This is a genomic window from Pseudomonadales bacterium (assembly GCA_024234435.1).
Taxonomy (GTDB): domain Bacteria; phylum Pseudomonadota; class Gammaproteobacteria; order Pseudomonadales; family Porticoccaceae; genus JACKOF01.
The window spans coordinates 115,344-306,707 of the sequence record JACKOF010000003.1 but is presented as its reverse complement, the minus strand read 5'-3'; the positions used below and the strand labels follow the sequence as shown (position 1 = coordinate 306,707).

174 protein-coding genes, 2 tRNA genes and 5 pseudogenes are annotated in these 191,364 nt (G+C 51.5%); 117 read left to right on the top strand and 64 right to left on the bottom strand.

The window, feature by feature from the left end:
• The 14 genes from H7A02_13965 to H7A02_13900 form a co-directional block, all read left to right on the top strand.
• Positions 1-331: copper-binding protein (locus H7A02_13965; protein ID MCP5173362.1), on the top strand; the 331-nt coding region annotated here is incomplete at its 5' end.
• Positions 328-3,468 carry an efflux RND transporter permease subunit gene (locus H7A02_13960; GenBank protein MCP5173361.1) on the top strand — a complete coding sequence of 1,047 codons (3,141 nt, stop codon included), beginning with the start codon at positions 328-330 and terminating at the stop codon, positions 3,466-3,468. The genes H7A02_13965 and H7A02_13960, both read left to right, overlap by 4 nt.
• Positions 3,469-3,896: 428 nt before the next feature.
• The gene (locus tag H7A02_13955; protein MCP5173360.1) at positions 3,897-4,313 is read left to right on the top strand and encodes a MerR family DNA-binding protein; all 417 of its coding nucleotides are present in this window, start codon (positions 3,897-3,899) and stop codon (positions 4,311-4,313) included.
• Entirely contained in the window at positions 4,310-4,630 is a 321-nt protein-coding gene (locus H7A02_13950) for a cation transporter (protein MCP5173359.1), read from the top strand. The genes H7A02_13955 and H7A02_13950 overlap by 4 nt, the downstream gene beginning before the upstream one ends.
• Positions 4,631-4,770: 140 nt before the next feature.
• Complete coding sequence (locus tag H7A02_13945) at positions 4,771-6,984, top strand: copper-translocating P-type ATPase (GenBank protein ID MCP5173358.1); 2,214 nt, start codon at positions 4,771-4,773, stop codon at positions 6,982-6,984.
• A 27-nt stretch (positions 6,985-7,011) separates the two neighbouring features.
• Positions 7,012-7,365, top strand: a complete 354-nt coding sequence (locus tag H7A02_13940) for a cupredoxin domain-containing protein (protein ID MCP5173357.1) — start codon at positions 7,012-7,014, stop codon at positions 7,363-7,365.
• A gap of 11 nt (positions 7,366-7,376) precedes the next feature.
• Positions 7,377-7,547, top strand: a complete 171-nt coding sequence (locus tag H7A02_13935; protein ID MCP5173356.1) for a hypothetical protein — start codon at positions 7,377-7,379, stop codon at positions 7,545-7,547.
• Between the two features lie 8 nt (positions 7,548-7,555).
• Complete coding sequence (locus H7A02_13930) at positions 7,556-7,840, top strand: DUF2933 domain-containing protein (protein MCP5173355.1); 285 nt, start codon at positions 7,556-7,558, stop codon at positions 7,838-7,840.
• 25 nt (positions 7,841-7,865) lie between these two features.
• Complete coding sequence (locus H7A02_13925) at positions 7,866-8,516, top strand: isoprenylcysteine carboxylmethyltransferase family protein (protein MCP5173354.1); 651 nt, start codon at positions 7,866-7,868, stop codon at positions 8,514-8,516.
• A gap of 13 nt (positions 8,517-8,529) precedes the next feature.
• Positions 8,530-8,973 (top strand): hypothetical protein, encoded by a 444-nt coding sequence (locus tag H7A02_13920; GenBank protein MCP5173353.1) that lies wholly within the window; start codon positions 8,530-8,532, stop codon positions 8,971-8,973.
• A 41-nt stretch (positions 8,974-9,014) separates the two neighbouring features.
• Positions 9,015-9,362, top strand: a complete 348-nt coding sequence (locus H7A02_13915; protein ID MCP5173352.1) for a hypothetical protein — start codon at positions 9,015-9,017, stop codon at positions 9,360-9,362.
• A 189-nt stretch (positions 9,363-9,551) separates the two neighbouring features.
• Positions 9,552-10,904, top strand: a complete 1,353-nt coding sequence (locus H7A02_13910; protein MCP5173351.1) for an APC family permease — start codon at positions 9,552-9,554, stop codon at positions 10,902-10,904.
• Between the two features lie 208 nt (positions 10,905-11,112).
• Positions 11,113-11,571 (top strand): ATPase, encoded by a 459-nt coding sequence (locus H7A02_13905; GenBank protein MCP5173350.1) that lies wholly within the window; start codon positions 11,113-11,115, stop codon positions 11,569-11,571.
• 47 nt (positions 11,572-11,618) lie between these two features.
• The gene (locus tag H7A02_13900; protein MCP5173349.1) at positions 11,619-11,873 is read left to right on the top strand and encodes a hypothetical protein; all 255 of its coding nucleotides are present in this window, start codon (positions 11,619-11,621) and stop codon (positions 11,871-11,873) included.
• 24 nt (positions 11,874-11,897) lie between these two features.
• Here H7A02_13900 and H7A02_13895 read toward each other — a convergent pair whose 3' ends face one another.
• The 5 genes from H7A02_13895 to H7A02_13875 are packed head-to-tail and all read right to left on the bottom strand — an operon-like array spanning position 11,898 to position 15,967.
• On the bottom strand, positions 11,898-12,479 hold the full coding sequence (locus tag H7A02_13895; GenBank protein ID MCP5173348.1) for a cytochrome c: 582 nt from the start codon (positions 12,477-12,479) through the stop codon (positions 11,898-11,900).
• 18 nt (positions 12,480-12,497) lie between these two features.
• The gene (locus H7A02_13890) at positions 12,498-12,791 is read right to left on the bottom strand and encodes a hypothetical protein (GenBank protein MCP5173347.1); all 294 of its coding nucleotides are present in this window, start codon (positions 12,789-12,791) and stop codon (positions 12,498-12,500) included.
• Positions 12,792-12,843: 52 nt separating this feature from the next.
• A complete protein-coding gene (locus H7A02_13885) occupies positions 12,844-13,704 on the bottom strand; it encodes a copper resistance protein B (GenBank protein ID MCP5173346.1) in 861 nt (286 codons plus the stop codon).
• Positions 13,701-15,542, bottom strand: a complete 1,842-nt coding sequence (locus H7A02_13880) for a copper resistance system multicopper oxidase (protein MCP5173345.1) — start codon at positions 15,540-15,542, stop codon at positions 13,701-13,703. The genes H7A02_13885 and H7A02_13880 overlap by 4 nt, the downstream gene beginning before the upstream one ends.
• On the bottom strand, positions 15,539-15,967 hold the full coding sequence (locus H7A02_13875; protein ID MCP5173344.1) for a hypothetical protein: 429 nt from the start codon (positions 15,965-15,967) through the stop codon (positions 15,539-15,541). The genes H7A02_13880 and H7A02_13875 overlap by 4 nt, the downstream gene beginning before the upstream one ends.
• 177 nt (positions 15,968-16,144) lie before the next feature.
• Between H7A02_13875 and H7A02_13870 the strand changes: the two genes are divergently transcribed.
• From H7A02_13870 to H7A02_13795, 16 genes and pseudogenes are all read left to right on the top strand, one after another.
• Positions 16,145-16,837 carry a heavy metal response regulator transcription factor gene (locus tag H7A02_13870; GenBank protein ID MCP5173343.1) on the top strand — a complete coding sequence of 231 codons (693 nt, stop codon included), beginning with the start codon at positions 16,145-16,147 and terminating at the stop codon, positions 16,835-16,837.
• Positions 16,824-18,257, top strand: coding sequence for a Cu(+)/Ag(+) sensor histidine kinase (locus tag H7A02_13865; protein ID MCP5173342.1), 1,434 nt, complete (start codon positions 16,824-16,826; stop codon positions 18,255-18,257). Before H7A02_13870 ends, H7A02_13865 begins: the two co-directional genes overlap by 14 nt.
• Positions 18,258-18,641: 384 nt before the next feature.
• The gene (locus H7A02_13860; protein ID MCP5173341.1) at positions 18,642-20,135 is read left to right on the top strand and encodes an IS91-like element ISVsa3 family transposase; all 1,494 of its coding nucleotides are present in this window, start codon (positions 18,642-18,644) and stop codon (positions 20,133-20,135) included.
• A 30-nt stretch (positions 20,136-20,165) separates the two neighbouring features.
• Positions 20,166-20,369 (top strand): annotated as a pseudogene (locus tag H7A02_13855) (hypothetical protein).
• A gap of 412 nt (positions 20,370-20,781) precedes the next feature.
• Entirely contained in the window at positions 20,782-20,988 is a 207-nt protein-coding gene (locus tag H7A02_13850; protein ID MCP5173340.1) for a hypothetical protein, read from the top strand.
• Between the two features lie 448 nt (positions 20,989-21,436).
• A complete protein-coding gene (locus H7A02_13845; protein ID MCP5173339.1) occupies positions 21,437-22,165 on the top strand; it encodes a cytochrome b/b6 domain-containing protein in 729 nt (242 codons plus the stop codon).
• Positions 22,166-22,351: 186 nt separating this feature from the next.
• Positions 22,352-23,125, top strand: a complete 774-nt coding sequence (locus H7A02_13840) for a helix-turn-helix transcriptional regulator (protein MCP5173338.1) — start codon at positions 22,352-22,354, stop codon at positions 23,123-23,125.
• 242 nt (positions 23,126-23,367) lie between these two features.
• On the top strand, positions 23,368-24,606 hold the full coding sequence (locus H7A02_13835) for a phosphotransferase family protein (GenBank protein MCP5173337.1): 1,239 nt from the start codon (positions 23,368-23,370) through the stop codon (positions 24,604-24,606).
• Positions 24,603-25,127: a hypothetical protein gene (locus H7A02_13830; GenBank protein MCP5173336.1), complete on the top strand. Its 525-nt coding sequence runs from the start codon at positions 24,603-24,605 to the stop codon at positions 25,125-25,127. The genes H7A02_13835 and H7A02_13830 overlap by 4 nt, the downstream gene beginning before the upstream one ends.
• A gap of 5 nt (positions 25,128-25,132) precedes the next feature.
• Complete coding sequence (locus tag H7A02_13825; protein ID MCP5173335.1) at positions 25,133-26,326, top strand: phosphotransferase family protein; 1,194 nt, start codon at positions 25,133-25,135, stop codon at positions 26,324-26,326.
• Between the two features lies 1 nt (position 26,327).
• On the top strand, positions 26,328-26,870 hold the full coding sequence (locus H7A02_13820) for a hypothetical protein (GenBank protein MCP5173334.1): 543 nt from the start codon (positions 26,328-26,330) through the stop codon (positions 26,868-26,870).
• Between the two features lie 14 nt (positions 26,871-26,884).
• Positions 26,885-27,808 (top strand): hypothetical protein, encoded by a 924-nt coding sequence (locus H7A02_13815; GenBank protein ID MCP5173333.1) that lies wholly within the window; start codon positions 26,885-26,887, stop codon positions 27,806-27,808.
• A 209-nt stretch (positions 27,809-28,017) separates the two neighbouring features.
• Positions 28,018-28,959 (top strand): hypothetical protein, encoded by a 942-nt coding sequence (locus tag H7A02_13810; protein MCP5173332.1) that lies wholly within the window; start codon positions 28,018-28,020, stop codon positions 28,957-28,959.
• Between the two features lie 212 nt (positions 28,960-29,171).
• Positions 29,172-30,179, top strand: a complete 1,008-nt coding sequence (locus H7A02_13805) for a hypothetical protein (GenBank protein MCP5173331.1) — start codon at positions 29,172-29,174, stop codon at positions 30,177-30,179.
• A gap of 357 nt (positions 30,180-30,536) precedes the next feature.
• Positions 30,537-31,118, top strand: a complete 582-nt coding sequence (locus H7A02_13800) for a macro domain-containing protein (protein ID MCP5173330.1) — start codon at positions 30,537-30,539, stop codon at positions 31,116-31,118.
• Positions 31,093-31,560 (top strand): NADAR family protein, encoded by a 468-nt coding sequence (locus H7A02_13795; GenBank protein MCP5173329.1) that lies wholly within the window; start codon positions 31,093-31,095, stop codon positions 31,558-31,560. Before H7A02_13800 ends, H7A02_13795 begins: the two co-directional genes overlap by 26 nt.
• Before the next feature lie 34 nt (positions 31,561-31,594).
• On the opposite strand, the gene alr is transcribed toward H7A02_13795, so the two are convergent.
• Together alr and xseA are read right to left on the bottom strand one after the other, a co-directional pair.
• On the bottom strand, positions 31,595-32,677 hold the full coding sequence (alr, locus tag H7A02_13790) for an alanine racemase (protein ID MCP5173328.1): 1,083 nt from the start codon (positions 32,675-32,677) through the stop codon (positions 31,595-31,597).
• Between the two features lie 5 nt (positions 32,678-32,682).
• On the bottom strand, positions 32,683-34,071 hold the full coding sequence (gene xseA, locus H7A02_13785) for an exodeoxyribonuclease VII large subunit (protein MCP5173327.1): 1,389 nt from the start codon (positions 34,069-34,071) through the stop codon (positions 32,683-32,685).
• A 133-nt stretch (positions 34,072-34,204) separates the two neighbouring features.
• Between xseA and guaB the strand changes: the two genes are divergently transcribed.
• The 4 genes and pseudogenes from guaB (at position 34,205) to H7A02_13765 (ending at position 39,264) form a co-directional block, all read left to right on the top strand.
• Positions 34,205-35,677 (top strand): IMP dehydrogenase, encoded by a 1,473-nt coding sequence (gene guaB / locus H7A02_13780; protein ID MCP5173326.1) that lies wholly within the window; start codon positions 34,205-34,207, stop codon positions 35,675-35,677.
• 174 nt (positions 35,678-35,851) lie between these two features.
• Positions 35,852-37,435, top strand: coding sequence for a glutamine-hydrolyzing GMP synthase (guaA, locus tag H7A02_13775; GenBank protein MCP5173325.1), 1,584 nt, complete (start codon positions 35,852-35,854; stop codon positions 37,433-37,435).
• Positions 37,436-37,546: 111 nt separating this feature from the next.
• Positions 37,547-39,027, top strand: a pseudogene (locus H7A02_13770) (IS91 family transposase).
• A gap of 30 nt (positions 39,028-39,057) precedes the next feature.
• Positions 39,058-39,264 carry a hypothetical protein gene (locus tag H7A02_13765; GenBank protein MCP5173324.1) on the top strand — a complete coding sequence of 69 codons (207 nt, stop codon included), beginning with the start codon at positions 39,058-39,060 and terminating at the stop codon, positions 39,262-39,264.
• A 54-nt stretch (positions 39,265-39,318) separates the two neighbouring features.
• Here H7A02_13765 and H7A02_13760 read toward each other — a convergent pair whose 3' ends face one another.
• Complete coding sequence (locus tag H7A02_13760; GenBank protein ID MCP5173323.1) at positions 39,319-42,363, bottom strand: efflux RND transporter permease subunit; 3,045 nt, start codon at positions 42,361-42,363, stop codon at positions 39,319-39,321.
• Positions 42,360-43,409 (bottom strand): efflux RND transporter periplasmic adaptor subunit, encoded by a 1,050-nt coding sequence (locus H7A02_13755; protein ID MCP5173322.1) that lies wholly within the window; start codon positions 43,407-43,409, stop codon positions 42,360-42,362. Before H7A02_13755 ends, H7A02_13760 begins: the two co-directional genes overlap by 4 nt.
• 63 nt (positions 43,410-43,472) lie before the next feature.
• Between H7A02_13755 and H7A02_13750 the strand changes: the two genes are divergently transcribed.
• The 8 genes and pseudogenes from H7A02_13750 to H7A02_13715 all read left to right on the top strand — a co-directional run bounded on the left by H7A02_13750 (position 43,473) and on the right by H7A02_13715 (position 51,961).
• A complete protein-coding gene (locus H7A02_13750; protein ID MCP5173321.1) occupies positions 43,473-44,132 on the top strand; it encodes a TetR/AcrR family transcriptional regulator in 660 nt (219 codons plus the stop codon).
• Positions 44,132-45,457 (top strand): annotated as a pseudogene (locus H7A02_13745) (phosphoenolpyruvate synthase). Before H7A02_13750 ends, H7A02_13745 begins: the two are co-directional and overlap by 1 nt.
• The gene (locus H7A02_13740) at positions 45,378-46,148 is read left to right on the top strand and encodes a DUF305 domain-containing protein (GenBank protein MCP5173320.1); all 771 of its coding nucleotides are present in this window, start codon (positions 45,378-45,380) and stop codon (positions 46,146-46,148) included. The pseudogene H7A02_13745 and the gene H7A02_13740 overlap by 80 nt, the downstream one beginning before the upstream one ends.
• Before the next feature lie 94 nt (positions 46,149-46,242).
• On the top strand, positions 46,243-46,965 hold the full coding sequence (locus H7A02_13735) for a glutaredoxin (protein ID MCP5173319.1): 723 nt from the start codon (positions 46,243-46,245) through the stop codon (positions 46,963-46,965).
• 322 nt (positions 46,966-47,287) lie between these two features.
• On the top strand, positions 47,288-47,980 hold the full coding sequence (locus H7A02_13730; protein MCP5173318.1) for a heavy metal response regulator transcription factor: 693 nt from the start codon (positions 47,288-47,290) through the stop codon (positions 47,978-47,980).
• Entirely contained in the window at positions 47,967-49,424 is a 1,458-nt protein-coding gene (locus tag H7A02_13725; protein MCP5173317.1) for a Cu(+)/Ag(+) sensor histidine kinase, read from the top strand. The genes H7A02_13730 and H7A02_13725 overlap by 14 nt, the downstream gene beginning before the upstream one ends.
• Positions 49,402-49,566 (top strand): annotated as a pseudogene (locus tag H7A02_13720) (MerR family DNA-binding transcriptional regulator). Before H7A02_13725 ends, H7A02_13720 begins: the two are co-directional and overlap by 23 nt.
• Positions 49,567-50,062: 496 nt before the next feature.
• Positions 50,063-51,961, top strand: a complete 1,899-nt coding sequence (locus tag H7A02_13715) for an FTR1 family protein (protein MCP5173316.1) — start codon at positions 50,063-50,065, stop codon at positions 51,959-51,961.
• On the opposite strand, the gene cadR is transcribed toward H7A02_13715, so the two are convergent.
• Positions 51,939-52,346, bottom strand: a complete 408-nt coding sequence (gene cadR, locus H7A02_13710) for a Cd(II)/Pb(II)-responsive transcriptional regulator (protein ID MCP5173315.1) — start codon at positions 52,344-52,346, stop codon at positions 51,939-51,941. The genes H7A02_13715 and cadR overlap by 23 nt on opposite strands.
• Before the next feature lie 80 nt (positions 52,347-52,426).
• Between cadR and H7A02_13705 the strand changes: the two genes are divergently transcribed.
• Together H7A02_13705 and H7A02_13700 are read left to right on the top strand one after the other, a co-directional pair.
• Positions 52,427-53,332 carry a cation transporter gene (locus tag H7A02_13705; GenBank protein ID MCP5173314.1) on the top strand — a complete coding sequence of 302 codons (906 nt, stop codon included), beginning with the start codon at positions 52,427-52,429 and terminating at the stop codon, positions 53,330-53,332.
• Positions 53,333-53,447: 115 nt separating this feature from the next.
• Positions 53,448-53,975, top strand: a complete 528-nt coding sequence (locus H7A02_13700; protein ID MCP5173313.1) for a hypothetical protein — start codon at positions 53,448-53,450, stop codon at positions 53,973-53,975.
• Positions 53,976-54,059: 84 nt separating this feature from the next.
• Here H7A02_13700 and H7A02_13695 read toward each other — a convergent pair whose 3' ends face one another.
• From H7A02_13695 to H7A02_13660, 8 genes are all read right to left on the bottom strand, one after another.
• Positions 54,060-54,968: a cation transporter gene (locus tag H7A02_13695; protein MCP5173312.1), complete on the bottom strand. Its 909-nt coding sequence runs from the start codon at positions 54,966-54,968 to the stop codon at positions 54,060-54,062.
• A 109-nt stretch (positions 54,969-55,077) separates the two neighbouring features.
• On the bottom strand, positions 55,078-55,272 hold the full coding sequence (locus tag H7A02_13690) for a hypothetical protein (GenBank protein ID MCP5173311.1): 195 nt from the start codon (positions 55,270-55,272) through the stop codon (positions 55,078-55,080).
• A gap of 79 nt (positions 55,273-55,351) precedes the next feature.
• Positions 55,352-58,498: a CusA/CzcA family heavy metal efflux RND transporter gene (locus H7A02_13685; protein MCP5173310.1), complete on the bottom strand. Its 3,147-nt coding sequence runs from the start codon at positions 58,496-58,498 to the stop codon at positions 55,352-55,354.
• Between the two features lie 13 nt (positions 58,499-58,511).
• Positions 58,512-59,726 carry an efflux RND transporter periplasmic adaptor subunit gene (locus tag H7A02_13680; protein MCP5173309.1) on the bottom strand — a complete coding sequence of 405 codons (1,215 nt, stop codon included), beginning with the start codon at positions 59,724-59,726 and terminating at the stop codon, positions 58,512-58,514.
• Between the two features lie 23 nt (positions 59,727-59,749).
• The gene (locus H7A02_13675; protein ID MCP5173308.1) at positions 59,750-61,060 is read right to left on the bottom strand and encodes a TolC family protein; all 1,311 of its coding nucleotides are present in this window, start codon (positions 61,058-61,060) and stop codon (positions 59,750-59,752) included.
• A gap of 63 nt (positions 61,061-61,123) precedes the next feature.
• Entirely contained in the window at positions 61,124-61,471 is a 348-nt protein-coding gene (locus H7A02_13670; protein MCP5173307.1) for a hypothetical protein, read from the bottom strand.
• A gap of 138 nt (positions 61,472-61,609) precedes the next feature.
• Positions 61,610-61,933: a DUF1232 domain-containing protein gene (locus H7A02_13665; GenBank protein ID MCP5173306.1), complete on the bottom strand. Its 324-nt coding sequence runs from the start codon at positions 61,931-61,933 to the stop codon at positions 61,610-61,612.
• Between the two features lie 83 nt (positions 61,934-62,016).
• Positions 62,017-62,292, bottom strand: coding sequence for a metal/formaldehyde-sensitive transcriptional repressor (locus tag H7A02_13660; protein ID MCP5173305.1), 276 nt, complete (start codon positions 62,290-62,292; stop codon positions 62,017-62,019).
• A 73-nt stretch (positions 62,293-62,365) separates the two neighbouring features.
• Here H7A02_13660 and dmeF point away from each other — a divergent pair, with 73 nt between their 5' ends.
• On the top strand, positions 62,366-63,298 hold the full coding sequence (gene dmeF / locus H7A02_13655) for a CDF family Co(II)/Ni(II) efflux transporter DmeF (GenBank protein ID MCP5173304.1): 933 nt from the start codon (positions 62,366-62,368) through the stop codon (positions 63,296-63,298).
• A 108-nt stretch (positions 63,299-63,406) separates the two neighbouring features.
• Here the strand turns inward: dmeF and merR are convergent, their stop codons facing one another.
• The gene (merR, locus tag H7A02_13650; protein MCP5173303.1) at positions 63,407-63,811 is read right to left on the bottom strand and encodes an Hg(II)-responsive transcriptional regulator; all 405 of its coding nucleotides are present in this window, start codon (positions 63,809-63,811) and stop codon (positions 63,407-63,409) included.
• A gap of 97 nt (positions 63,812-63,908) precedes the next feature.
• On the opposite strand from merR, the gene merT reads away from it, so the two are divergent.
• Together merT and merA are read left to right on the top strand one after the other, a co-directional pair.
• Positions 63,909-64,259 (top strand): mercuric ion transporter MerT, encoded by a 351-nt coding sequence (gene merT / locus H7A02_13645; GenBank protein MCP5173302.1) that lies wholly within the window; start codon positions 63,909-63,911, stop codon positions 64,257-64,259.
• Positions 64,260-64,271: 12 nt separating this feature from the next.
• Positions 64,272-66,011 (top strand): annotated as a pseudogene (gene merA / locus H7A02_13640) (mercury(II) reductase).
• Positions 66,012-66,026: 15 nt separating this feature from the next.
• Here the strand turns inward: merA and H7A02_13635 are convergent.
• A complete protein-coding gene (locus H7A02_13635) occupies positions 66,027-66,983 on the bottom strand; it encodes an arsenic resistance protein (protein MCP5173301.1) in 957 nt (318 codons plus the stop codon).
• Between the two features lie 502 nt (positions 66,984-67,485).
• Positions 67,486-67,572: transfer RNA gene (locus H7A02_13630), tRNA-Leu, on the bottom strand.
• Positions 67,573-67,785: 213 nt separating this feature from the next.
• On the opposite strand from H7A02_13630, the gene queA reads away from it, so the two are divergent.
• Together queA and tgt are read left to right on the top strand one after the other, a co-directional pair.
• Entirely contained in the window at positions 67,786-68,838 is a 1,053-nt protein-coding gene (gene queA, locus H7A02_13625) for a tRNA preQ1(34) S-adenosylmethionine ribosyltransferase-isomerase QueA (GenBank protein ID MCP5173300.1), read from the top strand.
• Entirely contained in the window at positions 68,835-69,989 is a 1,155-nt protein-coding gene (tgt, locus tag H7A02_13620) for a tRNA guanosine(34) transglycosylase Tgt (protein MCP5173299.1), read from the top strand. Before queA ends, tgt begins: the two co-directional genes overlap by 4 nt.
• A gap of 74 nt (positions 69,990-70,063) precedes the next feature.
• On the opposite strand, the gene H7A02_13615 is transcribed toward tgt, so the two are convergent.
• From H7A02_13615 to H7A02_13600, 4 genes are all read right to left on the bottom strand, one after another.
• Positions 70,064-71,221: a sulfotransferase gene (locus H7A02_13615; protein MCP5173298.1), complete on the bottom strand. Its 1,158-nt coding sequence runs from the start codon at positions 71,219-71,221 to the stop codon at positions 70,064-70,066.
• 49 nt (positions 71,222-71,270) lie between these two features.
• Complete coding sequence (locus H7A02_13610) at positions 71,271-72,449, bottom strand: sulfotransferase (protein ID MCP5173297.1); 1,179 nt, start codon at positions 72,447-72,449, stop codon at positions 71,271-71,273.
• Between the two features lie 18 nt (positions 72,450-72,467).
• Positions 72,468-73,508 carry a hypothetical protein gene (locus H7A02_13605; GenBank protein ID MCP5173296.1) on the bottom strand — a complete coding sequence of 347 codons (1,041 nt, stop codon included), beginning with the start codon at positions 73,506-73,508 and terminating at the stop codon, positions 72,468-72,470.
• A 402-nt stretch (positions 73,509-73,910) separates the two neighbouring features.
• Entirely contained in the window at positions 73,911-74,333 is a 423-nt protein-coding gene (locus H7A02_13600) for an MAPEG family protein (protein ID MCP5173295.1), read from the bottom strand.
• Between the two features lie 116 nt (positions 74,334-74,449).
• Here H7A02_13600 and H7A02_13595 point away from each other — a divergent pair, with 116 nt between their 5' ends.
• The 5 genes from H7A02_13595 to H7A02_13575 all read left to right on the top strand — a co-directional run bounded on the left by H7A02_13595 (position 74,450) and on the right by H7A02_13575 (position 79,546).
• On the top strand, positions 74,450-74,902 hold the full coding sequence (locus H7A02_13595) for a MarR family transcriptional regulator (protein MCP5173294.1): 453 nt from the start codon (positions 74,450-74,452) through the stop codon (positions 74,900-74,902).
• Between the two features lie 178 nt (positions 74,903-75,080).
• Entirely contained in the window at positions 75,081-76,937 is a 1,857-nt protein-coding gene (gene secD / locus H7A02_13590) for a protein translocase subunit SecD (GenBank protein MCP5173293.1), read from the top strand.
• A gap of 2 nt (positions 76,938-76,939) precedes the next feature.
• On the top strand, positions 76,940-77,875 hold the full coding sequence (gene secF, locus H7A02_13585) for a protein translocase subunit SecF (GenBank protein ID MCP5173292.1): 936 nt from the start codon (positions 76,940-76,942) through the stop codon (positions 77,873-77,875).
• A gap of 573 nt (positions 77,876-78,448) precedes the next feature.
• A complete protein-coding gene (locus H7A02_13580; protein MCP5173291.1) occupies positions 78,449-79,099 on the top strand; it encodes a hypothetical protein in 651 nt (216 codons plus the stop codon).
• Positions 79,100-79,102: 3 nt separating this feature from the next.
• Positions 79,103-79,546 (top strand): YtoQ family protein, encoded by a 444-nt coding sequence (locus H7A02_13575; GenBank protein ID MCP5173290.1) that lies wholly within the window; start codon positions 79,103-79,105, stop codon positions 79,544-79,546.
• Positions 79,547-79,653: 107 nt separating this feature from the next.
• Here H7A02_13575 and H7A02_13570 read toward each other — a convergent pair whose 3' ends face one another.
• A complete protein-coding gene (locus H7A02_13570) occupies positions 79,654-80,835 on the bottom strand; it encodes a thiolase family protein (protein MCP5173289.1) in 1,182 nt (393 codons plus the stop codon).
• Between the two features lie 404 nt (positions 80,836-81,239).
• On the opposite strand from H7A02_13570, the gene H7A02_13565 reads away from it, so the two are divergent.
• Positions 81,240-82,436 carry an outer membrane protein transport protein gene (locus H7A02_13565; protein ID MCP5173288.1) on the top strand — a complete coding sequence of 399 codons (1,197 nt, stop codon included), beginning with the start codon at positions 81,240-81,242 and terminating at the stop codon, positions 82,434-82,436.
• 4 nt (positions 82,437-82,440) lie between these two features.
• Here the strand turns inward: H7A02_13565 and H7A02_13560 are convergent, their stop codons facing one another.
• Both H7A02_13560 and H7A02_13555 read right to left on the bottom strand, forming a co-directional pair.
• Complete coding sequence (locus tag H7A02_13560; protein MCP5173287.1) at positions 82,441-82,986, bottom strand: transglycosylase SLT domain-containing protein; 546 nt, start codon at positions 82,984-82,986, stop codon at positions 82,441-82,443.
• Between the two features lie 70 nt (positions 82,987-83,056).
• Positions 83,057-84,778, bottom strand: coding sequence for a proline--tRNA ligase (locus H7A02_13555; protein ID MCP5173286.1), 1,722 nt, complete (start codon positions 84,776-84,778; stop codon positions 83,057-83,059).
• A 188-nt stretch (positions 84,779-84,966) separates the two neighbouring features.
• On the opposite strand from H7A02_13555, the gene H7A02_13550 reads away from it, so the two are divergent.
• From H7A02_13550 to H7A02_13520, 7 genes are all read left to right on the top strand, one after another.
• Positions 84,967-85,389, top strand: a complete 423-nt coding sequence (locus H7A02_13550; GenBank protein ID MCP5173285.1) for an HIT domain-containing protein — start codon at positions 84,967-84,969, stop codon at positions 85,387-85,389.
• A 120-nt stretch (positions 85,390-85,509) separates the two neighbouring features.
• Positions 85,510-85,836 (top strand): zinc ribbon domain-containing protein, encoded by a 327-nt coding sequence (locus H7A02_13545; GenBank protein ID MCP5173284.1) that lies wholly within the window; start codon positions 85,510-85,512, stop codon positions 85,834-85,836.
• 1 nt (position 85,837) lies between these two features.
• The gene (gene aspS, locus H7A02_13540) at positions 85,838-87,613 is read left to right on the top strand and encodes an aspartate--tRNA ligase (protein ID MCP5173283.1); all 1,776 of its coding nucleotides are present in this window, start codon (positions 85,838-85,840) and stop codon (positions 87,611-87,613) included.
• 116 nt (positions 87,614-87,729) lie between these two features.
• Positions 87,730-88,479 carry a YebC/PmpR family DNA-binding transcriptional regulator gene (locus H7A02_13535; GenBank protein ID MCP5173282.1) on the top strand — a complete coding sequence of 250 codons (750 nt, stop codon included), beginning with the start codon at positions 87,730-87,732 and terminating at the stop codon, positions 88,477-88,479.
• A 52-nt stretch (positions 88,480-88,531) separates the two neighbouring features.
• A complete protein-coding gene (locus H7A02_13530) occupies positions 88,532-88,795 on the top strand; it encodes a hypothetical protein (protein MCP5173281.1) in 264 nt (87 codons plus the stop codon).
• A gap of 251 nt (positions 88,796-89,046) precedes the next feature.
• The gene (locus tag H7A02_13525) at positions 89,047-91,248 is read left to right on the top strand and encodes a DUF3857 domain-containing protein (GenBank protein MCP5173280.1); all 2,202 of its coding nucleotides are present in this window, start codon (positions 89,047-89,049) and stop codon (positions 91,246-91,248) included.
• Positions 91,249-91,257: 9 nt separating this feature from the next.
• Positions 91,258-92,595 carry a hypothetical protein gene (locus tag H7A02_13520; protein MCP5173279.1) on the top strand — a complete coding sequence of 446 codons (1,338 nt, stop codon included), beginning with the start codon at positions 91,258-91,260 and terminating at the stop codon, positions 92,593-92,595.
• Positions 92,596-92,608: 13 nt separating this feature from the next.
• Here the strand turns inward: H7A02_13520 and ntrC are convergent, their stop codons facing one another.
• From ntrC to glnA, 4 genes are all read right to left on the bottom strand, one after another.
• Positions 92,609-94,030 (bottom strand): nitrogen regulation protein NR(I), encoded by a 1,422-nt coding sequence (ntrC, locus tag H7A02_13515; protein MCP5173278.1) that lies wholly within the window; start codon positions 94,028-94,030, stop codon positions 92,609-92,611.
• On the bottom strand, positions 94,027-95,106 hold the full coding sequence (locus H7A02_13510) for a PAS domain-containing protein (protein MCP5173277.1): 1,080 nt from the start codon (positions 95,104-95,106) through the stop codon (positions 94,027-94,029). The genes ntrC and H7A02_13510 overlap by 4 nt, the downstream gene beginning before the upstream one ends.
• A gap of 207 nt (positions 95,107-95,313) precedes the next feature.
• Positions 95,314-95,871 (bottom strand): DUF4124 domain-containing protein, encoded by a 558-nt coding sequence (locus H7A02_13505; GenBank protein MCP5173276.1) that lies wholly within the window; start codon positions 95,869-95,871, stop codon positions 95,314-95,316.
• Between the two features lie 155 nt (positions 95,872-96,026).
• Positions 96,027-97,433: a glutamate--ammonia ligase gene (gene glnA / locus H7A02_13500; GenBank protein ID MCP5173275.1), complete on the bottom strand. Its 1,407-nt coding sequence runs from the start codon at positions 97,431-97,433 to the stop codon at positions 96,027-96,029.
• Between the two features lie 367 nt (positions 97,434-97,800).
• Between glnA and thiI the strand changes: the two genes are divergently transcribed.
• Positions 97,801-99,255, top strand: a complete 1,455-nt coding sequence (thiI, locus tag H7A02_13495; GenBank protein ID MCP5173274.1) for a tRNA 4-thiouridine(8) synthase ThiI — start codon at positions 97,801-97,803, stop codon at positions 99,253-99,255.
• A 24-nt stretch (positions 99,256-99,279) separates the two neighbouring features.
• Here the strand turns inward: thiI and H7A02_13490 are convergent, their stop codons facing one another.
• The 5 genes from H7A02_13490 to H7A02_13470 form a co-directional block, all read right to left on the bottom strand.
• The gene (locus tag H7A02_13490) at positions 99,280-100,698 is read right to left on the bottom strand and encodes a DUF3179 domain-containing protein (GenBank protein ID MCP5173273.1); all 1,419 of its coding nucleotides are present in this window, start codon (positions 100,696-100,698) and stop codon (positions 99,280-99,282) included.
• 60 nt (positions 100,699-100,758) lie between these two features.
• Positions 100,759-101,112, bottom strand: coding sequence for a VOC family protein (locus H7A02_13485; GenBank protein ID MCP5173272.1), 354 nt, complete (start codon positions 101,110-101,112; stop codon positions 100,759-100,761).
• Positions 101,113-101,137: 25 nt separating this feature from the next.
• Entirely contained in the window at positions 101,138-101,359 is a 222-nt protein-coding gene (locus H7A02_13480; protein ID MCP5173271.1) for a DUF3565 domain-containing protein, read from the bottom strand.
• A 22-nt stretch (positions 101,360-101,381) separates the two neighbouring features.
• Positions 101,382-102,770 (bottom strand): ATP-dependent RNA helicase DbpA, encoded by a 1,389-nt coding sequence (gene dbpA / locus H7A02_13475; protein MCP5173270.1) that lies wholly within the window; start codon positions 102,768-102,770, stop codon positions 101,382-101,384.
• Between the two features lie 239 nt (positions 102,771-103,009).
• Positions 103,010-103,684: a DsbA family protein gene (locus tag H7A02_13470; protein MCP5173269.1), complete on the bottom strand. Its 675-nt coding sequence runs from the start codon at positions 103,682-103,684 to the stop codon at positions 103,010-103,012.
• Positions 103,685-103,962: 278 nt separating this feature from the next.
• On the opposite strand from H7A02_13470, the gene typA reads away from it, so the two are divergent.
• On the top strand, positions 103,963-105,768 hold the full coding sequence (typA, locus tag H7A02_13465) for a translational GTPase TypA (GenBank protein ID MCP5173268.1): 1,806 nt from the start codon (positions 103,963-103,965) through the stop codon (positions 105,766-105,768).
• Positions 105,769-105,895: 127 nt separating this feature from the next.
• Here the strand turns inward: typA and leuA are convergent, their stop codons facing one another.
• Positions 105,896-107,602, bottom strand: a complete 1,707-nt coding sequence (gene leuA, locus H7A02_13460) for a 2-isopropylmalate synthase (GenBank protein MCP5173267.1) — start codon at positions 107,600-107,602, stop codon at positions 105,896-105,898.
• 168 nt (positions 107,603-107,770) lie between these two features.
• Between leuA and H7A02_13455 the strand changes: the two genes are divergently transcribed.
• Complete coding sequence (locus H7A02_13455) at positions 107,771-108,232, top strand: Lrp/AsnC family transcriptional regulator (protein MCP5173266.1); 462 nt, start codon at positions 107,771-107,773, stop codon at positions 108,230-108,232.
• Positions 108,233-108,248: 16 nt separating this feature from the next.
• Here H7A02_13455 and H7A02_13450 read toward each other — a convergent pair whose 3' ends face one another.
• Positions 108,249-108,857: a DNA-3-methyladenine glycosylase I gene (locus H7A02_13450; GenBank protein MCP5173265.1), complete on the bottom strand. Its 609-nt coding sequence runs from the start codon at positions 108,855-108,857 to the stop codon at positions 108,249-108,251.
• 26 nt (positions 108,858-108,883) lie between these two features.
• Here H7A02_13450 and pip point away from each other — a divergent pair, with 26 nt between their 5' ends.
• Complete coding sequence (gene pip, locus H7A02_13445; protein ID MCP5173264.1) at positions 108,884-109,837, top strand: prolyl aminopeptidase; 954 nt, start codon at positions 108,884-108,886, stop codon at positions 109,835-109,837.
• Between the two features lie 93 nt (positions 109,838-109,930).
• Here the strand turns inward: pip and H7A02_13440 are convergent, their stop codons facing one another.
• The 10 genes from H7A02_13440 to sfsA all read right to left on the bottom strand — a co-directional run bounded on the left by H7A02_13440 (position 109,931) and on the right by sfsA (position 121,022).
• A complete protein-coding gene (locus tag H7A02_13440; protein ID MCP5173263.1) occupies positions 109,931-110,659 on the bottom strand; it encodes an aminopeptidase in 729 nt (242 codons plus the stop codon).
• Between the two features lie 451 nt (positions 110,660-111,110).
• Entirely contained in the window at positions 111,111-111,533 is a 423-nt protein-coding gene (locus tag H7A02_13435; protein MCP5173262.1) for a hypothetical protein, read from the bottom strand.
• A 352-nt stretch (positions 111,534-111,885) separates the two neighbouring features.
• Entirely contained in the window at positions 111,886-112,701 is an 816-nt protein-coding gene (locus H7A02_13430; GenBank protein MCP5173261.1) for an alpha/beta fold hydrolase, read from the bottom strand.
• A 5-nt stretch (positions 112,702-112,706) separates the two neighbouring features.
• Positions 112,707-113,498: a 3-methyl-2-oxobutanoate hydroxymethyltransferase gene (panB, locus tag H7A02_13425; GenBank protein ID MCP5173260.1), complete on the bottom strand. Its 792-nt coding sequence runs from the start codon at positions 113,496-113,498 to the stop codon at positions 112,707-112,709.
• 12 nt (positions 113,499-113,510) lie between these two features.
• Positions 113,511-114,230 carry a deoxynucleoside kinase gene (locus tag H7A02_13420; GenBank protein MCP5173259.1) on the bottom strand — a complete coding sequence of 240 codons (720 nt, stop codon included), beginning with the start codon at positions 114,228-114,230 and terminating at the stop codon, positions 113,511-113,513.
• A complete protein-coding gene (gene folK / locus H7A02_13415) occupies positions 114,227-114,739 on the bottom strand; it encodes a 2-amino-4-hydroxy-6-hydroxymethyldihydropteridine diphosphokinase (GenBank protein ID MCP5173258.1) in 513 nt (170 codons plus the stop codon). The genes H7A02_13420 and folK overlap by 4 nt, the downstream gene beginning before the upstream one ends.
• A 3-nt stretch (positions 114,740-114,742) precedes the next feature.
• A complete protein-coding gene (gene pcnB, locus H7A02_13410) occupies positions 114,743-116,137 on the bottom strand; it encodes a polynucleotide adenylyltransferase PcnB (GenBank protein ID MCP5173257.1) in 1,395 nt (464 codons plus the stop codon).
• A gap of 402 nt (positions 116,138-116,539) precedes the next feature.
• Positions 116,540-117,094 carry a response regulator gene (locus tag H7A02_13405; protein ID MCP5173256.1) on the bottom strand — a complete coding sequence of 185 codons (555 nt, stop codon included), beginning with the start codon at positions 117,092-117,094 and terminating at the stop codon, positions 116,540-116,542.
• Between the two features lie 23 nt (positions 117,095-117,117).
• Positions 117,118-120,051, bottom strand: coding sequence for a GHKL domain-containing protein (locus H7A02_13400; GenBank protein ID MCP5173255.1), 2,934 nt, complete (start codon positions 120,049-120,051; stop codon positions 117,118-117,120).
• A 233-nt stretch (positions 120,052-120,284) separates the two neighbouring features.
• Positions 120,285-121,022, bottom strand: coding sequence for a DNA/RNA nuclease SfsA (gene sfsA / locus H7A02_13395; protein MCP5173254.1), 738 nt, complete (start codon positions 121,020-121,022; stop codon positions 120,285-120,287).
• A gap of 180 nt (positions 121,023-121,202) precedes the next feature.
• Here sfsA and dksA point away from each other — a divergent pair, with 180 nt between their 5' ends.
• Both dksA and gluQRS read left to right on the top strand, forming a co-directional pair.
• Complete coding sequence (dksA, locus tag H7A02_13390) at positions 121,203-121,655, top strand: RNA polymerase-binding protein DksA (GenBank protein MCP5173253.1); 453 nt, start codon at positions 121,203-121,205, stop codon at positions 121,653-121,655.
• 61 nt (positions 121,656-121,716) lie between these two features.
• Positions 121,717-122,595 (top strand): tRNA glutamyl-Q(34) synthetase GluQRS, encoded by an 879-nt coding sequence (gene gluQRS / locus H7A02_13385; GenBank protein ID MCP5173252.1) that lies wholly within the window; start codon positions 121,717-121,719, stop codon positions 122,593-122,595.
• Here the strand turns inward: gluQRS and H7A02_13380 are convergent.
• Both H7A02_13380 and htpX read right to left on the bottom strand, forming a co-directional pair.
• Complete coding sequence (locus H7A02_13380; protein MCP5173251.1) at positions 122,588-122,905, bottom strand: Rieske (2Fe-2S) protein; 318 nt, start codon at positions 122,903-122,905, stop codon at positions 122,588-122,590. The two genes, gluQRS and H7A02_13380, sit on opposite strands and share 8 nt — an antisense overlap.
• Before the next feature lie 6 nt (positions 122,906-122,911).
• Positions 122,912-123,808 (bottom strand): protease HtpX, encoded by an 897-nt coding sequence (htpX, locus tag H7A02_13375; protein MCP5173250.1) that lies wholly within the window; start codon positions 123,806-123,808, stop codon positions 122,912-122,914.
• 58 nt (positions 123,809-123,866) lie between these two features.
• On the opposite strand from htpX, the gene H7A02_13370 reads away from it, so the two are divergent.
• On the top strand, positions 123,867-124,391 hold the full coding sequence (locus H7A02_13370; protein ID MCP5173249.1) for an LEA type 2 family protein: 525 nt from the start codon (positions 123,867-123,869) through the stop codon (positions 124,389-124,391).
• 13 nt (positions 124,392-124,404) lie between these two features.
• On the top strand, positions 124,405-124,557 hold the full coding sequence (locus tag H7A02_13365; protein MCP5173248.1) for a hypothetical protein: 153 nt from the start codon (positions 124,405-124,407) through the stop codon (positions 124,555-124,557).
• A gap of 22 nt (positions 124,558-124,579) precedes the next feature.
• On the opposite strand, the gene H7A02_13360 is transcribed toward H7A02_13365, so the two are convergent.
• Positions 124,580-125,437: a mechanosensitive ion channel family protein gene (locus H7A02_13360; protein MCP5173247.1), complete on the bottom strand. Its 858-nt coding sequence runs from the start codon at positions 125,435-125,437 to the stop codon at positions 124,580-124,582.
• A gap of 114 nt (positions 125,438-125,551) precedes the next feature.
• On the opposite strand from H7A02_13360, the gene H7A02_13355 reads away from it, so the two are divergent.
• From H7A02_13355 to H7A02_13325, 7 genes are all read left to right on the top strand, one after another.
• Positions 125,552-126,226 carry a M15 family metallopeptidase gene (locus tag H7A02_13355; GenBank protein MCP5173246.1) on the top strand — a complete coding sequence of 225 codons (675 nt, stop codon included), beginning with the start codon at positions 125,552-125,554 and terminating at the stop codon, positions 126,224-126,226.
• A gap of 52 nt (positions 126,227-126,278) precedes the next feature.
• Positions 126,279-127,103, top strand: coding sequence for a serine O-acetyltransferase (cysE, locus tag H7A02_13350; protein ID MCP5173245.1), 825 nt, complete (start codon positions 126,279-126,281; stop codon positions 127,101-127,103).
• A 35-nt stretch (positions 127,104-127,138) separates the two neighbouring features.
• Complete coding sequence (locus H7A02_13345; protein MCP5173244.1) at positions 127,139-127,489, top strand: diacylglycerol kinase; 351 nt, start codon at positions 127,139-127,141, stop codon at positions 127,487-127,489.
• 114 nt (positions 127,490-127,603) lie between these two features.
• Complete coding sequence (locus H7A02_13340) at positions 127,604-128,092, top strand: hypothetical protein (GenBank protein MCP5173243.1); 489 nt, start codon at positions 127,604-127,606, stop codon at positions 128,090-128,092.
• Positions 128,093-128,310: 218 nt separating this feature from the next.
• Positions 128,311-128,874 carry a DNA endonuclease SmrA gene (gene smrA / locus H7A02_13335; GenBank protein ID MCP5173242.1) on the top strand — a complete coding sequence of 188 codons (564 nt, stop codon included), beginning with the start codon at positions 128,311-128,313 and terminating at the stop codon, positions 128,872-128,874.
• Positions 128,875-128,886: 12 nt separating this feature from the next.
• Positions 128,887-129,483 carry a molybdenum cofactor guanylyltransferase gene (locus tag H7A02_13330; protein MCP5173241.1) on the top strand — a complete coding sequence of 199 codons (597 nt, stop codon included), beginning with the start codon at positions 128,887-128,889 and terminating at the stop codon, positions 129,481-129,483.
• A 33-nt stretch (positions 129,484-129,516) separates the two neighbouring features.
• Positions 129,517-130,278, top strand: a complete 762-nt coding sequence (locus tag H7A02_13325; protein MCP5173240.1) for a HesA/MoeB/ThiF family protein — start codon at positions 129,517-129,519, stop codon at positions 130,276-130,278.
• Here the strand turns inward: H7A02_13325 and moaA are convergent.
• On the bottom strand, positions 130,275-131,285 hold the full coding sequence (moaA, locus tag H7A02_13320; protein ID MCP5173239.1) for a GTP 3',8-cyclase MoaA: 1,011 nt from the start codon (positions 131,283-131,285) through the stop codon (positions 130,275-130,277). The genes H7A02_13325 and moaA overlap by 4 nt on opposite strands.
• A gap of 233 nt (positions 131,286-131,518) precedes the next feature.
• Between moaA and H7A02_13315 the strand changes: the two genes are divergently transcribed.
• On the top strand, positions 131,519-132,775 hold the full coding sequence (locus H7A02_13315; protein ID MCP5173238.1) for an alginate export family protein: 1,257 nt from the start codon (positions 131,519-131,521) through the stop codon (positions 132,773-132,775).
• A 116-nt stretch (positions 132,776-132,891) separates the two neighbouring features.
• Here the strand turns inward: H7A02_13315 and fnr are convergent, their stop codons facing one another.
• The 8 genes from fnr to H7A02_13275 form a co-directional block, all read right to left on the bottom strand.
• Entirely contained in the window at positions 132,892-133,650 is a 759-nt protein-coding gene (fnr, locus tag H7A02_13310; GenBank protein ID MCP5173237.1) for a fumarate/nitrate reduction transcriptional regulator Fnr, read from the bottom strand.
• A gap of 152 nt (positions 133,651-133,802) precedes the next feature.
• Positions 133,803-134,630 carry a peptidylprolyl isomerase gene (locus H7A02_13305; protein ID MCP5173236.1) on the bottom strand — a complete coding sequence of 276 codons (828 nt, stop codon included), beginning with the start codon at positions 134,628-134,630 and terminating at the stop codon, positions 133,803-133,805.
• A gap of 62 nt (positions 134,631-134,692) precedes the next feature.
• Entirely contained in the window at positions 134,693-135,379 is a 687-nt protein-coding gene (gene narI / locus H7A02_13300; protein ID MCP5173235.1) for a respiratory nitrate reductase subunit gamma, read from the bottom strand.
• 10 nt (positions 135,380-135,389) lie between these two features.
• Positions 135,390-136,106 (bottom strand): nitrate reductase molybdenum cofactor assembly chaperone, encoded by a 717-nt coding sequence (gene narJ / locus H7A02_13295; protein ID MCP5173234.1) that lies wholly within the window; start codon positions 136,104-136,106, stop codon positions 135,390-135,392.
• 3 nt (positions 136,107-136,109) lie between these two features.
• Positions 136,110-137,666 carry a nitrate reductase subunit beta gene (narH, locus tag H7A02_13290; GenBank protein MCP5173233.1) on the bottom strand — a complete coding sequence of 519 codons (1,557 nt, stop codon included), beginning with the start codon at positions 137,664-137,666 and terminating at the stop codon, positions 136,110-136,112.
• 12 nt (positions 137,667-137,678) lie between these two features.
• Positions 137,679-141,467 carry a nitrate reductase subunit alpha gene (locus H7A02_13285; protein MCP5173232.1) on the bottom strand — a complete coding sequence of 1,263 codons (3,789 nt, stop codon included), beginning with the start codon at positions 141,465-141,467 and terminating at the stop codon, positions 137,679-137,681.
• 98 nt (positions 141,468-141,565) lie between these two features.
• Positions 141,566-143,239, bottom strand: coding sequence for an antiporter (locus tag H7A02_13280; GenBank protein MCP5173231.1), 1,674 nt, complete (start codon positions 143,237-143,239; stop codon positions 141,566-141,568).
• 40 nt (positions 143,240-143,279) lie between these two features.
• Positions 143,280-144,566 (bottom strand): NarK/NasA family nitrate transporter, encoded by a 1,287-nt coding sequence (locus H7A02_13275; protein ID MCP5173230.1) that lies wholly within the window; start codon positions 144,564-144,566, stop codon positions 143,280-143,282.
• A 241-nt stretch (positions 144,567-144,807) separates the two neighbouring features.
• Here H7A02_13275 and H7A02_13270 point away from each other — a divergent pair, with 241 nt between their 5' ends.
• The 35 genes from H7A02_13270 to H7A02_13100 all read left to right on the top strand — a co-directional run bounded on the left by H7A02_13270 (position 144,808) and on the right by H7A02_13100 (position 182,883).
• Entirely contained in the window at positions 144,808-146,700 is a 1,893-nt protein-coding gene (locus tag H7A02_13270; GenBank protein MCP5173229.1) for a type IV pili methyl-accepting chemotaxis transducer N-terminal domain-containing protein, read from the top strand.
• A gap of 49 nt (positions 146,701-146,749) precedes the next feature.
• Positions 146,750-147,400 carry a two-component system response regulator NarL gene (gene narL / locus H7A02_13265; GenBank protein MCP5173228.1) on the top strand — a complete coding sequence of 217 codons (651 nt, stop codon included), beginning with the start codon at positions 146,750-146,752 and terminating at the stop codon, positions 147,398-147,400.
• 313 nt (positions 147,401-147,713) lie between these two features.
• Positions 147,714-149,186 (top strand): NarK family nitrate/nitrite MFS transporter, encoded by a 1,473-nt coding sequence (locus H7A02_13260; GenBank protein MCP5173227.1) that lies wholly within the window; start codon positions 147,714-147,716, stop codon positions 149,184-149,186.
• An 82-nt stretch (positions 149,187-149,268) separates the two neighbouring features.
• Complete coding sequence (locus tag H7A02_13255) at positions 149,269-151,005, top strand: bifunctional protein-serine/threonine kinase/phosphatase (GenBank protein ID MCP5173226.1); 1,737 nt, start codon at positions 149,269-149,271, stop codon at positions 151,003-151,005.
• Positions 151,006-151,051: 46 nt separating this feature from the next.
• Positions 151,052-151,588, top strand: a complete 537-nt coding sequence (gene moaB / locus H7A02_13250) for a molybdenum cofactor biosynthesis protein B (protein MCP5173225.1) — start codon at positions 151,052-151,054, stop codon at positions 151,586-151,588.
• Entirely contained in the window at positions 151,585-152,817 is a 1,233-nt protein-coding gene (locus H7A02_13245; GenBank protein MCP5173224.1) for a molybdopterin molybdotransferase MoeA, read from the top strand. The genes moaB and H7A02_13245 overlap by 4 nt, the downstream gene beginning before the upstream one ends.
• Positions 152,818-152,931: 114 nt before the next feature.
• Positions 152,932-153,471 (top strand): crossover junction endodeoxyribonuclease RuvC, encoded by a 540-nt coding sequence (gene ruvC, locus H7A02_13240; protein ID MCP5173223.1) that lies wholly within the window; start codon positions 152,932-152,934, stop codon positions 153,469-153,471.
• Between the two features lie 46 nt (positions 153,472-153,517).
• Positions 153,518-154,120 carry a Holliday junction branch migration protein RuvA gene (ruvA, locus tag H7A02_13235; protein ID MCP5173222.1) on the top strand — a complete coding sequence of 201 codons (603 nt, stop codon included), beginning with the start codon at positions 153,518-153,520 and terminating at the stop codon, positions 154,118-154,120.
• A 59-nt stretch (positions 154,121-154,179) separates the two neighbouring features.
• Complete coding sequence (gene ruvB, locus H7A02_13230) at positions 154,180-155,223, top strand: Holliday junction branch migration DNA helicase RuvB (GenBank protein MCP5173221.1); 1,044 nt, start codon at positions 154,180-154,182, stop codon at positions 155,221-155,223.
• Positions 155,224-155,265: 42 nt separating this feature from the next.
• A complete protein-coding gene (gene ybgC, locus H7A02_13225; GenBank protein ID MCP5173220.1) occupies positions 155,266-155,667 on the top strand; it encodes a tol-pal system-associated acyl-CoA thioesterase in 402 nt (133 codons plus the stop codon).
• Between the two features lie 45 nt (positions 155,668-155,712).
• Entirely contained in the window at positions 155,713-156,390 is a 678-nt protein-coding gene (gene tolQ, locus H7A02_13220; protein MCP5173219.1) for a protein TolQ, read from the top strand.
• A gap of 13 nt (positions 156,391-156,403) precedes the next feature.
• On the top strand, positions 156,404-156,832 hold the full coding sequence (tolR, locus tag H7A02_13215; GenBank protein MCP5173218.1) for a protein TolR: 429 nt from the start codon (positions 156,404-156,406) through the stop codon (positions 156,830-156,832).
• Between the two features lie 9 nt (positions 156,833-156,841).
• Positions 156,842-157,582, top strand: coding sequence for a TonB C-terminal domain-containing protein (locus H7A02_13210; protein ID MCP5173217.1), 741 nt, complete (start codon positions 156,842-156,844; stop codon positions 157,580-157,582).
• Positions 157,583-157,634: 52 nt separating this feature from the next.
• Entirely contained in the window at positions 157,635-158,921 is a 1,287-nt protein-coding gene (gene tolB / locus H7A02_13205) for a Tol-Pal system protein TolB (GenBank protein MCP5173216.1), read from the top strand.
• 50 nt (positions 158,922-158,971) lie between these two features.
• A complete protein-coding gene (gene pal, locus H7A02_13200; protein MCP5173215.1) occupies positions 158,972-159,478 on the top strand; it encodes a peptidoglycan-associated lipoprotein Pal in 507 nt (168 codons plus the stop codon).
• Positions 159,479-159,582: 104 nt separating this feature from the next.
• On the top strand, positions 159,583-160,362 hold the full coding sequence (gene ybgF, locus H7A02_13195) for a tol-pal system protein YbgF (protein MCP5173214.1): 780 nt from the start codon (positions 159,583-159,585) through the stop codon (positions 160,360-160,362).
• A 19-nt stretch (positions 160,363-160,381) separates the two neighbouring features.
• Positions 160,382-161,032, top strand: coding sequence for a 7-carboxy-7-deazaguanine synthase QueE (gene queE, locus H7A02_13190; GenBank protein MCP5173213.1), 651 nt, complete (start codon positions 160,382-160,384; stop codon positions 161,030-161,032).
• A gap of 39 nt (positions 161,033-161,071) precedes the next feature.
• Positions 161,072-161,746 carry a 7-cyano-7-deazaguanine synthase QueC gene (queC, locus tag H7A02_13185; GenBank protein ID MCP5173212.1) on the top strand — a complete coding sequence of 225 codons (675 nt, stop codon included), beginning with the start codon at positions 161,072-161,074 and terminating at the stop codon, positions 161,744-161,746.
• 50 nt (positions 161,747-161,796) lie between these two features.
• Positions 161,797-161,872, top strand: a tRNA-Lys gene (locus H7A02_13180).
• A 452-nt stretch (positions 161,873-162,324) separates the two neighbouring features.
• A complete protein-coding gene (locus H7A02_13175) occupies positions 162,325-162,975 on the top strand; it encodes a TetR/AcrR family transcriptional regulator (protein MCP5173211.1) in 651 nt (216 codons plus the stop codon).
• A gap of 542 nt (positions 162,976-163,517) precedes the next feature.
• Positions 163,518-164,723 (top strand): TonB-dependent receptor plug domain-containing protein, encoded by a 1,206-nt coding sequence (locus H7A02_13170; protein MCP5173210.1) that lies wholly within the window; start codon positions 163,518-163,520, stop codon positions 164,721-164,723.
• A 51-nt stretch (positions 164,724-164,774) separates the two neighbouring features.
• Positions 164,775-165,887, top strand: coding sequence for a TonB-dependent receptor (locus tag H7A02_13165; protein ID MCP5173209.1), 1,113 nt, complete (start codon positions 164,775-164,777; stop codon positions 165,885-165,887).
• A 67-nt stretch (positions 165,888-165,954) separates the two neighbouring features.
• Entirely contained in the window at positions 165,955-168,546 is a 2,592-nt protein-coding gene (locus tag H7A02_13160; protein ID MCP5173208.1) for a molybdopterin-dependent oxidoreductase, read from the top strand.
• Positions 168,547-168,629: 83 nt separating this feature from the next.
• Positions 168,630-169,229, top strand: coding sequence for a 4Fe-4S dicluster domain-containing protein (locus tag H7A02_13155; protein MCP5173207.1), 600 nt, complete (start codon positions 168,630-168,632; stop codon positions 169,227-169,229).
• Between the two features lie 73 nt (positions 169,230-169,302).
• Positions 169,303-170,265 (top strand): dimethyl sulfoxide reductase anchor subunit, encoded by a 963-nt coding sequence (locus tag H7A02_13150; GenBank protein ID MCP5173206.1) that lies wholly within the window; start codon positions 169,303-169,305, stop codon positions 170,263-170,265.
• A 64-nt stretch (positions 170,266-170,329) separates the two neighbouring features.
• Entirely contained in the window at positions 170,330-171,874 is a 1,545-nt protein-coding gene (locus tag H7A02_13145; protein ID MCP5173205.1) for an FAD-dependent oxidoreductase, read from the top strand.
• 80 nt (positions 171,875-171,954) lie between these two features.
• Entirely contained in the window at positions 171,955-172,761 is an 807-nt protein-coding gene (fdhD, locus tag H7A02_13140) for a formate dehydrogenase accessory sulfurtransferase FdhD (GenBank protein ID MCP5173204.1), read from the top strand.
• 53 nt (positions 172,762-172,814) lie between these two features.
• Positions 172,815-173,615 (top strand): glucose 1-dehydrogenase, encoded by an 801-nt coding sequence (locus H7A02_13135; protein ID MCP5173203.1) that lies wholly within the window; start codon positions 172,815-172,817, stop codon positions 173,613-173,615.
• A 231-nt stretch (positions 173,616-173,846) separates the two neighbouring features.
• Complete coding sequence (locus H7A02_13130) at positions 173,847-174,632, top strand: SDR family oxidoreductase (protein ID MCP5173202.1); 786 nt, start codon at positions 173,847-173,849, stop codon at positions 174,630-174,632.
• A 37-nt stretch (positions 174,633-174,669) separates the two neighbouring features.
• On the top strand, positions 174,670-175,911 hold the full coding sequence (locus H7A02_13125) for an acyl-CoA dehydrogenase family protein (GenBank protein MCP5173201.1): 1,242 nt from the start codon (positions 174,670-174,672) through the stop codon (positions 175,909-175,911).
• 138 nt (positions 175,912-176,049) lie between these two features.
• A complete protein-coding gene (locus H7A02_13120; protein MCP5173200.1) occupies positions 176,050-176,919 on the top strand; it encodes an SDR family oxidoreductase in 870 nt (289 codons plus the stop codon).
• 77 nt (positions 176,920-176,996) lie between these two features.
• Positions 176,997-178,658 carry an ATP-dependent acyl-CoA ligase gene (locus H7A02_13115; protein MCP5173199.1) on the top strand — a complete coding sequence of 554 codons (1,662 nt, stop codon included), beginning with the start codon at positions 176,997-176,999 and terminating at the stop codon, positions 178,656-178,658.
• On the top strand, positions 178,655-179,950 hold the full coding sequence (locus H7A02_13110; GenBank protein ID MCP5173198.1) for an MFS transporter: 1,296 nt from the start codon (positions 178,655-178,657) through the stop codon (positions 179,948-179,950). Before H7A02_13115 ends, H7A02_13110 begins: the two co-directional genes overlap by 4 nt.
• A 94-nt stretch (positions 179,951-180,044) precedes the next feature.
• Complete coding sequence (locus H7A02_13105; GenBank protein MCP5173197.1) at positions 180,045-181,562, top strand: aldehyde dehydrogenase; 1,518 nt, start codon at positions 180,045-180,047, stop codon at positions 181,560-181,562.
• A gap of 37 nt (positions 181,563-181,599) precedes the next feature.
• A complete protein-coding gene (locus tag H7A02_13100) occupies positions 181,600-182,883 on the top strand; it encodes a cytochrome P450 (GenBank protein ID MCP5173196.1) in 1,284 nt (427 codons plus the stop codon).
• 105 nt (positions 182,884-182,988) lie between these two features.
• Here H7A02_13100 and H7A02_13095 read toward each other — a convergent pair whose 3' ends face one another.
• The 3 genes from H7A02_13095 to H7A02_13085 are packed head-to-tail and all read right to left on the bottom strand — an operon-like array spanning position 182,989 to position 185,635.
• Positions 182,989-183,477: a nuclear transport factor 2 family protein gene (locus H7A02_13095; GenBank protein MCP5173195.1), complete on the bottom strand. Its 489-nt coding sequence runs from the start codon at positions 183,475-183,477 to the stop codon at positions 182,989-182,991.
• A gap of 27 nt (positions 183,478-183,504) precedes the next feature.
• On the bottom strand, positions 183,505-184,479 hold the full coding sequence (locus H7A02_13090; protein MCP5173194.1) for a nitronate monooxygenase: 975 nt from the start codon (positions 184,477-184,479) through the stop codon (positions 183,505-183,507).
• A gap of 19 nt (positions 184,480-184,498) precedes the next feature.
• Positions 184,499-185,635, bottom strand: coding sequence for an acyl-CoA dehydrogenase family protein (locus H7A02_13085; GenBank protein ID MCP5173193.1), 1,137 nt, complete (start codon positions 185,633-185,635; stop codon positions 184,499-184,501).
• Positions 185,636-185,972: 337 nt separating this feature from the next.
• Between H7A02_13085 and H7A02_13080 the strand changes: the two genes are divergently transcribed.
• From H7A02_13080 to H7A02_13065, 4 genes are all read left to right on the top strand, one after another.
• Entirely contained in the window at positions 185,973-186,695 is a 723-nt protein-coding gene (locus tag H7A02_13080; protein ID MCP5173192.1) for a TetR/AcrR family transcriptional regulator, read from the top strand.
• An 84-nt stretch (positions 186,696-186,779) separates the two neighbouring features.
• Positions 186,780-188,414: an AMP-binding protein gene (locus H7A02_13075; protein MCP5173191.1), complete on the top strand. Its 1,635-nt coding sequence runs from the start codon at positions 186,780-186,782 to the stop codon at positions 188,412-188,414.
• 504 nt (positions 188,415-188,918) lie between these two features.
• Positions 188,919-189,935 carry a 2-hydroxyglutaryl-CoA dehydratase gene (locus H7A02_13070; protein ID MCP5173190.1) on the top strand — a complete coding sequence of 339 codons (1,017 nt, stop codon included), beginning with the start codon at positions 188,919-188,921 and terminating at the stop codon, positions 189,933-189,935.
• A 93-nt stretch (positions 189,936-190,028) separates the two neighbouring features.
• A complete protein-coding gene (locus tag H7A02_13065) occupies positions 190,029-191,363 on the top strand; it encodes a 2-hydroxyacyl-CoA dehydratase (protein MCP5173189.1) in 1,335 nt (444 codons plus the stop codon).
• Position 191,364: the final 1 nt, after the last annotated feature.

Here is a 191,364-nt window from a genome sequence, read left to right as displayed (position 1 = left end):
TATTGAAGGCATCATGGTCGAACACCGGATGCTCACGCTGGCACACGACCCCATTGATGCCTGGCAATGGCCTGCCATGACGATGGATTTTACCGCAGACCCTGCGGTGGATCTGGATGGGCTGAAACCCGGCATGAAGCTGCACGTGGAAATTAAGCGGGACGGGGGCAGTAATTACGTTGTCAGCCAGATCCATGGTTTGGAACCGATATCCGAAGACTCACACGAGGATGGAGACGACCAATCCATGGGCAACAGCCCGCATCAGGGTATGAGCCATGATGCGATGGATATGGATCAAGGCCAGCGCAACGGGGAGGACAAGCCATGATCGAAGCCATTATCCGCTGGTCTGTCCAAAACCGCTTTTTTGTGCTGCTGGCCACTCTGATTCTGGTGGGGGTCGGCGGTTGGTCCCTGAAAAACACGCCGGTAGATGCCATTCCCGATTTGTCGGACGTGCAGGTGATTATCAAAACCAATTATCCGGGTCAGGCACCCCAGGTGGTGGAAGATCAGGTCACCTATCCGCTGACTACCGCCATGTTGTCGGTACCGGGTGCGGTTACCGTACGCGGCTATTCCTTTTTCGGCGACTCCTATGTCTACGTGATTTTTAATGAGAATACTGATGCTTATTGGGCGCGATCGCGGGTGCTGGAATACCTGTCGCAGGTGGCGCCCACTTTGCCGCCCAATGCCCGGCCGCAATTGGGGCCGGATGCCACCGGTGTGGGTTGGGTCTACCTCTACGCGCTAGTGGACCGCACCGGTCAGCACGATCTCAGCCAGCTGCGCAGCCTGCAGGACTGGTTCTTGAAATACGAGCTGCAAACGGTTCCCGGCGTGTCGGAAGTTTCCGCCTTGGGTGGCATGGTGAAGCAATATCAGGTCAGGGTTCACCCGGATAAGTTACGGGCCTTCAACATCCCGCTGTCCCATATCCAAATGGCGATCCAGCGGGGTAACCAGGAGGTCGGGGCGTCGGTGGTGGAAATGGCCGAGGCGGAATATATGGTGCGCGCATCGGGCTACATCCAGGGGCGTGATGATCTGGCCAATATCCCTTTGGGCCTGAACGTCAACGGCACCCCCATACTGTTAAAAGATGTGGCGGACATCGACGTCGGGCCGCAGATGCGCCGGGGCATTGCCGAACTCAATGGCGAAGGTGAAACGGTCGGCGGCATCGTGGTCATGCGTTTTGGCGAGAATGCGCAAAAAACCATTGCTGGCGTCAAAGCCAAGCTGGAAACGCTTAAAGCCGGGTTGCCAGAGGGTGTGGAAGTCGTGACGGTCTATGATCGTTCCGGCCTGATTGAGCGTGCGGTGGAAAACCTGTGGCACAAGTTGCTGGAAGAGTTCATCGTCGTGGCCCTGGTATGCATGGCGTTTTTGTTCCATGTGCGCTCCAGCCTAGTGGCCATTGTCAGTCTGCCAGTGGGTATTCTGGTCGCCTTTATTGTCATGCATGCGCAAGGACTCAACGCCAATATCATGTCGTTAGGTGGTATTGCCATTGCCATCGGCGCCATGATCGACGGCGCCATTGTCATGATCGAAAACATGCACAAGCATATGGAACGCACGCCACTGACCAACGAAAACCGCTGGCAGGTGGTGGCGGAATCCGCTGCCGAAGTCGGTCCTGCGCTATTTTTCAGTCTGCTGATTATCACCGTGAGTTTTGTACCGGTGTTTACCCTGGAAGCGCAGGAAGGGCGAATGTTTTCTCCTCTGGCGTTTACCAAAACCTATGCCATGGCCGCAAGCGCTGCATTAGCGGTAACGCTGGTGCCCGTGCTGATGGGCTATTTTATTCGCGGAAAAGTATTGCCCGAGCACAAAAATCCACTCAATCGCGCGTTGATTGGCGTGTATATGCCTGCACTTAAAACCGTGCTCAATTACCCTAAATCCACGCTCGTGTTAGCCCTGGTGATTACGGTTATCGGGTTTTGGCCAGTCAGCCAGATAGGTAGCGAATTTATCCCCCCCCTGGATGAGGGCGATTTGATGTATATGCCCACCACCTATCCGGGGCTGTCCATAGGTAAAGCACGGGAGATCCTGCAACAAACTGACAAGTTGATTGCCACGGTACCCGAAGTGAAAAGCGTATTCGGCAAAATCGGTCGGGCAGAAACAGCCACTGACCCGGCGCCCCTGACCATGATTGAAACCTTTGTCCAGTTGAAACCGAGAGAGGAGTGGCGCGATGGCATGACCACGGAATCGTTAAAAAAGGAACTGGATGCCTTGGTGAAGTTTCCTGGACTGACCAATGCCTGGGTGATGCCCATCAAAACCCGTATCGACATGCTGGCCACGGGTATTAAAACCCCGGTGGGTATTAAGGTGGCTGGCCCCGACCTCAAGGAGATCGAAAAAATCGGCAAGCGTTTGGAGCAGGTGCTCAAAGATGTACCTGGCACAGCCTCAGTATATTCCGAGCGAGTAGCGGGTGGCCGTTATATCAAGGTGGATATTCAGCGGGAAAAGGCAGCGCGTTATGGTCTCAATATCGCTGACGTGCAGCAGGTGGTGGCCACTGCTATCGGCGGCATGAACGTCGCGCAGACAATCGAAGGGTTGGAGCGTTATCCCGTCAATCTGCGTTATCCGCAGGACTATCGTAACTCGCCGGAACAACTGGCCTTGCTGCCTATTGTAACAACCAGTGGCCAGCGCATTGCACTGGGGGATGTCGCTCGGGTCTATGTGGAGGACGGCCCGCCTGCCATCAAGAGCGAGAATGCCCGCCTCAACGGCTGGACCTTTGTCGATATCGACGGCGTGGATATTGGCAGTTACGTAAAAAATGCCATGGCCGTGGTGGCCGATCAGGTTGAGCTACCCGCAGGCTACTCCCTGAACTGGTCCGGGCAGTACGAATACATGCTAAGGGCTAAAGAAAAACTCACCTATGTGGTGCCGCTGACGCTGGCCATAATCATCGTGCTGCTCTATGTCAATTTTCGCAACTTTGCCGAGGTCGCGATCATCATGGGAACTCTGCCGTTAGCCATGGTGGGCTCAATCTGGTTGATGTACCTGCTCGGCTACAACTTCTCCGTCGCGGTCGGCGTAGGGTTTATCGCGCTGGCAGGTGTGGCAGTAGAAATCGGGGTCATCATGCTGGTGTACCTCAATCAGGCTTATCGCCAGTTGCTGGAAGAGTGTGAGCAGAAAGGCCTTGAACCGCGAAAGGAGACATTGCGCCACGCGGTGTTGCACGGTGCTGGCCTGCGAGTACGTCCGGTAATAATGACGGCTGCGGCTATTATCGTGGGGCTGTTACCCATTATGTACGGCACGGGTACCGGCTCGGAAGTCATGAGTCGGATTGCGGCTCCTATGGTTGGGGGAATGTTGAGCGCAGTCGTTTTGACCTTGCTGGTACTTCCTGCCATTTACCTGTTGTGGAGGCAAGGAACTTTGAGGGTTGAAAATGAAGCGACGGAATGAAGCCGCTGCCGGACTTCCTTCGACGCGGTTTTCATTCTATCCGGGAAGATTACATAAGCATTACCTAAATGTAATTCTAACGTCATCCGGGCGTCAGGATCACGGCCTTAGCATGGTCAACGGGGCAGTTTCGATCGAAATTGTCAATATCGGGGAAATATCGGGGTGAAGGGAATTGCCAGTGGAAATGCCTGGCCGGACTAAGTGCTGTACTACTTGATCCTTGTAGGCATAAGCCGGTATGCCCGAGACAAAATGGCTTGACCTGTGTCATGGACGCAGGTGTATAACCTCCACCAACGCTCGGTGAAAAAGCTGGGTGTATCACCAAGGTTTAAGACTGGTGATTGACTCAGATCAAGATCCAAAACCCGAGTGGTGTTTAGGATGGTGCCTAACTACCTAGACCTGATCGAGAGGAGGGCGGTATGAAGGTAATTGAGGTTGCCAGGCTATTGGGGGTTACAGCAGACACGGTGCGGTTTTATACCCGGATCAAGATTTTGAATCCCACAAAAAGCAAGGCCAATGGTTACCGGGAATACAGTGATAAAGATGTTAATCGCTTACGGTTCGTGCTGAGTGCCCGACAGTTGGGATTTTCGGTAGAGGATATTCAGGAGATTCTCGCCCATGCGGACAAGAAAAAGTCTCCTTGCCCAACGGTGCGCCGCTTGATTGATCAGCGCCTGCATGAAACCGAGCGACAGCTTAGGGAAACGTTGAAATTGCGGGATCGCATGCAACAGGCTGTGTTGGAGTGGAGTCAAAAGCCGGATAAGGCGCCAACGGGCCATATGCTTTGTCATCTGATCGAAGAATTCACTGCGGAGGATAGGTTATGAATACACACAAAACGCCAAGTGCGGGTCAACACCGAGGTGGTTGTTGCTGCGCCGGCAAATCATCCGTTTCTGCTGAAGCCCGAGATATCCGCAGCGTTAGCGATACGTCTCTTCCTCTTCATCGTTTACAGGTTCAGGGTGCCACCTGCGGTGGTTGCGTGAAAAGTATCGAGCAGACGTTGAAATCCGTTGCAGGGGTTAGCGAAGTGTCGATGGACCTGGCAACGGGCGTCGCTTCAGTCATTGGTGTGGTTGAACCAAAAAACCTTACCGATGCGTTGGATCGTGTGGGTTTTCCCGCAACGCTCATTCGCTAGTTGCTGTCAAGTAAACCAGGAGTATGGATATGAGTTCAACAAACACGGAATCTGGCAATCCATCCTGTCATGAAGGTACGGAAACTGGCCAGCATCACCACCATCATGTTCATGGCGGCAGCGCAGTAAGCCAGGAATTGATGATCGAAGGCGCTGGTTGTGCCAGCTGTGTGGGAAAAATCGAATCCGCCCTAAAAGCGATACCGGGTGTGGAAAACGCGGAAATGAATTTCGCTCAGCGAACCGTTAGCGTGTTCGGTTCGGCGCCTGCCGAGCAATTGATAAAAGCCGTTGAGGGCGCCGGTTATAACGCCAAAATCAGCCTTGCTGACAATGAAGACGATGCATTGGAGGAAAAAGAAAAAGCTGATTGGGCTTACTACAAACGACTGATGCGGGAAATGACCATCGCCCTCAGTCTGGGCGTGCCGCTGATGATTTACAGCATCGTAGTCGGCGAAATGACGGTAACAAGCACTGGTGGGCGCATTGCCTGGTTGGCTGTTGGATTACTGACACTTGCGGTGATGGTGTTCTCTGGCAAACACTTTTATGTCGGTGCCTGGCAATCCTTTAAAAATCACTCGGCCAATATGGATACCTTGATTGCTTTAGGCACAGGTACGGCGTGGGTGTATTCGATGGTGGTGGTGTTTGTTCCTCACTTGGTGCCGGAAATGGCGCGCCATGTTTATTTCGAGGCGACCGCGATGATTATTGGTTTAATCGATCTCGGTCTTGCCCTGGAATTGAAAGCCCGCGGTCGTACCTCTGAGGCTATTAAGCGCCTGATTGGATTGCAGGCGAAAACGGCGCGGGTTATTCGCGATGACAAAGAACTGGATATCGCTATCGAACAGGTTCTACTGAACGATGTGGTCCGCGTGCGCCCAGGTGAAAAAATTCCCGTCGATGGTGAAGTGGTTGAAGGGCATACGGCGATTGACGAATCCATGCTCACCGGCGAGCCGATGCCGGTTGAAAAAGCCACTGGGAATACCGTAGCGGCGGGCACCATCAATAAATCCGGCTCAATTCTGTTTAAAGCTACCCGCGTTGGTAAAGACACGGCGCTGGCGCAAATCATCAATATGGTCAAGCGCGCACAAAACTCCAAGCCGCCGATTGGTCGTTTGGCTGATGTCATCTCGGCATATTTTGTACCGGTGGTGATGATTATTGCTGTGGTGAGTGCCTTGACCTGGCTTAATTTTGGACCGGAACCGGCGGTGGCATTTGCCATAGTATCGGCCACGACTGTATTGATTATCGCCTGTCCCTGTGCGCTGGGGCTGGCCACGCCGATGTCGGTGATGGTGGGTGTGGGTAAGGCCGCAGAGGCGGGCGTGCTGATTCGCAACGGAGAAGCCCTGCAAACCGCGTCGAAGATAACGGCGATGATTCTGGATAAAACCGGCACCATTACCCTGGGTGCACCGAAGGTCACCGATGTACTGGTGGCGGGTGAGTATGATGAGCAGGCGGTGTTGCGATTGGCAGCAACGCTTGAATCCGGCTCTGAGCATCCGTTGGCCATGGCTATTGTTGAAAGTGCTCAGGAAAGAGGGATCGAAATGGGCAAGGTGTCCAATTTTAACGCCATTGCCGGCCACGGTGTGCAGGCGGAGGTGGACGGAAAAACACTGTTATTCGGCAATGAAAAGCTCATGCGCGAGCGCACCATTGAGCTCGGTGATTTTGTCGAAAAGGCCCAGGCGTTGGCCGCCGAGGCTAAAACACCGATGTATTTCGCTATTGATAATCAACTTGCAGCGATTATCGCTGTGGCCGATCCGATTAAGGAAGACTCCATAGCGGCCATCAAGCGTTTGCAACATAACGGTATTCGGGTGGTGATGCTCACCGGCGACAACCGCGCCACAGCCAAAGCGGTAGCGGAAAAAGCCGGTATCAAGGAATTCTTTGCTGAAGTACTGCCGGAAGAAAAATCCAAAAAAGTGCAGAAGCTGCAAATGGAAGGCGAAGTGGTGGGCATGACGGGTGACGGTATTAACGATGCGCCGGCCCTGGCTATCGCCAATGTCGGTTTTGCTATCGGCACCGGTACGGATGTGGCCATTGAGAGTGCCGACATAACACTGATGCGGGGTTCGTTACATGGCCTGGCGGATGCCATTGCCGTCAGCAAGGCTACGTTGCGAAATATCAAACAAAATCTATTTGGCGCCTTTATTTACAATGTCGCCGGCGTGCCTTTTGCAGCCGGGGTGTTGTATCCATTTTTCGGTTTGCTGTTAAGTCCGGTGATTGCCGGTGCGGCGATGGCGTTTTCATCGCTGACAGTTGTAACCAATGCTAATAGGCTGCGCTTCTTTAAAGCGCAGGAGCACTAATGAGAATGACGGGAAGAGGGCGTTGCGATGATGATTATTAATATTGCGGGTTTAGCGCTAATTGCACTGATTGTGTGGTGGTTCTGGCTCTACAAGCCGAAAGAAGCCGAGCTGGGTGAAAACGATCTGGTGATTACTGTGGAAAACGGTACCTATTCGCCTTCGCGCATTAAAGTGCCGTCTGGAGAACCGGTAGAAATCAAATTTATGCGCAGAGATCAATCGCCCTGTTCTGAAACTTTATTGATCCCCGAACTGCAAATCAGCGACACCTTACCGTTGAATAAACTGAAGACCATTCAGCTGCCAGCAATGTCATCCGGCGAGTATGCGTTTCATTGTCAGATGCAGATGTACCGTGGACAAATCACGGTGCAATAAGCAGGCGGCCAATGAACATCAACAAAGTCACGGCCATTTTTGACGAGTTTCGCCTGAAAAACGTGGAAGAAACTTTGATTCGACATGGGGTGAAGGATTTTACCTTGCATCTAGTTCGTGGGCGTCTGTGGATACACGATAAACGCGGCGCAACAGACAACGATTTTCAATTACACAGGTGAGGTGTGACATGGCGACTCAAAAAACATCATTCTGGTTAACACCCAAAGGACTGGCGGCACTGGGACTCATTGGCGCGGTCACCTATTTTCTGCTCGTCGAGCACCGGCAACACGTCTGGCAATTTCTGCCGTTCCTGATTTTCCTTGCCTGCCCCTTTATGCATCTGTTTATGCACGGCGGACACGGTGGTCATGGTAGCCATGATCAGCATGAAGGCGAGTCCGAGCAGGATGCCTATCAGCGGGGGCTGGAGGAAGGCCGTCGGGAAAACGAAAACCGTCATCACCATTAACCCAATAGATTACAGGAGAAGAAGCATGCACGGTGAATCTGCTTACGGCCTCTGGACGCTGGTGATACTTAATTCGGCGATATTTATTTTCTTTGCCTTCAGCTTTACCAAGCCGCAAACCAAAACTGACTGGCGAAGCTTTGGCGCTTTCTCGGCGTTTATTATTGCCCTATTTACCGAGATGTATGGCTTTCCATTAACCATTTATTTTCTCTCCGGCTGGTTGGCGGAAAAATATCCTGGTATCGATTTTCTGTCCCACGAAAACGGCCATCTTCTGCATACCCTTTTCGGTTTTGAAGGCAACCCTCATTTTGATCCGCTGCATATCGCCAGTAATGTCCTGATCATTTTGGGTTTCTTTTTACTGGCCTCGGCGTGGAGTGTTCTGCACAAGGCGCAGCAGACCCGTTCGCTAGCGACTACCGGCTGGTATGCCCGTTGCCGCCACCCGCAGTACATCGCATTTATCCTGATCATGTTTGGATTTCTGTTGCAGTGGCCGACGATCCTTACCGTGATTATGTTTCCGGTTCTGGTAGTGGTTTACGTGCGACTCGCTAAGCGTGAGGAGCGCATGGCATTGAAGGAATTCGGTGATGACTATCGCCGCTATATGGAAGTCACGCCGGCATGGATTCCGAAATTTAACGTCGATAAAACTGTTTCCAACTGATGAGGGTACTCCGATGAAAAAACTAATCTCCACTTTGGTAATAGCCGCCGCGATTTCTTCGCCCGTCTTTGCGGAAAAAGGGCACGAACATGGCGACAGTAAAGATCAGCCGATGGGCGGAATGATGATGGGCCATGAGCAAATGATGGCTATGCATGAGCACATGCAAAAGATGCACGACATGATGGGAAAAATCAAAGCCGAAACCGATCCGGAAAAACGCCAGCAACTGATGCAGGAACATATGCGAGTCATGCAGAAGGGTATGCGATTAATGGGTGATGGCATGGGAATGGAAATGACAGTAGGTGAGTCATCAAAAATGGACGACATGGATATGATAAAGCGCATGGACATGATGGAAGAACGAATGGGCATGATGCAGATGATGATGGGGCAAATGATGGATCATGAGTCTGAATCCCAAAAAACACCTGTCCACAAACACAAAAAATAGATGGGTTGCTTACTCAACCTGTCGATTGGAGGAAAAACACTATGAGTGAGCATCGATCGGGTATCAATCCAGGTTTTTTAACCAAGCATACCTTGAGCGTGTGCGGGATCAATGAAAACAATACCAAAGCGATTGTTGAGGAAATTGATGAACTTCCCTGTGTTGACAGCGTTCAGTTCGATGCACGTAGAAAAACCTTAAAAATCGCCTACGACGCTTCTCATCACAATATCGATGAAATGATCGCCATTGTCGAAAAGCATGGTGCGGCAATAAAAGACAGCTGGTGGCCCCGAACCAGGCTGAGTTGGCAACGGCAGACCGATGAGAATATCGGGGATAACGCTAAACATGAGGCGCACTGCTGCAACAAGATGCCGCCTCATTAGATGAAAGAGAAAATGAGCAACAAAGAACATCGATTAGGTGTCTCGGAAATTAATCTGGTGAGGGGCCAATTGACGTTGGAACCTGTCGATATGACTAGCAGTCTGTTGAGAAATGCAGTTTTAAGCATCCTGTATACCTTGCAACGAATGCCCAGGAAGAGGGCTGACCATTATATTAAGGGGTCATGAATGGAGGAAAAAGACGATCGTTCGACACATTACAACGAAGGTAGCCTCACTCTGTCAGGTACGGTGATGCTCGGGACTGGGGTGATGATCGGCGCAGGAATATTTGCGCTAACCGGGCAAATGGCAGAGATGACTGGTGCATTATTCCCATTGGCATTCCTCGCGGCCGCGATCATCGTTGGTTTCAGTGCTTACTCATACATCAAAATATCCAATGCCTACCCATCAGCAGGGGGGATCGGCATGTATCTGCATAAGGCCTATGGCGACCGGTTGCCCACTGCGTTTAATGCACTACTTATGTATTTTTCGATGGTCATCGCGCAGAGTTTTCTAGCGCGTACGTTCGGTTCTTACACCATGCAATTATTTGGCGGTGACCCTTCAGGACAAATGACTCCTATACTCGGCGTCTCCCTAATTCTGGCGGCGTTCATTGTGAACCTGTTGGGTAATCGGTTGATTCAAGGGGTTGCAGGGTTTATCGGCCTACTGAAAATTGGTGGAATTCTAATCTTTGGTCTCGTCGGCATCTGGTTAGCTGATAGCCTGGCAGTGGACTTTGACCATGTAAGCGAGACCGGTTCAGCCAGTAATTTCCTCGGCGCCACAGCGCTGGGGATTCTGGCATTCAAAGGCTTTACCACCATTACCAATAGTGGTTCCGAGGTGATCGATCCACACCGCAATGTTGGTCGCGCCATTGTTATTTCGATTGCTGCCTGTGTCGTTATCTATACATTGGTTGGTTTTGCGGTGGCCAGCAATCTCTCGCTTAGTGAGATTATTCAAACTCGAGATTATTCCCTGGCTGCGGCCGCTCGACCTGCACTCGGTGAGTACGGCGTGTGGTTCACCGTTGCGATTGCCATGCTGGCGACGGCGGGAGGGATTCTTGCCAGTATTTTTGCGGTCTCCAGAATGCTGGCGATGCTAACGGAAATGAAGTTGGTGCCCCATAGCCATTTCGGTATGCCGGGCAGCATTCAGAAGCATACATTGGTGTACACCGTGGTTCTTGGACTTGTGCTCACCGCGTTCTTTGATCTTTCCCGTATAGCAGCACTTGGCATCATATTCTATCTGGTGATGGATATCGCCATTCACTGGGGTGTTCTGCGCTACTTGTTGGACGATGTTAAAGCCAAAAGCTGGGTCCCCGTTACCGCGATTATATTAGATTTTCTTGCACTAAGCGGGTTCGTTTGGGTGAAGTTGAATTCAGATCCATTTGTGTTGGGTGTGGCCGTTGTCACAATGATGCTAATCGCTATCGGAGAGCAACTATTCCTTGGATCTGAAAAACGAAAGCAAGCTGTGTCCCAAAGTCAGGCTCATGAACGTCACCATTAAAAATTAGGGTGGAGAGAGCCTGCTAGACACTGAAAGAAAGACAATGGCTAAATTTTTTTGTTCGGGAAATGGTAATGGATCAAATTAACACACTTAAGGCGATCGATATGGGCATCGACACCCACCAGGAGCCGGTGGTGTATATGCGTAGCTATCGCGATATTTTGCGCCTGTAATCGAAGTGCCAATCCACAACGGAGAAATAGTCATGCAAATTGAAACCTTAAAAGATGTACTGCACTGGACCCGGGAATTTCACCAACATCTTAGTCAGTGCTTATCCCATTGCGCAGACAAAAATACGGATGAACGAGCCCGAATGATTCTTGCTTACCTGTCCAATCACGAAAAGGCACTGACCCGGGTGGTCAGCGGTTTTGAAACGTCTGGCGACGAGCATGCGCTGAACACCTGGTGTATGGAATATGTCAACAAGCATCCGATCGTCCGACATGCACACTGTGACGCGCCCTTTGCCGATCTGGATGCCATACAAATCATGGAGGCGATTATGGATCAGCACCAGCAGGTGATTGAGCTGTATCGTTATCTCGCCTCAAGGGCGGATATCCCCTCTGCCAAGGAGTTGATGGGATCACTCCGGTCGCTGGAGGAGCACGAAATGATGCGTATGGCGCAGTCTGCCAACCGGTTCGGGGATATGTAGAGACACTAATTTATTACAGATACACCACCATAAACGGAGGAATAGTCATGACACTTAATGCGTTAAAATTCGGGATGGCCAGCGCGATTACAGCGGCGATACTGTGGCTGGCTTGCAGCCTGTTGGTGATGTTAATACCCGCCATGATGTTATCCATGTCTGGGGAAATGGTGCATATGCAACTGAATGAGATGGGTTGGCATTTGACATTCACTGGCGTTGTTGTGGGACTGGTGGCTTGGTCAGTGTCAGCGGGTATCGCCGGGTGGTTGCTGGCGGCTATTTACAACCGCTTGCAGTAAGCCGATGGATTATGAGGTGCCATATCAGTGACCATGCCCTTCCGAGTCTTGCCCACGTGCGGTGAGTATCTGGTATTGGTCGGGAGACAGTTCCGGCAACCGCTTCAGGAACGCCACCATGTTCCAGATACGTTCATCGTCATGCCCCGGTCCCCAGGCGGGCATGCCCGAGGCCTTGATGCCGTGTTTAATAATCCAGAATTGTCGCTTAATGGCTTCGTCGTCATTATCGGTGTTACCCGCATGGTCGTGTCCATGTTCATCACCCGTTAGGGTTAAATTGGGTGGTGCGGGGTACAGCCCCAGGGTGAAATCACTTTCGGTCCTGCCCGGCTTCAGATGGCACCCTGCACACATATCATCGTAGTCGGCACCACCCGCCAGTAACCGCTCCGGTGCGTTTAGGTCGCCAGGAACCTTAATGTCACTGGCAGCACGTGCAACTGAACTTTCACGCAAGGTTTCCAGCAGCCAGTAGGTCAGCCGATTGTGTGGTACATCGGCTCCCATGGGGTAGAGACCTGAATAGAGAAACAGCCCACCACCCACCAGCGCGATGACAGCGGTAATGACCAGACTCTTGATAAAGGTGGTGAGCGCCGACATGAAAACTCCTTGGGTTGATCAGTGTTGGTGTTCTGAATGTTGCTCGCCTGAGCTTTTTTCGTTGTCCTGATGATCAGCCTGCGCTTGATCCTTTTCAGAGTCGTTATTATGCGTGTCATTCATGCATTGTTTCATCATGGCTTGCATCACAGGATCATTCATATCCATCTTGCTGTGATCCATATTTTTCATGGCTGCACAATCCGGCTTTTCAGCGTCTTTCATATGCTCTTTAGGATCATGGGCCTGTGCAGATAAAGCGATGCCCAGTGTGGAGAGCACGATGACAGTGGCTAGTGTTTTCATATTCATAAAGGTGTTCCTCATAGGTGTTTGAAAAGTTTCCGTATCAACTTGGTTATTGTTAAAACCAGAATCGCAGTCCCGCGACGAATTGGGTGCCTGACGTATCTTCGCCTGCCGCACGGCGGTAATCAGCTGTGTCGCCATAGGTGTCTGTCCATTCCACACCGATGTAGGGAGAAAATTGACGGCTGAATTCGTAACGCAGGCGCAAGCCCAAGGCGAGATCCGAGAGGCCCGACCCCAATCTATTATCAAGATCATCCTTGCCATACAGATTCAGTTCCGCGCGGGGCTGTAAAATGAGCCGCTGTGTCAGCAGCAACTCGTACTCGGCCTCGGCAGAGAGTGCGGTCCGACCGTCGTCGCCAACATAGGCAGTCACATCCAGCTCAAACCAGTAGGGCGCCAGGCCTTGCATACCAATTGCCAGCCACTGGCGATCCTTACCTTCGTCATATTGGTCAAGTCGAACGCCGAATTGGGTGTCGAAATAGGCGTTGAGCGCATGGCCCCACAACAGCTCGGTAGAACTTTCTTCCAGCGTGCCGTCTGCGATATCACCCTCCGCTTTGATGACAAAGCGGTTGTAGGTGGTGCCATACCAGGCCTGTATATCGTAAACCGTGCTATCGCTGTCTTCCTGATACTCCAGGCGATCGCCCAGAACGGACCAGAAGGCGTGCTCGTCCGCCAGTTTCAGTTGCCGTGGCCCCGGCTGTGCATAGGGGCCTTCGGTCAAGGTGTAACCGTCGGAATAAGCGTGGGGATCGCGGGCATCGGCCGGAGCGCTGCCGCCCTGCATTTGTCCCATGTCTTGATGTTCAGGGCCGTGATCCATTTGCGCCAGGGCCGTATTTACTTGAAGGGCACCGACAATAACAACCAGTGTTGTGAGATATTTCACCGTATTAAGTCTCATGACACCACCACCTCGCGGAACATGCCTGCGTCCATATGGAATAGAAGATGGCAATGCCAGGCCCAGCGGCCCAAGTCATGCGGGGTCGTCAGGTAGCTGATGCGCTGTGCCGGTTGTACCGGTATGGTATGACGGCGCACTCGCAATTCGCCCTGGTCAGTTTCCAGTTCGCTCCACATACCGTGTAAGTGCATGGGGTGGGTCATCATGGTGTCGTTTTGTAGAATGATTCTAACGCGCTCATTGTGGCGCAGGGAGACCGGTGTGCTTTTGCCGAACTCCAGTCCGTCAAAGGACCAGCTATAGCGTTCCATATTGCCGGTGAGGTGTAGTTCCAGCTCCCTCGCTGGCGGGCGGCGGTCATCCAGTACACCATCGATAGATTTCAGGTCGGCCAGCGTCAGCACGCGGTGTCCCTGTGGGCGCAGTCCACGCTGGCTTAAGTTACGCAGGCCAATACCGGGGTCGTCGAGATTGGTGCGCGGCGTATCCACCCGTTGGTCAACCGAAGCCCCGTATTCGGTTCGGGCGTGGTGTATGGTAGATGAAGGTTTGGCAAGCGGGTTGTCAGAACCCTGCTGCATGCCGTGCATACTGTGGTCCATGGCCATACCGCCGGACATTTGGGAATGATCCATCTTGGTTTGGCCCATGGAGTCCATTTTCATCATGTCGTGGCCCATGGCGCCACCACCCATTGCTCCCATCATATCCTTCATGGTTAACCACTCGGGGGGATCGGGCTCTGGCACCGGTGCGATCAAGCCCTGTTGCACGGCCAGAGTGCCGCGGGCATAGCCGCTGCGTTCCATGCTCTGGGCGAAGATCGTATAAGCGTCGTCCTGGGGCTCGACCATGACATCGTAGGTTTCGCCGGGGCCAAAGCGGAATTCATCCACAGTGACCGGCTCGACATCCTGGCCATCGGCCTGGATCACCGTTAACTTCAAACCGGGAATGCGAACATCATAAAAGCTGTTGCTGGCGGCATTGATAAACCGCAGCCGTACGCGATCACCGCGCTGGAACAAGCCGCTCCAATTGCCCGCCGGGGTGGTGCCATTCATCAGGAAGGTGAGGGTGGCCGCCGACAGGTCCGCCAGATCGGTCGGGTTCATCCGCATCTGGTTCCACATCTGGCGTTTTTCCAGTGCCGCCTGCAAGCCCAGCTTGGAGACATCGGCTGTGAAATCGAAAAAGGTGGGCTGATTGAAGTTATAGACATCGCTTTGCACTTTCAGCTTGCTGAAGGCGCGCATCGGGTCTTCGTCGGTCCAGTCGGAAAGCTGTACCACGTAATCCTGATCGGCGCGGTGTCTTTCGCCTGCCCGTGGTTCAATGATCAGGGCGCCGTACATGCCCGTGATTTCTTGAAAGCCGGAGTGGCTGTGGTACCAGTAGGTGCCGCTCTGCCGTAGCGTAAAGCGGTAAACAAAGGTTTCCCCCGGTGAAATACCTGGGTAGCTGATTCCCGGTACACCATCCATTTGATAGGGCAGCAGTATGCCGTGCCAGTGAATGGAGGTGGCGACCGGCAAGCGGTTAGTGACGCGGATGGTGACGTCATCGCCTTCACGCAACCGTAGCGTCGGTGCCGGGATGGAGCCGTTGATAGTGGTCGCCATGCGAGTGACGCCAGTGAAGTTGACGGGTGTTTCGGCAATCACCAAATCGATTTCACGGCCGCTGAGCACTGGCGCTGAGTCCAGCGCGGTCGCGCCTTTTACGGCCGCCTGCAACCAGGACGGTGTGGCGGCCAGCACGCCACCGGCTGCCAGGCCTTGGACAAATCGACGCCGATTTATATCGGGTCGCGTCAATACTGGTATCTTACTCATCGGGCAATATTTCCTGAATGGGTTGGATTGGTTTTGACAATTGGCTCTTCACGGTGAAATGCTACCTTGACGATTGAATCGGGCGGCAACGCTTTATCGAGGGTTGCTGAGAATCGAACACCACCTTTCTTCTTCATGGTGTGGGTTAGAACAGCCGGTACATAATCAGTCGTGGTTTCAGTGATCAATTCACCTGAGGGCGAATAAGCGGCAATGTCTACATGACCTCTCGGGAGCCAAGTCGGTAGGCTGGCGGTTAAACGACCCGATATTCTGACAGAGCCATCAACTTTGAAAGTTGTGAGGTGTTGGAATCGCCATTTCTGGTTCGGCTGCTTGGATACCTCGATCTGATACCTATCGTTTGCCCAGCTTGATGTGGCGAATAGGGTGAATATCATCAGAACAATTAGATTCTTTTTCATGAGAACTCCTCTTATACATACTGTTCCATCGTTCTATGTCGTTCAAGATAGTGCCTGTGACCTGTCACGGGCATGACTTCAAAATGACAAAGTTGTAATCTGGCCGTCATCTTGTTGTGGGTTAGCCAGGTTTAGGCTGTTTCTAAACCCATTCTGAACATACGGAGCAAGGCAACGATGCGGCTATTGGTGGTCGAAGACGAAATCAAGACCGGCGATTATTTACAGCAGGGGCTGACCGAGGCAGGCTTTATGGTCACGCTCGCGCGCAATGGCCTCGACGGCCATCATTTGGCGATGACCGAAACTTTTGATTTACTGGTGCTGGACGTCATGCTGCCGGACGTCGACGGCTGGCGGATCGTGCAGTCGTTGCGCGAGGCTGGCCGTCAGACGCCAGTGCTGTTCCTAACCGCCCGCGACAGTGTGGATGACCGCGTAAAGGGTCTGGAGTTGGGTGCTGACGATTACCTGGTCAAGCCCTTCGCCTTTGCCGAGCTGCTGGCCCGGGTGCGCACTCTGTTGCGTCGTAGTACTGTGCCGGTGATGACCGACCAGATCAAAGTTGCTGACCTCACGCTGGATTTACCGCGTCACCGGGCCACGCGCGCCGGCCGCAAGATCAATCTCAGCCACAAGGAGTTTTGTTTGCTGGAGCTGTTGGTCCGGCGACAGGGCGAAGTACTGCCGCGCTCCTTGATCGCCTCCCAGGTGTGGGACATGAACTTCGATTCCGACACCAATGTCATTGACGTGGCCATACGGCGCCTAAGGGCAAAAATCGATGACGATTATGAACCCAAGCTGATTCACACTGTGCGCGGCTTGGGTTACAAGCTGGAGGTCGAGGACGACCATGACGAAAGTTAGTCTCGCCCGGAGACGACCACTGTCACTCAACAGCCGGGTGATGCTGTTTGTCGCGATGGCTATCGGTTTCAGTTTACTGATGATCGGTTATCTCGTGCTGAATGAAGTAGAGCGCCATTTTGCTGAACAGGATGCCGACGAGTTGGTGGTGATTACTCGTGCTGTTGAAGACGCTCTACAATCGGCGAAAGATCAGGACTCGGCACCGGAGGGCGCCCTTGCGCGAGCTGTTTCTGGTCACCATGGTGTCTACTTTCAAGTGTGGGATGATGCGGGACGTTTGGTCTATGGTCCTGAGGAGGGTGGACCTTCGCCACAAGAAAACACCTATTCTCCTGTGAGCCGTATTCAGGTAGACAATCTTTATACCTGGCAAACTGATGGCAAAACCTACCGTGGCACTATCACGCATACCCGCATTGAAGACCAGAATTATCGCATCGTTGCTGCTATCGATATGGATTTCCATATCCACTTTCTGGAAAATTTTCGGCGCAGTTTGTGGATGATTATGGTGCTGGCAGGCGCGGTGACTCTCTTGGCGGCCTGGTATGGCGTGCACCAGGGGCACGCGCCCTTGCGCGAGCTGAGTGCGACAATGAGTGATATTCAGGCGGATCGCCTTCATGTGCGTCTAGACCCTAACACCGTTCCCCGGGAACTGCAAAACCTTGTCTGTTCCTTTAATCATATGATTGGCCGCTTGGAAGACAGCTTCGTTCGACTATCCTATTTCTCCGCCGATATTGCCCATGAATTGCGCACGCCTTTGACCAACCTGATCACCCAGACCCAGGTGGGTTTGGGTAAGTCCAGAAGCCTGGAAGAATATCGCGAACTGCTCTACTCGAATCTTGAAGAACAGGAGCGCCTGACCAAAATGGTCAACGACATGCTCTGGCTGGCCCAGAGCGAACACGGCCTGCTCAAGCCTGTCTGGGAACCGCTGGATCTGGCTCGGGAAGTGCGCGAGCTGTTCGATTTTTTCGAGGCCCTGGCGGAGGAAAAGCACATCCAATTGGTGTTGGAAGGAAAGGCACCGATTATACAAGGTGACCGCGCTATGCTGCGTCGCGCATTGTCCAATCTGCTGTCCAATGCAATACGCCACACACCAGTGGGAAGAAGTGTGCTGATCCGTCTGGATTCATCGGGCGAGGGTAGGGCGTTACTCAGCGTACAGAATCCGGGGCCAGAAATTCCAGCCGAGCATTTGCTCAGGATTTTCGACCGGTTTTACCGGGTCGATCCTTCCCGGCAACGCCAAAGCGAAGGTGCTGGCTTGGGGCTGGCTATCGTCAAGTCCATAGTCGAGGCCCATGAAGGAAACATCGCGGTGATCTCCGAACGCGGCGTCACGCGCTTTACGATCAGATTTCCCAGAACAGGTGATGCAGGGAATATTGCGATGCGTGGTTAGCATCGAAGGCTCGTGTCGAGAGAACTGTAAAATTGTGAACGTCAGTATTAGGCTGTTGATATTCAATAGGGATGGAGCATTTCTATAGTGCTGGTAGGATTTTGGTCAAGGCTGGTTGGCTCGCGGCCTTTGAATTGACCCGTTTTCAAAAAAAGGATTTATTTTTAAGAAATTTCTGAGCATGGTATTTTTCATGGTATTACCGATTAGCGGGAAAATAAGTCGTTGAATACAAAAGATAAAAATGGCTTATTGATAATCGAGTGGGAGTGACGGGCACTGGCTGGCAATGTCTAGCAACGGCAGGCATTTCGGCTGAGGGTAAAAGAACTTTCCGCTAAGCGATAGACTGTATGTAAACACAGTATTGCAAGGACGCGGAACATGCCTCATGTGGCGGCCAGGACGGCCAGCCGGGATCGGGATACTGGTCGTTACCAGAGCCACCGACCCGAGCAAACCCTTCTCTATCAGATCGTTGACGAGTATTACCCGGCATTCGCTGCGCTTATGGCAGAGCAGGGAAAGGAATTGCCGGGCTATGTGCAACGGGAATTTGAAGAATTTCTCCAATGCGGGCGGCTGGAGCATGGCTTTCTACGGGTTCGCTGCGAGTCTTGCCACGCCGAGCACCTGGTCGCTTTCAGCTGTAAGCGTCGCGGTTTCTGCCCGAGCTGTGGGGCGCGGCGGATGGCCGAAAGTGCCGCCTTGCTGGTTGATGAAGTACTGCCTGAACAACCCATGCGTCAGTGGGTGTTGAGTTTCCCGTTTCAGCTGCGTTTCCTGTTTGCCAGCCGGCCCGAGATCATGGGGCGGGTGCTGGGCATCGTTTACCGCGTCATTGCCACGCACCTGGTCAAGAAAGCGGGCCATACCCACCAAGTGGCCAAGACGGGCGCGGTCACCCTGATCCAGCGTTTTGGATCGGCGCTCAATCTGAATGTTCACTTCCACATGCTGTTTCTCGACGGTGTGTATGTCGAGCAATCCCACGGCTCAGCGCGTTTCCGCTGGGTCAAGGCGCCGACCAGCCCAGAGCTCACCCAGCTGACGCACACCATCGCCCACCGGGTGGGTCGCTATCTGGAACGGCAAGGCCTGCTGGAACGGGATGTCGAAAACAGCTATCTGGCCTCGGATGCGGTGGATGACGACCCGATGACACCCCTGCTGGGGCACTCGATCACTTACCGTATCGCTGTCGGTTCACAGGCGGGGCGAAAGGTGTTCACTTTGCAAACTCTGCCGACCAGTGGTGATCCGTTCGGTGACGGGATTGGCAAGGTAGCCGGGTTCAGCCTGCACGCCGGCGTGGCGGCCAGGGCCGATGAACGCAAGAAGCTCGAACGGCTGTGCCGGTACATCAGCCGCCCGGCGGTATCCGAGAAGCGGCTGTCGTTAACACGAGGCGGCAACGTGCGCTACCAGCTCAAGACGCCGTACCGGGACGGCACCACGCACGTCATTTTCGAACCATTGGATTTCATTGCAAGGCTGGCCGCCCTGGTACCGAAGCCCAGAGTCAACCTAACCCGCTTCCACGGGGTGTTCGCACCCAACAGTCGGCACCGGGCGTTGGTCACGCCGGCAAAACGGGGCAGGGGCAACAAGGTCAGGGTGGCTGATGAACCGGCAACACCAGCACAACGGCGAGCGTCGATGACATGGGCGCAACGGCTCAAGCGTGTTTTCAATATCGACATCGAGACCTGCAGCGGCTGCGGCGGCGCCATGAAAGTCATCGCCTGCATTGAAGACCCTATAGTGATCAAGCAGATCCTTGATCACCTGAAGCACAAAGCCGAAACCAGCGGGACCAGGGCGTTACCCGAAAGCCGGGCGCCACCGGCTGAGCTGCTCCTGGGTCTGTTTGACTGACGAGCCTGAAGGCCAACGATACCAATCAAAATGCTGCGTTCACAGCGCCGCGGCAGGGATCCGCCGTGCTGGTTGTCGGAAAAGGAGCCGCTAGTGGGAAAGAGGAGGGTAAATTTTCAGCGTTGCTGGCTCCCCGTCAGCCGGATTGGGTTGCATCGCAGGGGTGTCGAAAGAGTCAACTGCGGTCCAAAGCTGTTGGACTTGGGTGAAAAGGGCGTTTATTCTTCCTATACGTTGACCAGTACCCATCACCGCTTCAACTTCCTGTTCTCGCCACAGCAGTCCAGAGAGAGATATCAGCAGTGCGCAGGGAATCGCCCAGGCGAGCAGCTCAAAACTGCTGAGATCTGGCAGCAATGTCAGTGTCATAACCAAAGAGATCGACAAGGGAGAAAAGATAGGCGCAGCGCCAAAACCACGGAGCACCGCGCGGGTGGCATTGCGGGTTGCCGGTGAATCGCCAGTGCGGCGAATCCGTTCCGCCACCAGGCTGCCAATAACGCCCACAGAACCCACATTGATGGGAATGGCCAGCAGAGTTGTGCCAAACGCCAAACTCAGATAGCGGCGCGAGGGTTTGCCATTAAAAAGGCTAACGGAGATTCGCTGCAAATCCCTTGTGCGCCCCAACACCGAAGACAACAAAGTGACCGACAAAATAAGGGAGGTCAGCGCCAGCATATTCGCGACGGCAGGTTTGAGCATCGCCGCATGGTTAACCCAGGCATATAGGGCAGCCAACCCCGCCATGGCAAATACCACCCTGGGCACCCTGCGCAAATGGCGCCATTCCAGGGCAATAACCAGGATCACCGCGATTGAACCAATCAGTTTTGCGCCAGGGAAAAAGTGAAAAATACCTGCCAGCAGTGCCAGATACGCGATGGCGGAACGAGGTGTTATCACAATGATGGTGCCCAACGGGAGAAGTGAAGACTTATTGTAATAAAGCTGTGGCAATGTCGCTAATAACAACTTCGTAGGGGGCAACTGCAGAAAGTGGCTCCAAGCTCAATCAGCAAAGATGAACGACTATTTCCTTGCGGAGACCAGCCTTCACTCACTAAAATGAAATCAGCATCTGTTCGAGCAAAGAAACTTTGGCCAAGGAGCTTCTGCTGATTGACATCGCGTCCGTTTCGCGACAGAACCTCAGCCTCGACTCCGGTCTATAATCATGGATACAGCGAATTCAACAGATTATAGGTTCTCGCCCACATGGCAATGGCGTAAATCTGAGCTTGCCTGGATTGGCTCTCACTTGCATAAAAACCCACCAAATGACAACGGAGCACAGCACCATGACTGAGATTAAAGCCTACAAGGTTTGGGATGCGGGCACCCGCTGGTTTCACTGGATTAACCTGATCTGCATCCTCGGCCTGACGGCTGTAGGCCTGGTGATACTCAACGCGGGCAGCCTTGAAATAGCCAATACCGGCAAGCTTCAGCTGAAAACCGTCCATGTATGGATCGGCTATATCTTCGCCACCAACCTGCTGTGGCGCTTTGTGTGGGCGTTTTTTGGCAACACCCATGCCAGATGGCCTGCCCTGCTTCCCGGAGGCAAAGGCTACGGCGCCAGACTGCGCAGCTATATAGGCGCGTTTTTTTCAGACAAGCCCCAAGTTTATCTCGGCCACAACCCCGCCGGGCGCATTGCAGTTACTCTATTGTTAATCCTGCTCAGCATTCAGGCCGTTACCGGGCTGGTACTGGCAGGAACCGACCTCTTCATGCCACCATTCGGCCATTGGATTGCCCAATGGGTTGCAGCCCCGGGCATTGCCCCCGACACCCTGGTGGGCTATGCGCCGGAAATGTACGACCAAACCGCCTATGAAGCCATGCGCGCTTTTCGCAAACCCTTTATCACCACCCACCTTTACAGTTTTTATGCCCTAATGATTACGATTGTTGTCCATATCGCTGCGGTGGTTATCACCGATATTCGCGAAGGCGGCAATATCATTTCCGCCATGTTTACCGGTAAAAAGACGCTGAAGGGCAAGCCGGAGGATGGCCAATAAAGCGCACCTTATTTCACATCAAAAAATACAACCGCGCTCTACCCTTAACTCAATATAAAAAGAAAGTGACGAAAAATTTTTGTGCTGTATGTTGAGGTAGATGACAGGATGGGGCGCATTCTTCAAAAGTGCTACACTTCCTTATCAGTGACAACCAATAACTGTAGAAAACAGCGGAAATCCGCCATGATCGACCCCAGTAGCCTGTCAAACGGTTCCACCATACACCGGCAAAACGCGAGTTTTGCCCGCGAGGTTATTGCCAAGTCAAAGGCCAGTGCTGCCGCCATTTTTCTCTACGATAAAAGCCAGGCCAGCCCGGTTAACTTCCTCTACGAAACCGGCATCCCTGCCAGCATTACCGCGCTCTACACCAACGGCGTTTACCGTGACGACCCCATGCTGCAGTATTCAACGTCGCCAGAACGGGACTGCCATCGCTTTACCGGCACCAATTATTGCCAGCGCCTGGAACCCAATCTCGAACCCTATCAGGAACACAACGACCGCTACTGGCATGCCCTGGGTCGCGCCGGTTTCAGGGAAACCGCCACCAGCCTCAAGGCCGTATCCAGGGATATTTATCTGGTGGTGGGTTTATTGCTGGCGGAATCCCGAAGCAGAAAAGGCGCCCACCTCTGTGTGGAAAATGCCATGACCGCCGTGGACAACTGGCTGGAGGCGTGCCATCACGCCATTGTCGATGCTGCCGTGAGGCAGTGTTTTTTCCCACCGCGACAACCACAGTTAAAAACAGATCTGCCAGCTGAGGCAAACCGAGTCACCAATAGAGAATGGCAGGTGATTGCCGAATTAATGGCCGGCTGCAGCAATAAGCAGATCAGCGCCAAACTGGGCGTTGCCGAGCACACCGTTGAAAACCACCTGAAAAATATTTACAAAAAATTTGCTGTCCGCAGCCGCACCGCATTGATTGCCAAAATAACCAGCACTCCGTAGCGTTTCCTGCCAAAAACTGAACAATAAGCCACAAGTTGGGATTCCATCCCAAGCCAACCGTAGCGGATTTCCGCCATAGACACCCCCCTATTGGCACCTATAGACTCCAGTCCTGTGTAATCAAAACTCAGTCACGGCTTCCGTTGCTTTTGCTCCCATCAGCACAATTGCAAAACCTTAAACTGCTGAAGGTGAGCACAAGCCAACATTCGCGCCGGGAACATAATTCTAAAGGACGCACTATGATGGCAAGCCAACAACCCAGTGGCGCCCCTGTGGATATTCGCCAAGCGCCAACGGCGGAGTTTATCGCTGAACTTCGCCGCCGCTATCCCACCGAGGCGGAAATTGACCGCGTCCTGACGCGGAAAATGGCCCAGCGCGGCAAAGGTGTATTTGTACCTGTCACTTTTGAACAGATCAGCCAATGCCTGGAGGCCATGCTCCACAAAAAACTCAACCACGGCTTTCGCATTGTCAACGCCCGCTGGATGACAGGGGGCTCGTCAAAGCTGCAAATCAGTTTTGAGCTGGAATGGCAGGGGCTGGACGGTTCGCAACCCCGCCACATCACCCCCATGGTGCTGCGCATGAGCCCATCGGAATCCATTGTTGAAACCTCCCGCCGCCGGGAGTTTCAGGTGATAAAAGCTTTGGCGGCGCAAATTCCCGTACCCGATTGCTATTGGGAAGACGAGGACATGGAATTCTTTCCCTACCCGGCAATGGTGTTCGGTTTTGTTGAGGGTGTCGCCAAGCCCGCTTCCGATACCTCCCAGCAGGTTACGGGGCTAGGCATTAATTACGGCGCCAGGCTGCGCACCAGGGTCACCGATGAGTTTATGGGCGGCGTCGCCGCCTTTCACAATGCCGATATTTCCACCATGGATCTGAACGCCTTTGAAATCCCCAAGGTGGGCACCAACGAAGGTGTTCGCAAACAGGTCAATATGTGGCGGCGAATCTGGGAGGAGGATCGCGGCGAAGACGAACCCCTGGTGCAATTGGCGGGCAACTGGCTGGAAGACAACGCCCCGGTTCTGGACCATGTCTCCATCGTTCACGGCGACTGCCGCAGCGGCAATTATTTGATCTCCGAAGACGACGGCCATATCACCGCCTGGCTCGACTGGGAGCTGGCAGTGCTGGGCGACCGCCATCAGGATCTCACCTGGGCGACATCACTGGCCTACAGCCATATCGCAGAAGACGGCAAAACCCTGTTGGTCAACGGCATGCTGCCCCTCGATGAATTCTACGCCGCCTACGAAAAAGCCACGGGGCTGAATGTAGACCCCCAGCGCATCAACTATTTTCGCGTCTATAACGCCTGGGTGTCTTACATTGTTTGTGTAGCCACGGGCTACCGGGTGGCGAAGGGCGGCAAATCCCACCAGGATATTGTTCTCACCTGGCTCAACGGCATCGGCGGCCTGCTGATGGAACAGTTGCGCCACAACCTGATGGAGGCCACGCGATGATTCCCGAAATTGATACCCAGCTCGCCGCCGTTATCAAATCCCTGAGCGACAATGTGCTGCCCGCAGTGGATAGCAGCAATCCTCTCGCTGGCGAGCAGATTCGCCTCTGCCTCGCCACCCTGGGAATGATCAAAAAACGCCTACCTGATTTGCACCGCTATCAGCGCCATGAGCTGGAGTTAAATCTCGACCTGCTGACCTCGCTCGCTGAGGTTGCCACGAACGCAGGCCTTGCCATTCCAGATTTGACAACAGCTCTAAACAGTAGCCGCGAAACCCTGAACGACGCCACAATGGGGGCGACAGAGATCGAGCAACAGGTTCGAGCTGTCAAGGACAAGGCCGTCTCTGTTGTCAACGCCGCCAGGGGAACCGCAGCGGAAACCGAGGTGATGGCGTCGGTGCTCAACACCCAGGAAGCCATGGATCTGTGCCGCCGCGCCTGGACGCTGGAGATGGGTTTTGAGCCTGACCCGAGCCAAATCCCTGCTCTTAATCAATTACTGTGTCGCCAGGATTAATTGCCATGATAGATAAAGACCATCCCAGCGAAACCTGGATTGCCGACCTTCGCACACGCTTTCCCTGCGAAGCGGAAGTCGACTGGGTGCTGACCCGCAAGCTGCGCAACCGTGCAGGTGCTGCCTATACGCCGGTAAAGCTCGACCAGCTTTGCGCTGCCGTCACCGATCTGCTCAATGCCGAATTGCACGATGCCTTTGAGGTGAAAAACCCCCGCTGGCTGTCCGGCGGCGCCTCCAAGTTGCAAATGGCTTTTGAGCTCGACTGGCATCAACCCGGCGTCGGCAGAACCACCACGCCACTGGTGTTGCGCATGGAACCTGCAGCGTCCATTGTTGAAACCAGCAGGCTGCGGGAATTTGAACTGATCAAGGCGTTTGAAGGCATTGTGCCGGTGCCACCGGTTTTCTGGGTGGATCGGGAAGGCAAATATCTGCCCTACCCCGCGCTGATTTACGGTTTTGCCAAGGGTGTCACCAAGCCCTCCACCGCCGCCAGCGGTGTTTCCGGCACCGGCATTAATTTTGGCGTTGAATTGCGCAAAACCCTCAGTAAACAATTTGTCGAACAACTCGCCGCCATTCACACTTTTGATTGGAGCAAGGCACAACTGAGCAGCTTCAGTGTGCCCGCTAAAAATTCCACCGAAGGTGTGGAGTGGCAGATCAACTGGTGGGAGCGGGTGTGGACGGAAGACGCCAACGAAGAAGTGCCACTGATGCGTTTTGCCGCCAAATGGATGCGCGCCAATATGCCAATCATCGACCATGTCTCCCTGCTCCACGGCGATTACCGCAGCGGCAATTTCCTCTTCACGGAAGAGAACTCACAAATCAGCGCCTGGCTAGACTGGGAAACCGGCCACCTCGGCGACCGCCACGAAGACATTGCCTACAGCATCTGCAAACCCTGGGGGCATATGGCGGAAGACGGCAAAACCTTTCTGGTGTGCGGCATGATGTCGGAGCCGGAATTCTACGAGGCCTACGAAAAAGCCTCCGGCTTGAGTGTCGATAAAAAGCGCCTCAATTTCTACCGTATTCTCAACGCCTACAAACTCAACAGCATTGCCCTGGCCACGGCCTACAGAGCTGTAGCTGGCGGCAAAACCCATCAGGACATCGTGCTCGGCTGTGTGATGGGCGCCAGTTACCTGTTTATGGACGATCTTCGTCAAACCCTGGAAGAGGTGGCCTAAGATGGAAATTCGCGCTGATTTTCAGCTAAAAAGTGTTATCAAAGCACTTAAAGACAATGTCATTCCCGCCGTTGACCCCAATCACAAAATGGCGGTGGAGCAGGCACACCTCGCCGTGCATGTGCTACAGGTGTTGGCCGACAAGCTGCCCATGCAATACCGCTACGACCGCCACGAACTCAACCAGTATGTGAACCTTGCCGAGAAGCTGGGAACACAAATTTCCGGCGGCGCCAAAACCACGGACGCCCTCGCCCAATTGGAGGCGTTGGTGGAACCCGGAAAGAATACCCTCGAGCGCGCCCGCGCCGAACCCATCGAACTGGAACAAGCGCTGTTGCACCTTCGCGCCAAGGTCGGGGATCTGGTGGAAGCCGCTCTTGAAGACGGCGATGAAACCAGCCAAAAACACCTCGAAAAGGAAATTATGGCGTCTGCCCGGGAGCAATTGACCCGAGAAAGATCCTGGCTGATTCCCATGGGCTTTGAACCAGACCCTGCCGCACTTACCCCTGTCAAGCAATTGCTCGACCCCGTTAAATAATTAAAGGCTTCAATATGACTGTAGACATCGACCCCGAAGGCTATGTACCCGCCACCGACCACCCCAAGTGGAACCAGAGCCTGGTGTGCCACTGCTACGATCCGGATACCAAAGTGGGTTGTTTTATTCGCGTCGGCATTCAGGAAAATCTCAAGGAATCCAACACCTGGTTTATTTTTTTCAAAGACGGCAAACCCCTGTTTACCCGCGCCAATATGAACCTGCCCTACACCGAAGAGCGCATGAATCCCGGCATGAAAATCGCCGGTATGGAAATTACCGTACTGGAGCCTTTAAACAAGGTGCGCGTGCGTTTTGATGAAGCGGATTTTGCCTGTGACCTGGTGTGGACGGGCATTTACAACCCGGCCATGAAAGACTGCGTGGCCATGAGCCAGGATCAGGACGGCTCCTTTGCCCGCGAGCTGATGAATGTTCACCTCGAAGGCCCCTACCGCATCACCGGCACCGTTACCATTCGCGGCAAGGAAACCCTCAACATTAACGGCACCGGCTACCGCGATGTTTCCTACGGCCCCCGCAACTGGGACGCCATGCAGCACTACCGCCTCGCCTGGCCGTATTTTCCGGAAAAAAACATCACCTTCGCCACGGTGCACGGCGTCTCCACCGAAGGCCACAGCGCCTACCTGAAAATGATGCACGATGGAGAAGACTGGATCGGCATCAAAAGCGTCGATGCCAAAAATACCTACGGCGAAGACGATATGACCATCAAAACCATGGACTGGACCATCGTCGACGACAAAGACCGCACCTGGCAATTTAGCGCCAAGTATATTTTCAACTGGATTTTTCCCCTCGACACCTTTGTGCTCACCGAACAGTTTATGGAATACCGCCTCAGCGACGGCACTGTCGGCTATGGCCTGGCGGAAAGCGGCTACAGGCTGCCCTGGGAGGGTAATGGCGGCTAATGATTTATTTGGGGAAGCCCTGATTAGGGAAGCCCTGATTAATGTCATTCCCGCGCAGGCGGGAATCTATAATCCCTTGATTTTTCTGGACTCCCGCCTACGCGGGAGTGACGAAAAAAGAGTTAATCAGTCAAGGAGGTAGCGTTCTTCCTACACAGAAATGCCAGCAGCAGAACCGTTTAAATTTTGAACCAACAATGAGGTCAACAATGAATACCAAGACAGTATGGGATCCCGAAGGCTATGTTCCGGCCACCGACAATGAAAAATGGAACCAAAGCTATTTCTACGGCTGTTACGATCCGGAAACCCGCATCGGCTGCATGATTCGCGTCGGCATTCTCGAAAACCAGAAAGAAACCAACGGTTTTGTGATTTTTTTCCGCGACGGCCAGCCCCTGTTTACCCGCATCAATATGAACCTGCCCTACTTCAAGGAAAGGCTCGCCGACGGCTTTGAAATTGCCGGTGTTCATTTCAGTGCCCCTGAGCCGCTGCAAAGTTCGCGCATTCAGTTTTCCAGCAAGGATTTTTCCTTTGATCTCACCTGGGAAGGGATTTACAACCCGCCCATGATCGACTGCGTGGAAATGAGCAAAGATCAGGATGGCACCTTCGCCAAGGAAATGATGAACGTCCACCTCGAAGGCCCCTACCGCATCACCGGTTCGGTAACCATTCGCGAAGAAGGTGACGTCAACATCAACGGCACCGGCTACCGCGATCTCAGTTACGGCCCGCGCAACTGGGACATCATGCACACCTACCGTCTCGCCTGGCCGTATTTTCCCGCTAAAAATATCACCTTTGCCACCGTCCACGGCCAGTCTGTGCACGGCCAGTCCGCCTATTTGAAAATGATGCACGACGGCAATGAATGGCTGGGCGTGAAATCCATGACGCCGAAAAATGACTACTACGAAGACAACATGGGCATCAAGGCCATGCACTGGAAAGTGGTGGACGAAAAAGACCGGGAGTGGCAATTTACCGCGAAAAATATTTTTCGCTGGTTTATTCCCCTCGACACATTCTGCATGACCGAACAGATTATGGAATACCAGCTCCTCGGTGAAAACGGCGAAACCACTGTGGGTTACGGCCTCGGCGAATGCGGCTACCGCTTTCCGTTTAAAGGCAACGGCAGTTGAGCGGCGCGCTGCCGAGAAATTCCGCCATCTCTTTCAAACATTAAGGAAATTCTGATTAATTCCGCTTTCGTCACTCCCGCGCAGGCGGGAGTCCAGAAAAACCAAGGAATCATAAATTCCCGCCTGCGCGGGAATGACATTAATCAGAGTTTCACCATAGACATCAAAACAAACACTGAAAAAGTCATTTAAATTTCACAGGTACAGTTGCCATGATTACAGATCAAGACACCGAATATCACATTCCCCCGGACATCAACTACAAATTCGCGGAAACCAATTATTTTATCGCCGTGATTCCCGAGGAGCGCATTCTCGCCACCTTTTACACAGTGACCCGCAAAAGTGTTGGCGTCTGCCTTGTCGACGTTGCCATTTACGGCTGCCTCAGCGACAACCGCGCCGAAATGCTCTATCTGGATTCACAGCAGCAATTACCCGCACCGGAAAAACTGTCCCGTTTCGAAACCCCCAACGGCATGAAAGTAATTGCCAAAAACGCTCGGGAGTATGAGCTGGATTATGTGGGTTTTGACGATACCGAAGCCCACCTCTCCTTTGTCGGCCTTCACGAACCTTTCGATATTCACGACCCCAGGCTCAGCCCCAAAGCGACCCCCGATGACGACAAAGCGCGGGAGGAAGGTTCCGGCCTCGGCAAAGCCTACGGCAACCATTTCGACCTCACCTGCAGAGCCCAGGGCACCCTGAAAATTCGCGGCAAAACCTACAAGGTCGACTGCATCACCACTATGGATCACAGCTGGGGCGAACGCTGTGAAGCGGGTCTGCGCGCCATGACCTGGATGAACGCCAACTTCAGCGAAAACTACGGCTTGCACTGGATCACGTCGCTGGATTTCACCAAGCCCGCCGATCAGCAACACAAGCTTGCCCACGGCTATGTTTTTGAGAACGGCGAACTTTACGGCCTCACCGACCTCGAACTCAAATCCAACCGCCTCGGCACCATCAGTGTCGCCCTCGACCTGGAAGCCACCGACGTGCGCGGCAAAAAACACATCATGTACGGCACGCCATTGGTGGGCGCGCCCTGGTCCTGTTACACCCAGATTATGCTCTACGTGGCCATGACCCGCTGGATCACCGACAAAGGCGAAATCGGCTATGGCCTCAATATGGAAAACTACCCCTTCGACATGATGGCGCGCCTGCGGGGCAGACGCTGGACAGAATTGCCGGGGAATTTGAATACCTGAGGTGTGGCTTATTGCGTCTCGTTTCCAGGCTTCGGCGTGGCAATGTTCACCCGCACATTCTGTGGCCATGCAGGAGCGCGGGCACCGGGAAGCTAGGGAAATTCTGATTAATGTCATTCCCCCCTGCGCGCACTACTGTCCGGAATAAATAGAGGCTGCTTTCCTTAAGCCTGAAAAAGTAAGGAGGTTGAATGATTCTGAGCACATCGAGACTTAAACGAAAGCCTTCAAGACCGGGTTTGAAGTGCTGATGACCCCCTTTACCTACAAGGCGGTGAGCTTTCTTAAGTCCAGGGAAGGGGTTGATGTCTACGACAGAGACACAAATTTTACGCCCTTCACCCTGAAAGACTGAGTATGTTCGAACAGATATTAACGCATTTGCAGGTCATCGAAGGGGACATCACGCAGCTCAGTGTGGATGCTGTGGTCAATGCCGCCAACGAGGGGCTGGCCGGCGGCGGTGGTGTGGATGGCGCCATTCATCGCGCTGCGGGCCATGAGCAGCTGCAAGCGGCCTGTCGGGTCATAGGCAGCTGCCCCACAGGGCAGGTAAAGGTAACGCCGGGGTTTAATCTGCCCGCCAGGTATATATTTCATGCGGTGGGGCCGGTATGGCGGGGTGGTGGTTACAATGAGGAGGCGCTGCTGGCTGATTGCTATAAAAATGCCCTTCGCCTGGCGAAGGAGTATGATGTCTCCTCTATTGGGTTTCCGGCCATTAGCTGCGGTGTTTATGGATATCCTGTTACCCCGGCCGTAAACTGCGCCGTATCAACTGTGGTTCAGTATTTGCAGCGCTCTTTTCTGCAACAGGGAGAGGAAGCCTGTAGCGAGCCCTTTATACCGGACGTTGTTTTTTGTTGCTTTTCCAATGAGATAGCAAAAGCTTATATTGAGACGATAAAAAGATATGGCACTTTTCCCCAAGATTCCTGAGGATGCAATTTTTTTGAGCCGGGACGAAGTAACCAATCCCCTGGCAACCTACTCCAAACACAGCTTTGAGCTGGAAGGACGTCAATGGCCTTCAGTGGAGCACTATTTTCAGGGGATGAAGTTCTCTGATGCGGCTCTGCAACAGAAAATTATTGAAGCGCCCCATCCCAGAGACGCAGTGAAGATTGCCAAACGTAACTTCCTTAGAAAGCGCAAGGACTGGAAGAAAATTCAGCGGGTGGTGATGACAAGGGGTACCTACATCAAATGCCGAACCCATCCCGAGGTGACGGAAGCACTATTGGAGACAGGGAATGTTCCGATCATTGAGGCGAGCCTCTACGATCACTACTGGGGTTGCGGCCGGGATCAGCGTGGTGAAAATCACTACGGCAAGATACTGATGGAGATTCGCGCCAGATTGCGGGAAGAGGCGTCTTAGGGCTCAGTTCTGGGTACGCCCCTCGCTTTGATACTTAGCCCTGATAGCCTCGTCGCAAGCGACCGGGCATTCGAGTAAGCAGCTCGTAACCGATGGTATTGGCGCAGGCTGCCACTTCAGATACTTTCAGCTTTTTCCCCCACAATTCAACCGGGCTGCCAGTATGCACATTGTGCAGGCCCGTAACGTCCACAGTAATCAAATCCATTGACACCCTGCCAGCAAGAGCAGCTCGCTGGCCTTCTATCAGGACGGGTGTGCCCGAGGGTGCATTGCGGGGATAGCCGTCGCCATAGCCGACCGGAATCGTGGCTATTGTGGCGGAGCCCTCTGCCTTCCAGGTGGCGCCATAGCCCACGGTTTCTCCCTTGCCAATGTGGCGCAGGGAAATCACTCGGGATTGAAACGACATCACCGGTTGCAGGTTGTCTGCTTCCGGGTGGGCACAGGTAAACGGTGAATCCCCATAGAGCATATATCCCGGCCGGTTCCACTCCCTGCGGGCCTGGGGCCAGCCCAGCAGGCCGGGGGAGTTGGCAATGCTTAAGGGGGCGTTAAGAGGCATAGCCAATGCGTCGAGGTATCGTATCTGATCAAGAGTCATGTCCTTGTCCAGTTCGTCGGCGCAGGCGAGGTGCGTGGCGAGAATGACCGGTTTGGCGATATTGGGGGAGTCGAGCAGACGCTGGTAGAACGAGGATACATCCTTCATCGGTGCTCCCAGGCGATGCATACCTGTATCCACCTTCAGCCACACAGTGACCGGGCGGGGTAATTTGGCGGCGATCAGGGCGTCTACCTGCTCTCGATTTTCGATCATCAGCCAAAAGTTATGTTGTTCCGCTAGTTTCAGTTCCTCTACCTGAAAAAAACCTTCCAGTAACAGCAAAGGCTGGCTGATGCCGCCCGCTCTCAACTCCAGTGCCTCTTCGGTGCAGGCGATGGCAAACGCCGGAGCCTTCTGAGCCAGTGCTTTGGCAGCTGGCAACATGCCGTGACCATAGGCATTGGCCTTGATTACGGCGATATTTTGCGAGTGGGGCGCCAGGGCCTGGCTCAGTTCATAGTTGTGGCGCAGGGCATTGAGGTCAACCAGTGCTTGGGAAGGGCGGGTCATGGGGGCTATTTTTGGGATCCGTTATCGTTGGCTATTATAGCCCCAGCTACTATAGATTTAGCCACAGCGTCCACGGAGCCATCCTTGAGTAACAGCCGCAACTCATCGCCGGATTTGACGTCGGCGACAGAGCTGATGACATGTTCGTCCCTGCCTCTAACCACGGCGTATCCCCGTTCCAGTGTGCTGAGTGGACTGACCGCATTCAGCGTGCCTGCCAACGCGCGGAGCCGTTGCCGATGCTGGTTTAGCCTACTGTCGAAGGCCCTTTTCAAGCGCTGCTCCAGCAAGCTGTTTTGTTGCTTGTAAAGCTTGAGCCGGGTTTGGGGGTGTACCTGAGCAAGGCGATTTTGCAGGTATTGCAGCTGTGTGCGTCGGTCATTGTTTTGGCGTTGCCAAATTTGGGTCAGCCTGATTTGCAGATGATCCAGGTGCTGTGCCCGTTGTTCCAGCAGGGCTTTGGGTGTTCGAAGACGTTTTTTGCAGTGTTCCAGCGCCTGCTGTTTGTGACGAAGAGCAAGCCCGGTGCGCAGTGCCAGTTGCTGCCTTAGTCTGGCGAGACGATCTTGCAGCTCCGCTTTATTCGGTCCTGCCAGTTCAGCGGCCGCTGAGGGAGTAGGTGCTCTCAAATCGGCGACAAAATCCGTAATAGTGAAGTCGGTTTCATGGCCGACACCGCTGATAATCGGAATCAGGCTATCGAAAACTGCCCTTGCAACGGCTTCTTCATTAAACGCCCAAAGATCCTCAATAGAACCGCCCCCTCGAGCCACGATAAGGGTGTCCGCCTCATTGTGTTCGTTGGCCAAACGAAGGGCGTCAATCAATCCGGTGATGGCTTCCTTGCCCTGTACAGGGGTCGTGTAGACATTGATTTTGACCCAGGGATAGCGGCGGTGGCACACATGGAGAATATCTCTAAGGGCGGCGCCTGTGGCGGAGGTAATGACACCTATGCACTGGGGGTAGGGTGCGACGGGCTTTTTATAGGCTGTATCAAAAAGCCCTTCCTGTTCGAGCCGGGCTTTTAATGCTTCATAGCGTTGTTGCAGGAGTCCGGCCCCATCGGCTTCCATATGTTCGATAATAAACTGGTAGTCGCCCCGGGGCTCATAAAGGCTTACTCGACCTCGCACCAGCACCTGATCGCCGTTTTGTGGCTGAATTTTCACCAGGCCGTTGCGCCCTCTGAACATGGCGCAGCGAATCTGGGCGTTGTCATCTTTCAGTGTCAGATACCAGTGGCCGGAGCCGGGCCGGGAAAAATTAGAAATCTCGCCGCGCACCCATAACAGGGGCATATGGATTTCGAGCAATTGCCGGGCGCGACGGTTTAACTGGCTGATGCTGAGGACCTGGCGGTCGGACGACTGGGCTGGGATGTGATCTGTCATGGGGCGATTGTAGAGCGGTGGCACGTTCAAGTATAGAAATCCGGCCAAACCCGTTATTTTTCTCTGGTTTACCCGGCCGGGCGCGGGCTTTATAATCGCCGGTTCTCTAACTCCTGCCAGGATGGGTGCATTTATGACACGTATTGCCTACGAAGCGCTGACATTTGACGATGTTTTGCTGGTCCCTGGCTACTCTGAGGTGGTGGCCAAGGATGTGAGTCTTAAAACGCGTCTCACTCGGGATATTGAAATGAATATTCCGCTGTTGTCTGCCGCCATGGATACGGTCACTGAGTCCCGCCTCGCCATTGCACTGGCTCAGGAAGGCGGTGTAGGTATCGTCCACAAGAGTATGACCCTTGAAGCTCAGGCGCTGGAAGTGAGGGCCGTCAAAAAATATGAAAGCGGTGTGGTCAAGGATCCTATCTGTATCGACAACTCGGCCACTGTGGGCGAACTGTTGTCACTGACCAAGAACAACAATATTTCCGGTGTTCCTGTGCTTAATAATGGCGAACTCGTGGGCATAGTAACCCGCCGCGACGTGCGTTTTATTTCTGACCTCAATATTCCCGTCGCTCAGGTGATGACGCCAAAAGATCGTCTGGTCACCGTTCAGGAGGGGGCCGAATCTGAAGAGGTTAAAGCCCTGTTACATAAATACCGTATTGAAAAGATATTGGTGGTTAACGACAAATTCGATCTGCGAGGCCTGATTACCGTCAAGGATATCGACCTGGCAGAGCAGTTCCCCAGCGCCTGTAAGGACGATCAGGGCCGTTTGCGGGTTGGTGCTTCTGTTGGTACCAGTGCCGATACCGATGCTCGGGTTGACGCCCTGGTTCATGCCGGCGTCGATGTGCTAGTGGTAGACACCGCCCACGGCCACTCCCGCAACGTGCTGGAGCGGGTTAAACGTATCAAGGAAGCCTATCCGGATATTCAGGTGATTGGCGGCAATATCGCCAGTGGCGATGCGGCTAAAGCCTTGGTGGCTGCAGGTGCCGACGGGGTTAAAGTAGGTATTGGCCCCGGCTCAATCTGCACCACCCGCATTGTTACCGGTGTCGGCGTGCCGCAAATTTCAGCGATTTCAGAGACAGTGGCCGCCCTCAAGGGCACCAATGTGCCGGTTATTGCCGACGGTGGCATTCGCTATTCCGGCGATATTGCCAAAGCCATTGCGGCAGGTGCCCACGCGGTGATGATGGGCTCGATGTTTGCGGGTACCGAAGAGGCCCCCGGTGAAATAGAACTTTATCAGGGTCGAACGTACAAGGCTTATCGTGGTATGGGTTCCCTTGGGGCCATGTCCCGCACCCAGGGCTCCAGTGATCGCTACTTTCAGGAAGCCAGCGCCGTTGAGAAGCTGGTGCCCGAAGGCATTGAAGGCAGGGTGCCCTACAAAGGCCCGATCTCTGCCATTATTCATCAGATGATGGGCGGCTTGCGTTCATCCATGGGCTATACCGGTAGTCTGACCATCGATGAAATGCGCACTAATCCCAAGTTTGTTCGAGTGACATCTGCGGGTATGGGTGAAAGCCATGTTCACGATGTGTCGATTACCAAGGAAGCGCCTAATTATCCCGTAGGTGGTCGCTAAACAGGTTTGCCTTGCCAGTCCTTTGAGACTAAAAGGCCCCTGCTTTTGGTAAAGAGAGCTACAACTGCTTGTTTATTCTTGGGTAAATTCCTTGTTTGCAGCTCTTGCCACCTCTTCCTGTCATCTTCGGTGACGGTTTAACTAACAGTCTGTTGATTTATCAAAGGTTAAAAAATGAGCCAAAACATTCACGCCCAAAAGATACTTATTCTCGATTTTGGCTCTCAGTACACTCAACTTATCGCCCGCCGTATTCGTGAAGTTGGTGTCTACTGTGAAATCTATGCCTGGGACATCACTGATGAGGATATTCGCGCCTTTGATCCCAACGGCATTATTCTTTCCGGTGGCCCGGAGTCGGTAACTGGCGGTGAAGGTTCCCCCCGAGCCCCGGGACTGGTCTTTGAGCTAAATGTGCCTGTGCTCGGCATCTGCTACGGCATGCAGACCATGGCCGAGCAGTTCGGCGGTAGAGTGCAGGGCTCCAACGTACAGGAATTTGGCTACGCTCAGGTCAGGCTTCACGGGCAAAATGATTTTTTCCGTGATATTCGCGATCATGTGGATCACGGAGACGGCGCTTCATTACTGGACGTGTGGATGAGCCACGGTGACAAAGTCGTCGAGTTGCCGCCGGGCTTTGAATGTATCGCCTCAACGCCATCCTGCCCTATCGCCGGAATGCGCAGCCTCGACAAACCGTTCTACGGCATTCAGTTTCACCCGGAGGTGACCCACACCCTTCAGGGCACACGTATGTTTGAGCATTTCGCCAATGACATCTGTGGCTGTGAGTCCCTGTGGACACCCGCCAATATCATCGACGACGCGATCAACCGGGTTCGCCAACAGGTGGGCTCTGATAAGGTCTTGCTGGGGCTATCCGGCGGCGTCGATTCCTCCGTGGTCGCAGCCCTGTTGCATAAGGCCATCGGCGATCAGTTAACCTGCGTTTTTGTCGATAACGGTCTGCTTCGTAAACACGAAGGGGATCAGGTGATGGATATGTTCGCCCGCAATATGGGGGTGAAAGTCATTCGTGCAGATGCTGAAGAGCGTTTTCTCGACAAACTCAAAGGCGTGTCAGACCCCGAGGCCAAGCGCAAAGTCATCGGCAATATGTTTATCGAGGTTTTTGACGAGGAGGCCACCAAGCTTAAAGACGTTAACTGGCTTGCCCAGGGCACGATTTATCCGGATGTGATCGAATCCGCAGCCTCAAAAACCGGCAAGGCCCACGTCATCAAATCCCACCACAATGTGGGCGGTTTGCCGGACGATATGAAAATGTCCCTTGTCGAGCCCTTGCGGGAACTGTTCAAAGACGAAGTGCGCAAGATCGGTGTGGAACTGGGATTACCCTACGATATGGTCTACCGCCACCCGTTTCCCGGTCCCGGCCTTGGTGTGCGAATTCTCGGTGAAGTGAAAAAAGAATACGCCGACATTCTTCGCGAAGCTGACGCCATCTTTATCGAAGAATTGCACAACGCCGACTGGTACCATAAAACCAGCCAGGCCTTCGCCGTCTTTCTCCCGGTAAAATCTGTAGGTGTGGTAGGGGATGCCCGCCGTTACGAATGGGTCATTGCCCTGCGCGCCGTGGAAACCATCGACTTTATGACTGCCCGCTGGGCGCACCTGCCTTATGAGCTGTTGGAGACGGTATCGAACCGTATTATCAACGAAATCAGCGGTGTCTCAAGGGTAACCTATGATGTGTCGAGCAAGCCGCCAGCGACCATTGAGTGGGAGTGACGGGCACTGGCTGGCAATGTCTAGCAACGGCAGGCATTTCGGCTGAGGGTAAAAGAACTTTCCGCTAAGCGATAGACTGTATGTAAACACAGTATTGCAAGGACGCGGAACATGCCTCATGTGGCGGCCAGGACGGCCAGCCGGGATCGGGATACTGGTCGTTACCAGAGCCACCGACCCGAGCAAACCCTTCTCTATCAGATCGTTGACGAGTATTACCCGGCATTCGCTGCGCTTATGGCAGAGCAGGGAAAGGAATTGCCGGGCTATGTGCAACGGGAATTTGAAGAATTTCTCCAATGCGGGCGGCTGGAGCATGGCTTTCTACGGGTTCGCTGCGAGTCTTGCCACGCCGAGCACCTGGTCGCTTTCAGCTGTAAGCGTCGCGGTTTCTGCCCGAGCTGTGGGGCGCGGCGGATGGCCGAAAGTGCCGCCTTGCTGGTTGATGAAGTACTGCCTGAACAACCCATGCGTCAGTGGGTGTTGAGTTTCCCGTTTCAGCTGCGTTTCCTGTTTGCCAGCCGGCCCGAGATCATGGGGCGGGTGCTGGGCATCGTTTACCGCGTCATTGCCACGCACCTGGTCAAGAAAGCGGGCCATACCCACCAAGTGGCCAAGACGGGCGCGGTCACCCTGATCCAGCGTTTTGGATCGGCGCTCAATCTGAATGTTCACTTCCACATGCTGTTTCTCGACGGTGTGTATGTCGAGCAATCCCACGGCTCAGCGCGTTTCCGCTGGGTCAAGGCGCCGACCAGCCCAGAGCTCACCCAGCTGACGCACACCATCGCCCACCGGGTGGGTCGCTATCTGGAACGGCAAGGCCTGCTGGAACGGGATGTCGAAAACAGCTATCTGGCCTCGGATGCGGTGGATGACGACCCGATGACACCCCTGCTGGGGCACTCGATCACTTACCGTATCGCTGTCGGTTCACAGGCGGGGCGAAAGGTGTTCACTTTGCAAACTCTGCCGACCAGTGGTGATCCGTTCGGTGACGGGATTGGCAAGGTAGCCGGGTTCAGCCTGCACGCCGGCGTGGCGGCCAGGGCCGATGAACGCAAGAAGCTCGAACGGCTGTGCCGGTACATCAGCCGCCCGGCGGTATCCGAGAAGCGGCTGTCGTTAACACGAGGCGGCAACGTGCGCTACCAGCTCAAGACGCCGTACCGGGACGGCACCACGCACGTCATTTTCGAACCATTGGATTTCATTGCAAGGCTGGCCGCCCTGGTACCGAAGCCCAGAGTCAACCTAACCCGCTTCCACGGGGTGTTCGCACCCAACAGTCGGCACCGGGCGTTGGTCACGCCGGCAAAACGGGGCAGGGGCAACAAGGTCAGGGTGGCTGATGAGCACAACGGCGAGCGTCGATGACATGGGCGCAACGGCTCAAGCGTGTTTTCAATATCGACATCGAGACCTGCAGCGGCTGCGGCGGCGCCATGAAAGTCATCGCCTGCATTGAAGACCCTATAGTGATCAAGCAGATCCTTGATCACCTGAAGCACAAAGCCGAAACCAGCGGGACCAGGGCGTTACCCGAAAGCCGGGCGCCACCGGCTGAGCTGCTCCTGGGTCTGTTTGACTGACGAGCCTGAAGGCCAACGATACCAATCAAAATGCTGCGTTCACAGCGCCGCGGCAGGGATCCGCCGTGCTGGTTGTCGGAAAAGGAGCCGCTAGTGGGAAAGAGGAGGGTAAATTTTCAGCGTTGCTGGCTCCCCGTCAGCCGGATTGGGTTGCATCGCAGGGGTGTCGAAAGAGTCAACTGCGGTCCAAAGCTGTTGGACTTGGGTGAAAAGGGCGTTTATTCTTCCTATACGTAGCGATAAGCACAAGGGCCAGCCTATACCGCCACTGAGGACGCGGCCATCCCCGCATCAGCGCTCGGGCACCTGAAGGCGGAACCACAGGGCGTACAGAGCCGGCACAAACAACAGGGTAATCGCCGTGCCCACGGCGATGCCGCCGATCAGCACGTAGGCCAACGGCCCCCAGAAGCTGTCCAGGGTCAGGGGCACAAAGGCGAATACCGCGGCCAGCGCGGTCAACACTACCGGCCTGGCGCGCTGCACCGCCGCCTCGATCACCGCGGTGGCCGCCTCCAGCCCTGCCTCCAGATTGTCCTGCACCTGCTGGGTGAGGATCATCGTGTTGCGCATGAGAATGCCGGACAGGCCGATCAGCCCGAGCAGGGCATTGATCCCGAAGGGCTGGTCGAACAGCACCATGGCGGCTACCGCTCCCACGAGCCCCAGGGGCGCCGTGGCCACCACGATAAACAGCCCCGAAAAAGAGCGCATCTGCAGCATGATGAGAATCAGCGTCAGGATCACCATCACCGGCTGCATTGCCTGGATCGAGCCTTCCCCCTTGGCCGAGCTCTCGATACTTCCCCCCAGTTCCATGTGGTAGTCGAGGGGCAGCTGGCTGCGGAAACTCTCCAGCTGCTGCCAGATGGCCATCTGCACCGCCGGCGCCTGGGCGCCGCGCACATCCGCCTGCACCGCCAGCACCCGCTGCCGGTTGTGGCGTTTGATCACCGGGTCCTCAAACTCCACGCTCAGCTCACCCAGCTGAATCAACGGCAGCTTGTCGCCGGACTGGTTGCGTATTTCCAGGTGCTCCAGGTCGGGCAGAGTATCGCGCCGTGCCCGTGCTCGCAGCTCTACTGTGCGGACATCCCGGCGCAGTTCATCGATCGGCAGGCCGTCCAGCTGGAACTGCACCTGCCTGGCGACCTCGCTGGGTGTCAGGCCCATCAGGCGCAGTCGCTCGCTGTCCATTTTGAGCCGCACCACCGGCACCCTCTCGTCCCAGTCCAGGTGGGTGCCCGTGGTGTTCGGATGCGCGTCGACCCGTGCACTGACCTCCCGCGCCAGCTCCCTCAGGACCAGGGGGTCGGGACCAAGTATGCGGAAGGTAACTGGCCAGACCACGGGTGGGCCGTAGAACAGACGAGTCAGTCGAATACGGGCCTCGGGAAATTCGCCGGCATCCACGTGGGTCCGCAGGGTCTTCAGGATATGATCACGCCCATCGGCATCCTCGCCAATGGCGATAATCTTGGCAAATGCGGGGTTCGGCTGCTCCGGGTTGGCCGAGAGGAAAAAGCGGGGAGCCCCGGCGCCCACATAGGAGGACAGGCTGCGCACCTCGGGCATGTCCTCGAGGACAGCCTCCAGGCGCTGCACCACGCGGTCGGTCACACCGATCGCACTGCCCTGGGGCAGGTAGATTTCCACCAGGGCCTCGGGCCTGTCCGAGGCGGGAAAGAACTGCTTCTGTACCACGGTATTCATGCCCACCACACCCAGCGCCAGCAGAGCGACGGTCACCGCCACCACGCTCTTGCGGTGGCGAACGCAGGCTAGGATCAGCCCGCGCAGGCAACGGTAGAGTGGCGTCTGGTAGGCGTCCTCACCGTGCCCCTGACTGTGCAGGTCCGGCAACAGCTTCACGCCGAGCCAGGGGGTGAAGGTCACCGCCACCAGCCAGGACACCAGCAGGGAGAAGGCCATGACCCAGAAGATATTTCCCGCGTACTCACCGACGCCGGAGCGGGCAAAACCGATCGGCACGAAGCCCACCACCGTGACCAGGGTACCGAAGAGCATCGGCGCCGCGGTAACGTTCCAGGCATGGGTGGCCGCCTGGACCCGGTCCCAGCCGGCCTCCATCTTCACAATCATCATTTCGATGGCAATGATGGCGTCGTCCACCAGCAGGCCAAGGGCGATAATCAAGGCCCCCAGGGTGATTCGGTCGAGGTTGATCCCGGCCAGTTTCATCAACAGGAAGGCCAGCCCCAGGGTCACCGGTATGGCGATCCCCACGATCAGGCCAGCTCGCAGGCCGATGGAAAGAATGCTCACCGCCATCACTACGGCCACCGCGACCAGGAACTTCACCTGGAACAGGTCCACCGCCGCCCGGATCATGTCGGTCTGGTTGGTCAGGGTATGCAGGGTCATGCCCAGGGGCAGACGGCCGCGCTCGCGCTCCAGGAAGGCGGATAACTCCGCCCCAAAATCCAGCCCGTTCTCACCCTCGCGCATGACCACACCCAGCAGAATGGCATCCTCCCCGTGTGCCCTGACCAGGTAACTTGGCGGGTCCTCGTAACCGGAGTGGACGGTCGCGAGGTTCCCCAGGCGCAGCAGTCGATCACCAATGGCGACGGGGACCGCCTCCAGCGCACCGCGGGCGGAGAGGTCCGAGTCGATACGCAGGTAGGTTCGCGGCCCCTCGCGGTCGATGAAACCGGCGGGGGCCAGCTGGTTGTGCGCCGCGATGGCATCAAAAATCACTTCGGGGCGAACCCCAAGGTTGGCCAGACGCGCCGGATCGAACTCCACGAAAACCCGCTCGCTGCGCTCACCTAGGAGCAGCACCTTGCGCGTGCCGTCCAGGCGCTGCAAGCGGTCACGGATAGCCTCCGCCTCGCGGGTCAGGTCGGCCATCGGCAGGCCCGGTGCAGTCAGCGCCAGTAGCGAGAAGTAGACGTCGGAGAAATCATCGTTGACGATCGGGCCAATCACCCCCTCAGGCAGGTTCGGCGCCTCGTCCCACATCCGCTTGCGCACTTCATAGAAGAGGTCGGGCACCGCTTCACTGGGCGTATAGTCCTCGAACTCCACCTGCAGATCGACACGCCCCGGACGAATCACTGTTTCGATGCGATAGAGGTCCTCGACCTCCTGGATGCGCTGCTCCAGACGGTCGGCCACCTGCTCCTCAATCTCTTCCGGGGTCGCCCCCGGCCACAGGGCGGAGACCACCATGATGCGCACGGTAAAACTCGGGTCCTCGGCGCGCCCCAGCGTCGTGAAGGCATAGACCCCGGCCACTACTGACAGCAGCAAAAAGAACAGCGTGAGGGCACGCTCGCGCACCGCCAGGGCAGAGAGATTGGGGAAACTCATTGCCTGCGCTCCCGCACCGCCTGGCCGGGTTCCAGCAGATGGGTGCCGAGCCGGATCACCGGCGTGCCGGCGGGCAGATCCACCGCCACCAGCACACGATCGTCGCGCAAACCGGCGATCGATACCGACACCGGGTGCGCCTCACCGTCGCGCAAGGTCCAGATGCGGGGACCCTCCCCACGTTCATCCAGCGCGGAGAACGGCAGGGCAAAGCGCTGCGAACTGCCGGTTTCGTGGAGATCAACCTGAACCACAACCCCAAGCGGCAAACTCTCGTCGCTGTCATCCAGCTGGTAGCGCGCGCGCCAGGTACGACTCGCCGGGTCCGCAGAGCCCGCCACTTCACGCAGGTGTATCGCGCGGGGCGGCTGGTCGCGCCAGCGAACCGTGCCCTGAACCGGAGCCGGCCCCACGTCGGGGAGGAACACCTCAATCTCGCGCTCGCCCCGTTGGGCCAGCAGAGCGACCGGCTCGCCCGCCGCCACAACCTGACCGGGCTCGCCACTGACCTCGATCAGCACCCCGCCCTGCGCCAGTCGCAAATCGGCATATTCGCGCTGATGGCGGGCACTGGCGAGACTGGCGGCAGCCGCGTCCACCCGGCTGCGGGCATCCTGCTCCGCCAGGCGAAAGCGCGCCAGGCTCTGGGCACTGACAAAATTCTGCGCCACCAGTTGTTCCTGACGCGAGAGTTCACTGACGGCCGTCTCCCGTGCCGCCCTGGCTGCAGCCAGTTCCGCCTCGGCAATGCGCAGCGCCTGGTCGAAATCCCGCGGGTCGAGGCGAAACAAAACCTGGCCAGGCGTCACCTTCTCCCCCGCATTGGCCCGGCGCTGCAGGATGCGCCCGCCAACCTGGAAGGCGAGTGGCGTTTCAAACCGCGCCCGCACGGTGCCGGAAAGCTGCAGGCGCTGATCCGAGGTCGCCCTCAGGGGCACCGTCAAAACCCAGTGGGCCGCGGGCGCCTGGGCCTGATTACCGGTATCCTCGCCACAGGCAGCCAGGGTAAACGCCGCCAGAATGGCGACCAGCCTTGCTCGCAACATGAAAGGTGATCCATCCGCCAATTTAGTGTACGGTATCGTACAGTAATTAAGAGGTACGCACCAGTGTCAAGCAAGCAGGCCAAAGCCGCACCGTCCTCTACCGCGAGCAACGCCCGGCCCGGGCGACCGCCCGACCCGGCCAAGCAACGCGCCATTCTCGACGCCGCGCGGTCACTGCTGTTCCAGGGGGGCCCGGGTGAGCTCTCCATGGAGGCCGTAGCGCGCCGGGCGGGTGTCTCGAAGGTGACGATCTACGCCCGCTATGCCAATCGCGAAGCCCTGCTCGACGCCGTAATTGGCGACCAGGCCAACAGCCTGATGGACAGCCTCAATCTGCAACCGGAAGACGCCTCCAGTGCCCGCAAGGCGCTGTGCAGCTTCGGCCAACAGCTGCTGAGCTTCGTCCTCGGTGAGGAGCACCAGGGCTTCCTGCGCCTGGTACTGGCCAGCCCCGCTTCTTCCCAGGCGATCCTGGCGCGTATCTACCGCTCGGGACCGGAAGCCACTCACGCGCAGCTGGAACACTGGATGACCCGGGCCGATGCCGCCGGCCTGCTGCGCATACCGGACCCGCCACAAAGCACGGAGCTGTTGATTGGCATGCTGCTGGGACTGGAGTTGATCCGGCTACTCTACGGCCAGCCGGCAAAATTCACGGGCGAGTCCCTGGAAACGCATGTCGAGCAGGTGGTGGACCGCTTCCTCAGCCTGCACGGGACCTGATGGCTCCGGCGCCATGCCTGCGCGCCACAACGCCTGCCCTGGTCTATCCTGTAGCGGCAAGCCCACAAGCAGGAGATGATGCGGTGAACCAACCAGAAACCGTCCTGTGGTTCGACACCCTTGACCTCTCGTGCCTGCCGCAAGTCGGTGGCAAGAACGCCAGCCTGGGGGAAATGTACCAGCGCCTGAGCGAGGAAGGGATCCGGGTCCCCTTCGGTTTTGCCACCACGGCGCAGGCCTTCCGCGACTACCTGGCGGACAACCGGCTGGAGGCCCCCATCCGCGAGGCTGTGGCTGCCATGCGTCGAGGCAGCCAATCGCTCGAAGCCACCGGCGGAGCCATCCGCGAGCTGATCCGCAGGGGGAATTTTTCCAACCGCCAGCGCACCCTGATCACGGGCGCCTACCGCGAACTCTGTGAGCGCCTGCAGACCCCCTCCCTGGCTGTCGCCGTGCGCAGCTCCGCCACCGCGGAAGACCTGCCCGAGGCTTCCTTTGCCGGACAACAGGAGAGCTTCCTCAATGTCCGCGGCGAGGAGGCCCTTCTGCAGGCCTGCCGCGAATGCTACGCCTCCCTCTACACCGATCGCGCCATTGCCTACCGGGAAGAGCGAGGCTTCGAACACGAACAGGTCGCCCTGTCCGTCGGTGTCCAGCAGATGGTGGAATCCGCCGCGGCGGGCGTGATGTTCACCCTGGATACCGAGAGCGGCTTTCCCGACGTGGTGCTCATCAGTGCTGCCTGGGGCTTGGGGGAAACCGTCGTGAAGGGTTCGGTCAATCCCGACCGCTACATGGCCTACAAGCCCTTCCTCGAGGAGCGCGCACTGAGCCCCGTGATTGAAGCGAGCGTGGGCAGCAAGCTGGTGAAAATGCGCTATGCGCTACCGGAGGATAGCCAGCCCTCGGATGCCGACGATGATCAGGGGCCCACTGTCACCGTCCCTACCAGCACGGCAGAACAACGCAGCCGGGTGCTGGATGACGTAGCGGTCCTGCACCTGGCCCGCTGGGGAGCCAGAATCGAGGCGCACTACGGGCGGCCCATGGATATCGAGTGGGCCCGGGACAGCGACGGGCAGCTGTTCATTGTTCAGGCCCGGCCGGAAACCATAGAATCGCAGAAGGACCGCAGCGTCCTGGTGAGCTATCACCTGAAGGAAAAAGGTCGGGTGCTGCTTGAGGGGGCAGCCGTGGGCAGTGCCATCGCCGGCGGGCCGGTCTGCGTGGTGGACCGGCCGGGCGATGTCGATGCCTTTCCCGAGGGTGCCATCCTGGTCACCGAGCGCACCGACCCGGACTGGGTACCCATCATGCGCTATGCTTGGTATGTATTCAAACAAAAGAATCAACCTCGCAATCTTCGCATGTTCTGTCGTGGTATTCGTGCTCTCGTTTTGGCTGGTGCGCAGCCAGGTCACTGTGTCAGGATCTAGCTACATGCGAGCAATGATTCCGCACCACTCCATCGCAGTTATGACTTCGGAGCGTGCGCAGATTCGCGACCCCCGCGTGCGTAAGCTTGCCGACGAAATTATTGGAGCCCAGCGGCGCGAGATCGCCGAAATGCGCTACCTGATCGCTGATGTCTCGGCCGGTAATGTTGTTGAAAGGATATACGAAGATCCTCCTGCTAAAGTGGGAACGGTGGGCGATGCATTAAGCAACACGTTGATCTCCACGCTCGACCCGTCTCCCATGCTCCGGTCCGAAGCCAATCAAATTCTTGAGACAGGACCACGCTGCACTTTTAATCGCAGTCCGGAAACTGATCCGATCCTGTGGGCGGCACAGGGAGGCAACGCCGGTGCCATGAAACTGAACGGTGTGCTCTTGTCGCTGGAAGCGAGTGGTGAAACCGATTCAGGCGGATTTGCATTTAAGGCACGCGGAACCAGCATTACAGTTAATCCGCTGAATGATGAGGCGGACTGGCGGTCCGATGCGGAGTTAGTTTTTTCTCTCGATAAAGGGTTGAAGGTTGGTTACCGCGGGTTCTGGTCTTGCGAGACATGACAAGCGCTCAAGGCTGTCAGAAAACGTGAATTTGAGAAAATAGGAGAAAACCATGGCAAATGATGCGAACGCCAGAAAGGCCGAAATTTACCGAATGGTGATGCCGGATCATCTCTGTCCTTATGGGCTCAAGTCTGTCGATCTGCTGAAGCACGAAGGGTTTGATGTCGAGGATCATCACCTTGAGACGCAGGACCAGACCGAGGCTTTTAAGCAGAAGCATGGTGTCGACACGACGCCCCAAACCTGGATTGACGGAAAGCGGATTGGAGGCTACGACGAACTGCGCGAGTACTTCGGCCAAGAGGTGCCGGACGAAGATGAGACCAGCTACAAGCCGGTAATCGCAATTTTCGCTGTTGGTTTCCTAATGGCGCTGGCTTTCAGTTGGGTAGCCTTTGGTACCTTCATGATAGTGAGAACACTCGAATGGTTCATTGCCATCTCAATGACGCTTTTGGCAGTACAGAAGTTGCAGGATGTGGAAAGCTTCTCAACAATGTTTTTGAATTACGACCTGCTGGCCCGTCGTTGGGTACGTTACGGTTATATCTATCCTTTCGGCGAAGCTCTAGCTGGTATTCTGATGATCGCCGGAGCTCTCATGTGGATTGCGGTGCCGGTGGCGTTGTTTATCGGGACTGTCGGTGCGGTGTCGGTATTCAAGGCAGTGTATATCGATAAGCGCGAACTAAAGTGCGCCTGTGTCGGCGGCAACTCGAATGTTCCCCTGGGCTTCGTGTCGCTGACTGAAAATTTGATGATGATGGTGATGGCGATCTGGATGCCGGTCCGAATGTGGGTGCTAGGCTGGTAGTGTTCATGAGAGATAACAACGCGGCTTATTTTTAGCTTTCCTATTCGGGAAGGACAGCTGGGTTGTAAATGGGTTCAGTTAAGCAAAGTGTATGAATATTCTCAATACTCCAGTGTTGGGAAACCATTCAGTCAATGAGTCAATCTCTTCTTAGGTAAATGATGGTTGTTCAAGGTTCTTGATTTCGAATACTAGCGAGCCGAGCCTGTCACCCGCATGACTAAACAATGACAAAGTTGTAATCTGGCCGTCATCTTCTTGTGGGTTAGTCGAGCTTAGGCTGTTTCCAAACCCATTCTGAAAACTACGGGGCAGGGCAACGATGCGGCTATTGGTGGTCGAAGACGAAATCAAAACTGGCGATTATTTACAGCAGGGGCTGACCGAGGCAGGCTTTATGGTCACGCTCGCGCGCAATGGCCTCGACGGCCATCATTTGGCGATGACCGAAACTTTTGATTTACTGGTGCTGGACGTCATGCTGCCGGACGTCGACGGCTGGCGGATCGTGCAGTCGTTGCGCGAGGCTGGCCGTCAGACGCCAGTGCTGTTCCTAACCGCCCGCGACAGTGTGGATGACCGCGTTAAAGGCCTTGAATTGGGGGCTGATGATTACCTGGTCAAGCCCTTCGCTTTTGCCGAACTGCTGGCCCGGGTGCGCACTCTGTTGCGCCGCAGTGCGGTGCCGGTGATGACGGATCAGATCAGGGTCGCCGACCTCACCCTGGATTTGCCGCGGCACCGGGCCACGCGCGCCGGTCGCAGGATCAATCTCAGCCACAAGGAGTTTTGCCTGCTGGAACTGTTGGTCCGGCGGCAGGGTGAAGTATTACCGCGCTCCTTGATCGCCTCCCAGGTATGGGACATGAACTTCGATTCCGACACCAATGTGATTGATGTGGCCATACGGCGCCTAAGAGCAAAAATCGATGACGATTATGAACCCAAGCTGATTCACACTGTGCGCGGCTTGGGTTACAAGCTGGAGGTTGAAGACGACCATGACGAAGGTTAGCCTCGTCCGGAGACGACCACTGTCACTCAACAGCCGGGTGATGCTGTTTGTCGCGATGGCTATCGGTTTCAGTTTACTGATGATCGGTTATCTCGTGCTGAATGAAGTAGAGCGCCATTTTGCTGAACAGGATGCCGACGAGTTGGTGGTGATTACTCGTGCTGTTGAAGACGCTCTACAATCGGCGAAAGATCAGGACTCGGCACCGGAGGGCGCCCTTGCGCGAGCTGTTTCTGGTCACCATGGTGTCTACTTTCAAGTGTGGGATGATGCGGGACGTTTGGTCTATGGTCCTGAGGAGGGTGGACCTTCGCCACAAGAAAACACCTATTCTCCTGTGAGCCGTATTCAGGTAGACAATCTTTATACCTGGCAAACTGATGGCAAAACCTACCGTGGCACTATCACGCATACCCGCATTGAAGACCAGAATTATCGCATCGTTGCTGCTATCGATATGGATTTCCATATCCACTTTCTGGAAAATTTTCGGCGCAGTTTGTGGATGATTATGGTGCTGGCAGGCGCGGTGACTCTCTTGGCGGCCTGGTATGGCGTGCACCAGGGGCACGCGCCCTTGCGCGAGCTGAGTGCGACAATGAGTGATATTCAGGCGGATCGCCTTCATGTGCGTCTAGACCCTAACACCGTTCCCCGGGAACTGCAAAACCTTGTCTGTTCCTTTAATCATATGATTGGCCGCTTGGAAGACAGCTTCGTTCGACTATCCTATTTCTCCGCCGATATTGCCCATGAATTGCGCACGCCTTTGACCAACCTGATCACCCAGACCCAGGTGGGTTTGGGTAAGTCCAGAAGCCTGGAAGAATATCGCGAACTGCTCTACTCGAATCTTGAAGAACAGGAGCGCCTGACCAAAATGGTCAACGACATGCTCTGGCTGGCCCAGAGCGAACACGGCCTGCTCAAGCCTGTCTGGGAACCGCTGGATCTGGCTCGGGAAGTGCGCGAGCTGTTCGATTTTTTCGAGGCCCTGGCGGAGGAAAAGCACATCCAATTGGTGTTGGAAGGAAAGGCACCGATTATACAAGGTGACCGCGCTATGCTGCGTCGCGCATTGTCCAATCTGCTGTCCAATGCAATACGCCACACACCAGTGGGAAGAAGTGTGCTGATCCGTCTGGATTCATCGGGCGAGGGTAGGGCGTTACTCAGCGTACAGAATCCGGGGCCAGAAATTCCAGCCGAGCATTTGCTCAGGATTTTCGACCGGTTTTACCGGGTCGATCCTTCCCGGCAACGCCAAAGCGAAGGTGCTGGCTTGGGGCTGGCTATCGTCAAGTCCATAGTCGAGGCCCATGAAGGAAACATCGCGGTGATCTCCGAACGCGGCGTCACGCGCTTCACGATCAGTTTACCCAGCATGGCTGATGTAGAGGTGAGTGCTACGGGAGAAAGTGATGAGTCAATTGACCATCGGTAAACTGGCACAAGCAGCTCGGGTCAGTGTCGAAACTATTCGTTATTACGAACGCCTCGGGCTTATCGAACAGCCGCTAAAGCCAGCTTAAGGATACCGCACCAACCCAAAAGCCACTCTGAAGCGGGTCTTCTTCATGAAATGAGCCCAAGAGCTAGGATCCACTTTGTAAGAAATCGATAATCTGTTGGCGCCTAGAGAATCGCATTGTCCGGGGTCGCCGTGAAGATCAGGATGATCATGCTGGTGTATCTCAACCAGTCCAATGTACAAACGCAAGAGGAGTGCGATGCGTGAGGTTGCTCCGACAGAAGATACGCACCGTAATGCCATTCTGCACGGCCCCGGACTGCGGGTACGACTGGTTATGAGAGCAGCTCAATGGAGGCAGAAGGATATCCCGTGTGCCGACAGGAGCCGTGTTGTCAGGAATGCCAACAAACCAGTCACACACTTGACTCTATAGCTACCATAGGCATTATAATTGAGATTAATTATCATTAGCAACAAGCCAAGTAGAGATCTCGTTAATGCAGGCGCACTGGATATACCGTTTTATAAGCCCGAAGCAATTTGTTTTGAATGTCTCAGTACTGCTGCTGGGCTTATCGTGTTTGCTTCCAGCGACCAGTCAGGCGGAAATGAGTGATGACGGCTTCGCTCAGATGCGTCAATTGGCTCAGCTGGCCGAATACATTGCTGTGGATTACATGGAAGCCGTCAAAGATGGCCATGTGGTCAATGACGGTGAATATCAGGAAATGCTGGAGTTCTCCCAGCTCATTGTGACGAATATTTCTGAGATTCAGGATAAATCAGCCGACGCTGGCGACCTGACAGATCAGGCCAAGGCTTTACAGGAAGCCATCCAGAACAAACAGGCTATTGAAACAATTCGGCAAATGAGCGGCAGCCTGCGGGGTACGTTGTTGGCACTGATGCCGCAGTCGTCCCTGCCGGATCATCTGTTGTCGAAAGCGACCGTCAAAGGGTTGTATGAGAGCCAGTGCGCTTCTTGCCATGGCGCAGCCGGTGGGGGCGATGGTGTGATGGCCGAACAGCTGGAGCCCGCTCCAACCGATTTCACCAGCAAAGAGCGAGCCTTGAACCGGTCACTTCTGGGCCTGTACGACGCCATATCCAATGGCATAGCCGATACCGCAATGCCGGCATTTACCCAACTGACGGAAGAGCAACGCTGGTCGCTGGCGTTCCACGTCGGCGGATTGGCATTTCAATCCGGCGCTGAGGTTACAGGCGAGGCACCTGGCGTCACCTTGTCACAGATGGTTAACCACACGCCGGCGCAACTCGCTGCAGAACACCCGGATATGACGCAGAAGGGGATCGAACGGCTGCGCGCAAAGCCAGAACTGTTATTCCAGGAATCGACCAATCCTCTGAAAATCACCCGCGACCAACTGCTGCTAGCACAAGAGGCGCACCAGCGCGGCGATTATCAGACAGCACAAGCACTGGCGGTCAGCGCTTATCTGGATGGCTTTGAATTGGTCGAAAACAGCCTGGATGCGCAGGATAAAGCACTCCGCCAGACGCTCGAAGCCGATATGATGGCGATAAGACAATTATTGAAGCAGGCACAGCCCCCGGGCGAGGTGGAAAGCGCTGTGGGCCGGACGCTGGCAAGGTTGGATGATGCGGATCGATTGCTTTCGGAATCTACCTTGTCCAATGCGACCCTGTTCAGTGCCAGCTTGGTGATCCTGTTGCGGGAGGGGCTTGAAGCCTTGCTCGTGGTCATTGCCCTGGTGACTGTGCTGGTGCGAACCGGTCGGCGTGACGGACTTCGGTATGTACATTTGGGTTGGGTAACGGCATTGGTGGCCGGAGTTGCGACCTGGGCTGCCGCGCAGTCCCTGGTCAGTATCAGCGGTGCCAGTCGCGAAGTCATGGAAGGTGTTGCGGCCCTTTTGGCGGCGGTCGTGTTGCTCTATGTCGGCATCTGGATGCACAGTAAAACCCATGCTGCCCAGTGGCAGGCCTATATTCAGCAGCACATCAACTCCCACCTGACTGCGGGTACCCTGTGGGGTCTTGCGCTGCTGGCATTTATTGCGGTTTATCGTGAAGTCTTTGAAACGGTCTTGTTTTATCAGGCGCTGCTGACCCAGGCTGCAGCCGCTCAATATTCATCCGTATTCAGCGGCTTTGTAGCCGGTACTGCTTTCTTGGCCGTATTGGCCTGGGTGTTGGTGCGTTACTCGGTGAAATTACCCATTGCCAGATTCTTTTCCGTCACCACCTACCTGTTGCTGGCCCTGGCGTTTATCCTCATGGGTAAGGCGATGTCGGCACTTCAGGAAGCGGACCTTATCGGTATTACCCCATTGCCTGTCAGTTTTGAATTCGATTGGGTCGGCGTCAAATCCACCTGGCAGGGGATCCTGGCGCAATTGTCGGTACTGGTGGTTTTCCTGGTCTTTCTGGGGTTGGCGAGAAGGCAGCGGAAAAATGCCCCTGTTGCAGAACGTTCAGGAGAGTTTTTGGAACCGGGTGTCACCCGCTCGAAACCGGAGTAGCCGACAAATTCCGCAATATGCCGCACTGCTCGACTGTCCGACGGTTTGAACAGCTGCGGCGCAGCATTCTCAGTTGCTCGTTCAGTTTGGTGAGTTCCTGGATACGCGCCTCCACCTGCTCGATATGCCTATCCATCATCCGATTCACATCATCACATTGCGCGCCTGGAGAACGGTTTAAAGCCAAAAGCTGCCGGATCTCCGGCAAACTGAGATCCAGGCTCCGACAGTGTTTGATAAACAATAATTGCTCAACGGCAGCTTCATCGTACAGGCGAAAATTACCTTCACTGCGTTCTACAGAGGCAATCAAATGTTCCTTTTCATAATGCCGGATGGTTTGCACGGAGCAGCCAGTCACTTTCGACAGTTCGCCGATTTTCATCATCTCTCAATATTCCGATTGACTCTATAGTTGCTATAGAGTTTATAGTGACCGTCCGTACATCCACAAGGGCTTTTTCAATGTCTGACCCGTGCAATGACGGCTGCCAGAGTGCGAAGGTTGCCAATGTCCCCGCCTCTGGGATAGCGAATACTGATACGGCTTTTCAACATGGCTATGTCAGTGACTACCGGGTACCAAAAATGGACTGCCCGTCGGAAGAGGGGATGATTCGCATGGCCCTGGACAGTATTGAGCCCCGCGTTTTACTGGAGTTCGATACACCGAATCGGAAAGTGCGTGTTTTCCATGGTGACAATGGGGCTACCATCGAGGAAAGGATGCGCTCCCTGGGGCTGGGTGCCACGCTCGAAAAAACCACCCCGGTGGGGGAAGAGGATCTAGTCCTGGCCAGGGAGAAGGAAGAGGCAACCGCCCAGGTCGAAGCCGGTATACTGAAGTGGTTGCTGGCCATCAACGGCGTTATGTTCGTGGTTGAACTGACAGTAGGCTGGCTGGCGCAATCCACTGGCTTGATCGCGGATTCTTTGGACATGTTTGCTGATGCCGCCGTCTACGGCGTGGCACTATATGCCGTTGGACACAGTGTGCGGATGAAGCTGCGCGCGGCGCATTTGTCAGGCTGGCTTCAGATCATTCTCGCCCTCGGTGCTTTGAGTGAAGTGGTAAGGCGGCTATTGTTCGGAAGTGAGCCCATTTCCAGCCTGATGATGGGCTTCGGGCTCGTGGCTCTCGCGGCAAATGTGGTGTGTCTGCTGTTGATTGCCAAAAGTCGGGATAGCGGCGCGCACATGAAGGCCAGCTGGATTTTCTCCGCCAATGACGTGATTGCCAATTTGGGTGTTATTTTGGCGGGAATATTGGTTGCCTGGACAGGATCCAGATATCCCGACCTCCTTATCGGTACGATGATTGCGCTTATTGTATTACGGGGAGCACAACGCATACTACAATTAAAATCCTGACCCGCCACTATTTGGCTGTGTTGGGAGCAAATAACGTCGACACCATGGTGAAACCAATACGGAAATCTCGATTTCAGTCATTTTTTAGATGAACTCCCACAGTGAGGGTCTTTGTATGAACAGCAAAACGTTGATTTCAATTTTTCTTTCGGTAATCCTTTTTCCTCTGGTAGCGCTTGCCGCGGATGATCCACAGCCATCAGCACAAGATAAAGCCCATCAGGAATACATGAATAAAATGATGGAACAGATGCAGTTAATGCAGAATCAAATGCAAAAAATGCAGCAAACCTCTGACCCCAAGGAGCGGCAGCGCTTGATGAAGGAACATTGGATGACGATGAACAAAGGAATGGAAATGATGCACGGGACGAAAGAATATCCCGGCTGCGGCATGATGATGGGGAATATGATGAATGGCCACATGAAGGATGGCCATATGATGAATGGTCATATGATGAATGGTCATATGATGAACAACGGCAATATGATGGGTTGGTGGAACCCGGAGGACACCTCGCAAGAAGCGATGTCGCAACGTATGAACATGATGGGTTCATGCATGGGAATGCAACAACAGATGATGCAACAAATGATGCAGCATCAAAATCAAGAGTCCCTGAGTAATTCGCCGAAAAAATAGTATGTCAGACCAAGTCTGAACTACTCCGTATTAGGCAATTCCAACCCGTAAACTATGGGTCGGAAGTAGGCTCCCTCCTCATCCTTAACCATGCCCATAGGTGTGGGTATCCTTGTGCACGTGGTCCGGGTGTTCGAATTCCAGTGTCGAATGACTGATATTGAATTCCTGCGCCAGAGCCTGTTTTATCCTGTACTTGATGTTCTCAAGTTGATCCCATGCACTTTCCTCGATAATCACATGAGCTTCCAGCGAGGCATCGTGTTCGCCCATCTGCCAAAAATGCACGTGATGAATATCGATAACGCCTTCGATGTTGGACAGGGCAACAATGACGGCATCGGTATCGATGTCCACCGGGCTGCCCAGCATGAGGGTTCTGATGGTACCGCCGATTTCTGTCAGACCCAGGTAGAGAATGTAGCCCGCGATGCCGATGGTGATGGCAGGATCAACCCAGCGCATGTCGTAGAGTAAAATAAGGGTTCCGCCAATGACCACGGCGACCGACGCCAGTGTATCCGACAGATTGTGAAGAAACAGTGCGCGGATATTGACGCTGTCTTTTTGCATTGAATAGGTGAGCAACGCTGTCAATGCGTCCACGGCCAGGGCGATACCACCGAGCCAGACGACCCACCAGCCCTTTACCTCTGGAGGATCGATTATCCGCATGCCACCTTCGTAAATCAGGTAGAACCCGATAATGATCAAGGTAGTGTAATTGATGAGGGCTGCAACGATTTCAATGCGTCCGTAGCCAAAGGTCATCCTTGCGTCAGCCGGGCGGCGCGCAATTTTTTGCGCCGCCAGCGCGATGAAGAGTGATGCCATGTCAGAGAAGTTATGCAAGGCGTCTGCGATAAGGGCGAGACTGCCAGCGAAGATACCTCCTCCAATCTGAGCCAGGGTCAGGATCCCGTTCGCCCAGATGGCGATAGCAACGCGCTTATCCTTGGTCTCAGCGGGCATATGCACATGGTCGTGACTCATTGGACTAACCTCGTTTGGTATCTATGTATAAAGAAGCATCTGCTGCATTCAGCTTACTCTGTGCCTGGTCGCCTGTACCTTGGCGACTTTGTGGATTTTGGGCCATTGGCTACTCATCCTTTTTGACAGTTTTCAGGAATTCCGCAAGGCTGTCTTCGGCCGCTTTTTTGTTCGGGAATGGCCCGATATTTTGACCTTCACGGGTTAAAAAATACCAGTCACTGTTGATGGCGTGGATACGATGTGTTCGAAAGTGTGGAGCTTCCTTCGGGTCATCTTTTCGTTGCTTGGGTGGGTCGTTCATAGTCTTACCAGGGTATAAACCGCAATAAAAGAACGTTGAAAAAATCATGGGGAGATTCCTCCCCATGGTAGGGCTTTGGTTAACTATCAGTGTCGTGCTTAATGTCGCCTGTGGGCGTGGAGTTACTGGCACTTCTGCCATGCAACAACGCATAGAGCACAGGGAGTACAAACAACGTCAACAGGGTGGACGAGATAATCCCGCCGATCACCACGGTCGCCAGAGGACGCTGTACTTCGGCGCCGGTGCCGGTATTGAGTGCCATGGGTACAAAGCCGAGGCTTGCTACCAGGGCGGTCATCAATACCGGCCGTAAGCGGATCAGGGCGCCATCGACAATGGCCTTCATCAAGTCACCCTGTTCGTGCCACAGATCACGGATAAAGGCGATCATCACCAGGCCGTTTAACACCGCCACCCCGGAGAGGGCGATAAAGCCAACACCCGCCGAGATGGACAGGGGCATGTCTCGCAGCCACAGGGACAGAACCCCGCCGGTGAGGGCCAGTGGCACGCCGGTGAAGATGATCAGGGCATCCTTGAGGGAGCCGAAGGCCATCACCAATAGTGCGAGGATGATGGCAAGTGTCACCGGCACCACGATGGCAAGCCGCTGACTGGCGGACTGCAGTTGCTCGAAGGTCCCGCCGTAATCCAGCCAGTATCCGGGAGGTAGATCCACGTCGTCCGCAATGCGCGCCTGTGCTTCCTCGACAAATCCGCCCAGGTCGCGGTCCCGCACGTTGGCGGTGACCACCACCCGACGCTTGCCGTTTTCCCGGCTGATCTGGTTGGGCGCCGGAGCCAGCTCCAGCTCGGCCACTTCCGACAGGGGCACATAGCCGCCGTCCGGCAGGGGGACTGGCAGGTCCGCGAGGCTGTCCACATCCCGGCGGATGTCTTCGGGAAGACGCACCACCAACTGGAAGCGGCGGTCGCCTTCGTAAATCAGGCCGGCGTTTTCGCCCCCGACACCGGCTGCCACCAGATCCTGGAGATTATCCACCGTCAGCCCGTAGCGGGATAGCGCCATGCGCTTGGGGTGTACCGACAGCATGGGCAGGCCGGTCACCTGTTCGACCCGGGTATCGGCAGCGCCCTCCGTGGATTCCACAACCTCAAGGACGTCGTTGGCCGATGTCAGCAACTGATCCAGGTCATCGCCGAACACCTTGATGCCGAGATCGGCGCGCACGCCGGAGATCAGCTCGTTGAAGCGCATTTCGATGGGTTGGGTGAACTCGTAATTGTTGCCAGGCAGTTGCGTTACCGCGTCCTCCATTTCCGCCACCAGTTCATCCTTCGTTTTGTCGGGGTTCGGCCATTGGCTGCGGGGCTTCAAGATGACAAAGTTGTCTGCCACGCTGGGGGGCATGGGGTCGGTGGCCACTTCCGGCGTGCCGATCTTGGCGAACACCTTGTCCACCTCCCCAAACGCCTTCAGCCGTTCTTCCAGCTGCGACTGCATCTCGATAGATTGCTCCAGTCCGGTGCCCGGGATGCGCAGGGCATGGAGTGCAATATCCCCTTCATCCAGTTGTGGAATGAATTCCGCCCCCAGGGTGGTCGCCAGCCAGAGACAGGCCGCTACCAGCGCGGTCGCGCCCCCCAACACCAGCCAGCGGAACCTCATAGCCACCCGCAGCGCAGGCCTGTAGAGCGATTTGGCGCCGCTGATTACCGGGCTTTCCTTTTCGCTGATTTTGCCGCCCATAAAAACTGCCACAGCGGCGGGCACCACGGTGAGTGATAACACCATGGCCGCCAGCAGAGCCATCACCACGGTGGCCGCCATGGGGTGGAACATTTTGCCCTCGACGCCGGTGAGGGCAAAGATCGGCAGGTACACCACGGTAATAATGGCGACACCAAACAGGCTGGGGCGTATGACCTCGTTGGTGGCCTCGAACACCAGTTGCAGTCGCTCCTTGAGTGCCAGTTGGCTTTGGTGCTGGGCCTGGGACAGGCGCCGGATACAGTTCTCGACGATGATGACCGCGCCGTCGACGATCAGGCCGAAATCCAGCGCGCCCAGACTCATCAAATTGGCGGACACGCCAGACCGCACCATACCGGTGATGGTGGCGAGCATCGAAAGCGGAATGACAGCTGCCGTGATCAAGGCGGCGCGCAGGTTGCCCAGCAACAGAAACAGCACCACGATCACCAGCAGTGCCCCTTCAAGCAGGTTTTTCTCCACCGTGGCGATGGCCTTGTCCACCAGCGCCGTGCGGTCGTATACCGCCTCCACCTTGACGCCGTCGGGCAGCGAGGGCTGAATGGCGTCCAGTTTCTCGGCCACGGCCTGTGCTACCGCCCGGGAGTTTTCTCCCACCAGCATCATGGCGGTGCCCATCACCGTTTCCTTGCCGTCGCGGGTGGCGGCTCCGGTGCGCAGCTCCTTGCCAATGGCCACTTCAGCTACATCGGCTACCCGGACTGGCGCACCATCCCGGTTGGCAATCACCACCTGTTCAATATCGCCAATGGTGGCCAGCTGCCCGGGCGAGCGCACCAACAGCTGTTGGCCGTTGCGTTCGATATAGCCGGCGCCGCGATTGGTGTTATTGGCCCGCAGGGCGCTGACCAGTTCATCCACCGTGATGCCGAACTCCAGCAACCGTTGGGGCGACGGCGTAACGTGGTACTGCTTGTCGTAGCCGCCAATGGTGTTGACTTCGATCACGCCGGGCACCTGGGCCAACTGGGGTTTGATGATCCAGTCCTGGATCTCCCGCAGTGCCGTAGCGTCCAGCGGACTGCCATCCGCTTGAGCGGCGCCGGGCAGGGCTTCTACGGTGTACATGAAGATTTCGCCAAGACCGGTGGCGATGGGACCCATCTCCGGCTCCAGCCCGGGGGGCAGCGCGCTCTTGATGGCGCCCAATCGCTCATTGATCAGATTGCGGGCGAAATAGATGTCCGTGCCTTCCTCGAACACCACCGTGACCTGGGACAGGCCGTAGCGGGACAGGGACCGGGTATAGGACAGGTTGGGCAGGCCGTACAAGGCTGTTTCCACCGGAAAGGTAATGCGCTGCTCCGCCTCCAGAGGCGAATAGCCCGGTGCCTCGGTGTTGATCTGTACCTGGACATTGGTGATATCCGGCACCGCGTCGATGGGCAGGCGCTGGAAACTCCACACGCCCACGCCGACCAGCACCAGAATAAGGGATAACATTAAAAACCGCCGCTCTACCGAGAGACGTAAGATGGCATTGATCATCATAGCCTCCTGGTTAGTGGTCGTGGGATGCGCCGGATTTTTCGATATCGGCCTTGATCAAATAACTGTTTTCCACCACATAGCGATCGCCTGCTTGCAGGCCGCCCAGCACCTCAGTCAGGTTGCCGTCGCTGCGGCCCAGCTCCAGTGGGCGGATCTCGTAGGTGTCATCCACCTGAATAAACACCACGGTCCAGTCCCGGAAGGATTGCAGGGCGCGGTTGTCAACCACCAAGGGGGCCTCCACCGTTTCCACCACGATATCCCCGGCCACCAGCAAACCGGGGGTCAGCAGTCCCTCGGCATTGTCGACTTCGACCCGGGCCAGGGTGTAGGGCGCGTTGCCGGGTGCCGGCAGCAGGTGGCGGATGGTGCCTTCCCGCTCGATGCCGTCAGCCTTCAGTCGGACTTTCTGGCCAATGGCAACCTCGGCCCGTTGGCCGGGGAAGACCTTGAATTCGGCCCACAGAGTGGTCAAATCGGCAATGGCGAATAGGGGTTGCTCCCCGGTCATTTCCCCGTTGCTGATCCGGCGCTCAATGACAATCCCGTCGATGGGCGCGCGCAGTGCGTAGGTCTGCAGACTTTCGTTGGATTCTACTTGAGCGAGTACGTCACCACGTTCGACCCGATCGCCCAAATTGACATTCACCAAAGTGGCTACACCGGGGAAGCGGGCATGCACCCGGGCAATCTGTTGCGGTGCCGTGGTCAGGCTGCCGTAGGTGGTGAGGCTGCGCTCGATGGCACTCGGCCCGGCTGCGGCCGTTGTGATACCCGCTTTATCTGCGATATCCGGGGCGATCCGGGTGCGACCTTCGTGGGATTCCCAGTGCCATCGGTAGTTCTTGCCGTCCATGGCGAGGCTCACTTCTACGTCGAAGGAGTGGGGTTCGGTCACCACACCATCCCCCAGCCAGTAGTCCCCCTGGTAGGCGAAGTCGAAAGTGTCCGCTTGCCCACCCAGGCGGGTGAGCTGGACATTAAGGTCAATATCATCGGTAACGGCGCGGCCAGCCTTGGTGACCCAGGCCCGGTATTCCGGGGGAACGCCCTGCTCAAAGATTTGCAGTTCGACGGTGGCGTCGTTCTGTTGCAGCAGTATGCCGCCGTGAGGTCCTTTAGCCTCGGCCTGCGATTCGTCGTGTTGTTCCTCGGCAGCTTGTAAGGGGCTGATGGCAAGGCAGGTGGCCACCAGAATCAGACAGAGTTGTTTTATCAGTTGCATGGTGTGAATCCTGAATTCGTGGATTAGCGCGCCGGGACGCCCGGAACGGCGGCGAGAGGCTGTGCCGTGAGTTGTTCGATCAGCGCCTGGTTGAGCAGCGCCGTGGTGGCGGCGTCGACCAGTGCCTCCCGTGCTGAGAGCAGCTCCCGCTGGGCGGCGGTCCATTCCACATAGCTGTAGCGGCCGCGTTCGTAGGCCTCGCGGGTCTGAGTGAGTGCCTCGGTCAGGTCGGGAAGCATTTGGCCGCGAACCTGCTCAACAGCCTCGATGCTTTGTTGCCGCAAGTGGTAGGCGTCGAACAGGCGCGAATGGAGGCGCAGCAGGGTATCCTCCCGGCGGAGTCGGACCTCATCCCGCGCCGCCAGGGCGGCCTGCACCTCGCCGCGATTGCGCCGTCCGGAAAAGAGCGGTACCGAGAGCCCAGCGGTCAAGGCGGTATCATCCGTCTCTTCGAAACGCCGGATGCCGACCTGCCAACGGATGTCGCTCTCGGACTGGCTGCGCGCCAGCTGAATCTCCGCTTCGCGGATACGCTGTTCGCTGGCGTAGATTTGAATGGCCGGGCTGTCGCTGACCCGCTGGTACAGGGCCTCGAAGTTGTCGGAGGAACCGAACTGGAACAGATCGCCTTCCAGCATTTGAAAGTCCGGGCTGGTATCACCCCACAGCGAAGCCAGAGCCATTTTCCGGCTCTCGTAGGCGGCTCGAAGACGGGACTGCTCAATACGACTCTGGGTGAGCGCGGCCCTGGCGCGCAGGACTTCGGCCTGGGGCGCAGCGCCCCGGTCGGCGCGGCGGGTGACGATCTCGTGGGTGGCCTCGGCCAGCGCCACGGCTTCAGCGGTCAGTTCCAGTTTTTCCTGCAGGGCCAGTGTGGCGACAAAGCGCTGGGTCACCTGTCCCAAGAGATCCAGGGTCTCGGCCCGGCGCTCGGCCTCGACCCGCCCATATCGTGAGTCAACCACGCTGACGCGGGACTGACGCTTGCCGCCAAGTTCGAGAACCGATGACAGGGATAGGGTGTACTCTGCCCCGTCAACTCCTCGCAGATTGTCGCTGCCGAGGAAGTTTTCCACTTCCAGACCGGCCTCCAGGGCAGGATTTTGATCTGCCGTAACGCGGCGACCCTCAAGGCCCTGAAGGCGAAAATCGAAGACCTGGAGGCCGGGGTTTTGCGCCATGGCCCGCGAGAGGGCCTCGGACAGAGTGAGCGGTTTGTCACCGGCGTGTGCCAGGGCAGAACCGAATGCCAGCGCTAGAAGGCAAAAGGCATGGATAATAAAGTGGCACGGCATTGCGCGCCGCCCGTTTTTTACGGGCATTCTGAAAAGCATGAGACTGCTCCTACGAAATTCTAAATGACGGTTATTCCCCGGGTGGGGAAGATATTCGCAGGGTCAGGAAATGGGAGGGCGGAAAAGGGAGGATTGAACCCCGGTGGTGAAGTTGGCTTGGTAGTCGGACAGTACTATTCCCGCCGTCACGCCGGAAATGTCTGTGAGGGTTCCCAGCAACACCATGTGAAAGCAGCTGTGGCTGTGATGACAATGGTCCGCTGAATGACTGGGGCTGTCGGGAGACGACTTGGTTGCCTGATTTTCGTTGGAAAAATCCGCTGATTCGTGTGAATGCGCATCATAATGTGGTATTGCGGGGTTGTGCGGTTGTGTTTCATAGGCAATAGACGCCACTGACTGCAAGGCAATCAACAGCGTCATTGCGACTATGAAACAGCGTTTAATCATGCAAGTGGTCCCGGAATTTGATCGTGAGCCTAGCAGAAAGGCAACCACATTGAAACGACTGGACCCCCATGGGGTTACGTGAGGCACTGGTGCGCTGGCCTGAGCAAATCAAGTGGAGGCGATAGTTAAATTGCGTCATCAATATCCCCATAGATAGATTGATACCGCTATTGCAGATAGCCACAGACTGATAATGACGCCTGCCGCGACCCGGCTGATCGGCGTTGGGTGGTGGAGTCTAGCGCGTTCGCGATTCTCATGAATGACAATCTTTGGAGTCATTTTTACTACCAGCCAGATGCCCGCCGGAACGATCAATAAGTCATCCAGGTAACCAATGACCGGGATGAAGTCTGGAATGAGGTCGATAGGTGAAAAAGCATAGGCACCGACGACGAAGGCCAGTATTTTGGTGTGCAGAGGGGTGCGAGAGTCCCGCGCAACCGGCCACACCGTATACATGTCCTGCCTGATAAGTCTGGCCCATCTTTTTAGCTGCGTTCGCAATGTCTTCACCGGTATTTCGGAATTAATCGTTAAATGACCTATTTCAAATACGATCGCAGTATGCCGATGACATCATCGAGTTCCTGCTGACGCTGCGCCTGAGAAATGTCCTCGGCACCTAGATGTTCACGCAGATGACCTTCGAGCACTTCGGACATCAGGCCATTGATAGCACCGCGTATGGCCGCTATCTGTTGCAGTATGGCTGTGCAATCCTTGCCCTGATCCAGGGCTTTTTCAATGGCTTCTGCCTGCCCCTTAATGCGTCGAACCCGGGTTAAGAGCTTTTTTTGATCCCTGTTGGTGTGTGCCATATGCACTGTTCTCTAGTGTGTAAATATATACTGGGGTATAGTATATGTCGCGATGCATTAAGGTACCAGTCCTGTGGAAAAATTTGACAACACCATTCCTTGGCAGCACTCCCATATTTTTGATGACGGCAATCCGTTAGCGGAACGAAACACCCGGTGGGCCGTTTGGCTCACCGCAATTACCATGGTGGTGGAAATCGCCGGGGGATGGATTTACAACTCCATGGCGCTATTGGCCGATGGTTGGCACATGAGTTCCCATGCCATGGCGTTGGGTTTGTCGGTCCTGGCTTACGGCGCAGCACGGCGTTTGGCCCATAGCAAACGCTTCGCCTTCGGCACCTGGAAAATTGAAATCCTGGGCGGCTATACCAGTGCGATTTTGTTGGTCGGAGTCGCCGGGTTGATGTTGTTTCAATCCGTTGAACGCTTGCTGGCACCGAGCCCCATTCACTATGACCAGGCGATCCTGATTGCCATGGTAGGTTTGTTGGTCAATCTCACCTGTGCCTGGTTATTGAAAGATGGTCATGCTCATCATCATGGCACGGATAGCCACGATAGCCATCACCATCATCACGACCTCAACCTGCGTTCTGCCTATCTACATGTCATGACCGATGCGGCAACCTCTCTATTGGCCATTGTCGCCTTGTTTGGGGGCAAGTGGTGGGGGGCCAGTTGGCTGGACCCGGTAATGGGTATTGTGGGTGCAGGCCTGGTGTCCGCCTGGGCCTACGGGCTTTTGCGGGATACCGGTCGCGTGCTTCTGGATGCAGAAATGGATGCGCCTGTGGTGGCGGAGATACACGATGCCATCAAGTCGGCGCCGGTAGAGGCGGCAATATCGGATTTGCATGTCTGGCGAGTAGGGAAGGGGAGCTACGCGTGCATCTTGTCGCTCGTGGTGGATGAAACCGTAGCGCCTGACGATATCAAACGGTATTTAGGCGTACACAAAGAGCTTGCTCATGTGACCGTGGAGTTGAATCAAGTCAGAGGGTAGCCAGCCGGAATCATCCTGATCTTTGATGCGCTGCCAAATCTTCGATGATTGCATCGTGAGTAGATAGGGATGCATGGGCCTTTTCGAGATGCGGATCTGCTGCTGCCATCATGGAGTAACTGCCTCAAACCCCTCGTGGAGGGATGCGATCAGTGGGCAGGTGACATTGTCCTTCTGGGTGCAGCACTCCTCGACGAGTTGGTCGAGCACGCCTTCAATTTGCTGAAGACTGCGGATCTTGTCTCGCACGTTGCCCAGCTTGCGCTCGCCCAGTGCTTTGGCCTCGTCGCAATGGGTGCCGTCTTCGAGTTTCAGCAGTTCTCCGATTTCCTCCAGACTGAATCCCAGCCATCGCGCCCTGCGGATGAATCGAAGCCGTGCCAGCGCGTCCTCGTCGTAGCGGCGAATCCCGCCTAAGGGCTTCTCAGGCTCTGTCATCAGCCCCAGCCGCTGGTAGTAGCGAATAGTTTCGACGTTTATCTCTGCGGCCTTGGCCAGACTGCCGATGGTCATGGATGTGTTTTGAGAACCGGACACGTTGCTTGACTCCGTAGTCGACTACGGAGATAAGCTTGCCACAGTGGTGAATAAAACAACAGGAGGTTTGCCCATGCCTGAATCCAAACCGGGACGCGGTTCGTTGCTTGCCGGGGGTGTCGCAGCCTTGCTGGCCTCTGCCTGTTGCCTGGTACCGTTGGTGTTGGTGGTGCTGGGGTTTTCCGGCGCCTGGATCGGTAATTTAACCGCATTGGAACCCTATCGTCCCTGGTTTCTGGGCGCTGCCCTGGTGGCCATGGTGTTGGCCTGGCGCCAGATATACCGGCCCACCAGGGCTTGTGAACCCGGCGATGTGTGCGCTGCACCCAGGGTGCATGGCGTTTACAAAGCCGCCTTCTGGTTCGTAGCGTTACTGATCGCCATCGCTGCGGTGTTCCCCTATGTCCTACCCCTGTTTTACTGAGAGGTCCGCAACATGAAAAAGTCCTTACTTGTAAGTTCACTGTTTGCCCTGTTCAGTCTACCCCTCTGGGGCGCGGAGCAGACCGTCACGCTGGATGTGCCCGGTATGACCTGCGCCGCCTGCCCGATCACCGTAATGACTGCGCTCAAGCGGGTTGACGGTGTCAGGCAGGTCGATGTCAGCTTCGAGCAGCGCGAAGCCAGGGTCACCTTCGAGGACACGCAAACCTCCGTTACAGAGTTGACGGAGGCCACGGCCAATGCCGGTTATCCATCTACCCTCAAACAAAGCTCGGCAGATCAGAAGTAATGAGATTGTAGGGTAATTTTCGGATAGGAAACCGTCATGAGTGAAGCGCAAGCGATTCACATTGCTGTCATCGGTACCGGCGGTGCCGCCATGGCCGCGGCACTGAAAGCGACGGAACGCGGCGCCCGGGTAACCGTGATCGAGCGAGCCACCCTTGGTGGCACCTGCGTGAATACCGGTTGCGTGCCATCCAAGACGATGATCCGAGCGGCGAAGATCGCGCACTTGCGACGCCAAAGTCCCTTTGACGAGGGCATTGATGTCTGGGCGCCAACTGTGGATCGTGGCAAATTGCTGGAACAACAGCAGGGATTGGTGGAAGCACTGCGCGAGGCCAAGTATGCCAGTATTCTACGTGACAACCCGGCCATTACCCTGATCCAGGGAACAGCGCAATTCGTGACGGCCAATGCGCTCGACGTCACCACCACGGAGGGCGAAGTGCGGCGGATCAAATTTGATCGGGCATTTATCGGCACGGGTGCGCGGCCGGCGATCCCACCCATTGCGGGGTTGGCCGATACGCCGTACCTGACTTCCACCTCCGCCTTGTCGCTATCCATCATCCCAGAGCGCCTGCTGGTGATCGGGGGATCAGCGGTGGCATTGGAGCTTGCCCAGGCCTTTGCGCGGCTGGGCAGTCATGTAACCATCCTGGCGCGTAGCCGGTTGCTATCCCGTGACGATCCGGCTGTAGGCGATGTTATTCGGAAGGCCTTTGAGCAGGAAGGCATTCGGGTATTGCTGCGGACCCAGGCCAGCCGGGTCGATTACGCCGATGGAGAGTTCATACTGGATACCAATGCCGGGGAATTGCGAGCAGAGCAGTTGTTGATCGCCACCGGACGCACACCCAATACCGAACGGTTGGGTCTGGAACAGATTGGCGTGAAGACAGTGCGTGGCGCGATTCAGGTGGATGGGCGAATGCAAACCAACGTGCCAGGCATCTATGCGGCGGGCGATTGCACCGATCACCCCCAGTTCGTCTATGTGGCCGCCGCCGGGGGCAGCCGGGCCGGGGTCAACATGAGCGGCGGCGACGCTCTGCTTGACCTCAGCGCCATGCCGGCGGTGATTTTTACCGATCCACAGGTGGCGACCGTTGGCTTGACGGAAGAACAGGCGACCACGCAGGGGTTGCAGGTCGATACTCGCGTGCTCAGTTTGGACAGCGTGCCGCGCGCCTTGGTGAATTTCGACACCCAAGGCTTTATCAAAATGGTGGCCGAACAGGATTCAGGCCGCTTGCTGGGAGTGCAGGCAGTTGCCGCCGAGGCTGGAGAACTGATCCAGACGGCAGTAATGGTGATGCGGGCCAATATGACCGTGCAGGAAATGGCTGAAGAGCTGTTTCCCTACCTGACCATGGTGGAAGGGCTCAAGCTCTGCGCCCAGACTTTTACCACGGATGTGACTCAATTGTCCTGTTGCGCCGGGTAAGGCTGCGTTCCCGGCTCAGTCGGCATTCCTGATCAGGCGCGGCAGCCAGCGCAGATATGCGACCATGCCGAACAACTCGACCAGGGATTGGAAGACGATGACAACGATGGCGGCACGCCAGGGCTCCGGCAGTGACAGCGCCAGCGGCAGCATGACGAAGGAGTTGCGGGTACCAAAGCTGAAGGTGAGGGTACGGCCGATAGTGGGCGTGAACCCGAATAGCTCACTGAGCCCCTTGCCGATAATGGCGGCGGCAATCAGGTAAAGCACAAAAACCACAAGCGCCGACCACAGCAGGGCGCCACTGTCGATCACCAGGCTGACCTGGGAGCCGGCAATCAGAAACACCACCAGTGCCAGCAACGGCACGGGCAGCCACCCAAGCCAGTCCACCAGTGTTTGCGCGCGCGGGTGCTTTTCCGTCAACTGTTCGGTTAACCAGGCCAGGATCAGTGGGGTGACAATCAATCCGAAGAAGGCTGGCAGCAAGTGGCTGCCGACCGCCAGCTCAATGGCGATATTGCCCATGAAAAGCCAGATATAAACGGGTAGCAAAATGAGCTGCACAATCAGCAGGATCGGCGCGGCCGCGATGGCCCGGGCACCGTCCCCACCACCGAGATGGGTATAACTGATAAACCAGTCCGTACAGGGTACCAGCAGTACCAGCAGCACGCCGAGACGAATAGCGGGATCATCCGGTATCAGCCACAACAGAAGACCAACGACCACCGGTATCAGGATAAAATTGCCCGTCAGCAAAGCGGCCAGAAAGCGGCGATCACGAAATGCCGACCTGAGATGTATCAGTGGTACCTGAGTGAAAGTGGTATACAGAAGAACACCTAGGGCCGGCCAAAGCAACACTTCCCAATGACGGGTCTGCTCTGGTGACATCCAGCCGATGGCCATGCCGACCAGGATGGCAACCAGATAAATCCAGACCTGATATCGCTCCAGTTGTTCGCGCATTTAAAGCTGTTCCTGCTGTTTTTCGAGGGCACGATAGTATCATTGGTGCGCAATGAGCTCCCGGGACACGCCCTAAGGGTTTCGGCAGACTCATCGAAAGGACTGAAATCTCTTTAGGCGGTGTCGGGAGAGATACGGTAAAATGGCCAGTGCCAGCATTTTACCTTTTTGCCGGCTAGTAGAGGGGAGGGTGTCCCTAAAGGGTTGTTGGTTTTTCCCCAGTTTGGCAGGTTCTGACCCTGTTGAGCGGGGTCACGGATGTAAGGTTAGTAGAACCTAAAGAAGCTGGTCAATTGCTCATGGACATACTGAGATATTTCGAGAGGGTAGAAAGCTATAGTCTTTAGCTTTGGTAATAGGTGTGGTGTAGCTTGAAATGTTTATTAGAAGGCATGCTTTAGATTTCTTCACATTACTCAGATTTGTATCCCAGTTGTATCCCAGAATTTCTATCTAGGTTGTGGGGTATAAAATAATCCGTTGCGTTTATGTAAGGGGGGGATGGTACCAGAGGCCGGACTCGAACCGGCACACCATTGCTGGCGGGAGATTTTGAATCTCCTGTGTCTACCAATTTCACCACTCTGGCACTGCTTAGATTTTACTATTTTCCCTTGGGATACAAAATCGCTTGAGAATTTTGAATCCCCTGTGTCTACCAATTTCACCACTCTGGCGCAGGTTGGCGATTATAGCAGCGGGTATTGCATAATCAAGGTAAAGTCGTCTTGAATAGGGTGCTTATAGTTGTTTTATAGTCTCGCTTTCCTTAACCTTGCGGCCTTTCGGTCGGAACTTGAATATGCAGCGCGCTTTATTCCACTATCTGCTCCCTGAGCAGTTGATTGCCCGTCAGCCAGCAGCTGAACGGCGGGGCAGTCGCCTGTTGGTTGTGGGAGAGCATCCCGGAGAGCTTCAGCACCTGCATTTTCCCGATATTATCGATTTGATTGAGCCTGGCGACTTAATGGTGTTTAACAACACGCGGGTGATTCCTGCGCGGTTATTCGGCCAGAAAGAATCTGGTGGCAAGGTTGAAATGCTGGTTGAGCGGCTACTGGATGACCATCGGCTACTGGCGCATGTAAGAGCCAGTAAATCACCAAAACCGGGTGGCAAACTGTTATTCGAAGGTGAAATTTCAGCTGAGGTTGAAGACCGTGAAGGCGACTTGTTTGTGCTGAGATTTTGCGGTGAGAAGCCCGTTTTGGCGTTGCTCGAAGAGTTCGGTCATATGCCGCTGCCCCCTTATATTGATCGGGCTGATGAAAGCAGCGATAGAGAGCGGTATCAAACAGTTTATGCCTCACAGCCCGGTGCCGTTGCTGCGCCCACGGCAGGCCTGCATTTTGACGAAGCGCTGTTGCAGCAACTGAGTGACAAAGGTGTCGATATGGCCTATGTCACTCTGCATGTGGGGGCGGGAACGTTTCAGCCGGTTCGCGTTGATGATGTCCGCGAACACCAAATGCATGCCGAGGTGATAGACGTTCCCCAGCTGGTTTGTGACCAGATTGCCGCTACTCGTGCCCGCGGAGGTCGGGTGATTGCTGTGGGTACTACCAGTGTTCGTTGCCTGGAAAGCGCTGCTATGAGCGATGCTTTGAAACCTATGCAGGGTGAAACGGATATCTTTATTTATCCCGGTTATCAATACAAAGTGGTGGATGCACTGTTGACCAACTTCCACTTGCCTGAATCCACACTGCTGATGCTGGTCAGTGCCTTTTCAGGGTATGCCAATATTCGAGAGGCATACCGGCAGGCTGTTGAACAGCAGTATCGATTTTTCAGTTATGGCGATGCCATGTTTTTAACCCGCAACCCCAGTGCACCTGAGGAAGTTTTGCCATGAGTCATCCGTGTTTTATGAGCTTTGAGCTGGATAGCACTTACAGCGGAGAAGCGGGCAAGGCTCGCCGCGGACGATTGAAGTTTCCGCGTGGTACCGTTGAAACACCTGCGTTTATGCCTGTGGGGACCTATGGCACGGTGAAAGGCATGTTGCCTCGCGACATCAAAGAGATTGGCGCGGAGATTATTCTAGGCAATACGTTTCACCTGATGTTGCGGCCCGGCACAGAAGTTGTAAAAGAACACGGCCTGGACAATAACGGCACCTTGCACGACTTTATGCAGTGGCAGGGGCCAATCCTAACGGACTCCGGTGGCTTTCAGGTTTTCAGCCTGGGTGATTTGCGAAAGATAACCGAGGAAGGCGTCGCATTTCAGTCGCCTATTGACGGTAGCAAAGTCTTTCTAGACCCCGAAACCTCTATTCAGGTGCAGCGAGAGCTCGGTTCAGACATCGTCATGATATTTGATGAATGCACGCCTTACCCTGCAACGGAGCAACAGGCTCGGGAGTCTATGGAGCTTTCACTGCGCTGGGCCAAGCGCAGTAAGGATGCTCACGCGGATAATCCCTCCGCGCTGTTTGGTATTGTGCAGGGAGGGATGTATGAAGAGCTGCGCAGTGAGTCTCTGAAAGGCCTGGAAGACATTGGTTTCGATGGATATGCCATTGGCGGGCTATCGGTGGGCGAGCCAAAAGAAGATATGCTGCGAGTATTGGAGCATCTTGCGCCGGAAATGCCAGATAACCGTCCACGGTACCTGATGGGGGTCGGCAAGCCACAGGATATTCTGGAAGCTGTGCGTCGTGGCATCGATATGTTTGACTGTGTGATGCCCACCCGCAACGCACGCAACGGCCATCTGTTTACCAGTGAAGGCGTGATTAAAATTCGCAATGCCAAACACCGTCACGATACCGGCCCGCTGGACAATAGTTGTGATTGTTATACCTGCCAGAATTTCAGTCGGGCCTATCTCCACCACTTGGATAAATGTGGTGAAATTCTCGGCGCTCAACTAAATACAATTCACAACCTGCGTTATTACCAGAACCTGATGAGTGATATTCGGCTGGCGATTGAAGAAAACCGTTTAGACGAGTACACCGATCAGTTTTACCAGCAACAGGGTTTGGAACGACCAAGGTAGCGATCTGAACTGTCTAGTTCGGACTCATTTAGCACCCCTCCGGAATACCCGGAGAGGTTGCCTTACGCATCATTTTAGAGCGCGTCGATAAACGCGATGTAACCGGCCATGTCTCGCTTGATGCCTTCTTCTGTCAAGCCAAACTCTTCCAGTGAATATTCAAACTTACCTTTTTTGTGAATAGGGTTGTTAGCTCCCCAGTTTTGAATTTTTTCACGAGATTCATCAGACAATGTTAAGCCGGCATGGGCGTATACTTTTTCCGCGACGGCTTCCATGTTGTTCACGGCATCTTCAAAGCGGAAATCCAGAATGTTGAGGTTGGGCGTTGTTTCCCTGTTACTTAAATGCAGATCAAGTGTTGCCGCGAGATCTGTCTGCAATGACTGGGAGTTAACCCGTGCGTCATCGAACGGGATATGGAACTGATTAACCAGTTTGCAAAGCGAGGGGACAGTGCTCAGAGGGCTGCGGTGGGTCATGACAATATGGGCATCGGGAAACACCGAAAGTAACTCTGGTTCGAAACCATAGTAAGTCGGCGCTTTTAACAACCAGGGCTTTGATGCTGTAGCTAGGCCTTGCCACTGCAAATACTTGAGCGATTTTTCGAGCATTTTGAATACGGGCATCATGCCTTGCTGGGCAAACCACTCGATATAACTGGGTACTTCGGCGTACCCTAAGAATGACGGGGCTATAAAACATTGCTCCCATAATAGTGAATCTTCTTCGGCTTCGAAGGTTTCGAAGCTGTGCCCGAGCTTGCTCTCAGGGGCCGTCTCATCGAGCCAGCGGCAGTATTCATCGGCGGCATCGATACGAGCTTGGGGAGATTCACTTCTGTCCCCGGTAAATAATGAGGGATACTGGACTTGCCAAAAAGGCATGTAATTAAAATCACCGGTTGAAGCCAGCACACGGTGAGTTTTTGTGGTGCCGCTGCGCGCCATGCCGAAGATGAAAACAGGGTTTTCGATTTTTTCATCCGCAATTTCGGGGTGGGCCGCGTAATCTCGCAACATTCGTAGCCGGTTACTCAACAGGCGCAGAAGCTTATTTTGTTTGGCAATGACACCGGTTTCATGCAGCTGGGCTTCGTTATTGAGGGAGTTAACCAGCATGGTCAGCGGCTCAACCACCTCGTCGTCGATAATATCAACCCCTGTGATTTCTCTGGCTTTAGCCAGTAGCTCGTTGACGGAAAGTGGTATTGGGTAACCTTTTGCCATGATGATATTCCTGCGCGCTGATTTCAGATAAATTTGGACAGATGTCAGATTAGTGTTGGCTTTTTAACGATTCGATGAGTGCAATGTAACCCGCTGTTTCCTGTTCGATATTGTCGGCAGAAAGGCCGTACTCCTCGAGAGAATATTCAAATTTTCCCTCTTTATGGATCGGGTTATTTGCACCCCAATTACGTATTCCAAGGCGAGACTCTTCTGAGAACGCCAAGCCTGCGTGGGCGTAAATTTTTTCAGCGACGGTCTCCATATCCTTAACGGCATCTTCAAAGAGAATATCCAGAATGTTGAGTGTGGGGTGTGTTTCCCGGTTATGTAAATGCAGCTTAAGCAAATCGGCAATACCCGTTTTTAGTGCTTGAGGGTCAGGCTTCAGATTGCTGTATGGCAAGTGGAAGTTGTCAAGTAATTTGCAGATGGATGGCACGGTGCTGAGTGGAGTGCGATGGGTCATCAGGATGTGCGCATCGGGAAACACCGATAACAACTCAGGTTCAAAGCCGTAATAAGTCGGGGCTTTTAACAACCAGGGTTTTGAGGCGGTAGCCAGTCCTTGCCATTGCAGGTATTTCATGACATCACGCAAAAATTTAAAGTTGGTTTTCATGCCATCGCTACCCAGCCCGGCAAACCACTCCATATAGCTTTGTACTTCGGAATAGGCGAAAAAAGACGGGGCAACAAAACATTGCTCGGTGAGCAGGGAGTCTTCTTCTGCGGCATGTGTTTTGAAGCTATGCCCCAGCTTGATTTCGGGTGCAGTTTCGTCGAGCCAGCGGCAGTATTCGTCAGTCGCGTCAACGCGCGCTTGTGGTGACTCATCGCGATCCCCGGTAAACAGGGCGGGGTATTGAACCTGCCAAAGGGGCATAAAGTTAAAGTCGCCAGTTGCCGACAGAACGCGGTGTGTTTTGGTGGTGCCACTGCGTGCCATACCCAGAATGAAGACCGGGTTTTCAATTTTTTCATCGGCAATCTCGGGGTGAGCAGTAAAGTCCCGCAACATACGTAAGCGATTGCTTAACAGACGCAGCAGCTTGTTTTGTTTGGCGATCGCCCCTGCTTCGTGTAACTGACTTTCATTGTTAATTGATGTGACTAAAACCGTTAAGGGTTCAACGACTTCATTATCAACAATATCAATGCCGGTAATCCTGCGTGCCTCAGCCAGTAGTTCGTCAGTACTCAGGGGTAGGGAATAGCTTTTTGTCATTGTCAGGTTCCAAAAAAATTAAAGTAAGGCTGTTGTGGTAAGCGGCCCCATTTGCGACGTCAGCACGATACCCGGTTGAGCAGCTATAACGTTTGGAATGCGGTTTACCATGCAGCCAGCAGTCGTGTGGTCGGAGTCTTTGCGGTTGTTTCTGAGCTCATTGCGGGGGCTACCGTCCACAGACCAGAAAGCATGCTCAATTTCGCCTTCTTTAAAGACGCGCAGCTCAACTTCGACTCTTGCGGTGACACCCTGATGGGTTTCGATTTTGCCAACGATACGTGTACCAAGGCAGATCCCCGCGGGATACATTTCCTGGGTCCAGGGGTTTTTAATTGGTTCGTCGTAAATTACGGGTTCTATTTCCACGCTTGAGGCGCTAACGGTATAACCCACAGCCGTTAACACGTGCTCTGGAATGGTTTTATAGGAGTTCGCCAGCGGTGCTCTGTTGCAGCCTCTGGCAATAAATTCTTCCGGGGTCAGTCCGATTCCAACTTCAATCGCTTTTTCGTGTGTTGCCTGCCCGTGGACGTCAGTGATGCTGCTGTGGAAAAGAGATTTAATTTCGGTACAGGGGCCAACCAGTAAAATACCGCTCCAGATACGTGACATATCCCAAATACCGCCACCGGTAAATGTCACGTTATTCTTTTTGGCCAGGGTATCAATTTTCTCGGCAATGACCGGGTCACAACCGTAGGGATAGGAAGATTCCGAGCCGTGACACAATACGTTCAGGCCGGCATTCAGCAGACGCTCGTGTGCAGTGAAGTTAATGCTCAATTGGTTGGTCATGGCCACAATGCCGATATCGGCATTCAGGTTGTCATAGCTGGCGGTATCGCAATCCTGAACGATAATGCCAAGATCTCTATCGAGGCCTGCGAGACGGCCAAGGTCCTGGCCAACCTTGTCGCCTGCACGGTTATAGGCAGCAACAACTGTCCAGCCTTTTTCCAAGGCGAGGCGGGCGATAAAGCAACCGTACCGACCGGTACCATAGATGACAATGCGAGGAGAGACTATTGTGGAAACTGTTGTATTCATGTGGGGCATTACGGGGGATCCTTGTCGGTCATGAAAACGTATCGATCATAAAAACAGCTGGAAATCTGCCCGCTTTTTCGGGTGGCTGTCAATGAATGGTTGCAGGACTTAGGTCAAGCAACAGCCGAAACTGAGCCGAAATCAGTTAATGCTGAAATATCCGGGTAATAAAAACCTGTTTTTTGTTTTAAGTAAGTAGAACTCACTTATTTAACGTTGGCTATATTAGTACGATAAGGTGGTGATTTGAACAAGTGGTAAGTATTTTTTGTTGTTTTGATTCAGGTTGCCTGAACAAGCCTGCCTGAAATTTTGGTGATATCTGTAAAAGTGCCGGTCTGTTAAATGAAAGCAGGGCTTAACGACGGTTGATCATTAAGCCCATTCCGAATGTTGGGTATTGGTAGCGCTTCAGGGGAGTGCCATTGCGCATAACCCCAGTAGAGCAATGTTGGCTGCAAGGCCGATGACGAAAAAGTAGCTTCTTGGGCTGGGGTTCTTCTCTGTGGCGATTCCGTAATACAAGCTCATGTGGATAATGCGCGCCAAAGCAAAGCACCAGACAAAGGTGGTCACCCAGAAAGGGTCTGCGGCCACGAATATTGCCAGAAATATTGTTCCCAGCATGGTTGGCAGGTTTTCAATTGAGTTCATGAATGTGCGGTGAGCACGAAAAACAAATGAAGAATGGCTCAGACTGTTATCTATTTTTCCCGGGATAGCGCCATCCTGAGCAGCTTTTACACCATTTTCGACCACCCACTGTACAAGAACTGTGGCAATGATTACCCAGACACCCCAGTACGCGGCGTTATAGCTTTCAAATGACAACATAGGCAGACTCTCCAATTATAATTGCTCAAAATTATATTGTACGCAATTCAATATATAGGTGTACGCGCGGCGAATCAAGTATATTGTGCACAATATAACTCGGAGGGTTACTTCCTGTGATTACCGGTATTCCCCAGCTTTCTTCAGAAGACAAAATAAAACTGGAGAATCAGATTTGTTTCCCGCTTTACAGTGCTGCAAATGCAGTGGTTAGAAGCTATCGGCCACTTCTGGAGAAACTTGACCTCACTTATCTGCAGTATCTGACCATGATGGTGCTTTGGTCTCATGATGGCATTAATGTCAAAGCGCTTGGGCAGAACCTCCACCTGGATTCGGGTACGCTTACGCCAATGCTGAAACGACTGGAGGCAAAAGGGCTTCTGATCCGGAAGCGGGGAATATCGGATGAGCGGGTGAGAGAGGTGTTTTTGACGGCCTCTGGAAAAAAGCTGCGAGAGCATGCGTTATCAGTACCCGAAGCCTTTGCCTGCAAGTTCGATATCTCTTTTGATGAGCTGCTACAGCTGAAAAACCTGTGTGAGAAAATTATTCAGCAGGTCGGGTAAACGTTATTCCCTTGCAGCCCCTTGATCATTGCAGATCAGGCCCCATATCCCTTTTTTAAGGGAGAACGCCACCAAAGAATCGGATGTTCGGGGTATTTTTTTATCATTTCACCTATAATGCCCCGCTAAATTTATTGCAGCCTTGCGGTGACGCAAGGCGATGGAAAAACAATACGCTATGAACCGCTACCCATTCTGGAAGTATCTGCTCATTCTGTTTGCGATTGGCCTTGGATTTATTTACGCCACGCCTAACCTTTATACCCCTGATCCGGCTATTCAGATCTCTGGCCAGAGCAGTGCTCTGGTGATTGATGATGACGTGCTGAACAAAGTTTCCACAGCGCTGGAGAGGGAAGGTATTGAGTTCTTTGGCGGTGAGAGCAAGGAAACCGCCGCGCTGATTCGTCTGAAAGATACCGAGCAGCAACTGGCGGCAAAACGCATAGCCCAGCGAACACTTGGTGGTGATTATGTGGTGGCATTGAATTTGGCGCAGACGACACCGGAGTGGTTAATGTCTCTAGGTGCGCAACCTATGAAGCTGGGGCTCGATCTGAGTGGTGGCGTACATTTTCTGTTGGAGGTTGATACACCATCAGTTGTCAATAAACGCATGGATACTCAGGTCAGTGAAACCCGTACCGCTCTGCGGAAGGAAAAGATCCGTTATCGGTCTGTTAATTTGACAAAGGACAATACACTCGTTGTTCTGTTGCGTTCAGAGGCGGACAAAACTGCCGCTGCAGGCATTATTCGCGAAAACTTTCGCGACCTGTTGCGCGAACCCTCGGCACAGGAAAGTGAGCTGGGTTTGCGTTACAACCTCTCTGAAGCAGCAATTCGTGAAATTGAAGATTATGCGGTTAGTCAGAACCTGACCACCGTTCGCAACCGGGTGAATGAGCTGGGAGTATCCGAGCCCATCGTGCAGAGGCAGGGGCGCAACCGTATTGTGGTCGAATTGCCGGGGGTGCAGGATACTGCCGAAGCGAAGCGCATTATCGGTAAAACTGCCAATCTGGAATTTCGTCTTGAAGCCGAACCGGGCAAGCTGGTGGGCCGCGAAGAGTTTGAGTTTCGTGATCCTGCTGCACTTCCTCGTACGGCCTGGTTGGAAAAAAACATTGTTATTACCGGTGATCAGGTGGCTGGGGCTTCTACCGGATTTGATGAAAACGGCTTGCCGCAAGTAAACATCAACCTCGATAGCGGTGGCGGCACCCGTATGCATCGGGTCTCCCGCAACAGTGTCGGGCGGCGGCTGGGTGTGCTGTTCATTGAATATAAGGCCCGCATTGAACACAAAATGAATGAGCAAGGTGAGTTGGAAACCATTTCAACGCCCTATGTTGAAAAGAGCATTATCAGTTTGGCAACCATTCGCAGTGCATTGGGCGTGCAGTTCCGTATTACCGGGCTGGATAACCCACGCGAGGCCTCCGAATTGGCTCTGCTGTTAAGGGCAGGGGCGCTGGCTGCTCCTATGTATTTTGTTGAAGAGCGCACTATTGGTCCATCGTTGGGTGCCGAGAATATTGATTTGGGAATCAAGTCAGTTGCTATTGGGATGGTGCTGGTACTGGCGTTCATGCTGGTTTTTTACCGTGCTTTTGGGCTGTTTGCCAATATTGCGCTGGCCATGAACCTGGTTATTCTGATTGCCGTCATGTCGATTCTTTCGGCGACACTGACTCTGCCTGGTATTGCCGGTATTGTGCTAACCGTGGGTATGGCTGTGGATGCGAATGTGTTGATTTTCTCCCGCATCCGCGAAGAATTGAAAGCGGGCTTAAGCCCTCAACAGGCTATCAGTGCCGGTTATGACCGGGCTTTTGTTTCCATTCTTGATGCCAACGTGACGACCCTGATTGTGGCGGTTATCCTCTACGCCGTCGGTTCCGGTCCGGTACAGGGTTTTGCGGTGACCTTGTCTATCGGTATTCTCACTTCCATGTTCACCGCCATTATGGGTACCCGAGCGCTGGTTAATATGACCTGCGGTGGCCGCAACCTTCAGAAGCTTTGGATTTAACCATGAGCCAATCATCTACAAGCCAGCAACGCATTATCAACTTTATGGGCCAGCGTCAACTGGCCGCACTGATATCGATTCTTTTGCTGATCGGTTCCATCTACTCACTGGCGATGAACGGGCTGGTGTTTGGTCTGGACTTTACTGGCGGCACCCAGATAGAGGTGGGTTATCAGCAGCCTGTTGCTCTGGCAGACGTTCGACAGCAATTAACGGATGCCGGTTTTGAAAAAGCCGTTGTGGTTCATTTTGGCACAGAAAGCGACGTGTTGATCCGTTTGCAGGGTGAACCCCAAGCGGGTTTGTCTGATCAGGTTCTGGCAGCCCTTAATGACAATGGCAAGACACTGGATTTACGTCGTGTTGACTTTGTTGGCCCACAGGTGGGTGATGAATTGCGCGAAGACGGCGGCCTTGGCATGCTGGCAGCACTGGCTGTGGTGATGCTGTACGTTGCCATTCGTTTTCAGTACAAATTCTCCATCGGGGCCGTGCTCGCACTGGTGCACGACGTTATTATCACGCTGGGTTTCTTCTCGGTGATGCGGATCGAGTTTGATCTAACCGTATTGGCGGCAGTGCTCGCCGTTATCGGCTATTCACTGAATGACACCATCGTTGTGTCAGACCGGATTCGTGAAAACTTCCGTTTGCTGCGAGAGGAAAGCCCTATAGAGGTTATCAACGAGTCACTTACACAGACACTGGGCCGCACTCTGATAACCTCGTTAACCACATTGTTGGTGCTGGCTGCGCTGTTCGTAGTGGGTGGCGAGCTGATTCACAACTTCTCCATCGCGCTGATGGTCGGTGTACTGGTAGGTACTTATTCCTCCATTTATGTGGCATCAAATGCACTACTGTTTATGGGGATTGGCAGGGAAGATTTGATACCACCAGTGAAAGAAGGGGAAGACGAGTTCGACGGTTTGCCTTGATCTCAGTAACCCGGGATTGACTGTATAGCTACAAAAGCTGCCCCATTAATTTGCGGCAGCTTTTTTGTGTCACCAAGGTTTACGTGTATGTTTTTTCGGCGAGATTGATGGAAGCTTTAAACAGGCAATATTATCGTTAATAAATTTAGCTAGCTAAAATTAGCGGGAACAGAAATTTTGTGATCCGTTATAGTTTTTGATTTGTACCGTGCGGAACAGCTGAATTTATGCTTATAAGTTTTGTTTCCCTCATAACAACAAACACATAGATTATTGTTTCGACGGGTCAAACTGCTCTACAGCAGCCGATGTTTTTTCTGACTTTTGCTCTTCCGTTTTCTCTTCGGGTTTTTCCTGTTTAACATCTTGTCCACCACATGCTCCACAACAACTCATGACTACCTCCGGGCGTTTATAAGAGAGTGCTTAATTATTCCGGATCTTATCCTATGCCTTCACTGTTTGTTTTGATGAATATCAATATTAATATTAGTGGGCAATAAGGTCTCTCATGGCATGGGGCAAGAATGATTTTTTTCATAGCAGAGAAGTTGGGATGGGTGTTATGAACGAATGAAGAAGCGTGTGAATTGGCCGAGTAAACAAGAACGTGAAAATTGGGAAATAGAGCAGTTTATTCGACACTACGAACGAGCTACGTCGAATATTGGCTTAAGAGTCTATTTAAAAAGTGAAAGGCCAGATTATGGTTTGGTTTCTGATATTCTCGATAAAAAATATGGTGTTGAACTGACATCGGTCTATCAATATGACAGAAGTGTTCCCGACAATCACATCCCTCTACAGAACGATTTCAAAGACATTCCTTATGTATCTGATGATGTAGAGCGTTACCTGTTACGCGTATTAGACGCAATACAGATTAAGGATAAAAAAGCACGAAGTGGTTACTCTACCGAATACCCACTATTGCTATCAGTTTATATAAATGAGTATCTAGCGATACATATTGATTCTGAGCAATGGTCTGAATTTTTCTTGGCGAACAATTTCAGGGTAGAGGACTCTGCATTTCAAGCAATATTATTGTGGCCTTTGCCCGGTGACCATGAGCTTATTTTGTGTCAAAGTTCGGTATACATCCAAAGAATGCCCATGAGCAAGTTGGCCCAGCTCACGACTTCACTGCTTAGCCGGTACGTTCTGGCCTGTGTTGGGGAGAGGCGCTTTCGACTTTTAGAATCCATTTATTCATACAGGTAGAAAATGACATTAAACGTGTATCTTTCAGGCGAAATTCATTCCGACTGGCGAGCCAGAATTGTCGATGGCTGCAAGCGTTTGGGGTTGGGGGTTTCTTTCTCGTCAGCGGTGACCAATCACGAAGCAAGTGATGCAGCAGGCGATTGCCTGGGGCCTGAGGCGGCGGCGTTCTGGCGGGATCATAAATCGGCGAAAGTGAATGCGATCAGGATTAAAAATTCGCTTGAAAAATGTGATCTGGCCATTATCCGTTTTGGTGAAAAGTATAAACAGTGGAATGCGGCATTTGATGCCGGTTATTGTGCGGCTTTGGGAAAACCCTACATCACACTGCATGATGAATCACTGGTTCATGCGTTAAAAGAAGTGGATGGTTCAGCGCAAGCATGGGCGACAACGCCAGAGCAGGTGGTGGAAATACTCAAGTATTTGATGACGCAGTCGTAAAGGCTACGGGTAGGCAAAAAAAGAGATGTAATAAAAAAGCTGCCTCACATGAAGTGGGGCAGCTTGCTGTCATCCTATGCTAGGATGACGAATCCCTCGAAGAGTTGTTAGCAGGCCTCGAATAACCCGGCAGCGCCCATACCCTTACCCACACACATGGAAACAATACCGAATTTCTTGTTGCGGCGTTTCAGTTCGCGCAGTACGACGCCTGTCATTCGTGAGCCGGTCATACCGTACGGGTGGCCGATGGCGATTGCACCGCCGTTCACGTTGTAGATGTCATTATCAATTTCCAGTGCATCACGGCAATAGAGACACTGTGACGCGAAGGCCTCATTCAGTTCGACCAGATCAATGTCATTCATGCTCAGATTGTTGTACTTGAGTAGTTTGGGAATGGCAAATACGGGGCCAATACCCATTTCGTCCGGCTCACAGCCTGCAACGGCAAAACCACGGTAATAGGCGATAGGCGTCAGGCCCAGTTCAATGGCTTTGCTTTCGGACATCAGTAAGGTCATGGAAGCGCCGTCAGAGAGCTGCGAAGCGTTACCGGCGGTCACAGTGCCGTCTTCACTGAAAACAGGTTTCAGACCAGCCAGGCCTTCCAGTGTAGTGGTGGGGCGGTTGCATTCGTCACGGTCAACAGTGCCTTCCAGTGTTTCTGCTTCACCGGTTTTACGGTCTTCCTTGCGCCATTTCACCGTCATGGGGGTGATTTCATCAGCGACGTAACCGGCTTCAACCGCAGCGGCATAACGCTGCTGGCTTTGCAGAGCGTACTCATCCTGCTGATCCCGGGTGACGTTGTAACGTTTGGCGACGATTTCGGCAGTTTCGCCCATGGGCATTAAAAACTGCGGCATTTCTGATATCAGGCGGGGGTTTTCTTCAAACTCGGATTTGCCTCGCTCCAGTCCAGTGATGGACTCAACGCCACCGGCAATAGCAATATCGCAACAGCCGCTGGCAATCTGGGTGGCTGCTACTGAAATTGCGTTCAGCCCTGAGGAGCAAGCGCGACTCAGGGTCATACCTGAAGTCGTTACCGGTAGCCCGGAAAGTGCTACCGCATAGCGTGCCAGGTTGGCAGATTGCTCTCCGGTTTGTCGCGCTGCGCCCACAATCACATCGTCAACCAGTGCCGGGTCAAGCGTCGGGTTTCTTTCCAGCAGCGCATCAATACAGTGTGCCACCAGGTCGTCTGCACGAGTCAGATTGAAAGTGCCCCGAAAGGATTTGGCAAGACCGGTTCTAATATTGTCGACAATAACAACCTTACTCATGTAGGTATTCTCCGAGTTAGCGAAATTAGTAATGATGCGAATTATAAAGAAGTGAACTTATGCTGGCAAATTGATTAATGAGGCCATGCGATCTATGCTGATTTTCCAGAGCACGGTTTTGATTATAGTGAGGAGAAAGGGAGAGCGGTACTAGCGTCAGAGTCTTTTCTGACGATTAGTCGTGACTACGATGACGATTATCCCCAGAACTGGGGAGCGCTTCAAAACCATCCTTTGCCGTTGTGACCCGAAATTGATGGTGTTGACAATAGTGGCCGGTGTTGGCAATAAATGCCCTGTTTTTGTTACTCTTTTTTAATAAGACTGTATTCTGGCGCCATAACACACGCTTCTTTTTATAGTGGTGTGCCTGTTGATAAAAATGACAATCGGGAGATGACGGTGTGAATAAAAAGTTAAGAGTGATTGGTCTAGTTGGGGGCAGCACATTATTAACACTCTCTGTTGTGGCCGAATCTTCGTTGATTGTTGCTCCCCATAGCACCGGCCGGGATGCCGATATGGCGGGCGTTGTGGTTGCTTCGCCCGATGACGGCTCCAGCACGTTGCTTATCAACCCGGCAGGGGTTGTCAGCGAGGCTCGGAAAGAGGCGATGGTGGCAATTATGCCCATCACTTTCAAGATGCGTTATGTGAACCCTATGACGGGTTATGAAGAAAGTGGCAGAAAGGATGCGATGGCACTGAGCATGTGGCGTGGCCTTGGCGAAAGCGACAACGGCTGGTCAAGAGGTGTGGGGGTGTATGGTTCGTTGGGAACGGCTTATGATCTGGCCGCAGACCCCTCTATTGGACAAACATCTCCCTATCTCGGTGAAACCGGTGTTTTGAATTTCGGGTTCAATATCGGGCGTCAGCTGACGCCTGAGTGGCGTATCGGGTTTCAGGTGGCCCCTCGCTATGGCGTGCAGGAGATTAAGTCGCCGTCGCCATTTGGTGATATCAGTTTCAAAAATCAGGGGGTTGGCATTGGCGGTTCGGTTGGACTGGTTTATACGCCGAAAGATTTCCTTTCCTTCGGCATGGTTTATCGAACGCCGGGAATCGTCCGGTTCAAAGGCGATGGCAGAGTCGGGGGCGTCAAGCAGGATTTAACCGTGAAAATGATTACCCCCCAGAATATTACTCTTGGTGTGGCCTATGATTATTCGGAACGGCTAAGGCTGCTCAGTCAGGTCGTTTGGACGCGTTATGAGGACTTTGAGCGAGGCGAGAAAAAATTTGAGCTTACCAAACAGCTCAACGGTCCGCTGTTATCAAATACCAGAAACCGGGTTCGTGTGGGACTGGCGCTGGAATATGAAGTAAAGCCCGGCCACTATTTTCGTGCTGGGTACACCCGGGGGAAAGCAATGATCGAGGATGAGGCACTGTCGCCGACACTGTTCGATGTTGACAACGATATGTTAATGACTGGCTACGAGATAGATAATGGTGGTTGGCGATTAGGGTTTACAGCGGGTTACACTAAAAACAAACCCCGGACAATTAGTGTTGATGAAAACCCGTATTTCCCCGGAACCTATAAAGACCAAACGCCAATATCTTTTGCGATCAGGGCGACCTGGGATGTGGATTAACTAGCTAGCGCCAGCGTTGCTCCCAGGCCAGCAAGACCCTCTCTGGATACCAATATTGTCCGTAGCTGCCGTTGTAGCGGGCGAGTGCGTCGGCGAGTCTGCCTTTTTCCTTGTCGAGGTAGTATTTGAGAATGGTGCAGCCGTAGCGGAGGTTGGTCAGGGGATTGATCAGGTTGTCATCCGGGCGGCCAATTTCATTTTTCCAGAAAGGCATCACTTGCATCATACCGAGTGCACCGGCTCGGGACACCGCGTAGGAGTCGAAATGGCTCTCCACCTCAATCACAGCCAATACCACCTCCGGAGAAAGGCCTGCACGAGTGGCTTCGCGGTGGATGTTTCGCAGCAGTTTGAGACGCTTGGCGGTATTAGGGATATAGCGTTCAAGCTGGCTGGACTTTGCCATCAGCCAGACTTCGGCATCGAAGCGGTCTTCAAAACTGTCGGCGGCTGATACATTATGTTTCAACAGGGCAAGCAGTTCCTGATCCACATCTTCGTTGGCAGTGCCGGTTACTGGCCAGCCTAAAAAAACGGTATATATCATCATCAACAGAACCGACGGCCACCGGGCTGCTGGTTTGTGTTGTTGATGGCTATATTTCACGAGTGCGCTCCGTTTATCTGACAACCTTTTGCAGAAACTCCGCGATGCTGTTGAACGGAATATCCTGATTTTCAGTTTCGCGGCGGTTGCGGTATTCCACCGTGCCGTTTTCCAGTCCGCGATCACCAATGACCAGCCGGTGGGGTATGCCCATTAGTTCAACATCTGCCAACATGCCACCGAGCCGCGCTTTCTCTTCATCCATGTACAGCACATCGTAGCCTGCCTGCTGAAGCTCTGTGTAGAGTTTTTCGCAGGTTTCGCGAACCTGTTCCGATTTATGCATGTTGATGGGTACGAGGGCGATCTGGAACGGGGTCAAGGCATCGGGCCAGATAATGCCGTTTTCGTCGTGATTCTGCTCAATGGCGGCGGCCACAACGCGGCTAACACCAATGCCGTAACAACCCATGATCACCGTTTGTTCCTTACCTCCTTCATTGAGAACCCTGGCGTTCATGGCCTCGCTGTATTTGGTACCCAGCTGAAAAATATGGCCGACTTCAATGCCACGTTTGATATCCAGTACGCCCTTGCCGTCCGGGCTGGGGTCGCCAGGCACGACGTTGCGAATGTCTTCAACGCGTGTAAGCGTGCAATCCCTCTCCCAGTTAACCCCAGTGAGATGAAAACCCTCTTTGTTGGCGCCGCAGACAAAATCTGCCAGGTGTGCAGCGCTGCGATCGACAATGACCGGGATTTCCAGTCCAACCGGTCCGATGGAGCCGACAGAGCAATGAATGGCCTGTTTGACTTGTTCTTCACTGGCGAAGGTGAGTGGTGATGCAACACCGGGCAGTTTCTCCGCCTTGATAGCGTTCAGTTCGTGGTCGCCGCGCAATACCAGCGCGACCAGAGAACTTTCTTCACTGTCCGATTCACCCAGAACCAGCAGGGTTTTAATTACTTGCGATGAATCTATTTTCAGGAATTGAGCGACTTCATCAATGCTGTGTTGGCCGGGTGTGGCCACTTCTGTTCGTTCGGCACGGGCAGCGGGGCGCTCGCCTGCGGGCGCTAATGCTTCAGCCATCTCGACATTGGCGGCGTAATTGCTTTCGGAAGAAAAAGCGATATCGTCTTCACCTGAGGATGCCAGTACATGGAATTCGTGAGAGCTACTGCCACCAATGCTGCCGGTGTCTGCCAGTACAGGGCGAAAATCCAACCCCAGTCTTGTAAAAATGGCCGTGTAGGCGGCATGCATGTCGTCGTAAGTTGCTTGCAGGCTTTCCTGAGAGGTGTGAAAGGAATAGGCATCTTTCATCAGAAATTCCCGTGCGCGCATAATGCCGAAGCGGGGGCGAATTTCGTCGCGGAATTTGGTTTGAATCTGGTAGAAATTAGCCGGTAACTGGCGGTAACTGCGTATCTGATTGCGGACCAGATCAGTAATCACTTCTTCGTGGGTTGGCCCCAGGCAAAAATCCCGCTGATGACGATCGTAAATACGCAGTAATTCAGGACCGTACTGTTCCCATCTGCCGGACTCGTGCCATAACTCCGAAGGCTGAACAACAGGCATGGAAACTTCCTGCGCCCCGGCTTTGTTCATCTCATCGCGAACCACAGCCTCGACTTTGCGCAGTACTCGCAGGCCCATCGGCAGCCAGGTGTAGAGACCTGCGGCCAGTTTGCGGATCATGCCCGCGCGAATCATGAGTTGGTGGCTGATGACTTCGGCGTCGGCGGGAGTCTCTTTTTGTGTGGCTATCAGGAAACGGCTGGCTCGCATGGTGTATTGATGGTCCTGTCAGGTGTGATGTATGGGTGGATGTCGGTATGTCAACAGTGTACCAGTGCCCGGTAAGAGCGGTTGTGCTATTTTACGGTGGTGGCTGCGCTGGGTACAGGCGTAGTGGTAATATTTTGGCTGCCGGGATGGCATCGAAAATCAGGGACATTAAATTCAGGAGATGTTGTATGTTTGAGCTTCACCCTCAATTAGAAGCAGATACCGTTACAGTGGGTTACCTTCCGCTTTCCAGAATTCTGATAAGCAAGGATGCCAATTACCCCTGGTTTATTCTGGTACCTCAGCGGGCTGATCTTTCCGAAATACACCATCTTGATCAAGCCGATCGACAGCAATTGTTTGAGGAGTCATGTCGGCTGTCGGAGTGCATGGTGGATGCTTTTTCACCCGATAAAATGAATGTGGCCGCACTGGGAAATGTGGTGCCGCAGCTACATGTGCACCATATTGCCCGTTACAAGGGTGATCCGGCCTGGCCTGCGCCGGTCTGGGGCGTTGTGCCTGCCCGTCCGTATCAGGAGGGTGCTTTGCAACAGCGCATTGACCTGGTTATTGAACTGTTGCAAGGCGAGGACTTTCGCGCCGCTTAGTCCTAAAAATCGCGGCATAAGCACCTTCAAGCGCTGCCACCTGTACTGTATAATGCGCCGCTTTCCGGCACTCTGCCGGTTTGAGCCAACTGAAAGAACTTATTGAGTAGGTGCTGATTGATGCCCATCTATGAATATAAATGCCAATCCTGCAGCCATGTGCTGGAGAAACTTCAGAAGATCAGCGACGCACCGCTGGTAGATTGCCCCGAGTGCGGAAAAGCTGAGTTAAAAAAACAGGTTACTGCCGGCGCGTTTCGCTTGAGTGGCGGTGGCTGGTACGAAACCGATTTTAAAACGGGTAGCAAAAAAAATCTGGCGGGAGATGGCGCTGCCAAGGAAACTCCATCCGCCAAATCTGATAGCAGTGTCGGCAAGGATAATGCTGGTAAAGGCGGAGCCACTGAAAACAAGGGTAGCAAAGCTGCCACAGTAAAGGCGGAATAATATGCGTTCAAGTTATTGCGGTGTTCTCAATAAGGACAACATCGACCAGGAAGTAACACTTTGCGGGTGGGTCGATCGTCGTCGTGATCACGGTGGTGTCATCTTTATCGACCTGCGTGATCGTGAGGGCATTGTGCAAGTAGTGTTTGACCCTGATGGCGGAGAACACTTTACCACCGCTGATAAGGTTCGTAGTGAATATGTACTGCGAGTGAAGGGTCGTGTTCGTGCGCGCACAGAATCAACCGTGAACCCGGAGATGGCGACTGGCGATATTGAAGTTTACGGGCTAGAGCTGAATATTCTTAATAGTTCAAATACGCCACCTTTCCCGCTGGATGAGCACAATAAAGTAGGCGAAGACGTTCGTCTGAAATACCGCTATCTGGACTTGCGCCGTCCGGAAATGCAACACAACCTGCGTTTTCGCTCCAAGGTTACCAATGTGATTCGTAACTATCTTGATGAGCGCGGATTTCTCGACATTGAAACACCGATTCTGACCAGAGCTACGCCAGAGGGCGCACGTGATTATTTGGTGCCGAGTCGTACCCATGAAGGCAAATTCTTTGCGCTGCCGCAGTCGCCACAACTGTTCAAACAACTGTTGATGGTGTCGGGCATGGACCGCTACTACCAGATTGCCAAGTGCTTTCGCGATGAGGATTTACGGGCTGACCGGCAGCCCGAATTTACCCAGGTGGATGTGGAGCTCTCCTTCACCACAGAAGAAGAGATTATGGCGATTAACGAGGAAATGATTCGCTCAGTATTCAGGCAGGTACTGGATGTTGACCTGGGTGATTTTCCGCGCATGCCCTACAGCGAAGCAATGGCGCGATATGGCAGCGACAAGCCAGATCTGCGTATTCCTCTCGAACTGGTAGACATCAAGGATCTGATGACAGAAGTGGACTTCAAAGTGTTTTCCGGTCCGGCGAACGACCCGAAAGGGCGGGTAACGGCACTGAAAATACCTAAGGGCAATGATCTGATCAGTCGCAAGCAAATTGATAAATACACCGATTTCGTCGGTATCTATGGTGCGCGCGGGCTGGCCTATATCAAAGTGAATGATCGCAATGATATGGAAGAAGGTTTGCAATCTCCCATTGTTAAATTCCTGCCCATTGACGTTCGTGCCTCCATTCTGGAGCGTACCGGGGCAGAAACCGGCGACTTGATTTTCTTTGGTGCTGACAGTAACAAGGTCGTATCCGAAGCGCTGGGTGCGCTGCGTTGCAAGCTGGGCGAAGATCTTAATCTGTACACCACCGAGTGGGCACCACTGTGGGTGGTGGACTTCCCGATGTTCGAGCAGACCGATGATGGCGCCTGGACATCTCTGCATCATCCCTTTACCCGCCCTGCCTGTACTCCGGAAGAGCTGAAAGCAGACCCGGAAAATGCGCTTTCGCAGGCCTATGATATGGTACTTAATGGCACTGAGCTGGGTGGTGGCTCCATTCGTATCCACAACCCTGATATGCAGCGCTCGGTTTTCCACGTATTGGGTATCAGTGATGAAGAAGCTGACGAGAAGTTCGGCTTTTTGATTGATGCCCTGCAATACGGTTGTCCGCCTCATGGTGGCCTGGCATTTGGTCTGGATCGATTGATCATGCTGTTAACTGGCAGTAAATCCATTCGTGACGTCATTGCTTTCCCGAAAACACAGACAGCTGCTTGTGTGATGACTGATGCGCCGGGAAGTGTGGATAGCAAACAGCTACGAGAGCTGAATATTAAATTGCGGGAAAAACCTGCAGAAAGCTAATTGAAGACAGGCACCCTGAAACTGTTTGGTTCGAGTGCCTAAAAGTTGAACAGGCATGCCGAAGTACAAGGGCTGCACAGTAATTTTAGAGGTATCCCCCCTCTTCGGAGAAAACTATGGCTGGACACAGTAAATGGGCCAATATCAAACACCGCAAGGCCGCCCAGGACGCCAAACGGGGTAAGATTTTTACCAAGTTGATTCGAGAACTGGTCGTTGCGGCAAAAGAGGGTGGACCTGCCCCGGAAGATAACCCGCGGTTGCGCGCAGCGGTGGATAAAGCGCTAGGCTCCAACATGAAGCGGGATACGATCGATAAAGCGATTGCCCGTGGTGCCGGTGCTGGTGAAGGCGACAATTACGAAGAAATTACGTATGAAGGCTATGGCGCTGGCGGTATTGCCGTACTGGTTGAATGCCTGAGTGATAACCGTAATCGAACGGTGTCCGATGTCCGTCATGCCTTTACCAAACGGGGAGGTAATCTTGGCACAGACGGTTCAGTTGCCTACCTGTTCACCCGCACTGGGCAGATTAGTTATGCTCCCGGTGCGGATGAAGATCAGATTATGGAGATTGCTCTGGAAGCGGGTGCCGAAGATGTTGTTGCCAACGATGACGGCTCTATTGATGTGCTGACAGCATGGGAAGACTTTGCCGCAGTCAGAGATGCTTTGAAGGTTGCAGGGCTGGAAGCAGAAAATGCTGAAGTGACCATGCTGGCTTCAACCACCGTTCCTCTTGACAAGGATAATGCAGAAAAAACACTGGCGCTGATTGATTCGCTGGAAGATCTGGATGATGTGCAGAATGTTTATACCAATGCTGATATTCCGGATGAGATTATGGATCAGCTGTCTGAATAGAAAAATGATAAACACAATGAAAATCAACGAGTAATCAACAGGAGAAATAACGATGAAAGTAATCAAGAAAACTGACGACTATACAGTTTACCAAAAGCGTTCTGGTCGTTACGCGGTTAAAGGTACTGACAAGAAGTGGGTTAATGCTGAAGACAAAGTCAAAATTTTGTTGGCAGAAGGGCTGATTAAAGTTGCTGCACCTGCCGAGCCGGAACCTGAAGCTGTTGAGGAAGTGGCAGAAGAAGCAACTGCTGAAGAGATTGTTGAGGAAGCTGCTGAAGAAGTGCCATCAGCGGAAGAAGAGCCAAAAGCGTAATTTTTCGCTTATCATAAAAAAGGCGGCTCCGGTGACGGAGCCGCCTTTTTCTTGTTTAACATTTATTATTGTTTTTTAATATAAAGGTAGTAAAAGGTATCGTTATCTTCGATGAATTTGCATAGAAGACTGCTGCGGATGTTGGCAATGCGTGAGTGCTTACTTTAAGGCTGTCTGTAGACTCGCCCGATGGTTGTAAAGGCAGTAAACGCGCCAGTGTTTAGAGAGCGAAATTTGATAGGGATAGTTAAATGTTCATACGGTTTTTTTTATTCTTTTTTCTGGCATATCTATATTGTCACTCCTGTATTGCGAACCAGCGCCTTGCTCCAGAGTTAAAAGATCAAACTACAGTTACGGGAGCTACAGGGGCTAATATTCTGTACTCGATCCAAAAAAGCCGTCTCGAGGAGAATGGAACATGGATACGAGAGCGCTATTACTCTATACAGATCAATGATCTCATAGCTGCCCGAGATTATGGGCGTATTAATGTTTCTTTTAATCATTATTATGCGAATGCTGAGATTGATTTTGCGAATGTTTTAAACTCAAAAGGGGAGCTTAAAGCTGTTCAACCTGATGCCATACAGATTAAGGCGTTGTCGGGGACAAACTTTTATGATGAGAAAAGTGAGATGGTTTTTTCCCTGCCCGAAGTTGAGCCGGGTTCAATAATAGAATTTCAATTCAGGACAGAGACCAAAAAGGTTGCAATAGATACTGTTTACAGCGATCTAAGTACACCGCACTGGTTTCAAAGACGTGCGGCAGATAATGGCTGGAGGGCCGACCCGGTTGTTAATTATCAATATCAATTAACCACGCCAAGCTCTATCGAAATGAAGCATCAACTTTTTGGTGGTTTGAATGTTGCACCCAAATCTACCGTTTCGAAACAGTACAGTGTGAAAAGCTGGACAGTAAAAAATATTGACGGTGTGGCTATAGAAGATTTCATGCCTCCTTTTTCTGAAGTGTATTTGGCAATTAAGAGTTCGAATACTAAAGATTGGCAAAAAGTTGATAGTTGGTTCTGGAAGAAAGTGGAGGGGAAATTAGGTAGTACTGCTGAGTTAGAAAAAGTGATTAAACAGCTTAAGTCTGTCGAAAATGGAAACGATATAACAAAAATTAGAGCTGTTTATGAATATCTAGAAAATAATGTACGTTATATTTCGGCCCACTTGGGACGGGGCGGATACGATCCTCACAGCCCAAACGAAACACTTCACAACGGGTATGGAGATTGTAAGGACCAGACAACGCTTGCTTTAGCGCTGTTAAAAGGGTTAGGTGTGGAAGCGTATCCTGTTCTTGTCCAGACCCCAGCCAGTGGAAAATCAGATACTGGATTAGTGGATGTTTTTTTTGATCATGTGATGGTGTGGATTCCTGCAACGAGCGAGCATCAGGAAATTTGGATGGATAGCACTGGAGATAGAGCCCTTTTCCCTGGTGTGTCAAAGTATCTGTCTGGTCAGCCAGCGTTTATTGTGGATGGGGCTGGCGGCGAGTTGAGAAATATTGAGCAAAAAGATACTGAAAACACAGGGCATATCGATTTAGTTTATAGAGTTATTGGTTCCCAGATCATTGCGGAGGTTTCTGTTTCCCACTCAGGGATTTTTGAGGAATTTACACGCAATTGGTGGCAAAGGAGTACTAATAGGAATACAGAACTAAAACAACTTTTATCCACGATCTTTGAAGACAATGGGCAATATAGTTTAACGGCAGAAGTCAACAATGCGGATAACATTTTTAACCCTGTTGAAATAGTGGCCCGATTTAGTTTTGATGAGCTGGATGATCCTGAAGAATTGATTAGGCTCGGAGCCTCTGCCTCTCAGTTACTTAGTTTTTTTGGAGCGAATAGAGGTATGCAGACGCCTGAGTCCAGAATTAATCGGTATATTAACCCTTACAATATCACTTTAAGTATGAATGTCCGGTTCGAAGCACCTGAAAATAGAGTCACTGCAGTTGTGGCATCGGCTGAGGGAGCAGGGAAAGGATATTTTTTAATTGAGCAGGAGGGTTTTTATGATGCTTCCGATTACGTTGTTAAAGTTAAATACACTCGCCCTAAGCTAGATCTTTCTGTCAAGGAATATGAAAACTTTTACAATTCGACAGTTAAAATTCCAGAGTTAGGGGGCTGGGTTGTTGCATTGCAGTTCGATAAAGTTCGAAATGAAGAGGAAGTGTTGGAAGATGTTAAAAGAGCTCACGGTGATAACTCATTTGTTTATCTCTTAGGTTTGGCTCGTTACCAAATTAATATAGGGGAGTTCAACAGAGCCCTCAAGCCGGCTGAAAAAGCGGTTAAAATGGATAGTAATAGTGCTGAGGCTTGGTACACACTTGGGGTTGTGCAAGGGTTTAGCGGTGATTTGGAAGAGTCTGAAAAATCTTTTGAAAAAGCAAAACGGTTAGGTTACGAGTTTTAGGTGGATGCTGTGAAAAAAAGGGATTTTTTACTCCTATTGTTACTAGGCTTGTCGGTAGTAGCGTACGCTGATTCGACCGACAAGCGGGTGATAAGCAGTCAGGAGCTTGTGTTAAGCGGATTTGATCATGCTAGGAAAGGCGATGAAATCATGATGCAGCTGAATCAGCGTAAGGAGCCCGCTTTATTAACAGAGGCTGTATCAGAATATAAAAAAGCACTTGATAGACATCCCGATAATATTTTGATTCAAAAATCTTACTATCAAGCAGTCTTTCAGAAAGCGATGCTTGTTGATAAGTCTGTAACAGAAGAAGTTAGAGCTGCGTACTTAAAATTACATCCTCTTATAAAGGTAACTCTTAGTCACCCAGAGTTATTGAAATTTTTTTTTAAAATGGATGCAGGAGCAGATCATCATGAACTTATCGATTTGCTTCAGACAATTCTTGTTTATCAACCAAGGTCTGATGTTGTATGGGGTATGTTGTCCGATTTATATTCGCGGCAAGAGAAATATTGGTTAGCTGCTGCTGCATCTCAAAGAGCTTTGCAACTAGCCCCGAATTACCCGCCATATCTGTTTGATCTGGGTAGTAGGATTAATAGTATCGCGGAAGGGACTGAGTGTGTTTACGATGAACGTACTTTGCTGAAAGCCTCTGTCCGCTATATGGCAAAAGCTGCGGCAAAGGATAAAACCAAGCAAATCTATACGGATACTACAAGCCTCCAATATTTACGTTTGGGATTGTTCCCTCTTGCATATAGCGAAGCCAAAAAAGCCCATCAAATTCAAGAAGATGCTTGGTCGACAGGGCACTTGTTCGATGCGGCGTTACATATGGGGTTTTTTAACGAAATTTCACCTCTTGCGGAACAGCTTGTGGTGGAATTTGATGATATTGGTGGTTATGAAGGGCAGGCTTTGCATGCTTTGTTCTCTGGGAAGAAACAAGCAGCTTTTAAACATCTACTCAGGTACAGGGAGTTGTATGGCAATAATATACTTGTGGAGTTACGTACCCGCTGGATAGCGGGGATTACTGGACAAGAGTATCCTCCAGTGTTGTTAAATCAGCTTGAAGCTGAAAATGAATGGCAGCAGAGAATCCTTGATTATACAAAAGCATTCAGCTCTGGAGATGTGGTAGTTGGACGAGAGTCGCTGGTCAAAGCAGCTATTACAGGTTGCGAAAAAACAGAGGCTTACTTTTATACAGCTTATTTTTATTGGTTGGATGGGAATACGGATAAAGCAAGAAAGCATATTCAAAAAGTTAATAGTGGTACCGCAACACGTTACTCAGAGTATCTATGGAGTAAAGTGTTGGCTGACATATTGTAGTTTTTTTAGTGATTTAGTTTTCCTCTCCACCCATATCCAGTTCCTTTAGTTTCCTTGTCAGGGTGTTTCGTCCCCACCCGAGTAACTCGGCTGCATCTTTTTTTCTGCCTTTGGTGTGGTGCAAGGCCGCTTCGATGACGGTGCGTTCAAAGTCCGGTACAGCAGTATGAAGAATATGATTTTTGCCTGCTGCCAGTTCGCGGTCTATCCACTGACGCAATTGTTGTTGCCAGTTACTCTGTATGGTGGGCAGGTTCGCTGCCTGTTCCGGCTGGTTTTTCAGTTCCGGCGGCAGGTCGTCCATGTGAACTTCACGCCCGGATGCCATCACTGTTAACCAGCGACAGGTATTTTGCAGTTGACGAACATTACCATGCCAGGGCTGTTGCTGCAGATAGTTTTCTACATTTGGCGCCAGTACTTTTGGCTCCATACCCAGCTCTTTTGCTGCGATCTGGAAAAAATGTCGAATCAGCTGCGGGATATCTTCGCGGCGGTCGGCAAGTTTGGGCAGGTGTATGCGGATAACGTTCAGGCGGTGAAATAAATCTTCCCGGAAACGGTTTTCAGCGACCAGTTGTTCGAGGTTTTGATGGGTTGCGGCAATGATGCGCACATTGGCTTGCACGGGTACATGCCCGCCGACACGATAAAACTCCCCATCAGCGAGCACCCGCAACAAGCGGGTTTGCGCCTCTGCGGGCATATCACCAATTTCGTCAAGGAACAGAGTGCCTCCATCAGCTTGTTCGAAACGGCCAATACGTCGCTGACTGGCACCTGTGAAGGCGCCCTTTTCATGGCCAAAAAGTTCTGACTCTATCAGGTCGTGCGGTATGGCTGCCATGTTGAGCGCGATGAATCTGGAATCACGTCTTGGGCTGTGCTTGTGCAATGCCTGGGCAACCAATTCTTTTCCCGTGCCTGATTCACCATTGATTAGTACCGTGATATTCGAGTGTGAAAGGCGGCCGATAGCGCGGAATACTTCCTGCATGGCGGGTGCTTCGCCAATGATTTCGGTGTTGGATTCTATCTGGGCAATGTTGCTGCGGGCGTTGCGCTGCTCACTGGAGAAAGTAATTGCTCGATTGGTAACAGCTATTAGTTCATCGATATCGAAAGGTTTTGGTAAATATTCGAAAGCGCCGCCCTGGTAGGCAGCAACGGCACTGTCGAGATCTGAGTGTGCGGTGGTAATGATAACCGGGAGCTCGGGATTTGAGAGGTGAATTCTTTCAAGCATTTGCAGACCATCAATACCTGGCATGCGAATATCGCTGATAATAGTGTCTGGTTGATCAGTATCCAGGGCCTCAAGAAGACGATTGGCTGATTCGAAGCTGCGGACTTCGAGCGCTGTTTTTTGCAGGGCCTTTTCCATTACCCAGCGAATTGATCGGTCATCGTCGACGATCCAGACAGTGGAAGTCATTCTGAGTCTCCATTTTGCAGTGGCAAATACAGCGAGAAACATGTCTTGCCGGGCCTGCTTTTACATTCAATTAGTCCTTTGTGCAGATTGAGTAGCGACTGCGCGATGGGTAGCCCCAGTCCGCTGCCTTCTGCGTGACCGCTAATCATCGGGAAGAAAATACGGTCAGTAATATCCTCGGGAATACCGGGGCCGTTATCGATAATATCAACCCGGCAAACTGCCCGGTGATAGATCTTTCCAATAGTGAAGTGTCGTTGAATGCGGGTAACAAATTCGATCTTGGGTGCTGCATTCTCCTGGCTTTTCAGTGCTCTGGTTGCGTTGCGGACGATATTCAGCATCGCCTGAATCAGTTGCTCTCGATCGCCATTTAATTCCGGAATGCTGGGGTCGTAATTACGAGCCAGGTTAATACTGCCACGAGTCTCTGCCTCGGTTAACAGAATAATATGTTCGAGTATTTCGTGGATATTGAGTGCCTTGAATTCCAGTGGGCTAATAGGGCCGAGTAAGCGATCAACAAGGTTGCAGAGGCGGTTGGTTTCGGCCGTGATGATCTCGGTGTATTCCAGCAGTTCTGTCTGATCCTTGATTTCTTCGGAGAGCAGTTGAGCGGCTCCGCGGATACCCCCCAGCGGATTTTTGATCTCGTGGGCCAGTCCTGAAACAAGGTTACGGGTGGTGTTATGAATGGATATGAGCGCTTCCTCACGGTTGATTCGCACGACGCGATCCATTGGTTGCATCTCCAGTAATAGCATTGGCCTTTGTTCAGAGTTTAATGGTGTGGCGGTAAGGTCCGCCTTAACCGGTTTATGTCCAGGGAGTAAAATGGTGGCCAATCGCTGGGTGAAAGGGTGGTTGTCCTGCAGCGAGCTGTTCAGCGAGTCGAGAGTATTTTCTGAGCTATCGAGAATCAGTGAAACAGGTTGCCCCAGTAATCGCTGGGCACTGGTTTCCAGTAATGTCTCGGCGGCAGAGTTCAGGAAACAAATATCCATTTCGTCATTCAGTAGCACGACAGCGGTGCTCAGGTTGTCCAGTAGTAGTCTGTGAAGCAGTTGGTTAGTCATGTAGCCGTCAGTATTTCTCAATAATGCACACGCCGTATTTTTCATCTGTTGGCGCACGATTTGGCAGCAGTATCTGCTACGAGTTTTCAGTGCAAATAGTGGGCCAAATGCTGGGCGCCGAATCACGCGGCTCGCGGGTTGTTCGGAGAACCAGTTTGGCCCCTGAGAAACGACTATGCACCAAGGTGGTGCAAAAAGATAGGGGGACTAATTCGATTTCTGTTTTACTTGGGGCTTGGGTTTGATAAATGCTCGTTTTACATAAATTGTTACGCTCCCGGAGGAAGCAACGGTGTCGCCACGTTCATCCAGGATTTTGACTTGCAGTTGGTGTTCGCCTCGCTCCAGTGCACCAATTTGAAAATTTGTTGCCGTTGTTGGTTTACCGTAGGGTTGGTTGTTGAACCATAGCTGGACATTGTGACCCAGATGCAGGGCGGGCTCCGTTTTGATCCGGACATTAACCGTCACCTGGCCGGGAGTGATGGTGCTTTCATTTTCAGGCGAGATAATAGACACACTGCTGTAACTCGTGTCAGCCTGATCTTCCTCGCTTTTCTCTGGCTGGTCAGAGAGTAGCGGTGAAGGCTGAGTATTGACTACAGGTAAATCAATGTTCTCTGTTGTCGGGTTATCTGCTGGCGGGTTGTCAGTAAACGTAATATTGCCGTTCTCATCGACTACGCGATAAACCGCGCCACAAGCGATTGCAGGAAGCAGGGCCAGTGCGAACAGCCAGGGCAGATAGATACGATTTTGCAACATGCGGTTTTACTCTTGTTGACAGATAATTCCAGTCTAGCGCTGCTTGGACAAAAGAAAAAGCAGATCATTCACAGAAATTACAGCTCTTTTCGGGCCATAAAAAAAGCCGCAGTGGAAACACTGCGGCTTTTGATCACTTGATCTACTGGCAGTGATTAAACACTGTAGTACATATCGAACTCTACTGGGTGAGTAGTGTGTTCAACGCGGTAAACGTCCTGCATTTTCAAATCGATGTACGCGTCGATCATGTCATCGGTGAAAACGCCACCCTGAGTCAGGAATTCGCGGTCCTTATCCAGGTTGTCCAGCGCTTCGCGCAGTGAACCACAGACCTGAGGAATGGCTGCCGCTTCTTCAGCAGGGAGATCGTACAAGTCTTTATCCGCTGCATCGCCAGGGTGAATCTTGTTCTGAACACCGTCAAGGCCAGCCATCAGCATGGCAGCGAAGCACAGGTATGGGTTGGCGATTGGGTCTGCAAAACGTGCTTCAATACGTTTGCCTTTGGGTGAAGGAACATAGGGAATACGAATAGATGCAGAACGGTTACGAGCGGAATAGGCCAGCATAACGGGTGCTTCGAAGCCCGGAATCAGACGCTTGTAAGAGTTGGTGCCGGGGTTAGAAAAAGCATTGATCGCCTTCGCATGCTTGATGATACCGCCGATGTAGTACAGGGCTGTTTCAGACAGACCAGCATAAGAGTCGCCAGCGAATTGGTTTTCACCGTCTTTCCAGAAAGACTGGTGTACGTGCATACCGGAACCGTTGTCGCCAACAATAGGTTTGGGCATGAAAGTAGCTGTTTTGCCGTAAGCGTGTGCTACGTTGTGTACGCAGTACTTCAGAATCTGAACTTCGTCAGCTTTCTTCACCATGGTGTTGAATTTAACGCCGATTTCACACTGGCCTGCAGTTGCCACTTCGTGGTGATGAACTTCAACGTCAAGGCCCATTTGCTCCATGGCAGTACACATGGCGGCACGCAGGTCATGCAGTGAATCAACAGGTGGAACCGGGAAGTAGCCGCCCTTGACTCGAGGACGGTGACCCATATTGCCATCATTGAACTCATGGGCAGAAGACCATTCGGCTTCTTCAGAATTGATTTTAACGAAGCTGCCGCTCATGTCGGAGCCCCATTTAATGTCGTCAAACACAAAGAATTCTGGTTCGGGACCAAAGAATGCAGTGTCGCCAAGGCCGGTGGTTTGCAGGTAAGCTTCAGCGCGTTTTGCAACAGAGCGAGGGTCACGCTCGTAACCTTGCATGGTAGAAGGCTCAACAATGTCCATGCGAACGATAACAGTAGGTTCGTCAGTAAACGGGTCCAGAACAGCTGTACTGTCGTCTGGCATCAGAATCATGTCTGATTCGTTAATGCCTTTCCAGCCTGCGATAGATGAGCCATCAAACATCTGGCCATTTTCAAAAAAGTCTTCGTCGACTTCTTTAGCGGGAATAGAAACGTGTTGTTCCTTACCTTTAGTGTCGGTGAAACGCAGGTCAACCCAGCGCGCTTCGCTTTCTTTGATCAGATTCAGTGTCTTTTCGGACATTGGTTCCTCCAGTCGGGATATCCAGGTTTAAAAAAAAATCAATGTTGCCATTCCGGAATCAGTTATCGGGCCAGCGTTCGCGGCGGAACCAATTCAGTCATGCTTACCGTCATGCAAAGTTAGCAAAGACCATGCCAGACCAGAGTGGCTGTAGGACGCACTAAACCCGGCGGAATCAAATCTGCTCCGATTCTTTCTGCACCATTATTGTGCTTGATTTGGGTTTTGTGCACCGTTTTGGTTGTTTTGCTTGTGTTGCCCATTGGACTATAGCCAAATAACAACGGCAGCATCATACGCCGGTTTGCACAACATTTGTACTATAATGCGCCACTTTCCCCACCCGTTAAGGTTATTAGTCCTCATCATGCATTTTGTTATCAAATTATTTCCGGAAATCACCATTAAAAGTCCACCGGTTCGCAAGCGTTTTACCAAACAGCTTCGGGACAACCTCAAAAAGCTGTTAACACCTTTAGATGAAAATATCCGAGTTGATCGGGACTGGGAGAAAATCGAAGTGACCGGCCCGGATAAGGCTGAAAACCTGAAACTTCAGGTAGCAGATATTCTGTCGAGAACACCGGGGATTGCCAACTTTTCCAGTGTGCAGAAATTTCCTTTGGGGGATTTTGACGACATTCTGGAGAAAACCAAGCAGGTATGGGCTGATGAGCTGGCAGGAAAAACATTTGTACTACGGGTAAAACGCAGTGGCAAACACGACTTTAATTCCACGGAGGTTGAGCGTCAGGTGGGCGGGGGATTACTACACCAGACGGAAGCTGCAGGCGTAAAACTGAAAGACCCCGATGTTACGGTACGGCTGGAAATTCGCCATGATCAGTTGTTTGTCATTGAGAATACCTCGCCGGGTCTGGGTGGGTTTCCTCTGGGTACGCAGGATTCGGTCATGTCTCTGATCTCAGGGGGCTTTGATTCCACTGTATCGAGTTTTTTGACAATGAAGCGTGGCCTTCGAACTCACTTCCTGTTTTTTAATCTCGGTGGTCGGGCTCATGAAGTTGGTGTTAAGGAAGTGGCATTTTATTTGTGGAATCGATATTCCGGCTCTCACCGGGTGCGCTTTATTACCGTGCCGTTTGAAGATGTTGTCGCAGAAATTCTCACCAGTGTTGAAAATTCCCAAATGGGCGTAATCCTCAAACGCATGATGTTGCGGGCTGGCACGCGAATCGCCGACGAAATGGATGTTGCCGCGTTGGTCACAGGGGAGGCAGTTGCACAGGTTTCGAGTCAGACATTGGCGAATCTTGCCGTGATTGACTCTGTTACTGAAAAACTGGTGCTTCGGCCACTGATCACATTTGATAAAAATGACATCATCGATATCGCCCGCAAAATTGGTACAGAAGAATTCGCTGCTAACATGCCGGAGTATTGTGGAGTCATTTCTGTTAAACCCACCACGCGAGCCCGACCGGAGCGTATTGCCGAAGAAGAGAGCCATTTCGATTTCAGCAAACTTGATCAGGCAATTGAGAACCGTCAGGTACAAACAATAGATCAGGTGATGGAAGAGCAACGGCCAGTCGCTACTGTAGAGATTTTTTCTGTTCCTCAACCGGACGCTGTTATTGTGGATATCCGCCATCCTGACGAAATTGATATCAGGCCCCTGCGTGTAGGTGATGCGCCGGTTGAGGAAGTGCCGTTCTTTACGTTGCAGAATCAGTTCAAAAACCTCGATTCCGCGGTGCAGTATATGCTGTATTGTGAGAAGGGCGTAATGAGCCGTTTGCATGCAGAGTTACTGGCCGAGCAAGGGTTTACCAATGTTGCAGTTTATCGCCCAGCCTGATTTTGGTGATGCCATATCACGTCTTTAGTTGAGCTTAACTAATCGGGTCTCAGGGAATGCTGCATACCAGCCAAACCAGAAGGCGCGGTGAGAGGGCAGTCGGTTGAGTTTCTGGCCGGTTTCTGAAATCAGGAACTCCTCATCTACTTTCCATAGCAGACCAGTGCTGTCGATAATGCTTTGTTCGTTATCGTAATGGGTGAATATTACGTTTTGAGGATCGTATACGCGGTTGGCTCCGGACTTATCCGTAAGAATCAGTAGTTTTTGTTGGCCGATCTGGTCAGTGTATAGCGGATGCCGCATGAGGAAATCGGTATCAATGGCTAACTGCTCTTTAGGCGAAGCGGTAAACCGCAGCGCCAACACTTCCTGCTTGTTTTTCAGGCGGGTATCGTTAAAGGGTGTGTTGAACAGTAGCTGGTCAGTAGAAAAATAGCGTTGGTAGGCGACACCTTCTCCGTAGTTGCGTCGATGGCCGGTGTTTGGAGAGAGCACGGTTGTGTCTGGATGTCGCCGTTTCCATTCCGCCCAAGTGGTGGTGACTACACTGAGAAATTCCAATTGAATGTCATTAGCGGCTAGTGGTCCCACCACAGGCTTACCTGTGAGGGTGTTCCAGAGAGATTGGGTTTTACGGTCATACATGAGCTTATTGGAGCGATACAGAAAACCGCTAGTGCCGAGCTGGTAATTCACGCCGTGGTGAAGGGTTTTGTAGGGGATTACTGTGCCGCACAGGGTGCAGTAAACACCAGCAATTTCCTCTCCGCCAATCGTGTCGATAAACATTTCATGCCAGGCAAGAATTCGTTTCGGGTAGGCGCGGGCATCGCCATTAATCTCAATGCCAAAAACGATGTTGCTATCCTGAAGGTAATCGGCAGCACTAGCCGAAATCATTTTTGGCTTTCTAAGGGGGGGGATACCATCCTGAACTACGCCACCCCACCGTATTTCATCCATGCGAATCGTTGTTTGCGCAAAACGGCCAGAGAAATATTGTTCAAATATGGGGTCAACGTGCAGATATAACAAAGATTTGAATCGGATATATTCGGTAGTAACGTCTGCTGGTTCATTCCAGAGCCATTGATACCAAGCGGGAATATTGTTGCCGAACGACTGGCCGGTATGAGCTTCCAAAAGAGTGATGATTTGTTCGGCGGTGTAATCGGATGAGGCAAAATCGTACACTTCCAGCAGTGCAGGAATATAGCTGTTATGCCAGTTTTGGCTGACAACCGCAGTTAGGTTGTCAACCTCTGTACTATCTACTGCTTTTACAAGTGCAACAAAATGCTCTGCTGATAACACGGCTTGATGGTTGGGCAGGTGGTCGTCGTTCACAGGCGGCTTTGAGGTGAATCTCGAAACGCTGCCGATCATAATCACCGCGGTTATCAGTAAGAAATAGAGGTAGAATTGTTTGGTTTGTCGCATCAGATAAGCACCTGTTCGCAGTTGCTAAATATAGATACCTCCACGCATGATTAAGTTCGATTATTTGTCTGACCAGACAGCAAACTCATTGCCGCTGGGTTCAGAGAAATGAAACCTCCGACCGCCAGGGAAAGCAAATACCGGTTTGATGATATCGCCGCCAGCTTGTTTAACTTTATCAAGCGTTGCTTCTAGGGCCTCACTGTAAAAGACGACGAGTGCAGCACCATTGCTGGTGGATGAAGCCATATCAGCTTTAAAGAACCCGCCGTCAATGCCTTCGTTGGAGAAAGCTGTGTATTCCGGACCAAAGTCCTCAAATATCCAGCTAAAAGCCTCACTAAAGAACTTTTTGGTGGCCGGGATATCCTGGGCGGGAAATTCAACGTAGTTAATTTTTTCGTGAATGTTCATCGTGTCACTCCTTTGTCGATGGTTTTTAATCAGCTTTTAATTTTAGACAGTCTGGTGGTTCGCCACGATCGCACTTTTTACAATCCAGCTCAAATCCTAATTTTTCTCTACGCCCTTTTGGTGTTAATACCCAGGGGCGGTTAGTCCACGGCGGATCATGCCGCAGGTGTTGAAAATGCCCGCAGCTCAGTTCCGCAACCCAATATTGCTCTTCATCCAAATGATAGTTTTTTATGGGGTGTTTCATTGGTGCAGATTACTTTTCCTAACTATGTTGCCAGCAGCCTTACCTTAAAGTTTTTACCTTTGAGTTTGCCTTCATTCAATTTTTTTAGGGCAGCCTTAGCTGATGTTCTGTCCACGGCGACATAGGCTTTGTTGTCGGTAATCTGGATTTTCCCCACGTGCTTGCCATCGATTCCACTGTTGCCGGTGAGTGCGCCCAGAATATCGCCAGCTCTGACTTTTTGTTTTTTTCCGCCGTCTATTTGTAGTGTTGCCATAGCGGGTTTGTAAGCGGGTTCGTTAAGTAAACGCTCGGAAGGTAGCGGCGAGTTGTCTATGGTTTGTTGCAGATATTCTTCCAACTTCTCCAGCTTGTGTAGTTCTTTGTCGGTGTAGAGCGTGCAGGCGATGCCATTTTTTCCTGCACGGCCTGTGCGGCCGATTCTATGAGTGTGAACCTCAATGTCACGAGGCAGATGATAATTGATTACCATATCCAGTGATTCGATATCCAAACCGCGTGCGGCAACATCGGTGGCGACGAGAACGGAGGCGCTCTTGTTGGCAAAGCGAATTAATGTTTGATCGCGATCTTTTTGCTCAAGGTCGCCGTGCAATGGCAGGGCGCCGAAATGATAGCGGCGCAGTTCATTGGCGACCTCCTGTGTTTCCTGTTTGGTATTACAAAAAACCACAACGGATTCAGGTTGGTATTCAAGTAGCAGCAAGCGCAGTGCGTCGAGTCTTGATACCTTCCCTTCAATTTTGAAAAAGCGCTGTTTGATGCTGTCACTGCTGTGGGTACTTTCCACCTTTACCGTTATCGGGTCTGCCATCACGCGCTGTGCGATGGTTTGTATTTTTTCAGGAAAGGTAGCACTGAATAATAGCGTCTGACGTTGGCTGGGTATGGCGTCGATGATGTTATCCAGCGATTCCTGAAACCCCATATCCAACATACGGTCAGCCTCATCAAGGACCAGCGTGGTTAAATCGGCCAGTTTTAACGTGCCCTTGCGAAGATGATCTTCAATCCGGCCAGGGGTGCCGACAATGATATGGGCACCATGTTCAAGTGAGCCTGCTTGTGGCCCGAAGGGTGTGCCGCCGCAGAGGGTTAGAACCTTGATGTTATGAATACCCCGGCCAAGTTTGCGAATCTCTTTGGCTACCTGGTCAGCAAGCTCTCGAGTGGGGCAAAGCACTAATGCCTGAACACGAAAACGGGTTACATCCAGTTTTTGCAACAGGCCCAAACCAAAGGCGGCTGTTTTTCCCGAGCCGGTTTTTGCCTGAGCAATAACATCTCTGTTTGCAATAATATGCGGCAGACTTTGTGCCTGAATTGGTGTCATGCTTTGATAATCAAGAGTTGAAAGATTATCCAGCAAGGCGTGGTGCAGGTTTAGCGATAAGAAATCTGTTTCGTTCAAAGGGTTTATCCACTTTTGATTAAATGCACGAGCTTTGGGCTCACGAGCAATGGTGTAAAACTACTGCAGCAAGCTGTTTTTTCGCGGTATTTGTTGCGAAGAGGTATATGGCAGCGGTCATTGTAATACGCTGGCAAGCTTGTGTTGCCTATTTTTATAGAGTGATAGTCGGGTCAGGTTCGGTTGTAGCGCTCACCGAATCATGAGTGTGATTATTGCCAGAGCGGTGTCAGGGTAACCTAACACCAACTGGCTTCGTTTTCCGGTTGCTTCAAAAGCTCATCAATATTGGCACGAAGCACCCGGTAACCGACATTGCCATAGAGCGTCTGCCTGCCGCCGTTAATAACATAAGACGGGCTGCCTTTGATGTTTTGCTGGCTGGCACGCTGATAGTCACTCATCAGGGCCGCTATTGCCGAGCCATTCTGAATGCTAGTGTTGATAATGCGGGTATCCAGTCCATTTGCTGTTGCCAGTTCGTTGAGCACTTCCAGATTGCCGATATCTACTGCATCAGCAAAAAACGCTGACCTGAATTTTAATGCCATTGCCATACTTTGACGCTTGCCATAGCCGATTTCAATAGCCTTCAGAACGAGGTGTGCATTTGCAGAGGTTCCGGGTCTGACTTCTGTCCATATTCCTGGGTTGATAACAGCATCTTCGAACGTGGCTGCGCAGTGCTGTACATGTTCAGCAAAGCCCGAGTAACCACCCTTTTCGTGCCATTGGGCATTCATTTTAGCGTTAACATCACCAAAGATGTCGACGTAGTAACAATGAAGGTCAATTTTCTCCCCCAGCTGCCTGTTGAGTTCGTCAAGGCGCCGTTGCGCGATCCAGGCCCATACACAAAGAATATCGGTGTAATAGTCAATGATCAGTGGTTTGCTAACAGGAGGCTTGTTCATGTGGCTTCATTCAATTGGCTGGTGCAAACAGATCAGGTATTTGACGGTACAGTGCCGGTTTTGTCAGGGTGCAGGGTTCACCGAAAACAGTGCGGCAGGTTGCCCGTGTTAATAGACCAGCATATATCGGCAGGCCATTTCTGCCCAGCGGCAAATATATTTTTTTTGATACGACGCAAATCCGGTAGAAAAATCTGCTATTTCCTGCGTCTGTCGGTATAATCCGCGCCTGATTTTACCAACCCACAACCTTTTACTAACTCTGTTGAGAACCCCCTGTGATTGAGAATCTTCGCAATATCGCCATTATTGCTCACGTTGACCATGGCAAAACTACGCTGGTAGACAAGCTGCTGCAGCAGTCCGGCACTCTGGATCGCAAGAATGTCGGCACCGAGCGCATTATGGATTCCAATGATCAGGAGCGGGAGCGGGGTATTACCATTCTTGCCAAGAATACGTCCATTGAATGGAATGGTTACCGGATTAATATTGTCGATACCCCCGGGCATGCCGACTTCGGCGGAGAGGTTGAGCGGGTACTGTCGATGGTGGATTGCGTGCTGTTACTGGTTGATGCAGTCGATGGCCCAATGCCACAAACCCGGTTTGTTACATCCAAGGCCTTTGAACAGGGCTTGCGCCCGATTGTGGTGGTGAACAAAGTTGATCGTCCGGGTGCACGTCCGGACTGGGTGGTCGATCAGGTGTTCGATTTGTTTGACAGCCTGGGAGCAACAGACGAGCAACTGGATTTTCCTATGGTTTACGCTTCAGCTCTGAACGGTGTTGCCGGTATGGACCCTGAAGATATGGCTGAAGATATGGCGCCACTGCTGGAAGTTATCATCGACAAAGTTAGCCCTCCAGAGGTGGATTCAGATGGCCCGCTGCAAATGCAAATCAGCGCGCTCGATTACAACAGCTATGTAGGGGTTATCGGTGTTGGGCGTATTACTCGCGGCAAAATGAAACCCAATGAGCAGGTGGCGATCATTGATCGTCACGGGAAAACCCGAAAAGGCCGGATTTTGCAGGTGATGGGTTATCACGGACTTGAGCGTGTTGAGGTAGAGAAAGCCGAGGCAGGCGATATTGTTTGTATTACCGGCATCGACAAACTCAATATTTCTGACACCATTTGCAATCCGGACAAGATTGAAGCACTGCCTGCACTGAGCGTTGACGAGCCTACGGTGAGCATGACTTTCCAGGTTAACAATTCTCCTTTTGCCGGTCTTGATGGTAAATTCGTGACGTCTCGCAACATTAAGGAGCGCCTTGAGCAGGAGCTGATTCACAATGTGGCACTGCGTGTTGCTCCCGGTGACAGTCCGGACAAGTTTGTGGTGTCTGGTCGCGGCGAACTGCACTTATCAGTTCTGATCGAAAACATGCGTCGTGAAGGGTTTGAACTGGGGGTGTCGCGCCCGGAAGTGATTCAAAAAGAAGTGGATGGTGAGCTGCATGAGCCATTTGAACAGGTGGTGATTGATGTGGAAGAGCAGCACCAGGGCGCGGTAATGGAAGAAATGGGTGCCCGCAAGGCCGAACTAACCAACATGGAGCTGGACGGCAAAGGTCGTGTGCGGCTGGCATTTATGGCACCGTCGCGGGGGTTGATTGGCTTTCGCTCTCACTTCCTGACCATGACCAGTGGTTCCGGCATTATGACCAGCATATTCGACCATTACGGGCCAGTTAAGCAGGGAGATGTGGCCAAGCGTCAGAATGGTGTGCTGGTGTCCATGATCAAGGGCAAGACTCTGGCTTTTGGTTTGTTTAATTTACAGGAGCGAGGCCGCTTGTTCCTCGGTGCCGGTCAGGAAGTCTACGAAGGCCAGATTGTCGGCTTGCATTCACGCAGTAATGATTTGCCGGTAAACCCTACCAAGGGTAAACAGCTGACCAATATTCGGGCATCCGGAACGGATGAGGCGTTAACCCTGACGCCACCTGTCCGCCATACTCTGGAACAGGCGCTGGAGTTTATTGAAGACGATGAACTGGTTGAAGTAACGCCCAACCATATTCGGTTGCGCAAAAAGCTGTTAACCGAAAATGAGCGTAAACGCGCCAAATAAAAAAGTGGTTAAGGGTTGCCAGTGTCTTGCCCTGTAGTAGTGTCAAACTATATCGCAGGCTATTGAAACGCTACCTGCGTCAGCCTGACAGGACAAGACACGCCCTTATTCAGCTTGGTTTGCCTGGCTAACCACTGCTTAGTCGTTCAGTGTGTTCTTCCTGCGCAATGGCACCCTGAATTATGCTCTGACGGTTCAGTCCGTTGAATATAGCCTTTATTGCGGCACTGACGATATTGTGGTGAATGCCCACGCCGAAGATTGCCGGACTATCGTCGATCTGCATTTCAATATAACAAACAGCCTCAGCCGAAGCGCCGACACTCATCGCGTGCTCGTGGTAATCAATGACGTTGATATGATTGCCCATTGCCTTCACAACAGCATCGATTGAACCGTTGCCGATACCTGAAACGGTGTGTGCCTTACCGTTATTTTGATAGCGGATCTGTACTTCGGTAGCGCCGCTTTCCCCATGACTGTGCGTAATCACGCTGGCCTCACTAAAACGATAGGGGCTGCAGGCTTGTAAATACTCCTTCTCGAACAGGTTGAATATATCAGCGCTGGTAGCTTCACACCCCTCGCGGTCGGTGAACTGCTTGACTACTCGGCTGAACTCGATTTGTAAACGGCGGGGCAACTCAAGCCCGTATTGCTGTTGCAACAGAAAGGCAACACCACCTTTCCCTGACTGGCTGTTAACTCTGACCACTGCTTCATAACCGCGGTTGAGGTCAGCGGGGTCAATCGGCAGATAGGGGACTTCCCATATTTCACCATTATTTTGCTGGGCAAAACCTTTTTTGATGGCATCTTGATGAGAGCCAGAAAAAGCAGTAAATACCAATTCGCCTGCGTAAGGGTGTCTGGGGTGGACCGGAATCTGATTACATTCTTCCACCGTGCGACGAATAGGCTCAATCTTTGAGAAATCAAGGCCGGGGTGAATGCCCTGAGTATAAAGATTCAGAGCCAGTGTCACGATATCAACATTGCCGGTGCGTTCACCATTGCCAAACAGACAACCCTCTACTCGATCTGCTCCGGCCATTATGGCCAACTCTGCAGCGGCCACAGCCGTGCCCCGGTCATTATGGGGGTGCACGCTGATCAGAATACTATCGCGGCGTGCAAGATTACGGTCCATCCATTCAACCTGATCAGCATAGATATTCGGCGTTGCCATTTCGACGGTTGCTGGCAGATTAATGATCATTTTATGTTCAGGTGTTGGTTGCCATATAGCACTCACAGCGTCGCAAACTTCTCTGGCTACAGGTAACTCTGTTCCTGAGAAAATTTCTGGCGAGTACTGATAAACCCACTCGGTTTCGGGGTGCTGGCTGGTGTAGTGCTTCACCCAGCGGGTACCCTGCTCGGCAATCGCTTTTACTCCCGCTACATCCGTGTTATAGACAATACGGCGGAATTGGGGCGCAGTGGGGTTGTACAGGTGCACAATTGCCTTGCGGGCACCGATGACAGACTCAACAGTACGTTTGATCAGGTCTTCACGTGCCTGGGTGAGCACCTCAATGGTGACATCATCCGGAATACGGTTCTCGGTGATCAGTCGGCGGACAAAATTAAAATCCGTGTCAGAGGCTGCAGGAAAGGCCACTTCGATTTCTTTGAAACCAATTTCTACCAGCATCTCAAAAAAGCGCAGCTTGGTCTCCACCGACATGGGATCGATCAAAGACTGATTGCCATCGCGCAGGTCTGTGCTCATCCAGACGGGAGGTTTTTCAATGGTGCGGTTTGGCCAGCAGCGGTCGGATAATTGCACCGGGGCAAAAGGGCGGTATTTGGTATTTGGATTGTTAATCATGTTGCTCTCCGAACGTCACTCGTAAAATCTGAAACAGACAGCTTTTTGACCTATGTCTGATTTAAGAGCAGTTTAATAGGAGTTTGACGCCATTTTATTGCTAATTGTTGTTGATAGTTGGTATTTCAAGCAATATTATTCTGTTTTAATTAATTTTTAAGCAATATTATGAGCATTGATAGTTACGATAGAGCGATTTTACGTCGTCTGCAACGGGATGGACGCATTTCCAATCAGGATCTGGCTGAGGCAGTAAGCTTGTCACCGTCCCCCTGCTTGCGCCGGGTTAAGCGATTGGAAGAGGAAGGGATTATCGAGAGCTACAGTGCCCGACTCAATGCTCGAAGTCTGGGTTTCAGGCTGATGGCATTTATCCATATTAGTATGGACAGGCATACACCGGATCGTTTCGATTATTTCGAAACAGCTGTTGAAAAATACCCTGAGGTACTCGAGTGTCACCTGATTACCGGTCAGGATGCCGATTATTTCCTGAAGGTCGTAGTCGAGGACATGGATGGCTACCAACAGTTCCTGCTAAACAAGATTACCCCGATTAAAGGGGTGTCCGGTGTACACTCATCATTCGTACTTAAATCACCCTTGAACACCGGCGCGTTGCCCGTCTAGTGACTGATTGCCTGACTTAAGGCCGTCGGGCCAGTGCAGCACATTCCTGATGCCGAAAGCAGTCCACCAGATGATCGTTGACCATGCCAGTTGCCTGCATATGCGCGTAACAGATGGTGGTGCCAAAAAAGCGAAAGCCGCGTTTTTTCATATCCTTACTGATTTTGTCTGACAGTTCTGTTGACGCGGGTGCTTCTTTCATACTCCGCAACTGGTTCTGTATTGGCTGATAGTCTACAAAACCCCAGAAATAGTTAGCGAAACTGTCATATTTGTCCTGAATATCGAGAAAACAGTGGGCATTGCTGATCGCACTTTCTATCTTGAGACGATTGCGCACAATGCCGGCATCGTTCATTAATCGCTCAACGCTGCGGCTATTAAATCGGGCCACCTTTTCCGCTTCAAAATTGGCAAATGCCTTGCGATAATTCTCCCGTTTGCGAAGCACCGTAATCCACGAAAGACCGGCCTGGGCGCTCTCTAGTGTCAAGAACTCAAACAGTACATGATCGTCATAACAGGGCACGCCCCACTCCGTATGGTGATAATCCAGATATAACGGGTCGTCCCCACACCAGGGGCAGTGTTGACGGGAAGATTGCGTTTGAGCACCAGCTGTCATAGTGTTAAGTCTCAGTGAGAATTGTTATGCGAACTTTTTATCCCGCTATAAAGCCCTATCGTGTTCAACAGGTCAAGGTGAGTGATCTGCACCAGCTCTATGTGGAAGAGGTGGGCAATGAGAGTGGTTTGCCCGTCCTGTTTGTGCATGGCGGCCCCGGTGCAGGCTGCACGGAAAACGATCGCTGCTTTTTTGACCCGGAAAAATACCGCATTATTCTGTTCGACCAGCGGGGCAGTGGACGCTCATTGCCCCATGCCGAACTGGAAGATAACCACACGCCTGCACTGCTGGCCGATATCGAACTTATTCGACAGCAACTGGGTATTGAAAAATGGGTACTCTTTGGAGGCTCCTGGGGATCAACCCTGAGCCTGCTTTATGCTGAGACTCATCCTGAACGAGTGTTGGGGCTTATTCTGCGCGGCATATTCCTGTGTCGGCAAAAAGATATTGATTGGTTCTACCAACAAGGTGCCAACCACGTATTTCCGGATTACTGGCAGGATTTTCTGTTACCTATTCCCAGAGCTGAACGCAGCGATATGGTGACAGCTTACTATCAGCGGCTGACCGGTGAAAATGAACTCGAACGCATGGCTGCGGCCAAGGCCTGGTCTGTGTGGGAAGGCCGTTGCGCCACACTGCACCCAAACCCCGATCTGGTTCACTTCCTGGGTAGCCCGCATGTGGCAATGGCGATGGCGCGTATTGAGGCACACTATTTTATGCATCAGTCTTTTATACGAATGAACCAGATAATTGAAGATGCACACAAACTGGCAGATATTCCCGGTGTGATCGTACATGGGCGTTACGATATGGTATGCCCGGTGGATCAGGCCTGTGAATTACAGAAAGCCTGGCCCCAGGCAAAGCTGGAAATTATTCGCGATGCTGGTCACGCTTCCAGCCAGCCGAGTATTCTGGATGCGCTGGTTAACGCCACCGATGAACTGGCCCAAAGGCTTGGGTATTGACTGGTTTTTGTGTGGGGGGTGATAGGGGGTGTAAATAGCTGCGTCCGCTTTTACTCACTTCCCCCCCCCCCTTTTACTCGCTACCTCATTTATCTATTTGATAAATCTCGCAACAACACCATTAGAAGCGTTCTCATATGCGGCAGCTTTTAATGAAGCAACTTGTTCTTGGTCAGAATGCTCGCGATTAAATCGGCCGCTATATGATTTATCGTCAATTCTTCTTGGAGTAAAGATTTCCCACTGTCCACTGCGTACATCAATAACCGCAACTTTTAGGCGAATTCTCATTTTCTGAGCTTCATCTGGAACGGCTGATCCAACTATTGGGAGCCAAGAAACCGACTTTGTAGCTAGGTCTTCTATTCCTGACTCCAATATTCCCCAATAAACAACGATTGTCCCGATTCCTGCTTTTGCAGCCGACAGGCGTAATGATTTTGAGTAGCTTTGATTTTCCTTTTTATCCTTTTCAGGTACTCCTGTAAAAACTGACACAGAAAATGACTTCTCCATCTGCTCTATCATTTCTTGGTCTGGGATTATTGCTCCAGACTGAATCAGTAATATTGAGTCTCCTTTCCGTAATAATTTTCTGCTTGGAGACTCATTAAATACTGTATCAATATCATCATCTGTAATGCTTGAATCCGGGTCGACACCTAATACATCAAACTCACTGATTTCGCCTTTGTAGAAGGGATTAGATTGCTTAGCTCCGTAGTACCCATGCCCTGGATAACCTGAATCTGATATTGACCGGGTTGTGCAACCCACTACCAATACTAGTAGTGAAAGAAGCATAGCGAATTGTGTTTTCATAATGCGCTCCTTTTGAAATTTCATAAGTAATGCCTGTCAGACGACTAGTGCCGGATGTGTTTTGGGAATAGAGCTTGAGTAACGGAAAGGTGTCTGCCCACGCTGTATAATTGTCGTCCGAAGCTGAGATTTTGAAATAAAGCGTTGAACTAGAGAGTGAAATATTTGCAATTACCATTCCCTCGGTTTGTCAGTGGTATGAACTTGTGACACGTTACGGTTTGGGTGATTCCGCCAAATCTGCATTGGGTTTGATATAGCATCACTTGGAAGGGTAAGCGATTTTTGGGCTCTATGACGAAAGTAGCTACGCCCCTTTTTTGAAGAAAGTCGCGCTGATGGTCTGCATGAAAAAAAGCTTAGTATTTTGAATGTCATAGTGAAAAACAACACTTATTGGGATGAAAAATGATCTAATTCTGGTGCTTGTAACCATAGTCACTTGTTAGCATTATTTGTATTTGGCCAACAACTGATTAACGACGGGTGTCATTTTGCTTTCAACGCTAGCCCATTTATTCAATGCAAAGCCGCCTTTGCCCCTTAAATGATACTCTGCGTAACCTACTCGCAGACCCTCGTGGTATAGCCGAAGTTCAGCATGAGATAAATATGGAGCGAAGTCCCAAGACCTGAGGGCTGTATATGTTAAGTAAAATGCACAGCGTTCAGGCTTTTTGCCTCTGTATATTTCGGTTGTGATTAGATGGTCTTCAAAGACATGTTCTATGGTGCTGACAAAGCCTTTAACGATAACTTTGGGGTTTTCCTCTATACATACGTGCGTCATTTTCATATCACTAGGCACAGGTTTTATGTCTACTGCTGTGCAAGCAGCGAGTAGAAATAAAAGAGTAAAAACTGATTTTTTCATGGAAAAGTCCCTTTTTGGTGTGAATGCTAACTTTTTGATAAGTAATGATTTTTTCTTTGAAGTTTTTTTGTTTTCGTTAAGCAGGTTGCAAAAAGAGCTGAGGCCAGTGTTTTTTGGGAAACAATGGCCTGCTGGGTGTTAATCCAGTTTGTTGAAAAGGGTTGTAACGATGGTCGGTTCACCTTTCCCTGGCTCCACTACAGAATATCTGCTGGTACGGCGCTATAGCTGCCGCACAATGATGTTTGTCTTCATTGGATGAAACGTTATATCTTTTTTAAGGCAAGTGCTACCCCTTGAGGCCGTTGAGCTGTTGCAGAAGCAATCGGTTTATATTCTTTACTTGGATGTACTAAAGTAAAAACTGCTGTACTAACCGGTTAAAGATTTCCGGCTTCTCGGCATGCAGCCAATGACCCGTGCCCTGAATGATTTTTAACTGCGCGTTGGGGAACAACCGGTTGATAGTTTCGCGGTGTTTTTCCTGAATGTAGGCGGAGTCACTGCCTTTGATGAACAGGGTGGGGCCGATAAATGGCTGCCCTTGTGGGCTTGGTTCGGGGGCCAGATTCAGTGTTTTGGCGTAGTTGGCAGCAATGCTGCTCATATTCAGCTTGAGCTGAAACTGCCCCTTGTCGTTTCGTATCAGGTTTTTTAGTAGAAATGCCCGAATACCGGGTTCTGAAATGTGTGCGGCCAGTAAGTTGTCGGCATCTTTACGGGTGTGAATGTCGGCATGCTGTAGTGCACAGAGCCCTTCTAGTGCTCCAAGGTTGGTTGTTGCCCTGTAAGTGACCGGGGCAATATCTGCCACCACCAGCTTGTTGACTCTGTTGGCATGATTCAGAGCGACTTGCATCGCTACCTTGCCGCCCATTGAGTGGCCAACAAAGTGGGCTCGTTGAATATTCAGCGAGTTCAGTAACTGCTCAATATCCTGGGCCATCAGAGGGTAGCTCATGTCATCGCTGTGGGGCGAGTCTCCGTGGTTGCGCAAATCGGCCAGTATGACCCGGTAGTTTTCGGATAGTGCGCGGCCGAGCGAAGCAAGGTTGGTCAGCGAGCCGAATAACCCGTGCAACAGCACAACCACCTGTGGTTCACGTACGGGTTGTGACTCTAATGGTTGTTGCTCCAGTATCCGGTGATTGAGCAATATAGCGGGCATCAGGTTTATTTGAAGCTGTGCTCTGGCTGCGGAAAGCTGTTGCTGCGTACAGCACTTGCGTAGGCCTCCAGTGCTTCAAGCACGCTGCCGGTTTCGGCCAGAAAGTTTTTGCTGAATTTGGGGTGTCTGGGTGATAGCCCAAGCATGTCGTAGATGACCAGTACTTGTGCGTCTGTTTCAGGCCCTGCACCAATGCCGATTACCGGTATACTCAGGGTTTTGCTGATGTCACTGGCCAGCGCTGTGGGAACGCATTCCAGTACCAGCATGTCTATGCCAGCGCTTTCTAACAGTCTGGCGTCGGCTAGCATTTCGGCTGCGGCGTCTTCATCGCGACCCTGCACCCGGTAGCCTCCCAGTTTGTTGACGGATTGGGGGGTTAAGCCCAGATGACCGCAGACAGGAATACCTCTTTCACTCAGTAAATGCACGGTTTCAGCGAGCCATGCACCGCCTTCGAGTTTGACCATATGCGCACCCGCCTGCATCAGGTGGGCTGAGTTTTCCATGGCTTGTTCGGGGGTGGCGTAAGCCATGAAAGGGAGGTCGGTGATAATCAGCGATTTGTTGTTGCCGCGTTTTACCGATTCGGTGTGATAGGCCATTTGCTCCACGGTAACGGGCACAGTGCTGTCCTGACCCTGAATCACATTGCCCAGCGAATCGCCCACGAGTATGACTTCGATACTTGCCTGCTCGATTAGCGCGGCAAAGGAGGCATCATAAGCGGTGATAACCGGAAACTTTTCACCTTGCTGCTTGAGCGCGTTGAGCGTGTTAATGGTGACGGTTTTCATATTGAATTCCTGTTACAGGTGAGTACCCGTGCTGTACTGATTGTCTTTATAGGAGCCGGGATTGTAATAATGGCGGCCGCTTTTAATGCCCAACATGTACTTGACGAGGCTCTGGTAATCGTTCTGGTTGTTGACCAGGTCTATTTCTGTTGCGTTGACAATCAGCAAGGGAGCGTCTTCATAGTAGTAGAAGAACTGTGTGTAGGCTTCGTTCAGCTGGGTCAGGTAGGCCTCGTCTATGTTTCTCTCACTGGCTATGCCGCGGTTGTGGATTCTGTCTAATAGAACATCCGTTGGCGCCTGCAAGTAGATGACCAGGTCGGGAACCGGGGCATCGATGGTCATGTGCTGATAAACGCTTTGATACAGGCGCAGTTCGTCATCATCCAGTGTGACTCTGGCAAACAGTGGGTCTTTTTCAATCAGGAAGTCGGCAACGCGAACAGGCTGAAAGATGTCACCCTGTCGAAGCTCGTTGATTTGCTGGGCGCGCTGAAACAGAAAAAACAGCTGTGTGGGCAGGGCTGCGGAACGGCGATTCTGGTAGAAGCGCTCGAGAAACGGATTTTCTTCTGCCTGTTCCAGCAATGCTTCGTAATTGAAGCTGTCAGCCAGGCGCTTTGCAAGGGTAGTTTTACCCACGCCAATAGGGCCTTCGACGGCAATGTAGCGGGGTACCTGATACTGTTCTAGATCAACGTTGAGGTCATTTGGCAACAATTGCGCGGTCATATAGCCTGGTCATTACTGCGTGCGGGTTTCGAGAGCTGAACCATACCGCCTGGCGAACAATTTTCCAATAGTTGTTGCACATTAGTGCCATCGGGTAATTTTAATTGCGGACAAATTTCCGCCAGAGGGTAGAGCACAAAGCTGCGATGCTTTATTTCCGGGTGAGGGACAGTGAGGCGCTCGGTATTAATGATCTGTTTGCCGTATAGCAGGATATCCAGATCCAGTGTTCTTGGGCCCCAGCGTTCTTTTCTTATACGTAAATGAGTATTTTCAATGGCTTGCAGGACGTCGAGCAGTGCCAGAGGGGGCAGCGATGTCTCCAGCGCAATAACGCCGTTGATATAGTCCGGTTGTCCGGGGGGACCAATGGCAGGTGTCTGGTACCAGGATGACTGCTCGATAAGCCTGACGTTGTTGATAGCAGAGATTTCGGCTACAGCGGTTGTTACTTGTCGCAGAGGGCTGTCGAGGTTGCTGCCGAGCGCGATATAACAGACAACGGACACGAGTCAGCTCTCTGAAGGTGGTGGCTGGGAACTGCGTTTCCGTGAACCGGAGCGCCGTGCTCTGGGCTTTGTTCGGTTGGCCAGAGCATTCACCATTTCCGCCCTGTGGTTCTCGTCTACATCCTGATACTTTGTCCACCAGTCACCTAGCCCCGGCTTGGTTTCGGCTACGTCTTCGCGCAAGAGCAGAAAATCGTAGCCAGCGCGAAAGCGTTTGTGTTCCATTAACCGTTGGGCCTGCTTGCCTCTGCGTTTGGGAAGGCGCAGCTGCATTTCCCAGATCTCTCTCATGGGAATGGAAAAGCGTTTGGGAATAGCGATATGCTGGCATTGCCGGTGCACGGTTTCTGCTGCCGCGCGCTGCATCGCATACAATGGCGGTTCACCCTGGTTGCAGTAATGGTCGTACAATGATTTCTGGGCAGGCCAAAGCAACGCGGCATAGAGAAAAGCGGGTGTCACACCTTTATCGGCCCGAATCCGCTTGTCGGTATTGGTTAACGCCAGTTCCAGAAAAGGCAGCATCCAGGGTTCCTGCTCATTTTTCAGAACGTTGTCGGTTTCGGGAAAAAGTTTGCTGAATAGATCGTATTCCCGCAGCAGGCCGAATGTAGCAAGAGCCTGTCCGTTCATGAACAGTTTGAGGGATTCGTCGAAAAGCCGGGCGGGAGGAATTTCGGCTAACAGTTTGCCCAGTTTCTGAATCGGTTTTGCTGTTTCAGGTTCAATATCGAACCCCAGCTTGGCGGCGAAACGCACGGCCCTGAGCATTCTCACGGGGTCTTCGCGGTAACGCAGACTGGCATCGCCGATAATGCGAATAGTGCGGTTTTCGATATCCGTCACACCGTTTGCATAGTCGTAGAGTTTGTTATCCTGCGGATGGTAATAAAGTGCGTTCATGGTGAAGTCACGTCGGCAGGCATCCTGATCAATGGTGCCGAAAATGTTGTCGCGTAGCAGTAAGCCCTTGTCTGAACGCCGCGAGGTTTCACGCTGGTCCACTCTGCCTGTTTCTGTTTGCTGGTGGTGGGCGCGGAAGGTCGTGACTTCTATCACTTCTCTGCCCATGCGAACATGCACTATCTGGAAACGACGTCCGACGATACGTGATCGGTTGAAAATGGCTTTGACCTGTTCTGGCGTAGCATTTGTGGCGACATCAAAATCCTTGGGGTGCAGGTCGAGCAATATATCCCGGACACAGCCGCCGACAACGTAGGCTTCGTAGCCGGCATCGGTCAATGCCGAAACAACGGTTTTCGCACCATTGCTGATTTTTTTGGCGGTAATGCCGTATTTGGCCGCAGGCAGGTTGCAGGGCCCGCTTGCAGAATTTCCGTTTTTCTTGCGGGGCATGAACCGGGTGTCGATTATTGTTTTTATTTTATTCAGCATGTGTCTGGCAGGTTCTCATTAAGGCGCGCATTCTATCACAGCAGGTGGTCAATGGCTTGGGTTGGGGGACGGGTTTGACAATTGCGTTGAAGCTTCTGTTCGGGGCTGGTTTTTTTCAGGTTGGGGGGCTTTGAACAAATGCAGAATATGAAAAAAGGGAGCCGTACGGCTCCCTTTAATCCCATAGGCCATTTGACTTACATTGTTCCCCTTGTATGCCAAAAAGCAACTAGTCTTTATTGTTGTTATTTATTGTTATTCTGGCCGCTATGTTACACGGCAAACATAAAAATACACCTAAAGCGGGTGTTAGTTACTGTTTTCATGGCTTTTTTTGTACTTCGTGTTACGGAACTACTCAGTTTCCGACTGTGAAGTTCAGCGCTATGGCCTTCTGCAAGCTTAACCGGCAGAAGATTTTCTGGATGTTTTCTTGCGCGGAATGCCGAGTTTTTGGCGTCGTTCCCACAGGCATTTTCTGCTGACTCCGAGCTTTTCAGCCAGCTCGGTTTCACTCATGTTATCCTGGTTTTCGAGTACGAACTGGGTGAAATAGCTCTCTAGAGACATGGTGCCTTGCTGAATATCGTGCGTCTGCTCTTTGTTTTTGTTTTTGTCCAGAGCACGTTTGACGGCTTCCAGTATTTCACTCTGATCAAAAGGTTTGGGAATATAATCTGCGGCGCCAGAACGCATGATATCAACAGCTGATCTCAGATTGGCGTAACTGGTCATAATGATGACAGGGATATTTTTGGCCAGCTTGATAAATTCACTACCCAGACCACCCGGTAGCCGAAGGTCGCTGATAATCAGTGAAAACTCCGAGAGCCGGAAGTTGTTCAGTGCTTCGTTGATACTGCGTACGTCTGATACAGCGTAGTGATGCTTGGTCAGTAGTTTCGCCAGTGAATGACGAATAATGTCTTCATCTTCAACGATCAGAATCTTGGTCATATTTTCAGTAGTGGTTTCACGTGTCACGAATGGGCCTGCTGTAAACGGTTGTTCTTGATAGGAAGCTGTATATGCATTCTGCCTCCTGGATTAAGGTTTTCAAAGTGTATATCGCCACCATGGTTTTTGATAATACTGTATACCAGCGATAATCCCAGCCCTGTGCCTTCACCCGCTTCCTTGGTTGTGACAAATGGCTCAAAAACCTGCTTCAACAGCTCGTCGTCAATACCCTTACCCTGATCGGTAACCGTTACCATAACACTGTCATTGTCTCGTCGTGCGTCAATGATAATGGTAGATGAGGGCGGGCTGGCATCACGGGCATTGCTCAGGAGATTAACAAAGACCTGTGTGATCTGGTGAAGGTCGCCTTCGATTTTTTCGTTTTCAGAAACGTTATTCTGGTAGCTCATCGGCTTTTTGTCGACTTGCAGAATCATCAGTTGCACCGCTTCACTGACGGCATCACGCAGCGAAAAAGGGACATGCAGTGGCGTGCCGCGGTCGCCACTTCTGGAAAAATTGATCAGGGAGCTAACAATTTTACTGATGCGACCAGTTTGAGACAGGATCATATCCATCGATTCCTGAATGCCCTTGTTAGTATGTTCCGATTTTACATCCTGTGCCAGGCATGAGATGCCGGTGACCGGGTTGCCAATCTCATGAGCAACACCGGCCGCCAGCCTGCCAACCGAAGCGAGACGTTCTGTGTGGGCCAGTTCCTGTGTCAGTAACAGTGTGTCGGTAATATCTTCAAGCAATAACACCTGACTTCCCAGAAGTTTTGGTGAATCCCGGGTGATAGCTGCTTTGAAGAGGTTGCAGCAGCAGGTGCGTGACAGAAGTGAAACCTTTATGGCCAGCTGCTGGGTGTCGGAACTTTGTGAAAACTCGCCAAGCAGAAGGTTCCAGGGGCTGGGCAGGGCGCTGATCAGGGTTCCTTGTGTTGTTGCCGCGCTGATGCCCGTGAATTTTTCCATGGCGTGATTCCACAGCAGGATTTCGCCATCACTACCCACCGAGCAGGCTCCAATAGGTAAGTTGTTGAGGGTGTTGCGGTGGTGCAGTCTCAATTTGTTGAGTTCAGCGGGTAACCCGGTCAGTTGCTTGCCATGTTTACTGAGCTCTGTTTCCAGCAGGTTGATATCGTCAGCGCTAATGTTGTTTGTGCGACCCAGCGGGATGGCTTGGTCAATTACCCGTTGAGTGGTGTAGACACCGAGTACCTTGCACAGGTTTGCAGTAAGTTCATCGCGGACCAGCCGGAGCGCATATGGCTGATTGTTGGCGTCAGTCAAATTCAGCCCCTGTAATGCTTTGTCAACTTCAGCGTTGGCGACCGCTTCTCCCACCTGATCGGTCAGGCGCTGACGAATTTCCGTCAGGGAATGTTTTGCCAGCTCCACTCGTTGGGGAACAGGTAATGTGTCCAGTGCGCAGAGTTCGGCATGTCGTATTTCTTCCGGGCTGCTGCCGGAAAACCGTGATGCCAGTATCAACAGAGTAAGGTTAACCATAGTGGCTTCGAGCAGCCAGTTGTGCCAATTGGACGAACCAAATGGAATCGGGGCATTCAGCCAAGGTACGGTCCAGACCCATTCGCCGAGAAATATAGGTAACACCAGACCAATGAACCAGAGGCTCAGGCCGCCGATAATGCCACAAGTGACACCCTGCCGGTTAATGCTGGGAAAGTAAAATGTGGCAACTGCTGCCGGGGTAAACTGAAGAATTCCTACCAGTGAGATCAGTGCCAGATCAGTGATGCTGGATACGGTAGAAAATGCGCCAAAAATCAGGGCTGCCAATATTATAATGGATGCGACGATACGGGTTTGCTTGCCATACCAGTGGTAAAGATCATCTTTTGCCAGAGATTTCTGAGCGGGTAAAACCCAGTAATTCACCAGCATTTGGCTGGTTGACATGGCGATAACAATCAGCCCGCCCGCTGCCGCGGAAAACCCCCCAGCAATCACCAGCAGGCTGACACCAGGCATGTGCAGGATATTAGGCAGAGCGAGAACATACATTTGTTCGGCAACATTGAGTTCCATCGCGCTACCTGACCAAAGCAGAGGGAACATAGGTAACGTTGTCAGCAGTAGCAAGAGAGGGAAGCACCACGATGCATAGTTAAGTTGCGCAGTGGCAAAGCGGACTTTCGATTGCAGATAAAATATTTGTGGCATCGCCATGCCTGCCAGCATGAAGGTCATGATGAGTGCATAACCCTCTTCGAAATCCGGCGTGGCAGTGTTGGTGCCGATAGCGGCCAGCCATTCAGACATGCCTTCGAAACTGTCGAATATGCCAAATACGCTGACAGTTCCCACCAACAGCAAGGAGACCAGTAAAAGGATGGTGCCTGCCGCCATTGCGACTGAAACAATATCGTGGTGGTTTCTACCAGCACTGTAACGCCAGAGCAGCAGTATGACGGTGGCGGCAATCGGTAAACCAGCCAGCAGCCGATTGGTCACGCTGCTCTTTACGGACAACAGATATTGAATGCCAAGTGCAACCGCTTCTATCTGGGCGGTTGCCATCGGTAATAACACCAGGAACATACCCGCTGTGGTCAGCTTGCCGAACCTCAGGGTTCTGAACCGGTATACCAGTAAATCAGCAGTGCTGGGAAAGCGATTGACATGGGAAATCCAGCGCAGAGGTTCAAGAAACAGGGGAGCCAGAATAAAGGCGACAGTGAGCGACATGAATGCCAGGATTGCACTGAGTCCGAACCGTCCGGCCATTTCAACCATGCCAAAGTAAGTCAGTACGCCAGTAATGGAAACCAGAGCCAAGCTGTGAATCAGTGGGTGCCTGACAACTCTTTGTGGTATCAGTTTGCTGCGAACGGCGGTGGCTGCAAGAAAATAAGTCAGTACAAACAGGGCAAAGCCGCCCGCCAGCTGACTGGCGTTTTCAATGTCGGGGAGTAGAGACATCAGACCGAAGACCCGCGGTAACGCCATAACCAAGTGGCGGTAACGATTAGCAGCCAGAGGATATAGGGTCGATACCACTCCGCACTGGGCGCGGTGGCCCAATAAAAAGTCAGGGGGCCAAGTGCGCAGGTTATCAATATCAGTAATGTGGCTGAACGAAAATTAAGCATGGACGCAGATACTCATTTTGCCTGTCAGGTTATACAAAGTCAGTTTGACGGCTCACGGTCAGGTTAATCAATAATTTCCTGACGATTAAACGTCAGTTTTCGAGTGATGACAATTTCGTCAGGCTGTAGCCGACACCCATAAGCCAGAATTTCCACGCCGTTTTGTTGCGCAGCTTGCAGGGTTTTGGCGTAAAGTGGATCAATATCTGCCGCCGCTGTCACTTTTTGCGCACCGCTGTGTTGTACGCAGAAAAACAATACGGCACGGTGGCCTTGGTCCACCATTAGCTGGAGTTCACGCAAGTGCTTCACCCCCCTGCTGGTGATGGCATCGGGGAAACGCAATAATGTTGGGTCACGGTCTGCTTCCAGCGTGACGTTTTTAACTTCGATGTAACAGAGCTTGCTGCGGTCTTCTTTGTGATCAGACAGCAGCAGGTCTATGCGACTGTTTTCTTCCCCGTAGCGAACCTCTGTCTGCACCGTTTGATAGCCCTGCAGTTCGGTAATGGTGCCGTTTTCAATGGCTTCCTTGACCAGCTTGTTCGGGCGGTTGGTGTTGACCCCCACCTTGTGTCCACTGGGCGTAGTTGTTATTTCCAGCGTGCCTTTTAATTTCCGTTTGGGGTCATTGGAACGTGAAAACCAGCAGTTGCTTTCCGCAACCAGGCAGTTTCTCATGCTGCCGGTATTGGGGCAGTGGACGGTGAAAATTGATTGGTTACTCAGACGTATATCGGCGAAAAATCGTTTGTAACGTGTAATCAGGGTTGCCTGCTCCAGCGGCGGAGAAATTTTCATGTTAAATTGTTTGATCCTGACGATTTCGGAAACTTCCTGTGTGTTACTTTATGAAGTTCCCACTATTAAATTGACCGACATTATGAAGATAAATAGTACTAAGTCATAATTATTACTTGAATTATTGTCGGAGTAGCTCTATAAACGCGGGTTTTCTTAATTCGAGAGAGACTGGAAACTATGCCCAAAAAAGCAAACGCCGCTACATCTACCGTCGCCTCGTTATTTGGTTTTGAGCCCTATAAAGAGAAAAAGGGTGAAGAATACATGGGTGAAAAACAGCGTGATCACTTCAAACAACTGTTATTTGCCTGGAAACAACAACTCATGGAAGAGGTGGATCGCACCGTTTCTCACATGAAAGATGAGGCTGCCAATTTTCCCGATCCGGCAGATCGTGCTACTCAGGAAGAAGAGTTCAGCCTGGAGCTTCGCACCCGTGATCGCGAGCGCAAACTGATCCGTAAAATCGACAGTACTATTGAGCGCATTGACGCAGACGATTACGGCTTCTGCGATCAGTGTGGTGTTGAGATTGGTATTCGTCGACTCGAGGCTCGTCCTACCGCAGAACTCTGTGTTGATTGTAAGACCCTCGACGAAATTAAAGAAAGACAAACTGTCGGCGGCTGATCGAGTTGGCAGCAGTGCAATATCAAGAGCCTCTGCTGCTGATAAATACCTTTTTCTCTCCATGAGTCTTCACTATCGGGGCCGGTTTGCGCCTTCTCCTACCGGGCCCTTGCACTTTGGTTCTCTGATAAGCGCTCTTGTCAGCTATCTGGACGCACGTCACTCTGGTGGCCAGTGGCTGGTTCGTATTGAAGATATTGACCCTCCAAGAGAAATCCCCGGTGCCGCAGATACCATTCTGTCCCAGCTGGATGCACATGGTTTGCAATGGGATGATGATGTGCTTTATCAGAGTCGCCGTCAGGACGCTTATCTGGATGTGCTGGCGGATATGCGTAACCAGGGAATACTGTTCCCTTGTCGTTGTACTCGGCAGCAACTGGCTGCACAGGGGGGCGTCCACCGTCAGCCCTGCCGGGGCAGCCACGAGCAGCTGGAAGAAGCGCATGCCTTACGGGTTCATGTGCCCACTGAAACGATGATTACCTTTGATGATCTGATACAGGGCAGGCAACAGCAAGATGTCAGCAGTGAAGTTGGTGATTTTGTATTGCTGCGAAAGGATATGCTGCCAGCCTATCAACTTGCGGTAGTGGTGGATGATGCCTTTCAGGATATCAGCCACGTGATTCGCGGCAGGGATTTATTGGATTCCACTGCCCGACAGATCTATTTGCAGCAAAGATTGGGTTACTCAACTCCACAGTACGGGCATCATCCGCTGGTGTTGAACCGAGACGGCCAAAAACTGAGCAAACAGAACCTGGCCACGGCAATCGACAGCGCAGTAGCGGCAAGCAACCTGCAGGCTGCATTAAAATGGTTGAATATGACGCTTTCCGAAGAGCTGGTGGGCGGATCTTGCGAAGCAATTCTGTCATGGGCTGCGATTAACTGGAACCGGGAGAAATTGCACTGCGTTTCGGACCGGCTTAAATAAAAATGCCTTCCGCTTTCAGTTGATGCTTCACTGCTGTCAGAGACTGACCGTGACAGGGCCCTGCGATGCAGAGCCCTGTATCAATTTCAAATAATGCGCCGTGAGAGAAGCACTGGATAAAACATTTTTCCGCATTGAAAAATGTGTCTTTTTGCCAGTTCAGAGGTGTACCAACATGCGGGCAGCTGTTTTTGTAGATAAAGAGTTTATCCCGTTGTCGAATGGCAAAAAAATACTCATCGCCAAGCTGAAATTCCTTACAGTTGCCGTCCTCCGGCAATTCACTGTGTTTGCACAGCAAACGATTCACAATGCTTTACTGGTAACCGTAACGCAGTGCTTCTATGCGTTCTTCCAGCGGCGGGTGTGACATGAAAAGGCGCATGGCATGCTGTTTCCAACCACTGGAAATACCAAATGCGGTCAATGTGTCGGGCATTTGATTTTCCACATGAGCCTGGCTTTCAGCCTGCAGTTTTTGCAGGGCTCCAATCATGGCAGTTCGTCCGGCCAGGTGCGCACCGGCTGCGTCGGCCCGGAATTCACGCCAGCGAGAGAACCACATGACGATCATGGATGCGAAAATGCCCAGCACGATCTGCAGCACGATCACAATCATGAAGTAACCGAGGCCGTGGCCGCGTTCATTTTTGAAGACAGCCTTGTCGATGACGGAGCCGATAATGCGGGCAAAGAACATCACAAAGGTGTTGAGCACACCCTGGATTAGTGACATGGTAATCATGTCACCATTAGCGACATGGCCAATTTCGTGGGCCAGCACTGCTCGAACTTCATCCTTGTTGAAACGATGCATCAACCCGGCACTAACGGCAACCAGAGCATTGTCCTTATTCCAGCCGGTGGCGAAAGCATTGGACTGTTGAGCAGGGAATATACCGACTTCCGGCATGCCAATACCGGCTTTTTTGGACAGGTCATTTACGGTTTCAAGCAGCCAGCGTTCTTCCGGGTTAGCGGGTTGTTCAATGATATGTACCCCGGCACTCATTTTCGCCATCCATTTTGAGGCCAGCAGGGAAAAGAATGACCCGGCAAAACCAATGACGGCGCACATGATCAGCAGTGCGGTGAGATTAGTGTGTACGCCCTGTGAAGCCAGGTATTGCTCTAATCCAAGCCCCTGGAAGACAAGGCTGAACAGTACCAGAATAGCGATGTTGGTGGCTAAAAACAGGCCGATTCTCAACATGAAAAACTCCTCGGTTTACTCTCAAGTTATGATGACATCTAGTAAGATGTGGTCTCTCATGAAAAAATCAATGGCCAATAGTCTGATAAATGGAGAACATATTTTGAAATTGATCGGGTGGGGAGCGAAAGGTTCACAAACTTTGCGGCATATCTTAAGCCTGCTGTTGGTGTTGATGCTGACAGCCTGCGCACATTGGGCGGACAGGCAAGAGCCAGAAGTTCATCTGACCAAGGTAGAGCCGTTGCCATCAGCGGGATTGGAACAACGCTTTCTGATCGGTCTGCGGATAGTGAACCCCAATAATGCGCCTCTGGCGGTATCCGGGCTTTCCTACAGCCTGTCACTACAGGACAGCAAGGTGATTACCGGTGTATCCAGCAAAATCGGCACTATTCCGGCATATAGCGATACGGTGGTGGAACTGGAGTCCTCGGTTAGCCTGGTCGGGGGGGTGCGTGCGCTGATGTCGATACTCAACGAGACCGAAGCGGTAAAATACGAGTTGGAAGCCCGACTCAGCACTGCCTGGTGGCCCCGGCCAGTGCGATTGCTCGAAACAGGCACGATCGACCTGAAGTAATGAGGGCCTTTTGATGAAGCGGTTTTTACAATTATTTACCTGCGGGGTATTGGCTCTGGGGGTTGTTGCCTTGGCTCTGGGCTGGTTGATGTACGTCTTCGACGATCGCGACGAAGACGCCATTCAGGTAATACCTCTTCACCAGCCTGACCAGGTCCGCTATTAACTATCAGCTTATAACTATCAGCTTACTTTTTGTTCCCTGATGTTTTTTTCTCGGACGCTTTGTTGTTCTCCAGCATTCTGACTTCCCTTTGAGGAAATGGGATTTGTATCCCGGCCAGTTTCAGCGCCTCAAACATGGCGTTGTTGACCTTAAAGCGGGTTTCATGAAATTTTTCAGTGGGCACCCAGAAGCGGACTTCAATGTTCAGGCTACTGTCGCCAAATGTGCCGATGCCAATTTGCGGTGGTCGTATTTCGGTTACGCCGTGGTTATCCAGCACAGCAAAAATCACGTCAATCACCTGGTCCGGGTCTGATGCATAGCTGACGCCCACGGTGGTTTCCACCAGAGAATTGTTGGCAGAATTATGGAGGATCTCGCCAACAATGTGACGGTTGGGAATCATAATCCGGACGCCGTCTTCGTCTTTGAGAATGGTGTAGGCCAGATGCACTTCATCGACAATACCGGTCACACCTTGTACCGAGATCGTATCGCCAACCACGAATGGTCGGGTGATGATGATGTTGAGTCCGGCACCATAGTTGGATACCAGTCCCTGTACCGCCAGACCTGCGCCCAGTGAAAGGGCGCCGACAGCAGCAACAAACGGGGTAACGCTGATACCCAGTTTACCCAGTGCAATAATGGCTACCCCAACGATGACTGCAATTTTGACGAAGCTGGCAATAAACCGGCTCAGTGTGATATCCAGATTCTTGCCTATACACAGACGCTCTACCCAGAGAGCAGTTCGGCCCGCGATAAAAAGGCCGATCAGCAAGATGATAATTGCGCCGATTAGCTGGAAACTGTAATTAACAAAGAACTCGACAATGGCATTGTAAATGGCATGAACCTGTTGAATTTCTTCCTGCATGATTTCTGTATCCATATACGGTGTTTTCGTTGGTTGAAAGAACTTTTAGCATAGCAAATTTCTGTTCGGGATATTAAGGTGTCGCATACGGTAAGCAAAGCGTTTTGGACGGGTATGCAAATCACTCCGGGTATGGTCACTGGCAGCAGCGAATTACATCTAGTTGAGTTACCTGAATGTCATACGTGGATACATTCAGAGGTGGCCGATCCCTGGCGGTCGTTGCAGCTGGCGGCGAGAACGGAAGGTTTTGAGTTGCAGATTGCCAGTTGTTTTCGTTCTTTCGAACGGCAACTGATGATCTGGAATGCCAAGGCACTGGGGAAACGACCGGTATTCGATGACAATGGTCGGCCGCTGGATCTGCGTCAACTGGATGATCGCAACAAGGTCATGGCGATACTGCGTTGGTCTGCGCTGCCGGGAGCTTCCCGGCACCATTGGGGCACCGATATGGATGTGTGGGACAGTGCGGCTGTGCCGAAAGATTACTCGTTGCGATTGAGTCCGGATGAGTATCGGTGGGGCGGCCCATTTAGCCCGCTTTGCGAGTGGCTGGATTCCTCCCTCGAAAAATATGGTTTTTATCGCCCCTACGAAATTGATTCAGAGGGCGTGGCTCCGGAACCCTGGCATCTGAGTTATCGGCAGGTTGCCCGACAGTTCGAGTCGCAGATCAGTCGGCAATTGCTGTTAGAAACACTGGAGGCCAGCGAATTGGAACTGAAACATGCTGTGCTGGGCAATCTGGATGAAATCATGGACAGGTTTATCCTGTGCGCAGATTGATAAGTGTTATTCAGTAAAATCGGTTAATAAAAACAGCGAATAAAGCAGAAAAATCATGAATCAGGTTGTTGAAAATATCTGGCAAATTATTCGCAGTGAAGCGAAAAAGATTGCTGTTGCCGAACCGGTGATGGCGACCTATTACCAGCTTCAGGTTCTGGATCATAACAGTCTGGGAGAGGCGCTGGCTCATACATTGGCGGGTCAGCTTGCCTCATCGCAGCTGCCCCGGGATGTGCTTTACCCGCTTTTTGTTGAGGTTATCAATGCCGCTCCGGTTATTCTGGCGCAAGCAGAAGACGATCTCAAAGCGCATGTGGAGCGGGACCCTGCCTGTAATCATTTTATCGTGCCCCTACTTTATTTTAAGGGCTTTCAGGCACTGCAAACTCACCGGATAGCACATTGGTTGTGGCTGCAGGGCAGGCAGGCAATGGCGATGTATCTGCAGAATAGAGCTTCAGAAATTTTTGCTGTTGATATCCACCCGGCTGCCAGGATTGGGGGCGGTATTATGATTGATCATGCCACTGGTGTTGTGATCGGTGAGACCACAGTGATTGAGGATAATGTCTCCATGCTGCACGGTGTTTCGCTGGGAGGTACCGGAAAGGCTTGTGGTGATCGGCACCCTAAAATTCGCGCAGGTGTTTTGATTGCTGCCGGAGCGAAAATTCTCGGCAATATTGAAGTGGGAGAAGGTGCGAAAATTGGCGCTGGTAGTTTGGTACTGGATGCTGTGCCACCGCATACAACTGTTGCTGGCGTTCCGGCGAGAATCGTGGGGCAACCAAGCGAGGCAGAGCCTGCCAGAGGCATGGATCAGCATATCGACGATGATACAGGTGTGTCGATGCAGAAGGACTTCAACCAGTGAGCTCGGACGAGCTGAAGAACCGGCCTGATAACTGGCTGGCCGTATTGAAGCGGCGTCTGGTGGGCGCAACAGGTTATGCCCTGCAGGGGCTGAAGGCCTGCTTTCTTCACGAAGAAGCTTTCCGGATTGAAGTGATCTGTACCCTTGTCTTATTGCCCGTTGCTATTTTTGTAGCAGACTCTGCTGTTGAGCTTGTTTTACTGATGGGGTCGATATTGTTTGTATTGATTGTCGAGCTGCTTAATTCCGCTGTGGAGGCAACCGTAGATCGAATCAGTGACGAGCGACATGAACTGGCTGGGCGAGCCAAAGATCTGGGCGCGGCGGCTGTCATGTTATCAATATCACTTTTCTTCCTGACTTGGGGCTGTATCCTGCTGCTATAGTTTGATTGAATGGTCGGTTGGCAGACATGTATGCAAAGGCAATTTGGCTGCGATATGGCAGGCTTGTTTTTGATCACAGTCGCTTGTTAGAGTATTCGCAAAAGGAGGTGAACCATGAGCGGTGCAGAGACGACCTATGAAATTGTTTTCCGTGGAGACGTGCAGCTTGGAGAGACGGTAACGGATGTAAAACAGCGGGTTGCAGCTCTTTTTAAAGTTGATGAAGAGCGGGCTGAACAACTGTTCTCCGGACGTCCCGTGGTATTGAAGAAAAACCTGGATGCACAAAAGGCAGCACAGTATCAACAGGCACTGGAACAGGCTGGTGCGGTAGTGGAAATTAAGGCAGTCGCCGTTGTCGAGGATGCGGTCTCAGAAGGAGGCAGTCAGACTGATGATCAGGGGGGAGATGAATTAACGCTGTCCCCTGTCGGAGCCGATGTATTGGCGCCGGATGAACGGCGAGAGTTCACGCCTGCCGAGATAGCGCTTGAGCATCTGAGCGTGGCCTCTCCCGGTGCCGATGTATTGCCAGATGACGATAAAAAGCCGTTTGTTGAACGCGACATAGATGTTTCTCACCTTTCCCTGAAAGACGACTAGCCCCTGAAAGATGACCAGACTCTCAAGGAACGGGTTATCAAGAATGAATGTTGAATGGTGGATATGCCGTTTATCTGGACAGTCAGTCATGATGCCTTTGTTCCTGACCCTCTGAATCCGTTACCGGTAAAGCGCTTCCGGTCAGATTTAACGGTGTGGAGTAACAGGGCGTAAAGTTGTTAAGGACGATCAATTCTGAGGCGCTATAATGGCGACCCATGAATGACCAAGATGAAGACTTCAAGCTTTTCCGGGAACAGATGAGTGACGTGAAACCGTTGCCTGCTTCCGATCGCATCAAACAAAAGCGACAGATCGATTTTCGCGGAAAAAAAGATGCAAGAAAACGAGCTGAAGCCTTTCTGCCCGAGCAGACGGTTGATCCTTTGACGTCCGTTGAATATATCGATGCAGTGAAACCGCATGACATCTTGAGCTTTATGCGCCCGGGTTTACAGCACAGCGCATTCAAGAAGCTGCGTTTGGGCAAATTTGCTCCAGAGGCCGATCTTGATTTACACGGGTTTACTGTAGAGCAGTCGCGTGAGCAGCTGTTGCTGTTTGTCGATGCCTGTGTCGATGAGGGAATTAGAGTGGCGGTAGTGACTCATGGGCATGGGGAATACCGGGAGAAACCAGCGTTGCTGAAAAGCTGTGTTTACCGTTGGTTACAGGAGATTGATCAGGTAATGGCGTTTCACACAGCTCAACCCCGGCACGGTGGCAGTGGGGCTACTTACATACTGTTAAGGCAGTCCAAACCTGAAGGCCGCGAAGAATGATGAGAACAGTTTATGAATGAATGCCTTGGTGTCGTGCTGGCTGGAGGCCTTTCATCCCGGATGGGAGAAGATAAAGCCCATTTGCAGCGAATAGATCAGCAGAGCATGCTGGATTACACCGCTGACCAGCTTAAACGGCTAGGGCTGCCCACGGTATACAGTGGGCAGGTTGAACATGGCGGTGTTGCCGATGTGATTGCCGAAGCGGGGCCGGTTGGGGGGATATACAGTATTCTGCAACGGCATCAAAGTGATGAACTGTTAATTGTTCCTGTTGATATGCCGCTGCTCGATTCGCAGGCATTACGCTATTTGCTGGAGACAGGTAGAAGACAGCATTGTGCTGTTTTTTACGAGAACAGCTATTTACCGCTTTATTTACCGGTTTCAGCGGCATTAATGGCACATTTGAATGCCCTGTTTGAAACCCTGGATCCCGCTGCCGGGAAAAAAGTGTTCTCAATCAGAAATCTGTTATCAAAAGTTCCCTATCTTGAAGTTCCTGTAGCGCAAACGGAGCAATTGTTTAATACCAATACACCGAAGGAATGGCAGGAGGCAATGGAACAGCTGGAGCGCCAGGGCAAAACAGCGGGAGTTAATCAGTAATGGCCGTGTCAGCTATACCCGGAGGCGAAGCCTATGATCAGCAGTGAAGAGCTCAAACGTTATAGTCGTCACCTGTTGCTGGATGACATTGGCGAAGCGGGGCAACAGAAACTGGCAAAATCCAGAGTGCTGGTTATTGGTCTGGGTGGTCTTGGCTCTCCGGTAACGATGTATCTGGCGGCAGCCGGGGTCGGGAAATTGTTGATCGCTGATGGTGATCGTCTGGATGTTACCAACCTGCAACGCCAGATAATGTTTGATACGAAAGGTGTTGGCGAGCTGAAAGCGGAGCTGGCCGAGCAACGAATTTCTGGGCTTAATCCCATGGTCGATCTGGAGGTGATTGACCAGCAGCTAACCGAAGACGAACTGGTTGAATATGTGCCTGAAGTCGATCTGGTGTTGGATTGCAGTGATAACCTGGATACCCGACGGGCAGTGAACCGGGTTTGTCGGCAAAACAGTGTGCCGTTAGTGGCTGCTGCTGCGATTCGCTGGGAAGGGCATTTGATGGTTTTTGATTTTCGGCAGCCAACGACTCCCTGTTACGAGTGCTTGTATCCGCTAGGAGGTGCAGAGCCCGTTCTTAATTGCAGCACCAGCGGGGTAGTTGGCCCCGTACTGGGAATTCTGGGTTCCATGCAGGCTCTCGAGGCCATTAAGCTGTTATTGGGTATGACTAGCGATATTAACGGGCAGTTGAAGATATTTGATGGCAAGCACCATCAATGGAATTCTTTTGCTATTACGCGAAAGCAGGGTTGCCCGGTTTGCATGGGCTCTTCGGGTATTTAGCCACCTGTGGAGTTCATGAATCTTACAATCTGTGGCTTGTCATCATCGTGAAAGTAATGGCGCTCCGGCTTCAGGGTGATGGCCTCAATAATGGTGTTCTTGAGAATATCCATATCGCCGGGGTGATGACGCATAACTGTTTTCAGGTCGTAAGAGTGCTCATTGCCCAGGCAAAGCAGTAGTCGGCCCTCACAGGTAACCCGCACGCGATTGCAGCTTTCGCAGAAATTGTGGCTGTTTGGCGAGATAAAGCCGATACGGATATCACTGTCCGGCATGCGATAGTAGCGCGAAGGTCCGGCAGACGTTTCGGCGGATGAGATCAGGTTGTAGTGTTGGCTGATTTTGTCGCGAATTTCCTGGCTGGTAACCATGGACTTTAGTCTGTCACGGCTGCCAATATCTCCGAGTGGCATCTCTTCGATAAAGCTGATATCCAGATGCCGTTCTCTGGCATAGTTTATCAGGTCGATGATTTCATCATCATTCTTGTTTCGTACAATCACGGCATTGAGTTTGATTCTCTCAATGCCAGCCTGCCGGGCGCACTCTATCCCCTTTAAAACCCTTTCCAGCTTGCCTGTCCGGGTAAGTGATTTAAAGCGTTCAGGTTTCAGGGAATCAAGGCTCACATTGATACGGTTAATACCGGCGTCTGCCAGCTGATTTGCCATATCGGGCAATTGCGAACCATTGGTAGTGATCAGAAGTTCATTCAAACCGTTGAGCTGACCCAGATCTTGCACCAATGAAATAACATTGCGCCTGACCAGTGGTTCACCACCAGTCAGTCGAATTTTGTTAACACCCAGTTCAACAAACGCCCGGCCAAGGAAAGCCATTTCTTCCAGTGTTAAGAGCCGTTCCCTGGGCAGGAAGGTCATGTCTTCTGCCATACAGTAAATACAGCGGAAATCACAGCGGTCAGTGACGGACATGCGCACGTAATTGACGACCCTCCCGAAGGGGTCGACCAGTGCCGATTTTTTGTCAGTTGGTGTTTTCAAAGTTGGGTGCTGATTACTTAATTATCTTTATGGCGTAAATGTAACAGAAAAATGTTGCCGATAGTGGAAAAAAATAGAGAAGTTGACACAGGTCAAGATGAATATTCTGGCTAGTGTTACATTGGGTGTGGAGAGAGAAAAACCTTTTATATCAAAAGGTTAATACTAAAGTGGTAGTTTTTTACTGCTGATGTATAAGTTGAAAGTGTTATTTATCAAACGGGAGTACAATCATGAAACGATCTAAGCAGAAACTGTCCAAAAGCAAACTCGCTGCAGCAGTTGCGGCAGTCGCGCTTGGGGCCTCGGCAGTATCTTTTGCAGATGGCCACGGCCAGCAGGGCAACACCCTGAGTGATGCAATTACTGGAGGCGATGTCAAGTTAAGTTTTCGCTATCGCTATGAAGATGTCGATGATGACGCGAGACCTGAAGAAGCGCATGCTTCAACCTTAAAATCCCGTCTCACCTACACCACCAAGAAGTACAACGACTGGCAGGCGCAGATCGAAGTTGACGATGTAACGGTCATCGGTGGTGAAAACTATGATGATCTGCACGGCACCAACACGGATCATGCGGTAGTGGCTGACCCGGAAGGTACCGCCCTCAACCAGGCCTGGATTGCCTACAGTGGCTTCAGTGACACGACCATTAAATACGGACGTCAACGGATCAACCTGGATAACCAGCGTTTTGTTGGTGGTGTGGGCTGGCGTCAAAATGAGCAGACTTATGATGGCGTTACCATTGTCAACACCTCCTTGCCGGACACCACGTTTGTGTATGCGCATGTCGATAATGTGAACCGTATCTTTGGGCCTGATGAAGGCCGTGCAGGAACGCCTGCGGCAGATGTCAAACTGGAGAGCAATGCCAATATCTTCAATGTTGGTTACAAAGGGCTCGGCATTGGTACCCTGTCCGGTTATCTTTATCTGCTTGATGTCGAAGATGCGGCGGCCATTTCCAGCAAGACCTATGGTGTCAGGCTCGATGGTTCTCAGGGGGACAAAACCAAGTTCCTCTATACTCTTGAGTATGCGACACAATCTGATTATGCCGATAATCCTGCCAGCTATGATGCTGACTACTACACCGTTGAGTTAGGTATTCAGGCTGCAGGCGTAACTGCCAAAGTAGGGCAGGAAGTACTGGAGTCTGACGACGGTGTGAGCTTCTCGACACCACTGGCAACCCTGCACAAGTTTCAGGGGTTTGCGGATAAGTTCCTGGTAACGCCTGCCAATGGTATCGAAGACAGCTATGTTTCGGTCTTCACCAATGTTTTCGGCACCAAGGTTGGTGTGATTTATCATGACTTTGACGCTGAGGATGGCAATATGAACTACGGTGACGAAGTTGATGTGGTTATTGCCAAACAACTTAACAAAAACGTCGGTTTGATGGTGAAATATGCCAGTTATGATGCTGATGATTTCAGCACAGACACTGACAAACTGTGGCTGCAGGTTCAGGTAGATTTCTGATACCTGGCTTGAGAGCAAGCAAAAAGCTGCATAGCACTGCTATGCGGCTTTTCTTTATTAGATTGAGTTGGGTTGCTGCGCTGAGTCTGACCCGTGACCGAAGGGAACCTTCAGCGTCAACTCGCCTTTTCGTTGGCGTCCTCGCTGTCTGGGCCGCAAGTGGCCGTTAGTGCCTTGAGAGCATCCATGTTGAGGATTTCAATTTCCTTTTTATCCACCCTCAGAATGTCTGACTTTTGCAAACGGCTGAATACGCGGCTGACAGTTTCCAGTGTCAGGCCGAGGTAATTGCCAATATCGGATCGTGACATGGGCAGGAGGAAGTGCGTTGGCGATAGCTGACGGGCCTGATGGCGGTTGGATATATTGATAAGCAAGGTTGCCACACGCTCTTCTGCGCCTTTCTTGCTGAGCAAATTGATCAGCTCCTGATCGTTGGAAATTTCCATTCCCATCAAGTGGATAAAACGCTTTTGCAGTGAGGGGATAGTGCTGCTGAGGTCGGTCAGTTGCTCGAAGGGAATTTCACAGATAGCCGCAGTGCCCAGCGCAATAGCTGAATTGGTATGGCGATTTTTGCCGATACCATCCATACCAAAAATTTCGCCCGGTAAATGGAACCCGGTGACCTGTTCCTGTCCGCCGCTGCTGGTGGCATAAGTTTTTACTGTACCACTGCGAACAGCGTAAATGGCAGAAAATGCTTCACCGGTGCGGTAAACGTGCTCGTCTTTCTGGAGAGGACGGCCACGTTTGACAATATTGTCCAGCTGACCAATTTCACTCTCTTTTAATGACAGAGGCAGGCACAGGGCATTCATTCTGCAATCGCCACAGTTAAGGCCTGGCATGCTTACGCAATTTTTGCTGGTCATAAAGAGGCTCCCTTGCTACTGGGAAGCATTCTATCCCTTTATGGAATAAAAAAACACGCAATAAGAAATTTTTAGCAGTTCAGTAGGCAGATCTGTTTCTAACTGTAACGCTTCAGCAATATTTCGGGTAAGTATTTGTTTTATACAACTGTTTATTGCAGCAGTGGTGACCCTTCAATACCCATATTGATACCTTCGATCGTTGCTTCGCTAATCAGAATATGGATGTACTGACTGATGGTTTTGCGCTGACTGGCTTCATTCAGGTATTCGGCAATGCGATCTTTTACCTGTTCGTAGGGTAAGGGGTTGCCCTCAATTTTCTGGTGAACAAGAACGACATGAAAACCGTAGCGTGTTTCAATCGGATGTTTTGCCAGGCCTTTACCGAGCGGAAAAACCTGCTGTTCAAACTCAGGGGTCGTTTGTCCGGACGAAAGCTGCCCCAGATTGCCATCGGTTTCCCTGGATGGGCAGTCTGAGAATTCCTTTGCCAGTGCTACAAATTGTTCGGGTGACTGCTGCAGTGTTTCAATCAGTTGTCGGGCTTGTTGTTTGGCCTGGTCGCGCTGCTGAAAATCTTCGGGGGCAGCACTGATCAGGATATGACTCACCTCCATTAGTGGTGAGGTGCAAAAGGTGTTGCGGTTGGCGGTAAAATAGCGCTCACACTCGGCTTCACTTGCCTGAGGCGCCACTGCCTGTTGTTGTAGCAGTTTGCTGATGACATCTTCTTCAGAGCAATCATTTGACCACAGCCCGAGTTCTCTGGCTTTCTGAATCAGCAGTTGGTGTATGACCAGTGCCTCTGCTGCAGCCTGCACACCTTCTTCCGGCGAGTTGGCTGGATGGTACTGCACTTCGCGGGCAATCTCTTCCGGTGTGATAGTGACACCATTGACACTGACTTCATCAATCGTTATTGGATCATCGTGTTGTTCAGGGTGAGTTGCCGAAGCGGAAGAAGAGGAACAGCTCATGGGTAAATCCTCGTTAATTGTAGGCGGCAGTCACCGGTTTACAGGTGACTGCCGCCGGTTTATCAGGCGCGCTTGCGGCGCACAATCTGATAGTTGCGGGTCAGATACTTAATGGGTGCAGCAATACCACTGATGATATGCACCAACCGGGTAAAAGGAAATACCACAAACAACGTCAGCCCCAGGAATACATGCAGTTTGTAAACCAGACTGACCGGTGCGATGGCTGCAGCGGCTTCTACCGGGTGTAGCAGTACGGTGTACTGCGCCCAGTTAGCCAGCATCACCATGACAGAGCCATCCATATGATGACTGGAGGCGTAAATGGTAGACAGCCCCAGAATCAGCTGGATATACAGCAGTATCAGAACGAGATTGTCTGAAAAGCTGCTGCTCGCCTTGACGCGTTCGTCAGTGAAGCGGCGAACAATCAGCATGGTCATGCCGATAAAGCACAGCACGCCGAAGAAGCCGCCGGATACCATCGCCAGTAGCTGTTTGCTTTCAGTGCTGATCACATAGTGATAGATGGATTCTGGCATTAGCAGGCCGACAAAGTGCCCGGCGAGTATGAACAATACGCCAACATGGAACAGGTTGCTGGCCATTCTCATGCCCTTGGTGCGCAGCACCTGGCTGGATCCCGCCTTCCACGAGTACTGTTCGCGGTCGTAGCGAGCCCAGCAGCCGACGATGCAGATAATGGCCGCCAGGTAGGGGTAGAGGCCGAATAGCAGAGTATTAGTCATAATGTGCTCCTTAGTTTGCCCAGCGGACGGCTACGGCGTCATTTGCATTGCGTTGAGGTTGAGCGTGTTGAGGTGGCAGGGGGCGGCTGGAAGGGCAGCTGCCCTCAAGCCCGTCGCCAGCACCGAAGGTAACGGCTTCTTCTTCCCAGATTTTATCCAGCGCTTCGAGCGTGTCATCGCGCTTTTCCGAGGCAGTCTGTTTCCGCAGTTGGGTGATATCCACCTGCGCGCCACTGATCATCAGTAGCGCATCAAACAGCGACGCGTAGGGGCTGTTGCGTTCCTGTAAACGGGCGCTGAGTAATCCCAGAATATGGCTGACATCGGTCAGTCCTTCTCGGGCCTCAAGGTGAGGTCGGTGAGAAAGGTATTCCAGATACAGAGGAATATAATCAGGCAGTTCACGCACATTGATGGCAAAGCCGTGGTTCTCATACAGTGCCATCAGATCAACCATGGCCTGGCCTCGATCTCGCGATTCGCCGTGCACATGCTCAAACAGCAGCAACGATAGGGAGCGCCCGCGGTCAAACAGCCCGGTATAGGCTTCCTGTGCGTCCATCAGATCACCACTGTAGACTGCTTGTAGCAGATCTTTCAGTTGTTGACGCATCGCTGGGGATATATCCCGGGATGCGTCGATGGCTTGTTTGATCTCGCTCTGGTGAGACTGCATTTCCTGGCAGGGGTAGGTCATCAGCCGGGAAATAATTTTCAGGATTTCCATGCGTTATTCCTCCCACACTTGGACGGTTTGAATCACATCTCTGCGGGTGGTTTTTTTGGTGCCAAACAGATTGATGTCCGATTCACCCGTGGAGCAGCCGTTGCCAAACGAGAATCCGCAACCACCGCGTTCGGCGAAGGCTTCCGACATGGCTTCCTCGCGGTGTGCTGTCGGGATCACGTAGCGGTCTTCGTAGTTGGCGATCGCCAGGTAGCGGTACATTTCTTCAACCTGCAACTCCGTCAAACCCACATCTTCGAGTACCTGTAGATCGCGCTGGTTTTCAACGATCTGCGAGCGTTTATATGCACGCATGGCCAACAGACGTTTCAGTGCCAGCAATACCGGTTCTTCGTCACCAGCGGTCAACATGTTGGCGAGGTATTTCACCGGAATACGCAGGGCATCCACATCGGGAATCACACCGTTAGTGCCCGTGGCTTTGGCCGGGATAGTGCCGGCATCAGCCGCAGACTGAATCGGCGACAGCGGTGGCACATACCAAACCATAGGCAGGGTGCGGTATTCTGGGTGCAGAGGCAGTGCCAGCTGCCAGTCAACCGCCATTTTGTAAACGGGAGATTGCTGTGCCGCTTCAATGACCGAATCAGGCACGCCGTCTTTTCTTGCCTGGGCGATAACGGCAGGATCGTTAGGGTCGAGGAAGATTTCCAGTTGCTTTTTGTACAGGTCCTGCTCGGACTCGGTACTGGCAACTTCCGCAATCTTGTCTGCGTCATAAAGCAGAACACCCAGATAGCGGATACGACCAACGCAGGTTTCCGAACAGACGGTGGGTTGTCCGGATTCAATCCGCGGGTAGCAGAAAATACATTTCTCGGACTTGCCGGATTTCCAGTTGAAGTAGATTTTTTTGTACGGGCAACCGGAAATGCACATACGCCAGCCGCGACACTTCTCCTGATCGATCAGTACAATGCCGTCTTCCTCGCGCTTGTAGATGGCACCGGAAGGGCAGGATGCTGCACAGGTCGGGTTCAGGCAGTGCTCGCACAGGCGCGGCAAGTACATCATGAAAGTGTTTTCAAATTCGCCGTAGATCTCTTTCTGTACATTGTCGAAGTTCTTATCGACACTGCGCTTTTCGAACTCGGTGCCAAGAATTTCCTCCCAGTTCGGACCCCATTCGATTTTCTGCATACGCTTGCCGGAAATCAGCGAGCGCGGGCGCGCAGTAGGCTGATGCTCCTGCAATGGTGCCGTGTGAAGGTGCTGGTAGTCGAAATCGAATGGCTCGTAGTAATCGTCGATCTGAGGCAGATCCGGGTTGGAGAAAATATTCGCCAACACGCGGAATTTACCGCCAATTTTCGGATTAATAGAGCCATCCTTATTGCGAACCCAGCCACCTTTCCATTTGTCCTGGTTTTCCCATTCTTTCGGGTAACCAATGCCAGGCTTGGTTTCAACATTGTTGAACCAGGCGTATTCCATGCCTTCACGGGAGGTCCACACATTCTTACAGGTGATCGAGCAGGTGTGACAACCGATACATTTATCAAGGTTTAGCACCATGCCCACTTGTGAACGAATTTTCATTGCACGCTCTCCTTAAACTTCTGTTGGCAGTGGTTGTGGAAGGCCGTCGCCGGTCTCGTTGTCGAGCCAGTCAACCTTGTCCATCTTGCGGACAACCACCATCTCGTCGCGGTTACAGCCGACGGTGCCGTAGTAGTTGAAACCGTAGGACTGTTGGGCATAACCACCGATCATGTGAGTCGGTTTCATGACCACACGGGTGACCGAGTTGTGATGTCCGCCACGGGTGCCGGTAGTTTCACTGCCAGGCACATTCACGATTCGCTCCTGGGCGTGATACATCATCACCATGCCTTCGTTGACACGTTGGCTGACCACCGCGCGGCAGGCTATTGCGCCGTTGACGTTGAACACTTCGACCCAGTCGTTATCTTCGATGTCGGCTTTTTTGGCATCGACTTCACTTAACCAGATAATCGGTCCGCCTCGAGACAGAGTCAGCATCAACAGGTTGTCGGAGTAGGTGCTGTGAATGCCCCATTTCTGGTGCGGTGTAATCCAGTTCAGCACGATTTCCTTGTTACCGTTGGGTTTGGCATCTTTCACCAGATCAGTGGTATTGGTGTGAATCGGTGGGCGATAGGAGATCATCTGCTCGCCAAAGGCCTGCATCCATTTGTGATCCTGATAGAACTGTTGACGACCAGTGATGGTGCGCCAGGGAATCAGCTCGTGGACATTGGTGTAACCAGCGTTGTAGCTGACATGTTCATCCTCCAGGCCAGACCAGGTAGGTGAAGAGATAATCTTGCGCGGTTGTGCCTGAATGTCGCGGAAACGAATTTTCTCTTCGTGCTTGGGTTCGGCCAGATGCTTGTGATCGCGACCAGTAATTTTACCCAGCGCATCCCAGGCTTTTACCGCCACGTTGCCGTTGGTTTCCGGCGCCAGACTGAGCACTACCTCGGCCGCATCAATGGCAGACTCAATGCGAGGTTGGCCTTTGCTGATACCCTCTTCGGTCACGGTGTAGTTCAGCTCTTTCAGAAGCTTCACTTCGTCATCTGTGTTCCAGCCGATGCCTTTGCCACCATTGCCCAGTTTTTCAAGCAGCGGGCCTACAGAGGTAAACTTTTTGTAGGTGTTAGGATAATCCCGCTCAACCACCACCATGTTAGGTGCCGTCTTGCCCGGAATCAGGTCGCACTCGCCGTGCTTCCAGTCCTTCACATCAAAGGGTTGCGCCAGTTCTCCGGGGGTGTCGTGGAGCATGGGTACGGTTACCAGGTCTTTCTCCACGCCAAGGTTGTTGTTCAGCGCGGCGATCTCGGAGAATTTTTTCGCGATACCCTTGTAAATATCCCAGTCAGAGCGCGCTTCCCAAGCCGGGTCGGTCGCTTTCGACAGCGGGTGAATAAAGGGGTGCATGTCCGAGGTGTTGAGATCGTCCTTTTCGTACCAAGTGGCTGTTGGCAATACGATGTCGGAGTACATGCAGGTGGAGGACATTCTGAAATCCAGAGTTGTCACCAGATCCAGTTTGCCTTCCGGTCCTTTTTCCTCGAAATCGATTTCTTTTGGAATCAGGTCGCTGCCGCGGGCGAAGTTGTCTTCGTTCATCACGCCGTTTTTGGTGCCCAGCAGGTACTTGAGCATGTACTCATGACCCTTGCCGGAGGAGCCCAACAGGTTAGAGCGCCAGACAAACAGATTGCGCGGGAAGTTATCCGGGTTGTCCGGTTGCTCGGCGGCGAACCGCAGATTGCCGGCTTTCAGTTCCTGCACGGCGTAATCTTTGGGGTCCATGCCAGCCGCTTCCGCTTCCCGGGTAATCTGCAATGGATTACGGTTCAGCTGGGGTGCTGATGGCAACCAACCCATGCGCTCTGCCTTGATGTTGTAGTCGAGCATATGTTCCGGGTATTCCGACTTGTCGGCGATGGGTGACAACACGTCGTGAATACTGACCTTCTCATGGCGCCATTGTGAACTGTGGTTGTAAAAGAATGACGTGGAGTTCATATGGCGGGGCGGGCGGTGCCAGTCCAGACCGAATGCCAATGGCAGCCAGCCGGTTTGTGGGCGAAGTTTTTCCTGCCCAACATAGTGTGCCCAGCCACCACCGCTCTGACCAACACAACCGCACATGATCAGCATATTGATCAAACCGCGGTAGTTCATGTCCATGTGGTACCAGTGGTTCATGGCAGCGCCGACGATCACCATCGACTTACCGCGGGTCTTGTCGGCGTTGTCGGCAAATTCGCGGGCGATCTGGATCACTTTGCGGCGATCAACACCGGTGATTTTTTCCTGCCAGGCGGGTGTGTAAGCTACTGTTTCGTCATCGTAACTGGAGGCGACATTACCACCTCCGAGACCGCGATCGATGCCGTAGTTCGCCATCATCAGATCGTAAACAGTGGCAACTTTGGCCTGTGAGCCATCAGCCAGGGTAATGGTTTTAACCGGCACATTGCGCATCTGGATGGCATCGCCGTCCTGATGGTTCCAGAAGTAGCTGCCAGTACCTTCAGCAGCAAAGTAGGGGAAGGCAACCGCGTCAGTTTCGCCGCCATCGATCAGCGATAATTGCAGCTTAACTTCCTTGCCTTCTTTGCCTTCACGGTTTTCGATGTTCCACTTGCCGACACCGTCACCCTCTTCACCCCAGCGGTAGCCGATGGCGCCTTGTGGTGAAACCAGCTCGCCGGTGTTTTCATCAATGGCAATGGTCTTCCAGTCAGGGTTATTGTCTTGCCCCAGATTGTCCGCCAGATCCGATGCTCTCAGGAAGCGGGTGGGCTTGTAACCACCGTCGGTCATTTCCAGATTAACCAGTATTGGCATATCGGAGTACTGGCGCACATATTCGGTGAAGTAGGCACTGGGTTTTTCCAGGTGGAATTCCTTGAGGATGACGTGACCAAAGGCCATGCCCAGTGCCGCATCGGTGCCTTGCTTCGGGTTCAGCCAGGTGTCTGTCAGTTTGGCTACCTCGGAGTAGTCCGGGGTGATAGCCACTGTTTTGGCGCCCTTGTAGCGAACTTCGGTCAGGAAGTGGGCATCGGGAGTACGAGTCTGGGGAACGTTGGAACCCCAGGCAATAATGTAGTTTGAGTTATACCAGTCAGCGGATTCAGGCACATCGGTTTGCTCGCCCCAAACCATTGGAGAAGAGGGAGGCAAGTCGCAGTACCAGTCGTAGAAGCTCATGCAGACGCCACCGATCAGCGACAGATAGCGTGAACCGGCAGCGTAGGAAACCATCGACATCGCCGGAATTGGCGAGAAGCCGATAATCCTGTCAGGACCATGCTCTTTCGCTGTGTAAACGTTGGCTGCGGCGATAATTTCGTTCACTTCGTCCCATGAGGAGCGAACGAACCCACCCAGTCCGCGTTTGCTCTTGTACGAGGTTGCTTTTGCAGGGTCTTCAACGATTGAGGCCCAGGCTTCGACCGGGTTGCTGTGAGCGCTTCTGGCGTCACGCCAGAGTTTCAGCAGCGGTTTGCGAACCTTGGGGTATTTAATCCGATTGGCACTGTAGATATACCAGGAATAGCTTGCACCGCGCGGGCATCCTCGAGGTTCGTGGTTTGGAAGGTCTGGCCGTGTGCGGGGGTAGTCGGTCTGCTGGGTTTCCCAGGTAATCAGGCCGTTCTTGACGTAAATTTTCCAGCTACAGGATCCTGTACAGTTAACGCCGTGTGTTGAACGAACGATTTTGTCGTGTTGCCAACGCTGACGATAGCTGTTCTCCCATTCGCGGTTTTCGTTGCGTGTTTCTCCGTGACCATCGGCAAATTCACCGTCAACGGTCTTCTTGAAAAACTGCAAGCTGTCGAGGAAATGACTCATGGCTATGCTCTCTTTATTTAATGCTTAAGTACAGATTTACTTTGGTCTCTTTGTGAGTAGTCCGGCGAGTTGGACTCGCCGGACAGTATAAATAATAATCAAGGATTATAGAATTCACCGTCTTTTTGAAGAGTGAAATCCTCACCACATTTCGGGCAATGAACTTGGGTGCCGCTACGATTTTTACGCAGATAAAACCACCAGTTGATGCCGATGCATACTGCGTAGAATGCGGCAAACCCAATCAACGCCACTTCAGGTGTGGTTGCCTTGATTTGCTCACCCAGTACTTTAGGGATGTAAAAGGCACCGTAGGCGGCTACTGCTGAGGTCCAGCCAAGTACTGGGCCTGCCTGTTCCTTAGTGAATACCATGGCGATAGTGCGGAAGGTAGAGCCGTTGCCAATACCTGTGGCGGCAAATAGCAGCAGAAACAGCAGGAAGAAAGGCATAAAGAATTCTTCCGGAGTCGCCGAGGCATAGGCAGCCTTCATATAATAGGCAACCCCCAAGGCACTACCGACCATTACTATAGAACAGATTTGGGTGACGATCGCTCCGCCCATCTTGTCGGCTATCCAACCACCCACAGGGCGAATCAAGGCGCCGATAAAGGGTCCCATCCAGGCGTACATAAGAGCACTGGGGCCATTCGGATTGGCAGTATTATGGGTCATAACACCGTCAACCATTACATGCTGGTAGCCGAAAATAACCTTAATCGCCAGCGGGAATGATGCAGCAAAACCGATGAATGAGCCGAAAGTCATTGTGTAAATTACGCTCATTACCCAAGTGTGGGGGTTGTTAAAAATTTTATACTGGCGTACCAGGCTGGAGCGTATCGCACCAGGCAACATTTTTAACCAGAATACAGTCGAGCCGATGACCAGAACCATGACGATTTCTTTTGGTACATTAAACCCGGAGCCATTAGCTGATTCTGGTAATAACAACCACAATCCCACTGCGGCGGTGAAGAAGCCGATAATTAACATACCAGAGATTATTGAAAAACTGCTGATGGGGTTTGGCAGGTCTGGAGTAACTTCATGGGTCTTGATGTTGTTCATCCCGAACCAGCCCAGAACAGCCAGCGGTATCAGGAACAGCAGCCAGACGAAACCGGCATTCTGGATCCAGGTTTCAGTTCCTGCGGGGATTTTGCCGATCAGGGTGCCGGATGTTTGTTGCAGGGTCATCGAGTCACCACCCATGGCGCCAAACAGGCCGAAAGTCATGGCCAGCGGCACCAGTATCTGCATGGTGGTTACACCGAAGTTACCCAGACCTGCGTTCAAACCCAGCGCCAGGCCCTGTTGCTTCTTGGGAAAGAAGAAGCTGATGTTGGACATGGAGGAGGCGAAGTTGCCGCCGCCGAAGCCGGATAGGAATGCCAGCACCTGGAATTTCCACAGTGGTGTATTGATGTCCTGTAGCGCAATGCCCGCGCCAAGAGCAGGCAGCATCAATAATGCTGTGGTAAAGACGATGGTATTGCGTCCGCCGCAGAGCCGAATAAAGAAGCTGCTTGGTATTCGAAGGGTAGCGCCAGTAAGGCCGGCGATAGCCATCAGGGTGAACAGTTCGGATTTGGCGATAGGGAATCCCAGATTCAGCATCTGTACCGTGATAATTCCCCAATAGAGCCAGACTGCAAATCCGCACAGTAGGCTGGGAATCGAAATCCACAGGTTTCTGTTGGCAACCTTTTTGCCCTCAGATTCCCAGAACTGGGGATCTTCTACATCCCACTTTTCCAGATTAGACATTGCACCTTCTCCTCAGTTTTCAGTTACAAAATTAAAAGCGTTATAAAGTCAAAAATTCGTCGGCGTAAGCCTGTTTTACGCGATGCTGGAAGGCATCGATCTTGATGGCGTAAAACATTAAAACCATGCACCCGGCCAGCATTCCGTAGAGCAGCATAAAACAGGAACTGCGGATGCCAGTGATGTCGGCGGCGAGGCCAAACAAAATGGGTAGCGTGAAACCACCGAGTGTGCCGATAGTGCCCACAGCGCCGCCGACAACACCGACATCCTGTGGGTAGTAATCGTAAATAATCCGGTAAATACTGGCTTTGCCAAAGCCCATGGCAACACCCACTACAAAGATCAGTAATGTGAAAACCCAGAGATTGATGTTGATCGTGACGGAGAGCGTTTGCTCAATCCCGTGAATGATCATGGTGGTTTTCGGATATGAAAGAAAAAACAGGCAGACCAGACATACCCAGAAGACTGCCCAATTGATTTTTCGAGCCCCGAAGTTGTCCGCAAACCAGCCGCCCAGAGCTCTGGCCATGGAAGCCGGAATAGCAAACAGCAGTGAGAGAAAGGAGGCTGTTTTCAGATCCAGGCCATACTCACCTGCATAATATTGTGGCAGCCAGAGCACCAGCGCAATAAAGCCGCCAAACACGAAATGGTAATAAAGACCAAAGCGCCAGACTCTCAGTTCTTTGAGTAGGGACAGGTTAACAGGCAACTTTCTTGATTCCAGAGCCGCTATTGCATGCCTGTCTCCCGAGTGCTTGGTATCGGGTTTGGTGGTTAACCAGAAAGCCAGTGCCAGAATAACCAGCACGATTGCGTAATAAAAAGGTACGGCCTGCCAGCCGTGGTTGGCGATGATCAGCGGTGCCAGCAGGTTAGTGATAGCAGCACCTGCGACACCGGCTCCGAAGATCCCCATGGCGGTGCCCTGCATCGAACGTTCAAACCAGTCGGAAACGTAGGTGACTCCGGAGATAAAGGTGCCGCCAGCTACGCCAACCAGCAGGCCAACAGTCAGCAGTTGGTAAAAGGTGTCGGCATATGCGAGGGCGAAAAGCGACAGAGCAACAATCACTGTCTGGGTAAACAGCACCATTCTTCCGCCGAAGCGTTCGGCCAGAATACCCGCGGGTAGATGGGAGAAGGCACCCGTGAGTATGGGCATGGCCAGCAGCAGACCAAAACTGGTATCACTGAGTCCGAGATCTGCGCGGATTTGTACGCCGAGAACCGCCAGCATGGTCCACGCGGCAAAGTTTGCAGCAAAAATGACTGTTGCAATACCGAGGCTGTACCATTTTTCGCTGCAGATTATTGCCATAACCGCCCGTTGAGTGTCTGTTGAATTGAGTGCGACATGGGGAATGTAGTGTTGTCAGGCGATACGGAACATGACATGAATCAAATTCGAGTGGGCTAAATTTGTTTCTGAAAGGGCTCTCTACCACTAAATAGGTATGTGGTGGTTTTGGTTAAAATATTTTTTTATCAATGAGTTAGGTGATTTTTTAGCGAATTTTAACTACCATGGCAGCGAATCCGGTTATTTGGTGGTAAACCCCATGGAATATACATTTCCCTTCTCTATTCGGCCACGATTATCCAGGTCGATAACACTTCAGGTCGCATTGCCGATGGTTTTGATCGGCGTGTTGGCGCTGTCCAGTATGTTGGTCACCATCATGGTAACGCTCTATTCCGAGCACGATGCTGAGGCGATTAATGTGGCGGGCTCTATGCGCATGCAGTCATATCGAATTGCTGCATTAATGGCGGACCCAATTGTGTTTAATGAAGATAATGATGTTCTGGCAGTGGAGCTGGAGAAAGAATACCTGCAGTTATCGGATAAATTGTATCAGTCCAGTATTACCGAAGTGGTGAAACGAGCGGATAAACCGCTACTCAACAATGCATTCCAACAGGTGAAAGGACGTTGGGAGGAGGATATCTCACCTTTGTTAAAGAGTGTGATCTCCCATCCTGGGGACAGAATAGCGTTGTCAACAGCCTATCGGCTGGAAGTTGACAGTTATGTGGGTGATATCAATCAGCTGGTGCTGGAGATCCAGCGCAATGCCGAGGCCAAAAATGAGTTGTTGGGCGTCTATGAAGGGCTTGGCGTGTTTCTGTTTTTTATGGTGATGATCTTTATCATTATGAATGTTGATCAGCGGCTGGTGAAACCGCTGAAAGAGTTGGTGACTTCGGCCAGGCGTGTGAGTATGGGGGATTTTTCCCAGAGAGCGTCTTATGAAGGGCAGGATGAGATTGGCCTGCTTTGCAAGGTTTTCAATGACATGACGGTAAACCTGGAAGGTTATTATCGCAGCCTAGAATCACTGGTTGATGAAAAAACAGAGCACCTGCAGCGATCCAACAGGGTGCTGGATTGCCTTTACCGAACGGCACAGCATTTATCAAAACTGCCGATAGAACAGGGCCGGTTTATTGACATTGTGACAGATTTACAGAAAACCACCGGCATCGAAAATATATCACTCTGCCTCAGTAACGAAGCGAATCAGGAAAAATATGATCTGATTTTGCCACGTGAAATATCAGAGCCCTGCTCGATCAATGATTGCGTGAATTGCCATCGTCGTGGAGCTTCTCAAGTGAAGGTTGCTGACGAGAAGGAGTTGTCCTTTCCGATTTCCGAACAGGACAATAATTTTGGTTTTCTGTATTTGAAGACAGCGCCCGAATTTGTTGTTGAGCCCTGGCAGAGGCGCTTGCTGGAAGCAGTGGCAGAAAATGTTTCCTCTGCACTGGCGTTGCAATACAGTGAGGGTCAGATCCGTCGCCTGATCTTATTTGAGGAGCGTTCCATTATTGCCCGGGAATTGCATGATTCTCTGGCCCAGTCACTTTCCTATATGAAAATGCAGGTGGCGCGACTGTCAAAAATGTTTCAGCGCAAGGTGTCGGACGAAAGTTTGCAGGAAGGCCTTGATGACTTGCAAACTGGGTTAACGGCTGCTTACAAGCATCTTCGGGAGCTGTTGAATACGTTTCGTTTGCAGCTCAGCACACCAACCTTGCTTGCGGCCCTTGAAGCAACCGTAGCCGAGTTTGGCAAGCATCATGACAATATTCGGCTTTTCTATGAGCTGGGTCATTGTCCATTCACACCGAATGAAGATATACATATTCTGCAAATCGTCAGAGAGGCATTATCCAACGCAGTGAAACATGCCGATGCCAGTGAAATTCAGGTGCGCTGTTTCCAGAAAGCGTCGGGTGAGGTGGTTTTTGAAGTCGCAGATAATGGCGTTGGTTTGTCTGAAACGCCCCAGAAAGAACACCATTACGGGATTCTTACCATGCGAGAGCGTGCAGAACTACTGGCGGGGCAGGTTCTGCTGGAAGCTAGGGGTGACAGTGGTACAACCATGTCACTGGCATTTAAGCCGCAACTGATTTCTGATGAAAAACGGGACGTTGTTGTATAAGAGAGAAGCGGATTTTTGGCAGGATAAACATAAATTGTAGTGAGGAAATATTGTGACAGAAGCAAGCAAGATAATGCTGGTTGATGACCATCCACTGTTACGGAGGGGAATTCAGCAACTGGTTGAGCTTGAAGACGACCTTGACGTTATCGCCCAGGCGAGCAGTGGCGAGCATGCCCTTGAGTTGCTTGAAAGCCTGGACCCGGATCTGATTTTGCTGGACTTGAACATGAAAGGCATGGATGGCCTGGAGACGCTTCGGGCCATGCGCGAGCAAGGGGTTGTTGCACGTATTGTGGTGTTTACTGTTTCCGACGACAGTAATGATGTGGTTGCAGCCTTGAAGTCGGGTGCCGACGGTTATCTGCTCAAGGATATGGATCCCGATGAGCTGATGATTCAACTCCGTGAAGCCTGTCAGGGGAAAATGGTGCTTTCAGATAGCCTGACCGAGCTACTGGCACTGAGTTATCGGGAAGACAGTATCAGTGCGAGCACCGATATCTATAATCGCCTGACACGGCGTGAGAAAGAGATTCTGAAAATGATTGCTGACGGACTCAGCAACAAAATGATTGGGCGACAGCTGGATATTGTTGAAGCCACGGTTAAAGTTCATGTCAAAAATCTGCTGAAAAAGCTGGGGTTGCGTTCCCGCGTTGAAGCAGCAGTGTGGATGGTGAAACACAAGGAAAAGTAATGCTGCTGGTCTGCTTTGATTAAGCGAGCAAAGTTGTTGTCAGGAATGCCTCCCCCAAAGATACCTCCAAATAATTGTCATTCCCGAAAGGGGGTAGCAATTCCATGCTGGTATGGCTAACACTTTGTTTAATAAAAATAAAATCTATTTTTGTGTTACTACTTTGGGGGTAGTTGTTGCGGGCAGTGGCTATTGCAGAGATGCGACAAGAATGATCTGGATCAATTAACTCTGGTGGGGGAGTGATTACATTGGACGGTGTTCTGCAGATGGTTGTGCAGGGCAGTGACTGTTACCCACGAGGAGAAGATCAATGTCTAATGCAAGAATCAATTTGCTGGACTTCAAAGATCCCAAAATAAAAACGCTGCACATCACCTGGTTTGCGTTTTTTTTGACATTTGTTGTCTGGTTTAGCCATGCCCCAATGCTGGCCGTGATCAAGGAAAGTTTTGATCTGACGGCGCAACAGGTCAAAGCGCTGATGATATTGAATGTCGCGATGACCATTCCGGCACGTATTGTGATCGGTATTCTGGTGGACAAGTTCGGCCCGAAACACGTTTACAGTGGTTTGCTGATTATATCCGGTGCGATCTGTGTGTTGTTTGCCACCGCTAACAGCTACGAACAGCTGGCATTATTCAGGTTTCTGCTGGGCTTTGTTGGCGCCGGTTTTGTGATTGGCATTCGCATGGTTGGTGAATGGTTTCCGGCGAAGCAGGTAGGCCTCGCAGAAGGTATCTACGGTGGTTGGGGTAACTTCGGTTCTGCGGCTGGTGCCATGACGCTGCCAACGATCGCCTTATTATTTGGCGGTGAAGATGGCTGGCGCTATGCTCTGGGTAGCACGGGTGTTATTGCTGCACTCTACGGCGTGTTTTACTTTAAAGCCGCTCACAATACTCCGAAAGGGTCTACTTATTTTAAACCGAAAAAACACGGTGGGCTCGAAGTAACTTCATACCGGGATCTGTGGTTTTACCTGCTGATGAACATCCCGATGTACCTTGCCCTGGCAGTACTGGCCTGGAAACTGTCGCCAGCAAATCTTGGTTTGCTGACAGATACGGCCACTACTTCTATCTACGTTGTTTTGGTGGTGCTGTATCTGTTTCAGGCCAGTCAGATCTGGAAAGTGAACAGTGAACACTTGAAAGAAGGTGTTCCCGAAATGCAGCGCTACAAGTTCAAACAGGTTGCGATTCTCGACTGGGCGTACTTTGTAACCTTTGGTTCAGAATTGGCGGTGGTGTCCATGCTGCCTCTCTTCTTCCTTGAAACCTTTGAAGGACTTGATCCGGTGAAAGCAGGCTTGCTGGCTTCCGGTTTTGCATTCATGAATCTGCTGGCCCGCCCAACAGGTGGCGCCATCAGTGACCATTTTGGTCGTCGTAAAACCATGATGGTGCTGATTGCAGGTTTGGCCGGTGGTTACTTCCTGCTGAGTCAGATCAATGGTGGCTGGTGGCTTTCCATTGCTGTAATTGCCACTATGCTTTGTTCATTCTTTGTACAGGCGGGAGAAGGCGCGGTGTTCGCAATGGTGCCACTTGTTCAGCGGCGCATGACCGGACAGATTGCGGGTATGGCTGGTGCGTATGGTAATGTTGGTGCGGTAACTTACCTCACAGCGCTATCCTTTGTTGATTACAACACCTTCTTTCTGTTGATCGCTGCTTCAGCAGGGATTATTTTCCTGGCTGTACTCTTTCTGGATGAGCCTTCAGGAAAAATGGCAGAAATACTGCCAGATGGCACCGTTGAATTGATTGATGTCACTTGATCAATAGACGAGAAGCCCCATAACCGTTGTTGTGGGGCTTTTTGCCTGTTAGGGTTTCAGCCCTTAAACCCGAGTCTCCAGTATGGAACATAATCACACCTTCAAGGCCACGGTTGGTACCTGCTCTGTTGCCGGAGTGAAACCCGACAATGAAGATGCCGTAGGCTTCAGAGTGGCCGAGCAGCGCCTACTGAATACCAAAGGTGCTGTGGCAGTGATCGCCGATGGTGTGAGTACCGCTGAAGCAGGAAAGGAAGCCGCAGAGCGGTGTGTCAGCACAGTGCTTGCAGATTATTTCACCACGCCGGAAACCTGGAGTGTCAAACATTCCATTCAGAATATTCTTACCCCCCTGAACCGCAAGCTCTACAACCTGGGTCATGAGATCAAGAATGAAGCCCGCGGTTATATCACCACGCTGAGTATTCTGGTGCTGAAATCCCATATGGCGCACCTGTTTCATATCGGCGATAGCAGAATTTATCAGCTCAGTGCTGAAACAGGCGAATTCAAACAGCTGACCCGAGACCATTCAGCGGGAATTTCCGCAGAGCAGAATTACTTGATTCGCGCCATGGGTATGGATACCAGCCTGAACGTCGACTACAGCGTGGTTGCACTCAAGCCCGGCGATATCTTTTTCCTCAGTACAGACGGTATTCATGATTTTTTGCCGGAGCAGCAAGTTCAACAGTTAATAGAAAAATACCCGGACGATTATGAGACAGCCTGTCGCGCGATTGTGGATGCCGCCAGTGCTGCTGAAAGCTCGGATAATCTCAGTTGCTGCCTGCTGAGAATTGATCAGCTCGGCATTGAGAATATTGAAGATCTTAACGAGCGTCTCACCCGGCTGCCATTTCCTCCGGAGTTGTCTCCGGGGTTGAAAATGGATGGTTACGAAGTGCAGGAAGAGATGTATGCCAGTGAGCGCAGCCAACTCTACCGGGTTCGTGACCTGGATTCCGGTGAACAACTGGTGATGAAAACCCCTTCACGTAACTACTGCGATGATCCGGCCTATATTGAACGTTTCATTATGGAAGAGTGGATTGGCAGCCGGGTGACGCATCCCAATGTTGTCAAAGTCATTGCACCTAAGCAGGAGCGTAAATTTCTGTATTACCTGATGGAATTCGTTGAAGGACACACTCTGGATGTGTGGATGCAGCAAAACCCTGAACGACGTCCAAGTCAGCTGATACGGTTGGTGGAAAAGATTGTTGCCGGTATGGAAGGGCTACATGAAAAAGAAACCGTTCATCAGGACCTGAAGCCGAGTAATATCATGGTAACGCCGGGTCTGGATATTAAAATTGTCGATTTTGGATCGGTCTATGCGCCAGGAATCCATGAGATTTTTACGCCGGTAGAAAGAGAGGAAGCGCTGGGAACCCTGGATTATTCGGACCCCGCCTATCGGTTTCATCGCAATACCGGCATAAAGGGCGATGTCTACTCATTGGGTGTGGTGGTGTACGAAATGTTTACCGGCTTTTTACCCTATGGTACCCGATTGGAAAATTGTCATAGTTATGAAGATTTCTACAATCTTCACTATATTCCCAGTTATCATCACCGCGATATTATTCCGCTGTGGTTTGATGGGGCGCTGAAGAAGGCCGTTTCGATTGATCCCGAGCATCGATATGACACTCTGGCCGGTTTTTTGCGAGACTTGAAGACGCCCAATGTCGAGTTTTTGAAGGAAGACCCGAAACAGGAAGGGCACAAAGACACGTTATTATTTTGGAAAATGCTATCGTTTATGTTATTTGGTTTGTTGGTCATCAGCTGGTTTATCATGGCGCAGAATTAGCGCTTGCTCACAGCTTCCCATTGTTTTTGTTAAGAAAGGTCAAGATATGTCTCATGCATCAAAAGAATTTCTGCCTCTCAATATGGCAGTGTTAACGGTTTCCGATACGCGTTCACTGGATACTGATACGTCCGGGCAGCTATTGGTCAGTCGGCTGACCGGGGCCGGACACCAGCTGATTGATAGGAAGCTGATCAAAGATGATGTCTATCAGCTGCGGGCTGTTGTGTCCGAGTGGATAGCCAATCCTGATGTGCAGATAGTGCTGGTTACCGGAGGTACAGGGTTTACGGATAGGGATTCCACTCCAGAGTCTCTGGCCCCTTTGTTTGATAAAGTGGTTGAAGGTTTTGGTGAGCTGTTCCGGCATGTTTCTTTCCAGGAAATTGGTACTTCCACATTGCAGTCCCGCGCTCTGGCGGGATTGGCCAACCGCACTTTGGTCTTCTGCATGCCGGGCTCTACCAATGCCTGTGCCACCGCGTGGGACAAAATTCTCGGTGAGCAGCTTGATGCGCGCACCACTCCCTGTAATTTTATTCCACATATTACCGTTAAACCCAATTGTGATAGCCGCTCATGAGTTGTTGTGATCAACCCGGTTTGCAACCGGTAGAAGATGCCATTGCAACATTGCTGGCCTCGGCGCATCCCGTCAGTGATATTGAGACAGTACCCGTGGAACGGGCGCTGGGGCGCGTGCTGGCAAAAGATCAGGTTTCAGGTGTTGATGTGCCGCCGGAGGATAACAGTGCAATGGATGGTTATGCTCTGTTCAGTGGTGATGTCAGCGCTGATGCTGAAACCCTGCTGTCAATCAGTCAGCGTATCCCTGCAGGTGTTTCTCCAAAGGCGCTGGCTTCAGGAACGGCTGCGCGAATTTTTACCGGTGCCGAGGTGCCACAGGGTGCAGATACGGTGGTGATGCAGGAAGACTGCCGTGTCGAAGGCGACAGAGTAATCTTTCCAGCCGGTCTTGTGGCGGGTGATAACATTCGCCGCCGGGGGCAGGATATCAACAGTGGCGCGGTGGTCCTGCAAGCCGGTCGCCGATTACAACCTCAGGATCTGGGTCTACTGGCCTCTGTGGGTATAGCGGAAATACCTGTGTATCGCCGTTTAAAAGTTGCGATATTCTCTACCGGAGATGAACTGGTTGCCCCGGGGCAGCCGCTGCCAGCCGGGCATATCTATAACTCGAACCGTTACACTCTGGCGGGTCAGCTCGAAGCGCTGGGGCTGGAAATGGTTGATCTGGGTATTGTGGGTGATACGGCAGCAGCCACCGAGCAGGCACTGCGTAAAGCCTCGGAAGTTGCCGATTGCATTATCACTTCTGGCGGTGTCTCCGTGGGGGAAGAAGACCACGTGAAAGGCTGTGTTGAAAAGCTGGGTGCCATTGATTTGTGGAAACTGGCCATTAAGCCTGGCAAACCATTTGCTTTTGGCAACGTAATGGGTAAACCCTTTCTTGGTTTACCTGGTAACCCCGCTTCGGTTTTTGTGACTTTTGCTATCGTTGCGCGCCCGTTTTTATTGCGAAGCCAGGGAGTGACAAACGTCGCAACACCGATATTCTCAGTTGAAGCCGGTTTCAGCCGTTCAAAACCAGCCAAACGACAGGAATACCTGCGTGCAAAACTGGTGACCGGTGATAACGGTGCTTTGAGAGCCGAATTATCGGGTAATCAGAGCAGTGGGGTGCTTTCCACCGTAAGCTCCGGTGATGGTTTTGCCATTCATCGGCTTGGAGAGACGATAACAGAAGGTAAAGTGGTGTCGTTTTTACCGTTTAATGGCTCTGTGAACTAGGGCGTTAGTTTCCTGTTTTTTGTCCGACAATCACGATTGAAGCGTCATTTTGATTTTTGCCGTAATATGTTATGGTGCTGTACAAATGTACAGCACTACCTTTGTCGGTGAAATATGTCACTTATTTTAGGGATTGATCCCGGGTCGCGTAAAACCGGATTTGGCTTGATTGAGGCTGAGGGCTCTCAGCCTCGTTATATTACCAGTGGCATTATTCGCCTGCCGAATAAAGCCTTACCTGAACGTCTGCACGTTATCTTCGAAAGTATTTCACAGATAATCGCCGAGTATTGCCCTGATGAAATGGCCATCGAAGATGTTTTTTTTGCCCGGGACCCCCGTGCAGCATTGAAACTGGGGCAAGCCAGGGGTGCTGCGATAGTGGCAGGGGTTGCCGCCGGGTTGGCTGTCTCGGAATATGCGGCAAGAGCAGTCAAACAATCAGTGGTGGGTTCCGGTGCGGCGAACAAAGAGCAGGTACAGCATATGGTAAAACAGCTGCTGAAATTGCCGGGAACGCCTGCTGAGGATGCAGCAGATGGCCTGGCAATAGCACTCTGCCATGCACAGACACTGCGAACGGTTTCCAGAGTTGCGCCTGCAGGCGGCGTGGTCAGTTACTCGAAGGGTCGGCTCAAAGTGAAGTCGTCATAAGCAGAATAAGCGAACCACTCAATCAGAATTTAAACGAGACTGGCGTGTGATAGGAAGAATTAACGGTATATTGCTTGAAAAGCAGGCACCTCAACTACTGATTGATGTTCAGGGTATTGGCTATGAGGTGTTGGTATCAATGAATACCTTTTTTGACTTGCCGTTGATAGGAGAAAACGTCACTTTGCATACGCACTTTGTGGTGCGCGAAGACATTCAACAACTCTATGGTTTTGTCGACCATCGTGAGCGTGAACTGTTCAGGGCTCTGGTGAAAATCAGCGGTGTTGGGCCGAAAATGGCACTTGCCATTCTTTCAGGTATGACGGCCGACGAGTTTGTACTTTGTGTTCAGACCGATAATGCGGCAGCGCTGGTTAAACTGCCGGGTGTTGGCAAGAAGACAGCTGAACGCCTGCTGATTGAAATGCGTGATCGCATTAAAGACTGGCAGGGTGGCGGTGACTTACCGTCTGTTTCAATTGAGCAGATCCCTGCCATGGGGGTGTTTCAGGAAGCGGAGAGCGCGCTGGTTTCACTGGGTTATAAGCCTCAGGAGGCGAGTCGCATGGTGAGCGCTGTTGCCACGGACAATGCCAGCAGCGAAGATTTAATAAGGATGGCGCTGAAAACACTTGTTAAAAAATAGCTTGAGCCTGAGAGATAAGTTGGTGTCAAAATATAACTTCGGCAAGTTATACTTGCGCCATGATTGAAACTGACCGCCTGATTTCCCCGGACCCCACGCCTTCAGAAGAGCGCATTGACCGTGCTATTCGGCCTTTGTCATTGCAGGATTATGTGGGACAGCAAGCGGTGAAGGAGCAAATGGATATTTTTATTGGCGCCGCCCGCAAACGTGCGGAACCATTGGACCATACACTGGTGTTTGGTCCTCCCGGGCTGGGTAAAACCACGCTGGCTCATATTATTGCCAATGAAATGGGGGTGGACCTGAAAACCACGTCAGGGCCAGTGCTGGAAAAGGCCGGAGATCTGGCTGCGTTGATGACCAACCTTGAGCCTGGTGATGTACTTTTTATCGATGAGATTCATCGTCTCAGCCCAGTGATTGAAGAGATATTATATCCGGCGATGGAAGACTACCAGCTGGATATCATGATTGGCGAAGGACCCGCTGCACGCTCTATCAAACTGGATTTACCACCGTTTACTTTAGTTGGGGCTACCACCAGAGCGGGTTTGTTAACGTCACCTCTGCGAGATCGCTTTGGTATTGTGCAGCGGCTGGAGTTTTATTCTGAGGATGAGCTGACCACCATTGTTGCGCGTTCGGCAGGTATTATGGGCGTCTCTACTGACCGGAATGGTGCTTTTGAGATTGCTCGCCGCTCCCGTGGAACACCGAGGATAGCGAATCGATTACTGCGTCGGGTACGGGATTATGCCGAAGTGAAGGCCGACGGTTTGGTGACTGCCGAGATAGCGGATAAGGCATTAAATATGCTTAACGTGGATGGCAGTGGCTTTGATCATATGGATCGCCGCCTGTTATTGGCAATTATGGAGAAATTTGATGGTGGTCCGGTTGGTGTTGATAGCCTTGCAGCCGCTATTAGCGAGGAGCGTGGCACAATAGAAGATGTACTGGAGCCCTACCTCATTCAGCAGGGTTACTTAACCCGTACACCCCGAGGGCGTATGGTAACGCGTCAGGCATACGAACATTTCGGCTTGCAGCCACTGTCCAGTGATAACCCCGGAGCCGGGACGGGGCAGCTGGAACTTTAACCTTTTATTGATAGCGTTAATGGGTAGGAGTATTTGCATACCATGAGTGAATTTTGTCTCGATATTCGAGTCTACGTGGAGGACACTGATGTCGGTGGCATTGTCTACTATGCAAACTATCTGAAGTATATGGAGAGGGCGCGTACCGAGCTGATGCGCTCACTTGGTTACAGCAAGCCAGCAATGTTTGATGGCTTCATGTTTGTGGTGCATTCGCTAGAGCTGAAATATCTGCAACCGGCAGTGCTTGACGATCAGCTGGTGGCTACTGCCAGGTTAATCAAGGCGGGCAGGTCGTCTTTTGTGGTAGAGCAGCAGGTTCGTCGTGGTGATGAATTACTGGTCTCCGGCGTGGTAAAGGCGGCTTGCCTGAACGCTGACAGCAAGAAGCCAACAGCGATACCGGCAGAAATGCTGGCAATTTTACGTAACGCAGCGGTTTAGCTGCATGGCAAAAAAACAAACACGAATGGGTGGAGAACTGAATCTGTGACGGAACAATTATCTTTATGGAGCCTGGTTGCTGGCGCCAGTCTGCTGGTGAAAATGGTGATGGCACTGCTTTTCGCAGCATCCGTGATCTCGTGGGTTATGATTGTGCAGCGGGGCTTGTATTTACGTAATGCCAGTTCGTCGCTCCGGGAATTTGAAAATAATTTCTGGTCCGGAGTGGACCTGAATCAGTTATATCGGGACTCAGGTGCGGAAGGTGTATCCGAGGGGCTTGCCGCTGTTTTTCGCGCCGGTTTCCGGGAGTTCAACCGTCTGACTGAAAAGGGTAAAGTTGATGCAGACGCTGTTATGGAGGGTACCGAGCGATCAATGCGGGTTGCCCTCTCGAGAGAAGAGGAAAAACTCAATACTAACCTGCCGTTTTTGGCGAGCGTCGCTTCAGTCAGTCCTTATATCGGCCTGTTTGGTACCGTTTGGGGCATCATGAACTCTTTCCGTGGTCTGGCTAATGTTCAGCAGGCTACGCTGGCGACCGTGGCGCCAGGTATTTCCGAAGCGCTTGTCGCTACAGCGATGGGGTTGTTCGCAGCAATTCCGGCAGTGCTGGCCTATAACCGTTATTCTGCCAAGGCCGATACGATTCTTGCAGGTTATGAAACTTTTGCGGAAGAATTTTCGAGCATTCTCCATCGTCGTGTTCACAGCAAACACTGAGCATAAATAGCGGATGAAAACCAGAAAGCACAAGCGCCGTTTGGTCGCGGAAATTAATGTAGTGCCCTACATCGATGTGATGCTGGTGCTGCTGATCGTCTTTATGGTGACGGCTCCCCTGCTGATGCAGGGTGTAAAGGTTGAGTTGCCAAAAGCACCCTCTGCGCCGCTTGAGGACAAGGATATCGAGCCACTGATTGTATCGGTCAAGCAGGATGGTACTTATTACCTGGATCTGGGGAGTGGTAAGAATGTTGAACAGCCCTTGCCTGAAATTATTGACAAGGTCACCAAAGTTTTGCGCCAAAAGCCTGCTACACCAGTACTGGTTTGGGGTGACGCGAGGGTTAATTATGGTGTAGTTGTGCAGTTGATGACCGAGTTGCAATCCGCAGGTGCAGAAGGCGTTGGTTTGGTGACAGAGCCGCCTTCCCGGAAATAACGATTATTAATGAAAAAACTGCCCGGTTTCTATTTCTCCAACTATGCTGCTGCAATCCTGTTCAGTCTGGCACTGCACGGAATTCTTATTTTGCTGCTGGCAGGTAACTGGCATGTGAGCGCTCACGAAAAGAAAGTCATCAAGCCGAAGTATGTGCAGGCGACATTGGTCCAGCTTGAAGAAAAGCCGAAGCCTGTCGTCAAGCCGAAGCCAAGACCTGAACCGAAACCCGTAGCCAAACCGAAACCGGTTGTGAAACCCAAGCCTCAGCAGAAAGCACAGCCCAAACCGCAACCTGCAGCCAAGCCGAAGCCGGTACCGAAGCCAAAACCCGTTGAGCCGGTAAAGGCGGAACCAAAGCAACCGAAAATTGATCAAAAGCAACTTGAAAAAGAACTGGCGAGCGCATTGGCGAGTGAAGAAGAATTCTTGCTCGATCAAAGTGATGCGCAACTTGCCAGTAGCTATGCTGCATACATGCGTGGAAGAATAGAGAATAACTGGAGCAGGCCGCCGAGTGCGCGCCTGGGGATGAAGGTTGTTTTGCAAATTCAGCTGGTGCCGACCGGACAACTGGTCAGTGTGACGGTGCTGAAGTCTAGCGGCAACTCTGCGTTTGATCGCTCGGCTGAACAAGCTGTGCGAAAAGTGGGGCAATTCGAAAAGCTACAGGAACTGCCTCCGAGGGTATTTGAAGCTAATTTCCGAAAACTGAATTTGGAATTCAGTCCTGACGATTTACGTCTTTGAATGGTGATTGCTTTTGAGTAACAGCTCAACAGGAGAATGTGTGGGAAATATAATGAAGTTTGTAAGCAGGTTTATCTGTGTATTGATCGCGCTGCTATTGCCGACGCTGGCTATGGCAGAGTTAACCATTGAGATTACTCAGGGTGCAGATAACCCGACCCGTATTGCGATACCACCGTTGGGGGGTAGCGCGTTGCCTGAGGATGTCAGTGCAATTGTAGCCGCCGATCTTGAACGCAGCGGTTTGTTTCGACCCGTTCCGAAACGGGATATGTTGTCATTTCCAAGCACGCCCGATGAAGTCTATTACCGCGACTGGAGTATTCTGGGAACAGAGTATTTACTGGTTAGTCGTTCTTTCCAGCAAAATGGCAATTTTGAAATTCAGTTCAGTTTGATTGAGGTCCACAGTCGTCGGAAAGTTTTTTCCCGAACCGTAAATGGCCCTGCCAGCAAGGTTCGCAATCTGGCCCATCATATCAGTGATAAGGTTTATGAGGCTGTAACGGGCATTCGCGGTGCGTTCTCTACGCGAATTGTGTATATCACGGCTGTTCCTGATCAACAGAAAAAAATGACCTATCGACTGATGGTGTCTGACGCTGACGGTGCGCGCGAGCGACTGTTGCTTGAGTCGCGTGAACCCATTATGTCACCGGCCTGGTCACCGGACGGCAAAGAGATTGTTTATGTTTCTTTTGAGACAGGTCGACCTGCCATCTTCCGTCAGGAGTTGGCGACAGCCAAGCGTCAGCAGGTGACTAATTTCAGGGGCCTGAATGGTGCACCGGCCTGGTCGCCGGATGGCAGAAAGCTTGCCTTGGTGCTTTCCAAAGACGGAAATCCGGAAATTTACACATATGACCTTATTACCCGAGAATTCACCCGTTTGACCCGACATTTCTCTATTGATACCGAACCCAACTGGACTCCGGACGGAAAATCGCTCATTTTTACCTCGGATAGGGGGGGTAGCCCACAAATTTACAAGTTAACAGTTGCCACGGGGGGGGTAGAACGCTTAACTTTCCGGGGTTCGTACAACGCGCGGCCAAGATTGGCGCCTGATGGCCGAACAATGGTAATGGTGCATCGGGATAATGGCCGGTTTCATATCGCCAGCCAGGATCTGGTCACCAACGATTTACGGGTTTTAACCCAAACTCGTTTGGATGAATCACCCACCGTCGCGCCGAATGGTGCTATGCTTTTATATGCAACAAAGCAGGGCCCAAAAGGTGTTCTTGCGGCGGTTTCGCTGGATGCGGGTGTAAAGTTTTTGTTACCAGCCAAACGTGGTGATGTCAGGGAGCCGGCATGGTCGCCATTCCTTGATTGATGATAATAGATTATTATTGAAACAAGCTAAAATCTCTGCAGGAGAAAATGATGAAAACTCAATCCATTAAACTCGGTTTTTGTGCTGCTGTTCTGTCAGTTTTTATGGTGGGCTGTTCCAGTACCTCAACCACCACCGACGGTAGCTCCGAGACATTGCCCGGCGATAACGTTGCAACCGGCACCGTTGGCGATGCTGATATAAACGGCTCAATGGGCTCGGACGATCTGTCCAGTATCGCTGATACCGTTTTTTACTTTGATTTTGACAAGGCTATTCTGAAACCGGAATCTCGTGCTGCACTGCGCTTGCATGCCCAGAATCTGAAAGCCGGGTCACGTCAAATCCGCCTGGAAGGTCATGCTGATGAGCGCGGTACCCGCGAATACAACATGGCACTTGGCGAGCGTCGTGCCAATGCAGTTAGGGAATTTCTGGTGCTTGAAGGCGTGAATGGTTCTTCTATTGAAGTGATCAGTTACGGTGAAGAAAGCCCTGCCGCACACGGCAGTGATGAAACTTCCTACGCATTGAACCGCCGTGTAGAAATGAAGTAATCAGCTTCAGAAAGCGTTAAAATAGGCACCCGTCTGAAAAAGGCGGGTGCTTTTTTATTTTTAGGTGTCCGGTTGTTCCTGTGTTGATAAATATTGGTAGTGCTATGAAAAAAATCTTTCTTCCCATGGTTCTTTCATTATGTTCCGTTGCTGCTGTCCAGGCTGCTGTGCCGGTCGAAGATATCCAGCATCGGAAATCCCAGGCGGTGCAGTCGGCTGTCAGTCAACCCGCCGCTATTGCCATACCCGCCCCTGATGTTCTTCCCGAACCTGAACCGGTAGCCACGGACAGTTACTCCCAGCTCCAGTTATTGCGAGAGGAAGTCATGGAGCTGAGAGGACTGGTTGAGCAACTGAGTAATGAAGTTCAACTGCTCAAACAACGTCAAATGGATGACTACATGGATTTGGATCGTCGTCTGAGTCATGCCGCAACTTCCTCTGTTAGCGGTGGCTCAACTGTCGGTAAAACTTCACCATCGACTGTTGATTCGAACAACACGAGGGATAGCGATAGTGGGGCGGTTGAGAGCTATAGTGCTGCCTACAACCTATTGAAGGAAGGAAACATCGATAGCGCAATTATCGCCTTCAAGAAACATATTGCGCAGTATCCTGACGGCAAATATACGGCCAATTGCCATTACTGGCTCGGCGAAGTTTATCTGCTCAAGAACAACCTGGAACTGGCGCGACAGTCCTTTACCACAGTGGTGGAGAGCTATCCTGAGCATAGGAAAGTAGATGATGCGACGTTCAAGCTGGGCAAGGTTTACCATCTGCTGGGTAAAACTGACAAGGCAAAACCTTTACTGAAATCCGTCGCAGAGGGCAGCAGCTCAACCGCGCCGTTGGCTAAAAAATACCTTAGCGATAATTTCTAGACATTTTCTCCAAATCATCATGAGTGATAGCGCGCTTCGTATTACCGAAATTTTCCATTCGTTGCAGGGGGAGTCTTCTTCTGTAGGCTTGCCTACGGTATTTATTCGCTTAACCGGCTGCCCTTTACGGTGTCACTACTGTGATACCGAATATGCCTTTCACGGGGGAGAAAAGCGGTCGCTGGATGATATTCTCAATCAAGTGCAGAGCTATAACGCACAATACGTGACAGTTACCGGTGGAGAACCTCTGGCACAGCCTGATTGCCTGGCATTGCTTTCCCTGTTGTGTGATAAAGGTTACAGGGTGTCACTGGAAACCAGTGGTGCAATGTCGGTGGAACATGTTGACCCCCGGGTGGTGAAAGTACTCGACCTGAAAACACCGGCATCCGGTGAATCTGCCCGGAACCTCTATCATAATGTTGATTATTTACAACGCTGTGATGAAGTTAAGTTTGTGATTTGTGACCAGCAGGATTACCTCTGGGCCCGAATGAAAATGGATGAATTGAAACTGACTGAAAAAGTGGACAATGTACTTTTTTCTCCGAGCTTTGGCCAGCAGGATGCCAGAGCGCTTGCTGAATGGATTTTAAAAGACCAGTTGCCAGTGAGATTTCAAATGCAACTTCATAAACAGCTCTGGAATGAAGAGACGGGTCGTTAATGTACGTAAAGTTTTTAATAACGGCGAAGAAATCACAACATGGCTAAAAAAGCAGTTGTACTGACCTCTGGTGGATTGGATTCGACAACCGTCCTGGCAATGGCTCGAAAGGATGGGTTTGACTGCTATACCCTGAGTTTTGATTACGGTCAGCGGGCACATGGAGAACTGGCAGCTGCAGAGCGGTGCTCCCGAATATTAGGGGCGATAGAACATAAAGTTGTGAATCTGGATTTGCGAACAATTGGCGGGTCTGCATTAACGGATAGAAATATTGCCGTACCGGAAGAAGAAACTGTTGGTATTCCGGTTACTTACGTGCCAGCGAGGAATACGGTTTTTCTGTCTATTGCTCTTGGCTGGGCCGAGGTGCTTGGTGCACAGGATATTTTTATCGGTGTCAATGCGGTGGACTACTCCGGTTACCCTGATTGCCGACCTGAGTATATTGACGCATTTGAAAAAATGGCCAACCTCGCTACCAAGGCTGGTGTCGAAGGAAAATACCTGCGCATTAATAAGCCACTGATTGATCTTAGCAAAACCGAGATTATTCGAAGAGGCCTTATGGCGGGAGTTGATTACAGCCAAACCGTTTCTTGTTACCAGGCAACAGAAGACGGATTAGCTTGCGGAAGATGCGATAGTTGCCGGCTGCGAAAGATTGGTTTTGAGCAAGCCGGGACGCCTGATCCAACACGTTATTTTTCTTGAAATTCGGCTTGCTATTTCGCGCGTAATCAGTAAGATGTGCGCTCCTTTCAGGGTCGTTAGCTCAGCTGGTAGAGCAGTTGGCTTTTAACCAATTGGTCACTGGTTCGAATCCAGTACGACCCACCAGGTAATAAAAAGGGCCGCCCATCGGGCGGCCCTTTTTATTACCTGGTTGTTGCTGCAGGAATGGTTTCTTTAAAGTGTGGTTCGACTACTTCCGTGAGGAAGTAGGACCGAGCCGCCGGAGAAGGTGAAGCCCCTCAGGGGTCAAAATAGCGGGCAGTTATTTTGAGTCAATCTGGTACAAAAGCAGACTGTGTCCACAGTGAAATCAATCGCAGGTAATACGGTGGGATTACTTCGGATCATGTTTGTCTATTGCGGACAAATAAGTCGCATGACGCAGACACCGATTGCTTCCTCCACCACACTATGATGTGTAAGGCAATTGTGGAAGAATACGCGCTGTAATGGATATTTGTCAGAAAGAAAACTGCATTGCAAGGGTGCGCGAATAAAAATTTTTGCGCTCTGGGTTTTATGAAAAATCGATCTAACAGCAGGTTTTTAATTAAAGTATGGATAAAGTTAAACGCATCAGAGCCAAAAGGTTAGGGCCAGAGCAGAGAAAGCAGCAACTAATTCGTTGTGCTATTGATGCGTTTGCCACGCATGGCATTGGCAGGGCCAATCATGCCCAGGTGGCAAAACTGGCAAAGGTTGCTGTGCCTACTGTATTTTCCTATTACCCTACAAGGGAAGATCTGGTCGATGCGGTGCTGCAAGAAGTAGAGGACCTGTTACTGGGCATTATTAGAACAGAGGCGTTAAAAAAAGACCTCACGGCATTCCAGAAGCTATTTAACGTGCTTTCAAATTATATTAATGCGATTGATCAGGACACCGAGCTCATTAAGGTGTTTCTGGACTGGACGACATCTTTTGAGCAGCACTTGTCCGCGCGGATGCAGGAATACCTTGACAGCCTGGTGCCTTTGCTGTCGGAAATTATTGAAGATGGCAAAAGAAATAACGAGTTTCCCCCGCAGGTCAATCCGGTAGATGCTGCGCTTATTATCTTTAGTTCGGCAAGTATCCTTGCTCAGATCAGGTTCTACCACGTAGAAACCAATATCGCCCGGTATGTGGTTAACCTGATATCCTCAGCTCTTCACCTCGATGAAAGTGATCAAGATCATTTGGCGACGATTGCTTCAAACCTGAAGTAAGTTAGCTTAGTGATTATTGATATTTAAGAAGGGGAATACAGCTGTCACGGTATTCTCTTTTTTTGTTGTCTTAGGCCACTTTTCATCAGCTATCTACCAGGCTCTATTCAAGACCGATCAAGATAAGTTTGTTAAACAAAAAGTGCATATAAAAACCAATATGGTAGGTTTGATAGCAATAAAAAAATTTTATGTTCAGGGGCTGTCTGTGGTTTTCTTTCCAACATAAAACGATAAAAAACAATCGGTTGTATTTTTTTACCTCTTTTTTGTCCTCTTTTCTCTTTGTGCGGAGGTTGTTCAGTGAATAAGGTTTCACTTCCGAGTGCTAATGATATTTTTGTCATTTCATATTGACAAAAACATCATTAGTGGCACTATTCTGTCTGCTGGAAGGTTTTAGGGGCAGCCGGGGATCATGTCCATGGGGGGAAGATTCTCTCCCTGCGACGCTTTAAGTCGACAGCCTAACTACAGAAAATTCCGGCAGAAGGCCGAGAAAAGGTCATATTTTATTTAAATTAATTTGAGAGGGGGTTCTCATGATAATGTTTAAGCGAAAGCTGCTGGTTTCTGCACTGGCGTTAGGTCTTACACCTGCCATGGTGACGGCTGCACAGCTTGAAGAAATTGTAGTCACTGCACAAAAAAGGTCTCAGGACATTAATGATGTGGGTATGTCTGTCTCTGCGGCGACGGGAGAGCAGTTAACCAATTTGGGTGTGTCCGATGTCGGTGATCTGGTGAAAGTGACTCCGGGTATGACTTATACAGTCAGTCAGAACGGTACCCCGCTGTTTACCTTGCGGGGTATCGGTTTTAACGACTATACGCTTGGTGCAAGTCCAGCTGTCAGTGTTTATGTTGACGAGGTTCCTCTGGCCTATGGTGCGCTTACCAAAGGTGTGACCCTCGACCTCGAACGGGTGGAGGTTCTAAAAGGCCCGCAGGGGATTTTGTTTGGTCAGAATTCTACCGGCGGTGCAATCAACTACATTGCCGCCAAGCCAACGCAGGAGTTTGAAGCGGGTGTAAAAGGCTCATACGGTCGTTTTAATCGTATGGATGTGGAGGGTTATATCAGTGGTGGTCTGACTGATTCACTGTCTGGTCGGCTGGCGCTGAGTTCTACAACGGCGGATGAGTGGCAGAAGAGTACGACCTCCAATCAGGAGTTGGGCGAAGAAGATGTGTTCAAGGCGCGAGGCCAGCTGCTCTGGGAGCCTACCGAAGAAACTACCGTATTGTTTGGCGTAAATGGCTGGACGGACAAATCCGACACGCTGGCAGCCCAGCGGCAGGGGCTGTCATTACAGATTCCGGTCGCCGCAGGTTCCGGAACAGATGAGGTAGAAACGCAGCGTCGCATTGATGTATTTAATGCCCTGCAAAGTGATGCCAATAAAGGCCCCAGAGATGCAGATTGGGATCAGGATCGTGATCTGGATCGGGACGACAGCTTTTATCAGGTGTCACTGCGTATTGATCACGAGCTGACAGACAGTATTACCCTCACCAGTATTACCTCCTACTCTGAGTTCGATGAAGACTACTCGATGGATCGCGATGGTACCAATCTGGACAATTCTGGTATCGACTCGGTGGGTGAGGTGGAAAGCTTTATGCAGGAGCTTCGTCTTACAGGCTCAACGGACAAAATGGAGTGGTTAGTGGGTGTTAACTATGCGACTAATGACGTCAAACTCACAGAGCGAATTATGACAACCGATTCGACCAATACCGCTTAGGTTCCTTCATTTGTTGTTCCCGATGCCTGGATTGGTGATTCCGAAACTCGTATCACCCAGGATATCGAGGATATTGCGATATTCGCCAATATTGAATATGAGCTGGCTGAAGATCTGACGTTGCTGCTGGGTGCCCGTTATACTGAAAATGAAAATGACTTTAGCTCTTGTCTGATCGGTAATGATCTTGGGATGCTAACTTCTTTCCCGCTCATCTCTGATTTGGTTTTAGGAAATCCTCTCACTTTTGCTCCGGCAGCGGCTGGTGAGTGTTTGACGCTTGATGCGGATACTTTTCAGCTTACTTCAACACCGACAACCGATACTTTGGAGGAAGACAACACTTCCTGGCGCGTTGGCCTTAACTTCAATGCCACAGATGACCTACTGGTTTATGGGTTGGTCTCGAAAGGTTATAAATCGGGCAGTTTTCCAGTAGTCCCGGCATCGAATACCAACCAATTGGGCGCAGTAACGCAGGAATCAGTGCTGGCTTATGAGCTTGGTTTTAAGTGGTCTATGATTGAGCAGGGAGTACAGCTCAATGGTGCGGTATTTAAGTACGATTACGAAGACAAACAGGTTCGGGGCATTGTGCTGGATCCGGTATTCAATCAGCTGGATCGTTTGGTCAATATTCCTGAGTCAACGGTTCAGGGTGTTGAAGTTGATTTAACTATGAGTCCTGCTGAAGGCTTGCTGGTTCGATTGGCGGGAACCTATGTGGACTCGGAAGTCGATGAGTTATATACCTTCATCGATTTTCTTGGGAACCTGCAGGACGGAATCAATGGTGCCCGCATTCAGGGAGACTTTAGTGGCTCCGATCTGCCGTTTACGCCTGATCTTCACGTAGTTGCCGATGTGGATTACCGCTGGGGTATCAGTGATAACCTCAATGCTTTTGTCGGTGCAAATATGACCTACAACAGCGAAGCGAATGCAACCTTTGGTAATCAGGAGTCGACTCGTATTGATTCTTTTACCACGCTTGATTTGCGTGCAGGTATTGAGGCAGAGGATGGTAGCTGGAGCATTTCTCTGTGGGGGCGGAACGTGACGGACGAAGAGTATTGGACTAATCAGTTCTTTACTCAGGATGTGGTTGCCCGCACTTACGCAAAACCGGTTACCTATGGTTTGGGTTTCACCTATAACCTTTGATTTCAGGTAATTAAAAAGAAGACTACACCAATGTCCAATGTCCAATGGCTGATAGGGGAGCAGTGGAATGACTGAAGATAAGTGGCTAAAAACTACCTGCTATGGTTGTCCCGCTGCTACCTGTGGAATGCTGGCTCATAAAGTGGACGGTGTAGTCACAGAAGTAAAAGGTGATCCGGACTGCCCCTTTAGTCAGGGGAAACTCTGTGCCAAGGGGCATGCCCAGATCATGATGTCTAACAGTCATCGGCGGGTGACCAAGCCGATGCGACGTACCAACCCTGAAAAAGGTCTGGATGTTGATCCCGGTTGGGAAGAAATCAGTTACGAAGAAGCCATTCGTATTGCCGGGCAGCATATTAAACAATGTCACGACACTGACCCGAGTGGTCTGGTGTTGGGGTGTACGGATTTCACGACACTATACTGGTTTTCAGGTGCTGCTCTGGGTTCTTTTGGCAGCACCAACTTCAATACGGCAGGTAAAACTTTCTGCGGTAACAATGTTCACCCATTTTTACAGCAAGTGCATGGTGGTTTTCATGCCGGGCCGGACTTTCATCACTGTAATTACGTTCTGCTGATGGGGTCTAACAAGGGTGCCGTTGGTAACTGGGCGGCAGTAACGGCCACCGTCGAGATGGCAGAAGCGCGTCGTCGTGGCATGAAAGTTGTGGTGGTGGACCCCTGGTGTTCTCACAGTGCTGCTGTGGCAGATGAGTGGGTTCCCATACGCCCAGGTACGGATGGCGCGCTATTGCTGGCCATGGAAAATCTGCTGGTCAATGAACTGGGGCTTTATGACGAGGAGTTTCTGAGGACTCTCAGTAATGCGCCTTATTTGGTGAATACCGAAAGCGGCCGCTATATTCGTGATGAGGGTAGTAATAAGCCGCTGTTGTGGGATAGCGGCGATCAGTCTGCCAAATGTTATGACGATCCAACCCTGTCAGTTGCTGCAATGGCAGGAGATTATGAGGTTCAGGGGCAACCATGTCAGCCCGTATTTGTGAAACTGAAAGCGCATCTGGCGCAGTTTACGCCGGAATGGGCTGAAGGAATCACAACTATTCCCCGGGATACGATTCGTCGGTTGGCGAAAGAGTTTGGCTCCGCCGCGTCTATTGGCAGCACGATTGAATATGAAGGTGAAACCTTGCCACTGCGCCCGGCTTGCGCTCACTGGTACAAGGGGTTGAGTCAGCATGCAGGTGGTCATGAGCAGGGACTGGCGATTAGCTTGCTGAATACTCTGGTGGGTGCGATCGATGTGCCGGGTGGCCTCTCTGCTGATTCGGTTTATGTTCACCATCCACGATATTCTGAAAACAGTACCTGGCTGGGGAAAGAGTCTGGTTTGCGCGAGCAGGATGGCTTATTGATAGCCAACCGTGTGGCGACTTATGCAGACACGTTTCCAGCACCATACCCGCCTCGTGAGGTGACAGAACCCACCAATATGGCCGCCGATAACTTTGCCTTGCCGGGCATTTATATGAGCGGTCTATTGCCTAAGCTGAATGTGCTGCACCCGGAGCAGTTCAAGAACAAAATCCCGCACAACCCCAAGGTGTATGTGCAGATTGTGTCCAATGATGTGATGAACGAGGGCAACCCAAAGACTCAGGCCGATTATCACAAAAAGTTTGATTTCCAGTTATCAATAGTGCCGCACATTGATGAGACGGCCGCCTTTGCTGATATCGTGATCCCTACCCAGACGCAGCTGGAGCGCCTGGATATGGGCGCCAACAATATTCCCGATACGATGGGTTCGACGGCCACGGGTGATTACTGCATCAATCTGCGCCAGCCAGTTTTTGATACCCCCTATAAACACTTTGTTGATATCTGGATTGATATTGCCGAGCAGTCAGGCACGCTGCCTGCTTTCAATGAAATGGTGAATTTTCTGATGGAAATGAATCAGGACTTCGTCATGGAGGCAGACAGAAAATATACTCACAAGGAGATCACCGAGCGCTGGATTGGTTCAATGACAGGCGGTGAAATGACGCTGGCTGATGTCGCCAGAGCAGGTAATATTCACTGGAAGAAAACGGCGAAAGAGCGCTACCCGCGCGCGTTTTATAAAAGCCGTATTCCCGTTTATTACGAATACTTTATTGAAGAAGGTGAAAAGCTCAAAGCTGTCACCGAAAAGATGGGAATGGATTGGGATGTCTCCCGCTATAAGGCAATGCCGGACTGGGTTCCTGGTCCCGGCTATAAAACCCATGTCGCTGATTTTGATTTGTACGCAGTAACATTCAAATGGCCGTTTCTGACCGGTTCTTTTTCGAACTACAACTCCTGGCTTGGGGAGCTGCGTCAGTATCACCCCTATACCGGGAAAATTGTTTTGAATCGTCAATATGCACAGTCCAAAGGTATTGAGGACGGTGACCACATTCAATTGGAAAATGTAAATGGCCGTACAGTCAAAGGCACCGTGAAACTCAGTGAATGTATCCATCCGGAGTGTGTTGGTATGGATCACTCTGCCGGGGGATGGGGGAAAATGTTGCCGCCGAGACCCTCCAAAGCAAAAACAGGTCCGCATCCCGGTACTCTGTTTGATTACGAATTAAAAAATCTGGACGTTATGAGTGGCGCTTTCGATGCCAGTCCCAAGCTGAAGGTCAGTTTGGCGAGCTAGCTATCCGAAAGGGGCTTGCTGAGAGTAAGGCGTTAAAAAATGTTATGAATATTTAAGAGGTAACAATCATGGCACGTTTGGGGATGGCAATTGATTTACAAACCTGTGTTGGCTGCCAAGCCTGCACAATCGCGTGTAAATCATCAAACGGGACGCCACCGGATATATTTTTTGCGCAAGTGCATGAGCGTGAGGTGGGCGAATACCCGAATGCTCGCAGAGAGTTTTTGCCGGTACTCTGTAATCACTGCGACGATGCGCCCTGTGTTGAAGTGTGTCCCACCGGAGCCAGCTTTCAGCGGGAAGACGGCATTGTTGGCGTCAATAGCGATATCTGTATCGGTTGTCGCAGTTGCGATGTTGCCTGCCCTTACGGCCATCGCCATTACGTTAAACCGGGGCTGTTAAAGGATGGTTATTTTAAAGATGGTCAAACGCCCTATGAAGCGGTTAAGTATCAGCGCTGGACAGAAAGCACTGTTATCAAGTGCGATTTTTGTATGGACCGCGTAGACCAGGGGCTCGAGCCAGCCTGTGTTAACACCTGCCCGCCCGCGGCGAGAATTTTTGGCGATCTGGATGATCCTGAAAGTGAGGTCAGTAAGCTGGTTGCGTCGCGCGAGTCCTACACCTTGCTGCCCGAAGCGGGCACCAAGCCCAGTGTTCATTATTTGAAACCGTAGCGTTTTTTTATGACTTAAAACGCCCCTCATATAAAAACCGTATTAAAAAAACCAATTAAATATCAGGCACAGCATGATGAGCTCTTCTAATCAATCGATACCACAAAATGCAGTTTCTAATACAGGCCCAATGGTGGGGGCATTTTCTACCTCACAAATTCGCTATGTCGAGCATATGGCTTTTCTGGAAGTGATCAGTTTTTTTGGGGAAGGTGTTGGCGCTGCACTTTACTTATTAGGGTTCATGGCAGACAGCTTTTTTATACAAATAGCTGGTGTGGTGCTGGTGGCCGTTGCGGTGGTTGCGTTGGTTTTACACCTGGGTTCCAGAGCTCACCTCGCATGGCGGGCGCTGACCAAAATCAGAACTTCCTGGGTATCAAGGGGGTCGCTGTTTATTACCCTGTTTATGGCGTTCTCTGTAGCCAGTATTACCGTGCATGTGGTTGGGTCACTTGCCGGGGTTAATACCGGTGCTCTGGAGGAAGGCTTGAACTGGCTGGCTGCAGTGACTGCACCTCTGGTGATTATTTATGCAGGCATGATGTTACGATCAATGAAGGCCGTTACCCTGTGGCGGACTTTTTATCTTCCCCTGGGTTTTTCCTTTCATTCTATTGCGTCAGCCTTGTTGTTGTTTCTACTGGCTGTGAACCTGCTTGAGATAGAGGCCGCTTTTTCTCACTGGTTACAGCCAGCCATATTGATCAGCCTGACGGTAGCAACGCTTATTACATTACTCCACATTTTTATTGTTCCCCGCACGGCTGCTATTGAGGCTTCGCTTGAGCGGTTGATCAAAAACAAGTTTCGGGCACGAATGCTGTGGGGTGCGGGTGTAGGGGGTATCCTGGTGCCTGTAGGGTGTTTGTTAATTGCTTCGTTGTTTAGCGCTGAATCAAACCAGCCAGTGACTGTAGCGTTACTGCTGCTAGCAGTTGTAGCCAGACTTTTTGGTGACTATGCCTACAGGAGCGCGTTTGTAATGTCTGGTGCCTACGAGCCCATAGTTCCTCCGGCCAGTCGTTGTCTTTGAGTTTTATTTGAAACATAAAAAACAGCTATAAATTACTAAGTTAAAAAACTAAGGAAAAGCGGATATGACCGATCAAAAAGATCCTGCGCGTCGACAATTCATAAAAAATGTATTAGCCGGTGGAGCAGCTTTGTCGGTAGGAAGTCTCGTGAAATCAGGACAAGCCATTGCAGAAGAGGATATGTCTGAACAATGGCATAGTGAAACCGATGTACTTGTTGTCGGTTATGGCGCTGCTGGTACGGCGGCCACATTGGAAGCAAGAGCGGCCGGTGCCGAGGTAACTGTGATTGAACGGATGCAATCCGGCGGTGGCGCAATTCAGTATAGCGGCGGTATCGTTTACATGGGTGGTGGTACGCCGCTACAGAAGGCTTTGGGATATGAAGACTCCAGAGACAATATGTACAACTATATGATGGCTGCGGTAGGCGATGGCGCTAATTCAGAAATGATCGGGCTATTTTGCGACAAGAGCCTGGATCTATATGACTTTTTGGTCAATCACGGCGTGAAATTCAAGCAATCCTTTATTTCCGGTAAACATGTTGTTCCTACTACTGACGATGGTTTGGTTTATTCAGGTAATGAGCAGCAGGAACCTTATGCATCGATTGCAAACCCGGTGCCGCGCGGGCACCACGGCGAAGCCGAAGGATTTTCCGGGCATGCCATTATCGGTGCCTTGCAGCAAGTATCTGATCAGTCCGGGGCCAGATTTATCTTTAATGCGATGGCAGAGCAGCTTATTGTCAATGGTCGGGGCAGGGTGGTCGGTGTGTCCGTCAGTGTTGGTGAAAGCCAGCAGTATATAAAAGCCCGGCGCGCAGTGGTTCTGACGAGCGGCGGTTTTGGTGCCAATAAAGAAATGATGGCACAGCATTGCCCAGCCTTTTTACGCTGTGGTGTTTTTATTGGTACTGAGGGAGACGATGGTAGTGGTATAAAAATGGGGCAATCTGTTGGTGTGGATACGAGGCTAATGGGGGAGAGTATTGCCTATTTACCGGTTTACTACCCTTACGAAAATCTTGCAAAAGGCATTTTGGTTAACAATAAAGGGCAGCGTTATGCTGGAGAAGATCAGTATGGGGATCCGGTTGGTGTACTGACAGCAAGAGATTTTCCGGATAGTTGGGTTGTTATTGATCAGGGAATTATGGATGAGCTTCCAGATAATGCTATCGAAAAGCTGAATGTATCGGGCAAGGCATCTTCTGTTGAAGAGCTTGCCAGGATCATGAAAATTCCTTCATTGCTTTTGGGTAATACCGTTGCCGAATACAACAACATGTGTGAACAAGGTGAAGATCTTCAGTTCAAGAAGAACAAGAAGTATCTTTCAGGTATCAAAAAGCCACCTTTTTATGCGCTCAACTATTCTGCTGATGTGATTTGGTATATTCCTAAAGGCGGCCTGAAAGTAAATGCGCAAGCCCAAGCTATTGACCCTAAGGGGAATCCAGTTCCGGGGTTATATTGTGCAGGCTCGGTTGCTAATCAGGTTGTTGGGCAGTATTACCCCGGCAGCGGAACACTAAATGGCCAAGCGTTAATTTTTGGTCGTATTGCAGGGCAGAATTCAGCCGCTGAAAAAACTGTCTCTTGAAAATATTGAGCACTGCTTCTGGGAACTGCTCGTGAAATGGCAGATTTTACCCGCCAACAATGCCTCTGGAACAAATTTTTATGCAGATGAATTTAAGTAGTAGTTTCGAGCTTATTCCAGCGACAGACGTTGTAGTCGAGCGCTGCGTCAATGGTGTGATTGAAAAGCTGCAGGATTACGTTGCGGAAGAAACACCCGTTGCGCTTGAGTATAACGGCGTTGCATCGGCGGTCATGATGGCGACACCTACTAACCTCAGAGACTTTGCCTTCGGCTACAGTTTGACCGAAGGGGTTGTCGATTCGATCGCTGATATATTTGATTGTGAAATTTATTCAGGTGTCAAAGGTGTGCGGATAGGTCTGACTATTTCCAGTCGGTGTTTTTCGCGTCTGAAGAGACATCGCCGTTCCATGGCGGGCCGAACAGGTTGCGGAATTTGTGGTGTAGAGAGTCTTAACCATGTGTACAGGGATTTGCCACCCGTCGAAGAACGTGAAGAATTCGATCTTGAACTGATGGATAAAGTACTGGCAGGACTAAAGAAAAATCAGGCGCTGTTTAACCAGACTGGAGCAACGCATGCCGCTTTTTGGGTACAGCCCGAGGGAGCGGTTTCCTGCGTAAGAGAGGATGTGGGGCGGCATAATGCTGTCGATAAACTGTTGGGTGCTCTGTCTCTGTCAGGAGCTGACTTCTCCGAGGGATTAATGCTGACTACCAGCAGAGCCAGCTTTGAAATTGTTCAAAAGGCCGCAGCAGTTGGAGTGGGACATATCGTTGCCATATCCGCCCCTACGGCGATGGCCATCCGCCTAGCCAATGAACTTAATGTTTCGCTGACAGGTTTTATGCGCCAGGGTGGGTATGTTCTTTATGCAAGATAACAATGTGGGATTCAGGCCCTCAATAACATTCATAAAATACTGGAGAAAAATGGATGGGAAAATTAGCTAACAAAAAGGTTCTGGTGACAGGTGCGGCTCAGGGAATGGGACGAGCAATTGCTGTAGCGGCAGCCAACGAGGGCGCTTCGTGGGTAATTTTGGCTGACATTAATGAAATAGAAGGTGAGAAGGTAACGAATGAAGTGCGCTCTGCCGGGGCGCAAGCCGTTTTTGTCAGAACGGATCTGAGCCAGCTTGACAATATTGAGGCCCTGGTCAAAAAGGCGGTGTCGGCGGCAGGTGGCATTGACACCATCGTGAATAATGCGGGTGTTACCGATGATGGTGTGACAGGTACAGCTCAGTCGCTTGGTTCACTCAGTGAGGAGGCCTGGGACAAAGTAATGGATATCAATGTGAAAGCGATCTGGCGGTTGATGAAAGCTGCGCTTCCTTATTTGAAAGTATCAAAACTGTCGCCGTCGATTATTAATGCCGCTTCGGTGGCCAGTACATTTGCGTATCCGGGGATACCGTCTTACTCCGTCAGTAAAGCCGCTGTGAAAATGTTGACTCAGGCGATGGCGGTAGAGTTGGCCCCCTTCGGTATTCGCTGTAATGCCTACGCTCCCGGAGCAATAGAAACTCCGATGCTGAAACATAGTCTGGAATCGTTTGATGATCGCAAGGTTGCCGAAGCGCGATTGTCGGGACCACATTTGATAAAACGCTTGGGCAAACCTGAAGAGGTTGCTCAACTGGTGTGTTTCCTGGCATCGGACGAAGCTTCTTTCGTTACCGGTAGCTATTATCCTGTCGACGGCGGCACGATAGCCTGGCGGGGGAATGATTGATTTTGCCGTTGTAGCAAGATCTCTGATCAATGGCGTTATACAGAGGCTTCGTGTGCTGCAGCTGGAAAGAGTGATTGACAAGCATTTTGATGTGAATTATCTTGTTAGATAAGATCCAATCTATTAAATATATCTGTTTTTTATGAATAATTTTTTAATATTTTGGTTTTCTAAAGATGGCAAAGTGTGTTTTTTGCGCTATACGCCGAAATGCTATTGAGAGGAAGAGAAATGCAAAGACTTGCAGGTAGAAGGGCTATAGTGACCGGCGCTGGCAGCGGCATCGGTCGCGCATCGGCTCTGCGTTTTGCTGAGGAAGGTGCCAGTGTGCTGGCCGTTGGCCGCACTCGGGAAAATATTGATGAAACCGTTGAACTGATTCGTGCGCAGGGCGGTGTGGCGGAATCGTTTATGGCCGACGCTACGATTGAAGAACAGGTGGCTGCGACAGTTGATGCCTGTATCAACGCTTTTGGTGGGATGGAGATATTTTTCGCCAATGCCGGTAATACCGATAGCTTTGTTCCGTTATTGGATCAGGAAGTGGCCGTTTGGGAAGGTCAGTTTCGGGATAACGTCATCAGTGCATTTCTTGCTGTTAAGTACGCGGGGCGCCATATGACGACGACGGGCACAGGTTCCATCATCCTGATGTCATCAACAGGATCGCTGCGAGCCAATGGCGGCACTGCTGCTTACTGCGCCAGCAAAGCGGCAGTTAACAGCCTGACTATGAATGCGGCGAATGCTTTTCCGGGAACCAGTATTCGGGTGAATGCCGTACTTCCCGGTCTGTGTGAAACTAAATTGACGAAAGCGACGTTTGAGCTTGCTCGGGCCAAGGGCAAAGAAGACAGGCTGGGCCAGCTAACGCCGCTTAAAAGACCCGGCTTGGTTGAAGAGATAGCAGGCGTGGCAGCATTTCTTGCTAGTGACGATAGCGCCTATGTTGTGGGTCAACTGATTGTTGCCGATGGTGGCATTAGCAGCACGCATCCCTATGGCCGCTTTGCCTGATGGTTAGGCTGCAAAATTTTTCTGGAGAATAGGTGTTATGAATTTTGATTTGCCATTAGACATTACCAACAAGCTTGAAGAGCTTGACGCATTTATCGAGTCGGAGATCAAACCACTTGAGCGTGAAAATATGCAGTTTTTTGACCACCGAAGAGAGCATGCCAGAACTGACTGGGATAACGACGGTGTACCCACACAGGAGTGGGAAGAGCTGATTGCGGAAATGGAGCGCCGTGCTGATAAAGCAGGCCACTTACGTTATTGCCTGCCAAAAGAATGTGGTGGTCAGGAAGGGTCGAATCTTGCTAATGCGGCCATTCGTGAGCACCTTGCCGCAAAAGGGCTTGGCCTGCATAACGATTTGCAGGATGAGTCTTCAATTGTCGGTAATTTTCCTTTGGTCCCGATACTCAATGAATACGGTACTGAAGAGCAAAAACAGTACATTGAGGGCATTATTACCCGGAAAAACCATCTGGCATTTGGACTGACCGAACCCGATCACGGCAGTGATGCTACCTGGCTCGAAACGACGGCTGTAAAAGACGGGAATGACTGGGTCATTAACGGTGTGAAGCGGTTTAACAGCCAGGTTTACAGAGCCAAAGCAGATTTAGTGTTTGCGCGTACTTCAGGCAAGGCCGGAGACGCAAAAGGTGTAACGGCATTTATCGTGCCCATGTCTACTCCTGGTGTGGATATTCTCTACAATCACTGGACATTCAACATGCCCAGCGACCACCCAGAGGTTGGCTTTAAAGATGTCCGGGTTCCCGATTCCGCGATTTTGCATGGAGAGGGACAGGGATTGATCGTCGCCCAGAGATTTGTCCACGAAAACAGAATCAGGCAGGCTGCCGCCAGTGCAGGTGTTGCCCGGTATTGCATCGCGGAAGCGGCCAAATATGCGAAGTCCCGGAAAGTCTTCGGACAATCACTTTCAAAAAACCAGGGCATTCAATACCCGCTGGTGGAGTTACACGCCGAGTGTGAAATGCTGAGAAACTTTATTTTCAAGGTGGCATGGCAAATGGACAATCAGGACCCGATTGAAATTAGCGATCTGGTTTCCATTTGTAACTTCCGGGCCAACAGACTTGCCTGTGAAGCCTCGGACAGAGCTATTCAGGTCCATGGTGGTATGGGTTATACCCGTGCACTACCGTTTGAGCACATGTACCGGCATCACCGACGCTATCGGATTACAGAAGGCTCTGAAGAAGTGCAGAAGCGAAGGGTCGCGCAATACCTGTTTGGTTTTGGTACGGCTGCGCGATGATCCGTCCGTAAGCCGACGAGTAAATCTCGGCATTCATGGCATTCGGAATCAATAAATCATAAACCGTTGGTTGCGACGGTTAAATATTTGTTCGGCGGACAACCTCTACCCGCGGAAAATATCGTTAAGGAAATAAATATGAGTTATCAGTCAGTATTTGCACCAGACCTGTTTAAAGGTCAAACCGTTATTGTCACCGGTGGTGGCAGTGGTATTGGCCGGTGCACGGCACATGAGCTGGCAGCACTGGGCGCCAACGTTGTGATTGTTGGGCGCAGTGTCGAGAAATTGGATCAGGTCAGCGCAGAAATCCGGGAAGATGGTGGCGAAGTGTTTGTTCAGACCTGCGATATACGGGACGAGGAATCTGTAGGCAATGTCATTGATGCTGTGCTGGAAAAGTACGGCAAGATTGATGCCTTGGTCAACAATGCCGGTGGCCAGTATCGAACGGCGATGGAAACCATTTCAACCAAAGGCTTTGAAGCGGTTGTCAGAAATAACCTTACAGGCGGGTTTATCTTTATGCGCGAGGTCTACACGCGCTGGATGAAAGCCAATGGCGGCAATATCGTCAACATGATTGCCGATATCTGGAATGGCTGGCCGGACTTTTCTCATTCCGGCGCAGCCCGTGGCGGCATGCTGACACTGTCGGAATCAGTCGCTTGTGAATGGGGTGCGGACAATGTGCGTGTGAATTGTGTTGCCCCGGGTGGCATTGCTTCGAGTGGTTTTGATACCTATCCACCTGAAATTCTTCCTAAGCTGTACGAATACCCTGATCGGGTACCGTTGCAACGCTATGGTACTGAGTCCGAGATCTCTGCCGCTATTGTCTATCTGTTATCTCCGGCGGCAGCCTATATTACGGGAACCTGTATCCGGATTGATGGCGGGGCACCGAATGCACGACAAACCTGGACACTTGAAAAGAGTCGTAAAAATCAACCGTATAACGGGTTTCACCGTTCTATCGAACCTGAGGTCTTGAAGAACCGACCTTGAACGCGGGTTCGAAACCATGGTGTTGCTTTGTTGAAAAAGCGGTCCTGACGAGAGAATAAAATTGAGGGTAACAAGTCGTGTCTAGATGGGAGGATAAATTCGAAAAAGCCGAGAAGAAATGGGCTGCCTGGCAGATGCAGGAGTACGGGCAGGCCGACCGGATATTGCCCGCTATTATTGAAGACAAGGCCAGAAGGCTGCCTAACCATGTTGTCTTTCAGTTTGGCGAAAAACAGATTACGTTCGAGCAATTGCACCTTCGTACCAATCAGTTGGCTAACGGCTTCCGTTGTCATGGCGTCGGGTACGAGAGCAAGGTAGCGGTAATGCTGCCAAATATTCCGGAGCATCTGTATAGCTGGTTTGGGTTAAGCAAGCTGGGTGGCGTTGATGTCCCTATTAATGTTGCTCTGCGTGGTAACGGCCTTGCCCATCAAATTAACCACGGTGATTGTGTGGGGCTGGTGGTATTTGAAGACTACCTGGATCACATTGAAAGTATCCTGGAGAAGCTGGATAACCTGCGGTTTGTGGTGGTAGTTGGCTCCGGGGATGAATCTCCGCAGTTACCCGCTTGGGAAGGGCTCGATATTAGTCGTTATACGGACTTTTCCAACCAGTCCGACGCAACCCCCGATTTAAATATCAGCTTTAAAGATCTGTCGACAATTCTGTTTACCTCTGGCACTACGGGGCCGTCCAAAGGTGTGATGATGTCTCATCATTACTGGTATCAGTGTGCGCTCTCTTATGTGCAAAGTTGTAGGTTAACTGAAGACGATGTCATGATGACGCAAATGCCCTTTTTTCATTCCGCAGCTCGAGGAATGACGGTTCTACCGGCGATATTGGCAGATGCAAAAGCCGTATTCAGTGAACGGTTTTCGGCCAGCGGCCTGTTCGATGAGGCTCGTGAGTACGGTTGCACAACGGTCAATTACATTGGCGGTATGATTTCCATGCTGATGAAACAGGATCCGCGTGACGATGATGCAGACAACCCCCTTCGATTGATGGTGGGTGCTGCCGCGCCTGAAAATATTTGGCAGGCGTTTCAGGACAGGTTTAATACCCACTTGCTGGAGTTGTACGGATTAACAGAAGCTCTGTTTAACCTGGTTAATCCCTATGAAAGTCGTCGCCCCGGTTCCTGTGGCAAGCCGATTAATGGTTATCGGGTAAAAGTGGTTGACGAAAATGATAATGAGGTACCGCCAGGTGTCGTGGGGGAAATTATCGTTCAGCCGGAGAGTATGTATCTTGGTACGACCGGTTACTACAAAATGCCGGAAAAGACGCTCGAGCTAATGAGTAACTTCTGGTATCACACGGGCGATCTTGCCCGTCGCGATGAAGACGGCTACTTTTATTATTCCGATCGCAAGAAGCAGGCTATTCGCAGGCGAGGTGAAAACATTTCGTCTTTTGAGGTTGAGTCTGTGATTAATGAACACCCGGATGTACTTGAATCCTGTGTGGTTGGTGTGCCATCACCGCTTGGCGAAGAGGATGTTAAAGCCGTAGTGGTACTCAAGGAAGGGAAAACACTTGATGAAGCCGGACTGGTTCAATGGTGTAAGACTCGAATAGCTTATTTCGCCATCCCTCGTTATATCGCCTACCGGGATACTCTTCCGAAGACCCCAAGCGACCGGGTTGAGAAATACAAATTGAAGGAAGAGGGTGTGACTGCTGATTGTTGGGATATAGAGCAATCAGGAATAACACTTAAAAAATGAAATCATTGCAAAGCTATTCTAATGGTGCAGTTATAGAGAAGCCGAGTTATAAGTTTTATGTATTGCTTCTGATCTTTCTGCATTACACCTTGAACTATATGGATCGTCAGTTGATTGCGATTCTGGCGATTCCTATCCAAGACGAGTTAGGGCTTACTGACACGCAATTGGGCCTTTTGGGTGGTTTTGCATTCGCTCTGTTTTATTCGACATTTGCCATTCCTATTGCCTTGTTGGCAGACCGCTCCAATCGCAAAAAAATTCTCGCCACAGCAATCGCCATTTGGAGCGGTTTTACGGCGTTTTGTGGTTTGGCTACCAGTTTCGTACAGTTATTCGCTTACCGGCTGGGTGTGGGTGTTGGTGAAGCCGGGGGTGTTGCTCCAGCGTATTCTCTGCTGTCGGACTATTTTCCCCCACACCAGCGAACGCGAGCCATTGCGGTCATCAGTTGTGGTATACCCATTGGCTCCGCATTAGGGCTTATCGTCGGTGGTGTGATTGCAGATTATTACGGTTGGCGAACGGCCTTTATTTGCATTGGTTTGGCGGGTGTTTTGGTTGCCCCTGTTATCTGGTTCACTGTGCGAGAACCTGAACGAGGGAAGTACGATGATTTTGTGGCGACATCTTCCGGGCCCCCTGTTCGCGAAGTTTTCCGGCATGTTGTGAGTTGCCCGAGCTTCTGGTTTTTGTCACTGGGTATGTCCACCGGTGCCATGGTGCTTTATGGTTTTGGGTTCTGGCTTCCCGCGTTTTTCCAGCGCAGCCATGAACTAAGCCTTCGTGATACGGCATGGCTTTTTGGTGCGTTAGTTCTTGTTGGCGGGTTGTTAGGCAATTTTCTGGGTGGCTGGCTTGGCGACAAACTGGGGAGTGCGAAGCCCGCTTATTATGCTTATGTACCCAGCATTGCCTTTCTTATTGGATTGCCTCTTTTGACCAGCGCCTTGTGGGTAAATAGCTTACCGTTGGCATTTGCATTATTTATATTTCCGCAGGCTTGTGGCGTTATTGGCTCGTCTCCTGTCGCTGTGGCGATACAGAACCTCGGATCGCCAGCGATGAGAACAACGCTGGTTGCCTGTTATCTATTTGTGGTCAACTTAATTGGTTTAGGTCTCGGTGCTACTATTTTGGGAGCGTTGTCAGACAGCTTCTCTGCGAGATTTGCCGAAGATTCATTGCGTTATTCTTTGCTGGTTTATGCGGCGTTGTTTTATCCACTCACCGCGATATTTTATTGGTTGGCCGGCAGACGATTGGATCAGGATTGGTACAAAGGCGAGTGACGCCTTGAGGAACCCAGGGTGGTTTGGCTTAAACAGAGAAGAGCGTTTCATAAAGATATGTACAGCAATAATGACTAATAGAAGGGGACGGTAAATGACTTTATCTAATAATAGTTCGGCGGTACCTATAAATAGTTCGGCAGTACCTATAGCACACCCCGACTGCCTTTATATTAATGGCGAGTGGGTTAAACCTTTGTCCGGAAAGCTTATTGATGTGACCGCCCCGGCAACTGAAGAATTGTATATGCAGGTTGCCGATGCCTGTGAGGAAGATGTAAATCGCGCAGTCGAAGCCGCTCATGTTGCCTTTTCCGAGGGGCCTTGGCCAAAAATGACTCATGCCGAGCGAGCGGGCTATTTGAAAGCGATGGCTGCGGAGGTTTCCAATAGAGCTGCAGATATCGCGCAGCTCTGGCCAAATGAAATGGGTATTGTGCATGCAGTTGCCAGTGCATTTTCCGGCACTATTGGTGATGTCTACAGTTATTACGCAGAGCTTGCCGACAGTTTTCCATTTGAGGAACGATTTGATAATCCTCCGGGTGGTGGTGAAATTGCATTGTTGGTAAAAGAGCCGGTTGGTGTTGTGGGTGCAATCGTGCCTTGGAATGCGGCTATCAATATTATGGCGTACAGCATCGCGCCTGCTTTGTTGGCGGGCTGCTGTGTGATTGTGAAGTCTTCGCCCGAAGCGCCCGGTGCCGGTTATATCATGGCCGAGGTCGCAGAGGCAGTTGGTTTGCCAGCAGGTGTTTTAAATGTAGTCACAGCAGATAGAGGCCCTTCAGAGAGGCTTGTTCGTCACCCGTGGGTCAACAAAATTACTTTTACTGGTTCAGATGTGGCGGGCAAACACATTGGCGCACTTTGTGCCGAACGTGTGGCGCGGTTTACGCTGGAGCTGGGTGGCAAATCGGCGGCGGTGATTCTGGACGACTATGATATTGAAACCGCAGCGCAGTCCATTGCCGGTTTCTCTTGTTTTCTCAGCGGCCAAGTGTGCTCTTCGCTGACTCGCATAATTGTGACAAAGAGCCGACATGATGAGCTGGTTGATGCACTTGGTTCGGTTTACCAATCCGTCAAGATTGGTGATCCATTTGATCCCGAAACCCAATTGGGGCCTTTAGTGTCGGGGCGTCAGCGGGATAAAGTCGAGCAAATGGTTCAGCGGGCAGTTGCCAATGGCTCTTCGTTAGCGGTCGGTGGTCGCCGGCCTGCTCATCTGGACAAGGGTTATTTCTATGAACCCACGGTCTTCGCAAATGTTGACAACAATTCAGCGATTGCCAGAGAAGAATTTTTTGCGCCAGTGTTATGTGTGATTGCGGCGGACAGTGAAGAGCACGCTATTGCTTTGGCCAATGATACTGAATACGGGCTTAATAACTCTGTCTTCACTAACGACGTTGATCGCGCTTACGCTGTAGCCAGGCAACTTCAATCAGGAACAGTTGGCCACAATGTGTTTCGCAGTGACATGAGAATAGGATTCGGAGGGTTCAAACAGTCGGGCATAGGACGACAAGGCGGTGTTGACGGCCTTCGGCCCTATTTAGAGAGTAAGACAATCATTCTCGAAGGCGTGCCTTCACATGTATGTAAATAGTTTTTGACCCAAACAAATTGATAAAGAGGATACTTTAATGCCAGAAGCGGTAGTTCCAGAGGAAATTGCTCGCACGGTTATCTCCGGCAAGTCTTACGCCAACGATGACGTTATTTACCCTGCTTTTAAATGGCTGCGTGAAAATGTTCCCCTCGGAAAAGGGCATGTTGATGGTTACGACCCCATATGGTTTGTGACCAAATACGATGATGTGATGGCCATTTCGCGAGATACCGATACCTTTAAAAATGGTGTCCATAACGTGCTTTTGCAAACCCAGGAGAGCGACGTTTTTATGCGGAAAATCAATGATGGAAAAATCCGTTCTCTGAACTCTTTGGCATTTATGGATCAGCCGGAACACGGGACTTACCGTGATATCACTGGCAAGTGGTTTATGCCCCCGCGGATCAGGCAGTTTGAATCCAAGATTAGGGATATCGCTCGTGAATCAGTCGCGGAAATGGTTTCGTTGGGTGGCGAGTGTGACTTTGTAAAAGACATCGCACTGTATTACCCCTTGCGAGTGATTATGGAGTTGCTCGGTGTACCCAGGGAAGATGAAGAGTTAATGCTGAAGTTAACTCAGGAAATGTTCGCAGGAGAGGACCCTGATGAAAGGCGTCAGGGGATCGAGGAGGGCCCTGATGCCGCAGCGCGCGCCTGGCACGCCGCCATGATGGATTTTTATGATTACTTCAGGGATTTAAGTAGGGAAAGAAGGAAGAATCCTAAGGATGACCTGATTTCATTGATTGCAAACTATAAGATCGACGGCAAATATATTGATGAACCCCATGAATTTGATTATTACATTGCTGTCGCAACTGCTGGCCACGACACCACTTCTTCTACTTCCTCCGGTGGTATGCTCGGATTAATGACGTTTCCGGAGCAGTTTCAACTCTTGAAATCTGATCCTTCACTGGTCAACAAGTTTATTGGTGAATCTTTACGCTGGACAACACCTATCAAGCATTTTATGCGCAGTGCTGTGAGAGAGGTCGAAATCCGGGGGCAGGTAATTAAAGAGAACGACAGGCTTATGTTGTGTTACCCCTCGGCGAACAGGGATGAGGCGGTGTTCGCCGACCCTGACCAGTTCCTGATTAATCGATACCCCAACCAACATTTGGCTTTTGGCAACGGTGCACATATGTGTCTGGGGCAGCATTTGGCTCGGTTGGATTTGCGAATTTTCTTTGAGGAATTGATTCCTGTTCTGGACTCAATTGAAATGAGCGCGCCGCCAACTTTCGTTGAGGCGACGTTTGCAAGTGGGCCTAAATCCATGCCTATGCGTTACAAAATAAAAAGCTGATGGACTAGAAATCCATCTAAAACCCGGGGTTATTCTGCTTTACGGCAGGCCCCCGGGGTTTTGTTTTTATCGGGTTTAAACTTGAGGTGGTATTGATAGCTGGCTTTAGCCGTACTTTGAATTCAGCAGTGCTGTATCGTAGTACTCTTCAAACGATTTCACCTTGCCATTTTCGAAACGGAAAATTTGTATATAACGGCCATTGTATTTCACGTGTTTGTTGCCCCAGGTAGGCCCTGTTTGTACGTCAATATTACTGTGGGCTCTGGTCATAATAACGTTTGGGTCTTCACCGGGAATAAACTCGTCAATAAACCAGGTAAACTCACCTTTCATTTCATCATAGATCGGGTCCCAAAAGGCTTTTATAGCGTCCCAACCTGAATGCTCCCCTATCGCGCAGACAGCGATATCGTCGCTGACAAACGGGGTAAAGACTTTCGGCTCGTCATCCACCCACAATGAATAGAACGCTTCTTTGTCTTTCAGGTAAAGTGAGAAGAATTTAACGATTGTCTCCATGTTGCGGCGACAAGTTTCATTGTTAGTCTTCATCGGAGACAGAAGCGTTACACCATCTATTATCGTTTCCATAATCTATTCCTGTTTATTTTCTGAGAACTAAGCCATAAGAGGAGATTGCTTGAATTTATTTCGGGCAGAGAGAAACTCTGATTCCCAGCGTGCCACTAACGTCGCAGTTGGGACTGTCTCCTTGATGACACCAATCCCCTGACCACAGCCCCAGATATCTTTCCAGGTTTTGTGGCTTTCGCCACTTTCCGCGACATTGACCGGTGCGTCCGGGTCTCGAACAAGATTTTTGGGGTCCAGTCCTGCGCGTTTAATCGACCCTCTGAGGAAGTTCGCCGGTACACCACTGAAGTAGTCGGAAGTCATAATATCTCTGGCGCTGCCGTCAATAATCATTTGCTTGTATTCGTCGGAGGTGCAGGCCTCGTCAGTTACCAGAAAGGGGGATCCGATATAGGCAAAATCTGCGGATGTTGCCAGTGCAGCCAAAATATTTTGGCCGGTTGCGATCGCACCGGAAAGTGCCAGGGGGCCATCCCACCACTCTCGAATCTCTTGTACCAGAGCAAAAGGGGAAGTGTTGCCCGTGTGACCACCCGCCCCGGCACAAACCGCTACGAGGCCGTCAACACCCAGTTCAACAGACTTTTTCGCCTGATAGTTGGAGATAACATCGTTAAGTACAATGCCGCCGTATTCGTGCACGAAGTTGCAGGTCTCCTCGCTGACATACAGGCTGACAATAACAATCGGCACTTTATGTCTGGCGATAATCTCCATATCGCCTTTTAGTCGGTCATTACTGGGGTGTGAGATCTGATTGATAGCAAACGGTGCAGCCGGGCTTTCAGGGTGTTTTTGATCGTGCTCGGCTAAAGCTTCTTTAATCTGCACAATCCACTCTTCAAGCACATGCTGAGGCCTTGCATTAAGCGCCGGCAGAGATCCAATAATGCCAGCCTTACATTGTTCGATAACCAGCTCCGGGGTTGAGGCAATAAACATAGGTGCACCTATGACTGGCAAGCGTACGTTCTTGGTAAGAATTTCGGGTAAACGCATGATGATAATTTCTCTTTTTCTAGATCGAACGGCTAATCAGGTCTTTCATGATTTCAGAAGTGCCGCCGTAGATACGCATAATTCTCGCGTCACGCCATAACCGGGCAATTTCGTATTCTTCAATGTAGCCGTAGCCGCCGAATAGTTGCAGACAGTCGTCAACAACCCGGCAGCGAAATTCGGAATGCCAGAGTTTTGCCGAAGCAGCCTGCTCGGGAAGCAGCTCTTTTTTGATCAGGGCATCAAGGCAGGCATCAATATGGGCCCAGCCGACCTGAAGCTGTGATTTTAAATTTGCCAACACAAAGCGGGTGTTCTGGAAGTCTTTTATGGGTTTCCCAAAGGCTTTGCGCTGTTCAACATATTCGACAGTGATATCGTAAGCGTGTTGTGCTGCTGCCTGACTTGAGATGGCAATGGACAGACGTTCCTGAGGCAATTCTTTCATCATCAGTGCAAAGCCATTGCCCTGTCCGCCGATCATATTCTCTTCTGGTACAAAAACGTCTTCAAAGAACAGTTCTGCCGTGTCCGATGAACGATTGCCGACTTTGTCGAGCTTGCGGCCTTTCACAAAACCTTCAGTTTTTGCATCTACTACAAATAACGAGATTGCACGTGCACCTTCATCACTCCCGATTCGGGCTGCGACGACTCCGACATCCGCATTGATACCGTTGGTAATAAATGTTTTTGACCCATTAAGCAAATAACCGCCATCGGTCGGCGTTGCTTTGGTTTTCAAGGCCTTGAGATCGCTGCCCGTGCTGGGCTCAGACATACAAATCGCACCAATGGCTTCACCCGACGCCATTTTGGGCAACCACTGTTGCTTTACTGATTCGCAAGCGTAGTTGTTGATGTAGTGGGCGACAATATCATTGTGAACGCCAAAGGCTGGTCCTGTGGTGCCTGCCAGAGCTGTTTCTTCCAGAATGACGGCATTGAAACGGAAGTCCTGACCACCGCCGCCGTATTCCTCGGGGATATCAGGGAGCAATAAACCATTGGCACCACAAGCGAGCCAGAAATCCCGGTCAACAATACCTTCTTTCTCCCAGGTTTCCAGTTTTGGCACAAGCTCTTTTGCGTACATTTTTTGAACGCTATCTCGGAAGAGCTCGTGGTCTTCATTATAAATCGTGCGCTTTAGCATTATGAGGTCCTTGTTGATTTGTATCGCCGCAGTTTAGCCGCAGTGAGTGCCATTTTAAGCGAAAGGCGGTTTAATGGTCATGCTGGGGCGTTGCTGACGCCTGTTTCTGGGCGCCTTTTCTTTGTGACCTGATGCCGTGTTAACGTAGGTCCTCGAATAGAGGTGCATAAGCTGATCAGGTATACTTTGTTCGAAGTTTGAGCGGACAATATACTACTGAGTAATGCTCAACATATCAATAAAGTTGGTATCGGAATATTTTTTTTAGAGGTTATAATGAGTATTACTCATTATTGATAAATTTGTTACTTAACAGGTCATCTGGAGTTTCACGATAATGGCAAAAAGGATTTCTCAGTCGGTGACGCGCTTGTCTCCTGAAAGTCGAAAAGCCGAAATTATTAAGGTGGGCAGGCGGGTTCTTTCGGAAGTAAACTACGAAAAGTTTTTGCCTTCTGCTGTGGCGGAGTGTTGCCAGGTTTCGGAAGGAACAGTTTATCGCTACTTTCCTACCAAATATGATCTGCTAATGGCGATTGCCGAGCAGTGGATGGAAGAGATCATGCTTGTTGAGCCCGAAAACGGGGAGACAAGCGACGCCTATAGTCGTTTGCGCGATGCCGTTCATCACAGTCTGGAAGTGGTCCGTAGAGAGCCTTCGATTACCCGGTTTATTTTTAACTGCGCGCGGATAGAGGGGAGTTATCGTGATACCAAGCTGTATAAACTGGTTGCTCGGTTTACTTCATATACAACACACGTCATCGAAGACGGTATTGATTCAGGTGTTTTCAGGAATGATATCCCAACCTCGCTGCTGAGGGACATTGTATTTGGTGCAATAGAGCATCAGACCTGGCCTTATTTGCGCAATGAGGGTGGCCCCCCACTTGAAGAGGTGGCTGATCATATTGCCGGCATGATTTACCGTGGTCTGGCCGTATCTCCGCCAGTAAAAACCGAGATCGTTGAAAAATCTCTCGAGAGGGCAAAAATGGCGATGCAAAAAATTGATGATGAATTCGCTTTTATAGAAAGAACGGTTGGTATAAAAAAGTAAAAATGATGTTGGCTTTGTGATAGTCAGGTTCGTTGTCGAACGGTGTGGTATTGCAAATAAATTAAATATAGAAGGGGAAAACGGTTGGAACTTTCTCATTGGGTTGGTGATAAATCCCAGGATTTACTTGAGCTTACGTTGGTCGATTTACTGCGCAAGGCTGCTACTGAAGTGCCGGATAGGATTGCTTTGGTAGATGCTGTTGCTGATCCTTCAGCACGCAGGCGCTGGTCTTACCAACAATTACTGGCCGATACTGAAAAGCTGGCCAGAGGTCTTTTGTATTACTTCTCCCCGGGTGATCGTATCGCTGTTTATGCCGCTAACTCTGCGGAGTGGGTTTTGTTGCAGCATGCTGTAAGTTTTGCCGGCATGGTGTTGGTTCCCGTCAACCCTGCTTACAGTGAGGGGGAGCTGGAAACTGTGTTGCGTAATTCTGGTGCGAGCGGTGTATTTTTCGATAGACAGAACCGAGGTCGAAACCTTGAAGAAATGGTGAAAAATACCGCGGCCAAGCTGGATTCGGTCAAATCGATATTTCCTTTGAGTGAGCTTGCTGTTATAGGTGAGCAATCAACGGGGAGTGTTGTACTGCCTGATGTGGGTTGCGAGGATATCTTGCTGATCCAGTACACGTCGGGCACCACAGGCGTTCCAAAAGGTGCTTGCCTTCATCACAAGGGCGTTATTAATTCTTCAAGGTCTGTCGCTCAGAGAGCCGGGTTTCCTGAAGGAGGGATCTGGATTAACGCGATGCCAATGTTCCATATTGGCGGTTCCAGCGTTACCCGCATCGGTGCCCTGAATTATCAGGGGACCTATGTTGTGGTTCCCGGGTTTGAGCCTGGGTTGATGTTGGAGGTGATTGCGAGTGAGAAGGGAAATACCACGCTTATTGTACCGACAATGATTCTTGCCTTGCTGGATCATCCCGATTTCGAGCATTTCGATGTGTCATCGATGGTCAGCATATTAACCGGGGCGGCTGATGTTCCTCCGGCGTTGGCCTCTCGAGCGAAAGAAGCTTTTGGTTGCGAGCTTTCAATCCTCTTCGGACAGACTGAAGCCAACGGTGTTTTTTCCCAGAGTAGTGTTGACGACAATTTTGAAGATCAGACTGGAACACTTGGTAAGCCGTTGCCACATGTGGAAGTTTGTATTGCGGATCCGGATACCGGAGAGATTCTAAGATTGGGGGAGCGAGGAGAAATATGGGTTCGTGGTTATCTCACCATGACCGGTTATTTTGGCATGGAAGAGGCGACACGCAATACTATTAGGGATGATGGCTGGTTGCGGACGGGTGATATGGGCATTATGGATGACAGGGGATACCTGAAAATTGCCGGGCGCATCAAGGATATGATTATTCGAGGCGGCATGAATATTTACCCGAGAGAGATTGAGGATCTATTGTTTAGTCATCCTGATGTTAATCAGATTGCCGTAGTAGGGCTCCCCGATGAGCAGTGGGGGGAAATCGTCGCTGCCGTTGTTCTTCCGAAAGATGCTAACAACCCTCCATCTCCGGATGATCTGTTCAAACTGTGCCGCGAAAAATTAGCTCCTCATAAATCACCCGTTATCTGGTATTTCGTTGACGACTTTCCATTGACGCCATCGGGTAAAATACAAAAGTTTCAGCTGGTTGACTGGATTCGGGAGGGCAAGATAACTGCCCATAAATGGGTCAAACCCGGTTCTCGGGAGGCCTCTTGAGTGGAGCATCCACGCCGTTTTTCTGATGATATTGATGTCGCTTTCCAGATGATGTTTGGCCTGCTTCGCAGGCCTTAAATACCCTCCTGAAGTTCTGTGCTTCCCGGGGCATGCTGTCCCGATTTACGCGATTTACGCGATTTACGCGATTTGGCGTGGCTTCTTGTCGGGGTGATGGCACGTGAGGCAATCAAGTGTCAGGTTTTCTGATATAGGAAGGCCTCTTGACTGTATCTGATCTGTACCCGCCCTGGATTGTTGACTGCTTTGATGGCAGTGGGGTATTTAGCTGAGTTATACATATTAACCGCAAGAAATAACCCCTTTATAAGTATAAAATATTTGACTTGTTGAGTATTACTTATTATTGTTGGCGGACATTGCCCCTTGATGCCTAAGGGTAGGGTTCTGATGTGTGGGATCGATTGCCATTTTTATGTGTAGGGTTTGTGTGGTTTTCAAAGATACGGTGAGTCAAGGTAATTGGGTTTTGCGGAGATTTGTGTGAAAAACTTTGTGATGGGTATTGATTTTGGTTCGACGACGGCGAAAACCGTCATCCTTGACCTGGAAGGCAATATCGTTTCATCAAGTATTAAATCGATGGGCGCCGTCAGTAATGAAGGTGTGGAAGCATCGATCGCTGATGCGCTTAACCAGGCCTCACTGACGCAAGACAATATGGCAAAAACGGTATCTACCGGTTACGGCCGTCGAATGCTGGATATTGCCGACAAAAATTATACCGAAATCACCTGTCATGCCCGAGGGGCTCTGGCAATGGTGCCGGAAGCCAGGCTGGTGGTTGATATTGGCGGGCAGGACAGCAAAGTCATCGCGCTGGATAAAAAAGGCGTTGTCTCCCAGTTTGCCATGAATGATCGTTGTGCCGCTGGCACCGGGAAGTTTCTGGAAGTGCTGGCTCGGGCGATGAATATTGCATTAGAAGATATGGGCCCGATGGCAATGAAAGCCAAGGAAGCTCTGAAGATTTCCAGTATGTGCGCCACTTTTGCCGAGAGCGAAGTGATCTCTTTGCTTGCCGAGGGCCACTCAAAAGAAGATGTGCTGGGCGCAGTCCACCTTTCTATCGCAACTCGGACAAAGGGGCTCGCGTCTCGCGTAGGTATTAAAGAGCCAGTGGCTATGACGGGTGGCGTTGCCAACAATGTGGCTGCTGTCCACTATCTTGAAAAAGCATTTGGTACACCGTTTATTTTGCCCAAGACTCCGCAAATTGCCGGGGCTCTGGGGGCCGCCTTGTTAGGTCTTGAAGAGCTTCGGAATCAGGAAAAAGCGGCACTTTCTGAAAAGAACGATCAGTCTTTGGAAAGCGATGTGGGTATTCCAGGGTCCTGTGCTCCTCAGTGTAAAGGCAACCCTGTTGAGGCTCGCAAGGCTGTCGAGGTTGAGCGAGTTGAGTTGAAAGAATCAGGTTTGAATAAAGTCGAGCGGGAAACCGCTCAACTGAAAAAGAAAGTGCCACTGATGGCCAGATTGTTCGGTGGTGGCAGGCAGTAAATGTCTGTTAATAGATAGTGTTGAAGGCACTCTTTTTTGGTGTGCCAGCGGAGTTTAGCGCTTAAGTTTGATCGATAAATTCAGGAGATGATCATGCAACATGCAAGCGAAGGTCATGCAAGTGACAAAAGAGCCAATCGCCTTAAAGCAACAAAAGCGGGCGGGAAACTGGTTAATGATTACTGGGAAAGCTTGTTCCGAGCGAAAGAGGAAGGGAAAAAAGTTGTCTGGTATAACGGTACTTACATCCCGCCATTCTTTCATGCGCATGATGTGGCCTGGGTTCACGGCGAAGCCTGGTCTGCTTACCTCGCGGCAAAACATCTTGAAACTGACGCCCAGCAAGCGGGTGAAGACAAAGGTTATGATCGAGAGCTATGCTCTTACGCCCGGACCCACATCGGTCAGGCATTGATTGAAAAGAAAAAAGTTGAAGACGGTGTTATTTCTGCATCCGATCCTCGTTCTGAAGATATCAAAAAGCTGCCACTCCCGGACATGATTGTTAACGCTTATCCCTATTGCAGCTCTGGCCAGCAATGGGATGACCTGATGTACCGTATGCACGGGAAAAAAGTGCCTATTTTTAATGTCAACGTCCCCTTGTTATGGGGTGGCAAGCCTGACGCCAACTACCTCTACGGGCAGGAGTGGGAAGAAAAGTCGGATTACGTCAGTATGCAGCTGGTCGAAATGACCAAGTTCCTGGAAGAAAATACCGGGCGTAAATACGACTGGGACAGGCTGAGTGAAGTGATGGGCTTTATTAAAAAAGCCGCCGAGCTAAGGCTCGAAGCTATGGATCTGTGCACTGCCAAGCCTGCTCCAGCGAGCTTCTTTGATTGGATTGTGAGTATTGCACACGTGAACTTCCTGCCTGGCGAGCAAGCGTTAGTAGATTATTTTCAGTCGGTTAAAGATGAAATTCAGCAGCGCATTATTGATGGTGTTGGTGCAGTTCCGCAGGAAAAGTATCGTCTCTTCTTTGATGGCATGATGAACTGGAACAAGGTGGGCTGGCTGGCTGACAAATTCGCTGCAGTTGATGCGACAGTTGTGGCTGGTCGATACACGCACATGTCTTTCTGGCAGGAGCCACATCGTATTGATCTGGCCAACCCTGTTCGCGGGATGGCGCAAAACTATCTGGCATGCCCGAATAATAGTGGAGTTCCACATATGATCGGAGAGATTGATAGAGTCTGCGACAAGTTCGATATCGACGGTGTTGTTCTTCATGCGTCGAGAACCTGTCGAGGCATGTCTAATAATCAATTCCTGATTTCTGATTCTGCGGTAAAACATGGGCGTCAGGCGATCTTCTTCGAAGGGGACGTGGCTGACGAATCTTTCTACAAAGACGAGCTGCTTAATACCCGCCTTGAAGCCATGATTGAAGCGATGGATGATCAAAGGAGGGTTGCGTAAC

What these genes read in the sequence shown, in the direction of transcription:
- H7A02_13400 (MCP5173255.1), bottom strand. Translation starts at nt 120,051, where the DNA reads ATGTCTCTACTCCCCGACATTGAAAACGCCAGTCAGCTGGCGGGCGGC.
- H7A02_13155 (MCP5173207.1), top strand. Translation starts at nt 168,630, where the DNA reads ATGGCAATTGATTTACAAACCTGTGTTGGCTGCCAAGCCTGCACAATC.
- H7A02_13170 (MCP5173210.1), top strand. Translation starts at nt 163,518, where the DNA reads ATGATAATGTTTAAGCGAAAGCTGCTGGTTTCTGCACTGGCGTTAGGT.
- H7A02_13085 (MCP5173193.1), bottom strand. Translation starts at nt 185,635, where the DNA reads ATGCTAAAGCGCACGATTTATAATGAAGACCACGAGCTCTTCCGAGAT.
- H7A02_13315 (MCP5173238.1), top strand. Translation starts at nt 131,519, where the DNA reads ATGAAACGATCTAAGCAGAAACTGTCCAAAAGCAAACTCGCTGCAGCA.
- H7A02_13120 (MCP5173200.1), top strand. Translation starts at nt 176,050, where the DNA reads ATGAGTTATCAGTCAGTATTTGCACCAGACCTGTTTAAAGGTCAAACC.
- H7A02_13245 (MCP5173224.1), top strand. Translation starts at nt 151,585, where the DNA reads ATGAGTTGTTGTGATCAACCCGGTTTGCAACCGGTAGAAGATGCCATT.
- H7A02_13145 (MCP5173205.1), top strand. Translation starts at nt 170,330, where the DNA reads ATGACCGATCAAAAAGATCCTGCGCGTCGACAATTCATAAAAAATGTA.
- tgt (MCP5173299.1), top strand. Translation starts at nt 68,835, where the DNA reads ATGAGTCATCCGTGTTTTATGAGCTTTGAGCTGGATAGCACTTACAGC.
- H7A02_13505 (MCP5173276.1), bottom strand. Translation starts at nt 95,871, where the DNA reads ATGTTGCAAAATCGTATCTATCTGCCCTGGCTGTTCGCACTGGCCCTG.
- H7A02_13600 (MCP5173295.1), bottom strand. Translation starts at nt 74,333, where the DNA reads ATGTTGTCATTTGAAAGCTATAACGCCGCGTACTGGGGTGTCTGGGTA.
- H7A02_13910 (MCP5173351.1), top strand. Translation starts at nt 9,552, where the DNA reads ATGGAGGAAAAAGACGATCGTTCGACACATTACAACGAAGGTAGCCTC.
- dksA (MCP5173253.1), top strand. Translation starts at nt 121,203, where the DNA reads ATGCCCAAAAAAGCAAACGCCGCTACATCTACCGTCGCCTCGTTATTT.
- H7A02_13660 (MCP5173305.1), bottom strand. Translation starts at nt 62,292, where the DNA reads ATGGCACACACCAACAGGGATCAAAAAAAGCTCTTAACCCGGGTTCGA.
- ybgF (MCP5173214.1), top strand. Translation starts at nt 159,583, where the DNA reads ATGAAAAAAATCTTTCTTCCCATGGTTCTTTCATTATGTTCCGTTGCT.
- H7A02_13870 (MCP5173343.1), top strand. Translation starts at nt 16,145, where the DNA reads ATGCGGCTATTGGTGGTCGAAGACGAAATCAAGACCGGCGATTATTTA.
- H7A02_13435 (MCP5173262.1), bottom strand. Translation starts at nt 111,533, where the DNA reads ATGAAAAAATCAGTTTTTACTCTTTTATTTCTACTCGCTGCTTGCACA.
- H7A02_13575 (MCP5173290.1), top strand. Translation starts at nt 79,103, where the DNA reads ATGACATTAAACGTGTATCTTTCAGGCGAAATTCATTCCGACTGGCGA.
- H7A02_13845 (MCP5173339.1), top strand. Translation starts at nt 21,437, where the DNA reads ATGACTGAGATTAAAGCCTACAAGGTTTGGGATGCGGGCACCCGCTGG.
- H7A02_13665 (MCP5173306.1), bottom strand. Translation starts at nt 61,933, where the DNA reads ATGTATACGGTGTGGCCGGTTGCGCGGGACTCTCGCACCCCTCTGCAC.
- H7A02_13610 (MCP5173297.1), bottom strand. Translation starts at nt 72,449, where the DNA reads ATGACAAAAAGCTATTCCCTACCCCTGAGTACTGACGAACTACTGGCT.
- H7A02_13945 (MCP5173358.1), top strand. Translation starts at nt 4,771, where the DNA reads ATGATCGAAGGCGCTGGTTGTGCCAGCTGTGTGGGAAAAATCGAATCC.
- aspS (MCP5173283.1), top strand. Translation starts at nt 85,838, where the DNA reads ATGCGTTCAAGTTATTGCGGTGTTCTCAATAAGGACAACATCGACCAG.
- moaB (MCP5173225.1), top strand. Translation starts at nt 151,052, where the DNA reads ATGTCTCATGCATCAAAAGAATTTCTGCCTCTCAATATGGCAGTGTTA.
- H7A02_13305 (MCP5173236.1), bottom strand. Translation starts at nt 134,630, where the DNA reads ATGAGCTGTTCCTCTTCTTCCGCTTCGGCAACTCACCCTGAACAACAC.
- H7A02_13805 (MCP5173331.1), top strand. Translation starts at nt 29,172, where the DNA reads ATGATTACAGATCAAGACACCGAATATCACATTCCCCCGGACATCAAC.
- H7A02_13860 (MCP5173341.1), top strand. Translation starts at nt 18,642, where the DNA reads ATGCCTCATGTGGCGGCCAGGACGGCCAGCCGGGATCGGGATACTGGT.
- H7A02_13705 (MCP5173314.1), top strand. Translation starts at nt 52,427, where the DNA reads ATGTCTGACCCGTGCAATGACGGCTGCCAGAGTGCGAAGGTTGCCAAT.
- pal (MCP5173215.1), top strand. Translation starts at nt 158,972, where the DNA reads ATGAAAACTCAATCCATTAAACTCGGTTTTTGTGCTGCTGTTCTGTCA.
- sfsA (MCP5173254.1), bottom strand. Translation starts at nt 121,022, where the DNA reads ATGAAAATTTCTCCGCCGCTGGAGCAGGCAACCCTGATTACACGTTAC.
- htpX (MCP5173250.1), bottom strand. Translation starts at nt 123,808, where the DNA reads ATGTTGAGAATCGGCCTGTTTTTAGCCACCAACATCGCTATTCTGGTA.
- H7A02_13760 (MCP5173323.1), bottom strand. Translation starts at nt 42,363, where the DNA reads ATGAGTTTCCCCAATCTCTCTGCCCTGGCGGTGCGCGAGCGTGCCCTC.
- H7A02_13915 (MCP5173352.1), top strand. Translation starts at nt 9,015, where the DNA reads ATGAGTGAGCATCGATCGGGTATCAATCCAGGTTTTTTAACCAAGCAT.
- H7A02_13095 (MCP5173195.1), bottom strand. Translation starts at nt 183,477, where the DNA reads ATGGAAACGATAATAGATGGTGTAACGCTTCTGTCTCCGATGAAGACT.
- H7A02_13135 (MCP5173203.1), top strand. Translation starts at nt 172,815, where the DNA reads ATGGGAAAATTAGCTAACAAAAAGGTTCTGGTGACAGGTGCGGCTCAG.
- H7A02_13725 (MCP5173317.1), top strand. Translation starts at nt 47,967, where the DNA reads ATGACGAAGGTTAGCCTCGTCCGGAGACGACCACTGTCACTCAACAGC.
- ruvC (MCP5173223.1), top strand. Translation starts at nt 152,932, where the DNA reads ATGTCACTTATTTTAGGGATTGATCCCGGGTCGCGTAAAACCGGATTT.
- H7A02_13680 (MCP5173309.1), bottom strand. Translation starts at nt 59,726, where the DNA reads ATGCAACTGATAAAACAACTCTGTCTGATTCTGGTGGCCACCTGCCTT.
- H7A02_13765 (MCP5173324.1), top strand. Translation starts at nt 39,058, where the DNA reads ATGCTGCGTTCACAGCGCCGCGGCAGGGATCCGCCGTGCTGGTTGTCG.
- H7A02_13735 (MCP5173319.1), top strand. Translation starts at nt 46,243, where the DNA reads ATGGTGATGCCGGATCATCTCTGTCCTTATGGGCTCAAGTCTGTCGAT.
- merT (MCP5173302.1), top strand. Translation starts at nt 63,909, where the DNA reads ATGCCTGAATCCAAACCGGGACGCGGTTCGTTGCTTGCCGGGGGTGTC.
- H7A02_13570 (MCP5173289.1), bottom strand. Translation starts at nt 80,835, where the DNA reads ATGAGTAAGGTTGTTATTGTCGACAATATTAGAACCGGTCTTGCCAAA.
- H7A02_13490 (MCP5173273.1), bottom strand. Translation starts at nt 100,698, where the DNA reads ATGCGACAAACCAAACAATTCTACCTCTATTTCTTACTGATAACCGCG.
- H7A02_13550 (MCP5173285.1), top strand. Translation starts at nt 84,967, where the DNA reads ATGTTTGAGCTTCACCCTCAATTAGAAGCAGATACCGTTACAGTGGGT.
- panB (MCP5173260.1), bottom strand. Translation starts at nt 113,498, where the DNA reads ATGAAAACCGTCACCATTAACACGCTCAACGCGCTCAAGCAGCAAGGT.
- narJ (MCP5173234.1), bottom strand. Translation starts at nt 136,106, where the DNA reads ATGGAAATCCTGAAAATTATTTCCCGGCTGATGACCTACCCCTGCCAG.
- H7A02_13370 (MCP5173249.1), top strand. Translation starts at nt 123,867, where the DNA reads ATGAAAAAATCAATGGCCAATAGTCTGATAAATGGAGAACATATTTTG.
- H7A02_13950 (MCP5173359.1), top strand. Translation starts at nt 4,310, where the DNA reads ATGAATACACACAAAACGCCAAGTGCGGGTCAACACCGAGGTGGTTGT.
- H7A02_13730 (MCP5173318.1), top strand. Translation starts at nt 47,288, where the DNA reads ATGCGGCTATTGGTGGTCGAAGACGAAATCAAAACTGGCGATTATTTA.
- H7A02_13455 (MCP5173266.1), top strand. Translation starts at nt 107,771, where the DNA reads ATGAGCATTGATAGTTACGATAGAGCGATTTTACGTCGTCTGCAACGG.
- queE (MCP5173213.1), top strand. Translation starts at nt 160,382, where the DNA reads ATGAGTGATAGCGCGCTTCGTATTACCGAAATTTTCCATTCGTTGCAG.
- H7A02_13900 (MCP5173349.1), top strand. Translation starts at nt 11,619, where the DNA reads ATGACACTTAATGCGTTAAAATTCGGGATGGCCAGCGCGATTACAGCG.
- H7A02_13130 (MCP5173202.1), top strand. Translation starts at nt 173,847, where the DNA reads ATGCAAAGACTTGCAGGTAGAAGGGCTATAGTGACCGGCGCTGGCAGC.
- H7A02_13365 (MCP5173248.1), top strand. Translation starts at nt 124,405, where the DNA reads ATGAAGCGGTTTTTACAATTATTTACCTGCGGGGTATTGGCTCTGGGG.
- ruvB (MCP5173221.1), top strand. Translation starts at nt 154,180, where the DNA reads ATGATTGAAACTGACCGCCTGATTTCCCCGGACCCCACGCCTTCAGAA.
- H7A02_13905 (MCP5173350.1), top strand. Translation starts at nt 11,113, where the DNA reads ATGCAAATTGAAACCTTAAAAGATGTACTGCACTGGACCCGGGAATTT.
- glnA (MCP5173275.1), bottom strand. Translation starts at nt 97,433, where the DNA reads ATGTCCGAAAAGACACTGAATCTGATCAAAGAAAGCGAAGCGCGCTGG.
- H7A02_13175 (MCP5173211.1), top strand. Translation starts at nt 162,325, where the DNA reads ATGGATAAAGTTAAACGCATCAGAGCCAAAAGGTTAGGGCCAGAGCAG.
- xseA (MCP5173327.1), bottom strand. Translation starts at nt 34,071, where the DNA reads ATGACAGATCACATCCCAGCCCAGTCGTCCGACCGCCAGGTCCTCAGC.
- H7A02_13670 (MCP5173307.1), bottom strand. Translation starts at nt 61,471, where the DNA reads ATGATTAAACGCTGTTTCATAGTCGCAATGACGCTGTTGATTGCCTTG.
- H7A02_13830 (MCP5173336.1), top strand. Translation starts at nt 24,603, where the DNA reads ATGATTCCCGAAATTGATACCCAGCTCGCCGCCGTTATCAAATCCCTG.
- H7A02_13090 (MCP5173194.1), bottom strand. Translation starts at nt 184,479, where the DNA reads ATGCGTTTACCCGAAATTCTTACCAAGAACGTACGCTTGCCAGTCATA.
- H7A02_13080 (MCP5173192.1), top strand. Translation starts at nt 185,973, where the DNA reads ATGGCAAAAAGGATTTCTCAGTCGGTGACGCGCTTGTCTCCTGAAAGT.
- tolB (MCP5173216.1), top strand. Translation starts at nt 157,635, where the DNA reads ATGAAGTTTGTAAGCAGGTTTATCTGTGTATTGATCGCGCTGCTATTG.
- H7A02_13525 (MCP5173280.1), top strand. Translation starts at nt 89,047, where the DNA reads ATGTTCATACGGTTTTTTTTATTCTTTTTTCTGGCATATCTATATTGT.
- H7A02_13940 (MCP5173357.1), top strand. Translation starts at nt 7,012, where the DNA reads ATGATGATTATTAATATTGCGGGTTTAGCGCTAATTGCACTGATTGTG.
- pip (MCP5173264.1), top strand. Translation starts at nt 108,884, where the DNA reads ATGCGAACTTTTTATCCCGCTATAAAGCCCTATCGTGTTCAACAGGTC.
- H7A02_13865 (MCP5173342.1), top strand. Translation starts at nt 16,824, where the DNA reads ATGACGAAAGTTAGTCTCGCCCGGAGACGACCACTGTCACTCAACAGC.
- H7A02_13100 (MCP5173196.1), top strand. Translation starts at nt 181,600, where the DNA reads ATGCCAGAAGCGGTAGTTCCAGAGGAAATTGCTCGCACGGTTATCTCC.
- H7A02_13285 (MCP5173232.1), bottom strand. Translation starts at nt 141,467, where the DNA reads ATGAGTCATTTCCTCGACAGCTTGCAGTTTTTCAAGAAGACCGTTGAC.
- H7A02_13875 (MCP5173344.1), bottom strand. Translation starts at nt 15,967, where the DNA reads ATGAAAAAGAATCTAATTGTTCTGATGATATTCACCCTATTCGCCACA.
- H7A02_13880 (MCP5173345.1), bottom strand. Translation starts at nt 15,542, where the DNA reads ATGAGTAAGATACCAGTATTGACGCGACCCGATATAAATCGGCGTCGA.
- H7A02_13740 (MCP5173320.1), top strand. Translation starts at nt 45,378, where the DNA reads ATGTCGATGCCTTTCCCGAGGGTGCCATCCTGGTCACCGAGCGCACCG.
- H7A02_13700 (MCP5173313.1), top strand. Translation starts at nt 53,448, where the DNA reads ATGAACAGCAAAACGTTGATTTCAATTTTTCTTTCGGTAATCCTTTTT.
- thiI (MCP5173274.1), top strand. Translation starts at nt 97,801, where the DNA reads ATGCATTTTGTTATCAAATTATTTCCGGAAATCACCATTAAAAGTCCA.
- guaB (MCP5173326.1), top strand. Translation starts at nt 34,205, where the DNA reads ATGACACGTATTGCCTACGAAGCGCTGACATTTGACGATGTTTTGCTG.
- ybgC (MCP5173220.1), top strand. Translation starts at nt 155,266, where the DNA reads ATGAGTGAATTTTGTCTCGATATTCGAGTCTACGTGGAGGACACTGAT.
- H7A02_13690 (MCP5173311.1), bottom strand. Translation starts at nt 55,272, where the DNA reads ATGAACGACCCACCCAAGCAACGAAAAGATGACCCGAAGGAAGCTCCA.
- H7A02_13675 (MCP5173308.1), bottom strand. Translation starts at nt 61,060, where the DNA reads ATGCTTTTCAGAATGCCCGTAAAAAACGGGCGGCGCGCAATGCCGTGC.
- queA (MCP5173300.1), top strand. Translation starts at nt 67,786, where the DNA reads ATGCAGCGCGCTTTATTCCACTATCTGCTCCCTGAGCAGTTGATTGCC.
- smrA (MCP5173242.1), top strand. Translation starts at nt 128,311, where the DNA reads ATGAATGACCAAGATGAAGACTTCAAGCTTTTCCGGGAACAGATGAGT.
- narI (MCP5173235.1), bottom strand. Translation starts at nt 135,379, where the DNA reads ATGACTAATACTCTGCTATTCGGCCTCTACCCCTACCTGGCGGCCATT.
- H7A02_13325 (MCP5173240.1), top strand. Translation starts at nt 129,517, where the DNA reads ATGATCAGCAGTGAAGAGCTCAAACGTTATAGTCGTCACCTGTTGCTG.
- H7A02_13960 (MCP5173361.1), top strand. Translation starts at nt 328, where the DNA reads ATGATCGAAGCCATTATCCGCTGGTCTGTCCAAAACCGCTTTTTTGTG.
- narH (MCP5173233.1), bottom strand. Translation starts at nt 137,666, where the DNA reads ATGAAAATTCGTTCACAAGTGGGCATGGTGCTAAACCTTGATAAATGT.
- H7A02_13895 (MCP5173348.1), bottom strand. Translation starts at nt 12,479, where the DNA reads ATGTCGGCGCTCACCACCTTTATCAAGAGTCTGGTCATTACCGCTGTC.
- H7A02_13935 (MCP5173356.1), top strand. Translation starts at nt 7,377, where the DNA reads ATGAACATCAACAAAGTCACGGCCATTTTTGACGAGTTTCGCCTGAAA.
- H7A02_13255 (MCP5173226.1), top strand. Translation starts at nt 149,269, where the DNA reads ATGGAACATAATCACACCTTCAAGGCCACGGTTGGTACCTGCTCTGTT.
- H7A02_13210 (MCP5173217.1), top strand. Translation starts at nt 156,842, where the DNA reads ATGAAAAAACTGCCCGGTTTCTATTTCTCCAACTATGCTGCTGCAATC.
- ntrC (MCP5173278.1), bottom strand. Translation starts at nt 94,030, where the DNA reads ATGACTTCCACTGTCTGGATCGTCGACGATGACCGATCAATTCGCTGG.
- H7A02_13440 (MCP5173263.1), bottom strand. Translation starts at nt 110,659, where the DNA reads ATGAAAACACAATTCGCTATGCTTCTTTCACTACTAGTATTGGTAGTG.
- H7A02_13615 (MCP5173298.1), bottom strand. Translation starts at nt 71,221, where the DNA reads ATGGCAAAAGGTTACCCAATACCACTTTCCGTCAACGAGCTACTGGCT.
- fdhD (MCP5173204.1), top strand. Translation starts at nt 171,955, where the DNA reads ATGCAGATGAATTTAAGTAGTAGTTTCGAGCTTATTCCAGCGACAGAC.
- H7A02_13755 (MCP5173322.1), bottom strand. Translation starts at nt 43,409, where the DNA reads ATGTTGCGAGCAAGGCTGGTCGCCATTCTGGCGGCGTTTACCCTGGCT.
- H7A02_13555 (MCP5173286.1), bottom strand. Translation starts at nt 84,778, where the DNA reads ATGCGAGCCAGCCGTTTCCTGATAGCCACACAAAAAGAGACTCCCGCC.
- H7A02_13560 (MCP5173287.1), bottom strand. Translation starts at nt 82,986, where the DNA reads ATGATGATATATACCGTTTTTTTAGGCTGGCCAGTAACCGGCACTGCC.
- H7A02_13695 (MCP5173312.1), bottom strand. Translation starts at nt 54,968, where the DNA reads ATGAGTCACGACCATGTGCATATGCCCGCTGAGACCAAGGATAAGCGC.
- H7A02_13430 (MCP5173261.1), bottom strand. Translation starts at nt 112,701, where the DNA reads ATGCCCGCTATATTGCTCAATCACCGGATACTGGAGCAACAACCATTA.
- H7A02_13065 (MCP5173189.1), top strand. Translation starts at nt 190,029, where the DNA reads ATGCAACATGCAAGCGAAGGTCATGCAAGTGACAAAAGAGCCAATCGC.
- H7A02_13530 (MCP5173281.1), top strand. Translation starts at nt 88,532, where the DNA reads ATGAAAGTAATCAAGAAAACTGACGACTATACAGTTTACCAAAAGCGT.
- alr (MCP5173328.1), bottom strand. Translation starts at nt 32,677, where the DNA reads ATGACCCGCCCTTCCCAAGCACTGGTTGACCTCAATGCCCTGCGCCAC.
- pcnB (MCP5173257.1), bottom strand. Translation starts at nt 116,137, where the DNA reads ATGCTGAATAAAATAAAAACAATAATCGACACCCGGTTCATGCCCCGC.
- H7A02_13795 (MCP5173329.1), top strand. Translation starts at nt 31,093, where the DNA reads ATGGCACTTTTCCCCAAGATTCCTGAGGATGCAATTTTTTTGAGCCGG.
- gluQRS (MCP5173252.1), top strand. Translation starts at nt 121,717, where the DNA reads ATGAGTCTTCACTATCGGGGCCGGTTTGCGCCTTCTCCTACCGGGCCC.
- H7A02_13890 (MCP5173347.1), bottom strand. Translation starts at nt 12,791, where the DNA reads ATGAATATGAAAACACTAGCCACTGTCATCGTGCTCTCCACACTGGGC.
- H7A02_13330 (MCP5173241.1), top strand. Translation starts at nt 128,887, where the DNA reads ATGAATGAATGCCTTGGTGTCGTGCTGGCTGGAGGCCTTTCATCCCGG.
- H7A02_13580 (MCP5173291.1), top strand. Translation starts at nt 78,449, where the DNA reads ATGAAGAAGCGTGTGAATTGGCCGAGTAAACAAGAACGTGAAAATTGG.
- H7A02_13815 (MCP5173333.1), top strand. Translation starts at nt 26,885, where the DNA reads ATGACTGTAGACATCGACCCCGAAGGCTATGTACCCGCCACCGACCAC.
- H7A02_13545 (MCP5173284.1), top strand. Translation starts at nt 85,510, where the DNA reads ATGCCCATCTATGAATATAAATGCCAATCCTGCAGCCATGTGCTGGAG.
- leuA (MCP5173267.1), bottom strand. Translation starts at nt 107,602, where the DNA reads ATGATTAACAATCCAAATACCAAATACCGCCCTTTTGCCCCGGTGCAA.
- H7A02_13605 (MCP5173296.1), bottom strand. Translation starts at nt 73,508, where the DNA reads ATGCCCCACATGAATACAACAGTTTCCACAATAGTCTCTCCTCGCATT.
- H7A02_13480 (MCP5173271.1), bottom strand. Translation starts at nt 101,359, where the DNA reads ATGAAACACCCCATAAAAAACTATCATTTGGATGAAGAGCAATATTGG.
- H7A02_13800 (MCP5173330.1), top strand. Translation starts at nt 30,537, where the DNA reads ATGTTCGAACAGATATTAACGCATTTGCAGGTCATCGAAGGGGACATC.
- H7A02_13450 (MCP5173265.1), bottom strand. Translation starts at nt 108,857, where the DNA reads ATGACAGCTGGTGCTCAAACGCAATCTTCCCGTCAACACTGCCCCTGG.
- H7A02_13275 (MCP5173230.1), bottom strand. Translation starts at nt 144,566, where the DNA reads ATGGCAATAATCTGCAGCGAAAAATGGTACAGCCTCGGTATTGCAACA.
- H7A02_13420 (MCP5173259.1), bottom strand. Translation starts at nt 114,230, where the DNA reads ATGACCGCGCAATTGTTGCCAAATGACCTCAACGTTGATCTAGAACAG.
- H7A02_13885 (MCP5173346.1), bottom strand. Translation starts at nt 13,704, where the DNA reads ATGAGACTTAATACGGTGAAATATCTCACAACACTGGTTGTTATTGTC.
- H7A02_13405 (MCP5173256.1), bottom strand. Translation starts at nt 117,094, where the DNA reads ATGACCAAGATTCTGATCGTTGAAGATGAAGACATTATTCGTCATTCA.
- H7A02_13925 (MCP5173354.1), top strand. Translation starts at nt 7,866, where the DNA reads ATGCACGGTGAATCTGCTTACGGCCTCTGGACGCTGGTGATACTTAAT.
- H7A02_13930 (MCP5173355.1), top strand. Translation starts at nt 7,556, where the DNA reads ATGGCGACTCAAAAAACATCATTCTGGTTAACACCCAAAGGACTGGCG.
- H7A02_13825 (MCP5173335.1), top strand. Translation starts at nt 25,133, where the DNA reads ATGATAGATAAAGACCATCCCAGCGAAACCTGGATTGCCGACCTTCGC.
- H7A02_13470 (MCP5173269.1), bottom strand. Translation starts at nt 103,684, where the DNA reads ATGAACAAGCCTCCTGTTAGCAAACCACTGATCATTGACTATTACACC.
- H7A02_13920 (MCP5173353.1), top strand. Translation starts at nt 8,530, where the DNA reads ATGAAAAAACTAATCTCCACTTTGGTAATAGCCGCCGCGATTTCTTCG.
- H7A02_13260 (MCP5173227.1), top strand. Translation starts at nt 147,714, where the DNA reads ATGTCTAATGCAAGAATCAATTTGCTGGACTTCAAAGATCCCAAAATA.
- H7A02_13955 (MCP5173360.1), top strand. Translation starts at nt 3,897, where the DNA reads ATGAAGGTAATTGAGGTTGCCAGGCTATTGGGGGTTACAGCAGACACG.
- merR (MCP5173303.1), bottom strand. Translation starts at nt 63,811, where the DNA reads ATGACCATCGGCAGTCTGGCCAAGGCCGCAGAGATAAACGTCGAAACT.
- H7A02_13840 (MCP5173338.1), top strand. Translation starts at nt 22,352, where the DNA reads ATGATCGACCCCAGTAGCCTGTCAAACGGTTCCACCATACACCGGCAA.
- tolR (MCP5173218.1), top strand. Translation starts at nt 156,404, where the DNA reads ATGAAAACCAGAAAGCACAAGCGCCGTTTGGTCGCGGAAATTAATGTA.
- H7A02_13835 (MCP5173337.1), top strand. Translation starts at nt 23,368, where the DNA reads ATGATGGCAAGCCAACAACCCAGTGGCGCCCCTGTGGATATTCGCCAA.
- guaA (MCP5173325.1), top strand. Translation starts at nt 35,852, where the DNA reads ATGAGCCAAAACATTCACGCCCAAAAGATACTTATTCTCGATTTTGGC.
- H7A02_13485 (MCP5173272.1), bottom strand. Translation starts at nt 101,112, where the DNA reads ATGAACATTCACGAAAAAATTAACTACGTTGAATTTCCCGCCCAGGAT.
- H7A02_13150 (MCP5173206.1), top strand. Translation starts at nt 169,303, where the DNA reads ATGATGAGCTCTTCTAATCAATCGATACCACAAAATGCAGTTTCTAAT.
- H7A02_13685 (MCP5173310.1), bottom strand. Translation starts at nt 58,498, where the DNA reads ATGATCAATGCCATCTTACGTCTCTCGGTAGAGCGGCGGTTTTTAATG.
- secD (MCP5173293.1), top strand. Translation starts at nt 75,081, where the DNA reads ATGAACCGCTACCCATTCTGGAAGTATCTGCTCATTCTGTTTGCGATT.
- H7A02_13125 (MCP5173201.1), top strand. Translation starts at nt 174,670, where the DNA reads ATGAATTTTGATTTGCCATTAGACATTACCAACAAGCTTGAAGAGCTT.
- secF (MCP5173292.1), top strand. Translation starts at nt 76,940, where the DNA reads ATGAGCCAATCATCTACAAGCCAGCAACGCATTATCAACTTTATGGGC.
- H7A02_13635 (MCP5173301.1), bottom strand. Translation starts at nt 66,983, where the DNA reads ATGCGCGAACAACTGGAGCGATATCAGGTCTGGATTTATCTGGTTGCC.
- H7A02_13110 (MCP5173198.1), top strand. Translation starts at nt 178,655, where the DNA reads ATGAAATCATTGCAAAGCTATTCTAATGGTGCAGTTATAGAGAAGCCG.
- queC (MCP5173212.1), top strand. Translation starts at nt 161,072, where the DNA reads ATGGCTAAAAAAGCAGTTGTACTGACCTCTGGTGGATTGGATTCGACA.
- cadR (MCP5173315.1), bottom strand. Translation starts at nt 52,346, where the DNA reads ATGAAAATCGGCGAACTGTCGAAAGTGACTGGCTGCTCCGTGCAAACC.
- H7A02_13360 (MCP5173247.1), bottom strand. Translation starts at nt 125,437, where the DNA reads ATGCAGGAAGAAATTCAACAGGTTCATGCCATTTACAATGCCATTGTC.
- H7A02_13340 (MCP5173243.1), top strand. Translation starts at nt 127,604, where the DNA reads ATGAGCGGTGCAGAGACGACCTATGAAATTGTTTTCCGTGGAGACGTG.
- H7A02_13810 (MCP5173332.1), top strand. Translation starts at nt 28,018, where the DNA reads ATGAATACCAAGACAGTATGGGATCCCGAAGGCTATGTTCCGGCCACC.
- H7A02_13105 (MCP5173197.1), top strand. Translation starts at nt 180,045, where the DNA reads ATGACTTTATCTAATAATAGTTCGGCGGTACCTATAAATAGTTCGGCA.
- H7A02_13535 (MCP5173282.1), top strand. Translation starts at nt 87,730, where the DNA reads ATGGCTGGACACAGTAAATGGGCCAATATCAAACACCGCAAGGCCGCC.
- fnr (MCP5173237.1), bottom strand. Translation starts at nt 133,650, where the DNA reads ATGACCAGCAAAAATTGCGTAAGCATGCCAGGCCTTAACTGTGGCGAT.
- H7A02_13820 (MCP5173334.1), top strand. Translation starts at nt 26,328, where the DNA reads ATGGAAATTCGCGCTGATTTTCAGCTAAAAAGTGTTATCAAAGCACTT.
- H7A02_13270 (MCP5173229.1), top strand. Translation starts at nt 144,808, where the DNA reads ATGGAATATACATTTCCCTTCTCTATTCGGCCACGATTATCCAGGTCG.
- H7A02_13510 (MCP5173277.1), bottom strand. Translation starts at nt 95,106, where the DNA reads ATGACTAACCAACTGCTTCACAGACTACTACTGGACAACCTGAGCACC.
- H7A02_13280 (MCP5173231.1), bottom strand. Translation starts at nt 143,239, where the DNA reads ATGTCTAATCTGGAAAAGTGGGATGTAGAAGATCCCCAGTTCTGGGAA.
- H7A02_13355 (MCP5173246.1), top strand. Translation starts at nt 125,552, where the DNA reads ATGCAAATCACTCCGGGTATGGTCACTGGCAGCAGCGAATTACATCTA.
- H7A02_13715 (MCP5173316.1), top strand. Translation starts at nt 50,063, where the DNA reads ATGAGTGATGACGGCTTCGCTCAGATGCGTCAATTGGCTCAGCTGGCC.
- H7A02_13160 (MCP5173208.1), top strand. Translation starts at nt 165,955, where the DNA reads ATGACTGAAGATAAGTGGCTAAAAACTACCTGCTATGGTTGTCCCGCT.